Below are 230,686 nucleotides of genomic sequence, written 5' to 3' on the forward strand. Positions count from 1 at the left end.
TTCACCCTTGAGAAAACAGGAGGCCTGGATGAAACGGAAACGGAATCCGCTATACTGGGTGAGTGGACCACCGGAACTACTCACCATAATTATGGCCGTTTCAAAGGCGACATCTGGAACAAAGAAGATTTTCTTGATGCCGCTTTAGACCAGTATTTGGCAGATCTGAAGTAAGTACAAAGGCATACTTCCGGAAAGGGGATTGGATCATAGCAGATCCTGTCCTCTTTCCAAAAAGGAGGCCCAAAACATACACCTGTACATCCGTACAAAACTTCAGTCTCCAGGCTTATGTCAAGGGTTGCGCAAGGGAAACGAATCCCCGCGCAACCCTTTTGCTTTATAAAACCCTCCCTTCCGCAACAAACCACTCCCCTGAGCGACTCCCTGCCTTGGAGTCATCGCTTTCAAAATAAAACACCGCCTGATGCCTCTTATTATAGCAAGTATTGATATACCATTTCAGAAAATAACACCTGCAGCCTGGCAAAACCAGTCATTCCAGCTTTTTTAGGCAATGGCACACCCTTTGCCTTCCTGCAGTCATCCACCAACTATCCTTCTATCTATGAAAAACGCTACTACCATCTCCTGCCCAAAATGCACGCATGAATTCCATCCCGAGGAGGCCCTCGCTTTGAGGATAGAGCAAAAGCTAAAAGCAGAATTCGCTGAGCAGGTAGACCAACTGCACCAAAAAGGTGAGCAGCAACGTCTTGCCCTGCAGCAGGAAAAAGATCAACTGGAAAGAATGCGCCTGCAGCAGGACGAGCTCATAAAACAGCAGGTAGCGCTTGAGCGGAAGAAAGTAGAAAATGAGCTACAAAAAGAACTGAGCACCAAATTCAATGGCACTCTGGAGCAGCTTATGGAGGAAAAAGCCGAAATGGAGCAAAAATTGAAGATCCAGCAACAGAATGAGTTGCAATTATTAAAGAAGCAGCGCACCCTGGAAGAAAGGGAACGCGAACTGGAATTGGAAACGGAGCGCCGCATTGCTTCTATGAGCAATGAACTGGAAGAGAAAATAAGAAAGACGGAGAACGAGCGCAACGAAATGAAGATACGCGAGAAAGACAAACAGCTGGAAGACATGAAGCGCATGCTGGAAGAGGTGAAACGCAAAAGCGAGCAGGGTTCCGTCCAGCTCCAGGGCGAGGTGCAGGAATTAGCGTTGGAGGAAAGTCTGCAAAACGCATTTCCTTTTGACCTGGTGGAGGAAGTTGGGAAAGGGGTGAGAGGCGCAGATTCCATCCAGACGGTAAAGGGCCAATACGGGGAAACCTATGGTACCATCATATACGAGTGCAAACGTACGAAAACCTTTGGCAGTGACTGGATTGAAAAGCTGAAAGCAGATGCGCGCGCAGCCAAAGCAGACATCATGGTATTGGTAACGGAAGCACTTCCCAAAGGCATGCAAAGATTCGGGCAATATGAGGGAGTGTGGGTTTGCACGTACCATGAACTGATGCCTTTGGTCTATGTACTAAGGGATTGCCTGATGAAGATCTCGGCGGCTACGGCAAGCCAGGAAAACAAAGGAACCAAGATGCAGCTGCTGTATGATTATTTGACCAGCAATGAGTTCAGCAACCAGTTTGCAGCAGTTGCCGAGGGAATCTCCAGCCTAAAGGGTGGAATCACCAGGGAGAGGGCCCAAATGGAAAAACTCTGGAAAGAACGCGAAAAGCAGCTTGACAAATCCCTGCTTAATATCTGCGGGATGTATGGCTCTGTGAAAGGCATCGCAGGGGCGGCGGTCGCCGACATCAACCTGTTGGAGGACAAACCTGTACCTGCTGCCCTACCCCATGCTTTTGAGGTAGTGGAATCATAAGATCACACCTGAACTTCATCCTTTGCAGGTGTAGCACAAACACCTTCCTATAGATCGCGCAACCTCTTTCAAACGATATAAATTTCTCTTTATGAATAAGAAACAAATACACAACCTGATCATATTAGACGAAAGCGGCTCTATGGAGTCCATTAAACAGGCAACCATCAGTGGTTTCAATGAATTGGTCCAGACGACAAAGGGCTCCACAGAACTCTACCCGGACCAGGAACACTTTATCTCCCTGATCACCTTCAATGGTCTGGGCATAAACACAAAACTGTTCAGGCAACCGGTAGCAGATCTGGAGCAAATAGACGAGCAAATCTACCAACCCAACTCCCTTACCCCTTTGCTCGATGCTATTGCCCAAAGTGTCATCAAACTTAAGTACGAGCTGGATGAGAAAAAAGAGCATAACGTACTGGTGACTATCCTTACCGACGGGGAGGAAAATGCATCGAAAGAGTTCTCAGGCGAACAGGTCAGAAGGATCATTGAAGAGCAGAAGCAGAAAGGCTGGACCTTCACCTATATCGGGGCGAACCATGATGTGGTGAAAACGGCCTCCTCCATCTCTATCACCAACACGATGGTCTTTGAATCAACCGTGAAGGGAACAAAAAAAATGTTCGAAAAGGAAAGATCTTCCCGCTTGTCATGGTTTAAAAAACTGGATAACAATGAGGATGCCCAGCAGAACTACTACGATGAGGAGAGTAAATAGGAAACTACTTCTTGCAAATTGTATTCACCTGACCTCCAGCAAGATCAAACGAATGTGATCTTCTATTGACCTACCCAAGGTTGACCCTGAAGGCCTGGCACATTCATTAAATATATAAGTCTGTTTCAATCAAAAAATGTTCTATGAAAACCTTCGAAGCAAGAATCACTCCCCGTGGAACACAACCCTTCACGATCAGGGTTAACACGGTTAATTCATTTGAAGCAAAGAGGATGATGGAAGGACAATACCCCGGAGCTTTGATACAGTTCTTCAAAGAGATCAGGTAGATATCGAGGATTCAAAATCCCCTTATGGGCACTATCATGTTCCTTTTATGAAAACAGGAGCTAAACTGCCAGGGTACTCAGAACATATCTCCACAAAGGCAGGCATGACCTGCCTTTGTTTTTTGTCAAATCAATGCCATGGCAACAAAAGAAAATGGGAGACCAGAAAGGAATTCACGGCACCGCCTTACCAAGGCACAGGAAACAAATAATTGGAACTCCTAAAGGAACCGCTGCCATGTAAACTGACAAAGTACTGATTACAATTACAATGAAATTTCACTTTACCACTTTCACGTAAAGGTTTCCTACAGCCCCGACTTCCAATCCTACAGGAGAAAGGCCATATTGCAACTAAGCAATATGGCCTTTCTCCTGTAGTTTAAAACATCCCCTTATTGACCCTGGTCGCTCTCATCATAATACCCGCTGCTTATGTCCTCATTTTCATTGAGCTTTCTTAGATACTCCATACGCGAGGTTCTCTCCCTTGAGAATACCTCTGCCGTACCCTCTGAGGTCGCTTTGAAGGTGATAGAGTTGGTAATAGAGATAGAGGTGGCGACATGCTCCACATCATGGTTGGCCCCAATATAGGTGAAGGTCCAGCCTTTCTGCTTCTGCTCATCTATGAGGCGTTTCACCTGGCTCCCCGTATACTCCCGTGAAGCATTTTCCCTTCCATCGGTCAAGATCGTGACCAATACATTCGTATCAGCCAGATCCCCTAAGTCATCCCTGAGTTTTGTGACACTGGTACCAATCGCATCAAACAGGGGAGTTTGGGCATGGGGCCGGTAGATCTTTCCATCGATCTCCTTTAGTCCCTTCACAGGCAATTTATACAACCTGGGCTTTATGCCTTCCCCGTTAAAGGTAAACAGCGAAATAAAATGCTCCTGCTCGGGGAACCTTTCTTTCATTCCTTTCAGGGTTTGCACCAGTTCATTGAAACCGCTGATGGTTTCTTTTTTGATTGAATTCATGGAACCACTTTCGTCCAGGATAATTAAATTGTGTATTTGCATATAGATATAATTTAGTGACGTTTATAAAAATTGAATGAAAAAGAAGACGTAGAAAAAACCGGTACCAAGGGGACATACCCCAGGGAAGTCCAGACGTATCTCCCAGCCCCTCTGCACACGGGGCGAAGGGGTAGCGGGGCTTTTCCAAGTCCAAACCTGATATGACTACAGTCGCCAGTGGCAGTACACAACAAAGGGAGATGGTTCCAGCACATGTACCAGGCCATCGGGGATGCGTACTTTGAAAAGAAAGAAGTTGAGGTCCGTAACGATCCTTCTGTCTTTGGAGAAGATGATTTCCTGGGACAGTAAAACACTGCCCTGCCTCTTTTCCAGGGTAAAACCGTTTACCGCATAGGAAAGCCGCCAGTCTTTATTCTGCCGGAAGAAAACTGCTTTTACATCTCCCGTTTTCATGCTGCCCAGGGCGTGTTGCACAACCGGGGAGCTTCTCACATAATCCGGCTCCAGGTACAGATCAGCCCCCTTCCCATACAGGTAGTGGTGAAGCACCTCAGCTGCTTCAGGGTAGAATAGCCACCCCAGGCAGATCATACTGTTGTACATCACTTTGCATTGGAGCCTGTCCATAGAAGTCAGGCTTCCTTTTTCCCGCCGGTCATTCATCTCACTGAAATGAACGCTTAACGCTTTGCCCATCTCTTTGCCAAACAGGACCAGGAGAAACAGGGAAACGGAAACAACCAACAGTAATTTTTTCAAGTATCTCAAGGCAAATAATGTTAAGGGTAGAGACATTTTCCTGCTAGGGAAGCTCTCAGAAGTCAAACACCATATCAAATAATTATCCAATAACCAGCAACTTACACTACCACCTTAAAACAAACTTGGTCCTCCTATGGCATGTCGTTCCTGAAAGTAAAAGCCCAATCCCACCACCATCCCAATCTCCTCCCCTTCAACCCTGCATCGCACAGCATTGCTTTTGCCGGGCAAAACACCTAAGGCTAGTGCTATCTTGCTATTCAGGATATTCTTCACTTATCATATGGCTTTCGGACGAATGATTAGTTCAGGAGGGCTTGCAGGTCAAGGTAGCTGTTTGTGATGGCAGACACGTAGAGCAGGTGTTGCAAAGGCTGCAGCTGATGGGCCTCGTACAGGCTGTCCAGGGACTCCGCGGGGTCAGCATCTGCCGGAAGGGAGGCATACCAGGGATCAATGGTCCGATTGCCCTTCTGGTCTTCCCTGACAAAGCCGTTGGCATGGCACCAGGCCAGATAAATCAGAAGCCTAGCCAATCGCTCATTCGAGGAGGTATCAAAGAAGCGGCTTAGATGCCCGATTAACTTTTCTTTGATCAAAGGGGGAATGCCCTCATATTCATAGTGCTTGTAGGCAGGTTCTCCAGGCTCCGGGCCATCCGAAGTAACTACTGAACTACCCAGTAAACTATCAAGATCCTGCTCCATCCCCTGGAGGGGAAACCCCTTTAAGAAGTTTTCTTCCTCTATTTCGCGGTCTGCCTCAGTCAGGTAGTCAAATGCAGTTACCTCAGACCTCGTCAAACAAGCATACTCCTCCTCAAAAAGACACCGCTGCCTGATGCGGTAAGCAACCCCCTCAGGATTTTTGCCTTTGTACTCCCTTATCTCACCGGAACGTGTTATCACTACAATTCCCGAGGGCGATAACACAAACAATCGGTTCCGCTGCCAGAAAAGGTAATCGCAGGTTTCCAAATAAGCCCTGCCTTTCATGAATGTACCGGGATGAGAGGTAATGAAACGGGGTCTTGTTACCAATGCACCTTTCTCATCGCTTACCAACCGGAAACATGGAACCTCGGCGCTCAAGATTGGCTCGTACAGCACCCTATTCTCAGGCATGGAGTAAATCCCAAACAGGTTGTCCTGCCTGAATCCAATCAGATCAGGCGTAATCCGCCAAAGCTTGTGGTTGATGCAGGGAAGCACTTCAACTCCCTGATACGTCAACCCAAAATGATACCCGTTGGAAGTTACCTGATAGTGGAGCGGCATAAGCTGTTTAATTAGGTATAGGTTGTTTATTCTATAGGTGTAGTGATTAGTGGACCAGGTCTAAACCAATGGTCAGTACAGGAGGGAGGAAATCAGTTTTATGCCAAAGCTATTCCTGATACTTCCCTGGCCGGCACAGTATCGGCAATCTGCTTGGGTGTTGGTTCTCCTACAATTGCAGACGGAGCTCTTGATGATGACAGACCGCCACGCCTCTTCTTCCTCTGTTGAGAGCTCAACCCGCCTTCCTTTCAGGTCGATGCCATAGTATTGCTCCAGCTGATCCACCACCACGAATTTCCCCTTTCGATAAGGAAAAATGTGCAGAAAAGCAGGCTCCACATACGTACCTGCCATGTTGATGTGCATGCCGTACAGGTCTTTTACGGTGTCGTAAGTCTTGAAATATTTGCTCCTGCCCACAGTGTGGAGCACCTCCTCTACCAGGATCATCACCATAGGTTAAGCAGCCTCCTTTTCAACTTGCAGTGCTTCATAGGTCATGCTGCGCATCACATGAAGCAACCCAATCCTACGCATGAAAACCTGTATCCGATTTTCCTGCTCCAGACTTTCGTCCTTCATCAGATCCATCATGATTTTCATCTGGTCTTCCAGTTTACCCTTTAGCTGAGACAATACCGGTTTCATGAGCACCGCAGGCATCTTTACTGCCGTATACCCCTGCTGAAGCGCCTGAAGCAAGATCCTGGTGCACTCGCTGTGAAACCGGGCTCTTTTGCACACATGACTGGTGCTTTCGCTACGATCAATCATCACCTCCTGCTCCTGCAGGATTTTTAGCAGAAGCTCCTGCACCAACTGCGAATGCTCCTGGGTAAGTGTTAAAGTAATGGTGTCCATGTCTGTGGGAATAAGAGTGAAAGATGGTTTAAGGAAAGGAGGAACTATGCCACCTGGCTATAGTTTGACGGAATGCTGCGGTGTGCCGGCAGACCATCCCATGCAATTCTTTCAGCCGCCCTGGCTATCTCCTCAAGCAGCAGAATATCCACATACTCTTCGGAGGTATGTTCGCCCCACACTCCCGAAGACAGGTTCGTGCACTCCGGGATCACACCCACGAAAACGGCTGTATCGGTAAAAACCCCATATGGATCTGCTTGGTAGTCTAAGCCCTGATTCAAGAACTGGTGCGAAAGCGCATCGGCAAACTGCTCGCTGCAGCAACGCCCGCCTCGCTGATGGGTAATGATGGAACCAACCTTTCTGCGGTCAAACGCAACGGCACGTTTAAACTGGGCAAAAAACGAAGCATCTGCTCTCAATGCGGCACGGCTACCTAGGCAACCTATCTCCTCCCCTACAAAAAAGTAGTAAGTGCCTGGCACACCCTTGCTGATAAGGTAAAGCAGGATGGTAACCCCCGCCTTGTTATCGCCGCCCAGGATAGTACTGCCATCTGTGCGGATGATATTACCCTCAAACACATGGTTCACTTTCTCGTACTCGCTGGAGCAGGTATCCAAGTGGGCCGTAAAAAGAGTGGCTGACTCACCGATCCTGATGAAGTAGTTTCCGAAGTCGTCTTTCTGCACACCTGCGGGCAGATAAGGTTCCAGTTGGCTCTCGTACCCATAAGGCACGGTATATTGCGTCAGGTTAAGAAAGGTGTTTTTGAAATCGAATGGATTGGTTTTGGTCATAGATTGTTTTTAAAGGTTAGATGAAAAAATAGGCACAGGTCTTCTGGGCAGCCGCCAGGAAGCCACTGAAACAACTTTGCGAAGGCAAAGCCATAAATAGGAATATTTCTATAGGTAACACTTCCAGCCAGGCGAAGCCCAGGAGCACGATGCAAACCTGAGGACTTTAATCACAAAGGATTCGCAATGACCGTGGAAGCACTTAATTTTAAAAGGCAACACTGGAAAACCCAGTTAACCCATCTTACAAACCCTGCTGTTGAAGCATGATACAAAGGTAGGGCAAGCGCTCCAAACAGGGAATTTTCCGCAAGCTTGAAGGATCGACTGCCTGCCCTGGTTACAACCGGCGGATCCTTTTCCGCATGGCATACAGCATGCCGCACATTGAGGCAATAGAATCCCCCTCCAGGAACTCATCAATGGAGGAAATCTGCTTGGTGAACCTGATCCTGGCCCAATTGGTCCGGGAGTCCATCACCCTGTGGTGGGAAAAGCCGGCTTCCGTGGCAATTGCGGCAAGGTCCTTCCGGGTTTCTGTCACCATATCGTTCAGCTCAACGGCACTTCCCCCAAACACCAACCCTTGCTTCTCCCTCTCTGATAACTCAAGCAGTATGACGGCATGTACCTGTATCATCAACTGGTAATTCACTCCCTGCTCCAGGCTGTAGGCAAGGTCATGCTCCCCTTCGCTCCTGATGCCAGAGATGGCACTCACAGATCGGCAGAATTCCTCCCTTAGGTAGAGAAGCCGGTAACTCTCCCTTTCTTCCAGCGGTTTACCGGCCCTGATCTCTTCCACCACCTGGGACAACGGAATCCCCAACCCTCGTGCAGGGTTAGCCTGGATAAATGCCCACATGGGATCCCGCATCCAGGAGGTGTGCATTTTCCCAGCCGGGACCTTTTTCACCAGCATTTTATCTGCTAGAGAAAGCCCCAGGAATTTATAGATGGTACCAAACATACCAGACCCTATGTACAGGGGAAGGATGGCGGGCTCAAGTGACCTTTGCAGATATTGATGCCAGACTTCTACGTAGGCTCCCATGAACATATTCTGCTCATACCATTGCCCACCCAGTCTCCGTGAGTTTTGTATGGTCAGTCTGCTGAAGGCATAGGGTGCATAAGCCTTGATCTCCTCCCTATGCTGCAGGACCAGCTCAATGTTGTTACTCAGTAATGACAGTTCGCCCATTGATTTGCTTTAACGATTAAACATAGTTGACCTAGAACCCTGACTGAAAGACTGTGAAAGCCTGCCGGAATGAGCCATGGCACTTTAAAAGGAAAGCTTTGGGCGATGTAGCGCTTACAGCTTTTTTTCGGCAGAAGCCGCGCATTGTTTTGGCACCGTTGGAGCTTAAACCCGGTTGCCGTACCTACAGGCACTCTTAATGCTTCGAAAGAATCGTTTCCTGTGTACCTGAATACAGAGAATTTAAATGATAATACAAATATAGTGATTTAATATATATAATCAAAGAAATTTTATAATTATTAGAGTCAAATAGTATTACCTGATGAATTTATTACTATTTATATAGCCGGGCAACACAGGTCCTTATCCTTCAAAGAACTGACAAAGTGGTGGATCTCAGCCTCAGTGCCCAGTTTTTTGGCCTTGTTCTGTTCCACCAGGACAAGGTTACCCGCAAACTGCTCCTCCCATGTGCCACCGGCTGATGATGGATAAAGACAGCCCAACTTCTTTTTCTGCTTTGCAGCGTACCGCACAGACTCCATGGTGCCCCCAGCCAGGTCTGTCTCCAGGACGATCACGCCTCTGCTTAGGGCGGTCTGCAGGCGGCCCCTGGCAATGTAGGTGCCTCTTCTGGCCTTCTCTCCATAAGCATATTCACTCAGCAGCAATCCCCCCTCTTCCAGAATCCTTCGGGAAAGATTTTGATTTTCCCCAGGCAGGACATCATGCAGGCCGCCAGCCATCACTGCGATGGTGGGAGCATGGCTTTCAACTGCTGCCTTGTGGGCAATAGAATCACAACCTGCCGCAAGACCGCTGACAATGGCGAAGCCTTCCCTAAAGACCATCTGCGCCAGTTTCAGCCCTTCTTCCTGGGTGAAAGCAGAAGGTTCTTTTTTCCCAAAAATAGCGACGGCCTGGTTGTTTAACACCTCCAGGTTTCCTTTGACATGAACCAGCAAAGGCATGTCTTCCATCACAAGGAACGCCTTTGGGTAATCTGCGTCAAAGCGGGAGATGATCCTGATCCCGTTCTCCCCGGACAGGGCCAGGATACGTTCACTGACTTTACGCGCCACTGATATGGCTTCCAGGGGAGGCACCATACAGGTTCCGTACCGGTTATAGGCCGCCGCAAACAGGCTAACCACTCCCCTGTTCGCACTCGGAAAGCCTCTCCGGTACTCAGTTAAGAACCTGATGACTGTCTCAATGGAACGGGATGTGATACAGGGGATATTCTCCAGCAATAATAAATCAGAGGGTTCTATCATATGTGTTAGATATGGTTTGAAAAGGCATTCAACGGATCAACCCTCCTGCATTGCGCTCCGGCGCTTGCCGGAAAAGGGGGAACAGGCCATTTTACAGAAAAGCACCGGGCTTGGCCGCCAGCTTACCCGCAAGCTTGCCAGGCCCGTTATAACCCGGAATATTTGCAGATCTTGCGTTCACACACTTTGCCTAGTGACAACAGCTGTCGATCTAGCACAGGCATAGGTATCTATCAATCCCTTGGACAAAAACCAATATGGCGGACTACACAGACCAAATTCTAAAGGAAGCCCATCGCAGAAGCCTTGGAAACCTGAAGCAGGTAAAGGAGAGCAGTCACTGCGGTTGCTTCTGCTGCACTAGGATCTTTCCCGTCACAGAATTTCCCGAGGGTTGGCTTCCGGAGGAAGGCAGCAAGGGTGAAAAAACAGTTCAGTGCCCTTACTGCTGCCTAGATGCTGTTTTGGGTGATGCGTCCGGTTTTCCGGTCACTGACCAGGGCTTTATCAATGCCATGAACAGGAGATGGTTCAGTGGGCGGGTGGGCTGAATGCTTTTACCGTATTGCCAGTAACTTACCTGGTACTAGCCGTGAACAGTCCTGCACCCACCGCTTATCCAATCCCTTCTGAAAAGGCGGGTCAATACACTTTCTCCGGTTTGTGTGTTCTCGAGAGCTCTTTCTCACTTATGAAATAGTAGTAGTCCGTTTTTTCCTTCACACATGATGCCCAGGTAGTCTCAATCAAAAACTGGAAACCCTCCACCTCCACCATATTCCAGGCATGGTTTGTTATGGGGCTATTGTTCGCCTTCCCTACTACCCGAAAGGCTTTGATTCCAGCCTTTAAGCACATTTCCTGAAAAAGGTAACTGAAACCGCTGCACACCCCTTTGTTCGCCTTGAAAGTTGTCAGGCCATCATAAATACGGTAGTTATAATCATAGTAGATTCTGTGCACGATCCATATATAAATGGCACGTACTTTCTCGAAATCATATTTTAACTCCTTGGTTAAAGCCCAAGCCTGGTTTTCAATACTGGATTGTTTTTCTACCAGCAAAGCATTTCTGTCTACCTCTGCGTAATCATACTTCTTTATGAATCCCCTGAGCGCTTCTTTATTTGCAAGCTGCAGTAATTCTTCTTTAGTTGGATATACTTTCCAATAGGTCGGAACTGTATCACCCTGAAGGGCCAGGGCATCCACCAGCAGCCGGGAGAAGGCTAGTTGATTTCCTGCAATGCCTTTCTCCAGGGATTTCCTTATCTGTTCCCTGAACTCCAAATATTGCGGTTGCACCAGAAATTGCCTGGTGCTGTCCAGCACCAGCAACCTTTTATACAATCCTACTGATTCCTGCAACGAAACTGTTCTATTTGCAAGAAGCCGGCTTGATAATTTGTAATGGTAATACCGTACCTCGTTACGCATGGAATACTTCAGGCTGCCTTCTTTCCCGAATCTTCCCTTCTCCATCAACCTGATCTCTTCCAGTACTTTTTCATATTGCCCCTTCTCAAAAAGCTTTTCCACTTTTCTGAAGGAATAGCTTTCAGACGCTGCAGCCAACTGGCAATACCCTGCTATGATACCAAGCACCAGCAGCATGATCACTTTCAATTTTGGAATCGGTTTAGCCATGGATCTCGGTAGCATAGGTTAAGGTTTTATTTCAATGGGCGTGCCTATGGCAACGGCATTATACAATTCCTCGATTTCCTCATTGGTCACTGCCATACAACCGGCTGTCCAGTCATAGAGAAGATGTAGCTTACCCAGGAAAGGGACTTTATTGGGCAGGCCATGGATCTTGATACTCCCTCCTACCGGCTTGCCCAGCCGGGCGGCTTCTCGCCTGTCAGAGGTATTAGGATAGGAGACACCCAGGTTCCTGTGGTATCCGCTGTAAGGGTTCTTATCATTTATGGTATAGAGACCCTCTGGTGTTTTGTTATCTCCCTCAAACTGTTTATCCCCGACTGGCTTTTTACCTAAAGATATTCGGTACGTTTTCACCAGCTTACCGCCTGAATAAGCCATTAACCGCCGCTCTGATTTCACGACAACCAACTTGTCTATTTTAGTACTATTTGTTAAACTTTTTGACGCATTAAGCCTACCTATCAGATAAAAGGCAAGAAACACTGTAAGAACTATGGGAACAGATCTCTTCAATTGACAAAATGTAATGTTATAGTTACCAGATTAAAATACGACCAGGCCGTTTTTGAACTTAGCGGGCAGGCTGATGTGGGAATATCCTATTTCCAAACACATCACTTTCACAGGTTATGAGGGTTCGGTCAAGTAAAACCCGCTTGGGCTTATTTCTTTCCCCCTGGATAAAGTAATACCTGGCTGTTTCCTCCCCTAATTCATCTTCGAACCTTTTTTTGATCCTGGAAATCTTTTCATTCAGGGAATTATCAAACCTGTTTGCCAGCAGATTCACCCTTTCGGCGAATTTAGGATCGTAATCATCAAGGGACTCTCCTTTGGGAGCATACACATTCAACCGACTGTAGATTAATGTTATGTCTTCCCTGTATTGCTCCCTGTCTGCCAGCACGATACCCTCAGGATACTTTAGCAACAGGAAGTAGACTGTTTTCTCCAGCGGGGAAAGATCTATCACTTTATTCTGGTAGTCTACCAGGTGGATCACATTAGCACTTGTTATGTGCATGCGGCTGGGCAACTGCCTGAATCTCTGGCGGAATAACATTTCCTTTCTGGCAAGCTCAAATAGGACAATTGCCTGGTTGATGATATCCCCCCTTACCCCTGCACCCATCATTTCATCGATACAATCAGGGCAGATATCGGCGGTCCTCAGCTTAAAAAGGATCTGTGCCTTCTCCCGGCAAAAATCATTCATACACCCCCTGGGGTCTTCATGAGATCTCTCCAATTTTCTTCCCACAGTGCCATAGAATAATTTCTGTAACACCTGGGACACGATCAGGTACGCAATAGGGTAGGCAGAACTACACGGCAGGTACTTCCCCCATTCATCTGTATGGATGAAGATATCCTTTGCTTGATCAGCAAAGGAGCAAAACCAAAAATTTGGATTGGGAATCGAGGTAAGGAAAATCACATAGTCCTCCTCCGGAATATTGTTAGTCCTTCTGTAAATAGCACACAGGTCAAAAAGGTCCTGCCATTCCAAAAAGAGTTCTTCCTCCTCCCTTTCATCAAAGCTTAAGGAACCTGCCAACTGGCTCACCCTGCCTTTGTACTCCTTTCTTAGATCAGCCTCTTTCCTCCACACATACCTATGGCCCGAATCAGGGCAGGATATGAAATTAAGCGGTCCGGACGCGGACTTCAAAAGCATCAGCACCTCTGAATAACTTTCTTTGGCGAAGGAACTGGAACGGATTAGGTGAATTTTCATATAAGCAGGATGTTTTACAAGTTGAAATAATAGAAGAAGTCATTAGTACCAGGTCAATAGGTGAAAAGCTAGAGTGCTTTTCTCCTGTTGAAGGACACCCTGGTAAGGGTCAACTTTTCTGTTACATAAGGCACCTTCTTCCTGGAGAGGTAATTAGTGATGGTATTCTCATTGTAATTAGGGTAATACTCCAAAAACCCTTTCAAAGAGCTGAACACCTCTATGTCACCTGTTCCGTTCCAATTTGCTACAATCACGTTCTTCATAGTTTAGTTATATGGTTTTAAAGGTTAAAAAAGACAATTGAGCCTTCCTGATTCTTGAGCAACAGGCATCAGGAACATATACTCACGGCTGGACATCCGGTGTTTTAAAAAGAGGCTCTAAGACACCTTCCCAAAAGCACATAGATGTGCCGAGCACGGCCGCTGAATCCTTCAAAGCACGGAGTGGAGGCTTTAGGATTAAACATGGTTTGCCTGGGACTAAACAGAAAGACAAAAAAGCCTGACTGCAAAAGCCATTGGACTCGAAAAAAGGAAAGCTTTGGGCGATGAAACACTAAAGCTTTTTTTCGGCAGAAGCCGCGCATTGTTTTGGCACCGATGGAGCTTAGACCCGGTTGCCGTACCTACAGGTACTCTTAATGCTTTGCATGAATTGAATTCCGCACGTTTAGCGGATATTATTCAATTATGATGCAAATATAGAGGGTTTAAATATATAATCAAAGCAATATCAAGAATATTATTTTTATTCTTTGGAAAAGTCTTCCCAATTTTGTCCATACCACGCAACCATATATATATGGTACTGGCATGAAAGCTTCCTATGTTGATGGTATTGATCTAGGATATAAGATGAATGGTCTCCCCTTTGTACATCTTCATCAGCTTAGGCTAACTAAATAGCTCCCGTAGTATCTTATTGAGAAAATGACAGAGTACAGACAAGTCATTGTGCAGCAATGGAGATTAAAGAAGCAAGCAGAAAACATTCTTTATTCTTAACTACAATTCCGCCGGAAAGCTAAACTAATGGCGGAGACACGCTGATCCCGCAAGCTTGCGGAGAAATCAATTTTTCAGGGTTTTACTGCAACTTTGTATCACCCGAACGGAAGTAACGTTTTTATTTCACTCCATCCATACCCCTTATCTATGCCAAGAACCTCTACCGAAAGACCTCAGCGCGACTTACATTCATTGACACTTCTGCTCAGGGAACGCCTGCAGAGCGGCCGCAACCTGGTATACTATGCCTCCGGAAAGAAAGTCAGGGATGCCTATTTCGCACTGCCCTTCGACAACGTGGTTCTGGTGGATTACTGCTTTCCGCAAATTTTCCATACAGAGAGGAACGTCATTACCATTGGCCTCACGGCACTCCAGGCCACAGCAGCTTTTAAGGAGGCGGGCATCAGGTTTGACGCATTTGTGTGTATCAATGAGGGGCTAAGTGAAGGAGGCGGCTACTATCCTATCAACGGTAACTGGAGCATAGGCACTATCCTGCCTATCCTAAAGGACACATACCTGCACATGGCCTGCCCAGGCTATTATGGCCGCACCCGTTGGCGTGAGAAGATGTTTAATTTGCCTCATCAGGTGTCTCTACTAAATGCTACCGATCCGGATTATCTCGACCCATCCATTTTCTCGGAGTACAGCCGTTACGGCAAAGCAGCAGGTGTATGGGGCGTAACAAAGCAACCAGGCCTGGCTGTTTCGTTTAAAGCAGGCAACAGGACAGTCACCCTGCAGAGAAAGAACATCTGGGATGATTATGACAGACTGGATACCCTAATGGTGCGCTGCTCACCCGGCGAGGAAAGGCAACTTCAGCAAATGGCGCCCAAAGCAAAGCCTCTTTACCGTCCAAAGTACTACCGCGGTGAAGAGCAGGACGCCAGCTTTGAGGAAATTCTACACTTTTGCAACCTGCACCGGATAGGTAAACTGGGCCTTACACCCTGGCTGGGTGGCAACTACAACCGGTTTGTAAACTACCTCAAAGCCAATGAGGCCCGATTTCCATATCCGCAGGAGTTGTACCTATACCACCTGCACCACAATGACTACCAGCAATTATACGAGCAAGCCGGCGAAACTACTAAAAAGGCCCGTACGTTTGTGGAACTACCCTGACCTGCATCTATGAAGAAAAACATACTGTACCTACATGGCTATAAGGGCTCTCTTACACCTTCCAAACAAGTTATCCTGGGGAGCTATGGTCATGTGGTAGCTCCTGCCATAGTGTATGATCATCCTGGCTACTTTAGAAAGCTAACCATTCTGGCGAGCAGTGCAGATATTATAATTGGATCCAGTTTTGGCGGGCACACAGCACACTTACTTTCCTTGTTATACAACAAACCAGCCCTCCTCTTTAATCCGGCCTTTGTAACTAAGTCTCCTGTCCCTGACCTTAGCGGCTTGGCTATACCTAGAACCAAAACCAGCCATTCCAGCATTGTGCTGGGTAAACTGGACGATGTTATTATCTATAAAGACAACCTTAAGTTTGTTATCAATAAATTACACTTAAAAGATGTTAGAATAATAGAAGTTGATGATCTGGAACACCGCATTCCGGATAATGTCTTCGCTGAGCAGGTGGCCGTGTTTATGGAAGCCAGGCCTTGACAATCGGTAAATCATTCAGGCAAACTCGAAAATGCCAGGTTGGTGGTAACCGCTTCAGCGGTTTGAAAGCGGCCATCTGTCTTTTCGGAACCTAAAAGATAAGCAGCCTGACCGCCAATAGCCTTATCCACGCTGATGAACAGGGGCTCGGCTCTGAAGAAAGGGATTGGAATATTGCATTGGCCTAAGGGCCAATGTAGCCCCAACAACTAAAAACTCATATTATCCCTGCACCCATTGCAGAGGTAAAATTTTGTTCTGTCAACGATGGCCCCTTTGCCCTTCGCGTCGTTCATGAAACAGGCAGTCACCCCAAAGGAACAGTGGTCAATTCCCAGCATATGGCCCACTTCATGTAAGATCACTTTTCTGAACCTGGCCTCCTTGCCTTTCATCCTGAAACCGGATACAATGCCTTCATCACCCCCTAAAAATGCCAGGCCCATGACTCCCCAGTGAATATCCCCATCTTCTGTCTCGATGTCCCTCTCGGTTAATGCCAAAACCTTATACTTATAGTGAAACAGGTCACCCAAATCCATGCTTTTAAGATGATTAAGGACACCCAAGGCAACGTATCTTTTCCTGGCTGAACAGTATGCCTCTTCAGGCAGTTTGTTTCCTCCAATAAACTTCACCCTGAATCCATAGAATTTCTCTATTATCTTGGCTGCATCTTTTACCTTATCCTGTGAAACGTCTCCCATTGAGGTCAGATATATTACCTTTTCTCTTTTGTAAAAGACGTCTACTAAACGGGAACCACTTAGGTCCCTACAGGAAGTTAGGCATGTGGCAAGTAGCAAGAATAAGGATAATAAATGCTTAATCACAAATGGATCTTATGTAGTTGTTTTCGAAAGTGAGGTGTTATAAAAGATTAGACATCAGGAATAATCCAGCATCAGGAAGTAAAACAATCTTGTTAAAGATTCTAAAATAGATTAGCCGGGGAAAATCACTATTGCTTACTTTTCCGGAAAGCCCGTTGCAATCAATGTCACTCGGATATTATCTCCAAGGGATGGATCAGTCCCGTGACCGAAAATAACTTCAGCCTCCTCCCCTGCTTTTACCTGGATAGCATCTGTTATCTCTACCAACTCCTCCATTTCCACTTCTATCTCCGCGCCTGACATCACAGATATCAAAATCCTTCGGGCGCCGAACAACTCTTTGCTGAGATTCCCCTCAAATTCCATGGTTTCTTTTATTACACGGGCAGAACGTCCCGGGCCAGAAGCCTTGGAAGTACCTAAGAGGGCGACACCCGCATTAGCCAGCACATAGCGCACATCCTCCAGATCAACATTCAGGTCGGTTCTCACATCCAGGAGATTTACGAATGCTTCCACCAGAGACAATACAGCCTCCCTACCTTGCAGAAAACCCTCTCCAGCAAGGGGATTTTCCCCAATACCTGAAGGAGCATCAGGTAACATGACGAAAATCGAATCAGAACACCTTTTTATTTCGGACAGGACCTCCTTCGCAGATAATCCTTCAAAATTCTCTTTCGGAAAAAAAGGCAGAAATACGACACTAATGGTGAGCACCCCTATTTCTTTGGCTTTCTCGGCGATCAATGGAGCAGCCAATTCTGAATAGCTGTCTTCAGGATCAGAGACCACGAATACTATATCAGTCCCTTGTTCCAAAAAGGCCTGTACCCCCGGCAGAACCTGGTTAATGACAGATTCCCTGCTCCAGCCGATAGCATCCCATATTTCCCCAACAGGCACAATCCGAAGCATTGGAATACCTAATGGTCCATTTTGCGATACAACTGCCAAAGGTGAACAGAAGGATTCAGGCCCATTATCTTTAGAAGGCGTTCCTTCCAAGCTCTCAACCTCTATAGAAAAAGCGTTTCCTACTTCGATCAACCTGATCATGGGCCTCCTTGAAATTCTCATTTGGTTATACCTCCTTTTTCTGTATACCGGGTCCGCCGAACCGGTAAAGGGTGATGTGCATAATGACTTTTCTGGCCTCTGACTTTGGAAAAGATAAGGGAGGTCTCATAAGCATCCTACAGTAGGCTTGACTCAAAGGTACCAATGAAGGCAACCATTACTGCGTTTCTGCAAGCTTGCAAACTCCCTGCTGCAGGAACTGGATTAAGCTGAGTGTATACCTAAACTCAAAGGTAATCCTTTGCTCGATTCAAGTAATTGTGAGCAAAATAGCGATGGAGTGCATGTATTTCACCCGCAACTTCTGGCCTTTTATCACCCGCAAAGGACCACAAACCGCCAAAAAAAGGAAGGTAGAACTATTGTAAACTTCTATGCCGGACTAGCAGACTATACCCGTTCAAATCTAAGATATCTGCCATACAAACTTCCCTGCGTAGTGTTTATTTTCCTCTTCAGTGACCGGCCTTCCAGAGGCAAAACCAAGGGGTTTCACCAACTTTTCAGACACCGAAGCAAATTTTTGAGTAATATTACCAGCTTAAACGGCGGCCTTACCTCCCTCGTCTTCTGGCTTTTTGCTCTTTTTCCGTCTCTTTTTTGCCGAAACGGTGCTGGAGCGCAAATAAGGAGGAGTCGCTCTGAACAAATCCTGTTTTGTGCCGTTTTCTCAAATTCCGGCCCAAAATGCTTCAGAGCTACTCAGCCGCGGCTAGTTTTCCTCTGCGAAATTAGCCCTATGAAACAGTTATTCAAATTAAATTACGCGTTGCGAAATGCTAAAGCGACATAGCCTGTGGCTACTGACCGTAGTAATGGGCGCCTGGATGGCTTTATCGGGGTTCGGCCCTAAAGGCCGGGGCAACATTTCTGAACAAGAGCAACACTGGGTAGACAGTGTCTATCAATCTCTTACCCCTGACCAACGCCTTGGTCAGCTTTTTATGGTGGCGGCGTACTCCAACAAACCGCAAAGCCACATCCGCGAAATCGAAAACCTGATCACCCAGTACGGCATTGGCGGGGTCATGTTCATGCAGGGCGGTCCGGTGCGGCAAGCCAAACTGACCAACCGATACCAAGGCTTGGCCAAAGTTCCGCTTTTGGTGGCCATTGATGCAGAGTGGGGCCTGGACATGCGCCTGGACAGCAGCATGCACTTTGCCAAGCAGATGACCCTGGGGGCGTTGCCCGATGACCGGTACGTGTACCTCATGGGCCGCGAGATTGCCTTGAAACTGAAACGCTTGGGCATTCACGTGAATTTCTCGCCGGTGGTGGATGTGAACAGCAACCCCAAAAACCCCGTCATCGGTAACCGATCCTTCGGGGAAAGCAAAGAGAAAGTTACCGCCCGCAGCATTGCCTACATCAAGGGCCTGCAAGATCATGGGATCATTGCGGTAGCGAAGCACTTTCCGGGTCACGGCGACACCGATGCAGATTCACATTTCTCGCTGCCTGTACTCTCCCACGACATGGCCCGCCTTACCGAGGTGGAACTTTACCCCTTTAAACGCTCTTTTGACGCCGGTGTGATGGGCGTGATGGTGGCGCACCTGCACGTCCCTAAACTAGATTCTATTGCCAACCGGGCCGCCACCTTATCGCCTTATCTAGTAAATGACTTGTTGAAAGGCCAGATGCAGTACGAAGGTCTGGTTTTCACCGATGCCCTTAACATGAAAGGTGTGACCCGGTACCATGCCCCCGGCGAAGTAGATGCCCTGGCTTTGAAGGCGGGAAATGATGTGCTGTTGTTTTCTGAGGATGTGCCTAAAGCCTTCGCTAGCATCAAAAAAGCCATTGCGGATAGCACCATCACCGAGCAGGAGATTGAAGTGCGGGTTAGAAAGATGCTGCACGCCAAATATTGGGCCGGCTTGAATCAGTACAGCCCCATTAAACTGGAGAACCTTTCCCAGGATTTGAGCCGCCCGGTTAGCCAGGTGTTGCAGCAGCAATTGTATGAGCAGGCCGTGACGGTGGTAGCCAACAAGAACAACCTCCTGCCCTTCCGGGTGCTGGATACCACCGAGTTCGCCTCGGTTTCCGTGGGGGCTGGGTTAAACAACATCCTCACGCAGACCTTAGACAAATACGCGCCGTTCAAGAAATTCGCGGTGACCAGCCGGATGGCACCTGACAGTGTGTACGCCAGAATCCAACGCGATTTAGTAGGCACCGATGTAGTGGTGGTCTCCCTGCACAATTTAAACAACAACCCCGGCAATAACTACAACCTGTCTGGCAATGCCTTGGGCTTTATCAGGCAACTGCAGCGGGATTCTACCAAAAAAGTGGTGGTGGTAGTGATGGGCAATGCCTACAGCCTTAAGAATTTTGAGAACAGTGACTGGCTGGTGTGCGGGTATGAAGACAACGAGGTCACCCGCAAGGTGATTCCGCAGGTGCTGTTTGGGGCGCTTCCGGCCAACGGGCGTTTACCAGTAACTGCCTCTCCTAAGTTCAAGGCGGGCTCGGGCATCTCCACGCCTGCCCTAAGCCGATTGAAGTACTCGGTGCCGGAGAGTGTGGGCATGAACTCCACCATCCTGAAGCAGATTGACAACATTGCTCTGGAAGCCATTGCGTACGCCGCCACCCCGGGTTGCCAGGTGCTTGTAGTGAAAGACGGAACGGTGGTCATGGAGAAAGCTTACGGGTATTACACTTATGAACGCACCCAGCCGGTAACCGAGAAAACCATCTACGATCTGGCCTCCATCACCAAAGTGGCCGCCACGTTGCAGGCTGTCATGTTCCTGAAAGACCAGGGGCGCCTGAATCTGGATGCCAAACTGGTGACGTACCTGCCCGAACTAAAAGGCTCCAACAAGGCCAACCTAACCGTACGGGACGTGCTCCTGCACCAGGCGGGCCTGGAGTCTTACATCCCGTTTTTCACAAAGACCCTGAAAAACGGCGAACTGAACCCGGCTTATTATGACAGCCTCCCCTCAGAAGACTATCCCAACACCGTAATACCCGGGGTTTACAGTAGTAAAAAGCTGGAAGACAACGTGTGGAAGTGGATTGTCAAATCTGATTTGGTGGGCAAACGCATGCCTAACGGCAAATTTGAGTACCGTTATTCAGACCTGGGTCTGCACCTTATGAAGCGCATTGTGGAGAAGATGCTGAACCAATCCCTCCCCGATTTCCTGGAGCAAAACTTCTACGCCCCTTTGGGTGCCTCTACCCTTACCTTCAACCCGCTGGATAAATTCCTGAAAGAGCAGATTGCCCCCACGGCCCCCAGTTCAGAGTTTAAATCAGGGATCCCGCTCCAGGGCACCGTGCATGACGCAAACGCCGCAATGCTGGGCGGGAAAGCCGGGCACGCTGGCCTTTTCTCCAATGCAAATGATTTGGCCATTCTCATGCAAATGGACCTGCAGAACGGAAATTATGGTGGCCAGCAATATTTCAAAACGCCCGTTGTGACCGAGTTTTCTGAAAACGGCAGCAAAACCAGTCGGCGCGGCTTGGGCTGGGACAAACCCGATCCGGACGGAAACGGCCCCACCTCCATTTTGGCGCCTCTGAGCACCTTTGGGCATACCGGTTTTACCGGCACTGGCGCCTGGATTGACCCCGAGAACAATATCATTTACATTTTCCTTTCTAACCGGGTATATCCTGACCACGAGAACGATAAACTGCTCAAATACAACATCCGCACCCGGATTCATGACGTAGTATATCAATCGTTAGAGCCGAAACCGTAACTTCGCGGCAAACACATACGCACATGAAGATTGGAATTGTATGCTACCCTACCTTTGGTGGTAGCGGTGTGGTGGCCACTGAGTTGGGGAAAGCCCTGGCCCAGAAAGGGCATAAAGTGCACTTTATCACCTATAGCCAGCCCGCCCGGCTGGACCACTTCAACGAGAATTTATTTTACCACGAAGTCAATATCCCCAATTACCCCCTTTTCCAATATCCGCCTTATGAACTGGCATTGGCCAGCAAGATGGTAGATATTGTGCAGTTTGAACGTCTGGATGTACTGCACGTGCACTACGCCATTCCGCATGCCTCGGCGGCGTTTATGGCCAAGCAGATTTTGATGACCAAGGGTATCCAGATTCCGGTTATCACCACGCTGCACGGCACAGACATCACGTTGGTAGGAAAAGATGCCTCCTATGAGCCGGTGGTGACCTTCAGCATCAACCAGTCTGACGCGGTAACTTCCGTTTCTGAGGACCTGCGCAAGGAAACCTACGAATACTTCCCCATTGACAAGGAGATCGTGGTTATCCCTAACTTCATCAACCTGGAGCGTTTCCAGAAGCAGCGAAAGGAGCATTTCAAATCGGCTATCGCTCCCTTTGGTGAGAAACTGCTGGTGCACACCTCCAACTTCAGGGCGGTGAAGCGCATTGGTGATGTCATCAAGATTTTCTCCAAAGTGCGGGAAAAGATGCCGAGCAAGCTGCTTCTGGTGGGTGACGGACCCGAGCGCCCAAAAATGGAGAACCTCTGCCGTAAACTAGGCATTTGCCAGGATGTTCGCTTTTTAGGCAAACTGGAAGCCGTGGAGGAATTACTTTCCATCGCCGATGTCTTTCTGATGCCCTCCGAGAAAGAAAGTTTCGGGTTGGCCGCATTAGAGGCCATGGCCTGCGAGGTACCCGTTATTTCTTCCAATGCCGGGGGCTTACCCGAACTGAACGTGCACGGCGTTACTGGTTTTGTAAGCAATGTGGGCGATGTGAAAGACATGGTCAAGAACACCTTGTTCCTGCTGCAGGACGATCAACTGCCTACCTTTAAAGCTAACGCGCTGGCCCGCGCCAAAGAGTTTGAGATTGGCAAAATCGTGCCTATGTACGAAGACGTCTATCTCCAAGCCGCTGAGGCTGTTCGTACCCAAGTGTAGCTTACCAAATTACTTTCCATTTCAAAATCAATACGACTGCTTTGGCGCTATTTCTAGAAAAAGAGCCAGAAAGCAGTTTATCTCTACGGTCTTAAAAGCATCTCTGCATGAGCTCTGAAAAACCCCAACACTCGCTAGAAAACCCCTGGACTACCCTGGAGTCTACCCCCATTTACAGCAACCCCTGGATCAGCGTGCGCGAAGAGCAGGTGATTAATCCGGGCGGCGGCCGGGGCATTTACGGCGTGGTTTCCATGAAAAACAAAGCCATCGGTATCATCCCCATTGATGACGAGGGCAACACCTGGCTGGTGGGGCAATACCGCTACACCGTTAACGAGTACTCCTGGGAAATCCCTATGGGCGGAGGACCGATAGGGATAGATCCGCTGGAGTCTGCGAAGCGGGAGCTGAAGGAAGAAACCGGCTTCACCGCCGCCGAGTGGACCAACATTGGCCGCATCCATACGTCCAACTCCGTGACCGATGAAGAAGGCTTCATCTTCCTGGCCGAGGAACTGACCGCCGGCGACACGGAATTTGAAGAAACAGAAGACCTAAGAATCTGGAAGTTACCTTTACACGAGGCCGTGCGCATGGCCATGGACAGCGAGATCACCGATGCCATCAGCATTGCCGGCTTGCTTAAAGCTGAGAAGATTCTTTTAACCCGCCGGCCTAAATAAAGGTCCGGTATTGGCACTAAGTGCGCCTAAGGAGCGTTTGCCGTTTTGAAGCCGTTTTTCTGGGAACAGACCTGAAAGGGCTTTGCTGGGTGCACCTATGGTGCTTTTCTTAATTATTAGTAATTTTGGGAAAGATGAACAGGTTAAAAGGAATCGGCAAAAAGGCGTATGCGGTGTGGTGCACCGCCTGGTTTGTGTTACCGTTTATTACCTCGTATCCTCTTTTCAGGGTGCTTATTTCCAAGCCTAACCGCCTGAGACACGCCCACCACCTGAACCGCCTTTGGTCTAAGTTTCAGCTCCGCATGTACCTGATGCCTGTGACGGTGAAGGGCGTAGAGCAGCTGGACCCTAACCAACGGTACGTTTTCGCGCCCAACCACAGCTCTTACATAGACATTCCTATGATTCTGGCAGCCGTGCCTGGTTTCCTGAATTTTGTGGGCAAGAAGTCGTTGACCAAAGTGCCGTTGTGGGGCAAAATATATGATGCCTTGTACATCTCGGTGGATCGGGACAGCCCCATCAGCAGCGCAAAGGCCTACATTGCCAGCAAACAGAGCCTGGAAGCCGGCCGCAGTGTGGTCATCTTCCCCGAAGGCAAAATCTCACCAGATTCTGGCCGGACCCTTTTGCCTTTTAAGGACGGTCCTTTCAAGCTGGCCATCGAAAAGCAAGTGCCTATTGTACCCATTACCATGCCGTACAACCACCTGTTTTTACCAGATGTAAAAGGCAAGCTCATTATCCGGTACCATCCACTGGAAATGATCATTCACCGGCCTATTTCTACCCAAGGCCTTACCATGCGGGACCTGGAGACGCTGAAAGAGCAGACCTACACCCTCATTCAAGACACATTAGACAAGAAAAACCATGAGCACGAACATAGAAACCCTACGTCAGTTGGCGCACTTAGCCCGGCTTGAGTTTGACCAAACCAAAGAGCAGGAAATGCTCAAAGACCTCAATAATATCCTAGACTGGGTTGACCAACTCCGCCAGCTGGATACGCAGAACGTGGAGCCCCTCATCCACATCTCGGAAGAGTTGAACGTCATGCGCGAAGACACAGCGCAGAACACGGTGCGTCACGAAGATGCTCTGCGTCTGGCCCCGCGCAAGGATTCTGATTATTTCCGGGTTCCTAAAGTACTGGAGTAAGCCTGAATGAAGCTTTTCCCGTTCTGGCCGGCGGTGGAGCCCGGCCGCCGTTTCCTGTATTTCCTTTTGACACTGCTGGTGTTGGGTACTGTAGGTTTAAGCATCTACGGGTATTTCCAAGGCCAGCAGTTGGTGTTTCCGCTGGAGAAGCAAGCAGAATTGTTCCCGGCCGAGGCCCATCTCAATCCTTCTTCTCCCCTGCTCACGCCTATGCGCGTGGAAGTGAACGCGTACCTAGTGACGGAGCGCTACGCCATCGGCGATATGCAACTTCCACTTTGGGCTACCTGGACCTATTTCGTAGGCCTGGCCGTTTCCCTCGCCTTTTTCTGGACGCTTGCCAGCACCCTGAAGCGCATCCCGTATTATGTGGCGGTGACGCTGGGCATGCTCTGGCTGTCTACCTTTAACCTGGACTTGCTGGAGATTTTCTCCGGGACCAGCCGCCTGCTGCTGCTTATCGCGTTGGCTTGCCTTGGCTTTGGAAGTTTTCTCTTCCAGGCCTTCTGGACCCGGGTATCATTCTTAGGTCGGTTCCTGTTCTTCGCAGTTCTGGTTCTTCTTTTAAGCCTGGCCCTATTTCACTTTTCACCGCTTCCGGCGCCGCTCACCGCCTTGCACGTGGTCAATTACAGCACCCTGGCCAGTTTTGTGGCATCGGTGTTGTTCATGGTGTTGGTGGCGTACGAGAACCTGCACGGGTTGCTTTGGTTTAACACGCAGGCGCAGCAACCCCAACGTCGTTTTGGCTTGGTGCAGTTTGTTTTGATCGGGTTACTGTACCTCGGGAATCTGCTACTCTTGTACCTGCGCCAGACGGGCATGATCCAGTTTGAGTTCACCGGTTTGGATGCACTTCTGGTTTTCCTATGCTCGGCACTGGTAGGTCTCTGGGGACTGAAGCAGCGGCAAGGGCATTACGCCAAGTTTTTCCGGTTCGAGACCGAGGCCGCTCCGTTGTACCTGGTTTTGGCTTTGCTTACCTTCTTGAACCTGGCGTACGCCTTTTTGTTGGCTAATGACCCTTTGGTGCAAGCCTACCGCAGTGCCGTTATTGCCACGCACCTGGCCTATGGCGTAGCCTTCTTTATCTACGTGCTGGTGAACTTCGGGCCACTAATCAAACAGAAGCTGCGGGTGTACAAAGTAGTGTATGACCCAAGGCAACTTCCTTACTTCACCGTTTACTTGATGGGTACCGTGCTGCTGGTAGTAATGGTGCTCCGGAGCAATTATGCCTTGTATTTTCAGCACCAGGCGGGTTATTACAATTACCTGGGCGACGTTTACCGCCAAACCGAAGAGCAGCCCCTGCTGGCCGAGCAATTCTATAACGAGGCCAGTGTTCAGTCCAGAAACAATCAACGCTCCAGCTTCTCCTTGGCAGACATGTACCATCAGGGAGGTATGCGTACCCTGGAAATGAACCGCTTACAGGAGGCTCTGGAAAGAAGACCTTCGCCGGAAGGATACTTACGCCTGGCTAACCTTTTCACCTCCTCCTCTGACCTATTTGACCATTTGAAGGTATTGCAGGAAGCGGTGAAGCAGTTTCCTATCCACGCTCCGCTCCTGAACAACCTGGGGCTGCTGTACGGCACCACGGCCTTTGCCGACTCGGCTGGGTTTTACCTGGATGCTGCCCTGGAACAAAGCAAAGAACCTGAGGTAATCCAAGCCAATCAATTGGCTTATTTGGCTAGCCATGGCTTTTCAAAACAGGCCATAGAGTTCGCCAACCGGTACTCAACTGGGGTTTACGGTCCCCTGCTCACGAACAGAATGGCTATTTCCTTGGCTTTAGGGGGAGCCAAACCGCAAAACATCCCCGCTTGGGCCCAGGACAGTACTTTGAACACGCAAACATTTGCTAGCTTCTATAACCGGCAGCTTTTCCCCGGAACGGGTAAAGACAGCACCGGCACGTTCACTACCCTGAATGCGATGCTCCGGCAAGAAGAAAACCAATCATTCCTGGACGACCTGACCTTGATTAAATCGCTTCTGCTGCACCAAGGCACTTATTCAAGGCCGCAACCCACCCAAGCAAAAGCCACCCTGGAGTTTCTGGCGGCTAACAGCGGCGGAACGGCGGGGTACTACTATGATATCTTAGGCCAATGGATGATGCAAGGCAGATTGTACCCGCTAGCGGCAGACTATTTCCAGAAAGCCCGGCAGGCTGGGTACCGTGACGCGCACCTGCATGCTGTGGTCGCTTCCGCCCTGGCTGGCAATTACGGTCAGGCCACCGAGATTGCTTTGGGGAACTCTAACTTCCCGGATGTTGCCCAGCGGAAAGCTGCCACCCAAGTAGCCATTGCTACTCAACTGACTCCTGACCAGGCAGCTACTGCCCCAGATTCCCTGAAGATACAGTTTCTGCAACTGAAAGCCGCTTCGTTGCCGCTACCTCAGGTAGAGAGTGTGGCCAACACCATCACCACGCCAGGGTTGGCGCCAGTGGCTGCGTTGCCTCTGGTAAGAAGATACCTACAGGAGAATAACTTTACTACAGCCCAAAACCTGTTGCGCATCCATTTTCCGGCTAGTTTTCCTAAAAACAGCCTGAAATCAGAAGCCAACATCCTGCAGGCCGAGTTGTGGTTGAAGAACGGGCAGGCCCAGGAACTAGCCGCACAACTGCCCAAGCTCTATTTTGCTCCACAAGACGTGGGGTCAAAACTTTATTACCAGGCCGTATTGGCGCAGCGTAATAATAACGCCAAGGCGGCGACTAATCTTTTCAACCAACTGCTGCAGCGGGCCCCTTGGTTTGAGGCCGGGCAACTGGCTGCCGCTGATTTCTTTGTGGCGCAGAAGCAACCCATGCGGGCGTATGACCTGCTGTTGGAAGGCATCGGGTACAATCCTACTTCGGTGACGTTGCGAAAGGCTTATGTGAAAGTAGCCTTAAATCAGGGCTTGCGTGACTACGCCTTGCAGGGCCTAGAGCAGTTGGAACCTTTGGTAAGTCCTCAGGAATACCTTACTTTTAGAAAAGAAATAGAGCCCCAATTGCAAGCTAGCGAAGCGCTACTGCAGGAATGGCAATAACTCAAAGCCGTATGAGCACCATCATCAAAACCGAGGAAATCTCCAAGATTTACCAAATGGGAAATGAAACCATTCATGCCCTGCGGTCTATCTCCATTGAGATAAAAAGAGGCGAGTACGTGGCGTTCATGGGTCCGTCCGGCTCGGGTAAATCAACACTCATGAACATTGTGGGCTGCCTGGACACTCCTACCTCGGGCACGTACATCCTCAACGGCAATGATGTAAGCAACATGGTAGACAATGAGCTGGCTACCGTGCGCAACAAAGAAATTGGCTTCGTATTCCAGACCTTCAACCTGCTGCCCCGCTCCTCTTCCCTAGACAACGTGGCCTTGCCCTTAATTTACGCTGGCTACGGGAAAGCCGATCGGGAGGAGAAAGCCATGGAAGCCTTGAACAGCGTGGGGCTGGGTTCCCGGGCTAAACACAAACCTAATGAGCTCTCCGGGGGGCAGCGCCAACGCGTAGCCATTGCGCGCGCTTTGGTGAATGACCCTAGTATCATCCTCGCCGATGAGCCTACCGGTAACCTGGACACCAAAACCTCTTACGAGATTATGGGCTTGTTTGAGAATCTGCACGCCAAAGGGAACACCATCATTATGGTGACCCACGAAGACGATATTGCCCATTACGCCCATCGCATTGTGCGCCTGCGCGACGGACTCATTGAGTCTGACATCTTAAACCAGAACATTACGGTTCCTGCCTTAAAAGCAGCGGCTTTGAATATCACTGAATGAAAATTTACACCAAAACCGGCGATAAGGGAGAAACCTCTCTCATTGGTGGTACCCGCGTCAAAAAATCACACCTTCGTATTGAAGCGTACGGCACCGTAGACGAGCTCAATTCCTTTCTTGGGGTAGTCCGCGACCAGGAGGTAAACCAGAAACGGCAAGATCTTTTCTCTGAAATCCAGGACCGGCTATTTACCATCGGCTCTACTTTGGCCACTGATCCGGTGAAAGAAGGCAAAGTGCAGACTCCTGATTTACACCAAGGCGATATTCAACTGCTGGAAGAGCAGATGGACCTAATGGATGCCCAATTACCGCCGCTCCGTAACTTCATTTTACCAGGTGGGCACCCGGCGGTTTCTTTCTGCCACGTGGCCCGCACGGTTTGTCGCCGCGCCGAGCGTTTGGTGATTGCCTTGCAGGAAGAATCGCACGTAGATGACCTGGTGGTGCAATACCTTAACCGGCTATCAGACTTTCTCTTTGTGTTAAGTCGCGCTATCGGTTTTGAATTAGGAGTAAAAGAAATAACTTGGAAGCCTCGTATGTGAGGCTTTTTTTATTCAGAATTACCAGAATTGCGTATACTATTTACCTACACACCTAACCTATGCAAACAGAAGCCACCTCTATTCATACCACCGTTACCACAGCCAGCCAATTAGCTGACCTTGACTTGGAAAACCTGCAGTTTGGGAAAGTTTTCGCAGACCACATGCTGGAGGTTGATTTCAAAGACGGTGCCTGGCAACAGCCACGTATTCTTCCTTACGGACCCATTGAGTTGAGCCCGGCAACGGCCGCCCTACACTACGGGCAGGCAATGTTTGAAGGGATGAAAGCCTATAAAACCCAGGAAGGTAAAGTAGTTTTGTTCCGTCCGTTGGACAACTGGGCCAGAATGAATAAATCAGCCGTTCGGTTGTGCATGCCTGAGATTCCTGAAGATATTTTTATGGAGGGCCTGAAACAACTAGTGGCACTGGATGCGGACTGGGTTCCGCAACGTCCGGGATATTCCTTGTACATCCGTCCGTTTATGTTCGGGTCTGAGGGTTTGTTGGGCGTACGTCCGTCCACAGAATACAAGTTCATGATCTTCTGCAGCCCAGCCAGTGGTTACTACGCTGAACCGGTGCGCGTGAAAATAGAAGAGCAGTACACCCGTGCCGTGGAAGGCGGTTTTGGTTTCGCCAAGGCGGCTGGTAACTACGGCGGTTCTTTACTGCCTGCAAAACTGGCCCACGAGGAAGGGTATCACCAGATCATCTGGACCGATGGTCGTGAGCACAACTATATTGAGGAATCCGGCACTATGAACGTGATGTTCGTGATAGATGGGAAACTGATCACGCCTGCCCTGAGCACTTCCATCTTGGCTGGTATTACCCGTGACAGCGTGCTGCAACTGGCCCGCGACTGGGGCGTTCCGGTAGAGGAAAGACGCATTAAGGTGCAGGAAATTGTAGATGCCTACCAGGCCGGTAAACTGGAAGACGCGTTTGGCACCGGAACTGCGGCTACTATTGCGCACATCAAGTCTATCACCTTCAGAGGCGAGGAAATGATGCTACCACCAGTTGCCGATAGAGCGCTTTCCAATAAAATCTCAACTGAGCTGGATAATATCCGCTACGGCTTAGCACCTGATCCGCATGGATGGGTAGTGCCGGTGGTATAGTAGTAAATTTTTTAAGAATCCGTTTCAGGGTTGTTTTTTAATAAACAGCTTTGAAACGGATTTTTCCTTTTAATAGAGTTTGGCTTCGCTTGGGTTGATTGGATTTTTCAGGCTTGCATTGTTGCAACTTGGCTTTGGTGCGCTCAAGGCCGCGAGGCCTCGTCTTCCGGCTTCGCGCTTCTGTTTTAGCCTTGGCCAGTAGGCCTGCCTGCGGCACCAGGTCTAAAACAAAGGCGCTCAACCGGAAGACTGGAAAAAGGATCTTCAAACTTGAGGTTGCATAGCCACCATTTTCCATGGTTCAAGTTTTCAACTTTTTTTTTCATGGTTCAAGTCTGTGACTTGGACCTACCATTGTCTGCAGTTTGCAACTGCAGTGAGGCGATAGCCTCAGGAAATTCCCACCCTTTTCAATGATATCACTAACGACCTAAAGTGTCCACCATCTGCCAAATGGATCCTTCTGTCTTGCGCCAGAACCTTTTCCGCCAACTTTCCTTATAACTAGTATCTTTGCAAGCACGGTTAATTCACCTGTTTACAATTAGCAACCCCTGAATATGACCCAAGAACAAATCAAAGAATTGAAAGGCCGAGTAGAGGCGTTGAGGAGGTATCTTTGACTACGATACCAAGAAAGAACAAGTAATTGCCATTGAAAAGCAATCCATCGCGCCAGACTTCTGGGATGACCCTAAGAAAGCCGAAGCGGTTTTAAAGGAAGCCAAAAGCCTAAAGACCTGGACCGATGATTTTGAAAACACTTCCAAAGCCGTGGATGACGTAGAAGTGCTCTTCGACTTCTACAAAGAAGGTGAAGTGTCTGAGGAAGACATTTCCGCGGAGTTCAAGGCTGCCGAAGAAACAGTAGAAGGCCTGGAATTCAAGCGGATGCTTAGCAACGAGGAAGACCAACTGGGTGCTGTGCTGGAAGTAAACTCCGGCGCGGGTGGCACCGAAAGCCAGGACTGGGCCGAGATGCTGTACCGCATGTACCTCATGTGGGGTGAGCGCAAAGGCTACTCAGTGAAACAAATAGACTTCCAACCGGGCGAAGGTGCCGGTATCAAATCAGCTACGCTGCAGTTTGATGGAGATTTTGCCTACGGGTACCTGAAAGCCGAAATTGGGGTACACCGCCTCGTACGCATATCCCCTTTTGACTCCGGCGGAAGACGCCACACGTCCTTTGCCTCGGTGTTCGCTTACCCGGTAGTAGATGACACCATTGAGATTACCGTGAACCCCGGCGATATTGAGTGGGACACGTACCGAGCGGGTGGGGCCGGTGGCCAGAACGTAAACAAGGTAGAGACCGCGGTACGCCTGCGGCACAAACCTACGGGCATCACCATTGCCGTGCAGATTGAGCGCTCGCAGCTCATGAACAAGGAACACGCCATCCGGATGTTGAAATCGCAGCTCTACCAGATTGAGATCAACAAACGGAACGAGGAGCGTGACAAAGTGGAGAGCACCAAAAAACGCATCGACTTTGGTTCACAGATCCGGAACTATGTGCTGCACCCCTATAAACTGGTCAAAGACATCAGAACTGGCGTAGAGCGCACTGATGTGCAGAATGTATTGGACGGTGACCTGGATGATTATATCAAAGCATTCCTGATGCAAGCATAAAGCTGCCTAGCCATCAGAATAAACGAGAACGCCTTCCCGCAGTAGCTGCAGGAAGGCGTTCTCGTTTTAAGATCGTTATTCAGAAACAAGCCCCAAATTGTACGGGTCTTTTCTCTTCTGTCATCTACTTTGCAACTGATTACTGCTCAGAAGGAAGTGGCAAAACCTTGTAACGTTTCTTAAGCAGATGATAATGAACAGACGAATCATCCGCTTTAGCGGAAGGCATTGGATCTGACTTCCCCTTGAAGGTCGCCATCGGCATATTGCTATAGAATGCGGTTTCGTTTTCTGCGGTGGAGGCCTTTGGTTTAGCCAACTGCTTCAGAGCATCCAAGCTGTTTTTATCAGGGGTTTGCCATTTCAACTTGAAATCCTTGGGCAGGTCTTTCAGCTTAAAGCGGTAAAACTCGGGAGGCGTTTGGGAGGTCTTAGAGCTATCGGCGGGCGCTTGGGCGAAGGCTGCGCCGGTCCAATAGAAGAGGCTCAGAACAATAAGCACGCATGTTTTCATATCGGTACAAATTTTTGCTTCTGTTTATAAAGTAATGAAGTAGCAGCAACTTTCCAAAGTTCTCCTCCAGAACAACTAGGAACATGTTATTATACGATTTACTAACGTAAATGCAGGTCCAGCTCTAAGCCTTCCTTTTGATTTACAGCCACTTCCCAGAAAAGACCTTTAAAAACGAATAAGCCCGGAAGAACGGACCAATTAAAGCCGGCTTTGAGGGTTAAGGTTGAACCGTTCAAGTTGCCTATCTGTTCAAAAAACAGAGCTACTAATTTCCAGAGTAGCAGATCCTCACCTTTTTAGAAATGAACCTGCAAGTTTTAGCTTCCCTATTGCAAAGGGTTAGAAATATAATTAGGCCTCAACGCCTTTCTATCTGGATGCTACTCCTTACCCTACCATTGATCATGGGTGGGGCGGGCCAGCCTACGCCTAAGCAAGAACCTTTGGTGCTTAAATCTGAACAACTTCCTTTCCAGACAAAGGAGTTCTACATAGCGGATGTGGTAGACGAGCGCCAGAGCAACGGCATCGGTACGGTAGTTTCCGCGGCGGCTCCTACGGCCGCACCCAAAGCAGTGGATTTCCAGGGCGGTAGCATAGTGGCGATCAAGAAGTACATCAAAGAGAGTTTCTCCCATAATGTAAAATCTCGGCCCATAATTATGAGGCTGAAAGAATACCAGGTTACTGAAAAGCCAGCCGTAGCCGGACGTGTAGAGGGACAGATCCAGATCACGGCGGGGTTTGAGGTGCAGCGGGAAGGCAAAAAACTGCACCTTTTTGACTACAAAAGCGGGGCTCGCTATGCCCGTCTGGTAAACAATGCCTCCATGGTAGAGCCTACCCTCAGAAAGACCTTGTCTGAATCTCTGCGGTACCTCACCACCTGGATGGAGAAAGAAGTGCCGCACAACGAGAAACTGGCTCGTGAGATACAAGTCCACTTTGAGGACTACAAACTGCACCAAGACGATGATACGCTGTTCTATGACCCAGCCCGGCCTTTGAATTGGAGCGATTTCAAAGGAGGTTCCAGACTATCGGGCAACTTTGCGGCATCCATTTTCCCGGGGCTCTCCAATGATATTTCGTCTAAGGTGGAGAATGGCGTCATTCATGTGCGGGTGTCCACCAAACCCTACATTTTGCGCAACTTATCTAAGGTGCTACCTGAGTCTAAAACGGAGTACACCCTGAACCACGAGCAGCGCCACTTTGATATTCTCAAGTTGGTTTCTGAGCACTACAAGCAGCGCCTGCGCCCCGAGAAACTGAACCTGGAAGACTACGAAAGCATTATCCGCTACCAATACCTGGAAGCTCTCTGGGAGATGGACCGGCTCCAAAAGCAGTATGACGGTGAGACCAGCCACGGCCTGAACCGGATGGCGCAGGAACGCTGGAACCAAAAAATTGACAAGGAATTACGGGAGCTTAAAATCAAGCCCTAACCACAAAGATGAACAACAAAAAAGGTGGACTCTCTTTCCAAAGAGAGTCCACCTTTTTTGTTGTTTCTGAGAGAACAGGCTGAAAGCAGCCTTCCCCTAGGTTTTTCTGATTACCCGAAGATCTCGTTTAATACTCCGGCCAAACGCACGCCACCTTTCAGGAGCTGGTCATTCAGGGTTTGCACGTAATCAAAGTTATACCGGTAGCTCAGTTTTTCCTCTGGTTTGGTAATGCCTTTGTAAAGCTGCTGGGCAATCTGGTACGATTCAAAAAACCATACCGGCGCCAATTGCTTTTGCCAGGTCTTCACTTGGTCCTTAGAAGCGAAATTGATGGCCGTGGCGTACTCGGTGTAGCTTAGTTGCTGGTACTCTATCAACTGTGAATCCCAAACCCGGTGCAGGTTGGTAGGCTGATTAAACCATTCTAGGCGCACGCGGTTTCCGCCTAAATCTTCGGGTCTACCCACGTGCATGGGTTGGTGCACATCGCCCACAATATGGATCAGAAGGCGCAGGTTCATCTGCTTTTTCTCAGGGGCCAAGTCTTTTTTCTTCAGTTCGGCTACCAAATAATTGAGGCGGGTGTAGGCATCGGTTGCGGTATCGGCATGCAGATGTTTCTCCACCTGCTCAAAGCTCAAACCTTCCTTTAGGTTGATGTAATGCCAAGTATCCAGGTAGTTGAAGCTGGGATCCGATTTAATGAAATCGGGCCAGTTGCTGGCCATGGCGATAGATTCATTGCCTAAGATTTTCTGGATGTTCTTTCTGGCCTTGGAGGAGATATGACGATCCGCAATTTCGCCTACAATACGGTGCCCTATCATGCCCCATCCCATGGACTGGAACGGCAGGTACAGGAAAAAGCAGAATACGATCAGTTTTTTTAAAGCGCTCATGCTGGTGTAAGATGGTATGAAAAGGAAAGGCGCAAAAGTAGGGCAAAAAAGCCGGTCGCCATACTTCGGCTTCTGTTTCTGCTTTGTTTTAGCAAAAGGAAGCTTTAAACGCTTTAGAAATCACGCACTGAGCAGACTACTCCTTTGGCCAGACTGGGCTCCTCCATCAGCCTGATGACTTTCTGGGCCACCTCCTCAGGCGAAACCAGAGCACCTTGGGTTTTATAATCACGGAACTGTTGCACACTGCTGAATTGCTCTGCATTAGCCTCTCGTATTTGCTCCTGCATCTCGGTATCTATGAGCCCCGGGGACAAGGAGAATACCTGCAAACCTGTTCCTAACTGGTCCTGCTCCAGTTGGGCCGTTTGCGACAGCATGTCCAACGCAGCTTTGGAGGCACAATAGGCCGCCCAGCCATCTTTCGCTTTCTGCCCCGCCCCTGAGCTGATGTTCACGATCATTTTTTCACATTGCCGGTGCTGGTAGCTTTGCAGAAACATGTTCATGAGCATGGCGGGCACAATCACGTTCACGTCAAAGACAAACTCAAAATGCTCGTTCTTGCTCTGCCCTACGTAGCCAATCTCGCCAATTACTCCGGCGTTGTTCACCAGGACAATCCGCTGCGCATCATCAAAGGGCGTGAACACCTTGTGCAGGTTATGCTCTACCCCGGCAATGTCAGAGAAGTCCAGCGGTTGGTGCCGGTAGCGGGCATGGCTAATGGTGCTGTTCCGGGAAACTCCCACCACGCAATTCTGCTCGTCTTCTAACAACGCCAATGCAAGGGCTTTCCCTAAACCTCGGCTTGCTCCGGTAATAATGTAGTAGTTCATATTCTTGAATTAGGAATCACAATTCAACTTTTGGAATGGGCATCACTAAAGGTCATACGCAAAAGTAAGATTACTGAGTTTTAGATAAGCCGTTGTCCTTTTGCAATCCCTCATCCTTATTCCATGGTAACTTTAGTAAAACAGACCGAAAACGAAAGATCCGCTACTTGTTAGGTAGCGGATCTTTATTGGATAATATTTCTGGTTCCGTTCAAGGCTAGTCACGCTTATTTAAAGCCTTCTACTTGTTCGCCCACGAAATTATTCCAGGATGACAGAAACATCAAAGAATATACTGACTCAGGTCACGGTTTTTCACCATGTCACGGAGGCGCTCCTCTACCAGTTCTGGGGTGATCATGAGGTGCGCATTGGGCGGAATGGTGTCTGGCACTTCAAACAGGATATCGTTGAGCAGACGACTCATGACGGTGTGCAGACGACGGGCACCGATGTTCTCTACCTCGGCATTCACATCAAAAGAGATTTCAGCCAGTTTACGGAGGGCCTCATCGGTGAAACTTAGTTCCACGCCTTCGGCTTTCAGCAGTTCTTCATACTGCTTGGTCAAGGCATTCTTCGGGAACTTCAAGATTTGGTAGAAGTCGTCTTTGCTGAGGCTCTGCAGTTCCACTCTGATGGGGAAACGGCCTTGTAACTCAGGAATCAAATCTGAGGGCTTGGCCACGTGAAACGCACCCGCCGCGATGAACAGGATATGGTCGGTTTTGATGACGCCGTATTTGGTGTTCACGGTGCTGCCTTCCACGATAGGAAGCAGGTCGCGCTGCACGCCTTCGCGGCTTACATCTGGGCCACCACCGCCTTTGTTGCTGGCACTGGCGACCTTGTCAATCTCGTCAATGAAGATTACCCCGGCGTTCTCGGCTTTGGAGATGGCTTCTTCCTTCACCTCGTCCATGTCAATGAGTTTGGCGGCCTCTTCTTCTAAAAGAATTTTGCGGGCTTCGGCAATGGTTACTTTCCGCTTCTTGGTCTTTTTAGGCATCATGTTGCCAATCATCTCCTGGATGTTCATCATGGACATTTCGTCCATGCCCGGGCTTACCACGCCTACTCCAGAAGAAGGATGCTGTGATACCTTGATATCAATCTTACGGTCCTCTAACTCTCCGTTCCGGATCTTTTCCCTGAATCGCTCGCGGGTGCGCTCATTGAGCTCCATGTCGCTTTCAGGCACCCCGGAAGTTGTGTGGTTGTTGCCTCCGAAGCCTACCATGTCGCGGTTGCCGGGTTGGCTGATGGGTGGAATAAGGGCATCCAAGATGACCTCTTCCACCACCAAGGCGGCCTGTTGTTTTACTTCTTCTTTTTTGCGGGTTTTCACCATGTTCACGGCCTGTTCTACCAGGTCGCGCACCATGCTTTCCACATCACGGCCTACATAGCCCACTTCGGTGAACTTAGAGGCTTCCACTTTGGTGAAAGGAGCATCGGCGATGCTGGCCAAACGGCGAGCAATCTCGGTTTTCCCTACCCCGGTGGCACCAATCATGAGAATATTGTTGGGAACAATCTCTTTCTGCATGGCTGGGTCTGCGTGCATGCGGCGCCAGCGGTTACGCAGGGCAATGGCGACATTGCGTTTGGCGTCATGCTGCCCAATGATATATTTATCTAACTCGGCTACAATCTGGCTGGGGGTTAAATACTTGGTTGGATCTAACATATATATGGAGTGATTGAGAGAATGAGTGCTTGTATGTATAAAAGGCGACTCATTCTTTAACTGAATTATCTTTCTTTAAAAACGGTGAAACACCGGTTAATTTTATTTAAACTTATTGTGGACAGGTCCTCACCTGCCTAAACGTCCTATGCAGAAAGTTGTTGGTGAGAACTCCGGCAAGAGGCTATGGTTTGCTGCTTCTTTACCAAAAATAGGGCTAAAACAGCTGCTACCTTCCCAGATTTCCACTTCTTCAACGCTTCACACCGTTAATCCAGGTTCTTTTTCAGGAACTTGTTTAAATCTGTGTTGAGGGTGAGGTAATTGCTGGCGCCGGCCACGTGGTACTTGGCATAGGTGTACTCAAACCGGAAGGCGTGTACTTTCACCGATGCCCCAAAGGAAAACCCGGCCATGCCGCCTACGTTCTCTACCACCAGTTCTTTTCTTCTGAGATGGTTATAGCCGCCCCTTAACTGAAAGCCCGGCCCCAGGATAAACTCCCCACCTACTACAAAATGTCGGGCCAGTTTATCGCCAAAGGTCTTTTTCTCTTTTACTTCTTCGTTGTTCTCGTCCAAGGTGCCGGGTTTGTCTGGGTCCAGGTACACAATGTCAAAGCGTTGCAGTTGATGCGCCGTGAGCGATAGCCGGAACGGGGCGTGCTCTGGTTTGTAGCTGGCCCCTAATTGGATATCCAAGGGCATGTCTTCCCGCTCACCGCTATCATAGGGTTTCAGCATCACACCCAGATTCCGGATGACGAGCCCCACTACCAGATCCCGCTGGGGGTGCTTGAAAGTACCGCCGATGTCTACCAAGGTAGCTACCGCCTGGTCTCCGGCCATGCTGGAGATGGCCAGTTTCGCTGTTGCACCCAGGGTAAAATGCTCAATAGTAGCCGCGTGCGACAAAGAAACCGCATAATCCCGCACCTTGAAACTTCCTTCTTCTATGCCTGCATCATTGGTCTGGGTGAAAGTGCCATAATCCAGGTACTGAATGCCAACGGCGTTACGCCCCCAACGCTTGCTGTCAAAGGTATAGTTCAGGTTGTTTTGGCTAACGTCGGCCAGATAATTAAGATACGTGAGGCCTAAATGCTTGTCCGTTTTGCCGTGCATTAGCGCAGGGTTTGCGGTCACGGCGTTCACGTCTTCTAACCCGGATGAAACGTTGACGCCCCCCAGAGCGGCTATCCGGGCATGCGAAGGCACATCCAGAAACCGAAACACATAACGCCCTCCCAGTTGGGCAGTAGCCAGTTGCACGGAGGCAACCAACAGTAGTCCCAAAAGGAAAAGGCGTTTCTGCATGGTTTCTCGGGGAATAGGCTTAAATCAGCTTTCTACTTTGGCGGGCACTGCTTCCTCGCGCACGCGCAGATCCAGCGGCTTGGCCACTTTCTCTTCCAGCAAGGCAATCTCCAACACTTCGTCCACACGGTCCACGTAGTGAATGTTCAGGCCTTCAATGTAGTGCGCTGAGATCTCCTCCACGTCTTTGCGGTTCTTATAGCATAAGATCACATCTTTGATGCCCGCCCGCTTGGCCGCTAGAATCTTCTCTTTGATGCCGCCCACCGGCAATACTTTGCCGCGCAGGGTAATCTCCCCCGTCATGGCTAGGTGCGACCGCACTTTGCGCTGGGTAAACACCGAAGCGATAGAGGTAAAGATAGCGATACCGGCGCTTGGTCCGTCTTTCGGAACAGCCCCTTCGGGGAAGTGGATGTGCAGGTCGTATTGATCAAAAAGACGATAGTCAATACCTAGCTCATCGGCGTGGGCCCGCAGGTAAGAAACCGCCGTGATGGCTGATTCCTTCATTACATCGCCCAACTGACCGGATAAAGTTAGCTTGCCTTTGCCGCGGCTCAACAAAGACTCTACGAACAAAATATCGCCGCCCACGGAGGTCCAGGCCAAGCCTGTCACCACACCCGCGGTTTCGTTATCTTGGTACAGTTCTTTATCAAAGATCTCTGGCCCCAGGATGCGCACTACGTCTTTTGGTTCCAGTTTAGCCGGCCACTCCTCTTCCATGGCTTTGGATTTGGCAATGTTCCGGATAACCGCGCCCAATTTACGCTCTAGGTTCCGTACCCCCGATTCACGGGAATAGTCCTCAATTACCTTCTGGATGGCCGCCGTAGACAAAGTCACGTCTTTGGCTTGCAGACCGTGGTCTTCTTTCAGTTTAGGGATGAGGTGACGCTTCGCAATTTCGGTTTTCTCTTCTACGGTGTAGCCGGTTACCTCAATAATCTCCATCCGGTCTCTTAAGGCCGGGTGGATGGTATCCAGGGAGTTCGCCGTAGCGATGAACAGGACTTTAGACAAGTCATACTCCACCTCCAGGTAGTTGTCTACGAAGGTATGGTTCTGCTCAGGGTCCAGCACCTCCAGCAACGCTGAAGACGGATCACCTCTAAAATCAGAGGTCAGTTTGTCTACCTCGTCCAGGATCATGACGGGGTTAGAGGAACTTACTTTCTTAATCTGGCTGATGATGCGGCCCGGCATGGCACCCACGTAGGTCTTGCGGTGGCCTCTGATCTCGGCCTCATCGCGCACCCCACCTAAGGCAATGCGCACGTACTTCCGGCCTAAGGCTTTGGCTACGGAACGGCCCAGCGAGGTTTTGCCTACGCCCGGAGGTCCGTACAAGCACAAAATAGGCGCCTTCATGTCGTTCTTCAGCTTGAGCACGGCCAGGTACTCCAGAATGCGCTCCTTCACTTTCTCCAGACCGTAATGGTCAGTATCCAGGATCTTTTTGGTGCGCTTCAGGTTGAAGTTATCTTTGGTGAACTCGCTCCAAGGCAAGTCCAGCAGGAATTCGCAATAATTCAAGGAAATAGGGTACTCGGCGGCCTGCGGATTCAGGCGGCTCAACTTATCCAGTTCCTTGCTGAAGTGCTTGGCAACAACTTCAGACCACTTTTTCTTGGCGGCGGTGGCCCGCATTTTCTCCACCTCCTGCTCGGGGCCTTCCATGCCCAGTTCATCCTGCAAGACCTTGATCTGCTGGCGTAGGAAATAATCCCGTTGCTGCTCGTCAATATCCGTGTGTACTTTGCTGTGGATTTCCTGCTTGATTTCCAGCATTTGGATCTCGCGCATCATCAGTTGCAGCAAGGTAGTGCCACGCTCCACGCCATCGTTAATCTCCAACAGTTTCTGCTTCTGGGCTACCTCGGCGTTGATGTTAGAGGACAGGAAATGCGTCAGGAAGCTTGGGCTGTCAATGTTATCCAGTGCCACCTGGGCTTCCTGCGGAATCTCTGGGTTCAGCTTCAGGATTTTGGCGGCCGCCTCTTGCAGCGACTCTACCAAAGCCTTCACCTCTTTGCTTTTCTGGTTAGGGAACGTCTCTGGGCAATACGACACCTTGGCCACCATGAACGGGTCTTCCTGGGTAACTTCCTCCACCTTGAAACGGCTCTGGCCCTGGATGATGATAGTGGTGTTACCGTCTGGCAGCACCAGCATCTTCAGGATCTTGGCCATGGTACCCACCTCAAACAAATCGTCTGGGGTAGGCTCCTCGGCCGACATGTTCTTTTGGGCCACTACGCCCACGGTTTTGTCGCCGCGGTAGACTTTGCGCACCAACCGCACCGATTTCTTCCGGCTTACCGTAATGGGCAATACCACTCCCGGAAACAACACGGTGTTTCTAACAGGCAACAGTGGTAAAGTATCGGGGTTATTTTTTTCAGCACCCTCTGAGTCGTCCAGTTCTGAGGTGATGATGGAGATAATATCGCCATTTCCATCGTCAGACAAGTCGGACAACATGAGTTGCTGTAGTAGGTTCTCTTGGGTATAATTCATACGTCGTGTCTCAGAGAATGCCAATATGACAGCAATCCTCCCGTCGGTTCTGTTGTTTGTCTTTAATATATATACTTGTCAAGTCCTGTGCCAATATATCACCGGAAATCTATAGAATGGGGTTAATTTCATCACAGAAAGAAGTACATTTGGTACTGCATATTGAAATAATGCTTTTCAGATGCCCTTTCTGTTATGTTGCGTACTGGATCTTTTCTGACTCTCCTGCTCTCCCTGGTTCTGGGCTTTTCGGCCCTGGGACAAACAAAACCTGCCCTTCGTCTTAAACAACGGCCTGTTACTGACTCACTCCGGAAGAAAGCCCCGGAGGCCGAGATTGTCCTGAATTTTCCTAATATCAACCGGATTCCCTATTACTATCAGAAATCTAAGTATGAAACCATTCTGAAATTGGAGAAGAAGAAGGCCTGGGACAAGGTGCTTCCCCTTCTGGCGGAGTACGTGGGCAACTTCGGGATTGACAATTTTTATAAAGATACGAAACTTCTTTGGCGTTTGGGACAGCTTTATGAGCGAATGGGCCAGCGCGAGAAAGCCGTAGCCTATTACCGCTTGGTTCTGAAACACCACCGCACCGATATCCGGCAGGTACAACAGTACTATGACTCCCTGGAGCAGAAAAACAAAGACCTGTACGTGCCCCTGAAGTACTACTATGAACTGGTGGAGTACCGAAAGTCTGTAAGCACGTTTAAGCCCCCGCGCGGCGTGTACACCAACATGGGCGATGCCATTAACTCTAAGGTGGAAGATTACGGCCCGGCCGTACACTCAGACGAGGACCTGTTCATTTACACCTCCCGCCGCAAGGGCGTGAAAGCTACCGGTACCGACGAAGACCTCTACTTCTCACGCAATGAGAACGGTTTCTGGCAGGATGGCCAGGCCTTTGACAAACCCATCAACAGCATCTATAACGAGGGCTCTGCCTGCCTCAGCCGCGACGGCAAGACCCTGTACTTTGCCCGCTGCGAGAGCCCCGATGGCTTGGGCAATTGCGACATCTACTCGGCCACGCGTTTAGCCGATGGTTCTTGGGGTCAGCTCAAAAATCTGGGTGCCAATGTGAACAGCAAAGCCTGGGACTCCCAGCCCACCCTCTCGCCGCAGGAAGACACGCTTTATTTCGCCTCTGACCGTTTGGGCGGCTTTGGCATGAGCGATATCTACTTCACCTACAAAGGCAAAAACGGGCAATGGGCCCCGGCTCAGAATTTAGGCCCTATTGTGAATACCCGCGAGAGCGAGGTAAGTCCTTATTTCCATCCATTGTACCAGGTGCTGTACTTCAGCTCGCGCGGGCAATTGCTCAACTTTGGGGATTTTGATATTTACAAGGCGTACCGCATCAAAGGCAATTGGCAGGAGCCCCGCAACATTGGGCCGCTGGTGAACGGAAAAGGCAGCGAGTACTACTTTACCATCAACGCCAACTCCACCAACCTGTACTACGCCCGCTCAGAACCCACCGACCTCAAGAACCTGGATCTGTTCTCCTTCCCGCTACCCATGGAGGCACACCCCCTGGCGGTGACCAAGCTCACGGGTGTTTTGATGGACTCTGTGACAAACAAGCCCCTAAACGGCATTATCTCCATCATTGACCTGGACAACGGCATTGAGGTAGCCTCTAAATACCTGCGCGAGGACGGCTCTTTTGACTTTGACCTTATTGATAACAGCCGCTACATGATGCTCATCCAGAGCTCTGATTTCTTCTCCATTGAAAAGGAAATCAACCTCAAAGAAGACACCGTGATGAAGATCATGACCAGCCTCATTGACTACAGCATCCCCCTTATTTTCAAGAACCTGGAGTTTGATGAGGGCAAGGCCGAGATCAAGGAAGCCATGAAGTCTACCTTAGATAGGATTGTACTGTTCCTGGTAGACCACCCGCAGGTACGCCTCAGCATTGAAGGCCACACCGACAGCAGCGGGGACCCCAATGCCAACCTGGAGCTTTCCCAATGGCGGGCCGTCTCCATCCAGAAGTACCTGGAAACCAAAGGAAGTCTCTCTCCTGGCCGGATTGACGCCATTGGCAAAGGCAGTTCAGAGCCTATTAAACCAGAACATACCATAGAAGACCGCGCCGTAAACCGCCGGGTTGAATTCAAGCTGATCAAACCTAAGGAAGGGGGCACCGGCGGGGGAGACTGGTAAATTACTTTTACTAAGAGCAAAAAAAGCGTTTGGGGGCTGTTTTCATGAAAACAGCCCCCAAACGCTTCTAGTTATAAACTAACTACTCTTTTTTGGATCGACTTCCGAGTAAATCCATTAGAAAGGTACTTTCCTGAAAGTAAGCCTTAACAGGATTATTCCATCCCAAATGAAACCAATTCTTCTGGACCGGGACTAAACACCGGCTTACAGCTTTATCGTGTTACCCTTCTTATTCCATTTAGGGAGCGGCGGGATAGCTGGAGTTCTGTCTTCTGGCCTAGGAGCGTCTTGTTTCAGCTTTTTGCCACCCACGTTCACAATAAACCCGATGCTAAAAACCGAGTTACCGGCCGTCATGAAATCCCGGTTCTTCAGCCCGAAGTTGCTGCCGCTGGTGTATTGGAGCTGGATGGAAGGCGTCAAAGACATGCGGGTGTAGAAGATAGGCTCAAAGAAGATGTTATCCTCGGTGGGCTGTTTAATGTCGTTCCGCACAAACTCACTCATGTTGAGGTAGCTTAGCCGTAGGGCGGTGCCATAGTTCAGGAAATGCTCGTTCCCGAAGAGTTTCAGCATGCGCTTTTTCTTGGACGAGTAGTTTACCTGCATGAAATACTTGTTGAAGGTAGTTTCCTGCCGGTCATAGGTGGTAAGGCCTTCAGAAGTTTTGTCTTTGAACGTACGGTCACTGCTGCCTTGGCCTATTCCGGCGTAAACTTCCAGCACCCGGTTCTGGTTAGGCCCGAAGGTGGTAAAATAGCCACCACCTGCCTCCAGTAGGTTATGGCGGAAGTCTTTCTTGCTGTTGTTGTTGTTCATCATGGCTCCGCTTAGCAGCACGCCCACGTGGTCTGTAACGGCATAAGCAGAGTTAAAACTGGCATTTCCTTTTAGGGTGATGTGCCCACTGGTACTTAGTTCTCCTTTGGACGTTAACATAGGGGTATTGGGTACATTGGGCATGTACACAGAGGAACAGCTGCTGGCTCCCAATCCTACCAATAAACCCATTGCCCTAAGAAAGCTTTTTCTCATAAAGTGTTACTAAAATTTACATTCACCTGCCTCTTCTCCCTTCCACAATCCTTGCTCCTCTGCGAGACAACAAACAGCATCATAAACGTAATCAGCACCGGCAGGAATCAGATAAAACTACTTCTATCTTGCATCTTCCCGGGCAGGTTGATAAGGTCCTATTTACTTTTCGGGTCTTTTACCCTTCCATTCCTCTGCAAAAATCTACGGCCAGCTTTCTGCGCGGATACTTTCTTTATGGGATACCCAAAGCAGGGCCAACCCCTACTCCTTTTCCTCTTAATTTCTGTAAAAGCTTAAAGCGCTACTGTTTGCTGGGTTTCGCCAGCACGACAAAGCACCGAGCGTTTTTTACCGGAGATCTCCAGGTTCATGATATTGGTTTGATCGTCAAAGACCTCCATCAAAAGGGCGTTTTGGACCCACAGCTGGCCAGCAGGGGCTTTCCCCGCCGGAATCTCCAGGTGCAGCCAAATGGCATCGGCTTCTTCCTGGGCTCCTATGAATTTCTGGGGAACGCGGGTTCCTTTCACCGTAGAGATGGCCAGATGCGATTGCAGGTATTCGGCCATCAGCTTATTCACGCGTTCTGACCGGTCTAACCGAATGGTGGTTTTATGCCGGCGGGTAAGGGCTTCTTCCAGGTCATCGGCGAACACCCGCACCGAAAGCTCATAAGTTTGGTTTTTGGGATTGTACCGCGCATCGGTGATGCTGGTGTGGAAATCATGCGCCCAACCGGCTAGCGGAGACAACATCCCTATTAGTAAGGCCAGCCAAAAGGAAGCACCCACCGTTCTTTTTATGTTCGTTCTCATTCTTATCCCTACAAACAGAGAAAGACGCAGTTATCTTGCGTCTTCTCAGGCAATTTTTTATCAACAGAACCGTACTTATGGCTCTAACTATTTGAACAACAACTTAAAGAAGTCATTAAAGATAGCAAATCCCATCAAGCCCAACAACAAGACCATGCCTACTTTCTGGGCATTTTCCAGGAACTTGTCTGAAGGCTTGCGGCCCGAGATGATCTCGTAGGTCAGGAACATCACGTGTCCGCCGTCCAGAGCGGGGATGGGTAGGAAGTTCATGAAGGCCAACACCATGGAAAGCATGGCGGTAATGGCCCAGAAGTTAATCCAGGAAAAGTTTCCACCAAAAATCTGGGCAATCCCGATAGGGCCGCTCAGGGCTTTAGAAGGAGACACCTCGGCTCTGAAGATCTTCGCGAAGCCCTTGATGTTAGTGGTGATCACCGAGAAAGCTTTCTCAGCCCCTACCGGAATAGCACCGGCCAGGCTGTATTCACGGGTAGCTCTTGGCAACAACAATCTAGGATAGAACCCAATGGTACCATCTTCGTCCACGGTGGTTTTCAGGGTGACCGGTTTACCACCGCGCTCTACCTGAAGCGTTACCGCTTTCCCTTTGTTCGCCTGCAGTGTCTGCTGAAACTCATGGAAGAACTGTACCGACTGGTTCCCGATGTGGGTGATGCGGTCACCAGGCTGTAAGCCAGCGGCTGAGGCCGGGCTTTTCGCTTTCACGGCTTCCACGGCAAACGGCTCGCGAGCCATGATGAAGCCTACCTTATCTCCATCAGCTAGTTTATCAATCAGGTTGGCTGGCACCGGCACCTGCACCTGCTGGCCATTGCGGTCTACGGTGTAAGAGCCGTTTTTACCTAACAGTACATCCGGGTCGTACACGTCCTGGAATTCAACCAGGGGTTTTCCGTTAACGGCTACTATTTTGTCGCCATCGCGGAGGCCCATCTGTTCGCCAATCTCATTGGTCTCAATGCCGTACTGCACGTCTTTGGCTAACAGGTAGCTCTCGCCGTACATATAGGTAAGGGCCGCGAAGATGATGATACCGGTGATCACGTTGAAGATGATCCCACCCATCATCACAATGAGGCGCTGCCAGGCTGGTTTGGCTCTAAATTCCCAAGGCTCAGGCTCCTGGTTGAGGGTAGCCGTGTCCAGAGACTCGTCAATCATCCCCGAGATTTTCACGAAACCGCCCAACGGGATCATGCCAATCATGTACTCGGTCTCCCCTACTTGCTTGCTTACCAGTTTGGGCGGAAACCCGATGGCGTATTTCTCCACGCGCATCCCAAACCATTTGGCCGTGAGCATGTGCCCTAATTCATGTATTCCTACTAAGATGGTCAGGCCCAGGATTAACTGGCCGGCCATTACTAATGCTTCCATCTACTGTGTTTATAAGGTCTATACCAAGGCAAACGCTAGTTTAGCCCGGTACTTTATTTGTCGAATGTGTTGGGTAAAGATTACGCCTGCATCAAGCTTAACGCTACTTGGCGGGCTTCTTGGTCGGTTTGCACAAAGTCGTCCAAAGAAGGCTCGGCAATATACGCAACTTTAGCGAGACAGTCAGAGATGAGGTCAGACATCTCCAAAAAGCCCACTTCCTCGCGCAGGAAGGCCGCAACGGCTACTTCATTGGCGGCATTCAGGATACAAGGCGCGTTTCCGCCTCGTTCCATCGCCTCAAAGGCCAACTGCAGGTTCCGGAACGTCTCCATATCTGGCTTCTCAAAGGTGAGCTGCGGATAATCCAGGAAATTGAACCTGGGGTAATTGGATTTCAAGCGCTGCGGATAGTGTAAGGCGTATTGGATTGGCAACTTCATGTCTGGTAGCCCCATCTGTGCTTTGAGCGAGCCGTCCTCAAACTGAACGAGCGAATGCACAATAGATTGCGGATGCACCACTACTTCTATCTGGTCATTGCGCAACCCGAAGAGCCACTTGGCCTCAATCACCTCCAGGCCCTTGTTCATGAGCGAGGCCGAGTCAATGGTGATTTTGGCGCCCATCTCCCAATTGGGGTGTTTCAGGGCCTGCGCTTTGGTGACGGTTTGCAGAAACGAACGGTCTTTTCCCCTGAACGGGCCGCCGGAAGCCGTTAAAATGATCTTTTCAATAGGGTTGTGAAACTCGCCCGCCAAACACTGGAAAATAGCGCTGTGCTCTGAGTCTACGGGATAAATGTTCACGCCTTTCTCCCGAGCCAATTGGGTGATCAGCTGGCCGGCCACCACTAGGGTTTCCTTGTTTGCCAACGCAATGTTCTTGCCTGCTTCAATGGCTTTGATGGTGGGTTGCAAACCGGCGTACCCTACCATGGCCGTGAGCACAATGTCTACCGAGTCCATCTGCACTACGCTATTCACGGCGTTCATGCCCGCGTACACTTTAATAGGGTAGGTTTCCAAAGCGTCGCGCACTGCCTCGTACAAATCCTCCTGCGTGATCACCACGGCGTTGGGCTGAAAAGCAATAGCTTGCGCAATCAACAGATTGGCATTGGAATGGGCAGTGAGCACTTCTATCTCAAACGCATCTGGCTGCGTCTGGATTACTTCCAACGCCTGTGTCCCGATGGAGCCCGTAGAGCCAAGAATGGCTACTCGTTTCTTCATGTAGTAAAGTCAATGGCCTTTTAGCGGCTGTTTTACAAAATTAGGTTAAAAACCGGAGTTTGTGGCGGTCATACGGTTGAATAAACGTCCCTCAAAAGCCTTCTAGCACCCGCTTCCGGAGGGTAATCGGTTTTTACTTAGGTTTTGGGGTGGCTTTGCTTTTTTGGCTTAAAAACAGAACAGCCCTTTGCAGCACCACATCTGTTTCTTGCCCGTCCTTTTCCTTCGCGAAGTCTATCAGGATGTTGGGCGTGTAAGATTCCCGAGCCGTCCCATTGATATGGAACAGTTTCTCCACCGGAAAGGAAAACCCGATTTTGGTATTGGGCATTTGGTACGAATAGATAGCTCCATTCAACCCCGCCAGCTTAGCACCGATGGTAGTAGCCCTTTTCATGCCGTCAAACGCGATGGTGATGCCCTCCCCCACGCTGCCCGTCCAATGGCTTACCAACACCGCCACGGGTTTGGAGTACACTTTTCCTCTCGGCGAGGCAATTTCCACCCAGCTGCGTTTTATCCCGAATTGCCGTTCTTCGGCGGTTAGCTCGTGCTTCTGGTAAAACTGGTCTTTGGAAATGAACCTGCCCAGAATAGCCCTCGCCACGGTGGTATTGCCGCCGCTTGGCGTCTCCCTAAGATCCAGCACTAGGGAACTGGTCTGCTCCAGGGAGGCCAGCACGCTGTCAAATGCCGTAATAAGGCTATTGTCAAACAGGCAGTTGTTAATTTTGATGTACCCGATGCCGTTCAGGTTGCGTCCTTCCACCTTACTGGGGTATTGAATGTTTTCCAGCAGCATCTTGGGGGCATCTGGATAAAAGGTGAGTAGCTTTCCGTTTTCCCTTACAGTGATCTTCCGGGGTTGCACGTGGTTTCCGGCCAGAACCATTCTAAGGGCATAGTTCTTCGCCTCCACGTCAACGTTTTTCAGGGATTTTCCTAAAAACGGCTCTAAAGCGGAGGCTACGGAAACGTCATTCACTGAGACGATCTCCATCCCCGCTTTGATCCCCACGTTTTCAACCCCAAATCCTTTTCTAACCTCTAAAACCATGGGCTTGCCCTGGACAAACTCCGCCCAGACATCGGTACCGGAGGGAACAAGCCGCGAGGACAGGTTGGTGTTGGTGTTCAGGGAGGCGTGGTGGTCATAAAGCTCGTGAAAGGCCCGTTCCAGCATCGAAACAAACTGACTTCTGGTGGAAACTGTGTCTACCTGGCGCAGGTAAATCTCTTTGGCCTTGTCCCAATCGGTTTGCTTTTTATCAAAGTAACAGTAGTCTTCGGCAATGGTTTTCCAGAAATAAGTGAAATCCTCGCGGTACTGCTCCTTTGTCAGGGTAGTGCCTTGCCCAAAGAGAAACGCCACTGGCCAGAAAGCCAACCAAAAAGTCACCGCGTACTTCATCTTGAATAAGTTATTCTAGTGATGCATGGCTTCCAACAAGCCATCGGCTAGGGTCCTATCATTGCTCAAGCGGGGCACTTTGTTCTGCCCACCCAATTTCCCCTGGCGCTTCATGTACTGCTGAAAGGCGTCTGGCGGCAGGGCCGTCACTTTCAAAGTAGTCAGAATGTTGCCGGAGATAAGGTCATCATAGTAGCTGTTCCGGCGGCGCAGATGCCAGTTCAGGGCTTTGGCGAACCGTTCAGGGTCATGCGGGGGTGTATCAAAAGCAATGAACCACTCATGGTAAGAGGCGCCTTCGCCCTGGCTCACGTAAGGGGCCACGGTGAATTCGGTTACGGCAACTTCTGGAAACTCCTTCATGGCCTCCTGCAACGCACCTTCCACCTCCTCGCCAATCACATGTTCCCCAAACGCCGAGATGAAATGCTTCAACCGCCCGCTCACCACCAGTTTGTGCGGAAACAGCGAGGTAAACTTCACCGTGTCACCAATAGAATAGCCCCAAAGTCCGGCATTGCTGTTGATGATGAGCGCGTAATTGACACCCGTTTTCACCTCGCCTAAGGTAAGCCGGCGCGGGTTGGGATGGTGGTATTCTTCGGCGGGGATAAACTCGTAGAAGATGCCACTGTCGGCCAATAGAAGTAAGCCGGGGTCCTCCTGCTTATTTTGATAGGCGATGAAGCCCTCGGAGGCTGGAAACGTCTCAATGGAATCAATCTTGCGGCCGATGCTTTCAAACAGCTTGGTGCGGTAAGGCGCGAAATTGACGCCCCCGTACACAAACAGGTTGAAGTCAGGAAACACGTCTTTGATCTGCTTGCCCGTGCGCGACATGATTTTATCAAAGTACATCTGCACCCACGGCGGGATGCCCGAGATGAGCGTCATGCGCTGGTCAATGGTCTCGTTTACAATGGCATCCAGCTTGGTTTCCCAGTCTTCAATGCAGTTGGTCGCAAAACTGGGCAGCTGGTTTGTGCGCAGATACCCCGGAATGTGGTGGTTTACAATGCCAGACAACCTGCCCGTGTTAATGCCCGCTATCTGCTCCAGCACCGGACTACCGCTCAGAAAGATCAACTTGCCGTCCAGGAATTGGGACCGGCCTGTTTCTTGGATGTAATTCAGAAGAGCGTTTTTGGCTCCGTTTATGTGATTTGGGATAGAATCCTGCGTGATGGGAATGTACTTGGTGCCCGAGGTGGTGCCCGATGTCTTGGCGAAATACAGGGGCTGCCCCGGCCACACTACATCTTTCTCGCCCTGTTTCAGGCGGTCAAAGTACGGGCGCAGGGTCTCGTAGTCGCGTACGGGTACGGCTTGGGCAAATTCCTGGGGGGTCTGGATGTCCTTGAAATAATGGTCTTTCCCAAAGGCGGTGTTCGCGGCTTTCCGGGTGATGGACTGAAACACTTGCTGCTGGGCCTGGGCCGGATTCTCCATCCAACTCTGCTGCCGGGCATGCACCCACGCGGCCAAAGGTTTACTCAAGAACGCTTTTATACCCATGTAGATCCTTTTCTAGTGAGAAATACCCCAAGAACCTTCAAAGAAAACACTGGTGTTCCCAGAAATTTCACCTTTGAAGGGGAGTAAAGATAGCAATCTTACCGAAGTTCTTTTAAGCCGGGTTCTCTTTTGCTTTTAAGGCTGTTTTCAGAAATCTGGCCAGAAAACCGAGGGCAGCTTCCAAGTGCTTCAGAATCGTGTTAGTAACTCTTATCAACTAAACGCACAGAAGTTTCCTGCGGTACACCGTACCCTTATAACCAAATGGCCAATAATTTAGTAATTTGGAGGAAACCATCACCAATTCATAAAACTATGGCAAATAACACAGGTACAGGCGTCTGGGAAGGCGGCCTGAAAGACGGAAAAGGAACAGTTTCTACCCAAAGTGGCACCTTGGATGCCCGGTATTCTTTTGGCTCGCGCTTTGAGGAAGACGTAACCGGCACTAACCCAGAGGAATTGGTAGGCGCCGCGCACGCAGGCTGTTTTTCCATGTTCCTGAGCAGCCTTCTGGAAGGCGCCGGCAAAAAAGCCACCTCGGTAAGAACCCAGGCCAAAGTGCATCTAGGACAGGACAACGGGCCTTTCATCCGGAAGATTGACCTGACCACCGAAGTAGAAGCCCCCGGCCTCTCCAATGATGAGTTACAGGAACTGGCTCAAAAAGCCAAGTCGGGCTGCCCTATTTCCAGAGCCTTGGCTTCTGTGCCTGAAATGACTCTGACCGCCACGTTAAAAGGCGCTTAATCTGCGGCACGGACCTCGGGGCGAGTATCAAAATTTCACTATCTTTGCCCAATAATTGTATTGCATGAGATCATTGGCTAGAGTTGGGTTGCGGCCATCACGTGACCACAAAATTTCTTTCGGGGTGCAGTTGGCCCTGGTGTTGCTGTGGATGACTTACGGGTTGTTCCTTATTTTCACGGAGCCCGATAACTCAACCAACGACCGCCACTTTATCCATTATGTCTTCCTGATTCTGGCTTTTGGCTACCTGCTGTTCATTCTGGCGCAGAATACCTCTTTGTTTGGGCAGCAGTCTTACCTGGAGATTACCCCGGCTTACGTGGTAGAGAAACGCGGGCATTTTAAGAAGAAGATTGCTATTCACCTGCAAGATGTGTTGGGAATCAGCTTGAACAATGCCCAGGCCCGCTTCTCCATGCGTGACGGAAGCAAGTGCCAGGTGAACCTGAAACTCATCAGTACCCGCAAGGGGCAACAGATTGCGAAATCGAAACTTATGGAAGTAGCCGACCGGCACGCGATACCTGTTACAGATACTTCTACCCCTGCCCGCAGGTAAACTAAATTTGCCTTACTTTTTTACAAACAGGCATAAAATGAAAACGGCCACTCTTTGCAGAGTGGCCGTTTTCATTTTATGCCTGTTTGTTTATGCTTGTGCCAAGGCCTTAGTTCAGGTTTGGCTGAGGCGTAAGACGCAGATAGGGTTTCACTACCACGTGCCCTTTCGGGAACTTGGCTTCCACTTCTTCCTGCTTTACTGATGGAAGAATCACGCAATCCTGGCCATTTTCCCAGTTCGCTGGCGTAGCTACGCTGTGGTTAGCGGTTAACTGCAAAGAATCAATCACGCGCAGGATCTCCGCGAAATTACGCCCGGTTGAAGCCGGATACGTGAAGATCAGTTTCACTTTCTTGTCTGGCCCGATGATGAACACAGAACGCACGGTGAAGGTATCGCTGGCGTTAGGGTGAATCATGTCATACAAATCAGAAACTTTCCGGTCTGCATCAGCGATGATAGGAAAATTGACAGTGGTATTCTGCGTCTCGTTGATGTCCTGAATCCAGCCGTGGTGAGAATCAATAGGGTCTACACTTAAAGCAGCCACTTTTACGCCTCTGCGGTCAAACTCATCTTTAATGCGGGCTACGGCACCCAACTCAGTGGTACAAACCGGTGTATAGTCGCGCGGGTGCGAGAACAATACCGCCCATCCATCGCCAATCCACTCATGGAAATTGATGGTACCCTCTGACGTTTCTGCCGTGAAATCAGGAGCGATGTCGCCTAATCGTAATGCCATGGTTTCGTCTTTTATAATCTTGAAAAATCAAATACAAACAATCTTCCTTTCATCCATTCCCTTTCAAAACACCTCCAAAACAGTGGCGGGTTTAAAGAAACTCTATAGATGAAGTAGACAAATAAAGAGACCAATTACTAGAAATCCAACTAAACAGAAAGGAACTTATCAACTTCATAAGGATTATGCCATTAAGCCTCTATTTCCTTCAACAAAGGTTTTCACTCATCTTGGCTGTTATCATCCACGAAACTCAAACGTTAAAGAGTAGAGTGAAGCCTAACCTGAGACGAGAAACGCATTATTACACGAAAGGGACCTTTCACCTGTTTAAAAGAAAATGCTGTTTTAAGTCCCTTTGATAAAAAAGGCTCAAAACAGCATCAAGAAAGGTGATCAAAATTAAATCTGGTTTGCTTCTTCCTCCACCACGAGCGCGGTTACTTTGGAGAAATCTGCCAGGTAAGTGGTGTCCAGGATATCACAGGTGGCGTCCCGCACGCGCTTCATGAGCAGGCGGATTTCGCAGGTGGCCTCGTCTACGCACTCCTCGCATTTACGGTAGTAGAGATGGCTTACACAATGGACAGGCGCCAAAGGGCCGTCTACCATTCTAATCACATTTCCTACCGAGATCTGCGCAGGGTCTTTCACCAAAGTATAGCCACCGTTCTTGCCGCGGGTGCTTTGCACAATCTGCTGCACCTTCAAATCCACCAGAATGGCTTCCAGGAACTTGCGCGGGATACGCTCTGCGGCGGCAATCTCAGAGATCAGCACCAGACCGCGGTCATGCTGCTTCGCCAAATAAAGAAGTGCTTTGAGGGCGTACTTGGCCTTTTTTGAAATCATATAAGGGTAGAGAAAACGCGTTATTAAACCGCCTTCACCTTGAACTTCTTCTGTAGCTCCTGAATAGAAGCCTTGAATTTTTTATCGGTGTCAATCAGGTCTGACACTGTCTGCACCGAGTGAATTACTGTAGAATGGTCGCGGCCCCCAAAGTGGTACCCGATGGACTTGAGCGAGTGGCTGGTGTACTCTTTTGCAAAGTACATGGCCACCTGGCGGGCCGTCACAATCTCTTTCTTACGGGTCTTGGCTTTAAGGGAATCCAAACTCACCTGGAAATACTCAGCCACGGTTTTCTGGATAAAGTCCAGGTTCACCTCCGTCTCCACATCTTCAATAATGTGTTTCAGGGCCGCTTTCGCCAATTCCAGGTCAATCTCTTTGCGGTTCAAGGAGGACTGTGCTATTAACGAAATCAACACACCTTCCAGTTCCCGCACGTTGGTATCCACGCTGTAGGCCAGGTACTCAATCACATTATCAGGGATGTGGATTCCGTCTGACTGCATCTTTTTGTAGATGATGGCCATACGCGTCTCAAAATCCGGGCTCTGCAAATCGGCGGTCAAACCCCACTTGAAGCGGGACAACAAACGCTCTTCCAAGCCTTTCAGGTCACGTGGCGGGCAGTCTGAGGTCATCACAATCTGCTTGCCGCTTTGATGCAGGTGGTTGAAGATGTGGAAGAACATCTCCTGGGTTTTCTCTTTCCCGCTCAGGAACTGCACATCGTCAATGATGAGAATGTCTACCAGCAGGTAGAAGTTAGCGAAATCCTGTACGCTGTTGGTTTTCAGAGACTCAATGAACTGGTTCACGAATTTCTCAGAAGACACATACAGCACGAATTTGTCTGGGTTGTTGCCTTTGATGTGGTTACCGATGGCTTGCACCAGGTGGGTCTTGCCCAATCCTACGCCGCCGTACACCATGAGGGGGTTGAAGGACGTGGTTCCTGGTTTGTTGGCAACCGCATACCCCGCTGAGCGCGCCAGGCGGTTGCAGTCTCCCTCAATGTAGTTCTCAAAGGTGTAGCTCTGATTCAGCTGCGAATTGAAGAAGTGCCGGTCAATGGCCTTCGACTCAAAAGGGTTCTTCAGGAAGCTCTGCTCTGGGCGGTACGAGTTGGCAACCGCCGTAGGCACCTTCTTGGTAGGGATGTTTACCGTCTGCGGCTTGCTATGGTCGTTGCCCTGGTCTACAATAATAGAGTATTCCAGACGGCCTTCGCTGCCCAGTTCCTGGAACACCACCTTCTTCAGGAGACCCACATAGTGCTCTTCCAGCCACTCATAGAAGAATTGGCTGGGCACCTGTATTGTGAGTACGTTTCCGGACAAAGACAATGGCACGATCGGCTCGAACCACGTTTTGTAGCTCTGCTCGCCAATATTGTCTTTGATAACCTGTAAACAGTTATGCCAGACGGTTGTACAGTCTTTTACCATTAACATCGCTTCTTCCAATCCCGCTTTAGTTGAGTGACGAATTTTTCAGGGGGTTACAAAAATGGAAAAAAACTTGAGAGAAAAAAACTTGAAGATTACGAATTTATGACACGGTCATTCAAAGGCAGCACAGAAGCCGTTGTGGCCGTTTTAGACTTGCTTTTCCGATTGAAGGTAAAATCTATCCGGCCCAGGTTGATGCCCGACCAACCTACCTGGTTTACCAAGGTCACGTGACCGTCTGCGTGGGTGAATTTCTCCGGCTCATCCAGGAACGTGTGGGTGTGACCGCCAATGATGAGGTCAATGCCGTTTACCTGCTGGGCCAGTTTCCGGTCGTTTATCTTTTCATATTCATAAGTGTAGCCCAGGTGCGAAAGGCAGATCACCAAATCTACGTTCTCCTGCTCCCGAAGCGTTTTCACCATTTTCTGGGCTGTTTCTACGGGATCAAGGTATTTAGTGCCGCCAATGTTGTTATCAGCTACCAAACCGGCCAACTGAATGCCTAACCCAAACACGCCCACGCGCACGCCTTCCTTCACAAATACTTTATAAGGCTGAAAACGCCCCTTCAGGATAGTGTCTGAGAAATCATAGTTGGCAATGAGGAACGGGAATCCGGCGTGCGGAAGCTGTTTCTGCAATCCTTCCAAGCCATTGTCAAAGTCATGGTTGCCCAGCGTGGCGGCGTCATAGCCCATCTGGGTCATGAGTTTGTACTCTAGTTCACCCCCAAAGAAGTTGAAATAAGGTGTTCCCTGCCAGATATCCCCGGCATCCAGCAACAGCACATTGGACTCCTGCGCCCTGATCTGCTTTACCAGCGTCGCCCGGCGAGCCATGCCGCCCAAGCCGCCGTTTTTGCGCCCGTCGTTGGGGAACGGGTCAATGCGGGAGTGCATGTCATTGGTGTGCAGGATAGTGAGTTTTATAGGAGCGGCCGCGGCACTGCCTATACTAGGCAGACCCAACAAGGCCAAACCGGCGGTACCGGCCATTGTATTCTTTATAAAATCGCGACGATTCATATGTTCTACTTTGAAGATTGGGAGAGGTGGAAATCTGGAGATGGATCACTTTTCAAATCTTCTCATCTCCAAATTCCAAAATCTAGTTCACCACTTTCACGCGGCCGTCCTTCTCAGACACAATTGGTTTTCCCTGGGCAGTGCGGTCCTTTATCTCTTTCATGATGGCGTCACGGGCCAGCAAACCGGTTTTCTCTACTTTCAAGGCCTTTTTCAGGAAACCCATGTTATCTCCCCCGTTGGCCAGGTAATCTGAAATGGCCAGGGTATAGGTCTTGGCCGGATCAAAGGGTTTGCCTGCTATTACAATGTCCTGCGCCTTGCTGTTGCGTGAGGTGTAGGCGGCGTTACCGATGAACAGGATTTTGGTGCGGGCCGCAAAGTCAAACAACTCCTGCACCGTCTCGCCGGAAAGCGTCAGCACGAGCATCTCGTTCTCGAAGGGCATCATCTCAAACACATCGCCTACGGTCACCGGGCCTTTGTCCAGCGGGTTACGCAGTCCGCCGTTGGTCATTCCACCCATGTCAATGGGCTTGCGGTAAACGGCCATGGTTTGGGTGCGGCTTAGGTCGGCCACGAAATTCCCTAGGGGTGACTCAATCTCTCCTTTCTCTATGGCCGCCGGCGACTGCCCAATTACCTCGTTCATGGTTTGGTCTACACGAGTGCGATAAGGAGTGATGGTGCTCTCGGCGGTGGGATCTGGGCTGATCTGGGTGTTCACCGGGATATCGGTGTTTTGGGAGAGGCTGGCAGTAGGCACCAGTTCCTTTTGGCACCCCGTCAGCATCAAGGCAATTCCCACGCTGAAACTAAGGTGGCGGGGACGCAGGAAAGAAAATAAAGACATGTTTAAATACTGATTTTATCAAAGGTACGGGGGCAGGCCTAAAAAAACCAACCAGGTTTCTGCCACGGTTTGGCCATCTTCTGGCAAAAACGGTTCCAAAAACAACGGATGGCGCCTATACAGAGGCTGTTTAACCTCTTGACTTTTAACTAGTTTCTACCTATACTTGTTGCACTCCAGTTGACAGGTGGTACGTAATAGGTTCATAAGCGCAAAGACTTCATATGCCCACAATCACCAGACCTCTTCCCCTTCTCCGCAAATGTCCAAAGACATTCACGCTAGTTCAAAATCAAACCGTGTACTCCTCTGAGGGCAAAGAAGATAAAAGGGCCTGGTTGGCTTCAAATGCGCTTTTTTACGCTTCTCAGTATTTTCCCCATTCTCCTTTTCGCCGAGTCACGGCCAAGCCGTTGGGCGCAACTGTTACGCCTTCGGCACGTATTCAACAACCCTTGATGTCCCAATTTCTCAGGCTCGTTTAGCCTTCAGTTGGGGATCTACTCAATGCTCGGTCTGATTGGCAACGCATCTCTTTTCTTTAAAAGGGCTGCCTGCGCTTTCAGTTGATTTTAATAACACCCAAAAAAATCTATCCAAATTCATCACTACCATGAACACCTCCTATTTACAGTACAGTAAATTCATTCTCCTTAAAGTTAGTTTTGATGTAGTGCTGTTTGAAAAAGAGTTCAGGAAATGCTTGCGGCTGTTGCTTACCCATGAGATCAGGGAGTTAAAGCGCTGGTGCCGGGCCACTTTCCCGAAGAGATTCAGAGGTATTATGGGCCGTTGTTTCCGGTACTTCTGGCGTAACAAAACCGCCGCGGTCATGCCGCAGCCTAAAACTTCTCTTTAGTTGTAGCCCGCAAGAGGGCACACCCATATTTTAAGAACGCATCCCCGCTTCAGGTCTTAAAAGCCTGGAGCGGGGATGTTGCTTTTAGGCCCTTTCACTGAAGTCGGCCATAGACCGGCAAACAGCCCAGCAGCGTCCTTTAGCCAGTAGAAGTGAAGGATTTCTCTTTTTGGCGTATCTTGCAGAACCCTAACCTCAGGCATCACCATGGAAACCGAAAACAAACTACCTGCGCACGCCAATGTTCCATTAGCCACCAAAGTCCTGCTGGTGCGTCCCGCGCGCTTTGGCTCTAACTCCGAGACGGCAGCCACCAACGGTTTCCAACAGGAGGTTCCGGACGGAGCGGCCGCCCAAGTGCAACAGAAAGCACTGGATGAGTTCAACCAGTTTTTGTTGAAACTGTGGGCCGCCCGCATAGATGCGGTGGTGCTGGACGATGTGGAAGATCCCACCACCCCTGATGCCGTTTTCCCCAACAACTGGATTTCCTTCCACAAAGGCGGCAAGGTGGTTTTGTACCCCATGCTCTCCCCTACCCGGCGCCTGGAGCGGCACCCCGATCTGTTAACCCTACTAAAGGAAGAGCACAGCCTGCCGTTCACCCAGGTCATTGACCTCACCCACTTTGAGAATGAAGGCAAGTTTCTGGAAGGCACCGGCAGTATGGTCTTAGACCGCCAGCATAAGATTGCCTACGCCTGCCTTTCTGAACGAACCCACCTGGAGCCCCTGCAAGCCTTCTGCGAGGCGCTGGACTACCGTCCCGTGGTATTCCATGCGGTGGACGGCAATGGTCTGCCCATTTACCACACCAACGTGATCATGAGCATTGGTGCCGATTTCGCGCTGGTTTGCTTAGAAGCTATCCCCGATGAGGAAGAGCAGGGCCTTTTATTGGAGGCACTGGTAGACACGGGCAAAGAGATCATTGACTTATCATTAGCGCAGGTAAAGAAAATGGCGGGCAACATGCTGCAGATCCGCAACAAGGCCGGCGAACCGGTGCTGGTCATGTCTGACAAAGGCTACAAAGCCCTGCGCAAAGACCAGTTTGAAGACCTGAACGCGCGCACCAAGATTGTACGCTCTGACCTGCGCACCATTGAAGCCCACGGCGGCGGAAGCGCCCGCTGCATGCTGGCGGAAATCTTTGTTTAATTGTTGATTGTTCATTGTTGATTGCTGATTGTTATTGAAAAAAACAACAATTAACAATCAGCAATCAACAATCCTGTTTACAAGCCATCTTCTGAAAATCGGGCTTAAAACGCTTTTCATCCCTACAGGAGAATACCGTCAAAATTAGTGTGGCAAAAACTGAAAAGGTGGGCGAAACACCTGAAGACGGATGTCTGGGCGTTGGCGCTTGCCATCCAGGATTCCAGAACGCCCTGGCCTGCCAAAGCCATGGGTGCGCTTACGGTCGCTTACGCACTCAGCCCCATTGACCTCATCCCTGATTTTATTCCGGTACTGGGCTACCTGGATGACCTGCTGCTGCTTCCGTTGGGCATCTGGCTTACCGTTAAACTGCTACCGGCAAACTTACTGGAAGAGTCCCGTCGGAAAATTGCCATGGACGGAGCTCCTAGGTTCAAAAAAAGCAAATGGGCTGCCCTAGTCATTATTGTCTTGTGGGCGCTGGTGCTCTGGTGGGCCGGAAGTTGGGCCTGGCGTTGGTACCAGAACCGCTAAAGATTCAAGATGGCCTGCTGCAGCTTTTTCGCATCTGACGTGGCGTTGCCGCCGATGGTGTTGTTGAAGAAGCACCAAACGGTTTTTTCATCCAGAAGCCAATCCTGGGCCATGTAGCTGAAACGCTCCAGTTCCTCCTCGGGGTAAGCGCCCCGGTACAGTTGCTCATGGCCGTGCAAGCGCATGTAGACCGTATCGGTAGTCGCGGTGGCCAAGGCAGGCCATCTTTTTCCGGCACTAATCACGACCAGGGAGATATTGAATTCCTCTAGCAGTTCCAGTACTTCCTCGGTGTGCCAAGATGCATGCCGTACTTCCAAGGCAAAAACGGTGGTAGGGTACAAGTTGCGCAACAGCGTGAAAAAGTGCTTTGCGATGAGTTCGTTGTAATGGAAAGACCCTGGCAACTGCACCAGCACTGGTCCTAATCGCTCGCCCATGAGGAGGAAACGGTCCATCCACTTGCGCAAGGGGTCCTCAATGTTCTGCAGGCGGTTCTCGTGGGTGATGGAACGGTGTAACTTGGGTGCGAACTTAAAGTGGGCAGGCGTAGTTTCCAGCCATTTCAAGATGGTTTTCTCCATGGTGAAATGGTAGAAACTGCTGTTAACCTCGGTGCAGTTGAAGTGCTGGGCGTAGAAAGGCAGCATCTCCGCTGATTTGATGTCTTCTGGGTAGAAAATCCCCCGCCATGCATAACTCCAGCCCGAGGTACCGATGTATAGTTGATCTTGTCCAATATCCATGCTGCATACAGACGCAGAAACTGGCGGGAGGTTTTGCATGCTTTGAGCCTCTTTTAAGAAGACTAGCCCGAAAACAGGAATCCTTTGACTATAGACTTAAGTATACTAAGCCCGTTCAGCGGCCGTTTACATGCATTTCAACCTACGCTAACTAAAAACCAGGAAGGCGGAGCGATTTTCACCTTCCTTCAAAAGGAAAACCACGGAATTGGGCGTTGCACCTTCCATTTCGGGCATAATTTGCCTAAAACTGGCGCAAAACGCTCATCGCAAACAAGGCGGCAGCCGTAGAACAGTTCAGGCAAAAAGCTATCTTTACCACATCATACGCCTGCCTTCTCTATGACGAACCCTACCTCATCTGAGGCATTATTCCCCGAGTTTGGCCCCATCACGGCCGAGCAATGGGTTGCCAAAATAAAACAAGACCTGAAAGGAGCCGACCTCGCCGACCTGCACTGGCAGAGCTATGAGGACATTACTGTTTCTCCTTTTTACACCAAAGCCAACGTGCCGCAGAGTGGCACCCTCAATACCACCCCGGGGCAGTTCCCGTACCTGCGCACCGCCAAAACCGACAAGAACATCTGGCTCAACCTACAGCCTATCTTTTCCTCGGGCAAGGGCCGCGAAGCCATTGACAAAGCCGTGGTGGCGCTCACCCGCGGGGCTGATGGCGTTCATTTCATCATGGAGAACGGCTACGACTTTGATGTGGATTACCTTATCCAGGAAATCGATCTCACTAAAGTTCCGGTTTCCTACACGGTTTCCACCGAGGCGGCCAATTTCCTGCATCATCTCACCACGGGGCTGTACCGTAAAAGAATCTCGCTGGCCACGCTCAACGGATTCCTGAAATGCTCGCCTATCCTGTCTTCGGAAAGCTACAAGCAGCTGGACATGGAACATGCCATGCACTTGCTGGAACAAACCCTGGACGCTCCCAACTTTTATGCGCTCACCATTAACGGGTCACACTTCAGCAACAAAGGGGCCACACTGGTACAGGAATTGGGCATTTCGCTGGCTATTGCCGTGTGCTATACCAACAGCCTCACCCAAAGTGGGTTGTCGGCAGAGAATATTTTCCGGAACATGCAATTTCACCTGACCGCCGGCACCAACTACTTTTTTGAGATCGCCAAATTCAGGGCCCTGCGGTTGCTGTGGGCGAAAGTGGTGGAAGCCTATGAGGTTCCTACTGAGGTCGCCTCGGCTTTACGCATCCACGCCTCTACTTCGCGCTGGCACCAGACTACCTTAGACCCGCATACCAACCTGCTGCGCCATACCACTGAGATGATGAGTGCCATCATTGGGGGCGTGAACTCCGTGGAGGTGGAACCCTTTGACTCCACGTACCGGCAAGCCAACGAGTTCAGTGAGCGCATCGCCCGCAACATCCCCATCATCCTCAAGGAAGAAGCGTACCTGGACCAGGCCATTGATCCGGCCGCTGGCTCCTACTATTTAGAGTACCTTACCCGCCAGATAGCGCTAAAGGCTTGGGCCTTGTTCCAGGAGATTGAGGCCCAGGGCGGTTTTATCCCGGCTTCCAACGCCGGTTTTATCCAGGAGCTAATCAAGGAAACCAGCAACCAGAAGTTCAAGGACATTGCCAGCGGCAAAGAGGTACTGGTGGGCACGAACAAGTTCCCCAACTCCAATGAGCAGCACGAGTTCGACCCTGAGCAGCTGATCCAAAGCAAACAGTTTGACAATACCCGCGCCGCGTACTCCTACGAGGTGATGCGCCTGGCCACCGAGCTGCACTTCCGGAAGAAAAAACGGCGTCCGCATGCCTTGGTGGTACACATGGGCACGGCCATTCAGGAACACATCCATGCCACTTTTGCGCGCGAGTTCTTTACCTGTTCTGGTTTCACCACGCAGGTTCTCAAGTTTGACAATATCACAGAGGCATTGGCAGGCGTGAAAGACCTGGATGTGCAGGTTATTGTCATGGCCGCCCCAGAGCGCCAGTTCAACGAGTTTGCCGAGTCCTTCGCCAAAGGAATGAGGGCCCAACACCGCCAAGGCCCAGCCTTGATTTTAGCCGATGACCCCATGCATTTGAAAGAAGAGCTTCAGGCCAACGGCTTTGATGATTTTCTCTTCAGGGGCTGTGACACCAAGGAAATTATTACCCGCATTCAGGAGCGGTTGGGCGTTTGACGCGCGGGGCGCGCGTCAGTCCTGAGTCTTGAGTTCTGAGTCTTGAGTTAGTGGCTTACTTGCCCCCTTGTCATCCTGAAAGGATCTTGTGGGCGAGCTAGAAAGACAAGCGAGATAAAACAGCCGGAACTTCACCAATGATAATTCATGCAGGCATCCTGATACTTGATACCTGCTACATGAAACGAACACATGAAACCAGATTTCACTAAGATACCCTTCACGTTTCAAGGCTCCATTTTGGGAAACGAACCCAAAGCGCAGCCCAAGACCTGGAAAACCGCCGAGCGCCTGCCGCTGCAGAACTTCTACACCAAAGAAGACACAGCCGCCTTTGAGCACCTGGATTTCGCCGCGGGTCTGCCGCCGTACCTGCGTGGCCCATACAGCACCATGTACGTCAAGAATCCCTGGACCATCCGGCAGTACGCCGGCTTCAGCACTGCCGAGGAATCCAACGCGTTTTATCGCCGGAATTTGGAAGCGGGGCAAAAAGGACTTTCCGTGGCCTTTGACCTGGCCACCCACCGGGGCTATGACTCAGACCATCCGCGTGTGGTGGGCGATGTGGGCAAAGCGGGTGTGGCCATTGACTCTATCCTGGACATGAAGATTCTGTTTGACCAGATTCCGCTGGACCAGATGAGTGTTTCCATGACCATGAACGGTGCCGTGTTGCCTATTCTGGCGTTCTACATTGTGGCCGCCGAGGAACAAGGAGTGAAGCCCGAGCAACTGAGCGGCACCATCCAGAACGATATTTTGAAGGAGTTCATGGTGCGCAACACCTACATCTATCCGCCGGAGCCCAGCATGAAGATTATTGCCGATATCTTCGCGTACACTTCTAAGCACATGCCCAAGTTCAACTCCATCTCTATCTCAGGCTACCACATGCAGGAAGCCGGGGCCACGGCCGATCTGGAGTTGGCGTACACCCTGGCCGATGGCCTGGAATACGTGCGTACGGGCTTGGCCGCGGGCATGGACATTGACACCTTCGCGCCGCGCTTGTCGTTTTTCTGGGCTATTGGCATGAACCACTTCATGGAGATTGCCAAGATGCGTGCCGCCCGCATGCTGTGGGCCAAGCTCATCAAGCAGTTCAACCCGAAAAGCGATAAATCCTTGGCCTTGCGCACCCACTGCCAGACTTCGGGCTGGAGCTTAACTGAGCAGGACCCATTCAACAACGTGGCCCGCACCACCGTGGAAGCCTTAGCCGCTGCCCTGGGTGGAACGCAAAGCTTGCACACCAACGCCCTGGACGAAGCCATTGCTTTGCCTACCGATTTCTCAGCGCGTATTGCCCGGAATACTCAGATTTACCTGCAGCAAGAAACACACATCACCAAAACCGTAGACCCTTGGGGAGGCTCTTATTACGTGGAGGCCCTCACCCACCAGTTGGCGCACCGCGCCTGGGACTTGATTCAGGAAGTTGAACGCCTGGGAGGTATGGCCAAAGCCATTGAAACGGGTCTGCCTAAAATGCGCATTGAGGAAGCCGCGGCTAGAAAACAGGCACGCATAGACGCCGGTAAAGACGTGATTGTAGGGGTTAACAAGTTCCGTCCGGAGACTGAAGAAAAGCTAGAGATTCTGGACATTGACAACGCTACCGTACGCGAGTCTCAGTTAGCCCGCTTGGCCCAGTTGCGCGAGAACCGCGATGATGCCGCTGTCTTTGCCGCCATGGATGCGCTCACCCAAGCCGCCGAGACTGGCGAGGGTAATTTGCTGGAGTTGGCGGTAAACGCGGCGCGTGTGCGCTGCAGCCTGGGTGAAATCTCGTATGCCTTAGAAAAAGTATTCGGCCGTCACCGGGCCACCATCAGATCTATTTCCGGCGTGTACAGTTCAGAAATTTCAGACGACGAGAACTTCGGCAAAGCCCAGGCGCTTGCCGACCAGTTTGCGGAGCAGGAAGGCCGCCGCCCAAGAATCATGGTGGCTAAAATGGGCCAAGACGGCCACGACCGCGGCTCCAAAGTGATTGCCACCTCTTTCGCTGACCTCGGCTTTGACGTGGATTTAGGTCCGCTTTTCCAAAACCCGGAAGAAGTAGCCCTGCAAGCCGCCGAGAACGACGTGCACGTGGTAGGTGTGAGCAGCTTGGCAGCCGGTCATAAAACGTTAATTCCGGCTTTGATCTCAGAATTGAAGAAACTAGGCCGAGAGGATATCCTGGTCATTGCCGGTGGCGTGATTCCTGCCCAAGATTACCAATTCCTGTATGATGCAGGCGTTTCGGGTGTGTTTGGCCCAGGAACTGTGATTAGTGTGGCCGCACAAGAGATTCTGGAAAAGTTGATGAAAGGTGTATCTTGATTTTTAAATAGTTAAATTATAATTAAATACCATTAAAGATTTTATAATGTCAATTATAGCAAAGGAATTTACTTTTGAGGATTTAACTTCTAGATTGCAAGAGGATAGGCAGATGCATTTTAGAGCCGAAATGACTGTCAGGCAGCTATCCGCATTATCCCATAAAATCCATTCAGCAGAAGTTGAGAATGAAATCTTTAACTTAAACTACTTCCAAAACCAACTTACACCAGCTAGGAATCTTTCAATAGAAGAAGTAGCAAAATGGCTTAATAACTCTTGGAACTCCGAATTAACTTTAAGTCTAAATTCTACTCTAATTGAAGCTACCGGTCAAGCCTTTTGTTTGCAATGGGCTTTCCCACAAGCCTACTATTCTGTTTTTGCATCAACTCTAGCCTACTTCAAGGCTGTAGGATTCACTGAAACTAGTCATTCAGCAATATTGAAAAAATTCGCTCAACTAGTTTGTACAAATAAGTATCCTGATTGTATAAGCTTTCATTCCGATGGTGGAAAAGGAAGGATTACATATGGAAAAATAGTAAAACCTTCTGGTTTAACATCTATTGAGCTTGATATCACTAACCCTGCTACAATCGATAATCAGATTTGCCAGTTCCTAAAATCAACTAGAGAAGATAATTTAGTTGATAAGGCTAGTTCGATGAAGATTAAAAATAACAAAGGCAAAATCAAGAAATGTTTAAACAGATTTGACTGGGATAGGGTATCTCAGACCTGTGGACCAACGACCTTATTAGACCTTTTGTACAGAAAGCGAATAAAGTCTAACTATCAAGACATTGATACTTTCCTTTATGATGGCTTTAGGGGTGATGAAGCCATAAATGAACTTTTGAAAATCGTCCAAAGAACTAATCAAGTTCATGAGACTTTTATTGCTAAAGCAATCACTCACTCAGAGTTTACTCAAATAGCTAACTCTTACTTAGCAAAGGTCAATCATACCTTGTTAAATGATAGGTTATTAGCTATACAAACTGTGGTTAGAGCAAATTCAGCAGTAAACTAGTATTTATAAACGTGTTCAACACTGGACAAATACTATTTCAATAGGTTTGTTTTGCACCTCTTTATGCCAAAACAAGCCCTAAACCCGCACTCAAAATTTTTCTATTTTTCTCGCATCTGATTAAACCTTCTTCTACCCTGCTTGTCTAAGCCTGCGTGAATTCCACACCATACGCAACCCTTTACACAACTTACAAGCAAACCTAGTATGAAGAAATTCTTATTGACGCTGGGGCTGGTATCCTCCTTTGCCGGAGTAGCCATGGCCCAGAGTCGGACCCAGCCCGCCGATTCTACGCGTCGGGTAGCCGGGGCCGCGGGCATGGCCGGTAATGCCGCCAAAAGTTCTAAACCAAAGCCCTACGCCGAGGTCATCACCGACAAAGCTCAATCTAAATCTGGCTTTTTCAAAACCCACAAAGTTGAAGACAAGTACTTCTTTGAATTAGCCGACTCTGTGTTAGGCCGCGAGATTCTGGTTGTAAACCGTATTTCCAAGGCTGGCGCTGAGGTACGTGCCTCTTCTGGGTACGCCGGGGACCAGATCGGGTCATCGGTGATCATGTTTGAGAAAGGTCCGGATGACCGTATTTTCATGCGGAAAATCTCTTACGCCACCTACAGCCCAGACAGCACCAAGTCTATGTACCAGTCGGTGCAGCGTTCTAACGTGCAGGCTATTGTGGCGGCGTTTAACGTGGCTGCCTACGGCACAAACAACAAGAGCAGCGTGATTGATGTCACAGATTATGTGAAAGGCGAAAACGAAATCTTCTCGTTCAGCTCGGCGGCTGCCAAAACCCGCATCCGATTAGGGAACTTCATCCCAGACCGCAGCTATATCCAGAACGTGCGCAGCTTCCCACAGAACGTGGAAGTAACCACCGTGAAAACGTACGTACTCACCCCTCCAACCACAGGGTTCGGGGCAGCACCGGCCGGCGCAGGTGCCGCCAACTCCAACCTGAACGGTTCTTCCACCATTGAGGTGAATACCTCCATGGTAGTGTTGCCGAAAAAGCCCATGCAGCCGCGTTACTTTGATCCGCGCGTTGGGTTCTTCACCGTTGGCTATACAGACTTTGACGCCAATCCGCAGGGCGTAAAGGAAATCCAGATGGTGAAACGCTGGAGACTGGAGCCGAAGGAAAAAGACATGGCCAAGTACAAGCGCGGCGAATTGGTAGAGCCAAAAGAACCCATCGTGTTCTACATTGACCCGGCTACGCCAAAGAAATGGGTGCCGTATCTGATTGCCGGCGTGAACGACTGGCAGAAAGCGTTTGAGAAAGCTGGTTTCAAGAACGCCATCATCGGGAAAGAAGCGCCTTCCGCCAAGGAAAACCCGAACTGGAGCATAGACGATGCCCGTCACTCGGCCATCGTTTACAAGCCTTCTGAGATCCCGAATGCCAGCGGCCCAAGCATCTCTGACCCACGCAGCGGCGAAATCATGGAAAGCCACATCAACTGGTACCACAACGTAATGAAGCTGGTGCATGACTGGTACTTCATTCAGGCGGCCGCCATTGACCCACGCGCCCGTAAAATGGATTTCTCTGATGAATTGATGGGTGACTTGATCCGCTTTGTATCATCTCACGAGGTGGGGCACACCATTGGTTTGCGCCATAACTATGGCTCCAGCTCAACAGTACCGGTAGAGAACCTGCGTAACAAGAAATGGGTAGAATCCAACGGCCATACTCCGTCTATCATGGACTATGCCCGCTTCAACTACGTGGCACAGCCAGAAGACAACATCACGCCAAAAGGAATCTACCCAAGAATTGGCGATTATGACCTGTGGGCTATTGAGTGGGGGTACCGGATGTTACCGAACGCCAAAAGCGCTACGGCTGAAATTCCAATCCTGAACAAGATGACTGTAGAGGCACTTAAAAACCGCCGCAACTGGTTCGGAACCGAGACCAACCCAGATGACCCGCATTCCCAGAACGAGGACCTGAGCGACAACGCCATGAAAGCCTCTGAGTACGGCATCAAAAACCTGCAGCGCATTCTGGCCAAGCTTCCTGAGTGGACCCGCGAGGAGAACGAAGGCTACGAGAACCTGGAAACCATGTATGGTCAGTTGACCACCCAGTTCAACCGGTACATGGGCCACGTGGCCAAGAACATTGGAGGCATCTACGAAAACCCGAAGACGGTTGAGATGGAAGGCGTAGTGTATGAGCGCACGCCGGCAGCTACCCAGAAAGAGGCCATGACGTTCCTGGACAAGCAATTGTTCACCACGCCTACCTGGTTATTGGCGCCTAACGTGCTGAACAACACCGGATCAAACCCGATGGTAGTGGTATCGCGCAGCCAGCAGGCCGTGTTGAACCGCCTCATCAGCAACGCCACTTTAACTAAGCTGATCACCGCCGAAGCTATGGACGGTGCCAAAGCTTACAAGGTAACCGACTTCTTCAATGACATGAACGGTTCCATCTTCAAAGAAGTGAAAAACAAGCAGGCCATTGACGTGTACCGCCGCAATCTGCAGAAAATGTACGTGCAGGAACTGATTGACATTGTGAAACCAGCTCCAGCCCCGGCGGGTGCTCAGGCAGCCCAGGGTGGCAGAGGTGGTAACACCGCCCCTACCATGGATGCCCGGACGAGCGATGTGGTTTCAGTAGCCAAAGCTGAGTTGCGGAATATCAACAACATGATAAAAGCATCGGCAGCATCGCAGTCAGACTCCTTGAGCAGCTACCACTTGCTGGATCTTTCTGACCGTATCACCGAAGCCTTAGACCCAAGAAGCTAATCGTCTTGGGTCTTAAATAGAAAAAGCGGCACCCCACCAGGTGCCGCTTTTTTTGTGCCACAGGGTCAAGTTCAAACAGTTTTTAGGTTCCTTTTTAGAAAGTCTTGCGTAAGCGGGGTACAATATAATAGCCCGGATTTCGCTTTATAGATAGCGAACCCAAAGCAACAGGAAGGGTGCACAAGCCTACCAGAAAACCTTCAGGCAAGCTAATCACCTTACTGCTAGCGCTTTCCTTTTTTGAAAGAACAGGGTTTGAGGCTACGTGCTCCCAAATGGAAACAGGATCAGGTTTCTGGATCAGGTTTCTGGCTCAATCTTTGGAATCTAAGGGCAAACTGAATTGATGTATTGAACATGAAGAACCCCAACAGACTTTTTCTTCTGCTTCCTTTCTGGCTCATTACGTTGGTGGCAACCGCTCAGAAAGAGGCTACTACCTGGTATTTCGGGCATAACGCCGGCTTGTCGTTCACTGACCCCTCTAATCCCCAACCGCTCAAAGACGGAAACATGTTCAGTGAGGAAGGGTGCGCCGTTCTCTCAGATGCGCTGGGCAATCTTCTGTTCTACACCAACGGCATGCAGATCTGGAACCGGAACAAACTGGTGATGACCAACGGCGATTCACTCAAAGGGCACGAGTCTTCCACGCAGGCCGCGGTCATCTTGCCCAAGCCCGGTTCTCCGCACCTCTACTACGTGTTCACCACTGATTTTCAGGGCCAGAGCCACGGCCTGCAATACCACCTCGTTGACCTGAGCAGAAACGGGGGCCTGGGCGAAGTGGTCTCCAAAAACAACCTCATCTTTGCGCCCGTGACCGAGAAACTCACCGCCGTGAAGCACCGCAACGGCCGCGACTATTGGCTCATTACGCACCGCTGGAACAGCTCAGCTTTCTATGCATACCTCATCAGTGCCGATGGCATCACGTTTAAACCCGTGGAGAGCCACTTGGGCAGCATTCATTCCGGCGATAACGGTGCTACCATCGGTTACATGAAGGCCTCCCCTACCGGCGATAAACTGGCCGTGGCCACTTGGGCGGCCGTCAACAAAATTGAGGTGTTTAGTTTCAACAACGAGAACGGAAAGCTGGCCATTGCGGTAGACTTAGGCAAGTTTGATGAGGCCTACGGCGTGGAATTCTCTCCGGACGGCACCAAACTGTACGGTGGCAAAAACGGCATCGCCGGGGGTGAGGCTCGCATTTTCCAGTTTGATCTGGCGGCGGGTACCCCAGACGCGATCATCCACTCAGGCAAACAAGTCGCTAAAAGCATCAGCCGCAAAATTGGCGCCCTTCAGTTAGGCCCCGATGGCCGGATCTACGTGGCCCGCAACAACAGCAACTGGTTAGGCGTTATCCGGAATCCCAATGCCTTGGGCCCTGACTGCGACTACAAAGACAGCGGCATTAACCTGGGTACCCAGAAAAGCGCCCTCGGGCTCCCTAACTTCCCAGGATTTTATTTCCAGAACCTTTCACCCTCTACTAGTTCCTTGCTGCCTACTAAGCAGTAATTCACGTTCTTTTGGATTTAGCCATTGGTCCCCCTTTGAAGGGGGTAGAGGGATGATCACTCGTGCAGAAAAAGACGTTCCAGAGTATTTGTAGGGGCAATCCTTTGTGGTTGCCCTTATTTTATTGGTTGAGGATAGATGGTTCTTCTGGCAGATAGGTCATCCCCCTACCCCCTTCAAAGGGGGACGTAATGCGTGCAGGTCTTTTATAGTCTTCTTTCCAAAAACTGGGTCAAAACAGGGGACTAATTCCTATTTTTCGCGTACTTTCCTGAAAACAGCCCTAGAACGAGTGCCGAAACGATTTACCCCAGACGAGTATGCCGCCGGAGTTTTATCCGGGAACCGGGTGCTTTTGAGCCGCGCCATCACCTTAGTAGAAAGTACCTTGCCCTCTGACCAGGAACTCGCCCACGCCGTGATGGAACAGGTATTGCCGCACGCGGGAAAATCGGTGCGAGTGGGGATTACGGGTGTGCCGGGTGTGGGCAAGAGTACGTTTATTGAGGCTTTTGGCAATTACCTCCTGGAGCAGCAAGGCAAGAAACTGGCGGTGCTAGCCATTGACCCCACCAGCCAACGCACCGGTGGTAGTATTCTGGGCGATAAAACCCGCATGGAAACCTTGTCAGCTAACCCAAACGCGTACATCCGTCCCTCGCCGGCCGGTAAAACGTTGGGTGGCGTGGCCCGCAGTACCCGCGAGAGCATTTTGTTGTGTGAGGCCGCTGGCTTTGATGTCATTTTTGTGGAAACCGTAGGCGTAGGTCAATCTGAGACGGCTGTGCACGAGATGGTGGATTTCTTTCTGCTCTTGATGCTGGCTGGAGCCGGTGATGAACTGCAGGGCATTAAGAAAGGCATCATGGAAATGGCCGATGCCATTGCCATCACCAAAGCCGACGGGGCCAACCTTCACCCTGCCACCAGCGCCCAAGCCGAGTACCAGGGAGCCCTCCACCTCTTCCCGCTGGGTGCTTCCAAATGGAGCCCCAAGGTGACGGTTTGCTCGGCTTACGAGAAAACCGGCCTGGCGCCTATCTGGGAATCGGTGATGGAGTATGTGGCTTTAACGCAGCAGAATGGCTACTTCCAGAAACGGCGACAAGAGCAGAATCTGCATTGGCTTAAGCACAGCATCCGGCAGCAACTGGAAGAACGCTTTTACCAGCACCCGGCAATAAAAGCGCAATGGGAAACCGTTTCTAACCAGGTGACGCAAGGACAGAAATCCCCGTTTGCCGCCGCCGCAGAACTCTTCCACTTGCTTCCGTAAGCGTATCCTTTTCAGGGCATTCTTAGGAAAACAAGCAAAAAGCACTTCTCTCGTGCTAGAACCTTCCCTTTCCAAACTTCACCTGACACCTCAGGATAGTACCACAAAGGCCAACCCCTGTTTTGAAGTAGCAGCAATTTTGAGCGATTCAAACAAACTGCAGGCTAGCTTCTGGGGTGAAACTCCTGAATGATCTGCTTCAGGTAATCGCGGTCCAGGTGGGTGTAGATCTCGGTGGTGGTGATAGACTCGTGACCCAGCATTTCCTGCACGGCGCGTAAATCAGCCCCTCCTTCAATTAGGTGAGTGGCAAAAGAATGGCGGAACGTATGCGGACTAATGCTTTTCTGAAGTCCTGTTTTGGCCGCCAAATCTTTGATGATGGTGAAAATCATGACACGGCTCAAGCTGGCGCCTCGGCGGTTCAGGAATACAAAATCCTCGTGGCCTTTCTTAATGGGCTGGTGCCGGCGCACGCCATCCAGGTACAACCTAATGTACTTGAGGGCATCTTTCCCGATGGGCACCAGGCGTTCTTTGTTGCCTTTTCCGGTGATGCGCAGAAAACCCAGGTCTTCGTACAGGTTACTGATCTTCAGGTCAATGAGCTCAGATACTCGCAGCCCGGAGCTGTAAAGCGTCTCAAGCATAGCTTTGTTGCGGGTTCCCTCGGGCGTACTCACGTCAATGGCCTCAAAAAGATTGACAATTTCCTCGTAGCTGAGCGTATCGGGGAGTTTTCGCTGCAGTTTGGGGGCCTCAATCGTTTCCGTGGGATCGGCATTCAGGAGGTCTTCCATGATAAGGAATTTGTAGAAGGCCCTGATGCCGGAAAGGGTGCGGGCCTGAGAATGGGCCGTCATGCCCAGCGAGTTGATCCATTCCAGAAACCCTCGCAGGTGATGGGCCTCTACTTGTAATGGCCCTACTTTCTCTTGGGTGAGTTCAAAATATTGCACCAGCTTGCGTACATCTCGCAGATATGCTTCTACAGAGTGACTGGACAAGGATTTCTCCAACTGGAGATATCCCTGGAATTGGGTTAGACCTGTTGACCAGTTCATGGGGGAGTGAATATAGTAACGCTAATACCTCTCTTTTCAAATTGGGGGAAAGAGACATAGCTACCCAAAGGTAGTTATTCCGTACATTTGGTCATGACCCCGGGCACTTTTTTTTAGCGCCACGCAAACCAGACAACTATGAAGATTCTTATACTAAACGGACCAAACCTGAATTTATTAGGCAAGCGCGAAAAATCCATCTACGGCTCCCGCTCCTTTGACGATTATCTGGAGAAGGACTTGATCCCCGCTTTCCCTGGAATTGAATTGGAGTATTACCAGTCAAACATTGAAGGGGCTCTGATTGACAAACTGCACGAGGTGGGCTTCCATTACCAAGGCATTGTGTTTAACGCCGGGGCGTACACCCACTCCAGCCTGGCTCTAGCCGATGCCATTGCCGCCATTGAGACGCCTGTGATTGAGGTGCACATCTCCAACGTGTTTGCGCGTGAGGCTACCCGGCACGTGACATACATTGGCGGCCGGTGCGTAGGCAGCATCAGCGGATTTGGCTTAGAAAGTTATCGGCTTGCCTTGCAGTACTTTGAGCGGCAGAAGCCCAATAAGGTAGGATTTACATACACCAAAGCGTAACCAGCGTTCGTTTTTCACGTGTAGGTCATTTCAGCGGGGTGGCTTTATGGCATGTTTTGCCTGTTTTATTGTAAAAATAGCCTCTAAACAACCTCTTTCACCTGAGCCTGCCCTGCCTTATTTCCGCTTACCAATTGCTACGTTCCACCACAACCACCGTCCATCATGCTTAACTTCTATCCGGGTCCGTCCAAAGTCTACCCCGAAGTACGTGAATACCTGACCATGGCCTATGACGAAGGGATGCTCAGTATTCCGCACCGCGGCGAACGCTTTGTGCAGATGATGCGGGAACTGGTAGGCTTGCTGCGCTTGAAACTGAACATCCCCCAAGACTACTATATCTTCTTCACTTCCTCGGCCACCGAGTGCTGGGAGATTCTGGCCCAGAGCCTGACACCGCACAAAAGCCTCCACCTCTACAACGGTGCCTTCGGGGAGAAATGGTACCAGTACGCCAAACGCCTGCGCCCGGACTGTTACGGCCAAGCCTTCGGGGTGGAGGATATCCTGGACGTGCCCAACATCCCCGTGGAAGACGACACCGACCTGATCTGCGTCACCCAGACCGAGACTTCTAACGGCACGCACGTGAGCATGAACACCCTCCTGAAACTGCAGAACCAGTTCAAAGACCCCTTACTGGCCATTGACGCTACCTCCAGCATGGCCGGGGCCAATCTCAAGTACATCCGCGCGGATATCTGGTTTGCCTCGGTGCAAAAGTGTTTCGGGTTACCGGCCGGCATGGGCGTGCTGATTTGCTCACCGCGCACCATCCAACGGGCTAAAACCCTGAATGACCGCCGGCACTACAACAGTCTGGTGTTCATGTATGAGAAAATGCTGAATTACCAAACAGCCTACACGCCTAATGTGCTGAACCTGTACCTGCTCAAGAAAGTACTGGAGCACCGGCCGCTCATTAAAACCATTGACCAGCAGTTGGTGCAGCGGGCGCAGGATTTGTACACGTATTTTGATGAATTGGCCGAGGTGCAGTTGCTGGTGGAGAACCCCGAGGTACGCTCCCTGACTGTTCTCGCCGTGAAAGGCACTGATCGCTGGATACAAGAAATTAAGCGGATTGCCACAGCAGAAGGCATTGTTTTAGGCAACGGATACGGACAATGGGCTAAAAACACGTTCAGGATAGCCAACTTCCCCGCTATCGCGGATTCTGAATATAAGGTGCTCCGGAATTTCATTTCCAGCCATTATCACTAATTTCGCGGACGCTAATGCCTTAAGCGCGCACCCACACCATGCCCCAATTCAGTTTCAAGGAGATTGTTTCCGTAAGCCTCATCCTTTTCGCCATCATTGACATCTTAGGTTCTATTCCCATCATCATTGACCTGCGGCGGCGCGAAGGAATCATCCAGTCTGAGAAAGCAACCCTGGTGGCGGGTATCCTGATGATTGTGTTCCTCTTTTTGGGTGATGGAATCCTGCGTCTCTTCGGGATTGACTTTGCCTCTTTCGCTTTGGCGGGGGCTATCATTATCTTTCTGATGGGGATGGAGATGGTCTTGGGCATTCACTTGTTTCATTCCAACCCCGAGGTGAAAACCGGTTCCATTGTGCCTTTGGCCTTCCCTTTGATTGTGGGCGCCGGCACCATGACCACCCTGTTGTCTCTGCGCGCCGCTTACGCTTTGCCCAACGTGTTGGTGGGCATTCTGCTCAACCTGTTGTTTGTGTACATTGTCTTGAAAAGCTCAAATTGGCTGGAACGCAAACTAGGCCAGAACGGCACCGAAGTGCTCCGGAAGGTATTTGGCGTGATTCTCTTAGCCATTGCCATTAAACTCTTTAAGACGCACGTCAGCATCTAAGCGGTTTCACCCCTGTTTTAAGAAATCTGGCTCAAAAGCAGGGCTTCCTCTTCCCTATACAACACATTCCTAAATCGAGGCACTTTTCTGAAGCGCAGGCAACCTCCTGTACGGGGTTTGCATCTACAAGAGAAACAGCCGCCTTATGAAAGCCTATTTCTTCCTTTTTCTTCTTTTCTGCTCGTACATCGCCCAAGCCCAACGCGTGGAAGGCAAGATCACCGATCAGCAAGCGAAAGCCCTGGAATACGTTAACATTGGTGTGGTAGGGAAAGACGCAGGAACGGTATCTGGGGCAAACGGCACCTTCGCCATCACCTTACCTTCTGACCTGGACGGAGAGACGCTGCAGATCTCGGCCATTGGGTACGCCACTAAAAAGTGGAAAGTAAGCGATTTCAAAAAGCAACTCAGCGCAGGCAACACCACTATTACTTTACAGGAACAGGCCGTTGCCTTAAACGAGGTGGTGGTAAGGCCGCGTAAATACGTGACCAAAGTGATCGGGAACACCACTACCTCCAAGACCATGTCGGCGGGGTTTAAAAGCAACAAACTAGGCTCTGAAGTAGGCATTGCTTTAAAGATCAAAAATCCTTCATTCCTGGAGAAAGTGACTTTCAACATTGCCCATAATCAGTACGATACGCTTTTCCTCCGCATAAATGTCTACCAAATGACAAAGAATGGCCCAGACCAAAACATCTTGCGGGAGCCCATTTACCTGAATGTCGCGAAGAAAGATATCGGCGATGGCGTCACCCTTGACCTGCGGGACCGCAACATTTACCTGGAGTCTGATGTGTTCATTTCCCTGGAATTGGTGCGGGACTTAGGACAGGGCGGCTTGAATTTCAGTGCTGGTTTCTTCAACAGCGACTGCTACGTCCGGAGCACTAGCCAAAGCACCTGGGAGAAGCTTCCCTTAGTTGGCTTAGGCTTCAACGCCATTGTAAGCTACGCAAAGTAATCTCCGCCCTTTTAAAGCCGTTTTCAGGAAATCAGCCTCAAAGGAGCCGAGCATCCCCTTCCTTCTAACCAAGGCTTTAAAATATTATTCCGGTTACACGCCGCCGCTTGCGCCTTGATGGGTATTTTTGCGGCAGACTAACCGCATACATTTTGATAGAAGTATTTACCGATGGTGCCTCTAGAGGCAATCCGGGCCCGGGAGGCTATGGTGTTATTCTGCGCTACGGCCCGCACGTGAAGGAAATTAGCGAAGGCTTTAGAAAGACCACCAACAACCGCATGGAGCTTTTGGCGGTGATTGTGGCATTGGAGGCCATCACCAAACCCGGCATGCCCGTTACCATTTACTCAGATTCAAAGTACGTGGTAGATGCCGTGGAAAAAAAATGGGTGTTTGGCTGGGAGAAGAAAGGGTTTGTGGGCAAAGCCAACCCAGATCTTTGGCAGCGCTTTTTAAAGATATACCGCAAACACCAGGTTCGGTTTGTATGGGTACGGGGCCACGCTGGCCATGCCGAGAACGAGCGCTGCGACCAACTTGCCGTTGCCGCTGCCCTACAGCCTAACCTCCCTCCGGACAAGGGCTTTGAAGCTAATCCAACCGCCGGTTAAGTATGCCCAATGATTACTTCCGGTTTAAGCAGTTCCTGATCAGGCAGGATCAATGCGCCATGAAAGTCTGCACCGATTCCTGCGTGTTAGGAGCGGCTGCGGACGTATCAGGCGCCAAACGCCTATTGGATATTGGGGCCGGAACTGGTTTGTTAAGTTTGATGGCAGCGCAGCGGGCACCGTATGCCCGTATTGAGGCGGTGGAGATTGATGCCGCAGCGGCGAAGCAGGCCCAAGAGAATATCTTTGGAAGTCCCTGGTCGGACCGTATCCGGTTATTCCCCTTGAGCCTGCAGGAATTTGAGCGCACAAACCCAGCCCCTTTTGACGCTATTATCAGCAATCCGCCTTTTTTCCAGGAGTCATTGAAGTCTGAGGACCAGGCTAAGAACCGAGCCAAACACACCGAGACCCTTTCTTACTCCGATATTATTTCCTTTGCCCAGCGCTTCTTAATTCCTGAAGGCAAGCTGCACATCTTGTTGCCCCCACATGAGGCAAAGGTGTTTGAGCGGGAAATACATAGGGCTGGCTTTTTCACCAACGCTATTCTGTGGCTAGAGGCAACCCCTCAGGGAAAAGTGTTACGAACCATCCATTCCTATTCCCGGCTGGTTAGCCCCCTAATCGAGAGCACCTTGGCGGTGAGGGATAAAGATAATTCTTACACCACCTCTTTCCGGGAGTTGCTGAAGGACTTCTATCTCATCTTTTGATTCTGTTTTGGGTGTGTTTTCTTGAAACAAGGCCAGAAACGCACTTTAGTCTTCCTGCTCGGTAAACCGGATGCCATGCTGCTCCAACTCGTCTAAGATCAGGTTGTACAAATCGGGTTGTAGGGGTACCACTACGCCTTTGGTTCGTAGTTTATCTTGCAATAGTAACTTGACAGCGATGCCCACGGGTAAACCTACCGTTTTGGCCATGGCGGTATGGATCTCATCATCACCAAGCACCACCAAAGACGAGGTTAGCTGTTTCTGCTTTCCATCTATTACATACGTGAATTGGTGCAGCATCACAATCATGTCTTTGTCGCCGGGGCTCAATTTCCACTTATCTACCAGAAGCTTTTCCAAGGCTTGAGCGGGGGTAGCATTTTCTAAGGCAATAGGTGTTTCGGCAAAGAGGCCGGTCCATTCTACCAAGCGGATTTGGTCGGAGGTTTCGGGTAGGTTCAGGTAGGCGGCAACCCTCTTCTGGAGCGGCATTTGTTCCACTTCCTCGGGTAGGAAACTTTCCACCAATTGCCGGTACGTCATGTTTGCGGAGTTCTCCATGGTGTAGGAGTCATCGGTGAGCCCTAGTTGCACCAACACGTGCCAGGCCTGGCAATACCCCGGCCGCCGGAGGGTACCCCGCAGCATGGTAGGAATCTGGTCTAACCCGTACAGTTCACGGTAGCCCAATGAATCACGGTTGGCATAACCGTCAAACGCTCCATATTCTGCCACCTCAAAGGTCTGGGTGCGGTTGAACAGTTGCGGGTACGGAATGTATTTATAGACGCCGTTCTCTATGTATTTAGCGGTGCCCTGCCCGGCCAACACCACGTTTCTCGGATTCCAGGTAAACTTGTAATGCCAGGGGTTGTTGTCTGACTCCGGTGCCATCAGTCCGCCGGTGAAAGATTGAAAAGAAGTGATCGAGGCGCCTTGCTGTTTCAATTGATGAATGATACGCATAGCCGACATGTGGTCAATGCCTGGGTCCAGGCCGCACTCCATCAGAAACGTTAGCCCTTTGGCTTTGGCTTCGGCATCCATGGCTTTGATCTGAGGGGGAACATAGGAAGCCGTTACCAGATGCTTGCCTAAAGCCAGACACGTTTCGGCTACCAAAGGGTGAAACAAGGCCGGAAGCATGGAGATCACTACCTCGGCTTGCCCAATTTCTGAGGTACGTTGTGCCTCATCCTGCACGTCAAAAAGGAAGGTGCGCAGCAGCTGTGGGTAATGCCTGAGTTTGGCTTCCAGGTGCGTGACCGAGACATCACCAATGGAGAGGTGCCAGTCATGGGTTAACGCATTGGAAAGCAGGTAATCAATGAGGACAGTAGCCGAGCGGCCAGCACCCAGGAGCAGGATTTTCTTCATAGTGTAGATCAGGTTCGCGCCTTAAAATGGACATTTTCTGCGGCACAGGCAACCCTTTCTTGGTATTTCGGGCCAACTTATTAACTTTGGCTCCCGTACGTGCCCGTGCGGATAACGCACCCTATGACAGAACAAGTACAACTTAACATTACCTACGAGGTAGTGTCCTCTATAGAGGAATTAACCGATCAGGAACGCCAAATCCTCCTCTTAGCCCAACAAGCCACCGATAACGCTTACGCCCCCTATTCCAATTATTTGGTAGGCGCCGCTTTGCTCCTTTCTGATGGCAGCACCCACCAGGGAACGAACCAGGAAAACGCCGCTTATCCGTCTGGCCTATGCGCCGAGCGCACTTTGTTGTTTGGCGTGGGCTCTAACTACCCGGATAAGAAGATAGAGATGATGGCCGTGACGGTGCGCCGCCGAAACGAAACCCAGTTTTTGAAGGCATGCCCCTGCGGCGCCTGCCGGCAAGTGATGGCCGAGTACCAGAACCGCCAGAACGTTCCCATCAAATTGCTTATGCAGGCCGAAGACGGCAAAATCACCCGACTGCAATCAGTGGAGGATTTGCTGCCTTTCATGTTCACCAAAGATCAACTGTAAGTGGCTTCTTTTCACCGCACCCTTGAGGTCCCGCGCACGGCGCACCTACACCAAGCTGGTACCCTTTCCTCTGCCACCAAACAGGTCTGGATTGTCCTTCACGGCTACGGTCAGTTGGCGCGCTATTTTGTCAGGCACTTTGCGGTACTGGTAGATGAGCAAACCGCGGTGCTTGCCCCCGAGGGCCTCTCCCGTTTTTACCTGGAAGGCATCTCCAGACCTAGCCGCGTGGGCGCCTCCTGGATGACCAAAGAAGAACGCCTGCATGAGATCACCGATTATATTTTGTACTTGAACAAAGTGCGGGAAATGGTTCTGCTGGAGGCGCCCGAGGCAACATTGCACGTGCTGGGCTTCTCGCAAGGAGCCGCAACGGCTTGCCGCTGGTTGGCCCAAGCCCAATGGTCGGTTAGCCAACTGGTGCTCTGGGCCGGAATGTTCCCCGAAGACATGGAAATGACCACGGCAACTCCTACCCTCACCCAAGCCAAGTTAACTTACGTGTATGGCCTCCAAGATCCTTTTGTCGCTGAGGAAGACAAGGTGCAGACGCAACTTGCGCGGGTACAGGAAGCAGGGCTCCATCCAGAAATTATCACTTTTGAAGGAAAGCATGAATTGAACCCAGAGGTTTTGCTTAGGCTGAAAAGTACCACGGCTTCTTAAACCTCTTCGGTTTCAAGCCTGGTGTTCAGAAAAAAAAGGAAAACCGATTCCAGCTTATTCCCTATCCCAGATACCCGGCATCACAATCTCCAGCAGGTGCTGGTCAGGATCACGGAAGTAGCAGGATTTACGACCGTGCGGCCAGTCTTGCTCATGTTCTATGGGGACGCCCGCAGCCAACAACTTTTCCTTCCAAGCGGTATATTCCTCCGCTTCGCATTCAAAGGCCAGGTGCAGGTGCCCCTCTCCGTAGTGCGGAGGAAGATCTTTACTTACCCGCGTTTTCTGGGCATTGAAGCACAACAAAACCGAATTCCCCACCCGAAAGAACACGTGCCGCCCCGCCACCTGCCCTATCACCGAAAGGTCCAGCACTTCTGTATAGAAAGCCGTAGTCTGGGTTAGGTCCTGCACGTAAAGGCAGGTCTCCTTTATCTGGGTAAATCTCATAGGGCAGCGTTGTTTCTCCTGCAACGGAAATGCCTTAAAGAAGGATTTTCCTTTCCAACTGCTTTAGGGAAAACGCCCCTAAAACAACAAGGCTCACCGGTTCTGTACCGGTGAGCCTTGGGCTAATGTGATATTTCGTCTTTACTGCTTATTGATGATGGTGGCAGAGGCTTGGGCAGCGGGAAGGATAAGCACCTCGGCTAAATTCACCCGCTTAGGCCGGGTTACCATAAACAAAATCAGGTCTGCCAGGTCTTCGGCGGTGAGAGGCTCAAATCCTTTGTAAACGTTGGCCGCGCGCTCCTTATCGCCCTTGAAACGTACCTCAGAGAACTCCGTCTCCACAGCCCCGGGGTTGATCTCAGATACTTTCACGCCTTCGTGAATCAGGTCAATCCGCATGGCTTTGGAAAGGGCATCCACGGCGAATTTGCTGGCGCAGTACACATTTCCGTTGGCGTACACCTCTTGTCCAGCAATAGACCCAATGTTGATGATATGGCCGCTTTTGCGCTCAATCATGATTGGCAATACTTCTTTGGTCACGTACAGCAGGCCTTTCACGTTGATGTCCAGCATGGCTTCCCAGTCGTCCAAATCGCCGCTCTGGAAAGGAGCCAACCCGTGCGCGTTCCCGGCATTGTTGACAAGCACATCAATGGAATGCCACTCGGCTGGAAGCCCGGCAATCGCTTTCTGTACCGCTTCCTTGTTTCGCACGTCAAACTCCAGGGGATAGATGTTTTCAGTTCCAAACTGCTGTACCAGTTCCTGCAAGCGTTCTGTCCGCCGGCCAGCTGCGATGATTTTGAACCCGTTTTGTGCCAAAGAGATAGCGGTAGCTCTGCCAATGCCGGAGGTTGCCCCGGTTACCAAGGCTATTTTCTGCGTCATAAAAGACTTTTATTCAAAGTTAAGGTAAAGCGTGATGGTGTTGGTGTTCAGCTGCTGGATGCTGTTGTTATACACCGAAGGATACGGCTGATGCACGTTGGAAATCCCTCTGGAATATCTGATTTCGGGCGCGAACTTGAAGAAAGGATAGAACATATCCAAACCTACGCCATACTCCACCGCAAAATCTAAGCCTTTCACTTGCAGGTACTCCTCTCCTTTTTTCTGACCACCTACCACTAAGGAAGATTTCAACCCTCCAATAAAATACATTTGGGTGTTCTTCCGGCGTTTTGCCTCATATTTCACCAAAAGGGGAAGTTCACCCGAAAATGTGTTTACTTCCTGTATTTGGTCACCTCCCTGAAACCCAGTGTTGGGGTTGGCAGGGACACCATTGTATTCAACTGCCCGGCTGTGGTACCCCACTCCTGGTTGTGCCCGCAGAACAAAATCTGGACTCAGGCGGTAAGAGGCAATGAAGTTGACGTTGAAACCAATCCCGGTCTTCTCATTCACTGAGAAGGATGGATCTTTCTGGATCTGCTCAACATAGTACTCAGAGTGCTCCAATTGATACCAAGAGGCATTTACCCCCAGAGAGAATCCCCAACGTAAGCGCTTGAATTCGTAACCGGGCAGGTTCTCTCCTTTCAGCTTGCCCTGGGCCAAAAGGTCATGGCTGCCGGAAAGCAGAGCAACAAGGAAGAAAGCAATTATTTTGTACCGGTGTAAATAGAGCTGATGCCGAAGGTAAGTGAATGCCATTTTGTGTTTTTAAATCCGATTTTCTGGAAAATAGACAGGAAATTGTTGCCATCTGGGAACGCCTGCACAGACTCGGGCAGGTACGTGTAGGCGGAATTGTCTTTCGAGATCAGTTTTCCGAAAACAGGTAATATATGTTTGAAGTAAAAATTATACCCTTGTTTCATAGGGAAAGCCTGCGGCTTGGAGAACTCCAGAATTACGGCCATGCCACCGGGCTTCAGCACCCGAAGCATTTCGGATAAGCCTTTCTCCAGGTTCTCAAAATTACGCACCCCAAAAGCCACCGTAATGGCGTCAAAGTGATTATCAGGAAACTGGATGTTCTCAGAATCGCCTAGCTGCAGTTGCACCAGATGGCTCAGCCCACGCTTGCTTATTTTCTCCCGGCCCACCTGCAACATGCCCTCAGAAATATCAATCCCGATGATCTGTTGGGGTTGCAGCCGCAACGTCTCCAAGGCGAAATCACCGGTACCGGTGGCAATGTCCAACACCATCTTAGGCTTTACCGGCTCCAACAGTTTTACCGCTCTCTTGCGCCAGTAAATGTCTACCCCTGCGCTTAGGAAATGGTTTAGAAAATCATAGCGCTTGGCGATGCTGTTGAACATCTGCGCCACCTGCTTTTTCTTACCTTCTTCCTGGTCTTTGTACGGAACTACTGACATGTACTACGTTTTGTTAAGGAGGGCAAAGCTACTATGCATTAACTAGATTTCCCGCATTATGTTGTGAAGGGACCTCCTATAAATAACAAGAGCCCCGGCCGTAAGACCGAGGCTCTGTTTTACTCTTATTTTCTCAAAAGTAACGCTAAAGCGAGATTGCTTATTGTTGCTCCTGGTTTCTGATCACGTTGAATTCTGTACGACGGTTCAACTGCATGTTCTCAGGAGAATCGTTTGGAGCAGCCGGACGACGCTCACCGTAAGAAACAGTGATTAAACGGTTGCTAGGGATTCCTTGCTGTAACAGGTAGTTGTAGGCAGCCATGGCACGGTTCTCACCCAAAGTTACGTTGTACTCATCTGAAGCACGGGCATCGGTGTGGCCGTCAATAGAAAGACGCAAGTTTGGATTAGCTTTCATCACACGTACAATGTTATCCAACTCAGCAATAGACTCTGGACGCAGGTTGTATTTGTCTGTGTCATAGTAGATGCGCTTGAAAGCAAAGGCTCCGGCACCAACTCCGGTGGTATCGTCAAAAGCGATGTAGAAGTCTTTCTCAAACACAGTTGTGTCACTCAAAGACATCGGAACTTCATACTGCTCAGTGGCTAAGGTTTTGCCATCTCTGGTCAACGTCACTTGGTACGGACGGGCAGAAAGCACGTTCACCTGGTAGGTTCCTGAATCTGGCTTGGTTACATCGCGGTACTCCAGTGGGGTGTTGTTGGCGGTTTTACCAGAGAACACTAATTCTACACCTGGGATGATGGTTGAGTCACGCAAGCTGTACACATGGCCACGCACACCAGCGTTACGGATGTAATTGATGGTGTAGATGTCTTTCTCGCCGTAACCACCCATGCGGTAAGAAGAAAGGTAGGCGTAAGAACCATCTGGGCTCAAGCGGTAGTACGTGTCGTCATCTGGCGTGTTCACTGGGTAACCCATGTTTACTGGTCTGCTCCAACGACGCGCAACTGTATCAAATTTCATGGTGAAGATGTCATAACCACCCATGGTTGAGTGACCGCGTGAGCTGAAATACATGGTCAAACCATCTGGCGTGAAGTACGGGCTATCCTCATCGTAAGGAGTGTTTACACCGTTACCGAAGTTCTTAGGGGCACCCCACTCGCCGTTCTGCTGACGCTTGGCATAGTAGATATCCAGGTCACCGTTTTCAGAAAACTGGCTGGTAGAGAAATAAATAGTAGAACCATCTCTAGTGATGAAGGCATCACTTTCAAATCCTTTGGAGTTGATGTTTCTGTTCAACTTCTGTGGTTGTCCCCAGTCACCACCATCACGGCTGGTTACAAAGATGTCACCACCTTCGTCCTGACGGTACATCAAAAGTTTGCTGTCGTTGTCAAATAACTGGATAGAGGCATCGTGACCGGTTCCGTTCAAACGGCCGCTCAAAGACTTAGGAGTTTCCCACTGATCAACCCCTAAACGACGGGTCTCGAAAATATCTTCAAAGTACTCACCGTCTTCTGCTTCTTTACCACCGGTTACATTGGCACTGCGGGAAGTGAACAACAGGTAGTTGTCATCAGAAGAGATTACTGGGCTGTGCTCAGAGTAAGGAGTGTTTACGGTTGGCCCCAGGTTCTTCACGAAGATATCCTTAGGGTTCGCCACTTCCTTCTTGGCGTTACGGGCATGCTGGATTAGAAGGGCCGCCTGCTCTTTTCCTTCCTCATCGCGTCTGCCTAACGTAGCCTGGTAGGCTTGGGCATTCTTGATGGCGTTATCAAACTCATAGTTCACCAGGTCTACCCGGCCTAACCAGTAAAGAACATCGTTCTCCACTTTCGGCTTCATACGGTAAGCCTTGTAGATATACTCGCTTGCTTTCTCTTTGTCAAAAGCGATGTAGCTGATACCCGCCCGGTACATGGCCTTTGCATTATTTGGATCACGCTCCAACGCACGCTCATAGTAAGGTAAGGCCGCCCGGAAATTTGCCTGGTTAAACATTTTATCTCCACTCCGGATAAGCTTACGGGTACTTTGGGCCATGACGTTTGAGGCCATGATAAACAGTGTTAGAAATAATAATGAAGTTCTAAACAACCGCTTGTCTAAGTGATTCATAGTGTAAAGGTTTAGATATAGTAGCTACTTATTAGGCGCAAAAAACAAAAATTATCCGGCAGTGAGGCTTCAATTTGCTCCTCTTCTTTTCCCGGCTGGTGTTGAAGAGGACCACAATAATATTTAAAAATTTTAAGATACTTAATCTCTATTTCTAAATTATTTGAATGCATTTATTAGTAAAGTGCCGCAATATAGAAAAACTATCTTATCTGATAATCATATTCTATGCGCTTGTTCGCCCTACGATACTGTATTTTGTGTTAAATGGTTACTATTTATAAGAGATTATCTGGCCGTTTAAGGCTATAGCGAGAATTTGAAGGGGTTAGCCGTTTATTTGGTACCTTTGCATTTATTAATAAACGTACACAGTAAATATGGTCATTAAAGATGCAAAGTTCATTACCAGCAACACCCGTGCTGACTTGTGTCCGCAGACAGACCTGCCGGAATATGCGTTTATTGGACGTTCAAATGTAGGAAAGTCTTCCCTCATTAATATGCTTACTAATAGGCTTAAATTAGCCAAGACTTCCTCGTTCCCGGGTAAGACCCAATTAATCAATCACTTCCTTATCAATGACAATTGGTATTTGGTGGATTTACCTGGGTATGGTTGGGCGAAAGTCAGCAAGGATTCACGGGAAGCATGGCGGAAGATGATTCTTTATTACCTGAAAAACCGCCCCAACCTGGCGTGCGTTTTCGTGCTGATCGACTCCCGTTTGCCGCCGCAGAAACCAGACTTAGAATTCATGGAGCTTCTGGGAACCATGGGCGTCCCATTTGTGCTTATCTTCACAAAAACAGACAAGCAGTCTGGCACGAAAACTGATATCAACATTGCGCTTTATATGAAGACGCTGCAGGAGACCTGGGAAGAGTTGCCCATGTACATGAAGAGCTCCTCCTCCACCAAGGAAGGCCGGGAAGAGATCCTTCAGTTCATAAGTGACGTAAACCAGCGCTACCAGGAAGAGCGTCAAGGATAGAGTGTTGTTTAAAGCCCAATTTCTTAAAAATGAAAGTAAAACACCTTTTTGTAGCCGCTTTATTTGCCCTGTTCACCACAGGCGCCTTCGCTCAGACAGCTAAGCCTGCTGCTGCCCAGACCGGCAAACTACCCGTGGCCGAGCACTATGCCGGTGGTCAGGATTCATTGGTGGCCCAACTGCAGCGCAGCATCCAGTACCCTGCTTTGGCTAAGCGTAACCGCATGCAGGGCCAGTGCATCATTGGGTTCACCATGCAGGAAGACGGCTCTATCACCAATGCCAAGATCTTGAAAGAGGTTGGTGGTGGTACCGGCCAGGAAGCCCTTCGGGTAGTGAAACTCCTTAAATTCAAAGCACCGGGTTACAGCCAGCAATACAGCGTACCGGTGAACTTCAAACTTTAATCATTCATTCTAACAAAATCTATCTCTATGCCATTTGACCTGAAAGAGATCGCTTCTATTTCCGGTATGCCGGGCCTGTACAAGATTGTAGCGCCTACCCGCAATGGAATCATTGTTGAAAGCCTCGCCGATAACCCAGTACGTAGTGTAGCCCAGGCCCGTAACCGGGTTTCTATCCTGCAGGAAATCTCTATGTACACCAATGACGAGGAGCACACTGTTCCCTTAGCAGAGGTTTTTGACAGAATCAGAAAACAGTACGGATCTGACATTCCGGTAAATTCTAAGTCTAGCACTCAGGAGTTGTCCTCTTTCGTAGAATCGGTTCTTCCGGACTATGATCAGGACCGGGTGTATGCCTCAGACATGAAGAAACTGGTTCAATGGTATCAGCTTGTTAACCAATATCTGCCTTACTCAGAAGCCTCTGACAACGACACGGCTTCTGCCGAAGGAGACAAAGAGGAAACCTCTGCCGCTGCAGAGTAGTCGTTCCAACAACGAAATAGCCTTACACACCGCGGCCCCTGCCAAAAGCAGGGGCCGCGGTGTGTAAGGCTATTTCGTTTTATAAGATTTAATTCAACAGAACGGAGGTTCTCATGGGAGCTTCTTTGGGAGCCAGCAGATTCTCCACTTCCTCTACCATGTCTTTTGACCCAATGTAGAAGGTGCACCGCTGATGGAGCTCAGAAGGTTGAATCTCCAGAATCCGGTTACGCCCGTCTGAAGCCTTGCCACCCGCCTGTTCTACCAAGAACGCCAGGGCATTGCACTCATACAACAACCGCAGTTTACCACCTGGTGACTTCAAGGTATTAGGGTACATGTAGATACCCCCTTTAAGCAGGTTGCGGTGGAAATCTGCTACCAACGAGCCGATGTATCTGGCGGCATAATTACGTACGCGGCAAAGCTCTACGTAATGCTTGATGCTCTCGGGGAAGTGGTTGTAACCTCCTTCGTTCACAGAATAGATATTGCCGTTTTTAGGCGTGGTGATGTTTGGGTGCGACAGGAAGAACTCTCCCAAAGACGTCTCATAGGTAAACCCGTTCACCCCACAACCGGTGGTGTACACCAGCATGGTGCTGGAACCATAAATCACGTATCCGGCGGCTACCTGCTCAGTTCCCTTCTGGTAGAAGTCATCCATGGTAGCCTCGGTCCCAATCTCAGAGATGCGGCGGTAAATAGAGAAAATTGTCCCGATGGACACGTTCACGTCAATGTTGGAAGACCCATCCAATGGGTCAATGGCCACGATGTATTTTCCTTTGTTATTTCCGGTGTGGATCACATCCTCCTCTTCCTCAGAAATGATGGCGCATACCTCGCCCCCGTTGCGCAAAGCCCGTATGAAGCGGATATTGGCCACTACATCCAGCTTCTGCTGATCTTCTCCCTGCACGTTCTGTTTGCCATAGGCGCCCCCAATATCTGTAAGACCTGCGTGGTTAATGGCGCGGTTTACTATTTTTGCCGCCAAGGCAATGTCGCGGAGCAGTTGAGACAACTCACCGGTAGCATAGGGAAAATCCTCCTGTTTGCGCATGATGAATCTATCAAGGGTGGTGCCAACCGGTAAGGCCAGGTTTTCTTTCAGTGTCATAGGATTAAGGTGGATAGGTGAACGGATACTTTTCTAATTATTGGCAATTTTTACAAAAATATCAATTTAACTGATTATACACCTATCCTATTTATCAATTTTTCAAAATAAAGAAAAGTGAATGAAGGTTTATAAATTTGGAGGGGCCTCGGTTAAAAACGCCGCCGCTTTCAAGAATGTCCTGGCCATTCTTTCTCAGCTCCCTGATTCAGAGCGAGTACTGGTGGTAGTTTCTGCAATGGGCAAGACCACCAATGCCCTGGAAAAAGTGTACGGGTTGGCTTTCCGGCAGCAATCGTACACAGAGGCTCTGCAGGAAATGCGGAATTATCATTTAGAGATTGTACAGGAACTCTTCCCTACCTCCCATCCCGTACAGGAAGCCTTGCAGGATCAGTTCAGGTATCTGGAAAACACGTTAAAAGCTGTTCAACCGCAGGAATTTGACCGCCAGTACGACCAGATCATCAGCGTAGGAGAGCTACTTTCCAGTTTGATTCTGCACCACTACCTGTGCAGCCAGGGTTTTGAAAACCAGTGGGTAGATTGCCGCGAGTACCTCCGCACCGATGATACTTGGCGAGAGGGCCGCCTGGACTGGGACTACACCGAGCACAAAATTCAACAACACCTTCCGGCAGTACTGCAGCAAAAACCCATCATCACGCAAGGATTCATTGGAAGTACGGCCAACGGGGCCACCACCACGCTGGGGCGTGAAGGCTCAGATTTCAGTGCCGCTATTTTCGCCTATTGCCTGCAGGCCGAGTCCCTCACAATCTGGAAGGACGTTCCGGGGCTGCTAAACGCGGATCCCAAGCTTTTCCAGGACACGGTACGGTACGAGGAGATCGCTTATCAGGAAGCCATTGAAATGGCTTATTACGGCGCCTCGGTAATCCACCCTAAAACAGTGCAGCCTTTGGCCCAGCGGTGCATTCCGTTGTATGTGAAATCTTTTCTGCACCCCCAGGAGCCGGGCACCGTCATCTGGAATTGCCAACATGATCGCATCGCACCGTCCTTCATCCTGAAACAGAACCAGTGCCTTTTGTCTTTCCATACCAAAGATTTTGGGTTCATCTCTGAGCAGCACCTCAGTTCCATCTTTCAGGCCTTGAGCAAACATCGGCTTAAGATTAACCTCATGCAGAATTCGGCCATTTCCTTTTCTACCTGCGTTGACATGGACGATGCCAAACTGGATGCCCTCAAAGCCGAATTGATTGAGGAGTTCATGATTCTCTACAACCAGCCGCTGCACCTGTTCACCATTAAGAACTATGACCAGCTAAGCCTGGATAGGTTAACTAAGGGCAAAGAGATTTTACTGGAGCAGCGCAGTAGGCAGACATTCCAGTTTGTCTGCCGACCTACAGAGGACTTCCCCCATTAAGCTTTAGGGTCTTCTTCTACTTTAATAAGGAAATCACTGCACCTTATTTCAACAATTAATTAGGGCTCTTTTTCTGAAAACTGGGCCTAAACCTCAGCTAAATCCCTCTTAATCAAGCCACTTGATCGCGCATCAGGTGGCTTGATTGGCGTTTGTATTATTCCTATTCAGGGGAATGGTGGTTTACAAGAGGAAACCGCACCTAATCAAGAGTTTACAAACACATAATTTTTCTTTTTTGCAGAGTAAAAGGCCACCCCTTACCTTTGCGCCACAATTGCTAAAGGCGCTTATTCTTTGCCTAACCGCAATTCTTCTTGTAGAAATATTTAACAATTACTTTTTAACAATGGCAGTATTAGTAGGTAAAAAGGCCCCGTCTTTTAAAGCTACAGCGGTAGTAGATTTAGAATTTGAAGAGGATTTTTCATTAGATCAATACATTGGAAAGCAGCACGTTGTGTTCTACTTCTACCCAATGGACTTCACCTTTGTATGCCCTACAGAGATCATTGCGTTCCAGGAGCGTTTAGAAGAGTTCACCCGTAAAGGCGTAGCCGTAGTAGGTTGCTCTACAGACACGCACCAGTCACACTGGGCTTGGTTGAACACCCCACGCGACAAAGGCGGTATTGAAGGTGTAACGTATCCATTGGTTGCCGATGCCACCAAAACCATCTCCTCTAACTTTGATGTATTAGCGGGTCACTACGACTACAATGAAGAAGGCGAGTTGATCTTTGTAGGCGAACCGGTAGCTTACCGCGGTCTGTTCCTCATTGACAAGCAAGGCATTGTGCGTCACCAGGTAGTAAACGACATGCCACTAGGCCGTAGCATTGACGAAGCCCTTAGAATGGTAGACGCTCTGCAGTACTTTGAAGAGAAAGGCGAAGTTTGCCCTGCCAACTGGGAAGAAGGCATGGAAGGAATGGAAGCAACCCGCGAAGGTGTAGCCAACTACCTATCTAACAACTAAGTACTTGATAATTAATCAATAAAAAAGGCTCCCGCGCAAACGGGAGCTTTTTTATTGCCCATCTCTGGTAGTGGGTGTTTGCTGACAAGTGCGGCTAAAAGATTTCTGTTTTAACCTAACTTTGAGAAAAACAACCTAAAAGCGGCCCTTTCAACAAGGCTTTTAGAAGTAAAAAAGGAAAGCGGAAATTGTTATTTTACAAGTGGAATTTCGTCTGCCAAGCGATTAGGCCATATATTTACCAGATAGGCCTCTCCGGCAAGGAACAGGTTTCTGTGATCATCCGCTGTAGTACTTAAGTAACCCCATTTAATAATGTCAAAGATTCTATACGAAGTTGGTGTTAGGGCATATGGGTTAGGAGTACGGTTAGCCGCTCCTTTTCACCCCAAAGCGGCACAATGGGTAAACGGTCGCAAAAACATCTTTGAAGCCATAAAGCAAAAGCTCAACGGCAACACCGCACCAGTGGCTTGGTTTCACTGCGCCAGTTTGGGTGAGTTTGAGCAGGGACGGCCGCTCATTGAAGCCTTCAAGCAACGGTTTCCAGACTTCAAGATCGTGCTCACGTTCTTCTCGCCTTCTGGGTACGAAGTCAGGAAAAACTACACCCAGGCAGATTTCATCTTCTATTTGCCCCTAGACACAGCTGCCAACGCCCATCAGTTCATCAGCCTGGTGAAGCCGGTTTTGGCGGTATTCGTGAAGTATGAGTTTTGGCACCATTACACCAAAGCCCTCCGGAAACGCCACATCCCACTGTTTTCTGTTTCGGCTATTTTCCGGCCTAATCAGATCTACTTTCAGAAGAAAGGCAGTTTCTATCGGCGCATCTTGGAGCGTTTCACGCACATCTATACTCAAAACGCAGAATCGGCGCAACTTTTGGGCAGCATCGGGTTCAATAAGGTAAGCACTGTGGGCGATACGCGGGTAGACCGGGTACTGCAGACGGCGGAGCACGCCGCACCTATTCCCATCGCAAAGGCCTTTAAAGCAGATGCCCAAGTGATGGTGATTGGCAGCAGCTGGCCCGAGGACCTGAAAGTACTTCTCCCCTTCATGCAGGAACAGCTGCCCAACTTGAAATTCATTCTGGCGCCGCATGAAATCAAAGACAAGGAGTTATGCGAGATAGAAGAACAGTTTTCGGGCAAGGCCATCCGGTTTTCCCAAGCCGATACCTCTACCGTGGCCTCTTACCGCATCCTGCTCATTGACAACATTGGCATGCTCTCCAGCCTGTACCAGTACGCCGATTACGCCTACGTAGGCGGTGCGTTTGGGAAAGGACTTCATAACACGCTGGAACCGGCTGCTTTCGGTCCGCCTATCTTTTTTGGGACCAAGTACACTAAATTTCAGGAGGCGAAGGATCTGGTAGATGCCGGTGCTGCTTTTTGCGTTACCTCCTCCCAAGACCTAAGCAAGAAGTTTCTGGCGGTGCATGAAAACCCGGCGGCCTCTGAAAAAATAAAGGCTGCTACCCAAGCCTATCTGCAGAAACAGGCCGGCGCCACCGACCGTATCTTAACTTCGTTGGAATATTGGTTACCTTCGCGCCAGGTATGACAGGAACAGTAGTAAAATCGACGGGTTCATGGTATTTGGTGCGCGACCACGGAGATGGCTTGCTGCACAAATGCCGCCTGCGCGGGAAGTTCAAGAATAAAGGATTAAAGGTAAGCAACCCCATTGCCGTAGGCGATGAAGTCACGATGGAACCGGAGGGCGGCGAGCAGCAAGGCGTCATCACCGATATTAAACCGCGCCGTAACTACATCATCCGGAAATCCACGCACAAGGCCCACCATGCCCACATTGTGGCCTCTAACCTGGATCAGGCCTTTCTGGTGGTTACGTTGGTGTCTCCCCGTACCTCCTTTGGGTTTATAGACCGTTTTCTGGTCACTGCGGAGGCGTATGACATACCGGCCACCCTGCTCTTCAACAAATTAGACTTGTACGACGAGGAGGCGCTTGACTACCTTAAACAGGTGATGCAACTCTACAGCCAGATTGGTTACCCCTGCTATCCGCTCTCGGCACATACGGGCGAAGGCTTGCAGGAAGTCCAGGGCTTGCTGGCAGAGAAGATTTCGCTTTTCACGGGGCACTCCGGGGTGGGCAAAAGCACTTTGGTAAACGCCTTGGTGCCGGATCTGGACATCAAAACCTCCGAGATCTCTGCGTTCTCAGACAAAGGCGTGCACACCACCACCTTCGCCGAGATGTTTGAGGTTGAGCCCGGCACCTACCTCATTGACACGCCGGGCATCAAGGAACTGGGCGTGGTAGAGATGAAGCGCGAGGAGATCGCCCACTACTTCCCCGAGATGCGCGAGCGCCTGAATAAATGCAAATACAACAACTGCGTGCACGTGAATGAGCCAGGTTGCGCGGTACAGGACGCGGTCAAAAAAGGAAAAATTGCCTTACCCCGCTACGAGAGCTACCTGAGCCTGCTGCAGGACGATGACTCACACAGATAAAAAGAGTTCTGAGTCTTGAGGTCTGAATCTGTTTTTGGAGCTTGGTGTTTAGGTGCTGTTTTCTGACAAGTAGCCCCAAAAGGCAGGCTACTTCAATTCATCAGTTTTTCCGGTTCTGGTGCTGCTCTAGCAAGGCAAGTATTTCCATGAAGTGCTGCTGCATGGGAATGTAGGCGTGTCGGGGGCTGGGGCTTTGCAGCTCTTCCCGTAAGGCAGCCAAAGACAGGTACTCTACTTCCTCAATCTCTTCCTGTTGCACGTTGAAATCAGCTTCCTCTAGCGCAGTCTTATACAGAAAAATGCCCACGTGCTCTCGGTCTATCAACTGCGCCTGCTCATCTTTGCCGTCTACCGTTACCACAGTCACCAACTCCAACTCGTCTACCTGCACCGGAATGCCAAGTTCCTCGGCTAATTCACGCAGGGCACAGCTTTCATAGGTTTCCTCAGGGCTCAGGTGACCTCCAATACTCACATCCCAGAGCGAGGGAAACAAGTCTTTCAAAGGACTACGCCGATGGCAGAGATACCCTTTCTCGGGGTGGAGCACGTAAATTTGGGAGGTACGGTGCCAATGACCCAGCAAGTGGACTTCGCGCCGAGGCAGGTTCTGGTGCAAGGGTTGGTTAAACTGGTCATAGATGGCTAAGTACTCCATAAAATCGTTTCTTACTGGCGGGTGAACACGGTGCGGCCTAAAGGTAACGGCTCTTTTCAAACCTATGGTAATTAAGTGTCGTTTGATCGATTCTTTGATAAAACAGTTAAAAAACCCAAGGCTAGCGCCCATCCTCTTCTCTATCACCCGATGGCCGAAAATTTACGTACCTTTGCAACAAGTGCCACTTGGAATATCATCTCGGTGGCACTGTTTTAATTTAAATGCATAATTATCACCTATGAAAACCGCAGAAATCCATACCCAAAAGGGTGTCATGAAAGTAGAGTTTTACGAGCAGGATGCCCCTAAAACCGTTGAGAACTTCACCAAACTGGCCAAAGAAGGTTTTTACGATGGTCTTACTTTTCACCGCGTTCTGCCTGATTTCGTGATCCAGGGTGGTTGCCCTAACTCACGCGAAGGCGCCAAAGGCATGCCCGGCACTGGCGGACCTGGCTATAAAATTGACTGCGAACTAACCGGCGGCAACCAGTATCACGATCGTGGAGTGTTGTCTATGGCGCACGCAGGCCGTAACACCGGCGGATCACAGTTCTTCATCTGCCACAGCCGCAACAATACCGCGCACTTGGACCGCAACCACACCTGCTTCGGGAAAGTGGTAGAAGGCCTGGACGTGATTGACGATATCCGCGCTGGCGATAGAATTGAGAAGATTGTAGTAAACGAAGCCTAATATTGTTGTTTGCTAATTGTTGATTGTTAAAATAATGAGCAATTAACAATGAATCCTTCCAACTCCGTTTTGCGGCTGCTTTTCTAAACAGCTGGAAAACGGAGTTCTTTTTTCTACACGCCCATGTGGCTTAATACAAACGCGGTCAGGAAACCCAACACAGTAATAACCCCGGTGAAATCATGGGTGACTTCAAAAGCCTCGGGGATCATGGTGTCGGTGATCATGGCCAGGATGGCGCCCGCCGCCAAAGCAGTGGTTCCCGCAATGATATCCGGCGAAAGCCCACTAAACACGGTGTACCCCAATAAGGCCGATATCCCTGAGATTAGCGCAATGCCTCCCCACACCCCAAAGATGTAGCCCTTGCTCCGATTAGCCTTTTTCATGCCCACCGCACTGGAAAGCCCCTCGGGCACATTGGACAGAAACACGGCCGCTACTACCGCAAAGCTTACCTTACTGCCCGAGATCATACTGATGCCAATGGCGATGGACTCGGGCACGCCATCAATCAAGGCCCCAACCGCCAAAGCCAGCCCGCTTCCTTCATCTTCGGCCTCTGACACCTGCTGCTCCCCAGAGCGTTTGCGGTCATGGGCTCCTTTCATCTTCAACAGCCAATTAGCCCCGGTATACACAGCCGCCCCGGCCAAGAACCCAATGGCTGTGGCATCAAAGCCGCCTTGTTCGTAAGCCTCTTCCATCAAATCAAAAGCCAGCGCGGAGATCAATACCCCCGCTCCGAAAGCCATCACGCTGGAAGCTACTTTAATGGATACTTTGGCGTAATATCCAATGGCTGCCCCAATGAGCAAAGCCCCACCACCCAGCAATCCCCATAAAGTAGCTTGTAACCAAACCGGCATAACATTCAATTTATCTTAGTTCAACTTGTTCAACTCCAGAATCAGGTTTCGTACGCAGTGTCAGCGGGATGGTTGGAGGGTGAAGAGTTGAGCCTATTGGTTTTGACAGGCTTACACCTCTATGAACACCCCGTAAATGCAAAAAGCCGAAGCATTGCTGCCTCGGCTTTTTGGTTGCAAGTAGGTTCATGCCCCTTTTCAGGAAAGCAGCTTAATAACGGTCATTGTCATCCTCCTCGTCATCATCGGTCAGGGAGAAACTGCCTCCGGAGAACATGCTGCTGAGCAGGTCTTTGAATTGTAGCCCAGCGGTGAGACGATTCCTGGAAATGAGGCTGTACTCGGCCAAGCCATGAAGGCAGAATTCCATCCAGAACAGGTGCTCGGCTTCGCTTTTAGGCGTAGGTTGAAACTTATTCACGACTTCGGAAAGGCCCGGCACCTGATTCAGCACGCGCTTGTACTCGGCATCGGAGGCATCGTTTAAAAGGTCTAATGTGTGGCCATCGGAAAACCACCCCGATACTTTTTTGTACGGGTCTTTGTCTTTCTGCTTCTTGAACTTGTCTGGGTCTGGGAAGTAGTTGAGGAACTGTGTGCGGATAGCTTTGCCCATTAAGCGGTAGGCCACGCCCCCGGCGCCTTCCTGCTCGCCTTCGTACACTAACTCCACTTTACCAGTAACGGCGGGTACGGCGGCCAGGAAATCGGCGATGCGTACGTGGGTGGTAGGCTCTGCGTTCAACAGCACGCGTCTTTCGGCGGCACTCACTACGCTCTCATAGGCTGAGATAGTGAGGCGCGCAGAGACCCCGCTTTTGGCGTCTACGTACTCGCTCTCGCGGGCCTCAAAGGCAATCTGCTCCACCAGGTCATGAATAAGCTCGTGGCCTTTCACGCGCTCCTGCTGTACTTCGGTGATACGGGCTTCCTGCTTGGTGATGCTCTTTCCTATCTCAATGCTCTTCGGATAGTGGGTAATAATCTGGGAGTCGATCCGGTCTTTGAGCGGAGTTACAATGGAACCACGGTTGGTATAGTCCTCTGGGTTGGCGGTAAACACAAACTGGATGTCCAGCGGCAATCTGATCTTGAAGCCCCTGATCTGGATGTCGCCTTCCTGCAAGATGTTGAACAACGACACCTGAATACGGGCCTGCAAATCGGGCAGCTCGTTGATCACAAAGATTCCCCGGTGCGCCCGTGGGATCAGGCCGAAGTGAATCACCCGCTCGTCTGAGTACGGCAGTTTCAAAGTAGCCGCTTTGATAGGGTCCGCATCCCCGATCAAATCTGCCACTGATACGTCTGGGGTTGCCAGTTTCTCGGTGTAGCGCTCATCGCGGTGCAGCCAAGTGATGGGGGTATCGTCGCCGTGGTGGGAAATCTGGTCCAGGGCAAAGCGGGAAAGCGGCTGCAAAGGATCGTCGTTCAACTCAGACCCGGCTACCACGGGCACGTACTCGTCCAGCAGTTGCACCAATAGGCGGGCGATACGGGTTTTGGCCTGTCCGCGCAAGCCTAGCAGGTTTATGTGGTGACGGCTCAGGATGGCGCGTTGCAGGTCAGGAATCACAGTCTCCTCGTACCCGAAGATGCCGGGGAACACTTCCTCGCCGCTGCTTAATTTTTTTATAAGGTTGGCGCGTAATTCTTCTTTCACAGACTGAGGCTCATAGCCGGCGGCTTTCAGTTGGCCCAGGGTTTTGATCTTGTGCAGTTGCTCTGCAGGTATATCGGTATAAAGCATTTTTGAATTTGCTGGTGGTTTATGGTTGATTTGGGGTTCACTGCTTTGAGCGTATTTGTTTGAAAACAGCGGTAAAGCAGTAAGTTTATGGGAACGTTTCTCTTTTACTTCTATTCTGGTGAAAATATATTCTATCGTTTACTTCTTAGGCGCTTTTTTGGCAGTTCTTGGTGCCTTTCTACGGATTACCCACGTCTTGGAGCAGAACTACTTTTATTACCTGATTTCCATTTGCATTGTACTGGGCACCATCGGCAATGTGCTGCGCCAACGTGACCTGAAGCGCAAATAGCAAATCTTGCTGTACCTGCTTTAAGCCTGTTTACGCTAAACTAGGTTAAAAGCAGAATTCAACGATGGCATCTGCCTGAACAAGGGTACTACAACCGCTTCTTCCGGTTACGTCCATAGTCCCTGAACACAAGGTCGCCCAAGCCTTTAAGGCTGCTGTAGTAGGCCTGCCCGTTGTTTACCTGGGTGAATTCCTCCACAAACTGCTGCAGGTACGGGTCTGAGGCAATCATGAAAGTGGTGATAGGAATTCCCAGTCTTCTGCACTGCGCGGCCAGGTTCAAAGTTTTGTTTACCACCTTGCGGTCCAGCCCAAAACTATTCTTGTAATATTTCAGGCCTTCTTTGAGGCAGGTGGGCTTGCCATCGGTGATCATGAAGATCTGCTTGTTAGAGGTTTTGCGACGGCGTAGCAAATCCATGGCTAGTTCCAGACCGGCCACGGTATTAGTGTGGTAAGGCCCCACCATTAGGTATGGAAGGTCTTTCACGCTGATCTGCCAGGCATCGTTGCCAAACACAATAATATCCAGATTGTCTTTGGGGTATTTGAGTTTCACCAACTCCGCCAGGGCCATGGCTACTTTCTTGGCGGGGGTAATGCGGTCCTCGCCATACAGAATCATGGAGTGCGAGATATCAATCATGAGCACCGTGCTGGTCTGCGTTTTGTGCTCGCGCTCGGTTACCTCCAAGTCCTGTTCGGTAAGGAAGAAATCATCGGCGATGCCGTGGTGGATCTGGGCGTTACGGATGGACTCCGTTAATTCAATCTGCTCAGGGGCGTCACCGAACTGGAACTCGCGCCGGTCGGCAGAGATCTCATCCCCAATCCCGGTTTTAGGGGTGGTATGGTTTCCGCGGCCGCCTTTCTTCAGTTTCCCGAAGATCTCTTCCAAGGCGCTCTTCCTGATCTGCTGCTCGCCTTTGGCTTGTAGCTTGAACTGCCCATCGGGGCCTTTGTCATCTATGTAGCCGTTCTTTTTGAGGTCCTCAAAGAAATCGCCTAGTCCGTACGAGTCGTCGGTGAGTTTGTAGCGCTTGTCTAATTCGCTCATCCAGGACATGGCTTCGGCCACGTCTCCGGCGGTGAGGGTAATCAATTGCAGGAATATCTGGAGCAAGGATTCAAAGCCCTTGTCCTTGGGTTCTTCCGGCACGAAATCGGTAAATCTATATCCGGCTGCCATGAGCTGTTCAGTATCTTTTAGTTAACAGTAAGTAAACGCAAATGTTCTTGTATTTAGTAACCTTCTATTAAGATTAGAGTAAACAAGATAGATTAGTACAATATAAATATTTTTAAAATACCATTTTCATATACTATATGCGCGCTATCTGGAAAAACACCGTTATTGCAGAGAGTGATACTACCATAGAGGTAGATGGCAATCACTACTTTCCGCCTTCCTCTTTGCGTTGGGAATTCCTTAAACCCAGCACCCGCCACTCCGTTTGCTCCTGGAAGGGAGAAGCCTCTTACTTTTCATTGCAGGTAGGTCATTTTGAAAACCCAGATGCCGCCTGGACCTATCCGCAAGCCCAGGAAAAAGCGAAAAACATTGAAGGGTTTATCGCTTTCTGGAAAGGGGTGCAAGTGGTTGGCAAGAATTGATTTTCACCCTACCTATCCTATCGATCAAGAAAAGACCAAACCTTTTAGAATGGTGATGTTGGAAGCAAAACGCCCTACAGAAAGATCTGCAGGGCGTTTTTGTTTTAGTTTAAGGAAATCAGGCTAAAATCACCTGTCGCTTAAGAGTCAATCCACTTGAATTTGTATTGCAGTTCTGGCACGCGCAAACGGTCTGCCACGCGGCGCAGACGGTTAGGCAAGGCCATTAAGTAATCGCGGGCGCGCTCACCGGCTTCGTTCAAGCCGGTCATGCTGGAGATTTTCCACTCCCTGATAAGCGTTTCCATGATCTCTACATAGTCAGAAGAAGTGTACACGCCAATACGCTGGGCGGCATCGGTGAAGTGCCCGAAGGTCTGGCCCTGATCAATTCCCAGCTCACGTAGGTAGTGCGCCGGCATCACAATCTTCTTACGCATCATGTCTTCAAAGGCGATCATCATTTCTGACGGGTCTACCTCAAAGATTTTCTTCACGAAGGTCTTGTAGGCCTTAGCGTGGCGTCCTTCATCGGCGGCGATAAAGTTACAGATGCGGGATAAGGTGGTCTCCCCTGCTTTCTTAGCCAAGGCACCCACGCGGCGGTGCGATACGTTGGTGGCTGTTTCCTGGAAAGAGGTATATACAAAGCTACGGTACGGGTCATCATCCGTCTGGATGTCCATGCCGTCGGCGATCAAGTACTGGGTAGAGGCTTCCATCTGGCGCATGTCAATGCGGCCGGTCAGGTATAAGTAACGGTTGAGGAGGTCGCCATGGCGGTTCTCTTCAGAGGTCCAGCCGCGGTTCCACTTCATCCAGGAAGAATCTGGGTTGCGGTTCACCTCCCTGATGCTCATGATCCAGCTCTCGTAGGTAGGCAGGGCCTCCTCGGTGATGGTATCTCCAATCAGGACGGCCAACAGGTCATAGGACAATTCACGGGCACGTTCCCGCAGCTCCCGCACCTCATCAAAAAACGAATCAAACCGGGCGTCCGGCAAGAAATCGGCAGGTTGCCAGCTATCTTCCACAGATTTAAGGAACTCCGGCAGGGCAGTGTCCAGGAAGTTCTCCACGTAAATCATCACCTCTGAACGGGTGGCTAGGGCCTTTGAAATCATAAATTCATTAGATATGGAAGAACAAATATATCAAACTTTCAGCAGAAAGCCCGGCCGCTGTGCTATATCTAAGTGCGCCAACCGGTACCATGAAGGGTTTTAGAACTTTTTCATACGTAAATGTAGCAGCAAGGTGTCAGTAATTATGGTTAAGTAGAAAAACAGTCGGTTTTTTTTATCTTTGGAGATACCTTGCCTGTGCCCATGCCCCTGCCTCTGTTGAAGAAAGTGCTTCCGGCCAAAACCCGGCTCTCGCTCAGAAAGCTCTACTGGCTTTCCAGAAGCTGGCTGTACATGGGTAGCAAGGTGTATTGCCCGCTCTGCGATGCCTCCTTCCGCACGTTTTTGCCTTTCGGGAGCGAGCGCAGACCGCAGGCGCTGTGCCCCCGGTGCCATACCGTGGAGCGGCACCGCCTTTTGTGGTTGTATTTGCAGGAACAGGAGAAGATAAGCGAACGGCCCCTGGAGGTGCTGCACATGGCTCCGGAGCCTATCTTGCAACGGCGCCTCAAAGGCCTGCTGAACCTCCGTTACCGCAGCGCCGACCTTACCTCCCCGGTGGCCATGGACCACGTGGACATCCAGGCGCTGCCCTACCTCGATGACACCTTTGACCTGATTCTCTGCTCCCACGTTCTGGCGCACGTGCCCAATGATAGGAAAGCGCTGCAAGAACTGCGCCGGGTGCTGAAACCCGGGGGGAAACTGTTGCTCCAGGCCCGTCTGCACCCCATAGCCTACACCCTGGAAAAACCCGAGGCCATTACGCCGGAGCAGCGCCTGCAAGCCTACGGCCAGGCAGATCGGTTCCGGAACTATGGGCAGGATTTTGGGCAACGGGTAGCTACCCAAGGCTTTGAGGTGACCTCGGTTGAGTACGCCCTTTCCCGCTCTCCCGAAGAACAGGCCAAGTTAGGGTTAGGGAAAGGAGAACTTATTTTCGTGGCTATTTCCTCTCATGAAGGTAAGTAAGCGGGTGAGCCAGATTTTACCGGCGTTATTTCCAATCCTGTTGAAAACCGTAGGTCCTCTGAAACACTTTGCTTGGCGCCTCAGGCCCAAGCCCACCTTGCCCGCCGATGAAGTTTCAGCTGATATGCTGCCTAAACCCTTAGAGGGCTACACAGACAAACATTTCTACCTTCCCGGCGAAACAGTTTCCTTTCACCTGAAGGCCGTCCAAAACCATAACCTGCTCCTACTTCAAAGGAAAGCAGCGGATGATGAATGGGAAGAACTAACCCAGCACGCTTTTGATGCAATTCCGCAAAAAGAGACCTTAAACGAAGCGCAGGAGGGTTGTTTCTGGACCATAGGCTGGCTTTACCCATTGCCCCCCACTACTTCACCGGGATATTACCGCGCCTTGTTAACGAACCCAGAGTTGGAGGAGCCTGCTGAGATTCATTTCCTGGTAGGCGCAACCTCGGCTAAAAGTAAAGTAGCCGTATTGGCACCGGTCACTACCTGGCTGGCTTACAATGCCTACGGAGGCCAATCTTTCTACCGCAACGCCTTGGGCGAAGGACAGGCAGCGTATGTCTCGGCCCTGCGCCCCAACACAGCTCTCTCCTATACCTGCACCCAACCGCTTCAGCATAACCTGTTGGTGGAGGCTTCTATCTACAACTGGTTTTCCCAGCAGTACGGGGCTGACTTGTACCCTGATTACTACCTGGAAGCCCACCCGGAAGTGTTTGAGAAGTGCCAGGTGTTGGTGCTCGCCTACCACGCAGAATATTTCTCCCAAAACATGTACTCGGCTTTAAGAGAACTGGTCTTTAAAAAGCAGAAATCACTATTGGCGTTGGGCGGAAACCAGATGTACTGGCAGGTAAGATGGCACCAGAACTTCACCCAGGTAGAGTGCCGAAAAAATGGCTTCTATTTCCAAAACGAGGCTAAAAGAGGCTGTCTCTGGCGCCATACCCCTCACCCAGAAGCTCAGTTGCTAGGAGCCCAGTTCTCAGAACCCGGCATGGGTACTTTCGCGCCGTACCAGGTGCTGCAACCTGACCATTGGCTCTTTGAAGATACGCTTGTGAAGGCTGGATATCTATTTGGGCAGAAAGGAATAGACGGTTTGCCTATCTGCGGAGACGAAACCGATAAAGTAACCTGGAGCACTCCACGCCAAACTGTGGTGTTGGCGAAAGGCCTGAATAAAGCTTCCTCTAATCCTTCACCGGTTTTCCAGGAAAACGATCCAAGCTGGGACGGAAGCGGTGGCGGAGAACTCACCTTTACAGAGCTTTCAGATTCTCACGCCGTCCTGAATACCGGTTCCATTCACAGCGGGTCGGGACTGGGGGCAGATGCGGTGTTCACGGCCTTAATCCAGAATTTTATGCGACGGTACGCCCATACCGCCACCGATGGTACCATCGCCGGAGAAACTGCAGCGGCACCCTCTTTTGGGTAAGCACCTGGAGTAGTCTATAAAAGGCGGTCATTCCATTTTCGGCTTCCAGCAGCCGCAATAACTGCAAGGCCTCGGGGTAATTGGCTGTAAGATAAGCGTGCCGGGCCTCATACCGGATTCGGGCCTTCAAGGCCTCTTTCTCCTCCGGAGTTCTAACCAACTTATGCGCTTTCTGGATGACCTTAACCGTAGAGGCTAACTGTTTATCCCCTTTCTGGTACACTTTCCGGGAAAGCGAATGCGGGTGCATCCGGCGCTGGCACAGCACTTGGTCCAAGAAATGGTACTGCCAGTTCCGCGATGACCTTACCCAGAAATCAAAGTCTTCATAGGCCAGGGCTGGATCATAGCCTTGCAGTTCTTCCAGTACTTGCCGGCGCATCATCATGGTGGGCGGGCATATATAGTAGCGACCCAGCACCTCGGCAAATACGTCTCCTTGCGCAGGTCGGGGCGACAATTGACCTGCGGCAGAACGGGTGTAAAAGAAGCCTAGAGAAGTTCCTTGTTCGTCTATGAGCTCGGCATCGGTGTACACCACTCCATAGGTATCGGGCAGCTGTTGAAACGCCTCTACCTGCTGGGCTACGCGTTCTGGGTGCAGAACATCATCGGTGGCAAAGTCAATGATAAATTCCCCGGTGCTCAGCCGTAAGGCTTCATTGAACGAAGCGCAATTACCTTGGTTCTGAAAATGTTGCAGGAACTTGATTTCAGGATTCCGCCGCACATATTCCTCAATGATCTCCACGCTATTGTCGGAGCTTAGGTCATCTACCACCAGTATTTCTACGTTAGGATATGTCTGAGCCAGTACAGAATCCAAGGCTTGGCGCAGAAAAGCTGCGTGGTTGTAGCAGAGACAGATGACTGAGACGAGGGGCGGGTTCATGCAGAGAAGAAATAAGACCGGAAAAGGTACAGGTGGAACACCAGGTACACGCCATAACGGATAGCATGCGCCATGGGTAACCCATCTACTCCCAGAAGCGGCATCAGCCAGGCTACCAAGGCCACGTACAGCACCCCAGAAATCAATTGAGTCATTATGTACAGTTTTACCCGGGCCTGTACTGTCACAATATAGGAAAGCACCCAAGCCGTCATTTTCAGGAAATCACCCATTAATTGTAAATCCATCAGGTCGCGGGCGGCCAGAAACTCCTGGTGAAACAAAAGCTGGATAAAGAAATCACGAAGCCACCAAAACACCAGCAATCCTGCGCCCACCGTGGGAACCAGCAGCACAAATACGCTTTTCACGTAGTCTCGCAGGGCTTCGGGCTGAGGAAGCAGGGCGGCAATTTTGGGATAATACACCATACCCAAGATGGAGATGTACACCATGGTGTAGCTGTCAGAAATCTTCACTACCGACTGCCACAGCCCGGTTTCCAGCAGGGAGAATTGCTGGATCGCCATTTCGCGCACCACAAAGTCCACTAACTTTGCACCAACCAGCGTGGAGAGCGCCATGACCAGGAACTTTCCCAGGTTTTGCACCACCTCTAACGGCAATTTGGTATGCCAAGAAGGGATCAAACGTTTATAGAAGACCAAGCCCAAACCCACCAACCCGCTTAGACTCTGCCCCGCCAGGAATAGCATCAAGGCAATAGGCAGGTCTACTTTTCCTACGGCCCACCACATCACGCCCACGCTCACCAAACTGGTAAGCAGACTGAGGTAGACGTACGCGCGTAAGGCCTGCCGGGCCAACAGCACCGATAACCAGAACAGCTGTAACAGGAGAAGGACAAAGAGCAGCAGGAGAACCCAGAGGTTGAACGATCCCTGTTGGGCCAGCATTTCCTCGCCAAACCGCTCCAGGAAAAAAGTAGGAAAAAGGAAAACAGCGGCTGCCGCCCCTAAAAAGGTAGTGAAGTTGAGAAAGAAACCCGCCCAGAAGTAAGACCGATAGGAAGCACTCCCCACCTCCTGCTGCGCCAAATGGCGAATCAGGCCCACATTTACGCCGCTGTTAGGCAGGGTGGTGAGCAGCGCAATCAGGTTTTGGAAGTGGGCCAGCAGCGTGATGCCATGCGGCCCATAATACACGGCAAACAACTTATTGATGAAGAGCGCACTGCCTGCCCGTGCCACCGTAGAAAGCCCCGACCAAACCGAATTCCTTAAAAATTGCCGCAAGTGCTGCTTTCGCGCCATGGTGCAAACTACGAAGATTTTCCCTCAAATTACCCCCAAGCAGTTTCCGGGTTCGTTTTCTACGGGTGTAATATGGGGCTGTTTTCCGGAAAGGGGCAATAAATCAGCTGGCTAGTTTACCTCATTCGCCTGAAAAACTCCTGAATCTGCTCTATGACGTAGGCTTGCTCCTGATCGGTCATTCCGGGAAAGATCGGCAAACTCAGGCTGGTACGGGCAAGCTCCTCGGTTAGGGGGAAATCTCCCAACCGGTACCCTAATGGCTCATACGCCTTTTGCAGGTGCGGAGGAAGAGGGTAATGCACTAGTGTCTGAACTCCTTTCTCTTGCAGGAACTGTTTCAGCTTATCGCGGCGCTGAGTACGGACCACAAAGAGGTGGTAAATATGATCGGTGGAATCAGAAGTGGTGACGGGCAAGCAAAGATCTTCTACACCAGCCAGAGCCTGCAGGTAAACCTGGGCCAGGCGTTTCCGCTCTCGGTTCAGAAAATCCAGAGAAACCAGCTTTTCTGACAAAACTGCCGCCTGGATGGAATCTAGCCGGGAGTTGACACCGGCCTGGGCATATTCATAGCGTTTAGATTGGCCGTAATTATGGTACTGCCGAACCCAATCGGCTAAGGCCAAATCACGGGTGACCACCGCCCCCCCGTCACCCACGGCCCCTAAGTTTTTGGTCGGATAGAAACTGGTGGCATTGATTCTTCCAAACGTACCTACGGGTTTGCCTTTGTAGAGCGCCCCCTGCGCTTGCGCGAAGTCTTCGATCAATTCTAAACCCCTGCTTTGGCACAGCTCCAACAACCCATCTAACTCACAACTTTGGCCATACAAATGAATGGGTAAAATTGCCTTGGTCTGAGAGGTAAGCACCGGTAAAATGGTGGCGGCTGTGATGTTATAAGTTTGCGAATCAGGCTCCGCAAACACGGGCTTGGCACCTACTTGCTGCACCGCGTTAATGGTAGCGATATACCCATTAGCGGGTACCACCACCTCATCACCGGGCCCCACTCCCAGTGCCTTTAAGCTCAGCACCAGGGCATCATAGCCATTCCCCACGCCAATCACCTCACCCCCGCCCAAAAACTGGCCAAATGCCTGCTCAAACCTGGTGACCGATGGCCCTAAGATGAGTTGGTTTTTCCGTAACTCCGTCAAAAGCGCACCTTCTATCCGCTGCTGAAGGCCTGCCGGAAAATCACGAAATGTAAAAAAGGGAACGTGCATGAATGGAGTACCTGTTGATTGATTGAATGAGAGAATAAGGGCTTGCTGGAAGCACAGGATTTTCTGAATGCAAAAGAAGTAAGAGGGAGCTTAGCTTACAACAAGCGTTTTAAAGCTGCATAGAGTAAAACAGATTGAAAGCGCTAAAGCAATTCATCCCTTACCCCCTTCTCTCCCTCATGCAATCATTCTTCTTTCCAGAAAAAGGTAGGCTTCCAGGATTTAATGCCACCCAAACGCTCCTTGAACGTAAACAGACCCGTATAGGCTTCCTCAGGTTCACCCGCCGGAGCCGAGACGCCTAGATCCAACATGGGAATCTGATGGTCTTGGCAGTACTGGTACAATCCCGCATTTAACAGAACCGAAGGGCTGTAGGCATTAAAACGAGTAGGGCTGGCTGGGTACAGGTGATTTAGAATCTGGTTGTTTATCAAAACCGCCACACCTATTGCCGCCAGTTCTTGACCACGCCGAACAGTGAAAAGCAGATAACGCTCAGGAAACAACTCAAAGTAGCGCGTTAATTGCGGCAGGGATAAGGAAAGCGGCTTTTGCTTCTCCTCCCGGCATTGCTTCAGGAAAGCATACGCTTCTGGTAGCTCTTGAATAGTTTCCTGCTGAAAGGTGAAGCCTGCCTTCTGGCATTTCGCCAAACGCCTCTTGATGGAAGCATGCATCTGGGCTTTAAAAGGAGCCTCTGAAACCGAGATATGATGGTTCAACTGGTCAAATGCCAGGTAATACCCTAAACCAGGAAGCAAGCTTCTTACCCAGCCATTAGTCGTGGGGGAGTAAGCATCTGGGCATTGGAGCCATTTTACCTGAGTGACCTCCTGCTCTTTGAGGGTTTGCTGCAGAAACTGAATAAAAGCGGTAGCCGCCTCAGCTGGTACTTCTGGGGGAACCTGAATACCCCCAAAGGGCGCCCGCCACGGAGAGAACCCGGTTTTTTCCTCCCTGAAGAAATGCGCTATCCCGTCAATTTGGTTTTTATAAGTATTGACCAGCACAAACATCTGCCAGTTAGGTCCGGCTTGCAGGACCACGTGTTCTGGTCTTAGGTACAGGAAAACATCAAAGGAGAAAGGCGGCAAGCTCTCCCTCTCCGCAGCAGTGGCTGCCGTTTTCACCACGTACTTATTTCCAGGTCCTACGCTTGTCATGTTAGGAAAGCACCAGGGCTTTGAATTCGGCATACTCCCTAATGTAATCTGCCTCTTCAAAAACGGTGGAGGTCATGCAACAGAGAATAGCATTAGGCGAGGGCTGCACCGAAATCCAGCAGAAAGGGGGAATGTACAGTCCCTGTTGTAGAGAACCCAAATGAAACTCTTGCTTTTGCCGGGCTGTCTGCGTCTCTACTTTCACGCTTCCCTGCATTACCGTCAGGATCTCCTGGGTTGTGCGGTGGGCATGGCCTCCGCGCTCTGCTCCCTGCTCAGAGGCAAATACCCAGAAAACACGCTTCACGGCAAAGGGAAGCCCAGTTTCGTCCTGGGTAGAAATCAACGTGCCAGTGGCTTCGGGCCGTTGCAGAAAGGAAAGCAGATAAGGTTCAGAAAGCAGCATCGGGCGCGAAGTTACGCAAACCAAAATAAACGGGAATCATCCTTCCAAGACGCACCTACTCCGCAAAAGCAAAGTACCCCATAGTAGAACCTTTTAGGTATTTTTCCTGAAAACAGGGGTAAAAAGGCTACACGGTCTATTCTGTTTCGTTTCGTACTTTTGCTTTTCATGGAGGACACCTACCGCACCATCGCCGCCCCCGTGGAGGGACTGTACAAAGAGAAAGGAAGCAAGTTCATCTCCAAAGCGTACCCGGTGCGCACCGAGGAAGAAATCAAGGAGATTCTGGCGGCTCTCCGGAAGGAGTACTTTGATGCCCGGCACCACTGTTACGCGTACTTGCTGGGAGCCAACCGGGCTACGTACCGCGCCAATGATGACGGGGAACCCAACCACTCGGCCGGTGACCCTATCCTGGGGCAGATCAAGTCTCTGGGGCTAAGCAATGTGCTGGTGGTGGTGATCCGGTATTTCGGGGGTGTGAAGCTGGGCGTGGGCGGCTTGATCCACGCCTACAAAACCGCTACTGCCGATGCCCTGGAACAGGCGCAGGTCATGGAGTGCCACGAAACCACTTTTTTTACCGTCCAGTTTGGTTACGAGCAGATGAACGAGATCATGAAAGTGGTGAAAGACTTTGACCTGCCCGTAAGAGAACAGGATTTTAACCTGGACTGCCGCCTTACTCTTGAGGTTCGTACCAGTCTGGCAACCCAGGTGGAAGGGCTGCTGCAGAAAAGCGGGGGAACCCTGGAGGCTTGACAAACCCGGGGAAGCATCTATTTAGAGTCTGTTTTCAGAAAAATAGGGCAGAATCAGGTTTATCCCTACCTTTCTGGTTTACGTATCAAATCCATCTTACAAAACACCGGCCACCCACCATTCCTTAAGACCTACATGCGCATTCCTCTTATCACCAGACAACCTACCAAGAGCATCTTGGAAAGAACCGTAGGCCAGAAACCGGGTTCCTTATCCATCTCCAAAGATGCCTTGGTGCCGCGACTGTTTCTGGTGTCTTTTGATGAAAACAGGCATGAAGCGAAGGAGTTCTCAGACTATGATGCCATGATGGAAGCCTTCAGGCAGGCGCCGGATGCCCGGCACTGGATTGATGTGCGCGGCTACGGAAATGTGAAGTTGCTGGAGCGTATCATGACCGATTTCAAGATCCACCCCTTGCAGATGGAGGATGTGATCAATGACTATCAGCGCCCTAAAATAGAGGAAGACCATAACCGGCTGTTCATTGTGTCAAGGATGATCATGTTCACCCCGGAGCGCAAGATTGACGATGACCAGATCTCCCTCTTCACCGGGCCTAACTATGTCATCACCTTCCAGAGCGATTATGAAGACTGCCTGGATACCCTCCGAGAGAGGATACGGGTGGGAAAAGGCGCCATCCGGAAAAAACCAGTTATGTACCTGGCCTACGCCATCCTTGATGTGGTACTGGACCACTACTTCCCGGCCATGGCGCAATTAGGCGAATACGCCGAGGAACTGGAAGACTGCCTTTTCTCCTCACCCAGTAAAAAGCTTCTGAGCCAAATCCTGGATCTAAAACGGGAGGTAGTGAAAATACGGCGTATCGTGTGGCCGGAGCGGGATATGATCAACGAGATTCTGCGCATGGACGAGCACCTCATTCCGCAGGAACTAAAAATTTACTTCAAAGACATCTACGACCACGCTATCCAACTCATAGACCTGGTGGACAACTACAAAGAGATTACCAGCAGCCTTACGGATTTGTACCTCTCCAACGTGAGCAACCGCATGAACGAGGTCATGAAGGTACTCACCATGATTTCCACCGTGTTCATTCCCTTGAGTTTCATTGTGGGACTCTATGGCATGAACTTTTCCCGCGAAAACCCCAAAGGCGGCATTAACCCCTTGAACATGCCCGAGCTGTATCAACCTTACGGCTACGTGACGCTGTTGGGCTTTATGGCGCTAGTAGTTAGCGGCATGGTCTACTACTTTTACCGCAAAGGGTGGCTTTCTAAGGACTGAGTTTACAAAACAGTTTCTGAGGTGCCATGCGCCAGATTTCCGGCGGCCCATTGCAGGTAGTATTTAGCTTTCCCGTACTTGCTTTTAAGCTCCAGGAGTTTGATCTGCTGGGTAAGCAGGTTCATTTCACGGGTGTTGATCAGGAACAGGGAGCTTTCGCCGTTCTCAAACCGCTGCTGCTCTCCGTTGCGCATGAGGGTGTTATTGGCAATAATCTGCTCTTGCAGTACAATCTGCTCTTCCAGTAGTTGCCGTTCATTATAGGCGGCTTGCACCTGATTCTGGTTTTCGCGTGAGGTCTGTTTCAGCTGCAGGTGGGCCGCGTTAATCTTGAGCCGGGTCAACTGTAGTTTCCCCCGCTCCTGGCGCAGGAGAATTGGAACACTAAAGCTGGCACCTAGCTTGTAATTATTGGAGGCGTAGCTTCCTGCCAGCCACTCAGTACCCATGGTGCCTCCTTTCCCAATGAGGTTGTAGTCCAGATTAAGCTTAGGCAGTAACTTGTTCTGCGAGAAACGCCGCTCTACCTCCAATTGCCTTAATTTTACCTGTAGCTTGGTTACTTCAGGATGGCGTTCCTGGGCATTTGTCAGCATGTCGGTTAACTCACCCGGCGACACAGGTTCAATGTCAGTGCCCTCCAGCGAAGGGGCTACCCCTGGGGGTATTTCCAATGGAGTGTTGTTTTCGCCCCACAGGAAATTAGACACCATTAAGGCCGCATTCTGGCTTTCCACGCGCGCCTGCCCCAACATAGCCAAGCGGTTCTGGACTTCAATTTTCGCCTCCACGGAGTCAATGGCCGCTAAATCGCCTTGCTTCACGCGCTCTTTCACCGCCTCTAGCCGTACCTGGGCCAATTGGTAGCCCTGTTCCAGCAACTGCCACCGCTGGTAGGCGTAGGCCCAGTCCCAATAGGCTTTGGCGGCGTCAAACAGCAGTTTGTTGATGTTCTTGACCCGATCGGCTTCGGCAAGTTCCTGTGCCTGTCTCGCCTGCAATAGCGTTGCGCGTCGTTCGTCAATCAAAAGGCCTTGCCCCAGCGGAACGGAGATGCCTACGTAGTTCAACCCCTGCGGAGCCGTCACGTTCTCTGGGTTCACATTGGCCCCAATGTTGCGCTCATAGCCAGCTTTGAGTTCTCCTACCCAAAGCGGCACCTTCAACACATTGTCCCAGAGCGTGAAGTAGTTCTTCCCTCCCAGCTCTTTGGTGTAGTACTTGGAAGCCAGCACCGGATCAAACGCTCCCCGCGCCATCCGGATCTCCTGCAGGGCTTGTTCTGAGAGTTGCTGCGCCTGACGGGCCACCGGGTGGTGCACGGCAATCTGCCCCATCAGGTCATGGATGGTGAACACCGCGGTAGTGTCAGCTGCCTGGGTTGCCCTACTTGTAAGTAACAGCAGTACGCTGGCCATCCATCCAAGGAGTGTGTGCCTTATTTTCATTTTTCGCCTCCTTCTCCTGCTGCCTTTTCGGCTTTGCCTCCTTTCTGCTCACTGTTCACTGTTCCCACGTAATCGGGCGGGAAGGCATTCAACTGCCGCCAGAACTCATACCAAATGGGTACATCATTGAGCATAGCCCAACCATAAGCCCCGGAGCCAACCCGAATGGCCTCAGGCCATGGAGCGCTGTTTGGATCTGGCACCACCAGGATGCGGTATTTCCCCTGGCTGTCAATATTGTCAATCACAGCTACTTTGCCACCAAACGTACCGAACCCCACATTAGGCCATCCCGAGAACACCAGCGCCGGCCACCCTTCAAACTGCAGGCGTACCTTACGCCCCACCTCTAGCAGCGGTACATCCATGGGGGCTACATACAATTGCACCGCCAACTGCGGGTTTGCCGGCATAATGCTGCAGACCGCCTCCCCTTCTTTGATGGTTTCGCCAATGCCCGCTTTCAGTGCCCTCACCACATAGCCGTCCTGCGGTGCGGTCACCTGGTAAAAGGAGCTCCGGATTTGGGTGTTGGAGTATTCATTCTGCATTTTGGAGATCTCCCCCTTGGTGTCATTGATGTAAGCCAGGGTGGCATTCAGGTCTGAACGGGCTTTGGAGATTTTGTCCTGGTACTCCGCTTCAAGTGACGAAAGCTCAATGCGGGCGTTTTGCTGCTCGTTGCGGCTGATGTTGAGCTTGTTTTGCGTACTCTGGCGTTTGGCCCGCACTTCCTGGAACTTCAATCGGCGGCTCTCCAGCTCGGTTAAGGACTTCAGTCCCTGCTCGTAGAGTTTCTCCTGCCGGGCGTACTGCGCCTGGGCCACCTCATATTCCGCATTGATGGCTACCAGATCTGCACTGTCGCTCTGCACCTTTAAGTAGGCCTGCCGGGTTTTGTTGCGGGCTTTCTGCAAACTGAATTGCAAGCCTTCCTGCAGGGCGGTGATCTGGTTGGCAAGTGCATCTGCCTTGGCCTGCGTGGCGGACAGACTCCCTCCTTTTGCCTGCAGTTGCTCTTCCATGCGGCTGAGCAACTGCGGGTCAAAGTACTTCTCTTTCACCTCAGACAGCACAATGAGGGTATCGCCTTTCTTCACTTTCTGACCTTCCTGCACCTGCCATTTCTCTATGCGGCCGGCAATGGTGCTATGTACTGTCTGGGGTCGGTCCTGCGGCTGTAGCGTGGTCACGGACCCAGCGGAGCGGATATTCTGCGTCCAGGGAAACAGGGAACCAATGAACAGCAACCCAAACAAACTCACGCACCAGTACGCCATTACCTTGGCCAGACGGGGCTTGGTTACCAATTGAAAGGAGTTAAACTGCTCCCAAGTCTGTGGGAGGGGATGGTTAGAAGTCTGCTTTTCCATTACACAATGCTGTTTAGCTCCTCAATTGCTGCGTTTTCACTTACCAATTCTTTCACCACCCGGCCGCTTTGCAGCAAAGCCACCCGGTGGCAGAGGCGCATGATGGCGGGGTCATTGGAGATGAGGAGCACCGTCCAGGATATTTCAGTATTAACTAGGCGCTGGGCAATACGCTCCCGAAGCGATTTTTTTACCGCCGGCAGGAAGTTGTCCAGCAGCAGCAATTTGGGTTTGCGAGCAATGCTGCGGGCCAGAGCCAGCCGCTGGAGAATGCCCTCCGGCACCCCCGGGGAGTAGCTATGGATATGGGTATAGAGTCCTTCGGTCTGTGATTGGATGTATTCTGTGAGTTCCACCATCTGCAGCGCCCACAGCACGTCATCCAGATTCACGTTGGGCTGCCCCATGGTGATGTTTTCCAGAATGGTGCCTTCAAACAAGCGGCCCGGCAAGAGGTAAAAGCCGATCTGCTCGTGCATCACCTCCGGGTCATACTCGCGCAGCGACAAGCCGTTGAACACCACCGTACCCTCATACTCAGTGTGGATACCGGCCAAGATCTGGAGCAAAGTAGACCTGCCGGCTTCTTCGGAGCCCGCCAGGCAAATCTTGTCTCCAGACGCTACCGTAAGGTTTACTCCCTGCAAGGCCCATTTCTTCGCCCCAGCATAGCGGAACGCCACGTCTTTGATCTGAACAGAGATTCCCTGATGGGGAGCCGGAAGTTCTCTGGACAATCCTTTGCTCTCTTCCATGGGCAGATCGGTGACCCCACCCAGTTTTTCAAGGCTGGTTAACACATCATACACCACATCCAGCTTCACCAGCAGTTTTTCCACTGCATTGATAATTAAAATGATGATGATCTCAGAGGCCACAAACTGCCCCAGATTTATCTCCTGGTTCACGAGCAGCAAACTACCCATGAGCAACAGCCCGGCCGTAATCACGGTTTTAAAACCCACAAACCCAATGTACTGGGTAATCAAGACTTTGAAGTGCGCCTCTCTGGCTTTCAGGTACCCGCTGGTATAATAGTCGGTTTTTTCCAGCGATAGCTTTTCATGTGAGGCAGATTTAAACACCATAATGTTGCGGGCCATCTCCTCCAGCCAATGCACCAACCGGTACTTGTATTTAGATTCTTCCAGGCTGGTACGCATGCCTTTAGGGCTGGTGAGCCGCAGCACCAGTACCAGGAGGGTGATGAGCACCAGGCCAAAGAAAATGAAGTAAGAGTGATAGAAGGAAAGCAATATGAGCCCGAACAAGATCTGGATGGCCGCCGCCGAGAAATCGGTGAGCATTTTGGCCAACCCTTTCTGCAGGGAGACCACATCAAAGAACCGGTTCATCATCTCGGGCAGGTTCTGGGCCGCTAGTTCGTTACTTTTAATATTGGTGAGGTGCGTGGTGAACTGAAAAGCCTTTGTCGCGAAGATGCGCTGTTGAATGTGTTCTACCAGCGAAAGCTGCATGACCTGCAACCCTCCCACTACCAACACCCCTATCACTATGAAGAAGATGAGCACCGAGACGGAGGTAACCAACTGCCCGCCCGAAACGAACCCGATAAGGCTCTGAATCCCCAGAGGCAGCGACAGGTTCACAATACCAGAAAAGATCGCGTAGAGGTAGATGTAGCCAATTACCTTCCGTTCAGAAGACAACAGGTCCACAAACCGCTTGAAGGGGCTGGGCTTTCCAGTTACTTGTTGTGCCATATGAATCAAAGGCTTGAGTCTGTAGAATATGCCGGATTTGAGAGGGAGCTAAATGCCAGATGGTTCAGGAAATCGGTGAGGTTGGGTTTACCAGTGCTTTCCAATTTTACCTCTGTCAGGGAGGGTAGGTGCAGGGCAAAAAACAGGTGCTTTCGGGCAGTTTCAAACAGCGTACTCACTAGCGCATGCGGAAAAGGATACGCCGGGTTTATTTCCAACACGATCAAGGCGACCTTGTGGCATAGGCTTTTGTAATCCTTGAACAATCCGGCTTTGTTGTCTGTGTCTACTTCTTTTGTTAGATAAGCCTTAGAAGCTTCCTGTACCACAATCCTGGCCAGGGCATTCACATCCACATTGGCCACCAGCGGCTCACTTCCGTGGCTCCCGGCCAGAATACGGATGAAGGTTCTTAGTTTTTCAGAGGAATCAACCACATGGTGGGTATGGTAGCTGATTCGGTAATCTAGCCAGTTCCAGTACCAGGAAATAAGGTACAGCAACAGCTTGTGCTTGTTTTCAAAATATCGGTACACCGAGGCCTCGGTTGAGGTCATTTGCTGCGCCAGCTTTTTGAAGGTAAAATGCTCAAAACCCAGCTCATCAATAAGCCGGATACTTTCCTTCACAATGGTCCTGCCCAATTCGGTTTGCTCCGGATCTCGCAGGAAAAGTTTTTCATTCAGTTCTATTCTTATGGTGGCGCTCATGGCTATTCAATGCTATACTTTTCACAAATATATAAACACAATCTTTAATAATAGCATTACTATCACAAGTATAACAACTACTTCTCTTGATTTGTTTTGACTCTCTTCAGCATTATTGAGGTAAATAGAGATATGTATAAAGAGAGTTGAGGCAAATAGCCCATTTTTTGGAATTATAAGAAAAGCCTCTGCTTTAAGCCTGTTTTCATAAAACAGGCTTAAAGCAGAGGCTTTTAAGATTTTTAAAGCAGCTTAACTAAAAATTTGCTTAGGATACTGCTCTAAATGAAAATGCCCTGCAGAAAGCTTTCGCTAGGCCTGCAGGGCAAACAATCATGAAAAACAGGTAAGATTATTTTGCAGCTACTAAGTCTTTCTGAGCTACTAAGTCAACGTTCAATACAAACTCGTTGCTGATGGCTTTGTCACCTAGGTTGTCAAAGAAAGAACCTGAACCATATTTGATGTCATATTTGGTTCTGTCTACAGTGATGTTGGCTTTTGCTTTAATCTGGTTTCCAGCGTGGGTGATGGTAGCTGGGAATTGGATTGGGTTCTTAATGCCTTTGATGGTCAAATCACCAGCCACTTGGTATTGGCCTTTGGTTTTGGTTGGAGTCACTTTCGTGATCACTAACGTAGCTTTTGGATGCTTGGCAGTACTGAAGAAATCATCAGACTTCAAGTGACCTACCAGGTTGCCGTTCATTTTGGCATCGGTGATGTCTGTGCAGGTGATAGAGTTCATGTCAATGTCAAAAGAACCTCCTAAAATGTTCTTGCCATCGCTGTTCAGTCTTCCATCGGCAATGTTGATCACACCTGAGTGCTCACCAGTTACCTTAGTACCTTTCCAGGTTACTTTAGACTGGTTCTTCACTACTTTGTACTCAACTCCTTTGCCGGCGAAGGCGAATGTTACCAACGCTACCAGCGCTAATAATACAGTGTTTCTAAGTTTCATTTCTGCTTTGGGTAATTGTTTAACCTGTGCAAATGTATAGACAATTAATGTATATACACACATTTTGGTTCCAATTATTTTTTATTTTTTTCCTTTTTAACTGAAAAGGTAAAATCGACCCCAAAACAGCAGTTAAAAGGAAAGGAGAATGGACTGGTTATCGGCCTTGCACAAGGGTCTTTTGCAGGAGTTTGTTGTAGGTAGAATAAATGGTGTACTGGTTTTGCACCTCATTGTACTGCACTGTAACCGGGTAACTGGTATTGATAGGATCTTCTCCCAAAGGCTGCGCCTGCACATCAAAGAGATAGGCCTTCCGGGGACCGGTTTCCCAGATGACGTACAACTTGCGGTCGCCGCCAAAATGGAAGTACTGAACCTCCTTGGCTGAAGAAGTGACAAAGCGGCGGTCCAGGAGCAGTTTCCCGTCTTGGGCAAATAGGGCTACCCGGCCCGGGTCTGAGCGGGCAATGATATAAGACTTCCCTCCTGCTTCAGGCACAAGTTTAAAGGTGCTGCGCCGGTCAGGGCGCAGAAGCTGCTCGCGTTTGGTGATCTCACCGGTTAAGTCAAAGGTGATCACCTGCCCATCCTGGGTCACGGTAGTGAAAAGCGAACGCCGGAAAGAGATACCCAACTTAGGGAAAAGCCCAGACCGAAGGTTGGCGTTCAGGTTGATCGGAAAACCAGGATAAGGCTCACCCTGTGCCCCGAAAGCGTAGATAAACCCATTTTCAAGCACCACCATCACCACATTGCGACCATTTACTTTCACGTGCTGCGGCGGGGCGGCCAAGCGGCTATCCAGGCGCAGGGGATTCCACCCTGCCTGCAAGTTGCCCTGCATGTCCAGCATAAAGATATTGCCCAAGTTATCATCCGCCGCCAGACGGTAATCTCCGGTTTTATCAAAGTCAAAAACCGTCAAGCGTTGCAGCCTAAGCGAATCTCCCAAAATAAAGGGGAAGTTCTCTTCCTCCTTGCCGCTTTTGTCTATGCAATGAAGGCTGTTGGTGGTGGCAAAGAAGTACTTGAGGCGTTTGTCCTGGCCATAGGGCAGTTGCAGAACGGGACCCATCACCCGCGACGACAAGGAGTCGCTCCAGTTACGGCGGCCGCGGTTGGTGCCAATGCCGTACAGAACCAGCGCCGAGTCTTGCACGACCACTTCGTTGCTGTTGTCTGCCACAAACTGGGTCAGGAACGGCGAGGAGATAAGCTTGCTTTTAAAATCAAAGGTTTCTTCTTGCCGGATACCCTGGTCCGCCAGCACCGTTTTCACCCTGGACTCCTCCTGGTGGCGCAGCAGGAAGCTGGTATAATATTGGTTTTCAGCGGCGCTGAATTGCACGCTGAAGTAGTTGAACTTCTTGATGATGGCGCTGTTGCTGAGCAAACTCACTTGTTTCTGCGGACTCATGGAGCGCAAAAGCAGGTTCCAAGCGTGGCTGGTATTGACGAACAGCCCAATGTTGTCTCCCTGCTGTGATTGCGTGAGAAAAGGCTCCAGAGCGGCCGATTTACTCCAGACCTTCCCCTCCTCTACTTCAGTGAGCAGCGAGCGCATAGTGGCCACGTCATCGGTGAAAAGGATGTAGTTCTGCAGGGTGGTATAATAGGTCTGCTCAAAGCCTTTGAACATCTCGCCAAACAATTGCTGGGGCAGTTCCCGGGCGGTAAGCAACCGGATAACGTGGTTTCCGTGCTTCTCTACCGTGCCAGCCGTCTGGCCCGGTTGCAAGCGGTTGAGCATCTTCTGCGTCTGGGCCGGGTTAGCAGATTGCGCAAACAGAATCTTCTCTGGGCTGGTCTTGGTATCGTAGGCTTCCAGGTAGCACAGGCCCAGTTCGCCGGCAAAAGAACCCGAGAGCGAGTCAAGGTACGAGCCTGCAACAGGGGCAGCGCCCAGCCTGAGCGAGCTCATCTGGTTTAAGCCCATGTGCAACACAATGGCCGCCCTTACCGGCAGCACCTCCCGCATGTTGAAGGTCTTGGCAGGATGTCCCTTCATGCGGCTATACAAAGAGCCTTCCACCGTCTCTGGGTGCGAAAACCCGTTCATGAACAGCCGGTTGTTGTCCAGTTTCAGCTCTAACAAGCTGTTGCGACAAAGGCTGCTGAACATGTTCACGTCGTCCAACAGGTCTTTTTTCAGGAAAACGCCCAGTAAATCGGGTACATGCTGGTAGTTAATGAACACGTTGGCGTAGACATCGTTCTGGCTCAGGTAATTGGTGTTCTTGTAGTCCTTAGCCGGCGACTCCAGTTGCCCGCGGTTGATCTTCCGGATGATCTCTTCTACCAGTACTGAGCTGGGACTGATGACCAGGTTGTTATGGAAGCTGAAATAAGAAAGGTTTTCGTTGTTGTTTTTGTGAATGATGTCAGTGATCTGGAAGCCCTGGTAATCTCTGACCTCTTGCCGGAACTGCCCAGATTTGCTTAAGTTCTCCACCAACGTACGAATGTACCGGTGCTGGGCCACGGTGCTTACGGGTACGTAATAGATCATCTCGTACTCAGAGCGGCCCAACACATGCATGGAAACGAGCACGTTCTTCTTGGTCAGGAAATTACGCAGTTGGGAACGGCCGGTAGATGAAATACTGTCCAGCAAGGTTAACTGGTCGTCCATCCGCAGCACGTACGGCATCTGTGACACGGTGGCCCATAAGTCTGTCTGCTGCAGGTGATCCAGAAACCGAGGGGCATTGTTGGTCTCCACCACAAAAACGGCATTGTCGGGTACCAGCGTCCAGAGGCTCACCTTTTCGCGTGCCTCGGTCCATTTTGAAAACCCATAGAAACCCAGCGCCAACAGCAGCACCACACCGCACAGCCAGTAAATCGTCTTTTTCGACATCCTTGAAGGGTTAGGAACACAAAAATAATGGAAAAACCACCGCTTCAGCGTTCGGTCGGTATAAATTGAAGATTGTGCCCACCGCAGCCTTGCCTGCGGGTTTTCTTTTTAACTTGCGGCTCATCGGAATGAGAAGATAAAGGAGTGTATGGCTCTTGTTTAAAAGCTTCCTTAATTCTTATTCAACATTTTCAGTTTATATGCGCGTTGTGATCCAGCGGGTGTCTCAGGCATCTGTGACCATTGAAGGAACCGTTAACGGACAAATTGAGCAAGGCCTCTTGGTGCTGGCCGGCTTCACCGCTTCTGACACTCCGGAGCATTTATCCTGGACCGCCAAGAAGATTGTCCAACTCCGGATTTTCTCTGACCAGGAAGACAAAATGAATTTGAGCGTACAAGACGTAAACGGAGGCATTCTGCTCATCAGTCAGTTTACGCTGTATGCGCTTACCAAAAAGGGCAACCGACCGTCTTACATCAATGCCGCTCCACCTGCTGTGGCCATCCCGCTGTACGAGCAGTTTCACCAGCTTTTGGAGAAAGAACTGGAAAAGCCCATACCCACTGGCATCTTCGGCGCCGATATGAAAGTGGCCTTGGTCAACGACGGTCCCGTCACCATTACCATTGACTCGCAGAACCGAGAGTAAGTTGATTGCTGGTTGTTGATTGTTTTTCGGCCTTCTATTTTCATCCTGTTTTCACAAAACCGACCTTGAAACAAATCAGCGGCAACCACCAATATTTCCTTGGCTCTTGACGAACAACAATCAACAATGAACAATCAACAATTAAAGAAATGACCTTAGAAGAAGCACAACAAGCCGTAGATACTTGGATCAAAGACGTAGGCGTGCGCTATTTTTCAGAGCTGACCAACCTGGCCATCCTGACGGAGGAGGTAGGTGAAGTAGCCCGCATCATCTCGCGTCGCTACGGTGATCAGTCGTTCAAGAAAAGCGATGAGGAGGTGGACTTAGGGGCAGAGATGGCCGATGTGCTGTTTGTGCTCATTGCGCTGGCAAACCAGACAGGCGTAAACTTGACCGAGGCATTCGCCAAAGGCATGGAGAAACGCACTTCCCGCGACAAAGACCGGCACCAGAACAACCCTAAGTTGCGGTAGAAACTGCTAGAAAAAATTTCCCGTTTTAAGGCTGATCTTTGTTGAATGGCCTTGAAACGGGTTTTCACCAATGGAGGCAAACTCGCTTCTTAAAGCTTACATTCTTCTTCCCAATTTCTTCCAGTATTGGGCTGTCTCTTTGACCTGACCTTAGGTCCTTGAGATAACCCATAACTGAAAGAAACTATGTATAGAACCTCCACTCCTTCCAGCACCTCCCCTACTTTCCTTTGCCACGTCTCGGCACGTTTTACCTTCCTCCGCAAGGGATCAGTAGCCATCCTGTTTATTCTTTTCATCAGCTCGGCGCAGGCCCAGATTTCGCCGCCGGGCGTAGGCTCCACCAAGGGCGTCAGTTGGAGCGCCTTTGGGTTGACGCAACATCTGGGAACGCGTTGGGTGTCCAGCACTTACGCAGGAGTGGCCCGGGAAAGCGACCCTGATAATTGGGCCTTGTTCAAGAAGCAGGGTTTGTTGGTTCTCAACCAGGAAGTAGGCTACGGCTTCCATCCTCACTGGCAGTTCACAGTGGCGGGAAGTTTTAGGCGGCAGAATGAATATTTAGCGGAGGCTCCTTATAAATTGGAGAACCCTGCCCATAAAAAGGAAGTGCGCTATTACAGCCGGCTACAGTACAAGCACCAACTTAGACAAGTGGCCATTACCTATACCTTCCGGCCGGAGTGGCGCAGATTTTATCAGTCTTCTGCTACGCCCCTCGCAACGCCCGAGGAAATCAGAATCAGGCTGAAGGCGCAGGCCAGTATTCCCCTGAACCATGCCCACAGCAATTTCCTGATCGGAGGGAACGAGGTCCTGACGGTGACGGATAAAACCAAGGAGAACACCTGGTCGGCTTACCATTTCACTGAAGACCGGTTATCCGTGTATCTCCGGCATGTGTTCGCCCATTCGTCGCTGAGTGTGGATCTGGGTTTGATGGAGCAGTTCAAGCTGCAAGGTCATAAAACTACCTACTTGGCCTTTGATCTGCTGTTGCAAGATCCCTTCGGGAAGCATGCTGCGCATTAAGGCTGGGCTTTCCATTCAAATAAAAAAAGCCTTGCCTCTATTTTCGAGCTGATTTGTGGGAACCGGCCCGAAAACAGGGACAAGGCACTAGAACGTGTTTCTTGACGATTACGCAAGTTCTGCGGGCACCAGGAAATCTGCTTTGAGCACGGGCACTACAGTGTAGGTATCTTCCTGCAGACAGAATTCAATATCTTTCAAAATGTGCAGGCGCTCTAACCGTTGCACGTGCGATGACTTGGACAAGAAGCCTAACATATCTGCCTTGGCAGTTTGGTACAGGTGATAGGCCGCCAAGGTAGCGTCATGGTTTAGGGCGAAGTCCTCCTGGAGACGTTCTGCCAGGGCACCGGCAAACAGCGTGTCTTCCAGGTTGAACATACCTTTCCAACCGGCGCACACCACTACCACATCTTTTCCTTTTTTGCGCACATAATCAGCGACGGCGCCTACGTTCAGGAAAGCACCCACCAAAACCTCATCGGCGGGGCGGGACAGTCTTATGGCCTGGGTGCCGTTGGTGGTGGTGATGGCCAACATTCGGCCAGAGTGGTCTTCCTCTAAGTAATGGAAAGGAGAATTCCCTAAGTCAAACGCTTCGGCTTTGATACCGTCACGTTCGGCGGCGACCAGATAGCCTAAATCGCGGTACGCCAGGCATGCCTCTAATTCGCTTACGGGGGCAATGTGGGTGATGCCGTTAGATAAAGCGGTCACCATGCTGGAAGTGGCGCGCAGCACATCCACGGCTACGGCAATCTTTCCGGTTAAATCATACAAAGGCAACAGCTCGGGGCTGAAACAAACGTCTAAAGAAGGCATGTTGGAATAGTTCTGAGTCTTAAGTTCTGAGTCCTGAGTTAGGGAAAAAAGATTGGCGTTTAGAGGCTGCTTTTACAGAAGCAGCCTCTAAACGCCAAAACAGGTTCTGAGTCTTAAGTCAAAAAAATTACGTTTTCAACCCAGGACTCTGGACTCAAGACTCAGAACTCACTTACACGGTTGGTTTATAGAAAGGCAGTTTTACCACCTGGGCTTTCAGTTGCTTGTTACGGACCTTGATAAAGATCTCAGTTCCCGGGGCAGTGTAGTCGGTTTGCAGATAGCCTAGACCTACGCCTTTTCCCAAAGAAGGCGACATGGTGCCCGAGGTTACTTCGCCAATGGTGGCTCCCTCGGCGTTTACGATCTCGTAGTGGCTGCGCGGAATGCCTTGCTCCATCATCTCAAACCCGATCAGTTTGCGGCTTACACCTTGCTCTTTCTGGGCTTTCAGGTTCTGGGCGTTAGTGAAGTCTTTGTTGAATTTGGTGATCCAACCCAAACCGGCTTCTAGCGGAGAAGTGGTATCGGTAATGTCGTTGCCATAGAGGCAGTAGCCCATCTCCAGGCGTAACGTGTCACGGGCACCTAAGCCAATGGGCTTGATCCCGAAGGCGGCACCGGCTTCCATGATTTTCTGGAAAACCTCTTTGGCGCTCTCGTTGGGCACGTAGATCTCAAATCCGCCCGCGCCGGTATAACCGGTGGCCGAGATGATCACGTCAGGTTGGCCGGCAAACTCGCCTTTGTCAAAGGTGTAATACACCATATTGGCTAAATCAACGGAGGTCAATGACTGCAGGGCTTCGGCGGCTTTGGGTCCTTGCACCGCAAACAGAGACATCTCATCAGAAATGTTCTTCAGCTCGGCTCCTTCTGTGTTGAACTGGCTTATCCAGTTCCAGTCTTTTTCTATGTTAGAGGCGTTCACCACCAGCATGTACTCTTCCGGGGCTAGGCAATACACCAACAGGTCATCCACAATCCCCCCATCGGCGTTTGGCAGGCACGAATACTGGATTTTACCCGGGGTCAGTTTAGAGGCATCGTTGGTGGTCACGCGTTGGATCAGGTCCAGGGCTTTAGGGCCGGAAACCAGAAACTCGCCCATATGCGACACATCAAAAATACCCACGCTTTTCCGGACGGTGTGGTGCTCATCCAGGTCTGAACTGTAGCGTACGGGCATGTTGTAACCGGCAAAAGGCACCATTTTCGCGCCCAATGCTTCGTGCACATCATTCAGGGCTATTTTCTTCAATTCCATGTAGGTGTGTTTTAGGAGTCTCTGTTTAAGAAAGGCAAAAGTATGAAAATCGGGCGGGTTTCTAAATCTTTAGTACAGGGTTAACCAGAACACGCAGTTAAGCCCCGCACTTGAAACAGAAAGCAAATGCAGAGGATCACTAGTGCAATCAGTTGCCTACATAATCCTATTAATACTACTTTTAAGTGACTTCTTTTACACAGTTCTGATTATGTGGCGATTTTATATAAATAAGCTAAAAACCTTATTTAATTTATAACTATTAACAGAAAGTCACTAAACTTTAGCCTTTTCACCTACGTATTTGAACCTACAAAGCACTTCTCCTGCCCTTTTGCGCCTGCTAATTCGTTTCCCAGATTCTGATTTCACGGCCTTATCTAAACAGGAATTTTTAAGAATGACGTGCTTTTTACACTAAAAGCAGGGAGATATGAGTTTCCGGGAGACAATCTTAACTGAGGCTTTGGTGGTTCTTGAGCAAAGAGGCATTGAGGCAATCTCTATTGAAAAGCTGGTGGAAGAGTTGGAGATTTCGCGCGGAACGCTGATTGAAATTGCCCCTTCCAAACGGGAGTTGGTGCAGCACTGCATTGCCCACTCGCTTATTGTGCGGCAAAACGAAGTGGATCGTGTCATGGAACAAGCAGAACACCCCCTAGAGGCCTTTCTGCAACTGTTGCAATTGAGTGTGGAGGAGGTACGGTCTTTCAGCCCGGCTTTTGTGCAGGACCTGCGCGATTACCACCCCCGGTCCTGGGCCCGGTTAGAACTGTTCATGCGTTCGCTTTCCAATAACTACCTGCAGCCGCTGCTGGAGAAATGCATTGCCTTAGGCTACCTACAGCAAGATCTTCCGCCACAAGTGGTGGTGCGGCTTTTCCTGCATCAGTTGCAGGGACTTTTGAATCCGCAGCTTTTCCCAGCTTCTGCGTTTGATTACCAGCAGTTGTTTAGAATAGTGGTGGTGTACCATTTACGCGGCTGTGCCACCCCCCTGGGCCAAGCGCAGATTGAAGCCTACACCTACAAAACCACGGCGGTGTAAGTACCGCAAAAACTCTATTTTTGTACAGCCGGCCTCCTTGTAGAAAGGGGTAGCGCGGCTGTTTCTGTATTTACTCTGGAGGTGGGCCCCATCTCTTCTAGCGCACATTACATGAATCTTTCAACCAAGCTCTTCGCCGGCTTCGTTTTAATTTCGTTTCTCTTCACCTCGGTGGCCATCGTGAATTACCGCCTTTCTGAGGATGTGATCTCCAACTCTGAGTTCGTGACCGCCTCTCAGAACATCACCCGTACCTCGGCCTCCCTGCAACGGAGTCTCATTGACATGGAAACCGGGATGCGAGGCTATCTTTTGACGAGTAACAGAACGTTCCTGGATCCCTACTTTTCCGCCGATGCCCTCATCCCCGACCAGTTTGAACTGCTAAGGACCTTGATGAAAGAGAACCCTGATCAGTTGAAACGAATTCAGGAGATTGAAGACCTCCACCGCAAATGGAAGTTTGAGTTTGCCCAGCTTTTGATTGCCGAAAAAGACAAGGAAAACGCCGCCGGCAAAGAAAACCGGGGCATCACTACCCTGGAGCATGGTTTCCTGGTTTTAAACGAAGAAGGAAAGCGCCTAACTGACCAGATGCGCATTTACTTCAAAGACTTCAACAGCATTGAATACAAGGTACGGGCCGAACGGAACGCCCGCTTAGAAAAAAGTATCGCCAACACGCGCCGCATCTCCACTACTTTAACGGTTATTTCGGTGCTGATGGGCCTTGGTTGGGCCTATTACATTACCCGCCTGATTTCGCGCCGCATCCTTAAAATGGTGAACCTGGCAGACCGCATCTCCCACGGAGAGTACAAAACCCAGATTGAGGACGATGCCAACGACGAACTCACCCGCCTTACTGAGTCCCTTAACCGCATGGCCTCCACTATTGACACCACCTTCACCGAGCTGGCCAGCAAAAACAAGGAACTGGATCAGTTTGCCTACGTGGTGTCCCATGACTTGAAAGCCCCTTTGCGCGGGATTGAGAATGCCTCCAGGTGGGTAGAGGAAGACATGGGCAAAGAGTTGCCGGCCCACATTCAAGAGTACCTCATGATGATGCGGATACGGGTGCACCGCATGGAAAACCTCATTAACGGTATTTTGGACCTAGCCCGCATCGGACGCACGAACCTGGAAGAGAAAATGGTAGACGTGCAGGCTCTAGTGTATGAGGTCATTGACATGCTGAACCCGCCCGCTGGGTTCCAGATCCATATCCCGCACCGGTTACCCGTGGTGCAGGCAGCCAAGGTGGAATTGCAGCAGGTTTTCTCCAACCTCATCAGCAACGCCATTAAGTACCACCACGCCCCTACCGGCAACGTGACCATCGCTTACCAACCTTCGGAAGACCTGCACGAGTTCTCCGTTATAGACGACGGCCCCGGGATTGAAGAAGAGTACCATGACCGCATTTTCGTGCTTTTTCAAACCTTGCAGGAGCGCGACGCCGTAGAGAGTACCGGGGTAGGATTAGCCATTGTGAAAAAGATTATTGAGCGCCGCGGCGGCACCATCAGGGTCACTTCTACCCTGGGCCAAGGCTCCACTTTCACCTTCACCTGGCCCACCTTGGTTTTGGAGGAAGCCTGATTACCTTCTATATTTGACGATTGCCAATATTAAAAAAGTGACTATGAGTGAATCTCAGCAAAGTATTTTGTTAGTGGAAGACGATTACCTTGATGCCATGAGCGTAGAGCGTGAGTTACGGAAAATCAAGGTGATGGTGCCGCTACACAAAGCAAAAAACGGACGTGAGGCCCTAGCCTTGCTACGGGGAGAGCCTGGAACACCTAAGTTAAACCCATTGCCTAGTATCATTCTGCTGGACATCAACATGCCTAAGATGAACGGAATAGAGTTTCTGGAAGAACTTCGCCGGGACCCCTATCTTTCAGACATGAACGTGTTCATCATGACCACCTCCAACGAAGACTCTGACCGCTTTGCCGCCCAGAACCTGCGCGTGAACGGCTACATTGTGAAACCCCTCACCTTTGACACCTTCAACGACGGAGCTTCCAGTCTGGACAGCTTCAGCCTTTTCCTGGATTTGTTGAAAATGAAGCCCCAATAGCAAACCAAATTGCTTTAAAGCCGAGAGGCGTTTTGCTGTCCTTTTCCTTAAAAGACAGCAAAACGCCTCTCGGCTTTTATAGACATCTCAATTGAATTCTTCTATTCTAGAGCAACTCCTCCAAAACAGGAACTTCGGTTTCGGGGAGTAATTTGAAGGTCATCCGGTGGTGTGGGGAAACTCCATGCTCTCTGATGGCATTCCGGTGGGCCTTGGTGGGGTAACCGGCATTCTGCTCCCAACCATACTGAGGGTAAGCCGCCCCTAAGCTACTCATCAGCTCATCGCGGTGGGTTTTAGCCAAGATAGAAGCCGCCGCGATGTTATAAAACCGGCTGTCGCCTTTGACCATGCAGGCATGGGGCACCTCTTTGTAAGGCGTGAAGCGGTTACCGTCTACCAAAAGGAATTCCGGGGAAATAGTCAGCAGATCGGTGGCGCGGTGCATGGCCAGGAAAGAGGCCTTCAGAATGTTGATCTCATCAATCTCCTGGGGACTCACCTCGGCCACGGCCCAGCAAACCGCTTCCCGGCAGATTTCCTCCCGCAGCTGCTCCCGCTGCTTTGCGCTCAACAGCTTTGAGTCGGTGAGCAGGGGGTGGAAGTAATCCAGCGGAAGCACCACGGCACCCGCCACCACCGGGCCGGCCAGGCAGCCTCTTCCTGCTTCGTCCAACCCCACCTCCAGAAGTTTTCCGCTATGATTTGCGATCAGCATGCTACAACTATTTTATCATTTTCTACTCCAAAACAGGCAGCAAAGGCAAATAATTCTCTGATTGTATAGCTCTTTTTAGATATATCTCATTAAATTAAGCGGTCTGTTAATGAAAAAGCTTCTTCTTTGACAGGCTCTTTCGCTTTTTTCCGCTGCCCTTACCAACCCAAACTAACAAACAAAAAATGAATCAACCCAACCACCAACCCCACGAAATCTTAGAAAGTCCTGATTTCAAGAAACTGGTCAAGAAACGATGGTCCGTCTCCCTTATTCTCACCTTTACCATGCTGCTGGTTTATTTTGGGTTTCTGTTGGTGGTGGCGTTTAACAAGCAAGTCTTAGCTACCAGAATTGGGGAGTACACCACGCTGGCTATTCCCATTGGGTTAGGAATTATCCTGTTTGCCTGGGTACTCACAGGTATCTATGTTTTCTGGGCGAACAGCGACTATGACACGTCGGTGCAGAACCTGAAAAACAAAATCTCCTAGCTTTCCCTTCTTCCAACCAAAGACTTCCTTCAACGCTATGTTGCCTCTCCTGCTTTTACAAGCCCCCAGCACTTCTACCTTGGGCACGGCCAACCCGGTCTCTATTGGCATGTTCTTTTTGTTTGTGGCCGTGACGCTCTACATCACCTACTGGGCCGCCAAGAAAACCAAAACCGGCTCAGAGTTCTACGCGGCGGGCCGCAGCATCTCTGGTTTCCAGAACGGCCTGGCCTTGGCGGGTGACTACATGAGCGCTGCCTCCTTTCTGGGTATTGCCGGCATGGTAGCCACTAAAGGCTACGACGGACTCATTTATTCCATCGGATTTCTGGTGGGCTGGCCGCTCATCATGTTCCTCATCGCGGAGCCTCTCCGGAATCTGGGCAAATATACCTTCGCTGATGTGGTGGCTTTCCGGCTTCGGCAGCGCCCTATCCGGATTGTGTCTTCGGTGGGTTCTTTGATGACCATCGCTTTTTACCTGATTGCCCAGATGGTGGGTGCCGGAGGCCTGATCAAAACCCTTTTCGGATTGGATTATGAGATTGCCGTATTGGTAGTGGGTTGCGTGATGACCCTGTACGTGCTGTTTGGTGGCATGATTGCCACTACCTGGGTCCAGATCATAAAAGCCGTGCTACTTTTGAGCGGAGCCACCGTTCTGGTGCTGCTTTCTCTAGCCAAGTTTGGGTTCAGCCCAGGCAACCTGTTGGAAAGTGTAAGTACCCAGTACGGGCAGGAAATGCTGGCGCCGGGCGGCTATATCACCAACCCGTTTGATGCCCTTTCCTTAGGACTAGCCCTCATGCTGGGCACTGCGGGCTTGCCACACATTCTCATGCGTTTCTACACCGTGCCCGATGCCAAGGCTGCCCGCAAATCGGTGTTCGTGGCAACGGGGTTCATTGGCTATTTCTACCTGCTTACCTTTCTGATAGGTTTCTCAGCCATGGCCCTGGTGGGCAAACCGGCCATTGAAGGTATTGACAAGGGCGGTAACATGGCAGCGCTCCTGCTGGCTGAGCAAACCGGCGGAACTGCCTTTTTGGGCTTCATTGCCGCGGTGGCCTTTGCTACCATTCTGGCGGTTGTGGCGGGGCTCACTTTATCTGGGGCGTCCAGCATCTCACATGACCTGTACGTGCACGTGTTCAAGAACGGCGTTTCAGACGAGAAAGGCGAAATGAAAGTAGCCAAACGCGCCACCATCGCCTTGGGTATCCTCTCTATTTTACTGGGTCTGGTGTTCAAGGGGCAGAATGTGGCGTTTATGGTGGGGCTTGCCTTCTCCATCGCGGCCAGCGCCAACTTCCCGGCCTTGCTCATGTCCATCATCTGGAAGCGTTTTACCACCCAGGGAGCTGTTTGGAGCATTGCCACCGGCGCGGCTCTTTCCCTAATTCTCATTGTACTCAGCCCTACCATCATGGTGGACATCATGGGCTACGACGAAGCCATCTTCCCGCTAAAAAATCCGGCGCTGGTTTCCATGTCTGGCGCGTTTTTGATGGGGATTGTGGTGTCTCTCCTGAAACCAGAAGCTACTGCCGCCGCCAAGTTTGAATCTGAAAAGCTGAGAACGTATCTGGGCGTTGGCGCCGAGTAAACTGCCATATCCCGCAAATGGCGTTTAGGGGTTTCTTTTGGTAAACTAACTCCTAAACCCATTTTCTTGGCTGTTTTACGTAAAACCAAGTTTCAGCCCTTCTTTTCAGAATCAGGGCCAGAAACACCTAACCAAGGCTACTTTCTGCCTTCGCTCTTGGCTGCCTTGGCAGAATTTCTATATTTAAGCCCCTAAACCGAACTAACAAACAAATGGATTACCGCATAAAATCTTTTGAGGAGTACCAGGAAACTTACCGTAAAAGCGTAGAACATCCCGAGGAATTCTGGGCCGGCATTGCCGAGAACTTCACCTGGCGCAAGAGGTGGGACAAGGTACTGGACTGGAATTTTGAGGAGCCCAACGTGAAATGGTTTGTGAACGGCAAGCTCAACATCACCGAGAACTGCCTGGACCGTCACCTGGAAACCCGCGGAAACAAACTGGCCCTCGTCTGGGAACCCAACGACCCCAAAGAGCGCTACATCAGGTTCACCTACCGCGAACTGCACGAGAAGGTGTGCCAGATGGCCAATATCCTAAAGCGCAACGGCGTGCAGAAAGGCGACCGGGTGTGCATTTACATGCCCATGATTCCGGAATTGGCGTTCTCTGTGCTGGCCTGTGCCCGCATCGGGGCCGTGCACTCGGTAATCTTCGCCGGTTTCTCCCACACTGCCATGGCAGACCGCATCAACGATGCCCAAGCCAAAGTGGTATTGACCTCAGACGGATTGAACCGCGGACCAAAGCAGATTCCAGTGAAACGCGTGGTAGACGAGGCGTTGGAAAGCTGCCCCAGCGTAGAAAAGGTGATTGTGGTAGAACGCGTGAACTGGGCCGTGAACATGGTGGAAGGCCGCGATGTCTGGTACCACGAGGAACTGCAGCACGTGGATAAAAACTGCCCTGCCGAGGAAATGGATTCTGAGGACATGCTCTTCATCCTGTACACCTCCGGCTCAACAGGTACTCCCAAGGGCGTGGTGCACACCTGCGGCGGCTACATGGTCTACACTGATTATACCTTCCGGAACGTATTCCAGTACGAAGAAAGCGACATTTACTGGTGTACCGCCGACATTGGCTGGATTACCGGTCACTCCTATCTGCTGTACGGCCCGCTTCTTTCCGGTGCCACTACCCTGATGTTTGAAGGCGTGCCTACCTTCCCAGATCCGGGACGGTTCTGGCAGGTGATTGACAAGTTTGGCGTGAATATTTTCTATACCGCCCCTACCGCCATCCGCTCATTAATGGGCGCCGGTCTGGACCACGTACTCTCTTACAGCTTAGATTCTCTGAAAGTACTGGGATCTGTGGGCGAGCCCATCAATGAGGAGGCCTGGCATTGGTACCACATCCACGTGGGCAAAGAGCGCTGCCCGGTGGTAGATACCTGGTGGCAAACCGAGACGGCTGGTATCATGCTGTCTTCCATGGCCGGGGTTACGCCCATGAAACCAAGCCATGCCGGCTTTGCGCTGCCGGGCGTTCAGCCATTGTTGGTAGACCAGAACGGAGACGAAATCACCGCAAACGAGCAGGAAGGCTATCTGTGCGTAAAATTCCCATGGCCCGGCATCATCAGAACCACTTACGGGGATCATGAGCGCTGCCGCCAAAGCTATTTCAGTACCTACAAAGGCCTGTACTTCACCGGCGATGGGGCCAAACGCGACGCCGATGGCCTCTGGCGAATCATAGGGCGAGTAGATGACGTGATCAACGTATCGGGGCACCGGTTTGGCACTGCCGAAATTGAGAACGCCATCAACCAGAACCGGCACATCGTGGAAAGCGCCGTGGTGGGGTATCCGCATGACGTGAAAGGCCAGGGAATTTACGCGTTTGTGGTTTGCGGCGAGGACGCACCGGCCAACCAGGAGAACCTGCGCGCCGAGGTGATTGAAACCGTGGTAGACCAGATCGGGAAAATCGCAAAGCCAGACAAGATTCAGATTGTGAGTGGTCTGCCTAAGACCCGATCCGGCAAGATCATGCGCCGCATCCTGAGGAAGGTAGCCGAGGGTGACACTTCTAACCTGGGGGACACCAGCACCCTGTTAGATCCACCGGTGGTAGATGAGATTATCCAAGGAGCCTTGTAGGCCCCTTTTTTTGGCTCAATCAGTTTCTAAAGAATAAAGTAAAAGAACTTCCCGCCCTGCTTCGAATACTAACTCTTATTGGCAAGCTAAACAGTGAAACGAATTACTGTCAACCTTTTAAGCCTAGATAGGGTATTCATAATGGCCTCATTTGCAGAGCAGATTACATTTTACTTAATCCCTTACCATGAACTTAGACATTCACCACGACGAGGAAGCTCAGCAATTCACTGCAATGCTGGAGCAGGAAGATATTGGCGAGTTAGCCTATGCGCTACCCGATGAAGAAACCATAGATTTTCAGCACACCTACATTGAAGAGGAATACCGTGGCAAAGGCTACGCCGACCAACTCATTAAAAAAGGAATAGACTTTGCCACTTCCAAAGGCTTAGAGGTGCGTGCCTCTTGCCCGGCAGTAGCCCGATACTTGGAGCGACATCCTCTTTAATAAGTGACTCTGAAGCAAGACAAGAAGAAGAAGCACTACTCTTTCTTGCACGGCCAAAGCCGGAATAGCAAACTCAATGTTTCCTTTTCCGGCTTTGGCCGTGTTTTGTTTAAAACTGCCTGAAAACGAAAAAGAGCCTGTGCAATGCCCAGACTCTTCTCTACAAACAAACCTAAATTCTTATCAGGCTTTCGGAATCTTTAACTGCCAACCTACTTCAATGAGGTTAGGGTCTTTTATTTTATCCATGTTGGCCTGGTGAATCTTGTGCCACTGAGAAGCATCCCCATAAAAGTTCTTCGCGATTTTAGACAAAGAGTCTCCGCTTTTCACCGTATAGGTATCTTGTGCGGGTGCCTGAGGAGCAGGGGCTGCGGGTTGCGCAACGGGCTGAGCGGCAACCGGTCTTGCAGCAGGTTGTGCCACAGGCTTCTGTACCGGTTTCTCCTCACCTTTTTTAAGAAAATCAAATAATCCCATAGTTGTATTTTTTGAGTAATAGTCAGAATCGTCAGTCTGTATCCAACTGGTTCACAGGCTAATTTTTACGGACACCCTCAAGATAGGTTTGTTTATTTTCATAGAACTGTGAAGAAAAACCAACGTATGAAAAGCGTGTTTGCCCCTCGGCAAATACGTAGTACTCTGAACCAAAATCTAAAACTATGAAAATGAAAATTGCAACTCCGGCTACTCATCTGTTCACCCTTGTCTGCCTTGTTTGGCTAAGTGCCTTCTCTTTTAGCTGTAACAAGAAGACCGAAGCAGGCGGAAACTCCCAGATGATTTCGGGCCAAAACAGCAAAATCTGGAAAGCCAGCCGTGAAACCACTGCCTCTGGTGACAAAGACAAACTCACCTCGGCTGAGAAACAGGAGCAGATCCAGTTCTTTGCTAACGGTAACTTCACCCAGACCTCGGAAAGCCAGTCGGCCAACGGGACCTGGACTTACAGTGCACCCAACAAAACCCTAAGCCTCACTTATGCCAACAACAACGTAAGCGAAAACTTCACGGTGGCTGAGTTGGATGACGATAACATGAAACTACAGGCCCCTGACGGCTCTACCCTTACCCTGAAAGCTGAATAAGTTTAAGATCCTTTTGAAGAAAGCCCGCTCAAAATGCTTGAGGGGGCTCTTTTTTGCCCTTTCTTTACCCTTGCTGTGTTCCCAATGCCCAATCAACTAAGGCAGAGTTGCACGGACACTTTCAATCCTGTATCATTGGTTCCTGAAGCCCTACTTTCTACTGCTCATGAAATTCCGTCTGCACTTGTTTGAATTGGAAGACCAGCCTTGGTTTCCGCATGCGGTACGGCAGGGAATGATGGATGTGCTAAGGTTCATGATCACGGCGTTGGGCATCTATAAACCCATTGTCCCGCTGCTGCACAAAGCCTTGGCCCACACAGGGCAGAACCGGGTGGTAGACCTCTGTTCGGGCGCCGGGGGTGGCATTCAGCAGGTTTGGCAGGAACTGGAGAAACAAACCGGGCAACAAATTAGCATCACCCTCACCGATAAATACCCTAACCTGGAGGCCTACCAGTTTCTGGCCCAACAAAGCCACGGAGCCTTACGCTTTGAGGAAATGCCCGTAGATGCCACCGCTGTCTCTGGTTCGCTCCAAGGGTTCAGAACGGTCTTCTCAGCTTTTCACCATTTCAGGCCAGAAACGGCAAAGGCTATTTTGGCAGATGCGGTGCGGCAGAACCAGGGCATTGGGGTGTTTGAAGGGGCGGGTAAACGCTGGCACGAATTGCTTTTGGTTTGGTTCGTGTTCCCGTGGGCCATTCTCCTGTTTACGCCTTTTATCAGGCCGTTTTCCTGGAGCCGGTTGCTTTTCACGTATTTAATTCCGCTTATTCCGCTGGGCACCGTCTGGGACGGCACGGTTTCTTTGCTGCGCCTGTACACCCCAGAACACCTGCAGAAAATGGTCTCGGAGATCAACGCGCCGCATTATACCTGGCACATTGGACGCGCCAGGCATTGGAGCGGCACCGGTGTCTTGTACTTATTAGGTTATCCTTCGTAAACTACCGGCATGAACTCCTCCTGGTCCGATGCCTGGCGTCTGCTCCGCATCCCTTTTTCTCTGTTTCTGATGCCCATTTTCTGGTTTGCCCTGAGCGCCGAACCAGATGTATCGGTATGGCGGGCAGTGGGCGTGTTCCTGATTCTGCACCTGTTGGTTTACCCTGCCAGCAACGGCTACAACTGCTATTATGACCGCGACGAAGGCAGCATTGGCGGCCTGAAACATCCGCCCAAAGTTACCCAATCGCTCTACTGGTTGGTGCTGCTGTTTGATGGCCTTTCTATCCTTTTCTCCTTGCTAGTTTCCTGGCGCTTTGCGTTGATGGTTTTGCTTTACCTGTTGGTTTCCAAAGCCTACAGTTATGATGGAATTCGGCTGAAGAAGTATCCTATCCTGAGTACGCTGGTGGTCGTGATTTTTCAGGGAGCCTTTACGTTTGGCATGGTGCAGATAGGCGCGGGCGTTTCTGATGACATTCTCCTAAGCACACCCAATCTGCTGCTGGCCCTGGTTAGTTCTTTGTTTTTGTGCGGTTCCTACCCGCTCACGCAAGTGTACCAGCACGAAGAGGACGCCCGGCGCGGAGATGAGACCTTGAGTTTAAAACTGGGGTTGTGGGGCACTTTCCTGTTTGCGGCGGGCAGTTTAGGTATTGCTACTAGTTTGCTTTTCTACACCTATTGGTTGCGCCAGGAGGTCTGGCACAGCTTGTTTTTTCTGATAGGCACCGGCCCGGTTCTGTTTGTTTTCGGTCAATGGCTTTGGAAAGTGAAACGAGATCCTACCCAAGCCAATTTTGAGAACACAATGCGCATGAACAAGGTCTCCTCAATTTGCATGAGCTTCTCATTTGGGATTATCTTGCTTTGGCAACTCTGGAAGGCCTGAAACAACGAACTATGCCCAATGTAGCACGTACATCGATTTTAAGGCCAATTTTCTGAAAACATGTCTAGAATCTATTGGGTAGCGGTACTGGCCTTCATGTTCAGTTGCCAATCTTCTGCATCAGAAGAAACTACTACATCCACTAACTCCAGCACCTCCGCCACTGTAGAAAAGGGAAAATCAGGCAGAACCATCAAAGAACCGGTGCAGCATATTGTCCAGCGTACGCATCAGTTCTCGTCTAACCAGAAACCAGATTATTTCCGGCTGGCGCTGCACGGCAACTCCATTGCCAAAGGCGAGGTAGAATTCACCATCACCACCCAAGACGGGCAGAAAATCTACGAAGAGAACTTTCCCGCCGCCGATCTGGAAGCCAGCATGGTCTACGAGATGAAGAGCACTACCGCCTCTGAATCTGAGCGCGAGGCCTACATCATCAACCGGATGGACAATTTTGTGGAAAGCACCGACTTTGTTTCGCCCGCCATTGCGCCCAATGCCCCGGTGCAGGCTTCGTTTGTGAATGAAACCACCTGGAAACGCATCCAAGCCAATCCGAAAGCCATTGGATTCAAGTACCTGTTGGGCAAAGAAGACGGCCGCCTTCTGGTCTATGACCCCGAGAAGAAAAAAGCGGTACGGTACGGCAGCTTTGGTGGGTAGCGTGTTTTAGGCTCCTTTTCCTGAAAGCCTTGCTAAACGGAAAACTCCATAAACAAGAAGGCCCCGCAGACAAATCTGCGGGGCCTTCTTGTTTTTAAATATGCTTAAGACTAGCTGTTCATGGAAATCAGGAACTCGTCGTTGTCTTTGGTGCCCTTCATGCGGTCTTTCAGGAATTCCATGGCCTCTACTGAGTTCATGTCAGACATAAATTTACGCAGGATCCAAACACGGCTGAGTTCGTCGCGGTCCATAAGCAGGTCCTCGCGGCGGGTACCGGATGCCGGAACGTCGATGGCTGGGTACACCCGCTTGTTGGCGAGTTTGCGGTCCAGCTGAAGCTCCATGTTACCGGTTCCTTTGAATTCTTCAAAGATCACCTCGTCCATTTTAGAACCTGTGTCAATCAGGGCCGTAGCGATGATGGTCAGTGAGCCACCGTTCTCTACGTTACGGGCCGCGCCAAAGAAACGCTTCGGCTTGTGCAACGCGTTGGCATCCACCCCACCTGATAGGATTTTACCGGAAGACGGAACCACGGTGTTGTACGCCCGGGCCAAACGAGTGATAGAATCCAATAGAATAACCACATCGTGACCGCACTCTACCATGCGCTTGGCTTTGTCAAGCACAATGCTGGAGATTTTCACGTGGCGCTCGGCTTGCTCATCAAACGTAGAGGCAATTACCTCGGCTTTCACGCTGCGGGCCATATCGGTTACCTCTTCTGGGCGCTCGTCAATCAACAAGATCATCAAATACACCTCTGGGTGGTTCTCGGTGATAGCGTTGGCTATTTCCTTCAACAGAACGGTTTTACCGGTTTTAGGCTGAGCCACAATCAAACCACGCTGTCCTTTCCCGATAGGGGCGAACAGGTCCATGATGCGGGTAGAATACTGGCTGGAGCGGGTGGTCAGCTTCAGGCGCTCTTCCGGGAAAAGAGGCGTTAAATGCTGGAACGGGATCCGGTCTCTAATCTCTTCAGTCGTACGGCCGTTCACAGAATCCACTTTCAATAAAGCGAAGTATTTCTCGCCTTCTTTCGGGGCACGAACGGTTCCTTTTACGCTATCACCGGTTTTCAGACCAAACAATTTGATCTGCGACGGGGATACATAAATATCATCTGGGCTGGCCAGGTAATGGTAGTGGGCAGAACGCAGGAAACCGTACCCGTCTTGCATCAGCTCCAGAACGCCTTCGTTGGCGATAACCCCGTCAAACTCGCGGTAATTAGGGTTATTGGCATTGTTTTGCTGTGGCCGGTTCTGGTTTTGGTTTGGCTCGCGGCGGTTTTGCCAGTTAGGGTTGTTATTGTTTTCGCGATTATTTTCACGCGGCTCACGGTTGCCATTCTCTCTTGGCTCGCGCTGCTCACGAGGTTCTCTGGTGGTGTTTTCTCTTGGCTCGCGGGCTTGGAATTCTCTTGGCTCGCGTTGCTCTCTGGGTTCACGTTGTTCACGCGGGGCTTGCTCTCTGGCTTCTCTGGGCTCCCGTTGATCGCGTCCCTCCCGTGGCTGAAATTCACGCGGTTGTTGCATCCGGCTCTCTCTTGGCTCAGGGCGGTTCTCACGGGGCTCACGGGTTTCTGGGCGTGTTGCCTCACGGGTTTCACGTCCGTCTTCCTTGAAAGCCTGTGGGGTGCGGGGTCTCTCTTCACGTACGGTAGCCGAGCCGCGCTCTGCTCTGGCCGGGCGCTCGGTGGTGGTCCGGGCAGGACGACGGGCCGGTGCTGGTGCGGGTGCCGGAGCATCTTCAACCGTCGCTAACACCGCAGTCTCTTCTACGGGCGCCGGTACAAAAGCCGGGACTTCTGGGGCCAAAGCTTCAGGGGCGGCTGCCTCTGCCACAGCAACGGGTGCATCAACCTGTTCGTCTGCCTTACGTGACGATTTTTTATATTTTTTGGGGAGGTTTTCTAGGGGGGTAACAGCCTGCTGATCCAGAATTTTATAGATCAGGTCCTGTTTGCTGAGCTTCTTGAAGTTCGTGACGCCGAGGTTCTCAGCAATTTCTTTGAGTTCTGAAAGAAGAGAATCTTTCAACTCGTCAATGTTGTACATAAATTGAATTAATTAGCTATTCGGTTTAAATGCATAGCGGTTGCAGAGCGCAACAGGCAGACGGAATTAAACAGGAAAAAACTTGGTGTGTAAGTAGTAGTAATGAAGAACCCGGATGACGGTCGTTCTGAAAATGTACTGCAATGTTAGACAGCCTTGTTCTATTTTACAAGCAGTACGAGAAAATTAATATATAAAGTTACACAAATTTTTATAAAAAAGTGCCCATTGCCACACCCTATTCAAAATATTCTATTTTTGCGTACAGTTAACCAGACGCACCATGTTACAGATACCCGTTTTACGCGAGCAAACCGATCTTGTTCTTGCTGGCTTGCAGAAAAGAAACTTTCCTAACGCCGCTCAGGAAGTACAATCTTTGCTGGACCTGGACCAGAAGCGCCGCTCCCTGCAAACCGAGCGCGATGAGCTCTTGGGTCGGGCCAATGCCTTGGCCAAAGAGATTGGCGGCCTGATGAAAAGCGGCCAGAAAGAGCAGGCCGAAGCCCTTAAAACCGAAACTGCAGACCTTAAACTTCGCACCAAAGCCCTGGACGAGGAAGTGCAGCAATTAGAGCAGTCTCTGCTGCAGGGGCTCTACAAGATACCTAACATCCCGCATAGCAGCGTTCCGGCCGGCCGTTCTGCCGAGGACAACGAGGTGGTCCTGGAGCATGGCACCATCCCGCAACTGCATGACCAGGCGCAGCCGCATTGGGAGCTGATCAAGCAATATGACATTATTGACTTTGAACTGGGGATCAAGATTACTGGCGCTGGGTTCCCGGTGTACAAAGGCCAAGGCGCCCGTTTGCAGCGTGCCTTAATTAACTTCTTCCTGGACGAGGCCATGAAAGCCGGGTACACCGAGGTGCAGCCCCCTATTGTGGTGAACGAGGCCTCTGGTTACGGAACTGGTCAGCTCCCCGACAAAGAAGGCCAGATGTACCACGCCACCGCCGACAACCTGTACCTGATCCCTACCGCTGAGGTGCCCATTACTAACCTCTACCGCGACGAGATCATTGCCGAAGGCAAACTGCCCATCAAGAACGTAGGCTATACGCCTTGTTTTAGAAGAGAAGCCGGCTCTTGGGGGGCCGATGTACGTGGTTTGAACCGCTTGCATCAGTTTGACAAAGTGGAAATTGTGCAGATACAGGCCCCGGAAAAGTCCTACGAGGCGTTGGAGGAAATGAGCCAGTACATCCAGGGCTTACTCCAGAAGTTGGAGTTACCTTACCGGGTGCTCCGTCTTTGCGGCGGTGACATGGGCTTCACGTCTGCCCTCACCTATGACATGGAAGTATACTCTGCCGCTCAAGGCCGTTGGCTGGAAGTAAGCTCTGTCTCTAACTTTGAAACCTACCAGGCCAACCGGTTGAAACTGCGTCAGCGTACGGAGGGCGGCAAACCGCAGTTACTGCACACTTTGAATGGTAGTGCCTTGGCCTTGCCACGTATTGTAGCTGCTTTGCTGGAAAACAATCAGAGCCCTGAAGGAATTCGCTTACCGAAGGCGTTGCATGGGTACCTTGGGTTTGAGATGATTACAAAGTAGAGGGAAAATATCTAAGTCTTTGAAGGCGTTTCAGGTCTGTTTTAATAGAAATAGGCTTGAAATGCCTTCTTTTTTTAGGCGGAGTTGTTGCTTGAGCCTTTTAGGAGAGGGTCCTTTTGCCAAAGCTTTGGACTCTTCTTTCGAAAGACGGCTGTTCTAATTTCAGGAGCTTTAGTGTTGCACCTTTGCTTTGGTGCGCTCAAGGCCGCGAGGCCTCGTCTTCCGGCCTCGCGCTTCTTTTTTAGCCTTGGCCAGTAGGCCTGCCTGCGGCACCAGGTCTAAAACAAAGGCGCTCAACCGAAAGACTGGAAATGTGGTCTTTTGCCTGTTACGTTGCTTAGCCAAGCAGTTGAAGGTTCCGCTTTTATGGCTTTCATTGGTTCAAGTCTTTGGTCTGCCCTCTACTCTAAACTAGAAATATGACTGGAGAATATTAACAAGTTCCTCCCGAGCAGCCACTTTCTTACTAGCAGGTTTTCTTTAGGGACAAGGAGATGGTTAGACTTGTTGAAGGAGCGGCAAGCTTTTAGGCCCTTCTCAATAAAACAAGCTGTAAACCCTTACCTACATATCTACAACTTGCTTTCTGCCAAGGCCGCATCCAGTTCTTCCGGTGAGGGGTTTTTCATGGGTTTCTGGTCTCCTACCACCACCATAGGAAACCGGACTTTTCCCCGGTTCATGTCTTGGATAGCTTGCATGGCTTCGTCGCTTTGCTCAACATTGATGTAGTCGTAAGCCACGTCATGCGTTTTGAAGTAGTCTTGAATGGCGATGGTCTTTTTGCACCAATCGGCACCGTATAGAATGGGTTTGGCAGCCATAACTCACATAGTTGGTCTGCCATTTTCTACGGCTTTTGAGAAAAACAGGCTAAAAGCGGCTTTGCGGCAAAGGCACCTAAGCACTCTGCTCCACCACAGGTAACTGGAAATCGAACTTGATTTCGCGCATGCACCTGAAGTGGCGCTCTGGGCATTTGGAGTAGCCTATTTTAGAACATGGGCGGCAATAGAGGTTCTTTACTTCCATCACTTCATAATCCTGCGTGTAGGGGTACATCCCGAAGTCAGGTACTGTGTTCCCCCAGATACTGTAAATCTTCTTCTGGAAGGCGGCGGCGATGTGCATGAGGCCAGTATCATGGCTGAATACTGCCCGGGCTTGCCGTATTAGGGAAGCGGAACCGTTCAGGTTGTATTGTCCGCAGGCGTTATAGATGACGGTTTTTGCGGATGGATTGGAAGGAATTTGCCCCTTGTAAGGCTCTGAAGTAAAGTACATCTCCATCATCTTCCCTACCTCGGCATCTTCTTTTCCGCCTAACAAGATGATGGGACCATTGATTTTATCGCAGAGTTCAATGAGGCGGTCAACGGGAAGCCGTTTAGTGTAATGCTGCGCCCCAATGGCAATAGCGTAATACCCTTTTTGGTGAGAAGCAGGGAGAGTTGTCAAGTCTATTTCGTCCTTCTCAGGAATAAAATAATCCAAGCCTTTTCCATCGTTTTTTACCCCTAACGAGGAAGCAGTTTCCAGGTAGCGGTCTACAATGTGCACATCAGGCATGCGGTTAATCTTGAACTTCACCAGGAGCCATTTACGGTAGTTCAGCTTATTAAAGTTTCTGCTGGGTTTGCCTAAACGGGTTTTCAGGATGCGGGTGCGCAGATTGTTATGCAGGTCCAGCACTAAGTCATAGTTCTCGGCCTTGAGTTGCTGCAACAAGTCCTTCAAGGACTTTTCCAAGCAGAATACCTTGTCCACATACGGGTTGCTGACCACAATATTCCGGAAGGCGGCTTTGGTACAGAAATGCACCTCGGCACCCGGCACCTGCTCTTTCACGCACCGGATAACCGGCGTGGTCAATACAATATCGCCAATGGACGAGAACCTGATGATGAGGATTTTTTTCAAGCGAACTCCGGTTTTTGCACTCGCAAAGGTACAGAGCTTAAGTTAGTTTAAGAACCCTTACAAATACCTTGATTATATTTTAAACTCTGTCAATGTAAATAAGTCAGTGTTCCTCTTGGTTACTGGGGCTCCTTTTACCAGTTTTTTTATTTGGTTTCACAACAATCAAGTTTAGCTCCTGAACATAAAGACTTTTTCTCTTCTGCCTGCTGAAGTTTTCATAAATTCTATTTTTATACTTGAGTAGCTCCGGAAAAGCATTCAACATCGAAGGAATATCACCAAAAACTGAAAACTCGGCAAATACTTCTTCAATATTTGAAACTAAACTCTTGTCCTCAACTCCATGCCTTTTAACAAGGTCAATCCTAGAAATCAAACTTATTCTTTCTGAATCTAAAACTATGTACTCTGCCATTCTTACTAAAACTATGCTCCGGATTAAACAAGTTTAAAACCTCCATCAAACTATTTTATCAGATTTTCAATTAGGTCCGTTAGTAACTTTTTCCTTATATAAAATATACGCAAGCCATTTCTGATTATTTAGCATCACCTACTTTCTAGGTATCTAAAGGGTTATCCTACAACCCGTACTTATCCAGCAAGTACACCAGAGCCGCCATAGAAGCACCGCCCAGTTCCAGTTCGCGGCGGTTTACTTTGTCAAAGGTGTCATTGGCGGTGTGGTGGATGTCAAAGTAGCGCTGGGAGTCTGGCCGGAAGCCGATGAGGGCCACCCGGTCATCTTTCAACGGACCAATATCAGCGCCGCCTCCGTTGCGGTCAATGTCGTGGAGGCCGTACGGGGCCAGCAGTTCTCGCCAGGCGAAGGCTTTCTGGTAGGCCGCCTCGGTAGTGGTGGCAATCCCGAACCCGCGGGGCGTGAACCCACCGGCATCTGACTCGATGGCGGCAATGTGCTTTTCACCTTGCTTCTTGGCCACCTCAGCGTACTTGGTGCCGCCGCGCAGGCCATTCTCCTCGTTCATGTACATCACCGCACGGATGGTGCGCTTGGGCTTGTAGCCCATCGCTTTCATCAGGCGCAACACTTCCATGGACTGCACGCAGCCGGTGCCGTCATCGTGGGCGCCTTCGCCAATGTCCCAACTGTCCAGGTGACCGCCAACTACAATGATTTCGTCTGGTTTCTCAGAGCCCTTTATTTCGCCAATCACGTTGTAGCTGAGCACATCGGGGAGCCACTGCGGGTTCAGGCGGAGGTGGAATTGCAGCTTTTGGTCTTCTTTCAGCAATTTGCTCAATAAATCGGCGCCCTTAGTGCTGATGGCTACGGCCGGAATCTTGGGAGCATCCTCGGCGTAACGCAGGCCACCGGTGTGCGGAAAGTCATCGTTGTTGGAAGCCATGGACCGCACCACCACTCCTACGGCACCTAAACGCCCGGCTTCTGATGGTCCGCTGGAGCGTTGGTCAACGGCACCGCGGTAGGCGTGTCCGGTAATGATGTGGGTCTGGTCGAAGCCCCGGTTGAAGAAGACAATCTTGCCCTGTACTTTCTTTTTGCCTAGTTTCTTCAGTTCGTCCAGGCCGTTTACTTCAAGTACCTCGGCGGTGAGCCCGTTAGCCGGGGTAGCCACAGAACCGCCTAGAGCCAACACGTTTACCTCGCGGGTAGGTGTGATTTTAGAATTCACAATGGCCGCGTACTCTTTCTCGCCACGTACCCAATGCGGCACCATCACTTCTTGGAGGTAAACGCGGTCCAGGCCCATTTTGCTCATTTCCTGACGCGCCCATTCCACCGCCGCTGCTGCCTGCGGAGACCCGCTTAAACGTGCCCCGATGTGGCTGGTGAGGTAGCGTAGTTGCTCATAGCTCTGGCCTTGCGTAAGGGCCAGGTCATAAATCTTGCGGATGTGCAGGGAATCTTGGTTCTGGGCACTAGCCATCAAAGGTAGACTGAGGGCAGCCGCCAAAGTTAACTTTTTAAGGGAGCGAAGCATGTTGTTTGTTTGGTGTGTATTCTCTAAGCTGCGATGTTACGGCGCAGGAGTTAAAATCTGAAATATGGACCTTAGATTTTAGAGGTGATGTTGGCTATTGCCTATTTCGTTCCGAGTATCTTTTTCAAATCTGCCTCAGAAACGGTCAGCAATCCTACCGGCGGCAGGCGCTCGGTCAGGATTCGCCAGTTGTTATCGGCTTTGAAGACGGGTTCCAGAATCTGGAGGGCTTCGTCTACTTTGCCGGTGTTCGCCAGCGTAATGCCGTGCCAATACTGCATTTCCAGATTGTTGGGCTGCAGTCTTTCAGCGGCGCTGTATTCTTTCATGGCCAGTGCCATGTCGTTTTTCTCTACGGCCAGGTCGCCGTTGTTCATGTGCTCGTAAGCGCGTTGCACCGTCAATAACCGGCGGAGTTCCTGCAACGGTACCTCATGGTCATCTACCCGAAGGTCTACCAACCGCTCGTTCCAAGGTTCTTTCTTGCTTTTGCCCGGTACCACTAGCAGGGCCGCCGATTGTTTCCCCCGGATGTCTCCACCCTGGGCTTCGGCGGCATCCAGCACGGCCAGCATCCGCTCGGCCAAAGGCAGGTGGGAGTTTTGCTCAAACGCCTTCGCCATGGCAGGCCACACCCGCTCATTCAACATCATGTTGGCCTGCACTGAGAAGTCTTTGCCCGTGATGTGCCCGGCGTAGGTGATGCATTTTTTACCCGTATGCGTGGCTACGCCGCCTTTGGCATCCAGAATGGCCACCTGCCGCACCTCGCGTCCGGGGTCGTTAGAAAGCAAAATCTTCAGAGTCTCCTCAGCGGTTTTCCCTTGCTTCATCAAAGCTAATCCGCGCAAGCCGAAGGATTTATTTGTGAATGACTGGGTGGCCACCACGCCTACGCCCGCCTCGCCCCAACTCACCGAGGTACCCACCGAGAACCAGTGACTTTGCACGGCCACGGCCATCTCGCCGGTTTTAGGGTCCCGGGCTACAATGGAATAGGTATGAGCCAATGGTTCCTGTGGTTTGTAGACCTGCGCGGTGGCCGGACGGCTGATGGCCAGGGCTCCAAGTCCGAGAAGTATAAGAAGCTTTTTCATGAAGGAATCTCTAGTTGAATTGACCTGTAAGTTACAGAAAATTGCCGTTAGGCTTACTTATTTCAACTGCTTCAGACAATTGCTTCTTCAAACTAGAAACATAAGGACATTGAATCAAAAGGGTACTCATTGGAGCAATTACTGGCTCTTGTTTGCAGCTTTGTCCTTTCTCAGGACCAACTCTTTTAGGCCCGTTTTGCAGAAAACGGGCTTAAACAGGCTCTACTTTCCTCGGCTTCGTAACCTGCTGTTTGTTGCTTACATTTAGGAACACAAACTAACCTACCCCACTTTACTAACCCAGTATGATTAAACATTTACCCAAGCTCTTCTGTCTGTCTTTGCTGGCCTTGGGGCAAGCGCAGGCGCAAACGCTGCCTATGGCGCAGTTCAACCAAATGAAAGCCCGCAGCATCGGTCCCGGCGTAATGAGTGGTCGGGTGACGGCCATTGACGCCGTGGTGAGCAACCCAGACATTATGTATGTGGGCGCGGCCTCGGGCGGGGTCTGGAAAAGCGAGAACGGCGGCACTACCTTCACCCCTGTCTTTGACGAGCAGCCCAACATCAACATCGGCGCCATTGCCGTGCAGCAGAGCAACCCTAGCGTGGTGTGGGTAGGCACGGGCGAGGGAAATCCGCGCAACTCGGTGAACATGGGCAACGGCATCTACAAAAGCATTGACGGTGGTCGCACCTGGAAACACATGGGGCTGGACAAAACCTTTAACATCCACCGCATTGCCATTGACCCCACCAACCCAGACGTAGTGTACGCGGGCGTGATAGGCTTGCCGTTTGGCGAGCACCCTGAGCGCGGCTTGTATAAAACCACCAACGGCGGGCAGAGTTGGGAGCGCGTCTTGTTCACCAATGAGAAATCGGGCGTTGCCGAGATGTTCATGGACGTGAGCAACCCGAACAAGCTGGTGGTAGCCATGTGGGAACACCGCCGCACCGGCTGGGATTTCACCTCGGGCGGACCGGGTTCCGGACTATATATTACGTACGATGGTGGCAAGACCTGGCGCAAGAAAGGTGCCGCCGACGGTCTGCCGACTGGAGATTTCGGGCGATTGGGTTTGGCGCAGAGCCGCAGTATGCCCAATCGCATCTATGCCTTGGTAGAAGCGACTAAAAACGGCTTGTACCGCTCAGACGATGGCGGAGAGAAATGGACCAAGGTCACCGAAGACCCGTCCATTGTGACCAACCGCGCCTTCTACTTCAACGAAATCTATGTAGACCCCAAGAACGAGAACCGTATTTACATGCTGTACCAACCGGTATCAGTGAGCGAAGATGGTGGCAAAACCTTCAACGTGACCGCTTCCATGGATGCCGTGCACGCCGACCACCAGGCCTTCTGGATTCACCCCGAAAACCCAAACTTAATTCTGGACGGAAACGACGGTGGTTTGGCCATCAGTCGGGATAGAGGCAAGACCTGGAGCTTTCCGGAGGCGCTTCCTTTTGGGCAGTTTTACCACATCAACGTAGACAACGAGGTGCCTTATAATGTGTACGGCGGCTTGCAGGACAATGGCTCCTGGACTGGTCCGGCGTATACCTTCACCCGCGGCGGCCTCCGTAATTACTACTGGCAAACCGTACAAGGAGGTGATGGCTTTGACGTGGTGCCAGACCCCGAAGATGCCCGTTTTGGCTACGCCATGTCACAGGGCGGCAACCTGGCCCGCTACGACAAAGAAACCGGAAGCTCCTACATCGCGAAACCCACCCCGCCGGACCTTAAAACCAAACTGCGCTTCAACTGGAACGCAGCCATTGCGCTAGACCCGTTCAACAAAGGCGGTATTTTCTACGCAAGCCAATTCCTGCACCAGTCCGCCGATAAAGGCCTGACTTGGAAAACCATTTCGCCTGACTTGACCCGCAACAACCCGGCCCAGCAGAAACAAATGGAAAGCGGCGGTCTGAGCTTAGACATCACCTCCGCCGAGAACCACAACACCATCCTCAGCATTGCACCCAGCACCTTGCAACAAGGCGTGATTTGGGTAGGCACCGATGATGGACACGTGCAACTCACCCGCGATGGCGGCAAAACCTGGACCAACCTACGTGACCGGTTGCCCGGCTTACCGGCCGAAGCTTGGATTCCGCAGATTACCGCTTCCCGCCACAGCGCCGGTGAGGCGTTTGTAGTGGCCAACCATTACCGCTTCGGGAAGGATTTCAGCGCTTACGTGTACCGCACTACTGATTTCGGGAAGACCTGGACCAGACTGGTAGACAGTAAGAAAGTACGCGGGTACTCCCACTCCTTTTTGCAAGACCCTGTTCAGCCTAACCTCATGTTTACCGGTACCGAGCACGGCCTGTGGGTGAGCATCAACGATGGAAAAGACTGGACCCAGTGGACGCAAGGCCTGCCTTCAGTTCCGGTGCTGGATCTAGCTATTCAGGAACGGGAGGCAGACTTAGTCATTGGCACCTTCGGCCGCGCCGTGTACGTACTGGACAACATCCGCCCATTGCGCCAACTGGCTGCTGACGGGGGCAAAGCCTTGCAGAAACCACTGGCCGTGTTTGAACCGTCTGAAGCGTATTTGGCCTCCTATGCCTCTGCTCCCGGCTACGGCTCTGAAGCCGATAACTTGTACCAGGCCGCCAACAAACCTACCGGCGCTACCATCACCTATTACCTGAAGCCCAGAGCCAATACTCCAGTTCCGACCTCTGGCAGAAAGCCCGCTCCTAAAAAGAAAAAGCCTGCCACCGAGTTGAACAAGGAAACTGGCGACCGTATGGCCACTTCTTTACCAGCCCGCGACACGGCTGCGGTTCCGGCAGTAGCCCGCGTGAAGGCAGATTCTTTACAACTGCGGGTGTTTGACTCCCAAAACAAGCTCATTAGAACATTGCGCCAATTACCTGATTCTACCCTCGGTTTCCAACGCATGACCTGGAACCTGACGGAGCGCGGTGTTCGCCAACCTATGGGCGGGGCCAACCAAGGTCAACGTACTGGTGGCGAACCAGCCGGTGGCCCAGTGTTACCGGGCACCTACAAAGTGGTGGTGCAGTACCGCGGCAGCAAAGATTCTACGTTTGTAACCGTGAAGCCAGACCCGCGTTTCCCTTTCCAGAAAGAGAACGTGATTGCCCGCCGGGCGCTTCAAGAGCGTTTAAACCAAAACACGCAACAACTGATGCAAGTATTGGACCGTCTGCAGGAAGCGTCTGATGCCACCGAGGCCATCAATGCCCAACTGAAACTGGCCAGCGGCAAAGAGAAAGCCGAGTTGCAGCGCAGCACCAAAGCCATGCAGGACTCCATCAAAACCTACCGCGAAATGATTCAGGGACAGGGTCTCTCCCGCCAAGGCTACGGCCGTCCGAGCCAGCTTACCGCACTTTCTAAATTACAGGAAGCCCGTTCCTACGTGTCAGGCCGTTCTGAACCGGTAACCCAAACCGAGACCCAATTGGTAGAACAAGCAGAAACCCTCACGAGTGAAGCCGTAGGCAAAATCAACTCCTTTTTCTCTACTTCCTGGGCCGGTTTCCGCCAGAAAGTGCAGTCCGCTGCACTGAGCGTGTTCAAGGAAGACAAGAACAAGACGGTGCTTTAAGCCTATTTTTAGTAAATCAGCCCTAAAAAGCCCCGATGCACATAGGTGTTTCGGGGCTTTTTAATTGCGACAGAACATAGTAAAAAGTAAATCTTTCTTTTTTAAGCTTACAATTTTTCCTTTAATTAAGATGTCACTTGCCGTCATGCTCATATGCCATGGTATTAAATCATTTTATTCTCCGCGTAGTTTTTATATCTCATTTCATCCAAAATCATTTTATAGCTATTTAAGAAAACCACCCCCTTCATGAAAAAGTTATTAACCCTTTTCCTATTGCTTTCTCTTAACCAATACCTGAAAGCTCAGATAATTAATGTTACAGCCGCCGTCAAGTATTTTGAGCTAGTAGATAGCCTCAAAGCAGGTAAACCGTTAAACCCGGACACGTGGCAAGCTTTCCTGCAGCTAGAGGGAAATAAACTCTATATCCAGAATCAAGCATTCAGTGCTAAATACTTGGAGAATTACAGAAAGAATATGGAGATCGTGTACATGCCTCAACATGACAGCACTCTTCAGAAAAGGCTTACTGATTGGCAGAAGAATTTTGACACGTATGTCATTCACCAATACAAAGCAAAGGAGCCTGAACTTAGAGCGTATTTGTCCAAATTAGATACTGGCAAAGAGGCGTACATTGACAAGATGTATGAAAGCAGCTACTCCATGCTCCCGAAGCGGCTACAAAAGAAAAGCCCAGATACAAAAATGTTCTTCATTGGCATTCACAATGATGCCCTTGTCCAGGATGGAAACATTGTTTTTACGCTTTGGACATCTTATAATTATGATAAAGCCCAATATGGCGCTTTGGGCGGTCACGAATTACATCATGTGCTAAGGTCTCCTAAACATTACAATGTGAAAGATAAGGACAAAGGCCTGCTTCTTTTATTGAACCTGCTTTTGAATGAAGGTAGCCCGGACTTAATAGATAAGAAGATTTCGCTAGCCCCTGATTTTCCTCAAGAGATGCAGTATGGGGAATACTTTCTCACTACAGGGCAAAAGTCACTGCCTATGATTGATGCAGCCCTTACTGAAATGGCCTTGGGCAAGAAAGAGTATGCAACTAAGGATGTAAAGAAATTAGTAGGGTCAAGTGGCCATATTCCAGGGTTCTACATGGCAGAAATCATTGAAAGAAACGGGCTCAGAAGCAAACTGGTGAAGCATGTAGATGATCCTTTCCAGTTCATTTACCTTTACAACATGGCTGCTAAAAAGGATAAAGCCAAACCCCATATCTTCTCTGAGCAAGTAATGGCTTACCTTAAGAAGGTTGAATCTGAGGCTAAAGGCGGGAAATAGTATTGTCCATTTGGATACGAATAACCAGCAAATAGCGGTAAAACAAAAACACCCCATCTGCCTCTGGCATATGGGGTGTTTTCATATCCAATAAAGCAGTGTTTAACTAGCCACCACCTTGCGCTCAATCTCACGCAAGTTCTCCATTTTCTTGTTGCGCAGGAAGCCGTTGATGTCTTCAAAGTGCTCTCTGATCCGCTTGTTGCCAAACTCAAATACTTTTTCGGCTAAGCCATCCAGGAAATCACGGTCGTGGGAAACCAGAATCAGGGTTCCGTCGAAGGCTTTGAGCGCATCTTTCAGGATGTCCTTGGTTTTAATGTCCAAGTGGTTCGTAGGCTCATCCAGGATCAACAGGTTCACCGGCTGCAACAACAACTTGATCATAGCCAGACGGGTTTTCTCCCCGCCAGAAAGCATTTTCACTTTCTTCTCCACGGCATCACCACTGAACATGAAGGCGCCCAGAATGTCTTTAATTTTGGTCCGCACCTCGCCTACGGCAATCTGGTCAATGGTCTGGAAGATGGTCAGGTCTTCGTCCAGCAAAGAAGCTTGGTTTTGCGCAAAATAACCCACCATACAGTTGTGGCCCAGTTGCAGTTTGCCTTCGTAGTCAATCTCGCCCATGATGGCTTTGATGAGGGTAGACTTACCTTCACCGTTCTTGCCCACAAAGGCTACTTTTTCGCCGCGCTCAATGGTCAAAGACGCATCTTTGAACACGGTGTGGTCGCCGTACTTTTTGGTAAGCTCTTCCACAATCACCGGGTAGTTACCGGAACGTGGGGCCGGCGGGAACTTGAGGCTCAGGGCCGAGGTGTCTACTTCGTCTACCTCAATCAGTTCCATCTTCTCCAGCATCTTCACGCGCGACTGCACCTGTAGCGTTTTGGAGTAGGTTCCTTTAAAACGCTCAATAAACGCGGTGATGTCGGCAATCTCTTTCTGCTGGTCATCGTACTGGCGCTGCTGCTGCTCGCGGCGCTCTTTACGCAACTGTAGGTACTGCGTGTACGGCACTTTGTAGTCGTAAATACGGCCCATGGTTACCTCAATGGTGCGGTTGGTGATGTTGTCCACGAAGGTTTTGTCGTGGGAAATCACGATCACGGCCTTGGCGTTGTTGATGAGGAAATCTTCCAGCCACTGCACCGATTCGATGTCCAAGTGGTTGGTAGGCTCATCCAGCAAAATGAGGTCTGGTTTCTGCAACAGGATTTTGGCCAGCTCAATACGCATGCGCCATCCGCCGGAGAACTCGCTGGTGTTGCGGGTGAAATCAGAGCGCAGGAAGCCAAGCCCTAGCAAGGTTTTCTCTACCTCGGCATCGAAGTTGATTTCCTCAATAGAATAGTACTTCTCGCTCAGTTCAGAAACATCCTCAATGAGCTTCATGTACTCATCTGATTCGTAGTCGGTGCGGGTTTCCAGTTGGGTATTCAGCTCCTCCATCTTGGTTTTCATTTCCAGGATGTTCCCAAAGGCTTTTGACGCCTCCTCAAACACGGTGCTCTCATCTTTGGTGAGCAAGTGCTGTGGCAAATAAGCGATCACCGCGTCTTTGGGCGCTGAGATCTTGCCTTTGGTGGGTTTGTTTGCTCCCGCAATAATCTTGAGGAGGGTAGATTTACCGGCTCCGTTCTTTCCCATGAGGGCGATACGGTCGGTTTCATTGATGTTAAAAGTGACGTTGCTAAACAGAGCCGCGCCGTTGAACTCAACGGCCACCGAATCAACTGAAATCATGGTGCGTTTTACAATTAGAACACAAAGATACTAGTATTTCCCCGATTGCCCTGTATTTCAACAACTCTGGAAGCTTGGGGTCCTTGAAGGCAAGTTCCTCGGAAAACTGCACAACACCGGCAAGGCTAGATTGGCTCCCTTTCGGGCTTGTTTTTCAGAAATCAGATGAAAAGCCATTTAAAATATTATTTTTAGGTATAAGCGAAACGCCTGCAACTTATTGGGTCTTTGCCGGGTCATGTATTAAAGCTTAATGCTCTGCGTATGAAAAGCATCTTCTACCCCCTCTTCTTCTTGCTCCTGGCCTTCGGTTGTACCCCAAACGACGAGTTCTCCCCGGAGCAAGACCCGGATGCGCATAGGTCCAGTACGCTGGTTCCTTCACAAACCATTGGTGAATGGAAGCTGGTGAAAATGAAGTGGCGTTCCCAAATAGCCGGCCAACCCGATGCCACCTATCCTCTGCCTTATGAGGAAGTTCTTCACCTGAATCCAGACAGTTCTGTCACCAGGTACCGGAATGGTGTGAAAGCAACGGGTTCCTTTTCTATCAAAACTTATCCGAATTCTACAGATTGGCACGTTGTGGTTAAATTAGATGATCCCAAAGTGGCGTTCCACACCATAGGGAATTACACCCTAGGCTTAGCACAAGGAATGGCACTGTGGAACGGAGAGGGGGAGTACCTCATGATTGATGCTTCGGCTTCGGATGGCCCAACCGTCTATTACCAGAAATTGCCGAGTGATGAAAAGCAGTAGTCTCCCCAGCCTTGCATCACTAAAAGAAAACTTCTCAAGATTATTACATAAGGCATGTCAGAACTGACATGCCTCTTTTTTAGGCTCATTTCCAAAAACATGGGCAAAACAGCGGCAACCGTCCAGAGGAAACTACCAGAATTAGATAGTAGAAAAGGCAAAAAGTTGTACCTTTTCAAAAAGAACCTTCCTTTGGGGTAAAAACCAGCCAATACAATCGTGATGGAATGGTTTTTGCCAATGCATGCCTATGAAAATCCCGAATAAAAATATACTAAGAACCTCTGCCAGCTTCCTTTTAGCTGGCCTTTCCATTTTCCCGGCCTTGGCGCAGGATGATCCGGCGCCATCGATGTCGGCGTTTGATCCTACTTACGTCAACTGGCACAACCTGGACCCTACCCAAGATAAAATTCAGGGTACTGGGGTAAATAAAGCTTACAAAGAACTGCTGGCCAATAAAAAGCCCAAGAAAACCATAGTGGTGGCGGTGATTGACAGCGGTATTGACATTTACCATGAAGACCTGAAAGGCAAAATCTGGACAAACAAAAAAGAAGTTGCCGGTAATGGTCAGGACGATGACCAGAACGGGTACGTGGACGATGTGCACGGTTGGGGCTTCTTGGGCAATGCCAAAGGCGAGAACATCCGGTATGAGACGTATGAATACGTGCGTTTACTGCGCAAACTGGCTCCTACCTACCAGAACGTGAATTCCATTTCTGAAGTACCGCTGGCCCAGCAACCGGAGTACAAGACGTACCTGCTCACCAAGGCCACCTACGAGAAAGAATTGGCCAAATACCAGCAGACCAAGCAAAATCTGGCGGCGTTTGAGAAAGTGCTTATTCAGGTGCAGACCGTGCTAGCCGATCACCTCAAAACCAAAGAGTACACCCTGCAAGATGTTCAGCGCATCTCTTCGCCAGACCAGAACGTGATGAATGCCCGGGCTTGGCTCCTGAGTAAATACAGCCAGGGGCTTACCGTGGAGTCTTTCCTGAAGTACAAAGAGCACACCGACACTTTCCTGGAGAAGCACCTAAACCTGGATTTCAACCCAAGAACCGTCATCGCCGATAACCCTGAGTCCCTTGCCGACACCAAGTACGGCAACAACGATGTAGTGGGCCCAAGACCTACGCACGGCACACCGGTTTCTGGCCTCATCGCGGGCTTACGCGGAAACAACTTGGGCATTGACGGCATTGCCGAGGATGTGCAGATCATGGCTTTGCGGGCGGTGCCTGAAGGAGATGAGCGGGACAAAGACATTGCGCTGGCGATCCGCTACGCGGTAGACAATGGTGCCAACATCATCAACATGAGCTTCGGGAAGAGCTTTTCTCCGCAGAAATCGTTTGTGGATGAGGCCGTGAAGTATGCTGAGTCTAAAAACGTGCTGCTGGTACATGCGGCCGGTAACGAAGCCACAGACAATGACAAGGTGACCCATTACCCAAGCAGAGTCTTAAATGACGGAAGTCAGATCAAAACCTGGATTGAAGTTGGGGCATCGTCCAGAATGCTGGGCAAAGACTTCGTGGGCATCTTCTCTAACTATGGCAAAGAGACGGTAGACCTTTTCGCCCCAGGCGTGGACATTGTCTCCCTGGCTCCGGAAAACAAGTATGCGAAGATGGACGGCACCAGTTTCTCCAGCCCGGTAGTAAGTGGCGTGGCGGCTTTGGTGTGGTCTTTTTACCCAGAATTGTCAGCGGCCGAACTGAAAGATGTCATCCTGAAATCGGCTACTGTTTATCCTAAGGAAACGGCGCTGTATCCTAACGTTGAAAATGAGACCCGCAAAAAGGCAAAGTTCTCCGACCTGTCCCGCACCGGTGGTATTGTGAATGCCTACAACGCCTTGGTACAAGCCGAGAAAACCGTTAACCAGAAAGGCCCTAAGAGTTAATATGTTTCAGAAAAACCCTTAGTACTTAAAAACAGAACTGCCCCCGGTATTGCACCAGGGGCAGTTCTGTTTTTAAGCCGGTTTCACAAATGATTGGTCGAACCTGCTAAGAAGCAATTTATTGAAGCAGTTAAGGCGGTTTCTGGCATCTGAATCTCTAAAAAGCTTCTGCAACACTCATTAAAATAGTCCATTTCTCTCATCCTCAAAGAATCGGCAATCAGCGTCCTACGGCTCACCCATTTAGCCCTGCCAGAAACCAATCATTTTCTATAAACCATTTTATCAACTTCTTAGCTAAACCCTATTCCCTAGCTTGACTTTCTAGTTATTTCTTTAACCAGCAAAGCTTTTTGTTTTAGATAAAAAAGAAAGGCTATATTTGCTTTACCCTCCCTTGAAACAGATAATCTATATAACTATTGCATGAAACGTTTACTCAAAAAAGCTATTAAACCCTTTTTACCTTCTTACGAAGTGGTGACGACTACCTACCAGGTAATTCCAGGTCTGCCCATCACTAAGAAATTATCAACGCATTCTTTTGAAAAAGGAGAGTCTAAAGAAGCGAAAGAATTCTACGGCAAAGTAGTTTCTTCTGATTTTACAAAAAAACTGGCCCCGGTGGAAGTACAGCTTCGGGTGGCAGGCATCACCATCAAGAAAGCCCAGTACGGCCCTATTGAGCGCTTTGACAAAAAGAAAATTGCCCAAAGCTAATTACCTGTTCTAGGCATATTCCTTTACAAAGCCTCCTTTCCTTAAGGAGGCTTTGTGCTTTTAGAGAATCTTTCCAATCATTTTACACAAAGGAGCCCGAAAGCTCAGATTGTTTTCGGGCTCCTTTGTGTAAATAGGGCTTGAAATAGCTTATCCTTCGGCCAGGCCGCTTTCTACGGTTTTAGAGCCAACTGGTGGTTTCGCATCGGGGTTCAGGTTCCACTCATTGTTAAGCAGGCTGATGGCGTGGTTAGCGGTCATATCAAACTGGCAGGGCACCACCGACACGAAGTTTTGCGCCAGGGCAGCTTCATCAGTGTCTTCGCCTTTGTCAAAATTCACAAAGTTGCCCGTCAACCAGAAATAGCTGCGGCCGCGGGGATCCAGGCGCTCGTCAAACTCTTCTTCCCATTTGGCACGGGCCTGACGGCAAACCCTTACGCCCGCAATTGGCTGGTCAGATTTCTTAGGGAAGTTTACGTTAAGGGCTACCCCTGCCGGGATGCCGTGCTCCAGGGCCTGGCGGGTAATCAGCTCCACGTATTCCTCGGTGTGCGAAAAGTCAATGTCATGGCCGTAATCGCAGAGCGAGAACCCAATGGCGGGGAGCCCCTCTATGGCCGCCTCAATGGCCGCCGACATGGTACCCGAGTAAAGCACACTGATGCTGGAGTTAGAGCCGTGGTTGATGCCGCTCACCACCAGGTCCGGCTTGCGGTCTCTGAGCACATGGTGCTTGGCCAGTTTCACGCAGTCGGCGGGGGTGCCGGAGCATTCGTAAGACTCTACCTCGTCAAAGGCCAGCGATCGGTCCAAACGCAGGGTATTACCAATGGTGATGGCGTGCCCCATGCCCGACTGAGGCCCGTCTGGAGCCACTACCACTACCTCTCCTATCCGCTGCATTACTTTCACCAGCGTGTGAATGCCGGGCGCGGTGATGCCGTCATCATTAGAAACTAAAATTAAGGGCTTCTTCTCCATAGTAGGTTCTTAAGTTTGGGGCCAAATTAGCTTGTATACGCACCATCGCCAAATTAGAAACAGAGCAACCTAGGGCAAAGGCTTGCGTTATGCGGGAAGAAACAGTACCTATGCCGTTCTAAACCACCTATGGCCATGAAAAAGACACTTGTTTTGTTTTGTACGCTGCTGGCGCTGGCTTCCTGCAAAAAAGACGCATCCACCACCAATGATGCCAATGACACGCAACTGGAAGAAGCCGCCGGCGATATCTCCACCGATGCCACCGCGGCTCCTACGCAAACCCCGGATGGCGCTGCAACCGCCCCTGCAGCCTCAGAGCCGATGTCAGAAGAACCGTTGCCGGGCGCTACCTCAACGGCCTCTACCCCACCCTCCGCGGCCAACCCGCTCTTTAACTTAACCCTGGAGAGAGGCCAGGCCGGGTCAGTTAGAATAGGAATGTCTATAGACGAGCTGAAGAAGGCCTATGGCACCAACAAACTGCGCGAGATAGAACACACCATAGAAGGCACTCCCACCCCGGCCTTTGAAGTATTGGGCGAGCGTCACCGGCCAGACTTACGCGTGGAACAGGAGTGTGCCGGAACCGCCTGCAAGGTTTCCCGCATCACGGTGCTTAACCCAGCCTTTAAAACCCATAACGGCATCGGCATTGGCAGTACCTTCCGCGACCTGAAAAATAACTTCAAGATCTCCCGCGTCAGTCCCGGCGAAGGTAATTTCGTAGCCATCTCAGATGAGGTAAAGATGAGTTTCGTGTTAGACATGCGGGGCATTCCCTCGCAGCGATGGGCCAACATGCAGGTAAAAGACGTCCCCAATACCACCCTTATTTCTGGGGTGATGTTGTATCAATAAGCAACGTAGCCAATAGATAAAACCGATAAAAAAGAAGAGCCTGTTACCGCAGGCTCTTCTTTTTTATCTGGATGGAAATAAAGGGGCTTTTCAAGAAACGAAGCCCTAAACAATCTGATAGATTACTTCGCCATTTGCTCTAGGGCAGCAGCGGTGAAAGACTTGTTGTTGAGGGAAGCATATTTCAGGTCCTGGCCGCCTTTGAAAGAAGCGCCTTTCCACTGAATGGGGTCAGAAAGTTTAGAATACTTAAAGTTGGCCAGACGGTTGAACACCGCGTTCTGGAAATCGGCCCCTTCTGGGAAGACAGCGTATTTAAACAAAGCCTCGCCGTTGAAAGAAGCTCCTTTGAAGTCTACCTTGGCCGGAAACTTCACATACTTGAAGTTCGCGACCTCGTCAAAACTGGTTTTCTCAAAGTCAATCTTGCCGTTGAATTTACTGTATTTGAACAGCGCCTCGTCTTTGAAAGTGCTTCCGTTAAAAGAGGCATCGCCGTTGAACTCAGAGTACTTGAAGGCGCTCCGCTGCTCAAACACGCATTTCTCAAAACGCACGTCTTTTTCAAAATTGGTATTATACACCTCGTCTGAACCATTCTGTTTAACCAGGTTGGTAACGTCGCCATCAACGCTGTTGGGGTTGAAGTAAGCCAACACATTTCCTTTGAAGGTGCAGTTGGTAAACGAAACCGGGGCCGTCACGGTGCTGGTATATACTTTGGAATCCTGCTTTCCGCTTTCCCCCTCCTGTTTTTTTACCTTCTTATTCTGCAACTGGGTTAAATCAAGGTCTCCGGTAATGGTGGCATTCTGGTAAGACACCGCCTCGCCGCGGTTTATCTTTGCCACAATCTCAGAGGCGGGAACAGACGCCTGGGCCCAGGCTAAGGCGGGCAGCAGCAGGAAAAACAGCAGATACGATACTCTTTTTGACATAGCAGTAAAGTTAGAGTTGGTTGAATTAGCATTAAGTAACTAGAAGGGGAACCTCTCTCCCGTATGGGAAAACAGTCTTGCCGTTCTATTTCTACAGACACGTTAATCAGTGGATGGTTGCACCTGGCGTGGGTACTTTCGCTGTTTTTCAGTTTGTTTCGTAAAACCCATCCAAAAACAGGTTTCCCCTAACTTCTATCCCCATGGTTCGTCCCCGTAACTTTTACCGCTTTCAACAAGAAGGTCTTCTGCTGCTGCGCATCGGCATCGGGTTTATGTTTATTCTGCATGGCTGGCCCAAGATCACGGGCGGCGTGGAGATGTGGGAAAAGGTAGGCAGTGCCATGTCGGTGCTGGGCATTAATTTCGGGGCTGCTTTCTTTGGGTTTATGGCCGCATTTGCCGAGACCGTAGGCGGGCTGTTCCTCATGCTGGGTTTCCTTTTCCGCCCGGTTACCCTGCTCCTGCTGGTCACGATGATTGTGGCTACGCTCCGGCACATTGCCTCGGGCGATGATTTCAACGGGTACTCGCATGCCTTGGAATCAGCTATCCTTTTCCTGGGCCTCTTCTTCATCGGACCCGGCCGCTATAGTTTAGATGACAAGATGCTGGGTGACGCTTCCAAAAACCGGTTATACTAAAAGTACCACTGATTAAGCCTTTTAACCCTGATTTGGTAAAAACGGCCTTAAATCTGATTTCTGAGCTGCTACTTTCCTTCTCAAGAGGCCCAAACCATGGGCCTCTTTTTATTTTCTCCGCTAGATTGCCTAACATTACTTTCTCATTTAGCTGCCATTCGTCTCCATGTTCTTACCCCTACTCACCACCTTAGGCACACTTTTTCTTTCGTCTCCGGCGCCTGATTGGAAGACTCCTTACGAGAAAAGCAACCGCAACCAAACCGCCACTTACTACGAGTGCATTGACTACTACCAACGCCTGGATGAGACCTACTCCGAGATCAAGATGACGCCCATCGGCATGACCGATGTAGGCAAACCGCTGCACACCGTGGTTATTTCCACCGACGGCGATTTTGACCCAGCTTCTATCCACCGGAAAGGCAAAACGGTGCTGCTGGTGCAGAACGGCATCCATCCGGGTGAGCCCGAAGGCATTGACGCCACCATGATGCTGGCCCGTGATTTGGTGCAGGACAAGAAGCTGCGCAAGCAACTGGACAACACGGTGCTGGTGATCATCCCTATTTACAACGTGGGTGGGTCTTTGAACCGCAACAGCCATACCCGCACCAATCAGAACGGACCGGAGAGCTACGGTTTTAGGGGCAACTCACGCAACCTGGACCTAAACCGAGATTTCATCAAGGAAGACTCCAAGAACGCCAAGACCTTCGCCACCATTTTCCGGACCTGGGACCCTGAGGTTTTCGTGGACAACCACACCAGCAACGGCGCCGATTACCAGTACACCATGACGCTCATCCCCACCCAGCACAACAAACTGGGCGGCGTACTGGGCACCTTATTGAAGCAGCAGATGCTGCCGGCTTTGTATAAAGGCATGGAGAAACGCAAGTGGCCCTTGGTGCCCTACGTGAACTCCCGCGGCGAAACGCCCGAGACCGGCATCTTCGGCTTCGCCGATTTACCGCGGTACGCCAGCGGGTACACCACCCTGTTCCAGACGTTAGGCTTCATCCCAGAGACGCACATGCTTAAAGCCTTCGACAAACGGGTGCAGTCTACCTATGACCTCATGCTGGAGTTCCTGGACTACACCGCCAAAAACGGGAAAGCCATCCAGGCTGCCCGCCAGAAAGACCGCGCCACTTTGCTCACCCAGCAACAGTTTGTCTTAAACTGGGCACCCGATACCACGCAGGTTGAAACCATCAACTTCAAAGGATACGAGGCCAAGTACAAAGCCAGTGAGGTAAGCGGCTTGGAGCGCCTTTATTATGACCGCAAAGCCCCGTTCACCCGCCCGGTGAAGTTCTTCGACACCTTCCGCCCAACGCTTACTGTGACAAAACCAGTGGCCTACATCATCCCCCAAGCTTGGACAGAGGTGATTGAGCGGTTGCAACAGAACCAGGTAGAACTGAAACGCCTAAGCAAAGACACGGTGCTCACCCCTGAAACCTATTACATCACCGATTATAAAACTGGCCAGCGTCCCTACGAAGGCCATTACCTGCACACCGAGGTGCAGGTGCGCAAAACCCAGCAGCCCATCCAATACTTTGCCGGCGATTACGTGGTGTACCTGAACCAGGTAAGCAACCGCTTTCTGGTAGAGACCCTGGAGCCGCAAGCCCCCGACTCGTACTTCGCCTGGAACTTCTTTGACTCTATGTTGGGCCAGAAAGAGCATTTTTCGGCGTACGTTTTTGAGGATTTAGCGGCCCAATACCTGAAACAAGACCCTAAACTGAAAGGGGCCCTGGAGGAAGCCAAAGCCAAAGATCCTGCCCTGGCCAAAAGCGCACAAGCCCAACTCAATTTTGTGTACCGAAACACGCCGCACTATGAGAACACCCACATGCGCTACCCAGTGGCCCGGTGGCAAGGTGGGGTGTTGCCGGTTCAATAATGATGGTTTCAGCTAATATCTGAATTCAATAAAATTTGAGGTAACATGCAAGCACACATCTTGGAACTCAAGTACCACCACCAAGGAAGAGAAGAAGTACTTTACCCCGTTATTCTGCAGGGCAGCTCCCATCTGATTCTGGTAGACTGTGGTTATCCAGGTTCCCTGCCTTTGCTTGAGACGGCAGCAAAACAGGCAGGCTTCTCCCTGGATGAGTTAACCGGAGTGCTCATCACGCACCATGACATTGACCATGTGGGCGCTCTGCGTGAGCTGAAACAAAAGTATCCGGGGCTTTTGGTGTACTCGTCATTAACAGAAGTAGCCTATATAGACGGAACCAAAAAATCTGCCCGCCTCCAACAGGCCGAAGACTTACACGCCACCTTACCAGAAGAACAGCAAGCCAACTCTCTCGCTTTCCAGGAATTTCTGAAGACCGTAGAACCGGTAGCGGTAGATGTCACTTTTAAGGGGGAAGAGGAGCCTGAACTGTTCAGCGGCGCCCACATCATCCATACTCCTGGACATACGCCTGGCCATGTTTCCATTTACTTACCGGCTTCCAAAACTTTGGTCACAGGAGATGCGGTGGTGGTTGAAAAGGATGAGGTAGGAATAGCTAATCCTCAGTTCACGCTTGACCTTGCTAAAGCGGTACGCTCTGTAGAAAGAATAGCAGAACTCCAGCTAGAGCAGCTCATCTGTTACCACGGCGGTGTGGTGCAAGAAGGCATCGACCAAAAGCTGCAGAAACTGATCTCACAACAACAGGTTTAGAAACTACTTTCTCTAAAATAGGTCAAAACTACCAAAAGCAAAGAGCCTCTTCCTGAGTAGGAAGAGGCTCTTTGCTTTTGGGTAAAAAATATTTACGATTTGACATACACTATATTACGAAATTTTCGTAGAATTACGAAGACATCGTAACATAAGTATCCTATGGAGAAACTAACCCAACAAGAGGAAGAAGCCATGCAGGTGATTTGGGAGTCTGGCGGGGGCTTTATAAAAGATTTTCTGGAAAAGCTACCGGAACCAAGACCACCTTACACCACCTTGGCTTCCACCGTGAAGAACCTGGAGAAAAAAGGCTTTGTGCAGGCTGATAAACTGGGCAACACCTACCGCTACCTCCCGCGCATCAAGGCCGAAGAGTACAAGAAGAAATTCATGAAAGGCTTTGTGGGCAACTACTTCCAGAACTCCTACAAAGAGTTGGTGGCGTTCTTTGTGAAAGAGAAGCAGCTTAGCCCCCAAGAGCTGAAGGAGATTATGGACATGATTGAAAACCAAAAATCAGAGTGATATGCCCGCGTTTCTCCTCTATCTCTTGCAAGTTAACGTAGGGCTGGCCCTCTTCTATGGCACCTACCAGTTGGTTCTGAGACAGACCACGTTCCATCACCTAAATCGTCTGTTTTTGGTGGCAGGCCTGCTGCTTTCGGGCTTGTTTCCCTTCTTTGACGTCACGTTCCTGTTCAAAGAAAAGCAACAGCTTTACCAGACCTTCCAAAACTTTTCTCCGGTTTGGTCAATGCCCGAAGCCCTGGCTCCAGTGGAAACAAGGTTTGATGTTTGGCTAGTACCGGTAGTGGTTTTCTGGCTGGGCGTAGGGGTGATGGGCTTCCGGTTTGGGCTGCAGTGGATATCCCTGTACACCATTCACCGGCAATCCAGGCCCGCTTCTTTCCAGGGCATCAAGTTCCGGCAAACCAACGTCAATTTACCGCCCTTCTCCTTCTGGAAAGTGATTTACTTTAACCCAGACCAGCACCCGCAAGCAGATTGGTGGCACATCTTACAACATGAGCGCACCCACGTGCAGCAATGGCACACTCTGGACATCCTGCTCATGGAGCTGACCACGCTTTTCCATTGGTTTAACCCGGTGGTGTGGCTTTTGCGCAAGGCCCTAAAACAGAATCTTGAGTTCCTCACCGATCAGCAGACCCTGCAGGCCGGCATCAACCGGAAACAATACCAGTTCTCGCTGTTGAACACGGCGGGAGCGGCCCCTCTTTCCTTTACCTCTTCTTTCAGTTATCCATCCTTAAAACACAGAATCATGATGATGAACAAAGCTCCCTCTGCCCAAGCTCAGAAAGTGCGCTTCCTGGCCGTATTGCCCCTGTTGTTTTCCGGCCTGATCGCCTGTCAGGGAATTGCCGGTTCCAGCCCTGAATTAGGAGAAATCCTGCCGCAGGGCAAGGCGCTGGCGCAGGCTCCCCAAGAGGATTACAACACCTTCCTGGAACGAAACCCAACCATTAGCCGTGTGGGCTGGAACAAAGACTCTTTGTTTGTGCACCTGAAAAACGGGCAGACAGAAACCTACCCAACCAGCAGGGAAGGACTGGCGGCCGCCGAAAAGAAATACGGAACCTTACCGCCACCTCCTCCGCCCGTGCCGGCCCCACCTGTGCCCGCAGAAGCAGCATTAGCTCCAGCGCCGCCGCCCCCACCTTTCAACGTAGAGTTGCCCCAGGGCTTCAAGAAGCGTAACCCAACGGTAGCCGGGCTCAGCACCGACGATGGCAGCTTTCATGTCATCCTGAAATCTGGGGATGTGGAGAGTTTTGACTTCAACGCCGCAGGCATTGCCGCCTTTGAGAAGAAGTATGGCACGCTTCCGCCACCACCGCCCCCCGTGGCACCTCAGAAGAAAGTCGCTCCCCAAACCAAAAAAGACGATTAACTTCTTCTCCTCGCCCCGTTTCAGGCCTGCTTTTCCCAAAGCAGGCCTGAAACGGGTTCCATCCGCTGTCAACCCCCGCCTGCCGTTGTTTTAGCTTTTATGGCAAATCCTCCTAGCTTTGCAGAATACCCTTTTCAATAGCTATCAGATTTGGCAGACATTTTAGACATTCAGGGACTGAGCAAACGCTATGGCGCAGTGCAGGCCCTTGACCAATTGAGCATCAGAGTACCCGAGGGAAGCATCTACGGGCTGTTGGGCCCTAACGGCAGCGGCAAAACCACCACCCTGGGCATTGTGCTGGATGTGATCAACGCCAGCGCCGGCACCTTTCACTGGTTTGGGCAACCTACCTCCAAAAACACCAAACGCCGCATTGGCGCCCTGCTGGAAACCCCTAATTTTTATCCTTACCTTACTGGTGAAGAAAACTTGCGCGTCTCCGCTGATGTGAAACGGGTAGACCACGCGCGCATCCCGGTCATTTTGCAGACGGTGGGGTTGGCCCAGCGCAAAGACAACAAATTCAAAGGGTATTCCTTGGGGATGAAGCAAAGGTTGGCCATTGGCGCGGCCCTGCTGGGCGACCCCGAGGTGCTGGTTTTGGATGAACCCACCAACGGCCTGGACCCCGAGGGAATTGCCGAAGTGCGTCAGCTGATCTTGGACATTGCCGCCCAAGGAAAAACCATTTTATTAGCCAGCCACCTATTAGATGAAGTAGAAAAGGTATGTACCCACATGGCCGTCTTACGCAACGGCAAACTGAAAGCAGAAGGCCCGGTTTCCTCTATCCTTGCCACCAATGACCTGGTGTTTATCAGTGGCGGGGCTCCTTTGGAGGCACTTTTACAGATAGCGCGCACGCTGCCCTTTGTGCTAGAGGCCAAACAAGTAAACCAGCAGATCCAACTAACCCTACAGCCAGAAACCGACAGCTCTGAACTGAACCGCGCGTTCTTTTCCCAAGGCATTGCGCTAGGCCAACTGGTGGTGCGCAAAAAAAGTCTGGAAAGTCAATTCCTGGAAATCATCAAAGCCAATCCCGCATGACCTCTCTTCTTCGCATAGAACTTCGCAAACTGCTGCCTTATTCTACCTTTTGGGTGCTCTTACTCTTACAGTGCAGCCTCTTGTTTATCTTTTTCTACGCCCGCGGTCACGTGATGATTAACGGGCAGATGGCCGGCGCTGAACTCTACCAATTCCCTAAGTTGTGGATGCATCTGGCGTACGTGTCAAGTTACCTCAACCTGATCCCGGGCATGCTCATCATTATCCTGGTTTCTGATGAATATGCCTTCAGAACGTTTCGGCAACAGGTGATTGACGGCTTCTCGCGGGCCAACCTGGTGCAAAGCAAGTACTCGGTCATTCTGCTGTTGGCGTTTCTGCTGGCAGCCTATGTGCTTTTACTAGGCTTGGGATTTGGGCTGTACTACGGCAAGGATACAGAAGACGCCTCCATGTCCACCGATGCCCAATCCATTTTCTATTACTTGGTGCAGTTGGTGGGCTACATGTCACTGGCCATGCTGGTGGCCTTTCTGGTCCGGAAAACGGGACTAGCCATTATGGTGTTCATGGCGTACACCCTGGTAGTAGAAAGGCTCCTTCACTGGCAAACCCCCGATGCCGTGGACAGATACTTCCCCATGAAAACGTTTGGGGCCTTAACACCTAACCCGCATGCAGAGTTAGAGCAACTGATGCTAGGCATTACCGAGACCCTTTCCCCTTTGCAGGCCTTGGTTCCGGCGGTGTTATACGTCACGTTATTCTGTTTGCTCTCTTACCTGCTACTGCGGTCCCGCGATCTGTAAGGGCGCTTTAGGCCTATTTAGAGGAAAACACCGCCAAAACAAAAAACGAGAAGGTCCCGCTAAGCAATAGCGGGACCTTCTCGTTTAAACTGATTTACCTTGGAAAAGAATCTTACAAGTCTACGGAAGTTGTTTTCACATCGCTCTGATTGGAGATGGCCCCAAAGTAGCTTACAATCTTGGCCAGATCTGGAAGGCTGGTATACTTGAGTTTGTTTTGCTTCACATACTCTTTCATCATGCCGTTCTTCTTCCCGAAAATGGTTTCCAGGTCCTTTTTCACGTTCCGGAGTTCTTTCACCTTGCCGCTGGGTAGCAGAATGAAATAGTTGTCCAAGCGCTGGTCTACGTACATGGGGCCTCCTACCGGATAACCGCCGTACGGATAATACCCACCCCGGTACATAGGATCACGGCTGATGTCCCGGCGGGTCATGGTCTCCCGCTTGAGCAAGCCGTATTTGCCTATCACAATCTGCTCAAAGAAGGCCGGCGCCAAGAAGTCACTATAATCATTCCCGAAATTCCAGCGTTGCGTCACGAACACGCGCCGGTACCTGCCCTCGTTGTCAATGGCTTCAAAGCCCCGTACCGCCACCGGCGAGTAAGCCACAACCGAGTTGTCTGGCTTGTTTATCCTGATTAAGTCTTCTGAGCGGTGATACGTGATTTTTCCGCTTACTGAGTCGCCGTTGGCCAGGTAGACTCTGCCTTGAGGCCATTCGTCTACCAAACCCGAAGACTGTGCCATGGTGTTGGCTGCCCATAAAAACAGTACTACCAAAAGCCCAAACGCTTTTCTTACCATCATCTTCATTTTATTATATTCTTCTTTGTAAAGTAATATACAGTTCTTTAAAAAATATACCTTAATACTTATGAGAAGGTTGTCTAATTCTCAGTACTTTATAACGTAAAAGGAAGATATTTTCGTGTGTCTAGGAGTTAAAGCCATGATGCCCATTTTTTCTGCCTTAATTTCTCCTGTGAACTGAATCTTATTAAATATATTAAGAATATAATACAATAAAAACTATATGTTCTATTAAAGCAAAAAGGCGAAGGGTTTCCCTCCGCCTTTTTACTTTATGTTATTTTTTCAGGATCAGGTGTCCTAATTTATCCCGTTTGGTGGTTAAATACCGTTGATTGTGCTCATTAGGGGTAATTTCAATAGGCACTTGCTCCACAATTTGCAGCCCGTAACCAATTAGGCCTGTGCGTTTGCGGGGGTTATTAGAAAGCAGCCTCATTTTAGTCACCCCCAAGTCTCGGAGGATTTGGGCCCCAACGCCGTAGTCGCGCTCATCCGTCCCGAAGCCTAGTTGCAGGTTGGCTTCTACGGTATCTAAGCCTTGCTCCTGCAGCTTGTAAGCCTTTAACTTATTCAACAAACCAATACCGCGGCCCTCCTGGTTCATGTACACAATCACGCCTTTGCCCTCGCGCTCAATCATCTCCATAGCTTTGTGCAGCTGGGGACCGCAGTCGCAGCGGGAAGAACCAAAGATGTCACCGGTTACGCAGGAAGAGTGCACCCGTACCAACACCGGCTCGCCTTCTTCCCAGGTACCTTTCACCAAAGCAAGATGTTTGGCGTTGTTGCTGCGCTGAGTGTACGCGTAGAGGTCAAAGTCACCCCAGTCAGTAGGTAGCTCCACAGCAATTTCGCGGTCTATGAGGCTTTCCTTTTGCAGGCGGTACGTGATCAGGTCCTTGATGGAGATCAGCTTGAGGTTAAAACGCTCGGCTACTTTCTCCAGATCGGGCATGCGGGCCATGGTGCCGTCTTCGTTCATGATCTCCACCAGAACCCCGGCCGGAGCTAAACCAGCCAGTTGCGCCAGGTCAACGGCGGCTTCGGTGTGGCCAGCTCTTCTGATTACGCCTTCTTTGCGAGCGCGCAGCGGAAAGATGTGTCCGGGTTTGCCTAACGAGGCCGGATCGGTTTTAGGGTCGGCTAAGGCCAGAATGGTTTTAGCCCGGTCTGAGGCCGAGATACCGGTAGTACACCCGTGGCCCAGCAAATCCACCGATACGGTGAAAGGCGTGGCGTGCAGGGCGGTGTTACGGCCCACCATCAGCTCAAGGCCCAGTTCATCGCAGCGTTCCTCGGTGAGGGGAGCGCAGATAAGGCCCCGGCCGTGGGTAGCCATGAAATTGACGATCTCGGGAGTTATTTTCTCCGCGGCACAGATAAAATCGCCTTCGTTCTCGCGGTCGTCATCGTCTACCACAATCACTACTTTGCCGGCTTTTATATCTTCTATTGCGTCTTCTATTTTATCTAACATGATGTTGTCTTCTACGGTAAAGCAAGCTAAACGACATGCCTGCTTTGAGATGCGCAAAGATAGCGGTTTTTGAATGGCAAAAGTGCGCATCCTTGGGCATAGCACTAACATGCATTATACTTACCTCCTGTATAACAAGCTTGCGCTAGAATTAGTGACGACTCAGGAAAATTTTCCGGAGGGAAGCAGCAGATTGCCCAACGCGGGTGGACTGAAAGGAACTAGTTATCTCCAAATTGAGGCTAAGGCTACCAAAAGGAAAAGCGCTTTTAGCCTAGTTTAGTAAAACCAAGCTAAAAGCGCTTTAAACAGGATCTTGTTTAAAGCCGTTTTCCCAGAAAACAGCTTCTAAACAAAGACACGTTGATTAACGGACAGTACTAGTTCATTGAAAAAGAGTAAACAAAGGCAGCCCCCACAGTGGTTTGGGTTTTCTTGGAGAACTGCCCGCTTACATCCTCAAAGAACGCGTCTTTTGCTTTGTCAAACCGGACTTCGGGCTTAATCAGGAAATTGCCTCCTGCCAGTTTGATGTTGCCCGTCATGGTGTAAGAGGTTACTTCCAAAGGACCAAAGTATCGTACGCCCTTGGGATCTGAAAAATACTCGCCCCTGAAACCTAGCCCAAACTTGCTGCTGAGTTCATAATTGGCATACAAGGCCCCTCCGCCCCAAGAGGCATCTTTAGACCAGGTGTCCTCACTTGACTCTGTGTCAGCACCGGTGAAAAAAGAACCGTAGGCAGCGTTCACGCCCAGCTTGAACGTTGGGGTAAGCTGGTACGAGGTGGTAAGGTCGAACAGGCTGGTGTAGCTTCCCTTATTCCCCCCGAAGTTAGACAAGGTATTGTATTCATCGCCCCCAATCCAATTCAGGTACATGCCGAAGCCCTCTAAAGGCGTCAGGTGTACCTGGGCAGTCACTGATTTTTGATCGTTCAGGTCATTGAGGCAGTCCCAGCCGTTGATTACGCCTACCATCAGCCCAAGTTTAGGGCTAGCCGTGTAGTCCAGCTTTGCCCCAGTATGGTAGAAAGGGCCGTTGCCGAACAGATATGACAAGCTGTAGTTGTAGTTGAGCGGAGCGTCTATGAGTTCATACCCAATGTGTGTGGCGTACTGCCCCACTGTAAGCCGAAATTTGTCTGTGAAATCGTAGGCAACGTATGCTTGTTTGATGATTTTGGCGGTGCCGGTATTGCCAAAGTTGCAAAGATCTGCATTAGGCCCAAAGGTAAGATCTACTACCGCAGTGGCTTTGTCTTTCTTGTAGGTCAGCAAGGTCTGGATCAGCCCCAGTGAGATGTTGTCATGGTACTGGTCAAACACGCGGCCCTGGTTTTTACCAGATTCTGGCCGATTGAGGTTGTACTGGTAAAAGGCATCTACGTAGCCGCTCAGGTTGAAGGTTCCTTTAGATGGTTCTTCGGCAACGGCTTTTAGGGTGTCTACAGAGGAAATTTCCTGGGCAATAGTTATCTTAGCAGCGGCAAAAAACGTTGCCGCTGTAAGCGCGTAAATCTTTCTCATACTGCTTCTGTTAACTGTTAGGAATATTTTAGAAAAGTGTTCACACCAGGCCCATGGGCAGCACCTCCTCAAATTGCCGTTTGAGGGACGCAGGTTCTACCATAGGAGACCAGTACTAATAAACAAGGCGGAGAGAAGGGTAACCGTGATTTGCCAGAAGTAAAAGCAGGGGTAATGTCTAGACCACATTACCTCCTGTTTTTACAATCCATGTCACTGGCTTCTGCTCCTGCTGTCTGATCAGACAGAAACAGGGGTTCTTTTAGGAAGGTCTGCTTCCAATACTTCTTCTTTTTCTGGCATGCTCATCTCATACCCTGGGCTGTTGATGTCTGGATAGGCGTGCATTTTATGTTCGTGGATGTCCAAACCTTCCATTTCTTCTCTTTCGCTTACCCGTAAGCCCATGGTCATTTTAAGGACTGCCCACAGCACAAAGGCAAAGGCAAAGCTGAAACCACCTACCGCTCCAATCCCAATCAATTGGCTAATGAGTTGTGGCATACCGGCCAGGTTACCAAAAAAGCCCACGGCCAATGTTCCCCAGATGCCACACACCAAGTGTACCGACAACGCACCTACCGGATCATCCACCCTAAGTTTGTCAAATACCGTTACCGCAATCACCACCAGGCTACCAGCTACCAGGCCAATGATAACAGAGTCAACCACGCCCATCTGGTCTGCACCGGCGGTAATACCCACCAAACCTGCCAGTATGCCGTTGAGTACCATGGTAAAGTCACCGGTTTTGAAAAGCAGGTAAGAAAACAGGCAACCACCCACGGCACCAGCTGCTGCGGCTAAGCTGGTCATTACTAAAACTCTGGAAACCGCTCCTGGAGCGGCAGACAACACTGATCCGCCGTTGAACCCAAACCAGCCCAACCATAAAATAAAGACGCCAATGGTAGCCATGGGAATACTGTGGCCCGGGATAGGCTTGATTTTGCCATTCACGTACTTTCCAATTCTTGGCCCCAGCAGCAGAATGCCCGCCAATGCACCCCAGCCTCCTACCGAGTGGACAATGGTAGAACCGGCAAAATCATAGAAGGGCGTAGACAAGGTGTTTAGGAAACCGCCTCCCCACTTCCACATGCCTACGATTGGGTAGCAAAGGCCCACAAACACTACGGAAAATACCAGGAACGTAGCCAACTTGATCCGTTCAGCCACAGCTCCAGACACGATGGTGGCACAAGTGGCGGCAAACATTCCTTGGAAAAGGAAATCGGTCCAGAAGGTGTACCCTGCATTGTACGAAGACGTTTCACCACCTTCGGGCAGGTTGATCCCCCAGCCAGAAAACCCGAAAACCTTGCCGGCAAAGTCAGCGCCCGGGTACATGAGAGAGAATCCCCACAGGGCATACATCAGCAAACCTATGGGAGGCATCATGCTGTTTTTGAACAGGATGTTGACGGTGTTCTTTGACCTGGCTAACCCAGATTCTAACGTGGCGAACCCCAGATGCATGACAAACACCAAAAAGATGGAAACCATCATCCAGACATTGTTGATGACAAATAACTCTTGTGACATGGCAAATTGTTTAGGTGAGAAATAGATTTTGATTGTGGTGTTGTTTTGTAAAAGAAGGAGGACTTACAGGGCCATTTCGCCAATCTCGCCGGTCCGGATTCGGATGACTTCTTCCAAATCCATGATGAAGATTTTGCCGTCGCCCACTTTTCCGGTAGTAGCGATTTTGAGAATAGTGGAAACCACGGGGTCTACCTGCTCATCGGTGGCAATGAGTTCTATTTTGGTTCTGGGAATGAACCCCACATTGTAAGAGGTGCCACGGTACACCTGGGAGGAGCCGTGCTCTAACCCAAAACCTTTCACATCATAGGTAGACATGAACGGAATCCCGATCTCAGCCAAGGCTTCGTACACCTCTTCAAATTTGGATGTTCTAATGATTGCTTCAATTTTCTTCATAAGCTTATCATCTGGTTTTACACTTATACTCAAAGGGTGTGTTTATCTGTATTTATATGAATTTAAAACAAACCACCTAAAAAGCAAGGGCTTACATTAACACTACTTACTAATTTCAACCAAAACCACCTTAAAACTGGCACCCACCTTTTTTAAAAATTTCAGCCATTTTGCTTTAATTTTTCTTATAACGGCAACAAAACAGACTGTACCTTTCCTTCTTGTTATCAAAATATTCGGTTTACACTCCATTTATTGAGGAATACTCAAGAAAGCCTTCCAAATCTCCCAAGGATGCTAACACTTGAGATCAGCAAAAGAAAATTTCATATCTACCTCAACTAAAAGCAGGAAGCTCTTCTTAATTAATTTGATTGGCTACAGAAAGGTGATTAAAAGAGATTGACCGACGAGAGGCTGGGCATGGAAGTCAAACAAACCCATACGAAAAGAAATAATACAAAAAGCCCTTCGGTTTATAACTTGTTTCTATGAAACAAGCCACAAACCGAAGGGCTTTCCAGAATAGATAATCCTATAAGTAAATAAAAACTGATCCTACCAGAATAAATTTAAAAGTAAAACAGCTTTAGGAGTAGTTCCTTTTAAGGCTGCGGACCAAACACGATGAGAGTATCACTGCCTAGAAAACGTATTTATCTAAATTGGCTCAGACAGTAGGGCCATTCATCGACTTACCACTATCCCTAGAAGGTCTGCTATCTGCTTCTCAAATTCTTTGAGGGCTTTGATGGTGCGTAGGGTTTTGTCCAGTTCCTGGGCATCGGTGAGGCGGGGCAGAGTGTCCATCTGGTCTTTGATCATGAGTTGCACGTTGCGCCACTTTAAACGCAGCACCTCGCGCTCAGAGCCGTAAGAAACCAAATCGCTTTCGTGGGGCACAAAGATCTCGTGGGTAGCCCAGCCTTTGCTAAGTTCATACTTCTCGCTGAGCAGGTCTACCACCTCTGTGCGGATTTCCTTTTCCTCGTGCTGCATAAATTCTGAAGCCGTTGGCAAGAACCCCTGCTCTAGTTTGAGGCGGCACAGGTCAAACAGCTTTTTGTAAATCGGGGTCTTAAACTCAATGTCCTCCAACTCGCCCAACATGAACTGACTGGCAGTGAGGCCTTCCTCCACCTCTTTGTCGGCGTAGTTGAGGATGAATCGGATGACTTCCCGCTCGCGGGTGCGGAGCAGGTTGTTTTGGTCGGTTTCCTGCTGGTCCTCCTCCTCGTACATGGCGGCCTCTGCCTCTGCCGCTGCTGCGGCTTCCGCTTCGGCGGCCATTTCCTCAAAGGAACCCGGCGCGTAAGAAGATGGAGCCGAGCTGTAGGAAGAAGGCTGAGACTGTTGGGACCGGGAGTTTTTTTGCTCCGTGAGGTGAATTTTGTTGTACTCAGAAATCAGCACCTGCTCGTCAATCCCGAACAGGAGACTGCACTGCTTCAGGAACACCGAACGCTTGATGGCGTCCGGAATCTTGGCAATGGACACCACCATTTCCCGGATGGCATCGGCTTTCTTGACTGGATTATCCTTAGCTTCCTGCGCGTACAGCTCTGATTTAAAAGAGATAAAATCCTGGGCGTGTTTCTCTAAATACGCCTTGAAAGCCGTATCGCCTACTTTCCGGATGTAAGAGTCAGGGTCATCGCCATCGGGGAACAACACCACGTTCACGTTCAGGCCACCTTCCAGAATCAGGTCGATCCCGCGTAAAGAGGCTTTAATCCCGGCAGGGTCACCGTCATACAGCACCGTGATGTTCTTGGTGTAGCGGCCGATGAGCTTGATCTGGTTCTCGGTGAGGGACGTCCCAGAAGAGGCCACCACGTTCTCAATACCACCCTGGTGCAGCGACAAAACATCCAGATAACCCTCTACCAGATAGCAGTTGTCTTCCTGCCGGATGGATTGCTTGGCCTGGTACATGCCGTACAGCACATCACTTTTGTGGTAAATGGGCGATTCCGGCGAGTTAACGTATTTGGGTGATTTCTTGTCGTTGGTCTTGAGAGTACGCGCGCCAAACCCGATGGTGCGGCCACTTACGTTCTGAATGGGAAACATTACCCGCCCCCGGAACCGGTCATACTGCTTGCCTTCTTCCTGCTTCACAATGGTGAGGCCGGTTTCCTCCAGGTACTTCAGCTGAAAGCCTTTTTCCAGGGCCGCTTTGGTGAAATCGTCCCAGGAATCTAAGCTGTAGCCCAGCTCAAACTTCTGGATGGTAGCCGCCGACAAACCGCGTTGCTTAAAGTACGGTGCGCCTATGCTTTGGCCCTCGTCATTTTTATGGAGGGCGTTTACGTAGTACTTTTTCGCAAAGTCAGAGAGAATGTAGAGACTATCTCGCTCGTTCTGGGCTTGCACCGCCGCCGGGCTCTGGTCTTCTTCAATGTCAATACTGTACTTCTTGGCCAGATACTTGAGCGCCTCCACGTAGCTGGTGCCCTCAATGTCCATGATGAACTGCACCGAGTTACCCGCCTTTCCGCAACCAAAGCACTTGTAGATACCCTTGTTAGGCGCTACGCTGAAGGAAGGCGATTTCTCATGGTGGAACGGGCAGCAAGCCCACATGTTCTGGCCCTTCTTCTTCAAACTCACAAAATCACCCACTACCTCCACTATGTCGGCTTGCAGGATGATCTGGTCAACAACTTCTTTCTTAATCAGGGCCATGGGTAAACGGAAATGGGGATGTAGACAAAGATACAGATTTTGGGGTTGTAAGTAGTTCCGGATTCAAGCTAGAGCAGCCGTTTTCATTCCTTCAAAATAAAAACGCCAACCTAAAAGGCTGGCGTTAGTCTACTTCTATTCTATTGCTTATTTGGGGAAAACAATGCTAAAACCGCTTGGCTACGAAAAGGCGTTTGCTTAATTGGGGAGAGAACATAACTCCGGCGTCAGAAACACCAGTTTTGCATTTAAGTGGCGGGAGTGCAACACCAAACCACCTTCTTTGGAAAGCATTGCCAGATTTACTTCATCCAAGGCTTGCAGATAGAGTTGCTCAAACTGCATCTGTTCCCCCGTTGCACCTATCCTGGTACTTCCTACATGGCTTACGTCAAGCACTACGGTCTGTGGGTCTTCTGAGGGCACAGTGGGAGAACCAGTCACTGCATACCGGCCAAAGTAGTGGTTCACGGGCAAGGTACCATTCAGGTCGTAGGTAAAGGGTTCGTTTGACTGCTGATAGGTAGAGACATTGGTCAGGTTTAGTCTGGTGTTTTGGCCCTCCACTCTGGTGGCACCGCCTCCCTCCTGCGGCAGTTCTATGTACTGCAGAATCCAGGAGCCATAGATGTCCTGCCTTTCAGGAGCAGGTTCATCTCTTTCCCAACAACTGCTCACCAGAAAAACCACCAGCAGCAAAGAAGTAACTTGAAGTAACGGGGTTCTGAAAGAAAATAGCGTTGACATCACATTAGTTTCTAAGGTTTCGAAATGAATTCTTTGAAGATCTACCAAATAACTCTCTGCGGAAACTTATTACTTAAGTTCAGAAATTCCGGCTTCTACTTTGTCTAAAAACGGATGCAGGTACTCTGGCACATTATGTCTGAATTTGTCAATCAGGAAGTACCGTTTCATGCCATTTAGGCCTACCTCCAGGTAAATTCCGCCGCCGTCAGACGCGTCTGGGCTGCCAATGATAGTTCTTTCCTCGGTGAGGAGCCTGGCAGGAACCTGATGCAGCAAATCCTTCACCTTCTCGTACTGCGCTGGGCTTTTCAAGACGAAGTTGCCTTCGTAGGGTTTGCCTCCGGGGTACCGGTCATTGGTGTCTTCATAAAGCACACCATTTTCAATCTTGAAGATCTCCACACAGTTTTCGCCGCCGCAAAATCCATAGTAATGTCCAAACACCAGGTAGTTGGCAGATTCAAGCGTGGCATCCTCTTCTTTGCAGCCGGTGGATGCCAGAAGAATTAAAACGAGATACAGAAACTTCTTCATGGGTAGTTGGTTAATCAGTTGAAAACTAACAGGAAGCCAGCGCCTCTTTTGTACGCCTCCCGTTCTGCCATGATGACCCTTTTGCCTGGTCATTGGTTGCACCTCTTTCCTTGAAGTTCTTAATTCTGCCTTACTTTTAGGAAACCAGCCTTAAAACAGCTTCTGATAGCTTGTTAAACAGATAGTTTGTACCTTTGTATAGGCGAATTTTAGCGCTATTGACAGTATGGCAATTACCCAAGAAGACGTATTAAAAGCCCTTAGTTATGTAGAGGAACCAGATTTAGGCAAAGACCTGGTGACTTTGAACATGATTGAGGACGTACAAATAAACGGTTTGGATGTCGCTTTCACAGTGATCCTGACCACCCCCGCTTGTCCGCTGAAAGACCTTATCCGGAATGCCTGTATCAGGGCTATCCATACCATGGTCAACAAGGACGCGAACGTGACGGTGAACATGACCTCCCGCGTGACCTCGGCCCGCCAAGACAATCAGGCTTTGCTGAAAGGCGTGAAGAACATCATTGCAGTGGCTTCTGGTAAAGGTGGTGTTGGTAAATCCACGGTGACCTCTAACCTGGCCGTGGCGTTGGCCCAGTCTGGTGCGAAGGTAGGCTTGGTGGATGCCGATATCTCAGGTCCGTCGGTACCTACTATGTTTGGCGTGGAAGATGCCCGCCCGGCCGTGTACCGCATGCCCGATGGCCGCAACCTCATTGAGCCTATTGAAAAGTACGGCATCAAGCTCATGTCTATCGGGTTCCTGGCTCCGGCCGAGAGTGCGGTAGTATGGCGTGGTCCTATGGCCAGTTCTGCATTGAAGCAATTCATCACTGAGGTAGACTGGGGAGAGCTGGATTATTTGCTCATTGACTTGCCTCCGGGAACCAGCGACATTCACCTGACGTTGGTACAGACAGTACCGGTAACGGGCGCCATCATTGTGACTACCCCACAGAAAGTGGCCATTGCCGATGCGGTGAAGGGTTTGCAGATGTTCCGGCAGCCGCAGATCAACGTTCCAATCTTAGGGTTGGTAGAAAACATGGCGTACTTCACGCCGGCTGAGCTTCCAGAGAATAAATATTATATCTTTGGGCAAGGCGGCGGCCGTGACCTGGCAGAACGCTACGGTGTTCCGTTCATTGGTGAGGTTCCGTTGGTACAGAGCATCCGCGAAAGCGGCGACCAGGGCGCTCCGCAGATTCTGCAGGAAGGCTCACCCGCCTCGCAGGCTTTTGAGCAGGTGGCACAGGAAGTGGCCCGGCAGGTTTCCGTAAGGAACGCCAGCTTGGGCAAAACCAAAGTAGTAGAAATTAAAGCGTAAGATAATGGCAGAGATCGCATTAAAAGAGATTTTACTCCAGCAAGTGGAGCTAGCCCTAGATTCTATCCGGCCGTACCTTAAAACTGACGGTGGTGATGTGAAGGTAGTTGACATCACCGAGGAAAAAGTGGTGCTGCTGGAACTGATGGGTGCCTGCGGCTCTTGCCCCATGTCTACAATGACCTTTAAAGGCGGTATTGAGCAGGCTATCATGCGAGCCGTACCCGAAATCAAAGGCATTCAGGCAGTGAACCTTACCCCTATGGACGTGTAAGCACTCTGCTTACTTAGCATACAAGCCCACCGGCTGCAGAAACATACCTTTCTGCAGCCGGTGGGTTTTCTGTTTTAGGCCCGTTTCCCAGAAACTACTCTTTAAATGCGCGATAAGGCTTGGGAAAAAAGAAGCGAATAGCCATGATCAAGTGACAAGCCATTGATTTTTGCAACCATTCCCTTTTCTCGCAGACCTTTTTATCTTTGTTGACCACCATCCTAACCAACATGCTAACCGCCAACGATCCCTCGCTCCACTCTTGGATTCAAATTGCCCCAGATTGTGATTTCCAGATCCAGAACCTTCCCTTCGGAATCTTTCAGGCGGAGGACCGTGACCCCAGGGTGGGCGTGGCCATTGGCGAGTACGTGTTGGATGTGTACGTGCTCACGCAACACGGCCTCTTTGACATGCTGGATGTAGAAGATCCCACTGTTTTCCATCGTCCGTACCTCAACGAGTTCATGGCGCTGGGCCGGACCATCTGGCGGCAGGTTCGCGGCCGCATCTCAGAACTCCTGCGCAACGACAATCCCGAAATCAGGGATAACCGGGAACTCATGGCCGAGTGCCTTCTAAAGCAGCGGGATGTGCAGATGCTCATGCCCGTCAAAGTACCCAACTACACCGATTTTTACTCCAGCATGGAGCACGCCACTAACGTAGGCTCCATGTTCCGCGACCCAGCCAACGCCTTGCTCCCTAACTGGAAGCACCTGCCGGTGGGCTATCATGGTAGGGCTTCCTCCATCATTCCGTCAGGGGTTCCTATTAGAAGGCCCAAAGGCCAAACCAAACCCGCTGATGCAGAAACACCGGTCTTTGGCTCTACCAAACAGCTAGATTTTGAACTGGAAGTAGCGTTTATTGCCGGTCAACCCACTGAAATGGGCACCTCTCTTACCACCTTAGAAGCGGAAGAATACATCTTTGGACTGGTGCTGTTCAATGACTGGTCGGCCAGGGACATTCAGGCGTGGGAGTACGTGCCTCTGGGACCCTTTTTGGCTAAGAACTTCGGCTCTTCCATTTCCCCGTGGGTGGTTACCTTGGATGCCTTGGAACCCTTCAGAGTGGCGGGACCGGTACAGGAGCCAAAGGTGCTGCCGTACCTGGAGTTCAGCGGCCCTAAAAACATCAATATCAACCTGGAAGTAACCCTGCAAGCCCCAGGTCTGCCGGAGGAAGTGGTGATTTGCCAATCTAACTACAAACACATGTACTGGAACATGAACCAGCAACTGGCGCACCATACCGTCAATGGCTGCAACCTTGAAGTTGGGGACATGTACGCCTCCGGAACCATCAGCGGGCCTACGCCAGATTCCTACGGTTCCCTATTGGAATTAACTTGGCGCGGTACCAAACCTCTCCTACTCCCTAATGGCACAGAGCGCAAGTTCCTCCAGGACGGGGATGTGGTTACCATGCGCGGCTACGCCGAAAAGAACGGCGTTAGAGTAGGATTTGGGGAAGTATGCACCGAGATTTTACCGGCTTTATAAGGAAGAGTAGAAAATTAGGAAATGGGAAATTTGTAAATAATTTCCTCCAAAACGAACCTGCTGATTTCTAAATCTTCAAACCTATTCCATGAGGAGCTTCAACCCCAAAGAGATACCAACGTCCGAGTTCCATGGCCTTATGCTGGGAGCCATTGCTCCCCGCCCTATTGCGTTTGCCAGCACCGTAGACAAAGACGGCAATGTGAATCTAAGCCCTTTCAGTTTTTTCAACTGCTTTGGCTCTAACCCACCGGTGCTTGTCTTCTCCCCTTCTCGCCGAGTACGGGATAACACCGGCAAGCACACCCTGGACAATGTGCTGGAAACCGGCGAGGTGGTCATCAACATAGGAAATTACGCCATGGTGGAGCAAATGTCTCTGGCTAGTACCGAGTACGACAAAGGAGTGAATGAATTCCTGAAGGCAGGTCTTACTCCCATCGCCTCTACCCTAGTGAAACCGCCCCGAGTAGCAGAAGCACCGGCGGCTTTTGAGTGCAAGGTGTTAGAGGTAAAACCCATTGGGGACAAAGGCGGGGCAGCCAACTTAGTCATTTGTGAAGCTGTTTTGCTGCACGTGAAAGAGGAAGTCTTCGGGGCAACTGGCAAATCCATTGATCCATTTAAGTTAGATGCCGTGGCACGACTGGGCGGAGACTGGTACCTCCGTGCCCAAGGCAATTGCCTGTTTGAACTGCCGAAGCCGCTGCAGAACAAAGGAATGGGCATTGACCAACTACCGGCCCACATCCGCCAAAGCTCCGTGCTCACGGGTAATAACCTCGCCCGGCTAGGAAACACCCAAAGTTTGCCCACATCAGCGGAGGTCCAGGAATTTACTAGCCAGCCTCTTTACAGATACCTGGTTCATAAGCACCAAAATAACCCCGCCGAAACCGAGAAGCAAATTCACTTACTGGCCCAGCGGCTTTTGAAAGAAGGTAGGGTTCAGGAAGCTTGGAAGGCGCTCTTGGCCATTGAACATTCCTGATATCCTTTTCGGTTAATTTCTCAAAAACAGCTTTAAAACAGATTGAGGTTTGTTTGTAACATGAAGTAGGGGCAATCTCCTGTGGTTGCCCGTTCTATTTCTAGTCAAATGCGCAACCACAAGGGACTGCTCCTACACAGCTGTAATTAGCCGCTATTCTTTTTTCAAAAATCAAAAAGCTGTTCTGAGCCCCTTTTCTTGAAAAGAGACCCAGAACAGCTTTTTGATATATTTTAAATCCGATGCTTAGTAACTAATCTATCATACGTTAATTGCGGACGGCAATCATTAAGCTTAGTTCTTTGTAGCGCATATTGAATTTCTTCGCGATGGAAGCATTGGTAAGGCTGCCTTTGTAGATGTACACACCGCTGCGGTAATGCTCGTGAGTGAAGAGGGCTTCGTTTACGCCGCCGTACTTGGAGATCTCCAGAAACATGGGCGTAAAGATATTGCTCAGAGCCTTGGTGGCGGTACGGGGCACCCTTGATGGTATGTTGGGCACGCAGTAATGAATGACATCGTACTTGCGGTAAACGGGGCGTTTGTGGGTGGTCATCTCAGACGTCTCAAAGCAACCTCCCTCGTCAATACTCACGTCAATGATAACAGACCCGGGGTTCATCTTAGCAACCACGTCTTCCGCAATCATGCACGGCACTTGCCCATCTTCGGCGGTTACGGCTCCAATCACTACATCGGCATCCTGGATTTCGCGGTGCAGAATGGTGAGATCTAAGGTGGAGGTGAAGAGTTGGGTTCCTACGTTCTGCTTGAGGCGGCGCAGTTTATACAGATGATCGTCAAAGACCTTTACCTCGGCTCCAAGACCTAAAGCGGCACGGGTTGCATACTCGGCTACGGTTCCGGCGCCAATAATCACCACTTTGGAGGGAGGCACACCAGTGATACCGCCTAAAATCACGCCTTTGCCCTCGTTGCTGCTGCTCAGGTACTCGGCCGCGATCAGCATAACGGTACTACCGGCAATCTCGCTCATAGCCCTTACAACCGGCTTGGTATCAGACTTATCTTTCAGCAGCTCAAAGGAGATGGCATTGATCTTTTTACGGCAAAGGGCGCTGATGTACTCTGAGGTAAGGGAGCCAATCTGCAACGCCGAGATCAGGGTCTGGCCCGGTTTGAAATAATCTAATTCATCTAAAGTAGGCGGCGCAATCTTGAGCAGGATATCTGCTTCGTAGACTTCTTTGGTAGAGTAGACAATGACCCCACCCGCCTCTGAGAATTCATGGTCTGAGTACTTGGAGGGAGCCCCCGCCCCAGATTCAATCCAGACTTCGTGCCCGTTATCGGTTAATTGTTTCACTGCCTCCGGCGTAAGCCCGATGCGGTTTTCCTGTAAAGAAGATTCTTTGGGGATGCCAATAAACAGATTCCGTTTACGGGTTTCTATCGCCAACATTGACTCTTTGGGCATCAGACTACGTGCTGTGGCCTTGGTCAGGGCTTCAAACCCGCTCTTCTCCGTCATTTCCTCCATCATAAACTCTCATGCTAATGATACGCGCCTCTTCGGCTTCTCCGGTTTCAATAGTTACCTCCACCCCTTCCTCAGGGAGCAGGTCTGCCACTTTTGAGGGCCATTCTATCAGGCACAGGTGACCGGAACTGAAATATTCCAACGCCCCTATATCCAAGGCTTCCTCCTGATTTTCGACCCTATAAAAATCAAAATGGTAAATGAGTTCCCCATTCTCTGCCTCGTACTCGTTCACGAGCGAAAATGTAGGGCTACTGACCGGTTCCTGTACCCCCAATTGGACACATATCGCCTTGATAAAGGTGGTTTTACCGGCCGCCATCTCACCCTCAAACAAAATTATCCTTTTTTGTCCGATAAATGATAACAATTTGGCGGCGGCCTTCGGTAAATCCGCTTTTGTGAAGATTTCAATTATTTGCTGGCGCGCTTCAGGCTCAGGCATTTCTAGGTGAAAGGGTTATAAATGGAATGATGGTTTCCTCTAAAGAGACGCCTCCGTGCTGGAACGTGTCTTTGTAGTGGTTCACGTAGTAGTTGTAGTTGTTAGGGTAGGCAAAGAAGTCATCGTTCATGGCGAAGACGTAAGCCGTAGACACGTTGCTTTTTGGCAGGTGGAACCGCTCTGGCTTGCGGCATACCAGCACATCTTTCTCCGTAAAGCCCAGGTTTTTGCCGTGCTTGTAGCGCAGGTTGGTGTTGGTATTGCGGTCGCCCACAATCTTGAACGGCTTTTTCACGCGCACGGTACCATGGTCGGTGGTGATGATGAGGCGGCCTTTCTTGTCTGCGATGGCTTTTAAGGTATCAAACAAAGGCGAGTGCAGAAACCAAGAGCGTGTCAAAGAGCGGTAAGCAGCCTCGTCGGCAGCCAACTCCCTGATCATCTGCATATCGGTACGGGCGTGTGAGAGCATGTCCACGAAATTATAGACAATCACGTTGAGCTTATTATTGTCCAGGTTGCTGAACTTGGATAACAGTTCTTTGCCGGCCGTGTTGTTGGTGATCTTATGGTAGCTGAACTTATCGTTGACCTTATTCTGCTGGAACTGGATCTGCAGGAAATCTTCCTCGTGCAGGTTTTTGCCTTCTTCTTCGTCATCAGACACCCACAGGTTGGGGTACCGTTTGGCAATATCGGCGGGCAGCATGCCCGAGAAAATGGCATTACGCGCGTAGGCGGTAGTAGTTGGCAGAATGGAGTAGTACATCTCCTCATGCTCCACGTTGAAGTAATCGGTGATAATGGGCTCCAAAACCTTCCACTGGTCATAGCGCAGGTTGTCAATCAAGACAAAATACACCGGTGTATCACTTTCCTTCATCATAGGGAACACGCGTTCCTTGAACAGCCGGTGCGACATTAACGGAATCTCATCGGTTTCGTCGTTCACCCACTCTTCATAGTTGTCCATGATGAATTTGGCGAAGTTGGTGTTGGCTTCGTCTTTCTGCATGTTGATGACATCGGCCATGCTTTTACCGGCGGTATCCGCAATTTCCAGTTCCCAGTAAACCAGCTTCTTGTACACATCGGCCCACTCTTGGTAACTCAGGCGCTCGCCAAAGGCCATGCCCAGCGTGCGGAAATCGCGCTGGTAGGAACTGTTGGTTCTTTCCTCTACCAGACGGCGGTTGTCTAGAATCTTTTTCGCGGAAAGCAGGATCTGGTTAGGGTTGATGGGTTTGATGAGGTAATCGGCGATTTTGGAACCGATGGCCTCTTCCATGATGTGTTCTTCCTCGCTTTTGGTGATCATGACCACTGGCAGGGTTGGTCGCGCGGCTTTGATCTCTCCCAGAGCTTCCAGGCCGCTCAGGCCGGGCATGTTCTCGTCCAGGAAAACAAGGTCATAGGTTTGTTCCTGCACCTTCTCCACGGCATCGGCCCCGCTGTTAACAGGGGTTATGTCGTAACCTCTCTCCTGTAAGAAGAGAATATGGGGCTTGAGAAGGTCAATCTCGTCGTCCGCCCACAAAATAGTATATCTTTGCATGGCTAGTTATTGGTTTTCATAGCTTGTGTATAGGCTGGAGCATTCTGCGCCACTACAGATCTTTTTGCCTTTTACAGGCGCTTTCCGTAGAAATCACATAATACTACATTAACCGACAACGGACACTACAAGAACTAAGTTATCTTGAATAAGAAAAAAATCTTTAACGATCCGGTTTACGGCTTTATCACGGTTCCGTCTGACCTCCTGTTTGACATCATCCAACACCCGTATTTCCAACGCCTGCGTCGGATAAAACAACTGGGTCTCACGGAATTTGTGTACCCAGGGGCGTTGCATACCCGTTTCCACCACGCGTTGGGGGCCATGCACCTCATGAACATTGCCCTGCAGAGCCTGAGCGGCAAAGATAACATCATTACCGACAAAGAGTGTGAGGCTTCCATGGCGGCTATCTTGCTGCACGATGTTGGGCACGGACCTTTCTCGCACGCCTTGGAGACTGCCATCTTTGACCAGGTACCCCATGAGCAGATCTCGCTGCACATCATGGAGTTGCTGAACCAAGAGTTTGATGGACGCCTGCAACTGGCCATTGATATCTTCACCGATAATTACCACCGCCACTTCTTCCATCAACTGGTTTCCAGCCAACTGGACGTGGACCGCTTGGACTACCTTAACCGGGACAGCTTCTACACCGGGGTCTCGGAAGGAAAGATTGGCGCCGACCGTTTGCTGAAAATGCTGAACGTGCATGAAGATCACCTAGTGGTAGAGGAAAAAGGCATCTATTCCATTGAAAGCTTTCTGGTAAGCCGCCGCCTTATGTACTGGCAGGTGTACATGCACAAGACAGTGACCAGTGCGGAGCAGATGGTCATGAAGATCATGCAACGCGCCCGCGAACTAACCCAACGGGGTGTTGCCGTGCCCGCCAGCCGTAACCTGCAGTTCTTCCTCCGCGAGAGCCTTTCCATCCTGGATTTTGAACGCGACCCCACCATCATGCCGCGTTTTGTGTCTCTGGATGACTACGATGTCTGGAGCGCCATCAAAGCCTGGGCCGAGCACCCTGACAGAATCCTAAGCTACCTATCTACCTGCATGCTGGAGCGGAAACTCTTCAAGATCATGCTTTCTCCTACTCCATTTGACATTGACTTTCTGGTGGGGGTGCGGGAATTAGCGGTGGAGCATTTTGATATTTCCCCCGAAGAAGCGCATTACATGGTAGTGGAAGGTAAGATTAGCAACAACGCGTATGAATCTGGCGGAGAGAACATCAACGTCTTGACCAAGCAAAGCCTGGTAGTAGACGTAGCCGAAGCCTCTGACCTTCCCAATATCCAAGCCTTGAGCAAGAAAGTAGAAAAATACTACGTCTGCTACCCCAAGGAAATCACCCGTATGAGCCTCTAATCACCAGACCTGCTTTACGGCCCTTTTTCTTAAAACAGCCCCAAAACCCAACCTAACCCTGGAGACGAACCTCACTCTTCTTCTCTTTAACCTTTAACAACCCGATGATCATTTACCAGAGTGGCTTAATCACGTTAGACTATGACCCCGCCACCGACATTCTTTATATCAAATGGCCCGATGTGCAGGACTTTCTGGTTCTGGAGATACGACAGGCTCTCAAGATTCTAGTAGACCATATTAAAAGCTACGACATCAAGAAACTGATGATTGATTCAAGCAGCGCCTCCCTGGAAATCTCTGGCAACGAGTACAAAGAGGTTATCAAAGAGTTTGGACAAAACCTTATGAGCACCCGGCTTGAAAAAATGGCCCGGGTGATCACCTCAGACGTAACCCGGGAAAATAAAGTAGAGGAAGCCAAACAGGAACTTCGGTTTCCTATTCCTTTGCGCAACTTCCAAGATAAACAACAGGCTGTTTCCTGGCTTAAAGGAACGTTGAAAGAAGAAGTTTGATTATTGCCTTTCGGAGGAACCAGCCTCCCACTTTCGTATATCCTGTTTTGAAGGTTGGTTCATAAAAACGAGCCTAAAACGAGGTAAAACTCGGAGTAAGGCACCAATTCATATTCAAGGCTTAAAAGCTCTGTTCAGAAACCAGGTAAAGCATCCTCCTTCATGCCCTTTATAATCTAGAGCAATAAATACAATACAGGCACGCCCATTGCATTTTGAAAAATGGTTGGGCATTATTAAAATCAAAAAGCAAAGGCCAGGTTCCTGAGGTAGGAATCTGGCCTTTGCCTTTTGATTTAGAAAAATCCTCTCAAAACTAAAAGCCTACTCTTTGATGATCTTAATGGCTTTCACCCCATTCACCACTACCAAGTAGAAGCCAGGGTTTAGACCCGCCGTTGATACTACCAACTCCTTGGCATTTGCTTTCAGATTGAGCACCCTCACCCCGGTTTGGGTGTAGACCTCCACCGACTTGATAGATTTTCGCCCCTTGATGGTCAATTGATTCTGCACTGCGGTGGGATAGCCCAAGAAATCCTTTTTCTCCTCTGCCAGATCAGCGACACCGGTTACCTGCCCTCTTCTTACGTACGTTTTGAGGTTCGGCATTTCGTCCAAAGTGATGACGTAGTCATGCGCGAACATTTTCTGCCACAAAGCCAAGGAATTATATCTGCTTTCGCGGGTGTATCCCCCGTACCAGGGCATGTACCAGGACCAGGCGGCACCGTCTCTCACCAGGTTATCTACGTCAGGGAAAGAACCGGTTTCGCTTAGCGTCAGCATCTTTTTGCCGCCGTAACGGGAATTCATGTCACTGAACTCCAGAATTTGGGAACCGTGGTCTCCGTCTTTGTACACGTCTCGTCCCACTATATCTACATAGGCATCGCCGGGGTACCAGTCATCATCATTGGGCTCGCGGGTCCAAACCCAGATCAGGTTTCGCAGACCATGATGGTTCACCATGCGGTCATACATCAAACGCCAAAGTTCTTTCAAAGGGGCAGCCCCTTTGGCACCCCACCAAAACCAACCACCAGCCGCTTCGTGCAAAGGTCTCCAGATTACCGGTACGTTCTGCTCCTGCAACTCCTTCAACATACCAGAAACAAAGTCAATATCGGCTAACATAGCCCGGTACTCCGCTGAATTCACATCTGACACCTTGGAGATATCAAAGGTGGTACCATTGGGCTTTGAAGCGTTCTGAGTGTAAAATTCCTCCGTTCTTCTGGAAGGATCGCGCCAATGCCACAACATGGCTGGAATACCGTTGCGGTTGTACCAAGTCTTGGCGTCGTTGATGGGGGTTTTGTCATTGTACCAGTTGTACCCTCTGTCACTGTGCATGAAATCCAAGCCCAAAAGAGCAGGTTCCTTTCCGGTGTTTTCCTTTAACCAATTTGATTCATCAAAGCTGCTCAAGGTCATAGCTCCTGAGATAATCCTTTCGCCGTAATTATCCAGCAGAAAGTCATACAATGCTTTGGCTTCAGGAATTGGGTTAGCCGTTACCAAATTTTGGTTCAGGTTGAACCGGTTGGCCCCATCTACCTCTTCAAACTCTATGTAGTCAATGTTAATCCAACCCCAAGACTTAATAATTTTCACCTGGTGCTGGCCGACAGATAATTTCAGCACGCCTACCAGTTTCAAGGTAGAATATTGAGTTTGTGAAAAGGAGAAATCCAGGTTGTTTCCGTCAATATCAAACTTGTTTATCTTGTTTCCCCCCGAAGAAGCACCCCGTATGTAAATATTGTAGAAGCCTGCTTTGGCAGGAGTGACATTAAACGTTAGGTTCCCCTCTCCTTGGGCTACATAAAACCCTCCTGAGCAACTAGCACAAGTCTGCTTGGTGGCCCCTCCAGCTAAAATGGCATTTTCAGCTTCAAACTTCTGGGCAGAGGCGCTCAGAGAAAACGCAAGAAGCAGAAAGATGTATACTAGCTTAGTAATGTCTTTTATCATGGAACACGATTTCAAAAGTGGAGAAAGGAGCAGATATAACAACCTGCTTGTTTCAAAATTAGGCAGGTTTACTATCAGGGGGTTAGCACTTTTTTATCAATCTATAATTTAAAGAAAACAATTATAAGTGTGTTCTCAACTTGCTCCTGGATGACACCAGCAAAGCAACAATTCAGCTGATTTAGATAGGTTTTAAAACACTTAATTACCAAAGCCTAAAAGTGTTTTTCACAGTTATTTGACTCTTATGAATTATTTACCCCTTATTAAACTTTTCCATAAATGAAAAGAGCACGAGGCTCTATTTGCCCCGTGCTCTTTTCAAAAAGAATTTTCCTAAAGATTATCTAAATCCAATGTAGTCAAACCAAACTGGACCATTGATAGCTCCTTCCGCTTGGAAACGGATGTCAGTCCATGTAGCAGGGTTGGTAGCACCATTGTTGTCTCTGAAGGTAGAAAGAGGAATAGTTACCTCTGTCCATCTACCAGCTACCACATTGAATGTAGTGCGGTCATCCCAGGTACCTGGGTTAACAAGCAATCTAACTTTACCATTTACACCAGGGCCACCATATACCCAAAAGGTGAATTCGGTATAATTACCAGCTGGTGCAGCTGATGGTGAAAATCCACCACCCCAGGAGCTCCATGCAACGAAAGGAACCTTTACAGCTTTGCTACCATGAAATACTTGTTCGGTATTCTCAAGGTCTGGTTTGCTGCCTGCAGCAGACCATTCTTGCCATCCGTTTGTTAAGGCATCATTATATAAAGTATATCTTAAAGGTGCAGGACCGCTTCCTGGGAAGGTGATTCTGCCAGTAGTAGTAACCTCAAAATTCTTAAAAGTTTTGAATTTTAAAGTTCCGTTGATGGCTCCGGTAGGTACCTTAACAACAATCTGGCTAGGACTTTGACTTACAAAAGTACTAACTCCAGCAGTTACACCTGGGAAGATGATTTCTTTTACAAGATCAAGGTTAGAACCAGTAATGGTTAAGTTAGCACCCTCTGTAACAGGAGTAGGAGAAACACCCGTAACTGCTGGAAGGATAATGTCCACTTCTTGAGTTGTAGTTACTACTTCCATAGATGGAACAACTAAAGAAATTGTTCCTTTCCTGGCATTATCTGGAACTTTAACTACAAGCGAAGTGGCAGATTGGCTAACAAAGCTAGTAACATTAGCAGCACCCACTCCCATGAAATTTACTTGTCTTACAAGATCAAGGTCAGTTCCGGTGATAGTAAGGTTTTCGCCGTGTTTCAGTAGACCTGGGCTCAAAGCAGTTACTTTAGGTAAAGTAACAACCAAATCACCTTCAGTTTCAATTGCCATTGGTTCTGTACCACCTGTAAAAAAAGTAAGGGTTCCGGTTTTAGCTTCCATTGGCACCATAACTACCAGTTCTGTCATTGACTTACTGACAAACTCCGTCACAGTGTCTTCTAATAAACCAAACTTAATACCCTCTACCCAGTTCAGGTAGTTACCAGTGATGGTAATATTTGTACCAGGCTTGGCTTCACCGGTAACGGTTGCGATTGATACTGGCACTTCAAAACTTAAAACAGTTTTGGAAGTAATATCCTCGCCACCCGAAACCTTAAGGGTGATTTGTCCTTCTTCTGCTGCCTGTGGAACAACAACCTCAATTAACTCAGAGGACTGGGATTTGAATTGGTCTTTGTTAACGGTAGCGCCGGTAAAAACAATGGATTCAACTTTGTTAAGGTTGTGCCCAATGAATTTCAAAGTCTCTCCGTGCTTCGCACCAGTAGGTCCAAAGCTCAACAATTCTACCTGCCCAGAGTTTGCGTCATCTTCATCATCACTACAAGACTGCAAGAATCCGAAGGTCGCCAGCAAGCATACCAGTAGTAATACCTTGATATTATAAAAGTTCTTCATACGTCGATTTTCAGAAGTTTCGTTAAGGAATTTCGTTTGGAACTACCCGTAGATTATCTATTGCAAACTGGGCCTTTGTGCCTGACCCTGTGAAATAGAAGGAAACAGCATATCCATCTGGGTTGTAACTGAATGTATTACCACCTTTATTATTATCCTCATGGATGTCAGCAAAAGGAATAGATACTGTTTCCCACGTATTCTTAGTATTGATGTTAGGCTGCCAAACGTAGTTTGTTTTGCTTCTGTCCCCTGGTCCACCATTACCAAAGAAGATTCGGACTTCATTATATACAAGTGGTGATACCGTATTGATTTCGAATTTGAGGCTGTACTTAGCAGGATTGGCGAAAGCATCTGCCGGAATGTTTTTGGTCTTTTGCTTAATCGTACCTTCTCCTACCCAAGCTTCAAACCAGCCACCAGTGCTTTCCTTATCAATGCGCAAGAATTTTCCGCTAATTGGTTGCACCTGATCATCACCATTTTTGATGAAAGTGCTTCCATGCCACCAACCACCAAAGTCGGTATCTTCATAGTCAGCTATGATGTTCCGGTTGTCGCGGAACCAGAATTCTGACTCAGTTGCGCCAAAGTTGGAAGTAACAGTGATTGGTCCTGGTTGTGCCCCAGCAGGTACTCTCACTTCAAGGGTTTTGAAATCCTTAATAGAAACGATTTCTCCTTCGGCCCCGCCAGTAAAAGTCACTTTAAGTGGCTCATAGAAGAAGTCACCCACTATGGTAGCTACGTCACCTGTATTCACATATTCACTTAACATCCGGTCAATTCTAGGCTCGCTGATGTCTACCGTGAAATCATGCACCAACTCCTCACCGTTGGCAAAAATGATTCTCATTTTGTTGGTGATCTCATTAGGGATGTTCGTAGGAACACGGGTAATGATGGAATTATTGGTGATAAGAGTTGGGGTTAAGGAAGCTTGTTGGTCGTTGATCCAAAGCTCGCGGGCATTACCTAAGTTCTCCCCAACAATGGCAATCATGGCGCCTTGGCCTGCCTTTGTAATAAGCGAATCAGATGAGGCTGGTCTTGTAACCCTGATATAACTTACCATAGGCTTTCCGCCGTTCGGAAGATCGTCATCTTCCGAACAGGCTGAAAACACTCCCGTCATCACAAAAGCAACAAGCAGGAATAACAAAGATTTTAATGTTGTTCTCATATAATGTTCTTTTCTATTCTTTCCTAAATGCACTAGTCTTTAAATGTATATGGAACTGCAGGTTCTTTCAAGCTTGGCGCTTGGCTTACCTCTGATGCAGGTAATGGAATCAAGAAGTTACCAGAATTGGCAACTGCCATTCTTTCAGCAAACCAAGAGGTTTTAGTGAATGTCCATCCAGTTGGGTTAGGCATTCTATCTGGTTTCACTACAAACAAACCACGGTCCTGGCTATTGATGATTTCGTAAGCCTTTGTAGGGTTGTAATAGTGTAATCTTACCAGATCATACCAAGCAATGCTTTCCATGGCAAACTCCTTCACACGCTCTTCGAAGATATCATCCCAGGTAAGGGCACCTTCCCAAGGAGCCAGACCAGCACGGGTATGCACTTTGTTGAAGTACTCCAGGGCTGTTGGATCTGTGGTGGAAGTATTGTTCCCAAGAGCTGCTTCTGCATAAATCAGATACATTTCGGCCAAACGTAACATATAGGTGTTGTTTGGATACCGCTGCTGGGCAGCTTGTCCTCCTACGTCTTTGGCTTTACCCACTACGTATTTCTTGATGCTGGCAAAGTTCTGGTCAGCAGTAGCTCCTGGCGCTGGGAAAACCAAATCTTGCTCAGATTCTTTTCCTGCCGCATCTCTTACGGTTTGGGTAATCTCAGGGTAAACCGCACCTGGTAACATGAAAGTTGACTTCAAACGCTGGTCCATGGTGAATCCAGGTTTTGTGCCATTGTCCTGCATCAGGCCGTCATAAAGGCTTAGCATCCACCAGGAAGCTCCTAAGTCACCGCCCCATCCGTCACCATTGGCAATATCATTGCTGTAGGTAATCTGGGAAACCATGGTGTTCGCAGAAGCATAGTCAGTAGTAAATACCCACTGCAACTCAAACAAAGACTCGTTGTTGTTATCATAAGGATAGGTGAACAAGTCGGCATAGTTTGGAAGTAGCGCTTTACCACTCATGGTGATCACTCTCTGCGCGTGTTCTTTGGCTTTATCCAGGTGCTCCTGTTTTCTAACCCCACCGGCAGACTCTACACCTGCCCGGGTCAAGAATGTTCTGGCGAGCATTCCTTCTGCCGACCATTTGGTTAGTCTTCCTGGTTCAACAGCAGTAGGTGTCAAATTCTGAGCAGCAAACTGGTAGTCGCGGGTGATGAACTCCCAAACGCTCTCTACAGTATTTCTAACGAGGGTAGGATTCTGCAGAACAGCAATGTTGTCTTCAATGATAGGTACTGCCCCATAATTAGACACCAGGTGAGTATAAGCAGTAGCGCGCATAAATCTGGCTTCTGCTAATGCATGGTTCTTTATAGCAGCAGATACTCCCGCACCAGCGTAGGTGTTGATGTTGGAGATGGCCATGTTAGCTTGCCCAATTACCACATAGAAGGCACGGTAAGCAGATCCATTATCAGGAGATACTGAAGTTGTATTGAACAAGGTATGATCTCTATCACCCCATGCCCGGAAAACGGTTCCTCCTCTAATGTCGCCCAGCTTGAAGTTCGCCTGGTCAATATAGTCTTTCCAAACAACGCTGTAGAGAGGTGCAGTAGCTGCTAATACCTGCTGGTCTGTTTGGTAGAAGTTGGCGTCAACCAACGTATCCTGCGGTGGTCTGTCAAGGAATTCTTCAGAGCAACCTGAAAACACAGATAGTGCTGCCAATGCCCCAATAAGAAAATATCTATTTTTCATTTTACTTGCTGTTTTAAATTAGAAATCAATACCGATGTTGAAAGAATAAACCGGTGTTAATGGATAACGTCCGTAATCTACACCAATGGCAGCGTTACTTGCTTCTGCGTTTGGTCCCACATAAGAACCAACCTCAGGGTCATAACCTGAATAACCAGTGATTGTCCAAACGTTCTGTGCGCTTACCCCTACTCTAGCTCCTTTGATAAACTTCTGTCTAGCTAATAAAGTTGATGGAAGATTGTAGTTCAGGGTCACGTTTTTAAGTCTCACAAAAGAACCGTCTTCTACATACTTGTCAGTGTGGCGAGAGAAGTTGTTGTTTTTGTTTCCACCAGACATTCTTGCCACGGTAGTTCCTGGGTTCTCTAAGTATGGTCTGCCATTAGCATCCGTAGCTACTCTTGCATAATCAAAAGCGCCAATAAACAGGTTCCGTCCTAAGTTGATGTTGTTAGGATTTGAGTTCTCGCTACGTAAGTAGTTGTAAACATCGTTGCCAATGGTGCTGGTGATCAACACACTTAAATCAAATCCCTTATAAGACACAGTGTTCGTGAAACCAGCAAACAACTTTGGCCAAGGATTACCAATGAAAGTTTGGTCTTCACCAGTAATGATACCGTCACCGTTGATGTCTTTGTATTTCACATCTCCTACCCAGATGCTGTTCTCAGCAATAGGATACTCAACACCATTATTATCAGCTGGTAAGGCGCTAGCTTCAATTTCTTCCAAGCTTTGGAAGATTCCTTCCTCAATGTAACCATAGAACATCCATGGTGACTCTCCAATGATAGAGCGTTGAGTCCAGTTGTTCATCCACCAGTTGATCCGGTCCATGATACCGGTTGGGTTGTTCAGGTCTTTGATTTTGGTTTTGAAATGAGAGATGTTAAAGTTCGACTCCCATTTAAACTGACCATTGTCTACGTTTACAGTGTTCAGAGAGAAGCTCCATCCTTTGTTTTGCAGAGAACCTGCGTTTACAGTTGGGGCGGCAATTGAACCGTTACCGTTCGTACCCATGTACCATGGCAATGAACTTGGTAAGATCAGGTTATCAGTGTTCTTGATGTAATAATCTGCTTCAATCTGCACCCTGTTCTCAAACATACCCAAAGTGATACCAAAGTTATCGGTTCTGGTTTCTTCCCACTGGAAGTTTGGATTTGGATATTTGTTTGGACGGAAGCTGGTTCCCCATGGTGAAGGACCTGAAGTTAAAGTACCATAGATCGCGCCGCTACCACCTTGGTTACCGGTTAAACCAGTTTCAAAACGCAATCTCAAGTCATTTACAAGCGGCAAGTTGAAGAAAGGCTCTTCAGTAACTCTCCAGGCAAATGAAACTGACGGGAAGTAACCCCATTTGTTTTCAGAACCAAAGTTTACAGAACCGTCAGCACGGAACGCAGCTTGGATGATATAGCGGTCGTGGAAGTTATAGTTGATACGACCTAAGTAAGACTCCATTGCCCAGTCGCCGTGGCCACCTTCTGTATCGCTTCTAAGTCTGTCACCAGCGTTCAAGTCAAGGATTTCGTTTGTAGTGAAACCATCTCTTTGAGCAAAGATCTGTCTCCAGGTAGATTCTTGGGTCTCATGGGTAGCCATGATGTTGATGTTGTGGTTCCCAAACTGCTTCACATACTGCACCATTTGGTTCCAGTTCCAATAGGTGTTGATGTTATCCCGGTTGTTCAGACGAGCCGTCTCATTCTTCTGATAACCAAATTGGTAAGTTGGCAAGAAGTAAAGAGAGTTTGAGTAACTCACATTGGTGTTGAAAGAAGTACGGAAGTCTAAACCTGGCAGGATATGAAAAGCCATGTTAAGACCACCTAAAAACTGTCTTCTGGTCAATTCATTGGTGGTAAGGTTTGCCAAACCAATTGGGTTTGGCGGGGTGAATTGCTCAGATGTATTTTGAGGAGTAACAACACCTCCACCATAGGTACCATTCAGGTTTTTAACCGGAATGTGCGGAGGCAATTGAATAGCTCTGGTGATGATGTCGTTCTGGGTAGTGCTTAGTTTCTCATTAGTTTGAGAAAAGTTAAAGTTTGCGCCCAGGTCCAGCCACTTACGGGTTTTGTTGTCAATGTTCAAACGAACAGAAGCACGGTCAAAGCCTGATCCTAGAGCCACACCTTCCTGATCTAAATATTCACCAGACAAGTAAAACGTGGTTTTCTCGCTACCACCGCTTAAGCTCACTTGATGTTTCTGCATAGCGGCGCTGTTGAATAATTCATCTTGCCAGTTAGTTCCTTCACCTAACAAAGTAGGGTCCAAGAACTCTTCCCGCACGGTACCACCAGCAATGGCTTTGTACTCGTTCTCCATTTGCGCGTATTGACGCATATTCATTACCTCCAATCTTGAAGGAGCGGTCTGTTGGCTAAACAAGTAAGTGTAGTTCACCTTCACATCACCTGCTTTACCACGTTTTGTAGTGATCAACACAACCCCGTTGGTAGCTCTTGATCCATAAATAGCAGTAGCAGAAGGTCCTTGAAGAATCTCCATGCTCTCGATGTCTGAAGGGTTCAGAGTAGAAAGTGGGTTAGAACCTCTTGGAGTAGCATCACCTACCATCTGAACACCGTCCACTACGTACAATGGCTCATTACTTCCGTTGATTGAATTTATCCCTCTAATGTTCACAGAGATACCACCGCCTGGAGCACCAGTGTTCTGGGTAACGTAAACCCCTGGGGCACGACCTTGAATAGCTTGCTCAATAGTGGTGTTTACTGTTTTCTCAATGGCAGCAGCATTAATCGTAGTCTGAGCCCCGGTAAGGTCATTTTTTCTCAACTCACCGTAACCCGTTACCACTACCTCATTCAAGGTCTGGGCATCTTCCCGTAGGCTTACATTAATAGTAGTGTTGTTTCCTACTGGTACTTCTTGAGACACGTAACCAATAAAGGTCACCACTAACACATCTGTGTTCCCAGCCTCTAAAGAGAAGTTCCCGTTCGCATCAGTTGAGGCACCGTTGGTTGTACCTTTCACTACTACGCTCACGCCTGGCATACCCGAGTTATCAGATGCTGCCGTTACTCTACCAGTAATTGTCCGTCTGGCAGTTTGCGCCAAACCATCAAAAGCCTGGGTCAGAATAGCCATTACCATGGCTATCATCATCCAGACTTTCTTAGATTTCAAGACATAATTACTTTTTTGGTAATCTTTGTCTGAGTATAAGTTTTTAATCATAGGGTAATTTGAATTAGGTAGTAAACATAGTATAGGTGTAAACAAAAAAACACGCCAGAAACACCAGCAATCAATTCATCTTTAAAGCTTTAGCAATAACAGAACTAACAAAAGTGCCTCTTGCTCCCAGGGGATTGGAGAAGAACCTCACTCTTTATCTGCTTCTGATTTTAGAAATTCTGATTTTGAAAATCGTTCAAGTAAATCACTAGACCCTCACTCTTACCAACACCTTTACTCTATGCTATTTGCAGCAATACAAATCTAAGAAGATTTCTTGCAGCTATATAATACATTTTTATCAATTCTTTGATGCAAACAGTCCATTACCCTCTCTCTCTTATGCCATCGTTGGCATTTATAAGAAAAAACCTCTTGTTAAAGATTTAAAAGAATAACGGGTACTAAGATAGAGTTTTTTGTTGTTTTCACAATCTCTAGGCAAATATTTCAAATAAATTTAACTACTATTTTCAAGGCTACTTTGAGCAAAATTATCAATTTTGAAAATACTTGCTAGGATTTTAAGCCATCAAGGAACAAATGTGTAAAATACACGAATACCTAAACTAGTATTTTTTTAACCATTTTAAACCTATTCAACATAGGCATTTTGTAAGATAAGCTCATACTTTTACTGCTGGTGTCTTTATTCACGAGGCAAATAGAATGGAAAAAAACCTCATTTTACAAGGGGTTGACAGCCCATCTTTCTTAGGAGGAAGCCTCCTTCTCCTATTCTCTTCTATAACAAAAGGAGTTTCCTTCACACCTTCATCTATATAGACAACAACTTTTGATTAGGATAAGACTAGATAATAAACCTTATGGCTAAGCTAAACCCTATGGCTCAAATCAAGACTCATACGACTAAAATTCTCCCGCTTATACTTTATTAAACAATTTTTGGATTCAAGCAAAGGATGATTTTTTAAAATTAAGGTTTTGTTACATGATAGAACTACCCCAAATGTTGCAGCATGAAGCATCAAATGTTAAAAACCACCTGTTTATTACCATATAGTACCATCATATTATAATTAAAGTTCAAATAGCCTTAGGCATTCAGAGAAAAAATGATTGGTTAGAGTACTTAGGTCTTTTACCGATATCTTCTTACCTAATCCTAGCTTATTAGGGAAATTCCAACAATAAGAATGCAAAATTTTTAAGCTTTGCAGAATGCGCTTAATACATTTTCAAAGCAACGGTAACTTTCCCGGCCTAATCATCTCATCTTCGGCCATAACTTCAAAATTTATTAATAAATATTTTTGGAATTTCATCTAAGCTGAAAAAATGGGTAAAAGATAAATTAGAAATACGTTCGACAATTTAGTCTCAGTAGGCTTTTTCTAGAATTTATTTGTATTCTATATTCTTGGCTCAAAAAGTGGTAGCTAGCAGAATAGAGGAATGTGGTGCCATTAGGGTGCAGTTCCTAACCCTTGTTGATTTGGTTTTCAGAGATTCATGGTATATTTTGAAAGACCTTTCTATTTACCTTGGATCTTTATGCAAGCGAAACAGTGCTTAAGCAAAGTTTTTCTATTTATTGGTTTAGTCCTGCAGTTTAACTGTAGCTCTAAAAACCCGAGAATTCCTTCTGGCTCTAACCAAGCCGCTATTCCTATCGAAAGGATAAATAAAATATACAAGGAGGCTGCTGCCCAATACAAAGTACTAGCTTCTAAACTTCCGACAGGTCAATTCCCTAAAACCTATCATGCTGCCAGTGACAAACTAGAAACCAGTGGTTCGGACTGGTGGTGCAGTGGCTTCTATCCAGGTACCTTGCTCTACCTCTACCAGACTACTGGTGACCAGCAATTATACACGGAAGCCAACCGGATCATGGAAGACCTGAAAAAAGAGCAATACAACACATCCACCCATGACTTGGGCTTCATGATGTACTGCAGTTTTGGCAATGCGAACCAAATACAGCCAAAGCCGGAGTACAAGGATATTTTGGTAAATAGTGCAAAGTCACTCTCCACCCGCTTTAACCCCAAAGTAGGTGCCATCAAATCTTGGGATTCTGACCCGAAGGATTTTCTGGTGATCATTGACAACATGATGAACCTGGAACTCTTGTTCTGGGCTACCCGTGCTACCGGTGACTCTTCCTTTTACAAGACTGCGGTCACGCACGCCAACACTACACTCCAGCACCACTTCCGGCCCGATTACAGTACGTACCATGTATTGAATTATGACCCAAACACCGGTGAGGTGAAAGAGAAGAAAACAGCGCAAGGTTACGCCGATGAATCTGCCTGGGCCCGTGGCCAAGCGTGGGGACTTTATGGCTACACGGTCATGTACCGCGAAACAAAAGACCAAAAGTATCTGAACCAGGCCATCCGAATGGCCAATTTCATGCTGAACCACCCGAACCTTCCGGAAGACAAGATCCCTTACTGGGACTTCAATGCGCCCAATATCCCTAATGCGCTTCGGGATGCCTCCGCAGGTGCTATCAATGCGGCAACTTTGCTGGAACTTTGCCGCTACGCTCCTAATGATGCCTCCAAAAAGTACTTCAACGCCGCTGAAACTATCCTGACAAACCTTTCCACCGACACCTACCGAGCGGCTCCGGGTACCAATGGTGGTTTTCTCCTGAAACACGGGGTTGGCCATCATCCGGCAGGCACAGAAGTAGACACGCCCCTCACCTACGGCGACTACTACTATATAGAAGCCTTGCGCCGATATCAGGATTTTATAAAGTAAAGCGCTCCAATGCCCTATATTCCTCGTTGTTTTAGGTGTCTTTTTGTGAAAACAGGTTAGAAACTCCCTTTTTTAATTTCTATTAGATTTCTAAGCTCCTTTAGACTATTAACACCGATCATTTTCAGACTAGAACTTCTGATCCTACTTTGTCATCCTGAAAGGAACTTATGGGCGTACTAGAAAAGCTTGTAGTAAGCGTTATTACGGTTCATTCACAAGATTCCTTCAGGATGACAATAGAGATAGAGGAAAGAGTAGGTCGAAGATAGAACAGTCAATCAGTAAAGAGAACATCTATTAACAGTTAACAAGACTCTGAGCTGGCATACTCTCACTTGAAAGTCCTTATTCTAGCATAAACTTCCTTTTAAGACCATTTTCTAAAAAGAAGCCCCAAAACAGAAAGAGCCGCTGTCCAGAAGACGGCGGCTCTTTAACAATTAAGCTAATCCAAATTACAACGTCACTTCTCCCCTAACCCGGATGTCTTTGGAAGAGGAACCGGCCAGGATCTGGAATTTACCGGGCTCCAAGACCCATTGCTTTTTGCCTTCGTCATAGAACTGGAACGCGTCTTTGTTCAAGGTCAGCGTCACGGTTTTGCTTTCGCCGGGCTGCAGGGCCACTTTCTGGAAGGCTTTCAGTTCTTTCTCCGGGCGCTTCACGGAGGCTTGCTCGTCTTTCACGTACAGTTGCACAACTTCGGCACCAGCTACTGGGCCGGTGTTCTTCACTTGCAGAGTTACCTGCACGGCATCGCCCTGGCGGTTTACTTTCAGATCATGGTAGCCGAAGGTGGTGTAAGACAAGCCGTGCCCGAAGTTAAAGAGCGGTTCAACCTTATAGGTGTCAAAGTAGCGGTAGCCCACAAAAATGTCTTCTTTGTATTCTACGTTCAGGGTGTCGCGGTCACCGGGGTATTGGCCTAAGTCATGGGCGGGCGAGTCCTGCAGTTTTTTAGGGAACGAAACCGGCAACTTGCCAGACGGGTTAGTCTCCCCGAAGAGCACTTTGGCAATAGCGGTGCCGCCTTCCATGCCCGGGTACCAGGCCTGCACGATAGACTTGGTTTGGTTTACCCACTGGCTCATGTCAATCGGGCCGCCGCCGATGAGCACGACTACGGTGTTCGGGTTGGCTTTTAGCACGGCGGTGAGCAGTTGGTCCTGAGCGAAAGGCATGGTGAGGTTCGGTTTGTCGGCGCCCTCTGAGTCAAAGGCCCCGCCGTTCCAATCATCGGTGAAACCATGGGTCCAACCACCCACAAAGATCACGCGCTCAGCGTTTTTGGCGGCCTGGACGGCCTCGTCAATCAGCTTCTGGTTTGCCTTTTGAGCCCGAGTTACTTCAAAACCGGGAGCGAACGTCACTTTCACACCCGGACCTACCACTTTCTGGATGCCTTGCAGCGGCGTCACTTCATACGGCGGACGCACTTGCGACGAACCGCCTCCCATGGCCTGCTTTCGGGTAGCGTTGGCGCCAATCACGGCAATGGATTTTACGCCTGTTTTCTGTAAAGGCAGCAAATTCCCGTCGTTCTTCAAAAGCACGATGGATTCTTCGGCTACTTTGCGGGCGGTTTCCTGATGCGCTTTGTTACTCAGGGCACCCGGTGTACGTTTCGCCCCAATCATGTTGGTGTGGTACATCACGCGTAGAATCCGGCGCACTTTTTCGTCAATGAGCGCCTCTTTTACCTGGCCGCTTTTCACCAAGGTGATAACCGTGTCCCCCATCAGGAATTTATTGTAGTTGATGTTGGGCATCTGCAGCAGATCGGTTCCCATCTCAATATCAGTGCCGTTGTTAATGGCTTGCATTGTATTCAGGACGGCGCCCCAATCGCTGACTACTAAACCCTTGAAACCCCACTCCCCTTTCAGGATGTCGTTGATGAGGTATTGGTTGTGGGTGGCATACTGGCCTCTGAATTTGTTATAAGCGCCCATGATCGTAAGCGCCCCGCCTTCGGTAATAGCGGCTTTGAAGGCCGGCAGGTACAGCTCGCGTAACGCCCGCTCACTCATTTTCACGTCTACCTTGGCGCGGTTGACTTCCTGGTTGTTGGCGGCGTAATGCTTCACGCAAGCGGCAATGCCTTGGTCCTGCACTCCTTTAATATAGCCCACCGCCATGCGGGCCGACAGATACGGGTCTTCGCTCAGGTATTCAAAGTTACGGCCGTTCAAAGGCGTGCGCATGATGTTCACGCCCGGCCCCAGAATGATGTCTTTGCCCCGGGCCTTCGCCTCGCTGCCCAGCACTTCACCGAAGGCGTAGCCCAGCTCAGGGTTCCAGGTGGCGGCCAGGCCCACACCAGTTGGCAAATAGGTGGAGGAGTCTGTTCCGGCGTTGTCCAGCGACCAGTCGCGCCCGTGCTCCGGCCGTACCCCGTGCGGACCATCGGACATGACCATCTCAGGGATGCCCAAGCGAGCCACTCCGCCCGATGAAAAGGAAGAAACACCGTGAATCATGTTCACTTTCTCTTCCAGCGTCATTTTGGAAATCAAGTCATTAATCTGGGCTTCGTGGGACATGTTAATGCCATTGCCCTCCAAAGCGGCGGGGGAACTGCCTGTGGTGTTCGTGTTTTGCCCGGCCTTTTCTGAGGTGGAACAAGCGACGGTAAAGGCTACCAGCGCCAAACTGCAAAGCATTTTAGAGCCAGGAAATCGGTAAGTCATAGGTATTAATGGGTAAGTAAACGGTTTTGCGATGTTTTGGAAAAAAGAGCCCTGAAAGGCAAGCTATTGTTTGATGACCTTGATGGTTTGCACGCGGTCCTGGTACCTGGCCGTGAGTACATACATTCCCCGGGCCAAGGTTTTCCCCACGACAGATTGCCCAGAGCTAGTTCCTTTCTCCACCAAAGCCCCGGTCAAGGTCCTGATTTCATAGGTAAACTTATGCGGAGCTTTCATCTTCAGGCCTTGCGGAAATGGATTGGGCCCGTAGGATAATTCCAGCTTCTGGTCAGGGGAAATGCCGCTGATTACGCCCGGAGCGTTTCCGTACAGAATGCCCCGCCCGGCAGTGGCCACGTACACCCGGCCGTACACCCGCGGGTCGCCGGTGATGTCATTGATGCCGCCAAACTGGTGCTGGTCATCGGTGATTCTGACCCAGGTAGCCCCGGCGTCATCGGAACGGAAGAAACCGAGTTGGTTTTCTACCTTGCCCACGAGGAACACCGCCGGATAGGTATTCCCATCTTTCGCCTTCCCGAAGCCTACTTTGGTGGCCTCCTGCACATTGGTGATTCTGGTAAAAGAACTGCCCGAGTTGGTGGAACGGTACAGGCCGCTGGCGGGATTGGTGAGCCACACATCCCCCTCCACCCCGTAGGTTGGGTACACGGTAGAGGCCCACAGTTGCCAGCTAGGCACAACCGGCAACCCGGTGGCACCTGCACTAAAAGAAGTTCCGCCGTTGTTGCTCACCAGTACCCGGCCCGCCTCAGCGTCATACACGTAAAATTTGCGGGCGTTCACCCGATCTGCCATGGGCTTCAAACCGCCTTTGGTGATGCCCGAGGCAGCTGTCCAACTGGTACCTCGGTTAGTAGAGTAATAAACTGAGTTTACGCCACCCGAAGCCCAGACCAGCGTAGCCCCATCCGCCGAGACTGCGATGGCCCCCCCGCCATTTACGCCAGCCGGAGCGGAAGAAAAAGCCGTCCAGGAAGTACCGCCATCGTTAGAATACGCGCCATATTTCCCGTCGGCATTGTTGTGGGTGCGGACCATAAAGGAAGACTGGTTCGCAGCATAGTCAATCCAGGTGTTGGTACCGTACCGCGGGTTTAGTCTTCCGGCAGCGGGCGAAACATCCAGGTTATCGTGCCGGAAACCGTCAATGTCGCCAATGGCACTTACCAGCGGTGCCCCGGTGGGCGGACTAATCAGTTTGAGCGGTACCGTTTCTTCCAAGCCTTTGTTCTGGAAAACCCAGGAGATCCGGCTTTGGTTGGTCTCCCGGAGGTTGGTGGTTTGGTAAACGCCATAGCCGGTCACAAACCAGGCAGTGTTGGCGTTAAATGGGTCAATCTCAATGTCTCCTAACCAGTGGGGATTGGAGGCCGCGGCATATGGCGCCGAAGTATGGTCTCGGGTAGTGCCTCCCAACACGGCTTTCCAGGTAGCCCCGCCGTCGGTGCTGCGGTAAATTTCGTCATTGGGCCACCAGCGGTTGAGGGTAGAGACAATAAGCGTGTTGGGGTTCTGTGCATCCAAGCTGAGGCCGGCAAAGCCACCCTGGCCTGAGGGCAACATCAAATCTGTCCAGGCACTAGTAGTGGGGTTGAATTTGCGCACGGCTCCAGCGGTGGCGCCATTCGGACCCAGGCTGTTCGCGTACGTCACGTACAGAGTTCCGTCTGAGGCAATTTCGGCGTGGTGCGGCATGTAGGTCGTGCTCTGCCCGGGCACTGCTTCCCAAGTGGTTCCGCCATCGGTGCTTCGATATAGGTTGATGCTGCCCATCCGGAGCACACCCACGTAAAGGTCTTGGGTAGCGGAGCCCGCCGTACTGCCGCGTTTATCGAACAACACAAACCCGATGCCGCCGCTGCCGGGGTTGGTTTGGCTTACCGGAAAGCTGCTCACCTTGCTCCAGGTGCTGCCGGAATTGGTGCTTCGCCAAAGTCCGTCGGTGGAGGTGCCTAAGTACAAGGTGCTCCCCAGGTTGGGATCAACCTGCAACCGCTCGCCCGTGGAGCGGCCGTCTTCGTTCCCGCCCAATTTTATGGAAAGGTTAGTTCTGGTCCAGGTAGCACCACGGTCAGAGGACGCCATGATAGCGCCAGTGCCTGCCCACGATTGAGAGTAAAGACCAGTAGCCAGGTATACCTTATTTGGGTTCGACGGGTCCACCGCCACACTCAACACACCCATGTGATTTTCATCGGCGCGGGTGAGGTGGTCTTGCAGTGGAATCCAAACTTTGTTGGTGGCATCCCACCGGAAAGCGCCGCCCACATCGGTACGGGCGTACAGCAGGTTTCTTTCGGTTGGATGATACACTAGCCCGGTGACAAAACCGCCACCGTTGATCTGCACGCTCTTCCACTGGTACGCCTCTGCCGTTTGAGCCTGCACCGAGGAAACACTTAGACACACCGACAGCAGCAACAGCCCACCCACCACATTTCTCGGGAGGCCAACCATCCTTTTCAGGAGGGAGCCCAATACATTTTGAGTAAAGCGTTTTCTCATAATTCCTGTTTAGAGGGTGAAGAAATTCTGTTTGCAAGCGTGCGTAGTACCCAACCTTTTCAAGGCTGTTTTCTGAAAACAGACCCTAAAGAAGAGCTTGTTTCCCTATCGTTAACCTCAAATACATTCTGCAGAATAACGCAGAAGGTATTTGAGGCTATTTTATGGATTTGCACGGAAAACCAATTGCACCGGTTTCCCAGCAAGAAGATTCACTTGGACGTTCTTTCCTGCTCCAGCAGCTTTGCCACCGGAAACTACCTGCATGTTTTTAGGTGCCTGCACGGTGATTTTCTGTTTTCTAGTCGCTTTGAGCACTGCAGTCACTTCCTGTTTGCTCCAGGCAAGTTTCTCCACCTCTACCCCGCCTCTCAAAAGCAATCCGGAGATGGTTCCGGTTTCCCAAGCCTCTGGCAAAGCGGGCAGCAGTTTCACCAATCCCGGTTCTGAATACACCATGGCGCGCATGATCACCGAGGGGTAACCGCCGCTTAGGTCCATGTTAAACAGCGAGCCTGGGTTGTGGTAAGTGCCCAAGCCGTTGGTCCAGTAGAAGCGCGAGAGCCAATCAATTAATTGAGCCGTGGTAGGTGCGTCTTCCAGGTTGGCAGTCACAAAGGCCAACTGTGCCATACCGAAGACCATCTCGCCACCGTTTTCTTTGTAGCGGAACTTCATTTTTTCCTCTACTACCTTGCGCGCGCCCTTCATCAGTTTGGGGTTGTTTTTGAAATCTGGGTCAACCTGGTCATAGAGGCTGTACAAGTGTGAGATGTGGCGGTGCTGGTGGTTGTTCTGCAGACCCGGCCAGAGCCATTCCTTCAAAGAGCCCGCTTCGTCTAGTTCATAGGCGGGCATTTTGGTGAGCATCTCCTGCCACTTCTTTACTTGGGCATTATCGGTTTTCAGCTCCTGCGCTGCCGCGATGCAGTTTCTCAGCAGTTGTTTCGCAATCATCACATCCATAGTGGCGTTGATGCTGGCCTGCGATTTATGGTTAGCCGGGTTGTTTTCTGGTGAGTACGACGGGTTGAACACGTATTTCCCGTCCTCGCCTGTTTTCAGAAGATCCTCATAAAACAACGCTGATTCTTTCATGAAGGGGTACGCCCGTTCTTTCAGAAATTTGCGGTCACCGGTGTGCAGCCAGTAATCGTTATAGAAACTGGCGGTCCAACCGGCGCCACCGGTCCAGAGGCTGAGGCACCAGATTGGGTCAAAGTGGTTGTCCCAACCATGGCTGCTGGTGTGCGACGGCACGTGAATGCCGCGCGTCCCGAACATCTTTTTGGCGTTGTCGCGGTAGAACTGCAGGCGCTTGTCGTGGTAGTCAAAGTAGGCGTGCATGAGCTCAGGCACCCGGCTGGTGAGCAACGCCGAAATAGCGACTTCCACATTGCCGTCATGGGTGAAATCTGAAGACCAGGCCGGCGACCAGGTACCACCCCAGATACCCTGCAAGTTCGGCGGATTGATACCAGTGGCCGAGATAATGTTGTAGCGAGCCGCGTCAAACTGCTTCTCAATAATAGCCGGAGCGACTTTGCCGCTTTTGGTTTTCAAGTTCAGGGTCTCGGTGAACAGGTCTGCATCGGCCCCGCCGCCTAAATCCAGTTTTACTCTATTAAATAACTCGCCGTGCACGTTGCGGTGCCGCGTCACCAAGGCCTGGTAATCTGCAGGCAATGACGTCAGGTGTTTCTTGATGGCGTCTACCTGTGATTGGGCGTAGTTGTAGTTGGCGTTAATCTTGATGAACACCAACACCTCATCGGCGTTCTGAACAATGAACTCGTTGCCCTCGGTTTTGGAACTGCCGCCCTTCACTTCTACCCGGCCCACGCCTTCGTATCCCTGCAGACTGCCCGGCCAGCGTTTCTTATAGGCACTGCGGTAGGTGAGCCATTTGTTATCGCTGGCACCAATGTTTACGCTTTCTACGGTGCTGTTAATCTGGCTCCACTGGGTCCATTCCACTGGTCGGCGGGCGAAGGATAATCGGCCGTTGATCTTGCCGGTTCCTTTAATAGAGATGACCACCGCGCTATCGGGGCGGGATACAAACAGGGTGCGCTGGTACGTGCCGTTGGCATCGGTCCAGGTCACCTTGGCCTCGCCGGTTTCAAAGTCTACAGTGCGCACATACTTCTGCACGTTAGACGGCTCCATTTGCAGGCGCACGTCAAACGCAGGCACGTACGGGTTAGACCACAGGTGCCCGCCGTAGCCTTCTTTCATACTCTGTTCCACCGGAATCTTGGCGGCCTCCTCCCCTTTTCCCTGCAGAATCAACGAGCGAATTTCGTCCAGTCGGCTGGCCTGGTCAATGGGGGGCTTGGGCTCTGTGGCCGGTAGATACAATTGTGCCTGGTTCAGGATAATGGTCTCGTCATGCGGATTGCCCATGACCATAGCCCCCATAGCGCCATTGCCGCTCAGCAGCGCGTGCTCCCAACTGGGAGCCGGTTGCCAACTCGCGAAACCTTTCTTAGGTTGGGTAAAAAGGTCTGCCTGCCCTAAGGCGGTGAACTGGCTTCCGGTCAAAAGTAAAAACAGCAGCAAAAATGGAGGGTAGCGGTGCAGCATTGGTTCGTGTTAAAGGAATCTGGTAAAGAGAAAACCCTTCTTGGGGGGCAGAAGAGCTTTCCCTCTGGATGTTGTGTATGCCTTGTTTTTCAGAAAACAGGCGATAAAAGGATTTTACTTGCGAGCGGTTTGAGCTGATTTCACCTTTAAAGCTTTGTAAACTTCATTCGCCAGCAGGGCGGCACCGGCATCATTGGGGTGAACGCCGTCATAGGTCAACTCAGGTTTGCCTAGGAAAGGCGTATATAAATCAATGGTCTTAGACTTCGTTTTCTTGGCTACTTTCTTCACCGCGGGCACAATCTCGTTGGAAACAATAGACGCCGTAATACCCCATTTATCTTCAAACACCGGCACAGGCTGGCAGAGGTACACCTTGGGTTTAGAGGCCAGTTTCTTGAAAGAAGTCACAAACTGGATGTAGTCGGGCACGAACTCGTCTTTGAATTTCCAGTTCATGGGTTTGGAGTCATTAGTCCCCAGTTTGATGATCACGATGTCTGGGCTCCAGGCAAGGGCCTCCTGGTACTTGGTTTCGTTCCAGAACGGGAGATTCCCTTTTTTCATCAGGGTACGGCCTCCCAATCCGAAGTTCCGCACTTCGTAGGCATCGCCTAAGAGTTGCTGCAAGGCGGCGGGGTATGGTTGCTTCAACCCATGGCCCTCGGTGATGCTGTTGCCCACGCAGGCCACTTTGATTTTGTTCTGCGCCGAGGCTCCAAAACAAACCAACAGCACTAACAGGTAGAGAAGAGAAAAATGCTTTTTCATGAAGAGGTGGATTAACGTAGTGGTTAAATTTTCTCTCTATGTTAAGGCTAATTATTGAAAACCAACCTTAAAATAGAGAGATACCTTTTCTTTACTTTTTCAATTGGATGGTCACGGTAGCCGGAGCCAGACCTTCTGATGTGGCGGTCAGTTTCACGGTACCGGCTTCTTCCTGGGCCTGCAGAATGGCCAGCGCCAAGCCATTGAACGCCTTGCGGTGACTGGCTTTGAAAGACTCCAAGCTGGTCTGCAAGCCGTTGTCCACGCCAGCAATGGTGGCTTTGCCGTCAATAGTGAAGTTGACCAGGTTATCGGCAGTGGGTACCAGGTTGCCGTCTTTGTCCATGATTTTCACCGTCACGAAAGACAGGTCTTTGCCATCGGCGATGATTTGGCTGCGGTCGGCTTCCAGCACAATTTTGGCGGGGGCTCCGGCAGTCTTGATTTCCCTGGTGAGGACTTCTTTGCCGTTGGCGCGGGAAACGGCTCTTAGGGTACCAGGCTGAAAGGGCACTCGCCAGAGCACGTGGAGGTCATCGCCCTGTTTCTTCTTGATGCCCTGTGACTTGCCGTTCAGGAAAAGCTCCACCTCATCGGCGTTGTTGTAGTAGGCCTTCACATCCACGGTTTTGCCGGGTTGCCAGTTCCAGTGCGGGAACACGTGCAGCACGGGCTTGTCTGTCCACTCGCTCTGGTACATGTAGTACACGTCTTTCGGGAAACCAGCCAAATCCACAATCCCGAAGTACGAGCTGCGGGCCGGCCAAACGTATGGGGTGGGTTCGCCCAGGTAATCGAAACCGGTCCAGATGTACTGCCCAGATAAGTAAGCGTGCTTTTTGATCACCTTCCAGGTCTCCTCGTGGGTAGAACCCCAGGGGGTGCTCACGTTGTCATAGGCGGAGACGGTGAGGTCTTTGTTTCCGTCGTGGAACGGAATGTCCCAGCGTTTCGGCCACCGGCGGATGCTGTCAGCGGGCATGTCATAGTGCCCGCGCGTCATCAACGCAGAGACGGTTTCGGTAGCTATGAATTTCTGGCCCGGGAAGGTCTGCGGAAACTTCTCAAAATCCTGGTGGTGGTAGTTGAAGCCAAATAAATCCAGTGCGCCTGATTTATAGATGGTATTGTTGGGGGTTGGTTCGTTGATGCCCACAGTCACAGGGCGGGTGGTGTCCAGGCCCTTTACAATGGCTACCAACTCCTTGGCAATCGTGGTGCCTTCCGGCGCCCACTGCTCCGGTATCTCGTTCCCGACGCTCCAGATAAAGACGCTGGGGTGATTACGGTCGCGTTTGATAAAATCCTCCAGGTCACGTTTGTGCCACTCGTCCCAGGCATGGCTGTAGTCAAACTTGGTTTTCTCTTTCTTCCACATGTCAAAGGACTCGTCCATGACAATGAAGCCCATTTTGTCGCATAGGTCCAGCAGTTCAGGCGTGGGCGGGTTGTGAGAGGTTCGGATGCCGTTCACGCCCATGGCCTTTAGGATTTCCAATTGACGCTCCAAGGCCCGCACATTCACGGCGGCACCCAACGCACCCAGGTCATGGTGATTACATACGCCATTGATCTTCATGGATTTGCCATTCAGGGTAAATCCTTTCTGCACGTCAAAGTTGAAGGTTCTGATGCCCAGCGGCGTCTCGTAATTGTCTACTACTTTCCCGTTTTGCTCTACCAGCGTTACCACTCGGTATAAATAAGGCTGCTCCACTGACCACAAGGTAGGGTTGTTGACGGATAGGTTCTGCTTTACTTCGGTGAGCGCATTAGCTTGACCTGTTTTCAAAGCGACATTTTCAGAAGCCGCCTTGGCCACTTCTTTGCCCTGGGCATCATACACCAGCGTGCGCAGGGTGAAGTTTCCGGATTGCTGCCGGGCATTTCTGATGTTCGTAGTAATGGCTACTGAAGCGGATTGCTCTGATACCTGCGGGGTAGTCACAAACGTGCCCCACTGGTCTACGTGCACCGGATTGGTTTTCACCAGCCACACGTTGCGGTAAATGCCTGAGCCCGAATACCAGCGGGAATTGGGTTGCTGCGAGTTGTCTACTTTTACGGCGACTATGTTCTGCTCCTGCCCAAACTTGAGGTAAGGCGTTAAGTCATATCTAAAAGAAATATACCCGTTGGGTCTTTTTCCTAAATACTGGCCGTTTACCCACACCTCGGAATTGGTATACACGCCGTCAAAGTCAATGTAGAAGAGCTTGTCTTTGTCTTTCGTGTCTAAGGTGAAGGCTTTGCGGTACCAACCTGTGCCGCCGGGTAACGCGCCACCGTTATAGCTGGCCGGGTGTTTCTCATCAAACTTTCCTTCAATGCTCCAGTCATGCGGCAGGCTTAGTTTTCGCCATTGGGTATCGTTGAAATTGGCGTCTTTGGCGCTGGCGTTATCGCCTAAGTTAAAAGCCCAGTTTTTGGTGAAGTCTGTACGTTCCCGCACGGTCACGTTAGATGTTTTACAGGATTCTAAACCCAGGACAGAAAGTACAAGAAGGGTGTATAGGTGCAGTTTTTGCCGCATCATGTTAATGGAGGTAAGACGATGAGTTTTGGGGATGTTTCAAAAAAATCGGCTGGAAACCATCAGCTTCACAGATGCCCCCAGCCGATCTTATCTTTTGTTTAGAGCGAAGCAATTGCTTGCACTAGATAGAGAAATATAAGCTATTCTTTCGGAACGAAGTTGTACACCAGCAACGCTGCGCCTTCGCAGGAGCTTTTACGCAAAACGGCCAACTGCATGGAGTTCTCCGTCAAGGTAAGCAACCGGATACTTCCCCAGTCTGCCACGCAGGCATCACGACCGGCATCATGCAGGATCCCTGCGCCGGTAAGGGTTAATGTCTTCTTGGCCGCATCTAAAAAGTAAGTACCTGTCTCGGTGGTTTTGCCCGGAATCATGGTGTGATTAACCGTTACGTTGGCTCCCCCCTTCAGGCTGAAGGTCATGGTACCGTAGTTGCCGTAAGGCATTAGCCAGGAGTTTCCTTTATAGTCTGGGTTCCAGTTCCAGCAGTCTCCGCCGGCCTTGGTACAAACGCCTTCCCAACCGGTGTCTGTGCCATAGAAGTACATAGGTCCGTCAAAGTGTTTGGCGTCTATGTCCAGAATCCAAGTTTTCTCGTTTCCGGGCCCTCCTGACAAAGCTGTCCACAAAGGGTCGTTCACGTAATTGAGGTTATTCTGGGTTACTTTGATGGTTCTGGCCGGAAGTTCCACAATACCACCACCCGTCACTGCCGAGAATTTGATGGTGTAATCACCCGCAAACGCATACCGAACGGTGTCTATGGTACGGGTAGATCTACCGGTGCCATAATCCCACATGGAAATGGTTTCAGGGGTTTCGTTGATCAAGATGACTGTGTTTCCGCCGGGGTCAAGCGCTAAGTCCTGCACCACTTTGATGGAAACCTCCTCAGGAGAAAGCAATTTGCCTAGTTCCTGGTCATCATCCTGGCAGGCAGTAACTACAAAGGCCCCCAGCAGGATGAGTGAGAAAATTGATTTTAACCGTTTCATCTGTTTATAAGTTAGATTGTCTGAGGAGGTTTCTGGAGCCAACCCTTTTTAGGGCTCATTTCCAGAAATCCTCCTTCAATTACAAAGGCTACATCATTAATATTACCAACCTGGGTTTTGCTTCAACACACCATTAGATAGAGTAATCTGGGTGTATGGAATCTGTTGCAACCCTTGCGTTTCCCTTACTTTGTTAGCCGCGATTACCTTGGTAACCGGGGCGCCCGCGTTCAGAACAGTAGTGCTTTCAGCAATGGCATTGGCCGCTACATCTATGCCTTGGCGAAGTAAATCCCAGTACCGGATTCCCTCATTGGCAAACTCTAACCGGCGCTCAGACAAGATGGTTGCTTTTGATACAGGCACGGGTGTAAAGTTTTCTTTGTAGGCCCGTCTTCTTACCAGATCAAAGTAGTTCTGCGCATTAGGGCTCCCTAACTCAGCGGCCATCAACAGCACATCGGCATACCGAATGGCCACATAGTCCTGGAACTGGCCAATCATGAAGTTTACGGCGCCATTTTCCACGGGAATGCTGTTGCCATCTTCGTCTACCATGGGGCTATACTTCTTGTTGTAATAGCCGGTATACTCTCTTTGCTTTCCTTGATTGGTGAAGTCAATCTCCTCGTCTGCAATGGAGATGATGGAGGCTGCTTTACGGGTATCATTGGTACTGAAAGCGGTCCATAACCTTGGACTAACGGTACCCCCGCCCCAGCCATTGCCGTACGGGAAGCTGGCCTGCTCCCGCATGCCTAACATCACCATCCAGTGGTTACCGTCGGTGTTACCGTTGTAATCGCTGGTGTAGGTGTACTTCACAGCAAAGACTGTTTCTTTATTGTCTTCACCGGCATAGTTGGCTACCGAAGCGGCTGGCCACAGATTGGCAAAGTTCTCCACCAAGCCATGTCCGCTGTTAGAAATCACATCCTCTAGATAAGCCAGAGCCTGCGCCTGAGAAACGGTACCTACCAAGTCAGACTTGTTGTAGTAACCCGTGTAATACAAATACACCCGACCAATCAAGGACTCAGCAGCCCATTTGGTTACCCTGCCTCTGTTGCCAACTGCTTGAGCGGCGTAATTGGTAGAAGGTAGGTTCTCAGCGGCAAACTTCAGGTCTTCAGCAATCAGTTTATACACTTCATCTGGGGAGGCTTGCGGCACGTTTTCAGTCGTAGGTGCTGTTACCAGGGGAATGTTGCCCCACAAACGCACCATGTCAAAGTACAGGAAGGCGCGTAGATACCGGGCTTCTGCTTCATAGCCAGCTCTCAGTTGCTCACTTCCCGTCCAGTCAATCTGGTCTATTTTCCCAATCAAGGTGTTGCACCGGAAAACCGCTTTGTAATAAGCTGTCCAGTTAGGACCAAACAGGTTTTGGTCGGCGGGAGAGCGGGAACGGTCAAACTCATCCAGCATCTGGTAGCCAAATCCGTCTGAGGCACCGGTTCCGCCAAAGGCATTGTCTGACATGATCTCAGAAGCCACTGGTAAACTTACCCCTTCTGCCCAAATGATCTGTAACCCATCATAGCAGCCTACCAAGGCTCTCAAGGCATCTTCAGGCGTTCTATAATAATTTGTATCCGTTACGTTTGTGATGGGATCCACTTCCAGGAAACTATCCTTACATGCTCCCAGGGATAAAACGCCGGCCAGTAGAATTGCTTTGCTTATATTTTTCATGTTAGTAACCTCTCAGGAATTAGAATCTAATATTTGTACCAACCAACATTGTTCTAGGGCGCGGATAATAGCCTAAGTCAATTCCTCCGGCAAACCCGTTGCTATAGCCAATTTCCGGATCCATTCCCTCGTACTTGGTGAAGGTGAAGAGATTCTGAACAGAGGCGTACACTCTCACCTGGCGCAGGTAACTTTTATTGATCAATTTCCCAAAATCATAGCCAAGGGTAATGTTGCTCAATCTCAGGAAATCACCGTTGTGGATGTACAAGTCAGAGAATTGTGTCCAGTTTCTGTTGTCAGTAGTTACGCGGGGCATGGTATTGGAAGACCCCGGCCCGTGCCACCGGTCAAAGATGGCGGTGGTGAAGTTGGCATATTGGTTTGCCTGGTTGCGGTACGACTGCACCAGTTGGTTTCCAGCCACGCCTGAGGCTAACAACGAGAAGTCAAAGCCTTTGTAGTTCGCTGAAAGCGTGATCCCGAAGGTATAGTCTGGGTTAGGATCGCCAATCTGGGTTCTGTCATCATTGTTGATCTGACCATCTCCGTTCAAGTCAACGTAACGCACATCACCTGGCTGCGCGCCTGGCTGGATCAAACCACCCTCAGCACTTCTGTAGGCTGCTACCTCTTGTTCGGTCTGGAAGATACCGTTGGTTTTCAACCCCCAGAAGTACCCTATTGGATAGCCGTTCTGTGCTCTGTAGAACTCCAGTGAGTTGTCAAATAACACGTTTGGATCACCGTGGATAATCTGGTCATTGGTAGGAATTTCACGCACGCGGTTTTTGTTATAGGCACCGTTTACGCCAATGTTGTATTTGAAATCACCAATGTTGCTGTTGTAAGCAAGGGCTAACTCCACCCCGCTGTTGCGCACGTCACCACCGTTGATGAAAGGAGCATCTGCACCGGCGGTTGCCAGGATTGGGGCTCTGATCAACCAGTCTTTGGTGATTTTGTCATACCAGTCAAAGTTGACGCTCAGTTTACCAGCCAGTAAATTGGCATCAAACCCGATGTTGGTTTGCTCCGAGGTTTCCCACTTCACATCATCGTTTCCTAATCGGCTGATGTAGGCACCCGGAGTAAGCACTCCTTCCTTATCACCGAAGATGTAGTTAGTGTTGGCAAACGTCACCAGTGACACGAATTGGTATGGGTCAATGTTCTGGCTACCTACCTGGCCCCAGCTAGCACGAAGTTTAAAGTACTCTAACCAATCGCCGGCACCGTCTGCAAACGTTTCGTTTGTTACTACCCAACCCGCAGAAATGGATGGGAAATAACCCCAACGTCTGTTTCTACCAAACCTGGCCGAACCATCGGCCCGGAAAGTGGCATTGATCAGGTACGTTTCCTTGAAGTTATAATTAAGTCTCCCGAAGTACGACATTCTTCTGTCCTGGGCCCAAGGCTCGCCGGTCAGGTCTATGGTGGTACCATCGGTGTTGGAGGCGTTGGTTAAGTAAGCATGCTCCAGGTCGCTCAGGACAAGGTTAATGTTGCTGCCGGAAAGTTGAGCCCCATCGCTTCTGAAGGCAGAAGTACCCGCCATCACTTCAAAGTTGTGGTCTGTGTTTACGTTGAAGTTGTAGCTTAAAAGGTTATCCCAAATGAGTGATTGGCCTTTGCCTTGGAACTGGTTTACCCGTGAATTGTTGTTGAAGGCATACACAGACAGCTTGTACACCGGCGTGAAGGAACGGCTTTCGCTGGCGCTATAGTCAATCCCGAAGCTGGTTCTGAATTTCAGGTTCTTGATGGGCTCCACTACCAAATACACATCGCCTAACAGACGCTGGTTGTTTCTGCGGTTCTGGTTGTCATACACCATCTGCGCGTAAGGGTTAGCTTCCCCGTTAAACCAGGTAGAGTTACTGTTATCAAAGAAATTACCTTCGGCATCATACACGGGCACAAATGGGCTGGTATTGAAGGCTGCACGCAGGGAGTTGTTGTACTGGTTCCCTACCCTGATTCCGTTTCTTCTGATGTAAGAAAAGGTTAAATGCTCCCCAAACTTGATGATGTCGTTGTAGAAGCTGTGCTCAGAGTTGAAGCGGAAGTTGTAGCGCTCATAGTTGGAAAGGTCTTTTCCGCCCACAATACCTTCCTGCCCCGTGTAAGAAAGCGCCGTTGAGAACGTAGACATCTCGGTTCCGCCAGTGGCTCCTAAGGAGTAGTTCTGCGTTACCGCATCGTTCACAAAGGTTTGGTCAATCCAGTCAGTGCCTTCTCCCATGCCCGCAATTTGCTCATTGGTGAAAGCAGGTAACCGCCCAGAGTTCACCAACGCCTCGTTCATGATGGTGGCGTACTCCTGTGAGTTAAGCATGTTGATCTTTCTGCCCAGGTTCTGCACGCCGGTAAAACTGTCAAACGTGATTTGGGCAGGCTGGCCTTTTTTACCCGATCTGGTGGTGATTAACACTACCCCATTAGCTGCCTGTGAACCATAGATAGCGGCCGAAGCGGCATCTTTCAACACGTCAATGGATTGGATATCGGCAGGGTTCAGATACGAGATATCACCGGTCAGCACACCGTCCACTACATACAGCGGGCTGGCATTACCAATGGTCCCTACCCCCCGGATTACCACGCGCATACTTTCCCCAGGTTGCCCGGAGGTGTTGGAGATCTGCACCCCTGCCGCCTGGCCTTGTAAAGCCTGCAAAGGATCGGTGGTGCTTTGGCGTTGCAGATCTTCGCCTTTCACCTGTACCGTGGCACCGGTCACCAGCTTTTTCTGTTGCACGCCATACCCTACCACCACTACTTCTTCCAACGCCTTGGCATCGGTCTGAAGGACAATGTTCACCTGGGGTCTGCCATTCACGGCTACCTCTTGGGTGACAAAGCCAATGTAGGTGATGACCAGCGTTTCATTACCGGTAGGAAGGTTCAGTTGAAAGTTTCCTTCCACGTCTGTACCAGTGGCCAGGGTGGCATTGCCTTTCACACTAACGGTGGCTCCAATAATAGCCCCTCCATCTTCCTGGGAGGTGACTTTCCCCCTGACGGTTTGCTGGGCAAAGGCAACCCCGCAGAAACAGAGCAGCCACATAAGCAGTAGGTATTTTCTCATAGGTAATAAAATGACGTGAATGAATAAGTTATAGGATCAGGAAAGGGTTATTTCAACTTCACAGAAGCGGCGTTGCCCGAGTACGCAATGGTGGCGTCTGGCTTGGCATCAAAAGCCAGGGCCTTGGCTTTGCTCGGCTGTACAAACACCACGTTGAAGGTGCGCTTCTGCAACATGCCGTTGAACTCGCCCTGGCGCTTGCCCACAGTCAGGGTTTTAGAGGCTTCGTTGTAGGAGATTGGAATGGTAGCGAACTTGCCTTTCTCGTAGTTGTAGTTCGTGTTTTCGTCTTCGTACAGTTCAAAAGAAGCATCCTTGCCGCCGTACACGTACAGGGTGATGGTCTCCGCTGGTTTTTCGGTGGTGTATTGTATTTCAGGCCCGAAAGGCAGAATAGAGCCTTCTTTCACGAACAATGGCATGCGCTCATACGGGGCTGCGGCTGTGATCTGCTTACCACCTTTCTGGTAAGAACCGTCATAGAGGCTGTACCAACCACTAGTAGCCGGTAGATACAATTTACGGCTGGTGGCTTTTGCTTCATGTACTGGGCTCACCAGCAAGCTAGGCCCAAACATGAACTGGTCGCTGATGTTCTGCACATTTTTATCCGTTCCGAAGTCCATCACCAGCGGGCGCATGATGGTAGAGTTTTTGTGGTACACCTGGCCGGTAAGCGAGTAGATGTACGGCATCAGGCGGTAACGCAGCTTGTTGTAGTACACCATAGACTGGTACGCCTTGTGGTTTTCAGGAGCGATGTTGTACACCTCTCTGAATGGATACTGCCCATGCGAGCGGAAAAGCGGGGTGAACGTGCCGTATTGGTACCAACGGGTTTGCAGTTCGCGCCATTCTTCCTGTGCTTCGGGGGTCATTGGTCCGCGGTCATACTTGTTTTCCACGAAGAAACCGCCAATATCTGTCGTCCAGTAAGGCAAACCAGACAGGGAGAAGTTAAGACCAGCCGGAATCTGACGGCCCATTTCTTCAAACGTGGCGGCGATGTCCCCGCTCCAGGTGGCGGCACCGTAACGCTGCAAGCCTCCAAACGCCGAACGGGTCAGGATGAAAACGCGGTCATTGGGGTTAACGCCACGCTGTCCCTCGTAGATTCCTTTGTTGTGCTGCAGTACGTAGGCGTTGAAGTACTTATCGGCAGGACCTAAATAGGTAGGGTTCATCAACGCTTTGCGGTGCTCAATAGAAGAGTTGGAAAGAATATCTGGCTCAGAGGCATCTTGCCACCAGGCATCAATTCCCATTTTATAAAGCTTTTCGTTAATCAGGTCCCAAAACATGCGACGACCTTCTGGGTTGAACGCATCATAGAACGTAGACACATAGCCTTTGCCAATCCAGTCTCTGATTTGCTCGTTGATGCTGGCTTTATATAGCAGACCTTTCTGGTCGAATTTCTTATAGGCCTCAATGCCCTCGTAGAACTTAGGCCAGGTAGAGATCATCAATCGGGCGTTGTTCGCGTGCACCTCGTTGATCATTCCTTGCGGGTTAGGGAAACGGGTTTCGTCAAACTCCTGGCTGCCCCACTGGTCTTCTTTCCAGTAAGACCAATCCTGCACGATGTTATCCAACGGAATCTGGCGCTTGCGGAATTCTTTTACAACATCCAGTAACTCTTGCTGCGTTTTGTAACGCTCGCGGCTCTGCCAGAAGCCCATGGCCCACTTAGGCATTACCTGCGCCTTTCCGGTTAGTTCACGGTAGCCGCTCACTACTTCGTCCATGTTCTTGCCGTATACAAAGTAATAGTCCATTCTGTCGCCGGCTTCTGAGGAGAAAGCTACCTTATTCAGGTCCTGCGCAGGTTGAGGAGTTAGATACCGAAGGGCTAGGTAAGACACGCTGCCATCTGGGTTCCACTCTATCTTAAAGGAGTGCTTTTTGCCTTTCTGCAAAGGCGCCTTGAACACCGACATGCCTGGGTTCCAGGCTTCGCGCCAGCGATCCAGTAGCAATTTATTGTCAACCCAAACTTTCACGTAGCCAGAAGAAGGCATTTCAAACCGGTGGTCACCGGTGGCATCACTTTCAATGAAGCCTTCCCAGGTCATCAAGCCGCCTTCCAGAGAATACCCGGCCGGATATTTCTTCTGATCTTCCAGGAACTCGTAGTTGATCTCCGACTCCTGACGCACGATGGGTGCTTTGCCGGTCTTTTTATCAAAAGCATAGGTAGCAGTGAGGCCGCCGGCCTTCTGGTCTTTGCCATACAACTTCAGCTTAGAAAGCTGCTGATATGGGCGCACATCGCCAAACTTGGTGATGGAGTTGTTGTCCCACAGGATGCCGTAATTTTTGCTGGATACCAGGAAAGGCACCACTGCCACGGAGTTGTATTGGGTAAGGTCAATCTGCCATCCTCTGTAGTTCATGAGGCCCGTCTGGTGCTGGCCCAAGCCGTAAAAGGCTTCGTCTTTTTCCGCGGTAAACGCTTTCTGCAGGCGGTAGCTTTTGGTGTTTCCCAGGAGGGTTACGGGAGCAAAGGCTTGCCTTCCTTGGTTGCTTTCCTGCAGCAGTACTTTCCCGCTTTTATCAAAGAAGGTAACAGCCCCATTGTCGGCGCCAACCTCTACTCGCAGGTCATTGGTGTTCACCACCAGGGTCTTGCCCTTTTCCTGGAACTGCCAATCGGTTTTTCCTTTCTTGCTTTCCAGCACCATCAGGCTTGGCTCCTCGGAGAACTTCTCCACGGGCGTCGCCGATACCTGGATAATGTTGTCTGCCAATACCCGTAACTTCACATACTGCGGTTCTCCGGTGGCGGGCTTTTCCAGTTTCACTAGGATTCCGTCTTCCAGCTTCTGGTAGTTTTTTGCCGCCGGCTGCTTAAAGGAAAACAGCGTCCCGATGAGCGCTAAACAAAGCGTGTTTTTGAGCTTCATTAGATAAATGGTAAAAGTGAATTTTGTCTGTCCCGGTAGATTTCCAAATTTTCATTCAGAGACCCGACCTAGGGAAAAATTAACAGGATGAAGGTAAGGAGGTCCTCAGGAGGGCATATGTATCAAATGTTTCCTTTGTATGTTGCATCGGTTAACAAATGAAAAAACCGCATTTTTAGAGCGCTAGAGCAGGTTTTATTTTACAAAATGTTAACAAGCGCTCTACGGGCCAAGCAACCACCTATTTATAGCCCGTTTTCCTTGAAGTGGCCCGACAAAGAATGAGTTAGGAGAATCTACCCTACAGAATGGATAAACGGCAAACTTGATATAAGCCCATGTTCCGGAAAGCATGCAGAAAACGCCAAGCCTTTTCAAAATGCGAAGAAGCTTCTGAGGGCAGTTCACCAAACCCCAAAACAAAAAAGCAGCAACCCCAAAAGGCTGCTGCTTTCAATCCTATCTAATACAAATTTTAGGCGGTCGGCTGCGAGTGCTTACGCTCGGCGTAAACGCTCGGAAGCATGTGGTATTCTCCTTTGAAGTATTTAGAAAAGTACCTGGGGTTGTTGAAGCCCACGGCATACGCCACCTCGGCCACAGTTAACTGGCTTTTCTCCAGAAGCTGCGCCGCCCGCTCCAACCGGATCTTCCGGATGAATTCAACCGGCGTCTGGCCGGTAAGCGCCACTATCTTCTTGTACAGGTACACCCGACTCATACCCAGCTCACGGCTCATCAACTCCACTGAGAACTCGGCGCAGTCAATGTTATCTTCCACCACCTTAATGGCCCTCTGGATGAGCTTATCATCTAGCGAGACAATGTCAACGGAGCTGGTCTGCACACTAATTTTCTTGCCATAGGCTTTTTGCAGAAGCTGGCACTGCGCAATAAGGTTAGACATGCGGGAAAGCAGCAACTCAAAATTGAATGGCTTGGTGATATAATCATTGGCGCCAATGCCCAACCCCTTCAATTTTTGCTCCTCGGCGGTCTGAGCCGTCAAAAGAATAAACGGGATGTGCGAGGTGCGGGCATCTGACTTGATCTTTTTACAGAAATCGATGCCGTTCAACTCAGGCATCATGAGGTCACTCACAATCAGGTCCGGCAAATGGGACAGGGCTTGCTGCCAACCTTCTTTCCCGTTTTTGGCTTCCAGCACTGTGAAATGGGCACTCAGGTTCTCTTTCAGGTACGTCCGGAAATCTTCACTGTCTTCTACCAGTAACACCACCAACTCATGTTCAGGCGTGTTGGCGGCCTTAGCGGTTTCTGACGTAGGCAAAACAGGCACCTCTTCCAGTATTTCAGTGGCAATCTCAGAATCCTCTAAAACGGTGCTGCTGACTTTGATGGGCAGAGTCACGGTAAAGCAGCTGCCTTGGCCGGGCTCACTTTGCACCTGAATGATACCCCCGTGGATTTTCACAAACTCGCGGGTAATGGACAAACCAATGCCGCTCCCCTGGTTTACCAAGTTGTCCGGCACGTCTTCCCGGAAGAAGCGGTCAAAAATCTTCTCCTGGTTTTCTTTGGAGATGCCAATGCCCGTGTCTGAGACCTTGATTTCCAGCAAGTGCAGTCCTTTAGAAGCTGAATCGTTTTCGTGGCAGTTCACCTCTACTTTGATGTCGCCGTTCTCAGGGGTAAACTTAAAGGCGTTAGAAAGCAGGTTGTACAGGATCTTACCCAGTTTGTCCATGTCAAAGGAAGCGTGCAGCTCTTTCACACTGGTCTCAAAAGACAGTTTCACGTGGTTTTTCTCAGAAAGGTCTGAAAACGAGAACACCGCCTCTTTGATGAACTTGATGATGTTCCCGTGGGAAGGCGCAAACGCCACTTCCTCCACCTCCAACTTCCGGAAATCCAGCAGCTGATTTACCAGCAGCAGCAGCCGCTTGGCGTTGCGGTTAATCATCTGGAACTGCTTAGATTGCTCGGCATCCTGGCTAGTGGCCAGCAATTTTTCCAAAGGTGCCAGAATAAGGGTCAGCGGTGTCCGGAACTCGTGGCTGATATTGGTGAAGAACTTGATCTTCATCAGGTGCAACTCCCGCATGTGTTTCACCTCCCGCCGCTCGCGGTCCAACTCATACTTCTCGTTGGCTTTCTGCTTCTCAACCCGGCGAATCACCACTAAGGCCAACAGGGCAAACAGAAAATAAGAGACATACGCCACATCTGACCGCCAGAACGGCACCTGCACTTCAATGTCAAGGCTGATGCCCTCTTTGTTCCAGACCCCGTCATTGTTGGCCGCTTTTACTTGCAGCACATAATTACCGGGGTCCAGGTTGGTATAGGTGATCCGGCGGTTATTGCCATCAGTGGTGTGCCACGTCTTGTCAAAGCCTTCCAGTTTGTACTGGTACTTGTTTTTTTCCGAATGGAAGAAGTTGAGCGCGGCAAACTCCACGGTAAACATGTTCTGGTCGTGCTGCAGCGTGATCTGGCTTAAGTCTGAGAGCGCTTTGGGCAGAATAATGCTTCCACCCACCTCCTCGCCTACTTTCAGGCTTTTACTGAACAGCTGGAAATCTGTAAAGACAATGGCTGGGGCAACCTTGTTGTAGTTTAGGTCTTGCGGCTGGAAAATATTGAACCCATTGGGGCCGCCAAATACCACCTCGCCTTTACGGGTCAAGAAGGCGGCATTTTCATTGAACACCTTGCCCTGCAACCCATCAGACTCATCATAGTTATGGGTCACAAAGGAAATTTCATGAGGTAATTGGCCCTTAATCTCCAGTTTTGAGATACCGTTAGGAGTACTGATCCAGAGGTTATGGTGCGGGTCTTCCAGAATATTCAGAATAATGTTATCGGGCAAACCGTGCTCCCGGGTGAAAAGCCTGAAAGACTTCGTTTTGGGGTCATACAGGTTCAACCCTTCATTGGTGCCCACCCACATATTCTGGCGGCTGTCCCTGAAAATACTTAAAATAGCATTACTACTGAGGCTCTTGGAGTTTTGGGGATTGTTTTGGAAATGCATCCGTTTTCCGGAAGCTAAGTTTAGGACCTCCACCCCAATGTCTCCGCCGGTCCAGAGATTGCCTTCCGCGTCTTGGGCGATAGCAGACACATACAGTGCATTAATGCCGGGTTGCCCGGCGGCAGAGCGGTAGGAGGATAATTTACCCGTGGCAGGATCAAGCTGTTGTAACCCGCCATGCATGGTTCCTACCCAGACCCGGCTTTGATTGTCCTGAAACAGCTCCCACACGTTGTTATCTCTTAGGCTGTTGGGGTCAGAAGGATTGTGTCTATAGCGGGTAAACTTCTCACCATCAAACTTGTTCAGTCCGCCCAGATAGGTCCCCACCCACAGATTCTGCTCTTGGTCCAGAAGCAAACTCACGATCACGTTGCTGCTAAGGCTGTGAGGGTCCTGCGGGTTATGCTGGTAGCGGGTGTATTGCCCGGTGCTTCGGTTCCAGTATAGCAGACCGCCGCCGTTGGTGCCCATCCAGAGATTTCCTTGGGCGTCTTCTACAAACCGGTTAATGTCATCGTAGGGCAAGCTCCCCTTTACCAACAATTGGTTTTGGTGGTGCTGAAACTGGAACAGGTTTTTGTGGTAGTAATTGACGCCTTTTTTATACGTGCCCAACCAAATGATGCCTTCGCGGTCTTTGTAAATAGAGATAAGGCTGTTTTGGGAAAGGCTCTTTTCTATTTCGGGACAATTTTGGACAAACTGCACCGAAAAGTCTTTTTTGTTCACGATGTTGATGCCACCATGGTCCGTTGCGAGCCAGATTCTGCCGTCCTCGTTTTCCGCAATGCCTCGCACTAGATTAGAGTTCAGGCGCAACGCAGGGGCACTCTCATGAAACTGCCTAAACGTTTTAGTGGAAGGGCTATAAAGGAAGGCTCCAATGCTTTCATAGGAAGAGAACAGCCAAAGTTCCCCGTCTTGGTCAATGGTCATCCCGTACCCCATTCTCTGCCCCTTGAACCGCTCCTGTAACCCTTTTTCCAAGTTTTCCACCTGAAAGGTCCGACCATTCAACTTTTCTAACAGGCCATTGGCATGCAGCACCCAAAGGTCACCTTGCTTGGTAAACCCGAAGGCATTGATCTGCAAGGTGGTGGTAACACCCGAGAGTTTAACCGGGGTAGGGACTTCGGTCTTAGGATTATACCTGGTGAGGCCGTGTCCCGTCTGAAGAAACCAGAAATTTCCGGCTTGGTCCTGCAGGATGTTCTCCAAGGGGGCTTGGGGGAGGCCGTACCTTTTCAGGAGAGGGGCATAGTTACGCTCAAATTTTTCTTCGCGTGGATTATAAACGGTAAGCCCCTTCTGAGAGCTTATCCAGATGTTGCCTTCGGGGTCTTCAAAAAGTTTATTGATGTTGTTGTCTCTTAAAGAAGCGGCGTTGCGGGAATTATGCCTATAGGCTTTCACACCGTAACCATCAAACCGGTTCAAGCCTGAAGAGGTGCCTATCCAGATGTAGCCTTTGCTGTCCTTCAGAAAGCTGTTGACCTGGTTATGGGAAAGCCCATTGTTTACATCAAGGTGCAGAAACCGGTGTTGCTGGGGCAGGCCAGAAAAAGCAGGGGCAATATGGCCAACTACGGCTACTAAGGCAAAGGCAATATGTATAAGGAAACGTATTGACATATTTAAAACTTCACCTGTAAGGGATTGAGGCCTTTGTTATAGCTTCAATTTAAAAAAGTAGAATCTTGGCAGTACCGGACTTATATAACCCTTTTCTTCTGCTTGACAGCTTTATTAGAAGCTGCCTTTTCTGGTCTTGCCAAACACTTACAACTAATTTAACTAATCAGTAAGCATTGCTACAAATAGCTATGCAAGATAGCCTTTTTAGTAAAATTCTGCCCGGTTTTCTCTCAATCTATCAAAGCCACCCTTGAAACCTGTTACATATTTTATCAAAAAAGCAACAATTAATACAGAATAGTTCCAAAGTGATTTATTTACCCCTATATCCTTTCAGGTTTCAAAATTAAGAGCTCACTTCCTTTTTTCTGCCTATTCTATTTGCGGGCAACAATCCCGACTCTTGATTTTCCCGTACTTTTCAGAAAATACCCTTAAAGAAGATTTACTTAAAAAGGCAGCAATATTTAAGCTATCTCACTAAAAATGAGAAACTAACATTTCAATCCCTCTAACCAGGATTGGGGAGGTACCCTCGTTTAAAAATTGTTTCCTTAACTTTGCTTTATGGAATTCACAGTACAACAGATTGCTGATCTTCTCCAAGGCCAGGTGCAGGGAGACGGAAACGCCAAGGTGAACAGACTGGCGAAGATTGAAGAAGGTACCCCCGGGGCTCTTTCCTTCCTGTCCAATGCAAAGTACGAGCCGTATCTCTATACTACTGGGGCTACGGCTGTTATTGTGGCCAAAACCCTGGAGTTAAAGCAAGCTGTTTCTGCCAACCTTATTCTGGTAGAAGACCCTTATTCCTCTTTCTCTACCTTACTGGAGGTTTACCAGCAGGCAGTGGCCGCCGCCCGCCAAGGCGTGGAAGAGCCTTGCTTTATGGGAGAGAATTCCACTATCGGGGAACGCCATTATAGAGGCGCTTTCTCCTACATCGGTAAAAACTGCAAAATTGGATCAGGGGTGCACATCTACCCGCAGGTGTACATTGGTGATAACGTCACCATTGGCGATAATACCATTCTGTTTGCCGGGGCCAAAGTGTATTCAGATACCTTCATTGGGAACTCCTGCACCATCCATGCCGGGGCCGTAATTGGCAGTGACGGTTTTGGCTTTGCCCCTCAGAAAGACGGTTCGTACAAGGCCATTCCGCAGATTGGGAACGTAGTATTGGAAGATCACGTGAGCATTGGGGCCAATACCACCGTAGATTGCGCCACCATGGGTTCCACTATCATCCGGATGGGCTCTAAGGTGGACAATCTGGTACAGATTGCCCACAACGTGGAGATTGGGCAACATACAGTAGTGGCCGCTCAAACTGGAATCTCGGGATCCGCCAAAATAGGAAACTACTGCACGCTAGCCGGCCAGGTAGGCATTGTTGGTCATATTTCCATCGCAGACAAAACCATTGTTGGGGCTCAATCTGGTGTTTCCAAAACAATCAAGGAGACCGGTACCTTTATCCAGGGATCGCCTGCGTTTGACTATAAACAAAACCTGCGGGCCTTATCTATTTTCCGGAAACTCCCCGAGTTACAGAAACAGGTAGAGGAACTCAGAGAAAACCGTTAACTTTAGCCCCTCTTTACCTATTTAGTGCTTCATGAACGATAAACAGCATACCATAAAGGCACCGGTGACGGTTTCTGGGATTGGATTGCATACGGGAGTGGTGTCAAATATGACGTTTTTGCCAGCTCCCATCAACCACGGGTATAAATTCCAACGCATTGATTTGCCTAATCAACCCATTGTTGATGCCGATGTAGACAACGTTGTAGACCTCTCCCGCGGAACCACCATTGAACAGAACGGCGCCCGGGTGAACACCGTGGAGCACGTATTAGCCGCCTTGGTTGGGTTAGAGATAGACAACGTTCTCATCCAGATTGACGGACCTGAGCCTCCTATTATGGACGGTTCTTCCATCCTGTTCGTGCAACCATTATTAGAGGTTGGCCTGGAAGAACAGAATGCCCTGCGTAACTTCTTTGAAGTGCCTGAGGAAATCATGTTCCGAGATGGTTCCCGCGAAACCGAGATCGCCATCCTTCCCCTCGATGACTACCGCGTGACGGTGATGGTAGATTACCACTCACCGGTTCTAGGCTCCCAGCACGCTTCTTTAACTGATTTGCGTCAGTTCAAAGACGAAATTGCTTCGTGCCGCACGTTCTGCTTCCTGCATGAGTTGGAGATGCTTTTCAAGCAAAACCTGATCAAAGGCGGTGACCTAAGCAATGCCATTGTGGTGGTAGACCGCGTGGTGGAAGAAAACGAATTAGACTACCTCTCTGACCTTCTCAAAAAGCCGAAAGTGGCCGTGAAGAAGGAAGGAATTCTAAATAACGTAGACCTGCGCTACAAAAACGAGCCTGCCCGCCACAAACTTCTTGACCTGATTGGGGATTTAGCCTTGGTAGGCCGTCCGTTGAAAGGCCAGATTCTGGCAGCTCGCCCGGGACACGCGTCTAACGTGGCGTTTGCTAAGAAGATCAAGAAGTACATCAAGGAGTCATCGGTGAAGAACGTACCCGTGTACGATCCCAAGAAGACTCCGGTGATGGACATCAACCGCATTGAACAGACTTTACCGCACCGTTACCCCTTCTTGTTGATTGACAAGATTATTCACTTGGATGAAACCACGGTGACCGGCGTGAAGAACGTGACCATGAACGAGTCATTCTTCCAGGGCCACTTCCCGGGCAACCCAGTGATGCCGGGCGTAATCTTGATTGAGGCCATGGCTCAGACCGGTGGTATTTATGTATTGAGTACTGTTCCAGACCCAGAGAATTACTGGACCTACTTTATGGGCGTTGACAAATGCCGTTTCCGCCGAAAAGTAGTTCCCGGAGATACCATTATTTTCAAATGCGAACTGTTGGCACCTATTAAGCGTGGTATTGCCAGAATGCAAGGGCAAGCCTACGTAGCAGGGCAGTTGGTGATGGAGGCCGAGATGTTAGCAAGTATCGTAAGAAAAGACGCATGAATCAGCCATTAGCTTACATCCACCCCGAAGCCAAGATTGCCACTAACGTAGTTGTTGAACCGTTCACTACCATCTCCAAGAACGTGGAGATTGGCGAAGGCACCTGGATTGGCCCCAACGTGACCATCATGGAAGGCGCCCGCATTGGCAAGAACTGCCAGATTTTTCCAGGCGCGGTGATTTCGGCTCCGCCTCAGGACTTGAAGTACAAAGGCGAGCCCTCCACGGTGTCTATTGGTGACAATACCATCATCAGAGAGTGCGTGACTTTAAATAGGGGCACGGCTTTAGATAAAAATACCACTGCGATTGGCTCAAACTGCCTGATTATGGCCTATGTGCACGTTGCCCATGACTGTATCATTGGCAACAATGTGATTGTGGCAAATGGCGTGCAACTAGCGGGTCACATTGTAGTGCATGATCACGTTTTTATTGGCGGCACCTCGGCGGTTCATCAGTTTGTGAGCATCGGGGCGCATGCGATGGTGTCTGGCGGATCTTTGGTGCGCAAAGACGTGCCTCCGTTCATCAAGGCAGCACGTGAGCCATTGTCTTATGCTGGCGTTAATTCCATTGGGCTGCGCCGCAGAGGCTTCACGAACGAGCAAATCACCGATATTCAGCAAATCTACCGCATTCTGTTCATGAGCGGCCTGAACACGGCCTCAGCGGTAGAGAAAATTGAGATTGACTTAGCGCCTAGCTCAGAACGTGACGAGATTGTGAATTTCGTGCGTAATTCGGGCCGAGGCATTATTAAAGGCTATCAACGCGATGCAGATTAAGCTTTCCTCTTTAGGCAAGCGCTTTAATTACGAGTGGATTTTCCGGAATCTGTCCTATGAGTTTGTCTCAGGCAAGGCGTATGCCGTGCTGGGGCATAATGGGTCCGGGAAATCCACTTTGCTTTCTATCCTCAGCGGATTCCAGCTTCCCTCAGAAGGTTCTATTTCCTATTCTTCAGAAGGGAAAGAAATTCCGGTGGATGAACTGTACCGCTCTCTTTCGATGGCAGCCCCGTACCAGGACTTACTGGAGGAATTCACTTTACAGGAGATGATTCAGTTCCACACCCGCTTCAAGGCTTTACGCGGCATCACTCCCCAACAACTCCCCGACCTTCTTCAACTGCAGGCCGCCAAACACAAATTGGTGCGGGACTTTTCCTCGGGCATGCGCCAGCGCCTGAAACTAGGCTTAGCCATTTATTCCGACTCTCCCCTTTTATTACTGGACGAGCCCACAACCAACCTGGACCAATCGGGTGTAGCGTGGTACCTGGAACACCTGGAACGAAATCGGCAAAACCGTTTGGTCATCATCGGCTCCAACGTGCCGCATGAGTACAGTTTCTGTGACGAGCAACTGCCCATCAATGAGTTCCACTACAAAGCCCCTGAGCGGAAGAGAGGGTAAATTTTCGCATAAAATCTCAATGGCATATGTAGGGGCAATCCCTTGTGGTTGCCCTTTCTGGTTCTATCGGCAGAGGGCAACCACAAGGGATTGCCCCCAACATCCTAACATTATAGCCTCGAAACACATGAACTATGGCGCGGAAGTTACTTCCGTGACTACCTTTTCTTAAGTCACGGAAGTAACTTCCGCGCCATAGTTGCTTTAAGGCTCCTTTTAGAAAATCAGCCCATAAACGCAGAAATGAAAAAAGCCACCCAAAGGTGACTTTCCCATATATGTAGTAAGATGGCGCAGATACGTTTATAGAACAGCTAACAAGCAACAATGTTTACTCGTTAGCCGGATACATTTCTGGTGGCTCTTTCTCTTTCGTTTTGACGATAAACGGCCTGAGTGCCTCGGTTTCATCTAGGTACAAAAAGGCATCGTAGCGCTCTGGAATGATAGTGGGCACGTAATTGCCGTATTTCTCTCGATTAGGATCGTACACGACACCAATGGCGCGGTGAGCAATCTGCTGGCGGACTTCACTGATCTCGCGGAGTTCACGAGAGAGCAAAAGCTTATCGGTAGCCCCCAGATTGTGCAGCCAGTCCTCCCAGGAACCTTGACGGGCGGGCGGAACTTCCATCTTTTTCATGGGCGCACCCCAGGAGTCTCCCGCAATGACAGAGCCTTCATAGGAGCCAAATCCGGCGAGGTACACATTCTCTCTTCCGTACTGTTCACGGGCCAATTGCCCGATGTTTACCATTCCGGCCCGGGCCATATCGGTGTAGCGGGCATCTCCGATGTGGGTGTTGTGTTCCCAAATGATGGCTTTGGAATTGGGTCCGTGGAATTCCAGCAAACGGTTCAGAGTCTCCATCATGTGCCCGTCGCGCACGTTCCAAGAATTGCCGCCGCCTTTTACCATGGCTTTGTAGTACCGCTCGGCGTTTACCGCTACCAAGGCATTCTGCTCGGCATCAAAAACGGCTTCGGGGTTGCCGGGTTCTTCCCGCTCCCGTTTACCCAGTTCCTGCAGCATGGAAATTACTTCGTCCTCGCAATCCTCTGAGACGTAAGCTACGGCTCGGGCGTATTCCTGTGGGTCTGAGCTGTAGGGTTCAAAGCATTTGAATGCTTCCTTGGCGGCTTTCACAGCATGACCATCCTTCTTTTCAAGGTACTTCATGATTTGCTGCAGCGAGCCCCAGAGACTGTAAACATCTAGGCCATAAAAACCAATTTTGTTTGTGTTAGGTCGGTCATTATTTTCTTTGAGCCACTCCACCAGGGCCGCTACTTCCCAGTTGCCCCACATCCAGGTAGGCCAGCGGTTGAAGTGCTTCAAGATGTCAGACACTTTGGTGCCTGGTTTGCAGTAGCCACGGATGAACTTATTAATCTGGTAGCAATCTGGCCAATCACCTTCCACTGCAATGAAGGTGAAGCCTTTCTCTTCTATGAGGCGCTTAGAGATGGCAGTACGCCAGCCGTAGTATTCAGAGGTGCCGTGCGAGGCTTCTCCTAACATCACAATACGGGCATCTCCAATATCGTCCAGCAGAATGTCTAAATCAGCTTTGTTCTCCAGCCGGTGGTACGGCAGTTTTGAATAAGTCATGGAATTTGAGGGAAATATGAACTCCCTGCCTTTTACCCCGCATTGGTTTTAAAAGTTTACTTGTTTTTAGCCTATTTTTTCAGAAAAAGGTCAAAAGCGCATTTGACGTAGAAAACCGTTCTTAGAATAACTAAATTCCACTACCTCACTTTCACCTACTTCCACCTGCCTGTTACTATTTCCTAAACTTATAAAAAAGGCACAGCTTCTACATACCTTTCATAATCACTGATATACAGTTTCTTCTAGTGATAAAATCGACAATTCCTAGGGGTTCAAATTATCTCCAAATGCCTGCTTGAGTTATTGGCATACTTTAGAAAAACAGAAGCAAAAAAGGGTAGCTGCACCAAGTACAGCTACCCTTTCCTATCAGTTTATTCCAACTTATTGTCTTGACCCGAACACGCGCTTGAGAAGCTCTGTGGTGCGGGCAATCGGGTTTTCGCGGATGTTGGCTTCCTCCTGGGCTACCAGCGTGAAAAGGCCATCAATGGCTTTCTGAGTGGCATACGACTCTAAATTAGGATCTGCTTTTTTCACCAGCGGAATCTTATTGTAGCGGTTCACCAACTCTGAATAGTACCTGGTGGCATTCACTTTGTCCAACGACTGGCGCATGATTGGGCTGAACGCCGAGTTCAGTTGGCTGGTAGTAGTGCGCTTTAAGTATTGAGTAGCCGCATCGCGCTCGCCGCGCAGGATGTTCCAGACATCGCTGAAGGTTAATTGCTTGATGGCGTTCAGGAAAATAGGCGCGGCACTTTTGGCGGCATCCTCGGCCCCGCGATTCAGGGTAAGAATGAATTTGTCAACCTCTGAACCTAAGCCAATGGACCGGAGTGTGTTTTCCACGCGCTGTACATCGGGCGGAAAAGGAATTCTAATGAGGCTGTTCTTGTAGAAACCATCGGTCTGGGAAGCTTGGGCGGTGCCTTTGTTAATACCCTGTGAAAGCGCCTGCTTTAAACCCGAGGACACTTCAGATTGGGTAAGTGCTCCGGTTTGTCCGGTCTGGCCGGTTTGCTGCGCCACCGCACCTAAAGCTTGCTCTATTTGAGCGGTGGTGCAGGAAGTCAGTCCAATTAAAATAAGGCTGCCAAAAACAAAAGCCCGGGAGACGAGTTTCTTCATACGTGCGTACATGTTTATTACTTTTGATCTAGGATGGTTGAAGGGGCATACGCATAAATCAAGCCAAATAAATGAAAAAGGAAATATCGGCAGAAATCATGACCATTGGCGATGAGCTGCTGTACGGTCAGGTCATTGACACCAACTCTGCCTGGTTAGGCCAGGAACTTGGCAAGATAGGCATCAGGGTAAAACAAATCACCAGCATCTCAGACAACCCAGACGCCATCACTGAAGCCCTGACCCAAGCCATCTCCCGCGCCGACGTGATTCTGATAACCGGCGGCTTAGGCCCTACCAAAGACGACCTTACCAAGCATACGCTGACCCGTTACTTCAACACGGAGTTGCAACTGCACCAACCTTCGCTAGACGATGTGGAGGATATCTTTAGGAAATATAACCGTCCTATGTTGGAGGTGAACCGGCAACAGGCATTTCTGCCGGCTTCCTGTACGCCCGTGCGCAATGTGCTGGGCACCGCCCCGGGAATGCTGTTCCATGAGCAGGATTCCGTCATTGTGTCTATGCCAGGCGTGCCGTTTGAGATGAAGCGCATGGTCACAGATACGGTTCTCCCCTATCTAAAGCAGCATTTTGCGCTGCCCCAAATTATCCATAGAGTGGTGCAAACCATCGGGATTGGGGAATCCTTCTTGTCCGAGAAAATCGCTGATTGGGAAGATAACCTGCCGTCTAATATAAAGTTGGCTTACCTACCTCACCTAGCCGGGGTGCGCCTGCGCCTTACCGGTTTCTCTCAAGATGGCCAAGACCTGGTAGCCCAACTGCAGGAGCAGGTAGACAAGTTAACGACCCTCATTCCAAACAATATCTTTGCCTACGGTGAAGTCCCTTTGGAAGAGGCCATCGGTCAATTACTGAAAGGACGTAATCTCACTATTTCTACTGCCGAGAGTTGCACCGGCGGTTTGGTGGCTCATAAACTCACCAGTGTGCCCGGCAGTTCAGCGTACTTCCTAGGCAGCGTAGTAGCCTACAGCAACGAAGTCAAGAAAGCTCAGTTAGGTATACCTGCTGAAGTCTTGGAGCAGCACGGCGCCGTGAGCGAAGAAACAGTGAAGGCCATGGCCCAAGGCGTGCGCCAACTCCTGAAAACCGATATTGGAATTTCAACCAGCGGCATAGCCGGACCAGACGGCGGCACCCCTGAAAAACCCGTTGGCACCATCTGGATTGCCTACGCTGATGCGCACCAAACCATTGCCCGTAAAATCAACTACAACAAAACCCGCCAGCTCAATATGGAGTACACCGCCCTGCAGGTCTTAGACCTAGTTCGGCAAAGTTTATCCAGACGGGTTGAGGAATAGGTAAAAAAACCTAAATTTGCCTAACAACAGTTAGGTTCACAGGAATCAGTTGCGGCATTACAGTAATCATTCGCTGTTTTTCTGTAACATTGTGCATACCTGTTCTCTTACCTGACTGTGGTATTCTGATCCCTGTAACCTAAAAAACTGATTTTCTTATACTATGGCTCTTGTAGAAATGGTGATGCCCAAAATGGGCGAAAGTATCATGGAAGGCACCGTGCTGAAATGGTTAAAGCAAGTGGGCGACACCATTGAGCAAGATGAGTCTGTGCTGGAAGTAGCCACTGACAAGGTAGACACTGAGGTACCAGCCATCCAAGGTGGTGTTTTGAAAGAGATACTGGTACAAGAAGGCCAGGTAGTAGCCGTAGGAGCCCCTATCGCGGTAATTAGCACCGGCGGTGATGACCAACCCGCTTCGACAAGCCCTGCCCAAGCAGAAGCACCTGCAGCCCAACCGGCGACTGCTCCGGCAGCTCAGCCAGTTCAGGCCCCTGAAGCAGCAGTCCAAACGACCCAACGTTTAGAGCAACCCGCCTCCGGAAGATTCTATTCTCCGTTAGTGTTGAACATTGCCCGCGAGGAAGGCATCTCTATGCAGGAGTTGGAATTCATACCAGGTACCGGCAAAGAGGGCCGTGTTTCTAAAAAAGACATCTTAGATTACGTAGCTTCCCGCCAAGCTGGTGGAGCTCCCGCTGCTGCACCTCAACCGGCAGCTGTTGCAACTACACCACAGGCTCCTGCTCCGCAAGTCGCACCACAACCACAAGCTGCTCCTGTTGCTCCTGCTGCCCAGGTTTCTACCGCTCCGGCCCAGTCGTACAGCGGCAACGTAGAGATCATAGAGATGGACCGTATGCGCAAGATGATTTCGCAGCGCATGGTGGACAGCAAGCGTATCTCTCCGCACGTGACTTCCTTTGTGGAGGCCGATGTGACCAACATTGTGAACTGGCGGAACAAAACCAAAGACGCTTACAAGAAACGCGAAGGCGAGAACCTCACCTTTACGCCTATCTTCATTGAGGCCATCGTGAAAGCCATCAAGGACTTCCCGATGATCAACGTAAGCGTGGACGGTGACAAAATCATCAAGAAGCGTGACATCAACATCGGGGTGGCCGTGGCCTTGCCTTCTGGTAACCTGATTGTGCCCGTAATCCACAACGCGGACCAGATGAATCTGAATGGCATCTCTAAGCGCCTGAACGATTTGGCCAACCGTGCCCGCATCAATAAATTGACTCCGGCTGATTTAGCGGATCCTACCTATACCATTTCCAACGTAGGTTCTTTCGGTAACGTGATGGGTACGCCTATCATCATGCAGCCCCAGGTAGCCATTATGGCCGTAGGTGCGATTAAGAAGAAGCCAGCCGTGATTGAAACTCCGGAAGGCGACTTAATCGGTATCCGTCAGTTCATGTTCCTGTCGCACTCCTATGACCACCGAGTGGTAGATGGTTCTTTGGGTGGCATGTTCGTTCGCCGCGTAGCAGATTACCTGGAAGCTTTCGATCCGAATACCAGTATCTAATTTGAAAATGGGGAGATTTTAAAATCATCTCCTCTAAAAGAAAGCCTCTCCTCTGCTGGAGGGGCTTTTTTGTTAGCTGATTAGGGCTTGTTTTCTTTAAACCGGCTGCAAACCAGAAAGACACAACCCACTTTAGTTGAATATAGTAAAAGTCTTATCTTACCTGGACTTGCTACTTCACCAATCTTATGAAAAACGCCCTCCTCTTACTTGTAATAGCCTTCTTGTTGTTTCTGGCAATATTCTTCTACTGGAAACGAAGCCAGGCCGAAAGTCAGTTAGCCATAGCTAACGAGCGCATCACCAGTTTAGAGCAGCAAGTCGCCCGGTATTCGCGACCGGCACCAATAGATACGCTCCAGCCGGCCCAACCACAACAGCCTATACAAGAGACTCCGGAGACCGTTGAAAAAGTAACGCCGCCTGAGTCTACAACCTTTGAAGAAGAGATTGGTGCTCTCACTGAGACTGATATCCGGCGTTTGAAACGCAAAGGCCTTAAAAACCCCGAAGCAGATTTGATGAATGACCTCATGCGCAAGCAAAAGTCTGTTTTAACTACCTCCGGCACCATGGGCGGCACCATGGCAATCCAGGACATCCGTATTTTAAATGACCGTCATGCCCTCGCCTATTTTGAAGACGGTCACAATGGCGGTTATGCTCTACTGCGGTACTCCGTAGAAAACGGCGCTATTACCTGGACTAAGCTTGACTCTTATTCTTTGTAATCTTTTTAACCTGTTTTCAAGAAATTGAGGCAATAGATATAAGCAGGTTTGAGCCTTTGATAAAGTTCTTAAAACGAAAAGCTTTGAAAACGAAAGCGGCTGCCCCATCAGGAGCAGCCGCTTTCGTTTCTATTTAGTTGAAGGTTATTCTGTAGGAAGAGCATTTAAGCTTTGCTCCAAGGCAGCAATCTTTGCCTCGGCGTCTGATTGCTTTTTGCGCTCTGCGCTGATTACCGCTTCCGGGGCTCCGCTCACAAAACGCTCATTGCTTAGCTTTTTTGCCACGCTAGCCAGGAAACCTTTGGTGTAGTCCAGTTCCTTCAAAATGCGTTCACGCTCAGCGGCGGTGTCAATGTTGCCTTCCATCGGGATGAAGAATTCAGCGCTTTCTACCACGAAGGACAAAGCGTTATCCAAT

At 50.0% G+C, this 230,686-nt stretch carries 191 protein-coding genes and 2 riboswitches (2 of these 193 running past the window's edge); of the genes, 92 read left to right on the forward strand and 99 right to left on the reverse strand.

All coding sequences use genetic code 11. The features are described from left to right. The 3 genes from ACW9SV_RS01155 to ACW9SV_RS01165 form a co-directional block, all read left to right on the forward strand. Positions 1-174, forward strand: partial view of a hypothetical protein gene (locus ACW9SV_RS01155; protein WP_479554899.1) — the 3' end only. Its footprint begins 723 nt before the window's first position; the window shows 174 of its 897 coding nt (coding positions 724-897); its start codon lies off the left edge, out of view; the stop codon is at positions 172-174. A gap of 394 nt (positions 175-568) precedes the next feature. Further along, positions 569-1,840 (forward strand): DUF2130 domain-containing protein, encoded by a 1,272-nt coding sequence (locus ACW9SV_RS01160; RefSeq protein WP_479554900.1) that lies wholly within the window; start codon positions 569-571, stop codon positions 1,838-1,840. A 91-nt stretch (positions 1,841-1,931) separates the two neighbouring features. Then, positions 1,932-2,567: a vWA domain-containing protein gene (locus tag ACW9SV_RS01165; RefSeq protein ID WP_479554901.1), complete on the forward strand. Its 636-nt coding sequence runs from the start codon at positions 1,932-1,934 to the stop codon at positions 2,565-2,567. A gap of 685 nt (positions 2,568-3,252) precedes the next feature. On the opposite strand, the gene ACW9SV_RS01170 is transcribed toward ACW9SV_RS01165, so the two are convergent. From ACW9SV_RS01170 to ACW9SV_RS01225, 12 genes are all read right to left on the reverse strand, one after another. Further along, a complete protein-coding gene (locus ACW9SV_RS01170) occupies positions 3,253-3,885 on the reverse strand; it encodes a VWA domain-containing protein (RefSeq protein WP_479554902.1) in 633 nt (210 codons plus the stop codon). A gap of 165 nt (positions 3,886-4,050) precedes the next feature. Further along, on the reverse strand, positions 4,051-4,608 hold the full coding sequence (locus ACW9SV_RS01175; RefSeq protein WP_479554903.1) for a hypothetical protein: 558 nt from the start codon (positions 4,606-4,608) through the stop codon (positions 4,051-4,053). A 305-nt stretch (positions 4,609-4,913) separates the two neighbouring features. Next, a complete protein-coding gene (locus ACW9SV_RS01180; protein WP_479554904.1) occupies positions 4,914-5,888 on the reverse strand; it encodes a hypothetical protein in 975 nt (324 codons plus the stop codon). Between the two features lie 72 nt (positions 5,889-5,960). After that, positions 5,961-6,347: a hypothetical protein gene (locus ACW9SV_RS01185; protein WP_479554905.1), complete on the reverse strand. Its 387-nt coding sequence runs from the start codon at positions 6,345-6,347 to the stop codon at positions 5,961-5,963. A 3-nt stretch (positions 6,348-6,350) separates the two neighbouring features. Further along, positions 6,351-6,752 (reverse strand): hypothetical protein, encoded by a 402-nt coding sequence (locus ACW9SV_RS01190; RefSeq protein ID WP_479554906.1) that lies wholly within the window; start codon positions 6,750-6,752, stop codon positions 6,351-6,353. Between the two features lie 44 nt (positions 6,753-6,796). Beyond that, positions 6,797-7,555 carry a hypothetical protein gene (locus ACW9SV_RS01195; RefSeq protein WP_479554907.1) on the reverse strand — a complete coding sequence of 253 codons (759 nt, stop codon included), beginning with the start codon at positions 7,553-7,555 and terminating at the stop codon, positions 6,797-6,799. Positions 7,556-7,895: 340 nt separating this feature from the next. Further along, the gene (locus tag ACW9SV_RS01200; protein ID WP_479554908.1) at positions 7,896-8,759 is read right to left on the reverse strand and encodes a hypothetical protein; all 864 of its coding nucleotides are present in this window, start codon (positions 8,757-8,759) and stop codon (positions 7,896-7,898) included. Between the two features lie 112 nt (positions 8,760-8,871). Continuing rightward, a riboswitch (SAM-I-IV-variant riboswitch) is annotated at positions 8,872-8,967 on the reverse strand. Between the two features lie 133 nt (positions 8,968-9,100). Continuing rightward, entirely contained in the window at positions 9,101-10,039 is a 939-nt protein-coding gene (locus ACW9SV_RS01205; protein ID WP_479554909.1) for a DNA-processing protein DprA, read from the reverse strand. Between the two features lie 642 nt (positions 10,040-10,681). Beyond that, positions 10,682-11,701, reverse strand: coding sequence for a transglutaminase domain-containing protein (locus ACW9SV_RS01210; RefSeq protein ID WP_479554910.1), 1,020 nt, complete (start codon positions 11,699-11,701; stop codon positions 10,682-10,684). A gap of 3 nt (positions 11,702-11,704) precedes the next feature. Further along, positions 11,705-12,106, reverse strand: coding sequence for a L,D-transpeptidase family protein (locus ACW9SV_RS01215; RefSeq protein ID WP_479554911.1), 402 nt, complete (start codon positions 12,104-12,106; stop codon positions 11,705-11,707). Between the two features lie 172 nt (positions 12,107-12,278). Next, on the reverse strand, positions 12,279-13,445 hold the full coding sequence (locus tag ACW9SV_RS01220) for a hypothetical protein (protein WP_479554912.1): 1,167 nt from the start codon (positions 13,443-13,445) through the stop codon (positions 12,279-12,281). A 68-nt stretch (positions 13,446-13,513) separates the two neighbouring features. Next, positions 13,514-13,711 carry a hypothetical protein gene (locus tag ACW9SV_RS01225; protein WP_479554913.1) on the reverse strand — a complete coding sequence of 66 codons (198 nt, stop codon included), beginning with the start codon at positions 13,709-13,711 and terminating at the stop codon, positions 13,514-13,516. A 293-nt stretch (positions 13,712-14,004) separates the two neighbouring features. Next, positions 14,005-14,100: riboswitch (SAM-I-IV-variant riboswitch) on the reverse strand. Between the two features lie 505 nt (positions 14,101-14,605). On the opposite strand from ACW9SV_RS01225, the gene ACW9SV_RS01230 reads away from it, so the two are divergent. Both ACW9SV_RS01230 and ACW9SV_RS01235 read left to right on the forward strand, forming a co-directional pair. Beyond that, positions 14,606-15,592 (forward strand): hypothetical protein, encoded by a 987-nt coding sequence (locus ACW9SV_RS01230; RefSeq protein ID WP_479554914.1) that lies wholly within the window; start codon positions 14,606-14,608, stop codon positions 15,590-15,592. Between the two features lie 9 nt (positions 15,593-15,601). Beyond that, positions 15,602-16,093, forward strand: a complete 492-nt coding sequence (locus ACW9SV_RS01235) for a YqiA/YcfP family alpha/beta fold hydrolase (protein WP_479554915.1) — start codon at positions 15,602-15,604, stop codon at positions 16,091-16,093. Positions 16,094-16,302: 209 nt separating this feature from the next. Here ACW9SV_RS01235 and ACW9SV_RS01240 read toward each other — a convergent pair whose 3' ends face one another. Together ACW9SV_RS01240 and ACW9SV_RS01245 are read right to left on the reverse strand one after the other, a co-directional pair. Further along, the gene (locus ACW9SV_RS01240; protein ID WP_479554916.1) at positions 16,303-16,800 is read right to left on the reverse strand and encodes a hypothetical protein; all 498 of its coding nucleotides are present in this window, start codon (positions 16,798-16,800) and stop codon (positions 16,303-16,305) included. Between the two features lie 261 nt (positions 16,801-17,061). Continuing rightward, positions 17,062-17,988, reverse strand: coding sequence for an FtsZ/tubulin family protein (locus ACW9SV_RS01245; protein WP_479554917.1), 927 nt, complete (start codon positions 17,986-17,988; stop codon positions 17,062-17,064). 797 nt (positions 17,989-18,785) lie between these two features. Between ACW9SV_RS01245 and ACW9SV_RS01250 the strand changes: the two genes are divergently transcribed. From ACW9SV_RS01250 to ACW9SV_RS01290, 9 genes are all read left to right on the forward strand, one after another. Then, on the forward strand, positions 18,786-21,740 hold the full coding sequence (locus tag ACW9SV_RS01250; protein WP_479554918.1) for a glycoside hydrolase family 3 N-terminal domain-containing protein: 2,955 nt from the start codon (positions 18,786-18,788) through the stop codon (positions 21,738-21,740). A gap of 23 nt (positions 21,741-21,763) precedes the next feature. Further along, a complete protein-coding gene (gene bshA, locus ACW9SV_RS01255; RefSeq protein WP_479554919.1) occupies positions 21,764-22,900 on the forward strand; it encodes an N-acetyl-alpha-D-glucosaminyl L-malate synthase BshA in 1,137 nt (378 codons plus the stop codon). Between the two features lie 107 nt (positions 22,901-23,007). Then, positions 23,008-23,586, forward strand: a complete 579-nt coding sequence (locus ACW9SV_RS01260; RefSeq protein ID WP_479554920.1) for an NUDIX domain-containing protein — start codon at positions 23,008-23,010, stop codon at positions 23,584-23,586. 134 nt (positions 23,587-23,720) lie between these two features. Continuing rightward, positions 23,721-24,515 (forward strand): lysophospholipid acyltransferase family protein, encoded by a 795-nt coding sequence (locus tag ACW9SV_RS01265; RefSeq protein ID WP_479554921.1) that lies wholly within the window; start codon positions 23,721-23,723, stop codon positions 24,513-24,515. Next, positions 24,463-24,750 carry an Asp-tRNA(Asn)/Glu-tRNA(Gln) amidotransferase subunit GatC gene (gene gatC, locus ACW9SV_RS01270; protein WP_479554922.1) on the forward strand — a complete coding sequence of 96 codons (288 nt, stop codon included), beginning with the start codon at positions 24,463-24,465 and terminating at the stop codon, positions 24,748-24,750. Before ACW9SV_RS01265 ends, gatC begins: the two co-directional genes overlap by 53 nt. A 6-nt stretch (positions 24,751-24,756) precedes the next feature. Further along, positions 24,757-27,807, forward strand: a complete 3,051-nt coding sequence (locus ACW9SV_RS01275) for a tetratricopeptide repeat protein (RefSeq protein WP_479554923.1) — start codon at positions 24,757-24,759, stop codon at positions 27,805-27,807. A gap of 11 nt (positions 27,808-27,818) precedes the next feature. Beyond that, entirely contained in the window at positions 27,819-28,553 is a 735-nt protein-coding gene (locus ACW9SV_RS01280) for an ABC transporter ATP-binding protein (protein ID WP_479554924.1), read from the forward strand. Then, on the forward strand, positions 28,550-29,101 hold the full coding sequence (locus ACW9SV_RS01285; RefSeq protein ID WP_479554925.1) for a cob(I)yrinic acid a,c-diamide adenosyltransferase: 552 nt from the start codon (positions 28,550-28,552) through the stop codon (positions 29,099-29,101). The genes ACW9SV_RS01280 and ACW9SV_RS01285 overlap by 4 nt, the downstream gene beginning before the upstream one ends. A 59-nt stretch (positions 29,102-29,160) precedes the next feature. Then, entirely contained in the window at positions 29,161-30,231 is a 1,071-nt protein-coding gene (locus ACW9SV_RS01290) for a branched-chain amino acid aminotransferase (protein ID WP_479554926.1), read from the forward strand. A 37-nt stretch (positions 30,232-30,268) separates the two neighbouring features. Here ACW9SV_RS01290 and ACW9SV_RS01295 read toward each other — a convergent pair whose 3' ends face one another. Next, complete coding sequence (locus ACW9SV_RS01295; protein WP_479554927.1) at positions 30,269-30,529, reverse strand: hypothetical protein; 261 nt, start codon at positions 30,527-30,529, stop codon at positions 30,269-30,271. Positions 30,530-30,791: 262 nt separating this feature from the next. Here ACW9SV_RS01295 and prfB point away from each other — a divergent pair. Next, positions 30,792-31,869 (forward strand): peptide chain release factor 2 gene (gene prfB / locus ACW9SV_RS01300; protein ID WP_479554928.1). Its coding sequence is split into 2 segments (ribosomal slippage): positions 30,792-30,851 and positions 30,853-31,869, totalling 1,077 coding nucleotides; the frame shifts between segments, so codons are not numbered across the junction. 139 nt (positions 31,870-32,008) lie between these two features. Here the strand turns inward: prfB and ACW9SV_RS01305 are convergent. After that, the gene (locus ACW9SV_RS01305) at positions 32,009-32,383 is read right to left on the reverse strand and encodes a hypothetical protein (RefSeq protein ID WP_479554929.1); all 375 of its coding nucleotides are present in this window, start codon (positions 32,381-32,383) and stop codon (positions 32,009-32,011) included. Between the two features lie 380 nt (positions 32,384-32,763). On the opposite strand from ACW9SV_RS01305, the gene ACW9SV_RS01310 reads away from it, so the two are divergent. After that, complete coding sequence (locus ACW9SV_RS01310; protein ID WP_479554930.1) at positions 32,764-33,837, forward strand: hypothetical protein; 1,074 nt, start codon at positions 32,764-32,766, stop codon at positions 33,835-33,837. A 110-nt stretch (positions 33,838-33,947) separates the two neighbouring features. Here the strand turns inward: ACW9SV_RS01310 and ACW9SV_RS01315 are convergent, their stop codons facing one another. From ACW9SV_RS01315 to lon, 5 genes are all read right to left on the reverse strand, one after another. Beyond that, positions 33,948-34,739: a S1/P1 nuclease gene (locus tag ACW9SV_RS01315; protein ID WP_479554931.1), complete on the reverse strand. Its 792-nt coding sequence runs from the start codon at positions 34,737-34,739 to the stop codon at positions 33,948-33,950. Between the two features lie 113 nt (positions 34,740-34,852). Further along, positions 34,853-35,578 (reverse strand): SDR family NAD(P)-dependent oxidoreductase, encoded by a 726-nt coding sequence (locus tag ACW9SV_RS01320; protein WP_479554932.1) that lies wholly within the window; start codon positions 35,576-35,578, stop codon positions 34,853-34,855. A gap of 283 nt (positions 35,579-35,861) precedes the next feature. Then, positions 35,862-37,268: an ATP-dependent protease ATPase subunit HslU gene (hslU, locus tag ACW9SV_RS01325; RefSeq protein ID WP_479554933.1), complete on the reverse strand. Its 1,407-nt coding sequence runs from the start codon at positions 37,266-37,268 to the stop codon at positions 35,862-35,864. Positions 37,269-37,537: 269 nt separating this feature from the next. Further along, positions 37,538-38,584: a type IX secretion system protein PorQ gene (gene porQ, locus ACW9SV_RS01330; protein WP_479554934.1), complete on the reverse strand. Its 1,047-nt coding sequence runs from the start codon at positions 38,582-38,584 to the stop codon at positions 37,538-37,540. 24 nt (positions 38,585-38,608) lie between these two features. Further along, positions 38,609-41,107, reverse strand: coding sequence for an endopeptidase La (gene lon, locus ACW9SV_RS01335; protein WP_479554935.1), 2,499 nt, complete (start codon positions 41,105-41,107; stop codon positions 38,609-38,611). A 195-nt stretch (positions 41,108-41,302) separates the two neighbouring features. On the opposite strand from lon, the gene ACW9SV_RS01340 reads away from it, so the two are divergent. Continuing rightward, positions 41,303-43,294 (forward strand): OmpA family protein, encoded by a 1,992-nt coding sequence (locus tag ACW9SV_RS01340; protein ID WP_479554936.1) that lies wholly within the window; start codon positions 41,303-41,305, stop codon positions 43,292-43,294. A gap of 207 nt (positions 43,295-43,501) precedes the next feature. Here ACW9SV_RS01340 and ACW9SV_RS01345 read toward each other — a convergent pair whose 3' ends face one another. The 6 genes from ACW9SV_RS01345 to ACW9SV_RS01370 form a co-directional block, all read right to left on the reverse strand. Beyond that, the gene (locus tag ACW9SV_RS01345) at positions 43,502-44,332 is read right to left on the reverse strand and encodes a hypothetical protein (protein ID WP_479554937.1); all 831 of its coding nucleotides are present in this window, start codon (positions 44,330-44,332) and stop codon (positions 43,502-43,504) included. Positions 44,333-44,628: 296 nt separating this feature from the next. Further along, positions 44,629-45,150: a DUF6702 family protein gene (locus ACW9SV_RS01350; protein WP_479554938.1), complete on the reverse strand. Its 522-nt coding sequence runs from the start codon at positions 45,148-45,150 to the stop codon at positions 44,629-44,631. Between the two features lie 87 nt (positions 45,151-45,237). Continuing rightward, positions 45,238-46,551 carry an RIP metalloprotease RseP gene (gene rseP / locus ACW9SV_RS01355; protein ID WP_479554939.1) on the reverse strand — a complete coding sequence of 438 codons (1,314 nt, stop codon included), beginning with the start codon at positions 46,549-46,551 and terminating at the stop codon, positions 45,238-45,240. An 80-nt stretch (positions 46,552-46,631) separates the two neighbouring features. Continuing rightward, positions 46,632-47,786: a 1-deoxy-D-xylulose-5-phosphate reductoisomerase gene (locus ACW9SV_RS01360; RefSeq protein ID WP_479554940.1), complete on the reverse strand. Its 1,155-nt coding sequence runs from the start codon at positions 47,784-47,786 to the stop codon at positions 46,632-46,634. A 133-nt stretch (positions 47,787-47,919) separates the two neighbouring features. Further along, a complete protein-coding gene (locus ACW9SV_RS01365; RefSeq protein WP_479554941.1) occupies positions 47,920-49,197 on the reverse strand; it encodes a S41 family peptidase in 1,278 nt (425 codons plus the stop codon). A 15-nt stretch (positions 49,198-49,212) separates the two neighbouring features. After that, positions 49,213-50,712 carry a GH3 auxin-responsive promoter family protein gene (locus ACW9SV_RS01370; RefSeq protein ID WP_479554942.1) on the reverse strand — a complete coding sequence of 500 codons (1,500 nt, stop codon included), beginning with the start codon at positions 50,710-50,712 and terminating at the stop codon, positions 49,213-49,215. 315 nt (positions 50,713-51,027) lie between these two features. On the opposite strand from ACW9SV_RS01370, the gene ACW9SV_RS01375 reads away from it, so the two are divergent. Together ACW9SV_RS01375 and ACW9SV_RS01380 are read left to right on the forward strand one after the other, a co-directional pair. Beyond that, positions 51,028-51,462 (forward strand): OsmC family peroxiredoxin, encoded by a 435-nt coding sequence (locus ACW9SV_RS01375; RefSeq protein WP_479554943.1) that lies wholly within the window; start codon positions 51,028-51,030, stop codon positions 51,460-51,462. A 64-nt stretch (positions 51,463-51,526) separates the two neighbouring features. Further along, the gene (locus tag ACW9SV_RS01380; protein ID WP_479554944.1) at positions 51,527-52,024 is read left to right on the forward strand and encodes a hypothetical protein; all 498 of its coding nucleotides are present in this window, start codon (positions 51,527-51,529) and stop codon (positions 52,022-52,024) included. A gap of 109 nt (positions 52,025-52,133) precedes the next feature. Here ACW9SV_RS01380 and ACW9SV_RS01385 read toward each other — a convergent pair whose 3' ends face one another. The 5 genes from ACW9SV_RS01385 to ACW9SV_RS01405 form a co-directional block, all read right to left on the reverse strand. Next, positions 52,134-52,772 carry a peroxiredoxin gene (locus tag ACW9SV_RS01385; protein ID WP_210463791.1) on the reverse strand — a complete coding sequence of 213 codons (639 nt, stop codon included), beginning with the start codon at positions 52,770-52,772 and terminating at the stop codon, positions 52,134-52,136. Positions 52,773-53,174: 402 nt separating this feature from the next. Continuing rightward, on the reverse strand, positions 53,175-53,624 hold the full coding sequence (locus ACW9SV_RS01390) for an RrF2 family transcriptional regulator (protein WP_123125065.1): 450 nt from the start codon (positions 53,622-53,624) through the stop codon (positions 53,175-53,177). A 23-nt stretch (positions 53,625-53,647) separates the two neighbouring features. Beyond that, on the reverse strand, positions 53,648-55,072 hold the full coding sequence (gene dnaA, locus ACW9SV_RS01395; RefSeq protein WP_479554945.1) for a chromosomal replication initiator protein DnaA: 1,425 nt from the start codon (positions 55,070-55,072) through the stop codon (positions 53,648-53,650). A 95-nt stretch (positions 55,073-55,167) separates the two neighbouring features. Next, positions 55,168-56,103, reverse strand: coding sequence for a bifunctional metallophosphatase/5'-nucleotidase (locus ACW9SV_RS01400; RefSeq protein ID WP_479554946.1), 936 nt, complete (start codon positions 56,101-56,103; stop codon positions 55,168-55,170). Positions 56,104-56,185: 82 nt separating this feature from the next. Further along, the gene (locus ACW9SV_RS01405) at positions 56,186-56,956 is read right to left on the reverse strand and encodes a 5'-nucleotidase C-terminal domain-containing protein (RefSeq protein WP_479554947.1); all 771 of its coding nucleotides are present in this window, start codon (positions 56,954-56,956) and stop codon (positions 56,186-56,188) included. Between the two features lie 613 nt (positions 56,957-57,569). Between ACW9SV_RS01405 and ACW9SV_RS01410 the strand changes: the two genes are divergently transcribed. The 3 genes from ACW9SV_RS01410 (at position 57,570) to ACW9SV_RS01420 (ending at position 59,513) form a co-directional block, all read left to right on the forward strand. Then, on the forward strand, positions 57,570-57,815 hold the full coding sequence (locus ACW9SV_RS01410; protein ID WP_479554948.1) for a hypothetical protein: 246 nt from the start codon (positions 57,570-57,572) through the stop codon (positions 57,813-57,815). Positions 57,816-58,022: 207 nt separating this feature from the next. Beyond that, positions 58,023-58,976, forward strand: coding sequence for a citrulline utilization hydrolase CtlX (gene ctlX, locus ACW9SV_RS01415; RefSeq protein WP_479554949.1), 954 nt, complete (start codon positions 58,023-58,025; stop codon positions 58,974-58,976). Positions 58,977-59,123: 147 nt separating this feature from the next. After that, positions 59,124-59,513, forward strand: a complete 390-nt coding sequence (locus ACW9SV_RS01420; RefSeq protein ID WP_479554950.1) for a YkvA family protein — start codon at positions 59,124-59,126, stop codon at positions 59,511-59,513. Here the strand turns inward: ACW9SV_RS01420 and ACW9SV_RS01425 are convergent. Beyond that, positions 59,510-60,298 carry a DUF72 domain-containing protein gene (locus tag ACW9SV_RS01425; protein WP_479554951.1) on the reverse strand — a complete coding sequence of 263 codons (789 nt, stop codon included), beginning with the start codon at positions 60,296-60,298 and terminating at the stop codon, positions 59,510-59,512. The two genes, ACW9SV_RS01420 and ACW9SV_RS01425, sit on opposite strands and share 4 nt — an antisense overlap. A gap of 303 nt (positions 60,299-60,601) precedes the next feature. On the opposite strand from ACW9SV_RS01425, the gene ACW9SV_RS01430 reads away from it, so the two are divergent. The 6 genes from ACW9SV_RS01430 (at position 60,602) to meaB (ending at position 71,385) form a co-directional block, all read left to right on the forward strand. Continuing rightward, the gene (locus ACW9SV_RS01430) at positions 60,602-62,437 is read left to right on the forward strand and encodes a methylmalonyl-CoA mutase family protein (RefSeq protein ID WP_479554952.1); all 1,836 of its coding nucleotides are present in this window, start codon (positions 60,602-60,604) and stop codon (positions 62,435-62,437) included. A gap of 192 nt (positions 62,438-62,629) precedes the next feature. Then, positions 62,630-64,768, forward strand: a complete 2,139-nt coding sequence (gene scpA, locus ACW9SV_RS01435) for a methylmalonyl-CoA mutase (protein ID WP_479554953.1) — start codon at positions 62,630-62,632, stop codon at positions 64,766-64,768. Between the two features lie 46 nt (positions 64,769-64,814). Beyond that, complete coding sequence (locus tag ACW9SV_RS01440; protein ID WP_479554954.1) at positions 64,815-65,804, forward strand: hypothetical protein; 990 nt, start codon at positions 64,815-64,817, stop codon at positions 65,802-65,804. Positions 65,805-66,011: 207 nt separating this feature from the next. Beyond that, positions 66,012-68,582, forward strand: a complete 2,571-nt coding sequence (locus ACW9SV_RS01445; RefSeq protein ID WP_479554955.1) for a zinc-dependent metalloprotease — start codon at positions 66,012-66,014, stop codon at positions 68,580-68,582. 357 nt (positions 68,583-68,939) lie between these two features. Next, the gene (locus ACW9SV_RS01450; protein WP_479554956.1) at positions 68,940-70,109 is read left to right on the forward strand and encodes a YncE family protein; all 1,170 of its coding nucleotides are present in this window, start codon (positions 68,940-68,942) and stop codon (positions 70,107-70,109) included. Positions 70,110-70,401: 292 nt separating this feature from the next. Then, positions 70,402-71,385 (forward strand): methylmalonyl Co-A mutase-associated GTPase MeaB, encoded by a 984-nt coding sequence (gene meaB, locus ACW9SV_RS01455; protein ID WP_479554957.1) that lies wholly within the window; start codon positions 70,402-70,404, stop codon positions 71,383-71,385. A 164-nt stretch (positions 71,386-71,549) separates the two neighbouring features. On the opposite strand, the gene xerD is transcribed toward meaB, so the two are convergent. Then, positions 71,550-72,449, reverse strand: a complete 900-nt coding sequence (xerD, locus tag ACW9SV_RS01460) for a site-specific tyrosine recombinase XerD (RefSeq protein WP_479554958.1) — start codon at positions 72,447-72,449, stop codon at positions 71,550-71,552. A 138-nt stretch (positions 72,450-72,587) separates the two neighbouring features. Between xerD and ACW9SV_RS01465 the strand changes: the two genes are divergently transcribed. The 6 genes from ACW9SV_RS01465 to ACW9SV_RS01490 all read left to right on the forward strand — a co-directional run bounded on the left by ACW9SV_RS01465 (position 72,588) and on the right by ACW9SV_RS01490 (position 77,184). Continuing rightward, complete coding sequence (locus ACW9SV_RS01465; RefSeq protein WP_479554959.1) at positions 72,588-73,046, forward strand: type II 3-dehydroquinate dehydratase; 459 nt, start codon at positions 72,588-72,590, stop codon at positions 73,044-73,046. 165 nt (positions 73,047-73,211) lie between these two features. Beyond that, on the forward strand, positions 73,212-74,273 hold the full coding sequence (locus ACW9SV_RS01470) for an aminotransferase class V-fold PLP-dependent enzyme (protein WP_479554960.1): 1,062 nt from the start codon (positions 73,212-73,214) through the stop codon (positions 74,271-74,273). Between the two features lie 38 nt (positions 74,274-74,311). After that, positions 74,312-74,884, forward strand: a complete 573-nt coding sequence (locus tag ACW9SV_RS01475; protein WP_479554961.1) for a MarC family protein — start codon at positions 74,312-74,314, stop codon at positions 74,882-74,884. 145 nt (positions 74,885-75,029) lie between these two features. After that, positions 75,030-75,854, forward strand: coding sequence for a carboxypeptidase-like regulatory domain-containing protein (locus ACW9SV_RS01480; protein WP_479554962.1), 825 nt, complete (start codon positions 75,030-75,032; stop codon positions 75,852-75,854). Between the two features lie 152 nt (positions 75,855-76,006). After that, positions 76,007-76,468 (forward strand): ribonuclease HI, encoded by a 462-nt coding sequence (rnhA, locus tag ACW9SV_RS01485; RefSeq protein WP_479554963.1) that lies wholly within the window; start codon positions 76,007-76,009, stop codon positions 76,466-76,468. A 2-nt stretch (positions 76,469-76,470) separates the two neighbouring features. After that, positions 76,471-77,184: a tRNA1(Val) (adenine(37)-N6)-methyltransferase gene (locus ACW9SV_RS01490; RefSeq protein ID WP_479554964.1), complete on the forward strand. Its 714-nt coding sequence runs from the start codon at positions 76,471-76,473 to the stop codon at positions 77,182-77,184. Between the two features lie 45 nt (positions 77,185-77,229). Here ACW9SV_RS01490 and ACW9SV_RS01495 read toward each other — a convergent pair whose 3' ends face one another. Then, entirely contained in the window at positions 77,230-78,564 is a 1,335-nt protein-coding gene (locus ACW9SV_RS01495; protein WP_479554965.1) for a saccharopine dehydrogenase family protein, read from the reverse strand. Positions 78,565-78,687: 123 nt separating this feature from the next. Here ACW9SV_RS01495 and cdd point away from each other — a divergent pair, with 123 nt between their 5' ends. Beyond that, positions 78,688-79,173, forward strand: a complete 486-nt coding sequence (gene cdd / locus ACW9SV_RS01500; RefSeq protein WP_479554966.1) for a cytidine deaminase — start codon at positions 78,688-78,690, stop codon at positions 79,171-79,173. Then, positions 79,174-79,839, forward strand: a complete 666-nt coding sequence (locus ACW9SV_RS01505) for an alpha/beta hydrolase (RefSeq protein WP_479554967.1) — start codon at positions 79,174-79,176, stop codon at positions 79,837-79,839. A gap of 54 nt (positions 79,840-79,893) precedes the next feature. Here ACW9SV_RS01505 and ACW9SV_RS01510 read toward each other — a convergent pair whose 3' ends face one another. The 5 genes from ACW9SV_RS01510 to ACW9SV_RS01530 form a co-directional block, all read right to left on the reverse strand. Beyond that, positions 79,894-80,289, reverse strand: a complete 396-nt coding sequence (locus ACW9SV_RS01510) for a VOC family protein (RefSeq protein ID WP_479554968.1) — start codon at positions 80,287-80,289, stop codon at positions 79,894-79,896. A gap of 141 nt (positions 80,290-80,430) precedes the next feature. Continuing rightward, entirely contained in the window at positions 80,431-81,183 is a 753-nt protein-coding gene (locus ACW9SV_RS01515; protein ID WP_479554969.1) for an SDR family NAD(P)-dependent oxidoreductase, read from the reverse strand. Between the two features lie 9 nt (positions 81,184-81,192). Next, positions 81,193-81,951, reverse strand: coding sequence for a type IX secretion/gliding motility protein PorT/SprT (gene porT, locus ACW9SV_RS01520; protein ID WP_479554970.1), 759 nt, complete (start codon positions 81,949-81,951; stop codon positions 81,193-81,195). After that, complete coding sequence (ubiE, locus tag ACW9SV_RS01525; protein ID WP_479554971.1) at positions 81,900-82,622, reverse strand: bifunctional demethylmenaquinone methyltransferase/2-methoxy-6-polyprenyl-1,4-benzoquinol methylase UbiE; 723 nt, start codon at positions 82,620-82,622, stop codon at positions 81,900-81,902. The genes porT and ubiE overlap by 52 nt, the downstream gene beginning before the upstream one ends. 160 nt (positions 82,623-82,782) lie before the next feature. Continuing rightward, positions 82,783-84,666, reverse strand: a complete 1,884-nt coding sequence (locus ACW9SV_RS01530) for an OmpA family protein (protein ID WP_479554972.1) — start codon at positions 84,664-84,666, stop codon at positions 82,783-82,785. Positions 84,667-85,106: 440 nt separating this feature from the next. Here ACW9SV_RS01530 and yihA point away from each other — a divergent pair, with 440 nt between their 5' ends. The 3 genes from yihA to ACW9SV_RS01545 are packed head-to-tail and all read left to right on the forward strand — an operon-like array spanning position 85,107 to position 86,617. Beyond that, a complete protein-coding gene (gene yihA / locus ACW9SV_RS01535; RefSeq protein ID WP_479554973.1) occupies positions 85,107-85,721 on the forward strand; it encodes a ribosome biogenesis GTP-binding protein YihA/YsxC in 615 nt (204 codons plus the stop codon). 29 nt (positions 85,722-85,750) lie between these two features. Then, the gene (locus ACW9SV_RS01540) at positions 85,751-86,128 is read left to right on the forward strand and encodes an energy transducer TonB (protein WP_479554974.1); all 378 of its coding nucleotides are present in this window, start codon (positions 85,751-85,753) and stop codon (positions 86,126-86,128) included. 27 nt (positions 86,129-86,155) lie between these two features. Next, a complete protein-coding gene (locus ACW9SV_RS01545; protein ID WP_479554975.1) occupies positions 86,156-86,617 on the forward strand; it encodes a DUF5606 family protein in 462 nt (153 codons plus the stop codon). Positions 86,618-86,705: 88 nt separating this feature from the next. Here ACW9SV_RS01545 and fbp read toward each other — a convergent pair whose 3' ends face one another. Further along, positions 86,706-87,740, reverse strand: a complete 1,035-nt coding sequence (gene fbp / locus ACW9SV_RS01550) for a class 1 fructose-bisphosphatase (protein WP_479554976.1) — start codon at positions 87,738-87,740, stop codon at positions 86,706-86,708. 121 nt (positions 87,741-87,861) lie between these two features. Between fbp and ACW9SV_RS01555 the strand changes: the two genes are divergently transcribed. From ACW9SV_RS01555 to rsgA, 4 genes are all read left to right on the forward strand, one after another. Further along, complete coding sequence (locus ACW9SV_RS01555) at positions 87,862-89,136, forward strand: aspartate kinase (protein WP_479554977.1); 1,275 nt, start codon at positions 87,862-87,864, stop codon at positions 89,134-89,136. Between the two features lie 349 nt (positions 89,137-89,485). Then, complete coding sequence (locus ACW9SV_RS01560) at positions 89,486-90,115, forward strand: peroxiredoxin (protein ID WP_479554978.1); 630 nt, start codon at positions 89,486-89,488, stop codon at positions 90,113-90,115. A gap of 315 nt (positions 90,116-90,430) precedes the next feature. Beyond that, positions 90,431-91,687, forward strand: coding sequence for a 3-deoxy-D-manno-octulosonic acid transferase (locus ACW9SV_RS01565; protein ID WP_479554979.1), 1,257 nt, complete (start codon positions 90,431-90,433; stop codon positions 91,685-91,687). Continuing rightward, entirely contained in the window at positions 91,684-92,607 is a 924-nt protein-coding gene (rsgA, locus tag ACW9SV_RS01570; protein WP_479554980.1) for a ribosome small subunit-dependent GTPase A, read from the forward strand. The genes ACW9SV_RS01565 and rsgA overlap by 4 nt, the downstream gene beginning before the upstream one ends. 100 nt (positions 92,608-92,707) lie before the next feature. Here rsgA and ACW9SV_RS01575 read toward each other — a convergent pair whose 3' ends face one another. Then, on the reverse strand, positions 92,708-93,265 hold the full coding sequence (locus ACW9SV_RS01575) for an NUDIX hydrolase (RefSeq protein ID WP_479554981.1): 558 nt from the start codon (positions 93,263-93,265) through the stop codon (positions 92,708-92,710). A 241-nt stretch (positions 93,266-93,506) separates the two neighbouring features. Between ACW9SV_RS01575 and ACW9SV_RS01580 the strand changes: the two genes are divergently transcribed. Then, positions 93,507-93,965: a peptidylprolyl isomerase gene (locus ACW9SV_RS01580; RefSeq protein WP_479554982.1), complete on the forward strand. Its 459-nt coding sequence runs from the start codon at positions 93,507-93,509 to the stop codon at positions 93,963-93,965. 113 nt (positions 93,966-94,078) lie between these two features. Here ACW9SV_RS01580 and ACW9SV_RS01585 read toward each other — a convergent pair whose 3' ends face one another. Together ACW9SV_RS01585 and ACW9SV_RS01590 are read right to left on the reverse strand one after the other, a co-directional pair. Then, the gene (locus ACW9SV_RS01585) at positions 94,079-94,834 is read right to left on the reverse strand and encodes a ZIP family metal transporter (RefSeq protein ID WP_479554983.1); all 756 of its coding nucleotides are present in this window, start codon (positions 94,832-94,834) and stop codon (positions 94,079-94,081) included. Positions 94,835-95,045: 211 nt separating this feature from the next. Continuing rightward, the gene (locus ACW9SV_RS01590) at positions 95,046-96,584 is read right to left on the reverse strand and encodes a sigma 54-interacting transcriptional regulator (protein ID WP_479554984.1); all 1,539 of its coding nucleotides are present in this window, start codon (positions 96,582-96,584) and stop codon (positions 95,046-95,048) included. Between the two features lie 157 nt (positions 96,585-96,741). Between ACW9SV_RS01590 and ACW9SV_RS01595 the strand changes: the two genes are divergently transcribed. Further along, positions 96,742-96,876 carry a hypothetical protein gene (locus ACW9SV_RS01595; protein WP_479554985.1) on the forward strand — a complete coding sequence of 45 codons (135 nt, stop codon included), beginning with the start codon at positions 96,742-96,744 and terminating at the stop codon, positions 96,874-96,876. 88 nt (positions 96,877-96,964) lie between these two features. On the opposite strand, the gene ACW9SV_RS01600 is transcribed toward ACW9SV_RS01595, so the two are convergent. Next, positions 96,965-98,065: a vWA domain-containing protein gene (locus tag ACW9SV_RS01600; protein ID WP_479554986.1), complete on the reverse strand. Its 1,101-nt coding sequence runs from the start codon at positions 98,063-98,065 to the stop codon at positions 96,965-96,967. 137 nt (positions 98,066-98,202) lie between these two features. Between ACW9SV_RS01600 and ACW9SV_RS01605 the strand changes: the two genes are divergently transcribed. Next, positions 98,203-98,490, forward strand: a complete 288-nt coding sequence (locus ACW9SV_RS01605; protein ID WP_479554987.1) for a DUF427 domain-containing protein — start codon at positions 98,203-98,205, stop codon at positions 98,488-98,490. A 140-nt stretch (positions 98,491-98,630) separates the two neighbouring features. Here the strand turns inward: ACW9SV_RS01605 and ACW9SV_RS01610 are convergent, their stop codons facing one another. Next, entirely contained in the window at positions 98,631-99,614 is a 984-nt protein-coding gene (locus ACW9SV_RS01610; RefSeq protein ID WP_479554988.1) for an acyl-ACP desaturase, read from the reverse strand. Positions 99,615-99,818: 204 nt separating this feature from the next. On the opposite strand from ACW9SV_RS01610, the gene ACW9SV_RS01615 reads away from it, so the two are divergent. Continuing rightward, complete coding sequence (locus ACW9SV_RS01615; protein ID WP_479554989.1) at positions 99,819-100,586, forward strand: class I SAM-dependent methyltransferase; 768 nt, start codon at positions 99,819-99,821, stop codon at positions 100,584-100,586. Next, positions 100,573-102,036 (forward strand): N,N-dimethylformamidase beta subunit family domain-containing protein, encoded by a 1,464-nt coding sequence (locus ACW9SV_RS01620; protein ID WP_479554990.1) that lies wholly within the window; start codon positions 100,573-100,575, stop codon positions 102,034-102,036. Before ACW9SV_RS01615 ends, ACW9SV_RS01620 begins: the two co-directional genes overlap by 14 nt. On the opposite strand, the gene ACW9SV_RS01625 is transcribed toward ACW9SV_RS01620, so the two are convergent. The 5 genes from ACW9SV_RS01625 to ACW9SV_RS01645 all read right to left on the reverse strand — a co-directional run bounded on the left by ACW9SV_RS01625 (position 101,960) and on the right by ACW9SV_RS01645 (position 107,006). Further along, positions 101,960-102,928 (reverse strand): glycosyltransferase family 2 protein, encoded by a 969-nt coding sequence (locus ACW9SV_RS01625; protein ID WP_479554991.1) that lies wholly within the window; start codon positions 102,926-102,928, stop codon positions 101,960-101,962. The two genes, ACW9SV_RS01620 and ACW9SV_RS01625, sit on opposite strands and share 77 nt — an antisense overlap. Further along, positions 102,925-104,202: an MATE family efflux transporter gene (locus ACW9SV_RS01630; RefSeq protein ID WP_479554992.1), complete on the reverse strand. Its 1,278-nt coding sequence runs from the start codon at positions 104,200-104,202 to the stop codon at positions 102,925-102,927. The genes ACW9SV_RS01625 and ACW9SV_RS01630 overlap by 4 nt, the downstream gene beginning before the upstream one ends. Before the next feature lie 116 nt (positions 104,203-104,318). Continuing rightward, positions 104,319-105,434 (reverse strand): DegT/DnrJ/EryC1/StrS family aminotransferase, encoded by a 1,116-nt coding sequence (locus ACW9SV_RS01635; RefSeq protein WP_479554993.1) that lies wholly within the window; start codon positions 105,432-105,434, stop codon positions 104,319-104,321. Between the two features lie 185 nt (positions 105,435-105,619). Continuing rightward, positions 105,620-106,600, reverse strand: a complete 981-nt coding sequence (locus ACW9SV_RS01640; RefSeq protein ID WP_479554994.1) for a GNAT family N-acetyltransferase — start codon at positions 106,598-106,600, stop codon at positions 105,620-105,622. A gap of 1 nt (position 106,601) precedes the next feature. Further along, entirely contained in the window at positions 106,602-107,006 is a 405-nt protein-coding gene (locus tag ACW9SV_RS01645) for a sugar 3,4-ketoisomerase (RefSeq protein ID WP_479554995.1), read from the reverse strand. 168 nt (positions 107,007-107,174) lie between these two features. Here ACW9SV_RS01645 and ACW9SV_RS01650 point away from each other — a divergent pair, with 168 nt between their 5' ends. Then, positions 107,175-107,768: an IMPACT family protein gene (locus tag ACW9SV_RS01650; protein WP_479554996.1), complete on the forward strand. Its 594-nt coding sequence runs from the start codon at positions 107,175-107,177 to the stop codon at positions 107,766-107,768. A 135-nt stretch (positions 107,769-107,903) separates the two neighbouring features. Next, on the forward strand, positions 107,904-109,028 hold the full coding sequence (gene corA, locus ACW9SV_RS01655; RefSeq protein ID WP_479554997.1) for a magnesium/cobalt transporter CorA: 1,125 nt from the start codon (positions 107,904-107,906) through the stop codon (positions 109,026-109,028). A 2-nt stretch (positions 109,029-109,030) separates the two neighbouring features. Here corA and ACW9SV_RS01660 read toward each other — a convergent pair whose 3' ends face one another. The 6 genes from ACW9SV_RS01660 to ACW9SV_RS01685 all read right to left on the reverse strand — a co-directional run bounded on the left by ACW9SV_RS01660 (position 109,031) and on the right by ACW9SV_RS01685 (position 118,110). Continuing rightward, positions 109,031-110,476, reverse strand: a complete 1,446-nt coding sequence (locus ACW9SV_RS01660) for a TolC family protein (RefSeq protein ID WP_479554998.1) — start codon at positions 110,474-110,476, stop codon at positions 109,031-109,033. Beyond that, complete coding sequence (locus ACW9SV_RS01665; RefSeq protein WP_479554999.1) at positions 110,473-111,849, reverse strand: HlyD family secretion protein; 1,377 nt, start codon at positions 111,847-111,849, stop codon at positions 110,473-110,475. Before ACW9SV_RS01665 ends, ACW9SV_RS01660 begins: the two co-directional genes overlap by 4 nt. Further along, positions 111,849-113,573: a peptidase domain-containing ABC transporter gene (locus tag ACW9SV_RS01670; protein ID WP_479555000.1), complete on the reverse strand. Its 1,725-nt coding sequence runs from the start codon at positions 113,571-113,573 to the stop codon at positions 111,849-111,851. The genes ACW9SV_RS01665 and ACW9SV_RS01670 overlap by 1 nt, the downstream gene beginning before the upstream one ends. 5 nt (positions 113,574-113,578) lie before the next feature. Continuing rightward, entirely contained in the window at positions 113,579-114,283 is a 705-nt protein-coding gene (locus ACW9SV_RS01675) for a TetR/AcrR family transcriptional regulator (protein ID WP_479555001.1), read from the reverse strand. A gap of 352 nt (positions 114,284-114,635) precedes the next feature. Continuing rightward, entirely contained in the window at positions 114,636-115,247 is a 612-nt protein-coding gene (locus tag ACW9SV_RS01680; protein ID WP_479555002.1) for a YceI family protein, read from the reverse strand. Between the two features lie 157 nt (positions 115,248-115,404). Then, the gene (locus tag ACW9SV_RS01685; protein ID WP_479555003.1) at positions 115,405-118,110 is read right to left on the reverse strand and encodes a hypothetical protein; all 2,706 of its coding nucleotides are present in this window, start codon (positions 118,108-118,110) and stop codon (positions 115,405-115,407) included. A gap of 200 nt (positions 118,111-118,310) precedes the next feature. Between ACW9SV_RS01685 and dtd the strand changes: the two genes are divergently transcribed. The 3 genes from dtd (at position 118,311) to ACW9SV_RS01700 (ending at position 120,271) form a co-directional block, all read left to right on the forward strand. Continuing rightward, on the forward strand, positions 118,311-118,763 hold the full coding sequence (dtd, locus tag ACW9SV_RS01690) for a D-aminoacyl-tRNA deacylase (RefSeq protein WP_479555004.1): 453 nt from the start codon (positions 118,311-118,313) through the stop codon (positions 118,761-118,763). Between the two features lie 149 nt (positions 118,764-118,912). Beyond that, complete coding sequence (locus ACW9SV_RS01695) at positions 118,913-119,239, forward strand: nucleotide pyrophosphohydrolase (protein ID WP_123132688.1); 327 nt, start codon at positions 118,913-118,915, stop codon at positions 119,237-119,239. 186 nt (positions 119,240-119,425) lie between these two features. Then, positions 119,426-120,271, forward strand: coding sequence for a DUF2490 domain-containing protein (locus ACW9SV_RS01700; RefSeq protein WP_479555005.1), 846 nt, complete (start codon positions 119,426-119,428; stop codon positions 120,269-120,271). A gap of 108 nt (positions 120,272-120,379) precedes the next feature. On the opposite strand, the gene ACW9SV_RS01705 is transcribed toward ACW9SV_RS01700, so the two are convergent. Together ACW9SV_RS01705 and gcvT are read right to left on the reverse strand one after the other, a co-directional pair. Continuing rightward, positions 120,380-121,093: a 2-phosphosulfolactate phosphatase gene (locus ACW9SV_RS01705; RefSeq protein ID WP_479555006.1), complete on the reverse strand. Its 714-nt coding sequence runs from the start codon at positions 121,091-121,093 to the stop codon at positions 120,380-120,382. 172 nt (positions 121,094-121,265) lie between these two features. Continuing rightward, positions 121,266-122,360, reverse strand: a complete 1,095-nt coding sequence (gene gcvT / locus ACW9SV_RS01710) for a glycine cleavage system aminomethyltransferase GcvT (protein WP_479555007.1) — start codon at positions 122,358-122,360, stop codon at positions 121,266-121,268. Between the two features lie 433 nt (positions 122,361-122,793). Here gcvT and ACW9SV_RS01715 point away from each other — a divergent pair, with 433 nt between their 5' ends. The 3 genes from ACW9SV_RS01715 (at position 122,794) to ACW9SV_RS01725 (ending at position 125,500) form a co-directional block, all read left to right on the forward strand. Then, a complete protein-coding gene (locus ACW9SV_RS01715; RefSeq protein ID WP_479555008.1) occupies positions 122,794-123,408 on the forward strand; it encodes a TetR/AcrR family transcriptional regulator in 615 nt (204 codons plus the stop codon). Positions 123,409-123,519: 111 nt separating this feature from the next. Beyond that, the gene (locus ACW9SV_RS01720; protein WP_479555009.1) at positions 123,520-125,013 is read left to right on the forward strand and encodes a sensor histidine kinase; all 1,494 of its coding nucleotides are present in this window, start codon (positions 123,520-123,522) and stop codon (positions 125,011-125,013) included. A 43-nt stretch (positions 125,014-125,056) separates the two neighbouring features. Further along, positions 125,057-125,500, forward strand: coding sequence for a response regulator (locus ACW9SV_RS01725; protein ID WP_479555010.1), 444 nt, complete (start codon positions 125,057-125,059; stop codon positions 125,498-125,500). Between the two features lie 106 nt (positions 125,501-125,606). Here the strand turns inward: ACW9SV_RS01725 and ACW9SV_RS01730 are convergent, their stop codons facing one another. Beyond that, positions 125,607-126,218 carry a ribonuclease HII gene (locus tag ACW9SV_RS01730; protein ID WP_479555011.1) on the reverse strand — a complete coding sequence of 204 codons (612 nt, stop codon included), beginning with the start codon at positions 126,216-126,218 and terminating at the stop codon, positions 125,607-125,609. 185 nt (positions 126,219-126,403) lie between these two features. Here ACW9SV_RS01730 and ACW9SV_RS01735 point away from each other — a divergent pair, with 185 nt between their 5' ends. From ACW9SV_RS01735 to ACW9SV_RS01750, 4 genes are all read left to right on the forward strand, one after another. Beyond that, positions 126,404-126,712: a DUF485 domain-containing protein gene (locus ACW9SV_RS01735; RefSeq protein WP_479555012.1), complete on the forward strand. Its 309-nt coding sequence runs from the start codon at positions 126,404-126,406 to the stop codon at positions 126,710-126,712. A gap of 37 nt (positions 126,713-126,749) precedes the next feature. Further along, entirely contained in the window at positions 126,750-128,318 is a 1,569-nt protein-coding gene (locus tag ACW9SV_RS01740; protein WP_479555013.1) for a sodium:solute symporter family transporter, read from the forward strand. A 212-nt stretch (positions 128,319-128,530) separates the two neighbouring features. Next, positions 128,531-130,429, forward strand: a complete 1,899-nt coding sequence (acs, locus tag ACW9SV_RS01745) for an acetate--CoA ligase (RefSeq protein ID WP_479555014.1) — start codon at positions 128,531-128,533, stop codon at positions 130,427-130,429. Positions 130,430-130,616: 187 nt separating this feature from the next. Then, positions 130,617-130,880, forward strand: a complete 264-nt coding sequence (locus ACW9SV_RS01750; RefSeq protein ID WP_479555015.1) for a GNAT family N-acetyltransferase — start codon at positions 130,617-130,619, stop codon at positions 130,878-130,880. A gap of 183 nt (positions 130,881-131,063) precedes the next feature. On the opposite strand, the gene ACW9SV_RS01755 is transcribed toward ACW9SV_RS01750, so the two are convergent. Next, positions 131,064-131,360, reverse strand: coding sequence for a LysM peptidoglycan-binding domain-containing protein (locus tag ACW9SV_RS01755; protein ID WP_479555016.1), 297 nt, complete (start codon positions 131,358-131,360; stop codon positions 131,064-131,066). A 185-nt stretch (positions 131,361-131,545) separates the two neighbouring features. On the opposite strand from ACW9SV_RS01755, the gene ACW9SV_RS01760 reads away from it, so the two are divergent. The 4 genes from ACW9SV_RS01760 to ACW9SV_RS01775 all read left to right on the forward strand — a co-directional run bounded on the left by ACW9SV_RS01760 (position 131,546) and on the right by ACW9SV_RS01775 (position 134,477). Next, positions 131,546-131,971, forward strand: a complete 426-nt coding sequence (locus tag ACW9SV_RS01760) for a lipocalin family protein (protein WP_479555017.1) — start codon at positions 131,546-131,548, stop codon at positions 131,969-131,971. Positions 131,972-132,137: 166 nt separating this feature from the next. After that, entirely contained in the window at positions 132,138-132,920 is a 783-nt protein-coding gene (locus ACW9SV_RS01765; RefSeq protein WP_479555018.1) for a class I SAM-dependent methyltransferase, read from the forward strand. Positions 132,921-132,929: 9 nt separating this feature from the next. Next, positions 132,930-133,811, forward strand: coding sequence for a UbiA family prenyltransferase (locus ACW9SV_RS01770; protein WP_479555019.1), 882 nt, complete (start codon positions 132,930-132,932; stop codon positions 133,809-133,811). A gap of 60 nt (positions 133,812-133,871) precedes the next feature. Continuing rightward, on the forward strand, positions 133,872-134,477 hold the full coding sequence (locus ACW9SV_RS01775; protein WP_479555020.1) for a hypothetical protein: 606 nt from the start codon (positions 133,872-133,874) through the stop codon (positions 134,475-134,477). 110 nt (positions 134,478-134,587) lie between these two features. Here ACW9SV_RS01775 and rho read toward each other — a convergent pair whose 3' ends face one another. Beyond that, the gene (rho, locus tag ACW9SV_RS01780; RefSeq protein WP_479555021.1) at positions 134,588-136,543 is read right to left on the reverse strand and encodes a transcription termination factor Rho; all 1,956 of its coding nucleotides are present in this window, start codon (positions 136,541-136,543) and stop codon (positions 134,588-134,590) included. A 283-nt stretch (positions 136,544-136,826) separates the two neighbouring features. On the opposite strand from rho, the gene serS reads away from it, so the two are divergent. Beyond that, a complete protein-coding gene (serS, locus tag ACW9SV_RS01785; protein WP_479555022.1) occupies positions 136,827-138,104 on the forward strand; it encodes a serine--tRNA ligase in 1,278 nt (425 codons plus the stop codon). A 572-nt stretch (positions 138,105-138,676) separates the two neighbouring features. Here the strand turns inward: serS and ACW9SV_RS01790 are convergent. The 5 genes from ACW9SV_RS01790 to ACW9SV_RS01810 form a co-directional block, all read right to left on the reverse strand. After that, a complete protein-coding gene (locus tag ACW9SV_RS01790; protein WP_479555023.1) occupies positions 138,677-138,928 on the reverse strand; it encodes a glutaredoxin family protein in 252 nt (83 codons plus the stop codon). A 76-nt stretch (positions 138,929-139,004) separates the two neighbouring features. Next, positions 139,005-140,024, reverse strand: a complete 1,020-nt coding sequence (locus ACW9SV_RS01795) for a glycosyltransferase family 9 protein (protein WP_479555024.1) — start codon at positions 140,022-140,024, stop codon at positions 139,005-139,007. 103 nt (positions 140,025-140,127) lie between these two features. After that, complete coding sequence (locus ACW9SV_RS01800; RefSeq protein ID WP_479555025.1) at positions 140,128-140,442, reverse strand: hypothetical protein; 315 nt, start codon at positions 140,440-140,442, stop codon at positions 140,128-140,130. A gap of 166 nt (positions 140,443-140,608) precedes the next feature. Next, complete coding sequence (locus ACW9SV_RS01805; RefSeq protein WP_479555026.1) at positions 140,609-141,994, reverse strand: M28 family peptidase; 1,386 nt, start codon at positions 141,992-141,994, stop codon at positions 140,609-140,611. Positions 141,995-142,095: 101 nt separating this feature from the next. Continuing rightward, positions 142,096-143,091, reverse strand: a complete 996-nt coding sequence (locus ACW9SV_RS01810) for a DUF1028 domain-containing protein (RefSeq protein WP_479555027.1) — start codon at positions 143,089-143,091, stop codon at positions 142,096-142,098. Positions 143,092-143,396: 305 nt separating this feature from the next. On the opposite strand from ACW9SV_RS01810, the gene ACW9SV_RS01815 reads away from it, so the two are divergent. Both ACW9SV_RS01815 and ACW9SV_RS01820 read left to right on the forward strand, forming a co-directional pair. Further along, complete coding sequence (locus ACW9SV_RS01815) at positions 143,397-146,690, forward strand: VPS10 domain-containing protein (RefSeq protein ID WP_479555028.1); 3,294 nt, start codon at positions 143,397-143,399, stop codon at positions 146,688-146,690. A 249-nt stretch (positions 146,691-146,939) separates the two neighbouring features. Continuing rightward, positions 146,940-148,004 carry a DUF5700 domain-containing putative Zn-dependent protease gene (locus tag ACW9SV_RS01820; protein WP_479555029.1) on the forward strand — a complete coding sequence of 355 codons (1,065 nt, stop codon included), beginning with the start codon at positions 146,940-146,942 and terminating at the stop codon, positions 148,002-148,004. 102 nt (positions 148,005-148,106) lie between these two features. On the opposite strand, the gene ACW9SV_RS01825 is transcribed toward ACW9SV_RS01820, so the two are convergent. Next, positions 148,107-149,753: an ABC-F family ATP-binding cassette domain-containing protein gene (locus ACW9SV_RS01825; protein WP_479555030.1), complete on the reverse strand. Its 1,647-nt coding sequence runs from the start codon at positions 149,751-149,753 to the stop codon at positions 148,107-148,109. Between the two features lie 264 nt (positions 149,754-150,017). Here ACW9SV_RS01825 and ACW9SV_RS01830 point away from each other — a divergent pair, with 264 nt between their 5' ends. From ACW9SV_RS01830 to ACW9SV_RS01840, 3 genes are all read left to right on the forward strand, one after another. Then, the gene (locus tag ACW9SV_RS01830) at positions 150,018-150,515 is read left to right on the forward strand and encodes a hypothetical protein (protein ID WP_479555031.1); all 498 of its coding nucleotides are present in this window, start codon (positions 150,018-150,020) and stop codon (positions 150,513-150,515) included. Between the two features lie 250 nt (positions 150,516-150,765). Continuing rightward, the gene (locus ACW9SV_RS01835) at positions 150,766-152,433 is read left to right on the forward strand and encodes a S8 family peptidase (RefSeq protein WP_479555032.1); all 1,668 of its coding nucleotides are present in this window, start codon (positions 150,766-150,768) and stop codon (positions 152,431-152,433) included. A gap of 426 nt (positions 152,434-152,859) precedes the next feature. Continuing rightward, on the forward strand, positions 152,860-153,153 hold the full coding sequence (locus tag ACW9SV_RS01840; protein ID WP_479555033.1) for a hypothetical protein: 294 nt from the start codon (positions 152,860-152,862) through the stop codon (positions 153,151-153,153). Between the two features lie 150 nt (positions 153,154-153,303). Here the strand turns inward: ACW9SV_RS01840 and surE are convergent, their stop codons facing one another. Next, positions 153,304-154,137, reverse strand: a complete 834-nt coding sequence (surE, locus tag ACW9SV_RS01845) for a 5'/3'-nucleotidase SurE (protein ID WP_479555034.1) — start codon at positions 154,135-154,137, stop codon at positions 153,304-153,306. Between the two features lie 135 nt (positions 154,138-154,272). Here surE and ACW9SV_RS01850 point away from each other — a divergent pair, with 135 nt between their 5' ends. Then, the gene (locus ACW9SV_RS01850) at positions 154,273-154,998 is read left to right on the forward strand and encodes a hypothetical protein (protein WP_479555035.1); all 726 of its coding nucleotides are present in this window, start codon (positions 154,273-154,275) and stop codon (positions 154,996-154,998) included. A 122-nt stretch (positions 154,999-155,120) separates the two neighbouring features. Here the strand turns inward: ACW9SV_RS01850 and ACW9SV_RS01855 are convergent, their stop codons facing one another. Further along, a complete protein-coding gene (locus ACW9SV_RS01855; protein WP_479555036.1) occupies positions 155,121-155,936 on the reverse strand; it encodes a pentapeptide repeat-containing protein in 816 nt (271 codons plus the stop codon). Between the two features lie 203 nt (positions 155,937-156,139). On the opposite strand from ACW9SV_RS01855, the gene ACW9SV_RS01860 reads away from it, so the two are divergent. The 7 genes from ACW9SV_RS01860 (at position 156,140) to ACW9SV_RS01890 (ending at position 163,019) form a co-directional block, all read left to right on the forward strand. Beyond that, entirely contained in the window at positions 156,140-156,580 is a 441-nt protein-coding gene (locus ACW9SV_RS01860; RefSeq protein WP_479555037.1) for a DoxX family protein, read from the forward strand. Between the two features lie 166 nt (positions 156,581-156,746). Beyond that, on the forward strand, positions 156,747-158,498 hold the full coding sequence (locus ACW9SV_RS01865; RefSeq protein WP_479555038.1) for a M14 family metallopeptidase: 1,752 nt from the start codon (positions 156,747-156,749) through the stop codon (positions 158,496-158,498). Positions 158,499-158,543: 45 nt separating this feature from the next. Continuing rightward, complete coding sequence (locus ACW9SV_RS01870; protein ID WP_479555039.1) at positions 158,544-159,278, forward strand: MBL fold metallo-hydrolase; 735 nt, start codon at positions 158,544-158,546, stop codon at positions 159,276-159,278. A gap of 162 nt (positions 159,279-159,440) precedes the next feature. Continuing rightward, positions 159,441-159,806, forward strand: a complete 366-nt coding sequence (locus ACW9SV_RS01875) for a BlaI/MecI/CopY family transcriptional regulator (RefSeq protein ID WP_479555040.1) — start codon at positions 159,441-159,443, stop codon at positions 159,804-159,806. A gap of 1 nt (position 159,807) precedes the next feature. Further along, on the forward strand, positions 159,808-161,196 hold the full coding sequence (locus ACW9SV_RS01880) for a M56 family metallopeptidase (protein ID WP_479555041.1): 1,389 nt from the start codon (positions 159,808-159,810) through the stop codon (positions 161,194-161,196). 150 nt (positions 161,197-161,346) lie between these two features. Then, complete coding sequence (locus tag ACW9SV_RS01885; RefSeq protein WP_479555042.1) at positions 161,347-162,249, forward strand: ABC transporter ATP-binding protein; 903 nt, start codon at positions 161,347-161,349, stop codon at positions 162,247-162,249. Then, the gene (locus ACW9SV_RS01890) at positions 162,246-163,019 is read left to right on the forward strand and encodes an ABC transporter permease (RefSeq protein WP_479555043.1); all 774 of its coding nucleotides are present in this window, start codon (positions 162,246-162,248) and stop codon (positions 163,017-163,019) included. The genes ACW9SV_RS01885 and ACW9SV_RS01890 overlap by 4 nt, the downstream gene beginning before the upstream one ends. A gap of 112 nt (positions 163,020-163,131) precedes the next feature. On the opposite strand, the gene ACW9SV_RS01895 is transcribed toward ACW9SV_RS01890, so the two are convergent. From ACW9SV_RS01895 to ACW9SV_RS01930, 8 genes are all read right to left on the reverse strand, one after another. Then, complete coding sequence (locus ACW9SV_RS01895; protein ID WP_479555044.1) at positions 163,132-163,830, reverse strand: hypothetical protein; 699 nt, start codon at positions 163,828-163,830, stop codon at positions 163,132-163,134. 280 nt (positions 163,831-164,110) lie between these two features. Then, positions 164,111-165,313, reverse strand: a complete 1,203-nt coding sequence (locus ACW9SV_RS01900) for a bifunctional 3,4-dihydroxy-2-butanone-4-phosphate synthase/GTP cyclohydrolase II (protein ID WP_479556502.1) — start codon at positions 165,311-165,313, stop codon at positions 164,111-164,113. A gap of 380 nt (positions 165,314-165,693) precedes the next feature. Beyond that, positions 165,694-166,842: a porin gene (locus ACW9SV_RS01905; protein WP_479555045.1), complete on the reverse strand. Its 1,149-nt coding sequence runs from the start codon at positions 166,840-166,842 to the stop codon at positions 165,694-165,696. A 240-nt stretch (positions 166,843-167,082) separates the two neighbouring features. After that, on the reverse strand, positions 167,083-168,387 hold the full coding sequence (locus ACW9SV_RS01910; protein WP_479555046.1) for an ammonium transporter: 1,305 nt from the start codon (positions 168,385-168,387) through the stop codon (positions 167,083-167,085). A gap of 63 nt (positions 168,388-168,450) precedes the next feature. Beyond that, positions 168,451-168,789 (reverse strand): P-II family nitrogen regulator, encoded by a 339-nt coding sequence (locus ACW9SV_RS01915; RefSeq protein WP_479555047.1) that lies wholly within the window; start codon positions 168,787-168,789, stop codon positions 168,451-168,453. Positions 168,790-169,476: 687 nt separating this feature from the next. Continuing rightward, the gene (gene dnaG, locus ACW9SV_RS01920) at positions 169,477-171,477 is read right to left on the reverse strand and encodes a DNA primase (protein ID WP_479555048.1); all 2,001 of its coding nucleotides are present in this window, start codon (positions 171,475-171,477) and stop codon (positions 169,477-169,479) included. Between the two features lie 198 nt (positions 171,478-171,675). Then, a complete protein-coding gene (locus ACW9SV_RS01925) occupies positions 171,676-172,224 on the reverse strand; it encodes an META domain-containing protein (protein ID WP_479555049.1) in 549 nt (182 codons plus the stop codon). 69 nt (positions 172,225-172,293) lie between these two features. Further along, positions 172,294-172,761, reverse strand: a complete 468-nt coding sequence (locus ACW9SV_RS01930; RefSeq protein WP_479555050.1) for a hypothetical protein — start codon at positions 172,759-172,761, stop codon at positions 172,294-172,296. A 226-nt stretch (positions 172,762-172,987) separates the two neighbouring features. On the opposite strand from ACW9SV_RS01930, the gene ACW9SV_RS01935 reads away from it, so the two are divergent. The 4 genes from ACW9SV_RS01935 to ACW9SV_RS01950 all read left to right on the forward strand — a co-directional run bounded on the left by ACW9SV_RS01935 (position 172,988) and on the right by ACW9SV_RS01950 (position 176,864). Next, on the forward strand, positions 172,988-174,091 hold the full coding sequence (locus ACW9SV_RS01935) for an Mrp/NBP35 family ATP-binding protein (RefSeq protein WP_479555051.1): 1,104 nt from the start codon (positions 172,988-172,990) through the stop codon (positions 174,089-174,091). 4 nt (positions 174,092-174,095) lie between these two features. After that, positions 174,096-174,365, forward strand: coding sequence for a NifU family protein (locus ACW9SV_RS01940; protein WP_479555052.1), 270 nt, complete (start codon positions 174,096-174,098; stop codon positions 174,363-174,365). Between the two features lie 230 nt (positions 174,366-174,595). Then, complete coding sequence (fahA, locus tag ACW9SV_RS01945) at positions 174,596-175,873, forward strand: fumarylacetoacetase (protein WP_479556503.1); 1,278 nt, start codon at positions 174,596-174,598, stop codon at positions 175,871-175,873. A gap of 88 nt (positions 175,874-175,961) precedes the next feature. Then, positions 175,962-176,864 carry a flavin reductase family protein gene (locus ACW9SV_RS01950; protein WP_479555053.1) on the forward strand — a complete coding sequence of 301 codons (903 nt, stop codon included), beginning with the start codon at positions 175,962-175,964 and terminating at the stop codon, positions 176,862-176,864. 268 nt (positions 176,865-177,132) lie between these two features. Here the strand turns inward: ACW9SV_RS01950 and ACW9SV_RS01955 are convergent, their stop codons facing one another. Genes ACW9SV_RS01955 through porX form a run of 3 tightly spaced genes read right to left on the reverse strand, consistent with a single transcriptional unit; the run spans position 177,133 to position 180,368 of the window. Continuing rightward, positions 177,133-178,368 (reverse strand): alanine dehydrogenase, encoded by a 1,236-nt coding sequence (locus ACW9SV_RS01955; protein WP_479556504.1) that lies wholly within the window; start codon positions 178,366-178,368, stop codon positions 177,133-177,135. Then, the gene (tsaE, locus tag ACW9SV_RS01960) at positions 178,337-178,813 is read right to left on the reverse strand and encodes a tRNA (adenosine(37)-N6)-threonylcarbamoyltransferase complex ATPase subunit type 1 TsaE (RefSeq protein ID WP_479555054.1); all 477 of its coding nucleotides are present in this window, start codon (positions 178,811-178,813) and stop codon (positions 178,337-178,339) included. The genes ACW9SV_RS01955 and tsaE overlap by 32 nt, the downstream gene beginning before the upstream one ends. Then, positions 178,806-180,368: a T9SS response regulator signal transducer PorX gene (gene porX, locus ACW9SV_RS01965; RefSeq protein WP_479555055.1), complete on the reverse strand. Its 1,563-nt coding sequence runs from the start codon at positions 180,366-180,368 to the stop codon at positions 178,806-178,808. The genes tsaE and porX overlap by 8 nt, the downstream gene beginning before the upstream one ends. Positions 180,369-180,512: 144 nt before the next feature. Here porX and ACW9SV_RS01970 point away from each other — a divergent pair, with 144 nt between their 5' ends. Together ACW9SV_RS01970 and ACW9SV_RS01975 are read left to right on the forward strand one after the other, a co-directional pair. After that, positions 180,513-181,751, forward strand: coding sequence for an HD domain-containing protein (locus ACW9SV_RS01970; protein WP_479555056.1), 1,239 nt, complete (start codon positions 180,513-180,515; stop codon positions 181,749-181,751). Positions 181,752-181,855: 104 nt separating this feature from the next. Next, complete coding sequence (locus ACW9SV_RS01975) at positions 181,856-182,269, forward strand: hypothetical protein (protein WP_479555057.1); 414 nt, start codon at positions 181,856-181,858, stop codon at positions 182,267-182,269. 324 nt (positions 182,270-182,593) lie between these two features. Here ACW9SV_RS01975 and ACW9SV_RS01980 read toward each other — a convergent pair whose 3' ends face one another. From ACW9SV_RS01980 to ACW9SV_RS02000, 5 genes are all read right to left on the reverse strand, one after another. Continuing rightward, positions 182,594-184,246, reverse strand: a complete 1,653-nt coding sequence (locus ACW9SV_RS01980; RefSeq protein WP_479555058.1) for a glycosyl hydrolase — start codon at positions 184,244-184,246, stop codon at positions 182,594-182,596. Positions 184,247-184,589: 343 nt separating this feature from the next. Further along, on the reverse strand, positions 184,590-186,161 hold the full coding sequence (locus ACW9SV_RS01985) for an IPT/TIG domain-containing protein (protein WP_479555059.1): 1,572 nt from the start codon (positions 186,159-186,161) through the stop codon (positions 184,590-184,592). A gap of 22 nt (positions 186,162-186,183) precedes the next feature. After that, positions 186,184-187,347, reverse strand: a complete 1,164-nt coding sequence (locus tag ACW9SV_RS01990) for a glycan-binding surface protein (protein ID WP_479555060.1) — start codon at positions 187,345-187,347, stop codon at positions 186,184-186,186. A 32-nt stretch (positions 187,348-187,379) separates the two neighbouring features. Then, positions 187,380-189,065, reverse strand: a complete 1,686-nt coding sequence (locus ACW9SV_RS01995) for a RagB/SusD family nutrient uptake outer membrane protein (RefSeq protein WP_479555061.1) — start codon at positions 189,063-189,065, stop codon at positions 187,380-187,382. An 18-nt stretch (positions 189,066-189,083) separates the two neighbouring features. Continuing rightward, positions 189,084-192,293 (reverse strand): SusC/RagA family TonB-linked outer membrane protein, encoded by a 3,210-nt coding sequence (locus ACW9SV_RS02000; RefSeq protein ID WP_479555062.1) that lies wholly within the window; start codon positions 192,291-192,293, stop codon positions 189,084-189,086. Positions 192,294-193,808: 1,515 nt separating this feature from the next. Here ACW9SV_RS02000 and ACW9SV_RS02005 point away from each other — a divergent pair. Beyond that, a complete protein-coding gene (locus ACW9SV_RS02005) occupies positions 193,809-195,032 on the forward strand; it encodes a glycoside hydrolase family 88 protein (protein WP_479555063.1) in 1,224 nt (407 codons plus the stop codon). 458 nt (positions 195,033-195,490) lie between these two features. Here the strand turns inward: ACW9SV_RS02005 and ACW9SV_RS02010 are convergent, their stop codons facing one another. The 10 genes from ACW9SV_RS02010 to ACW9SV_RS02055 form a co-directional block, all read right to left on the reverse strand. Further along, on the reverse strand, positions 195,491-197,725 hold the full coding sequence (locus ACW9SV_RS02010; protein WP_479555064.1) for a glycoside hydrolase family 3 C-terminal domain-containing protein: 2,235 nt from the start codon (positions 197,723-197,725) through the stop codon (positions 195,491-195,493). Between the two features lie 63 nt (positions 197,726-197,788). Continuing rightward, the gene (locus ACW9SV_RS02015; protein ID WP_479555065.1) at positions 197,789-200,254 is read right to left on the reverse strand and encodes a T9SS type A sorting domain-containing protein; all 2,466 of its coding nucleotides are present in this window, start codon (positions 200,252-200,254) and stop codon (positions 197,789-197,791) included. A 162-nt stretch (positions 200,255-200,416) separates the two neighbouring features. Next, positions 200,417-202,840 (reverse strand): glycosyl hydrolase family 95 catalytic domain-containing protein, encoded by a 2,424-nt coding sequence (locus tag ACW9SV_RS02020; RefSeq protein WP_479555066.1) that lies wholly within the window; start codon positions 202,838-202,840, stop codon positions 200,417-200,419. A gap of 114 nt (positions 202,841-202,954) precedes the next feature. Then, positions 202,955-203,611: a GDSL-type esterase/lipase family protein gene (locus ACW9SV_RS02025; RefSeq protein WP_479555067.1), complete on the reverse strand. Its 657-nt coding sequence runs from the start codon at positions 203,609-203,611 to the stop codon at positions 202,955-202,957. A 91-nt stretch (positions 203,612-203,702) separates the two neighbouring features. Further along, a complete protein-coding gene (galB, locus tag ACW9SV_RS02030; protein ID WP_479555068.1) occupies positions 203,703-206,147 on the reverse strand; it encodes a beta-galactosidase GalB in 2,445 nt (814 codons plus the stop codon). A gap of 140 nt (positions 206,148-206,287) precedes the next feature. Continuing rightward, positions 206,288-207,145 carry a hypothetical protein gene (locus ACW9SV_RS02035; RefSeq protein ID WP_479555069.1) on the reverse strand — a complete coding sequence of 286 codons (858 nt, stop codon included), beginning with the start codon at positions 207,143-207,145 and terminating at the stop codon, positions 206,288-206,290. Positions 207,146-207,247: 102 nt separating this feature from the next. Next, positions 207,248-208,840, reverse strand: a complete 1,593-nt coding sequence (locus tag ACW9SV_RS02040; RefSeq protein ID WP_479555070.1) for a RagB/SusD family nutrient uptake outer membrane protein — start codon at positions 208,838-208,840, stop codon at positions 207,248-207,250. A 19-nt stretch (positions 208,841-208,859) separates the two neighbouring features. Beyond that, positions 208,860-211,934: a SusC/RagA family TonB-linked outer membrane protein gene (locus ACW9SV_RS02045; RefSeq protein ID WP_479555071.1), complete on the reverse strand. Its 3,075-nt coding sequence runs from the start codon at positions 211,932-211,934 to the stop codon at positions 208,860-208,862. A 47-nt stretch (positions 211,935-211,981) separates the two neighbouring features. Continuing rightward, positions 211,982-214,840 (reverse strand): TIM-barrel domain-containing protein, encoded by a 2,859-nt coding sequence (locus tag ACW9SV_RS02050; RefSeq protein WP_479555072.1) that lies wholly within the window; start codon positions 214,838-214,840, stop codon positions 211,982-211,984. 475 nt (positions 214,841-215,315) lie between these two features. Beyond that, positions 215,316-219,476: a hybrid sensor histidine kinase/response regulator transcription factor gene (locus ACW9SV_RS02055; RefSeq protein ID WP_479555073.1), complete on the reverse strand. Its 4,161-nt coding sequence runs from the start codon at positions 219,474-219,476 to the stop codon at positions 215,316-215,318. Between the two features lie 570 nt (positions 219,477-220,046). Between ACW9SV_RS02055 and lpxD the strand changes: the two genes are divergently transcribed. The 4 genes from lpxD to ACW9SV_RS02075 are packed head-to-tail and all read left to right on the forward strand — an operon-like array spanning position 220,047 to position 223,914. Further along, a complete protein-coding gene (gene lpxD / locus ACW9SV_RS02060) occupies positions 220,047-221,069 on the forward strand; it encodes a UDP-3-O-(3-hydroxymyristoyl)glucosamine N-acyltransferase (protein WP_479555074.1) in 1,023 nt (340 codons plus the stop codon). A gap of 31 nt (positions 221,070-221,100) precedes the next feature. Then, the gene (locus tag ACW9SV_RS02065; protein WP_479555075.1) at positions 221,101-222,495 is read left to right on the forward strand and encodes a bifunctional UDP-3-O-[3-hydroxymyristoyl] N-acetylglucosamine deacetylase/3-hydroxyacyl-ACP dehydratase; all 1,395 of its coding nucleotides are present in this window, start codon (positions 221,101-221,103) and stop codon (positions 222,493-222,495) included. Further along, positions 222,492-223,283 (forward strand): acyl-ACP--UDP-N-acetylglucosamine O-acyltransferase, encoded by a 792-nt coding sequence (gene lpxA / locus ACW9SV_RS02070; protein WP_479555076.1) that lies wholly within the window; start codon positions 222,492-222,494, stop codon positions 223,281-223,283. The genes ACW9SV_RS02065 and lpxA overlap by 4 nt, the downstream gene beginning before the upstream one ends. After that, on the forward strand, positions 223,273-223,914 hold the full coding sequence (locus tag ACW9SV_RS02075) for an ABC transporter ATP-binding protein (RefSeq protein ID WP_479555077.1): 642 nt from the start codon (positions 223,273-223,275) through the stop codon (positions 223,912-223,914). The genes lpxA and ACW9SV_RS02075 overlap by 11 nt, the downstream gene beginning before the upstream one ends. A 331-nt stretch (positions 223,915-224,245) precedes the next feature. Here ACW9SV_RS02075 and ACW9SV_RS02080 read toward each other — a convergent pair whose 3' ends face one another. Further along, positions 224,246-225,526, reverse strand: coding sequence for an erythromycin esterase family protein (locus ACW9SV_RS02080; protein ID WP_479555078.1), 1,281 nt, complete (start codon positions 225,524-225,526; stop codon positions 224,246-224,248). 387 nt (positions 225,527-225,913) lie between these two features. After that, positions 225,914-226,660, reverse strand: a complete 747-nt coding sequence (locus ACW9SV_RS02085; RefSeq protein ID WP_479555079.1) for a DUF4197 domain-containing protein — start codon at positions 226,658-226,660, stop codon at positions 225,914-225,916. Between the two features lie 71 nt (positions 226,661-226,731). On the opposite strand from ACW9SV_RS02085, the gene ACW9SV_RS02090 reads away from it, so the two are divergent. From ACW9SV_RS02090 to ACW9SV_RS02100, 3 genes are all read left to right on the forward strand, one after another. Then, positions 226,732-227,994: a competence/damage-inducible protein A gene (locus ACW9SV_RS02090; RefSeq protein WP_479555080.1), complete on the forward strand. Its 1,263-nt coding sequence runs from the start codon at positions 226,732-226,734 to the stop codon at positions 227,992-227,994. A gap of 163 nt (positions 227,995-228,157) precedes the next feature. Beyond that, positions 228,158-229,537, forward strand: a complete 1,380-nt coding sequence (locus ACW9SV_RS02095) for a dihydrolipoamide acetyltransferase family protein (RefSeq protein WP_479555081.1) — start codon at positions 228,158-228,160, stop codon at positions 229,535-229,537. A 188-nt stretch (positions 229,538-229,725) separates the two neighbouring features. Next, on the forward strand, positions 229,726-230,268 hold the full coding sequence (locus tag ACW9SV_RS02100) for a hypothetical protein (RefSeq protein WP_479555082.1): 543 nt from the start codon (positions 229,726-229,728) through the stop codon (positions 230,266-230,268). Positions 230,269-230,412: 144 nt separating this feature from the next. Here ACW9SV_RS02100 and ACW9SV_RS02105 read toward each other — a convergent pair whose 3' ends face one another. Further along, positions 230,413-230,686 carry the 3' portion of a valine--tRNA ligase gene (locus ACW9SV_RS02105; protein ID WP_479555083.1) on the reverse strand. Its footprint extends 2,360 nt past the window's final position, so the window shows 274 of its 2,634 coding nt (coding positions 2,361-2,634); its start codon lies off the right edge, out of view — the gene reads right to left on this strand; it ends in the stop codon at positions 230,413-230,415.

The sequence above is a fragment of the Rufibacter sp. JT20002 genome (genome assembly GCF_056491185.1).

What these genes read in the sequence shown, in the direction of transcription:
- ACW9SV_RS01160 (WP_479554900.1), top strand. Translation starts at nt 569, where the DNA reads ATGAAAAACGCTACTACCATCTCCTGCCCAAAATGCACGCATGAATTC.
- ACW9SV_RS01165 (WP_479554901.1), top strand. Translation starts at nt 1,932, where the DNA reads ATGAATAAGAAACAAATACACAACCTGATCATATTAGACGAAAGCGGC.
- ACW9SV_RS01170 (WP_479554902.1), bottom strand. Translation starts at nt 3,885, where the DNA reads ATGCAAATACACAATTTAATTATCCTGGACGAAAGTGGTTCCATGAAT.
- ACW9SV_RS01180 (WP_479554904.1), bottom strand. Translation starts at nt 5,888, where the DNA reads ATGCCGCTCCACTATCAGGTAACTTCCAACGGGTATCATTTTGGGTTG.
- ACW9SV_RS01185 (WP_479554905.1), bottom strand. Translation starts at nt 6,347, where the DNA reads ATGGTGATGATCCTGGTAGAGGAGGTGCTCCACACTGTGGGCAGGAGC.
- ACW9SV_RS01190 (WP_479554906.1), bottom strand. Translation starts at nt 6,752, where the DNA reads ATGGACACCATTACTTTAACACTTACCCAGGAGCATTCGCAGTTGGTG.
- ACW9SV_RS01195 (WP_479554907.1), bottom strand. Translation starts at nt 7,555, where the DNA reads ATGACCAAAACCAATCCATTCGATTTCAAAAACACCTTTCTTAACCTG.
- ACW9SV_RS01200 (WP_479554908.1), bottom strand. Translation starts at nt 8,759, where the DNA reads ATGGGCGAACTGTCATTACTGAGTAACAACATTGAGCTGGTCCTGCAG.
- ACW9SV_RS01205 (WP_479554909.1), bottom strand. Translation starts at nt 10,039, where the DNA reads ATGATAGAACCCTCTGATTTATTATTGCTGGAGAATATCCCCTGTATC.
- ACW9SV_RS01210 (WP_479554910.1), bottom strand. Translation starts at nt 11,701, where the DNA reads ATGCTACCGAGATCCATGGCTAAACCGATTCCAAAATTGAAAGTGATC.
- ACW9SV_RS01220 (WP_479554912.1), bottom strand. Translation starts at nt 13,445, where the DNA reads ATGAAAATTCACCTAATCCGTTCCAGTTCCTTCGCCAAAGAAAGTTAT.
- ACW9SV_RS01225 (WP_479554913.1), bottom strand. Translation starts at nt 13,711, where the DNA reads ATGAAGAACGTGATTGTAGCAAATTGGAACGGAACAGGTGACATAGAG.
- ACW9SV_RS01230 (WP_479554914.1), top strand. Translation starts at nt 14,606, where the DNA reads ATGCCAAGAACCTCTACCGAAAGACCTCAGCGCGACTTACATTCATTG.
- ACW9SV_RS01235 (WP_479554915.1), top strand. Translation starts at nt 15,602, where the DNA reads ATGAAGAAAAACATACTGTACCTACATGGCTATAAGGGCTCTCTTACA.
- ACW9SV_RS01240 (WP_479554916.1), bottom strand. Translation starts at nt 16,800, where the DNA reads ATGGGAGACGTTTCACAGGATAAGGTAAAAGATGCAGCCAAGATAATA.
- ACW9SV_RS01245 (WP_479554917.1), bottom strand. Translation starts at nt 17,988, where the DNA reads ATGATCAGGTTGATCGAAGTAGGAAACGCTTTTTCTATAGAGGTTGAG.
- ACW9SV_RS01250 (WP_479554918.1), top strand. Translation starts at nt 18,786, where the DNA reads ATGCTAAAGCGACATAGCCTGTGGCTACTGACCGTAGTAATGGGCGCC.
- bshA (WP_479554919.1), top strand. Translation starts at nt 21,764, where the DNA reads ATGAAGATTGGAATTGTATGCTACCCTACCTTTGGTGGTAGCGGTGTG.
- ACW9SV_RS01260 (WP_479554920.1), top strand. Translation starts at nt 23,008, where the DNA reads ATGAGCTCTGAAAAACCCCAACACTCGCTAGAAAACCCCTGGACTACC.
- ACW9SV_RS01265 (WP_479554921.1), top strand. Translation starts at nt 23,721, where the DNA reads ATGAACAGGTTAAAAGGAATCGGCAAAAAGGCGTATGCGGTGTGGTGC.
- gatC (WP_479554922.1), top strand. Translation starts at nt 24,463, where the DNA reads ATGAGCACGAACATAGAAACCCTACGTCAGTTGGCGCACTTAGCCCGG.
- ACW9SV_RS01275 (WP_479554923.1), top strand. Translation starts at nt 24,757, where the DNA reads ATGAAGCTTTTCCCGTTCTGGCCGGCGGTGGAGCCCGGCCGCCGTTTC.
- ACW9SV_RS01280 (WP_479554924.1), top strand. Translation starts at nt 27,819, where the DNA reads ATGAGCACCATCATCAAAACCGAGGAAATCTCCAAGATTTACCAAATG.
- ACW9SV_RS01285 (WP_479554925.1), top strand. Translation starts at nt 28,550, where the DNA reads ATGAAAATTTACACCAAAACCGGCGATAAGGGAGAAACCTCTCTCATT.
- ACW9SV_RS01290 (WP_479554926.1), top strand. Translation starts at nt 29,161, where the DNA reads ATGCAAACAGAAGCCACCTCTATTCATACCACCGTTACCACAGCCAGC.
- ACW9SV_RS01295 (WP_479554927.1), bottom strand. Translation starts at nt 30,529, where the DNA reads ATGGAAAATGGTGGCTATGCAACCTCAAGTTTGAAGATCCTTTTTCCA.
- ACW9SV_RS01305 (WP_479554929.1), bottom strand. Translation starts at nt 32,383, where the DNA reads ATGAAAACATGCGTGCTTATTGTTCTGAGCCTCTTCTATTGGACCGGC.
- ACW9SV_RS01310 (WP_479554930.1), top strand. Translation starts at nt 32,764, where the DNA reads ATGCTACTCCTTACCCTACCATTGATCATGGGTGGGGCGGGCCAGCCT.
- ACW9SV_RS01315 (WP_479554931.1), bottom strand. Translation starts at nt 34,739, where the DNA reads ATGAGCGCTTTAAAAAAACTGATCGTATTCTGCTTTTTCCTGTACCTG.
- ACW9SV_RS01320 (WP_479554932.1), bottom strand. Translation starts at nt 35,578, where the DNA reads ATGAACTACTACATTATTACCGGAGCAAGCCGAGGTTTAGGGAAAGCC.
- hslU (WP_479554933.1), bottom strand. Translation starts at nt 37,268, where the DNA reads ATGTTAGATCCAACCAAGTATTTAACCCCCAGCCAGATTGTAGCCGAG.
- porQ (WP_479554934.1), bottom strand. Translation starts at nt 38,584, where the DNA reads ATGCAGAAACGCCTTTTCCTTTTGGGACTACTGTTGGTTGCCTCCGTG.
- lon (WP_479554935.1), bottom strand. Translation starts at nt 41,107, where the DNA reads ATGAATTATACCCAAGAGAACCTACTACAGCAACTCATGTTGTCCGAC.
- ACW9SV_RS01340 (WP_479554936.1), top strand. Translation starts at nt 41,303, where the DNA reads ATGTTGCGTACTGGATCTTTTCTGACTCTCCTGCTCTCCCTGGTTCTG.
- ACW9SV_RS01345 (WP_479554937.1), bottom strand. Translation starts at nt 44,332, where the DNA reads ATGAGAAAAAGCTTTCTTAGGGCAATGGGTTTATTGGTAGGATTGGGA.
- ACW9SV_RS01350 (WP_479554938.1), bottom strand. Translation starts at nt 45,150, where the DNA reads ATGAGAACGAACATAAAAAGAACGGTGGGTGCTTCCTTTTGGCTGGCC.
- rseP (WP_479554939.1), bottom strand. Translation starts at nt 46,551, where the DNA reads ATGGAAGCATTAGTAATGGCCGGCCAGTTAATCCTGGGCCTGACCATC.
- ACW9SV_RS01360 (WP_479554940.1), bottom strand. Translation starts at nt 47,786, where the DNA reads ATGAAGAAACGAGTAGCCATTCTTGGCTCTACGGGCTCCATCGGGACA.
- ACW9SV_RS01365 (WP_479554941.1), bottom strand. Translation starts at nt 49,197, where the DNA reads ATGAAGTACGCGGTGACTTTTTGGTTGGCTTTCTGGCCAGTGGCGTTT.
- ACW9SV_RS01370 (WP_479554942.1), bottom strand. Translation starts at nt 50,712, where the DNA reads ATGGGTATAAAAGCGTTCTTGAGTAAACCTTTGGCCGCGTGGGTGCAT.
- ACW9SV_RS01375 (WP_479554943.1), top strand. Translation starts at nt 51,028, where the DNA reads ATGGCAAATAACACAGGTACAGGCGTCTGGGAAGGCGGCCTGAAAGAC.
- ACW9SV_RS01380 (WP_479554944.1), top strand. Translation starts at nt 51,527, where the DNA reads ATGAGATCATTGGCTAGAGTTGGGTTGCGGCCATCACGTGACCACAAA.
- ACW9SV_RS01385 (WP_210463791.1), bottom strand. Translation starts at nt 52,772, where the DNA reads ATGGCATTACGATTAGGCGACATCGCTCCTGATTTCACGGCAGAAACG.
- ACW9SV_RS01390 (WP_123125065.1), bottom strand. Translation starts at nt 53,624, where the DNA reads ATGATTTCAAAAAAGGCCAAGTACGCCCTCAAAGCACTTCTTTATTTG.
- dnaA (WP_479554945.1), bottom strand. Translation starts at nt 55,072, where the DNA reads ATGGTAAAAGACTGTACAACCGTCTGGCATAACTGTTTACAGGTTATC.
- ACW9SV_RS01400 (WP_479554946.1), bottom strand. Translation starts at nt 56,103, where the DNA reads ATGAATCGTCGCGATTTTATAAAGAATACAATGGCCGGTACCGCCGGT.
- ACW9SV_RS01405 (WP_479554947.1), bottom strand. Translation starts at nt 56,956, where the DNA reads ATGTCTTTATTTTCTTTCCTGCGTCCCCGCCACCTTAGTTTCAGCGTG.
- ACW9SV_RS01410 (WP_479554948.1), top strand. Translation starts at nt 57,570, where the DNA reads ATGAACACCTCCTATTTACAGTACAGTAAATTCATTCTCCTTAAAGTT.
- ctlX (WP_479554949.1), top strand. Translation starts at nt 58,023, where the DNA reads ATGGAAACCGAAAACAAACTACCTGCGCACGCCAATGTTCCATTAGCC.
- ACW9SV_RS01425 (WP_479554951.1), bottom strand. Translation starts at nt 60,298, where the DNA reads ATGCAAAACCTCCCGCCAGTTTCTGCGTCTGTATGCAGCATGGATATT.
- ACW9SV_RS01430 (WP_479554952.1), top strand. Translation starts at nt 60,602, where the DNA reads ATGACGAACCCTACCTCATCTGAGGCATTATTCCCCGAGTTTGGCCCC.
- scpA (WP_479554953.1), top strand. Translation starts at nt 62,630, where the DNA reads ATGAAACCAGATTTCACTAAGATACCCTTCACGTTTCAAGGCTCCATT.
- ACW9SV_RS01440 (WP_479554954.1), top strand. Translation starts at nt 64,815, where the DNA reads ATGTCAATTATAGCAAAGGAATTTACTTTTGAGGATTTAACTTCTAGA.
- ACW9SV_RS01445 (WP_479554955.1), top strand. Translation starts at nt 66,012, where the DNA reads ATGAAGAAATTCTTATTGACGCTGGGGCTGGTATCCTCCTTTGCCGGA.
- ACW9SV_RS01450 (WP_479554956.1), top strand. Translation starts at nt 68,940, where the DNA reads ATGAAGAACCCCAACAGACTTTTTCTTCTGCTTCCTTTCTGGCTCATT.
- xerD (WP_479554958.1), bottom strand. Translation starts at nt 72,449, where the DNA reads ATGAACTGGTCAACAGGTCTAACCCAATTCCAGGGATATCTCCAGTTG.
- ACW9SV_RS01465 (WP_479554959.1), top strand. Translation starts at nt 72,588, where the DNA reads ATGAAGATTCTTATACTAAACGGACCAAACCTGAATTTATTAGGCAAG.
- ACW9SV_RS01470 (WP_479554960.1), top strand. Translation starts at nt 73,212, where the DNA reads ATGCTTAACTTCTATCCGGGTCCGTCCAAAGTCTACCCCGAAGTACGT.
- ACW9SV_RS01475 (WP_479554961.1), top strand. Translation starts at nt 74,312, where the DNA reads ATGCCCCAATTCAGTTTCAAGGAGATTGTTTCCGTAAGCCTCATCCTT.
- ACW9SV_RS01480 (WP_479554962.1), top strand. Translation starts at nt 75,030, where the DNA reads ATGAAAGCCTATTTCTTCCTTTTTCTTCTTTTCTGCTCGTACATCGCC.
- ACW9SV_RS01490 (WP_479554964.1), top strand. Translation starts at nt 76,471, where the DNA reads ATGCCCAATGATTACTTCCGGTTTAAGCAGTTCCTGATCAGGCAGGAT.
- ACW9SV_RS01495 (WP_479554965.1), bottom strand. Translation starts at nt 78,564, where the DNA reads ATGAAGAAAATCCTGCTCCTGGGTGCTGGCCGCTCGGCTACTGTCCTC.
- cdd (WP_479554966.1), top strand. Translation starts at nt 78,688, where the DNA reads ATGACAGAACAAGTACAACTTAACATTACCTACGAGGTAGTGTCCTCT.
- ACW9SV_RS01510 (WP_479554968.1), bottom strand. Translation starts at nt 80,289, where the DNA reads ATGAGATTTACCCAGATAAAGGAGACCTGCCTTTACGTGCAGGACCTA.
- ACW9SV_RS01515 (WP_479554969.1), bottom strand. Translation starts at nt 81,183, where the DNA reads ATGACGCAGAAAATAGCCTTGGTAACCGGGGCAACCTCCGGCATTGGC.
- porT (WP_479554970.1), bottom strand. Translation starts at nt 81,951, where the DNA reads ATGGCATTCACTTACCTTCGGCATCAGCTCTATTTACACCGGTACAAA.
- ubiE (WP_479554971.1), bottom strand. Translation starts at nt 82,622, where the DNA reads ATGTCAGTAGTTCCGTACAAAGACCAGGAAGAAGGTAAGAAAAAGCAG.
- ACW9SV_RS01530 (WP_479554972.1), bottom strand. Translation starts at nt 84,666, where the DNA reads ATGGCCTCAAACGTCATGGCCCAAAGTACCCGTAAGCTTATCCGGAGT.
- yihA (WP_479554973.1), top strand. Translation starts at nt 85,107, where the DNA reads ATGGTCATTAAAGATGCAAAGTTCATTACCAGCAACACCCGTGCTGAC.
- ACW9SV_RS01540 (WP_479554974.1), top strand. Translation starts at nt 85,751, where the DNA reads ATGAAAGTAAAACACCTTTTTGTAGCCGCTTTATTTGCCCTGTTCACC.
- ACW9SV_RS01545 (WP_479554975.1), top strand. Translation starts at nt 86,156, where the DNA reads ATGCCATTTGACCTGAAAGAGATCGCTTCTATTTCCGGTATGCCGGGC.
- fbp (WP_479554976.1), bottom strand. Translation starts at nt 87,740, where the DNA reads ATGACACTGAAAGAAAACCTGGCCTTACCGGTTGGCACCACCCTTGAT.
- ACW9SV_RS01555 (WP_479554977.1), top strand. Translation starts at nt 87,862, where the DNA reads ATGAAGGTTTATAAATTTGGAGGGGCCTCGGTTAAAAACGCCGCCGCT.
- ACW9SV_RS01560 (WP_479554978.1), top strand. Translation starts at nt 89,486, where the DNA reads ATGGCAGTATTAGTAGGTAAAAAGGCCCCGTCTTTTAAAGCTACAGCG.
- ACW9SV_RS01565 (WP_479554979.1), top strand. Translation starts at nt 90,431, where the DNA reads ATGTCAAAGATTCTATACGAAGTTGGTGTTAGGGCATATGGGTTAGGA.
- rsgA (WP_479554980.1), top strand. Translation starts at nt 91,684, where the DNA reads ATGACAGGAACAGTAGTAAAATCGACGGGTTCATGGTATTTGGTGCGC.
- ACW9SV_RS01575 (WP_479554981.1), bottom strand. Translation starts at nt 93,265, where the DNA reads ATGGAGTACTTAGCCATCTATGACCAGTTTAACCAACCCTTGCACCAG.
- ACW9SV_RS01580 (WP_479554982.1), top strand. Translation starts at nt 93,507, where the DNA reads ATGAAAACCGCAGAAATCCATACCCAAAAGGGTGTCATGAAAGTAGAG.
- ACW9SV_RS01585 (WP_479554983.1), bottom strand. Translation starts at nt 94,834, where the DNA reads ATGCCGGTTTGGTTACAAGCTACTTTATGGGGATTGCTGGGTGGTGGG.
- ACW9SV_RS01590 (WP_479554984.1), bottom strand. Translation starts at nt 96,584, where the DNA reads ATGCTTTATACCGATATACCTGCAGAGCAACTGCACAAGATCAAAACC.
- ACW9SV_RS01600 (WP_479554986.1), bottom strand. Translation starts at nt 98,065, where the DNA reads ATGGCAGCCGGATATAGATTTACCGATTTCGTGCCGGAAGAACCCAAG.
- ACW9SV_RS01605 (WP_479554987.1), top strand. Translation starts at nt 98,203, where the DNA reads ATGCGCGCTATCTGGAAAAACACCGTTATTGCAGAGAGTGATACTACC.
- ACW9SV_RS01610 (WP_479554988.1), bottom strand. Translation starts at nt 99,614, where the DNA reads ATGATTTCAAAGGCCCTAGCCACCCGTTCAGAGGTGATGATTTACGTG.
- ACW9SV_RS01615 (WP_479554989.1), top strand. Translation starts at nt 99,819, where the DNA reads ATGCCCCTGCCTCTGTTGAAGAAAGTGCTTCCGGCCAAAACCCGGCTC.
- ACW9SV_RS01620 (WP_479554990.1), top strand. Translation starts at nt 100,573, where the DNA reads ATGAAGGTAAGTAAGCGGGTGAGCCAGATTTTACCGGCGTTATTTCCA.
- ACW9SV_RS01625 (WP_479554991.1), bottom strand. Translation starts at nt 102,928, where the DNA reads ATGAACCCGCCCCTCGTCTCAGTCATCTGTCTCTGCTACAACCACGCA.
- ACW9SV_RS01630 (WP_479554992.1), bottom strand. Translation starts at nt 104,202, where the DNA reads ATGGCGCGAAAGCAGCACTTGCGGCAATTTTTAAGGAATTCGGTTTGG.
- ACW9SV_RS01635 (WP_479554993.1), bottom strand. Translation starts at nt 105,434, where the DNA reads ATGCACGTTCCCTTTTTTACATTTCGTGATTTTCCGGCAGGCCTTCAG.
- ACW9SV_RS01640 (WP_479554994.1), bottom strand. Translation starts at nt 106,600, where the DNA reads ATGACAAGCGTAGGACCTGGAAATAAGTACGTGGTGAAAACGGCAGCC.
- ACW9SV_RS01645 (WP_479554995.1), bottom strand. Translation starts at nt 107,006, where the DNA reads ATGCTGCTTTCTGAACCTTATCTGCTTTCCTTTCTGCAACGGCCCGAA.
- ACW9SV_RS01650 (WP_479554996.1), top strand. Translation starts at nt 107,175, where the DNA reads ATGGAGGACACCTACCGCACCATCGCCGCCCCCGTGGAGGGACTGTAC.
- corA (WP_479554997.1), top strand. Translation starts at nt 107,904, where the DNA reads ATGCGCATTCCTCTTATCACCAGACAACCTACCAAGAGCATCTTGGAA.
- ACW9SV_RS01660 (WP_479554998.1), bottom strand. Translation starts at nt 110,476, where the DNA reads ATGAAAATAAGGCACACACTCCTTGGATGGATGGCCAGCGTACTGCTG.
- ACW9SV_RS01665 (WP_479554999.1), bottom strand. Translation starts at nt 111,849, where the DNA reads ATGGAAAAGCAGACTTCTAACCATCCCCTCCCACAGACTTGGGAGCAG.
- ACW9SV_RS01670 (WP_479555000.1), bottom strand. Translation starts at nt 113,573, where the DNA reads ATGGCACAACAAGTAACTGGAAAGCCCAGCCCCTTCAAGCGGTTTGTG.
- ACW9SV_RS01675 (WP_479555001.1), bottom strand. Translation starts at nt 114,283, where the DNA reads ATGAGCGCCACCATAAGAATAGAACTGAATGAAAAACTTTTCCTGCGA.
- ACW9SV_RS01680 (WP_479555002.1), bottom strand. Translation starts at nt 115,247, where the DNA reads ATGAAACTTAGAAACACTGTATTATTAGCGCTGGTAGCGTTGGTAACA.
- ACW9SV_RS01685 (WP_479555003.1), bottom strand. Translation starts at nt 118,110, where the DNA reads ATGTCGAAAAAGACGATTTACTGGCTGTGCGGTGTGGTGCTGCTGTTG.
- dtd (WP_479555004.1), top strand. Translation starts at nt 118,311, where the DNA reads ATGCGCGTTGTGATCCAGCGGGTGTCTCAGGCATCTGTGACCATTGAA.
- ACW9SV_RS01695 (WP_123132688.1), top strand. Translation starts at nt 118,913, where the DNA reads ATGACCTTAGAAGAAGCACAACAAGCCGTAGATACTTGGATCAAAGAC.
- ACW9SV_RS01700 (WP_479555005.1), top strand. Translation starts at nt 119,426, where the DNA reads ATGTATAGAACCTCCACTCCTTCCAGCACCTCCCCTACTTTCCTTTGC.
- ACW9SV_RS01705 (WP_479555006.1), bottom strand. Translation starts at nt 121,093, where the DNA reads ATGCCTTCTTTAGACGTTTGTTTCAGCCCCGAGCTGTTGCCTTTGTAT.
- gcvT (WP_479555007.1), bottom strand. Translation starts at nt 122,360, where the DNA reads ATGGAATTGAAGAAAATAGCCCTGAATGATGTGCACGAAGCATTGGGC.
- ACW9SV_RS01715 (WP_479555008.1), top strand. Translation starts at nt 122,794, where the DNA reads ATGAGTTTCCGGGAGACAATCTTAACTGAGGCTTTGGTGGTTCTTGAG.
- ACW9SV_RS01720 (WP_479555009.1), top strand. Translation starts at nt 123,520, where the DNA reads ATGAATCTTTCAACCAAGCTCTTCGCCGGCTTCGTTTTAATTTCGTTT.
- ACW9SV_RS01725 (WP_479555010.1), top strand. Translation starts at nt 125,057, where the DNA reads ATGAGTGAATCTCAGCAAAGTATTTTGTTAGTGGAAGACGATTACCTT.
- ACW9SV_RS01730 (WP_479555011.1), bottom strand. Translation starts at nt 126,218, where the DNA reads ATGCTGATCGCAAATCATAGCGGAAAACTTCTGGAGGTGGGGTTGGAC.
- ACW9SV_RS01735 (WP_479555012.1), top strand. Translation starts at nt 126,404, where the DNA reads ATGAATCAACCCAACCACCAACCCCACGAAATCTTAGAAAGTCCTGAT.
- ACW9SV_RS01740 (WP_479555013.1), top strand. Translation starts at nt 126,750, where the DNA reads ATGTTGCCTCTCCTGCTTTTACAAGCCCCCAGCACTTCTACCTTGGGC.
- acs (WP_479555014.1), top strand. Translation starts at nt 128,531, where the DNA reads ATGGATTACCGCATAAAATCTTTTGAGGAGTACCAGGAAACTTACCGT.
- ACW9SV_RS01750 (WP_479555015.1), top strand. Translation starts at nt 130,617, where the DNA reads ATGAACTTAGACATTCACCACGACGAGGAAGCTCAGCAATTCACTGCA.
- ACW9SV_RS01755 (WP_479555016.1), bottom strand. Translation starts at nt 131,360, where the DNA reads ATGGGATTATTTGATTTTCTTAAAAAAGGTGAGGAGAAACCGGTACAG.
- ACW9SV_RS01760 (WP_479555017.1), top strand. Translation starts at nt 131,546, where the DNA reads ATGAAAATGAAAATTGCAACTCCGGCTACTCATCTGTTCACCCTTGTC.
- ACW9SV_RS01765 (WP_479555018.1), top strand. Translation starts at nt 132,138, where the DNA reads ATGAAATTCCGTCTGCACTTGTTTGAATTGGAAGACCAGCCTTGGTTT.
- ACW9SV_RS01770 (WP_479555019.1), top strand. Translation starts at nt 132,930, where the DNA reads ATGAACTCCTCCTGGTCCGATGCCTGGCGTCTGCTCCGCATCCCTTTT.
- ACW9SV_RS01775 (WP_479555020.1), top strand. Translation starts at nt 133,872, where the DNA reads ATGTCTAGAATCTATTGGGTAGCGGTACTGGCCTTCATGTTCAGTTGC.
- rho (WP_479555021.1), bottom strand. Translation starts at nt 136,543, where the DNA reads ATGTACAACATTGACGAGTTGAAAGATTCTCTTCTTTCAGAACTCAAA.
- serS (WP_479555022.1), top strand. Translation starts at nt 136,827, where the DNA reads ATGTTACAGATACCCGTTTTACGCGAGCAAACCGATCTTGTTCTTGCT.
- ACW9SV_RS01790 (WP_479555023.1), bottom strand. Translation starts at nt 138,928, where the DNA reads ATGGCTGCCAAACCCATTCTATACGGTGCCGATTGGTGCAAAAAGACC.
- ACW9SV_RS01800 (WP_479555025.1), bottom strand. Translation starts at nt 140,442, where the DNA reads ATGGCAGAGTACATAGTTTTAGATTCAGAAAGAATAAGTTTGATTTCT.
- ACW9SV_RS01805 (WP_479555026.1), bottom strand. Translation starts at nt 141,994, where the DNA reads ATGCTTCGCTCCCTTAAAAAGTTAACTTTGGCGGCTGCCCTCAGTCTA.
- ACW9SV_RS01810 (WP_479555027.1), bottom strand. Translation starts at nt 143,091, where the DNA reads ATGAAAAAGCTTCTTATACTTCTCGGACTTGGAGCCCTGGCCATCAGC.
- ACW9SV_RS01815 (WP_479555028.1), top strand. Translation starts at nt 143,397, where the DNA reads ATGATTAAACATTTACCCAAGCTCTTCTGTCTGTCTTTGCTGGCCTTG.
- ACW9SV_RS01820 (WP_479555029.1), top strand. Translation starts at nt 146,940, where the DNA reads ATGAAAAAGTTATTAACCCTTTTCCTATTGCTTTCTCTTAACCAATAC.
- ACW9SV_RS01825 (WP_479555030.1), bottom strand. Translation starts at nt 149,753, where the DNA reads ATGATTTCAGTTGATTCGGTGGCCGTTGAGTTCAACGGCGCGGCTCTG.
- ACW9SV_RS01830 (WP_479555031.1), top strand. Translation starts at nt 150,018, where the DNA reads ATGAAAAGCATCTTCTACCCCCTCTTCTTCTTGCTCCTGGCCTTCGGT.
- ACW9SV_RS01835 (WP_479555032.1), top strand. Translation starts at nt 150,766, where the DNA reads ATGAAAATCCCGAATAAAAATATACTAAGAACCTCTGCCAGCTTCCTT.
- ACW9SV_RS01840 (WP_479555033.1), top strand. Translation starts at nt 152,860, where the DNA reads ATGAAACGTTTACTCAAAAAAGCTATTAAACCCTTTTTACCTTCTTAC.
- surE (WP_479555034.1), bottom strand. Translation starts at nt 154,137, where the DNA reads ATGGAGAAGAAGCCCTTAATTTTAGTTTCTAATGATGACGGCATCACC.
- ACW9SV_RS01850 (WP_479555035.1), top strand. Translation starts at nt 154,273, where the DNA reads ATGAAAAAGACACTTGTTTTGTTTTGTACGCTGCTGGCGCTGGCTTCC.
- ACW9SV_RS01855 (WP_479555036.1), bottom strand. Translation starts at nt 155,936, where the DNA reads ATGTCAAAAAGAGTATCGTATCTGCTGTTTTTCCTGCTGCTGCCCGCC.
- ACW9SV_RS01860 (WP_479555037.1), top strand. Translation starts at nt 156,140, where the DNA reads ATGGTTCGTCCCCGTAACTTTTACCGCTTTCAACAAGAAGGTCTTCTG.
- ACW9SV_RS01865 (WP_479555038.1), top strand. Translation starts at nt 156,747, where the DNA reads ATGTTCTTACCCCTACTCACCACCTTAGGCACACTTTTTCTTTCGTCT.
- ACW9SV_RS01870 (WP_479555039.1), top strand. Translation starts at nt 158,544, where the DNA reads ATGCAAGCACACATCTTGGAACTCAAGTACCACCACCAAGGAAGAGAA.
- ACW9SV_RS01875 (WP_479555040.1), top strand. Translation starts at nt 159,441, where the DNA reads ATGGAGAAACTAACCCAACAAGAGGAAGAAGCCATGCAGGTGATTTGG.
- ACW9SV_RS01880 (WP_479555041.1), top strand. Translation starts at nt 159,808, where the DNA reads ATGCCCGCGTTTCTCCTCTATCTCTTGCAAGTTAACGTAGGGCTGGCC.
- ACW9SV_RS01890 (WP_479555043.1), top strand. Translation starts at nt 162,246, where the DNA reads ATGACCTCTCTTCTTCGCATAGAACTTCGCAAACTGCTGCCTTATTCT.
- ACW9SV_RS01895 (WP_479555044.1), bottom strand. Translation starts at nt 163,830, where the DNA reads ATGATGGTAAGAAAAGCGTTTGGGCTTTTGGTAGTACTGTTTTTATGG.
- ACW9SV_RS01900 (WP_479556502.1), bottom strand. Translation starts at nt 165,313, where the DNA reads ATGTTAGATAAAATAGAAGACGCAATAGAAGATATAAAAGCCGGCAAA.
- ACW9SV_RS01905 (WP_479555045.1), bottom strand. Translation starts at nt 166,842, where the DNA reads ATGAGAAAGATTTACGCGCTTACAGCGGCAACGTTTTTTGCCGCTGCT.
- ACW9SV_RS01910 (WP_479555046.1), bottom strand. Translation starts at nt 168,387, where the DNA reads ATGTCACAAGAGTTATTTGTCATCAACAATGTCTGGATGATGGTTTCC.
- ACW9SV_RS01915 (WP_479555047.1), bottom strand. Translation starts at nt 168,789, where the DNA reads ATGAAGAAAATTGAAGCAATCATTAGAACATCCAAATTTGAAGAGGTG.
- dnaG (WP_479555048.1), bottom strand. Translation starts at nt 171,477, where the DNA reads ATGGCCCTGATTAAGAAAGAAGTTGTTGACCAGATCATCCTGCAAGCC.
- ACW9SV_RS01925 (WP_479555049.1), bottom strand. Translation starts at nt 172,224, where the DNA reads ATGTCAACGCTATTTTCTTTCAGAACCCCGTTACTTCAAGTTACTTCT.
- ACW9SV_RS01930 (WP_479555050.1), bottom strand. Translation starts at nt 172,761, where the DNA reads ATGAAGAAGTTTCTGTATCTCGTTTTAATTCTTCTGGCATCCACCGGC.
- ACW9SV_RS01935 (WP_479555051.1), top strand. Translation starts at nt 172,988, where the DNA reads ATGGCAATTACCCAAGAAGACGTATTAAAAGCCCTTAGTTATGTAGAG.
- ACW9SV_RS01940 (WP_479555052.1), top strand. Translation starts at nt 174,096, where the DNA reads ATGGCAGAGATCGCATTAAAAGAGATTTTACTCCAGCAAGTGGAGCTA.
- fahA (WP_479556503.1), top strand. Translation starts at nt 174,596, where the DNA reads ATGCTAACCGCCAACGATCCCTCGCTCCACTCTTGGATTCAAATTGCC.
- ACW9SV_RS01950 (WP_479555053.1), top strand. Translation starts at nt 175,962, where the DNA reads ATGAGGAGCTTCAACCCCAAAGAGATACCAACGTCCGAGTTCCATGGC.
- ACW9SV_RS01955 (WP_479556504.1), bottom strand. Translation starts at nt 178,368, where the DNA reads ATGGAGGAAATGACGGAGAAGAGCGGGTTTGAAGCCCTGACCAAGGCC.
- tsaE (WP_479555054.1), bottom strand. Translation starts at nt 178,813, where the DNA reads ATGCCTGAGCCTGAAGCGCGCCAGCAAATAATTGAAATCTTCACAAAA.
- porX (WP_479555055.1), bottom strand. Translation starts at nt 180,368, where the DNA reads ATGCAAAGATATACTATTTTGTGGGCGGACGACGAGATTGACCTTCTC.
- ACW9SV_RS01975 (WP_479555057.1), top strand. Translation starts at nt 181,856, where the DNA reads ATGATCATTTACCAGAGTGGCTTAATCACGTTAGACTATGACCCCGCC.
- ACW9SV_RS01980 (WP_479555058.1), bottom strand. Translation starts at nt 184,246, where the DNA reads ATGATAAAAGACATTACTAAGCTAGTATACATCTTTCTGCTTCTTGCG.
- ACW9SV_RS01985 (WP_479555059.1), bottom strand. Translation starts at nt 186,161, where the DNA reads ATGAAGAACTTTTATAATATCAAGGTATTACTACTGGTATGCTTGCTG.
- ACW9SV_RS01990 (WP_479555060.1), bottom strand. Translation starts at nt 187,347, where the DNA reads ATGAGAACAACATTAAAATCTTTGTTATTCCTGCTTGTTGCTTTTGTG.
- ACW9SV_RS01995 (WP_479555061.1), bottom strand. Translation starts at nt 189,065, where the DNA reads ATGAAAAATAGATATTTTCTTATTGGGGCATTGGCAGCACTATCTGTG.
- ACW9SV_RS02000 (WP_479555062.1), bottom strand. Translation starts at nt 192,293, where the DNA reads ATGATTAAAAACTTATACTCAGACAAAGATTACCAAAAAAGTAATTAT.
- ACW9SV_RS02005 (WP_479555063.1), top strand. Translation starts at nt 193,809, where the DNA reads ATGCAAGCGAAACAGTGCTTAAGCAAAGTTTTTCTATTTATTGGTTTA.
- ACW9SV_RS02010 (WP_479555064.1), bottom strand. Translation starts at nt 197,725, where the DNA reads ATGACTTACCGATTTCCTGGCTCTAAAATGCTTTGCAGTTTGGCGCTG.
- ACW9SV_RS02015 (WP_479555065.1), bottom strand. Translation starts at nt 200,254, where the DNA reads ATGAGAAAACGCTTTACTCAAAATGTATTGGGCTCCCTCCTGAAAAGG.
- ACW9SV_RS02020 (WP_479555066.1), bottom strand. Translation starts at nt 202,840, where the DNA reads ATGCTGCACCGCTACCCTCCATTTTTGCTGCTGTTTTTACTTTTGACC.
- ACW9SV_RS02025 (WP_479555067.1), bottom strand. Translation starts at nt 203,611, where the DNA reads ATGAAAAAGCATTTTTCTCTTCTCTACCTGTTAGTGCTGTTGGTTTGT.
- galB (WP_479555068.1), bottom strand. Translation starts at nt 206,147, where the DNA reads ATGATGCGGCAAAAACTGCACCTATACACCCTTCTTGTACTTTCTGTC.
- ACW9SV_RS02035 (WP_479555069.1), bottom strand. Translation starts at nt 207,145, where the DNA reads ATGAAACGGTTAAAATCAATTTTCTCACTCATCCTGCTGGGGGCCTTT.
- ACW9SV_RS02040 (WP_479555070.1), bottom strand. Translation starts at nt 208,840, where the DNA reads ATGAAAAATATAAGCAAAGCAATTCTACTGGCCGGCGTTTTATCCCTG.
- ACW9SV_RS02045 (WP_479555071.1), bottom strand. Translation starts at nt 211,934, where the DNA reads ATGAGAAAATACCTACTGCTTATGTGGCTGCTCTGTTTCTGCGGGGTT.
- ACW9SV_RS02050 (WP_479555072.1), bottom strand. Translation starts at nt 214,840, where the DNA reads ATGAAGCTCAAAAACACGCTTTGTTTAGCGCTCATCGGGACGCTGTTT.
- ACW9SV_RS02055 (WP_479555073.1), bottom strand. Translation starts at nt 219,476, where the DNA reads ATGTCAATACGTTTCCTTATACATATTGCCTTTGCCTTAGTAGCCGTA.
- lpxD (WP_479555074.1), top strand. Translation starts at nt 220,047, where the DNA reads ATGGAATTCACAGTACAACAGATTGCTGATCTTCTCCAAGGCCAGGTG.
- ACW9SV_RS02065 (WP_479555075.1), top strand. Translation starts at nt 221,101, where the DNA reads ATGAACGATAAACAGCATACCATAAAGGCACCGGTGACGGTTTCTGGG.
- lpxA (WP_479555076.1), top strand. Translation starts at nt 222,492, where the DNA reads ATGAATCAGCCATTAGCTTACATCCACCCCGAAGCCAAGATTGCCACT.
- ACW9SV_RS02075 (WP_479555077.1), top strand. Translation starts at nt 223,273, where the DNA reads ATGCAGATTAAGCTTTCCTCTTTAGGCAAGCGCTTTAATTACGAGTGG.
- ACW9SV_RS02080 (WP_479555078.1), bottom strand. Translation starts at nt 225,526, where the DNA reads ATGACTTATTCAAAACTGCCGTACCACCGGCTGGAGAACAAAGCTGAT.
- ACW9SV_RS02085 (WP_479555079.1), bottom strand. Translation starts at nt 226,660, where the DNA reads ATGAAGAAACTCGTCTCCCGGGCTTTTGTTTTTGGCAGCCTTATTTTA.
- ACW9SV_RS02090 (WP_479555080.1), top strand. Translation starts at nt 226,732, where the DNA reads ATGAAAAAGGAAATATCGGCAGAAATCATGACCATTGGCGATGAGCTG.
- ACW9SV_RS02095 (WP_479555081.1), top strand. Translation starts at nt 228,158, where the DNA reads ATGGCTCTTGTAGAAATGGTGATGCCCAAAATGGGCGAAAGTATCATG.
- ACW9SV_RS02100 (WP_479555082.1), top strand. Translation starts at nt 229,726, where the DNA reads ATGAAAAACGCCCTCCTCTTACTTGTAATAGCCTTCTTGTTGTTTCTG.